Annotated in this window: 218 protein-coding genes, 5 tRNA genes, 1 other RNA gene, 1 pseudogene and 1 riboswitch (1 of these 226 cut by a window edge); of the genes and pseudogenes, 106 read left to right on the top strand and 119 right to left on the bottom strand. The window is 74.5% G+C overall.

Going from position 1 to position 229,171, the window contains the following annotated elements:
- Positions 1-112: 112 nt before the first annotated feature.
- The gene (gene mftD / locus ACU610_RS22695; protein WP_446769951.1) at positions 113-1,282 is read left to right on the top strand and encodes a pre-mycofactocin synthase MftD; all 1,170 of its coding nucleotides are present in this window, start codon (positions 113-115) and stop codon (positions 1,280-1,282) included.
- Between the two features lie 59 nt (positions 1,283-1,341).
- Positions 1,342-2,652: an MFS transporter gene (locus ACU610_RS22690; protein WP_446769950.1), complete on the top strand. Its 1,311-nt coding sequence runs from the start codon at positions 1,342-1,344 to the stop codon at positions 2,650-2,652.
- Positions 2,653-2,688: 36 nt separating this feature from the next.
- On the opposite strand, the gene ACU610_RS22685 is transcribed toward ACU610_RS22690, so the two are convergent.
- The 4 genes from ACU610_RS22685 to ACU610_RS22670 all read right to left on the bottom strand — a co-directional run bounded on the left by ACU610_RS22685 (position 2,689) and on the right by ACU610_RS22670 (position 5,198).
- Positions 2,689-3,180, bottom strand: coding sequence for an FBP domain-containing protein (locus ACU610_RS22685; protein WP_446769949.1), 492 nt, complete (start codon positions 3,178-3,180; stop codon positions 2,689-2,691).
- A 92-nt stretch (positions 3,181-3,272) separates the two neighbouring features.
- Positions 3,273-3,815, bottom strand: coding sequence for a MarR family winged helix-turn-helix transcriptional regulator (locus ACU610_RS22680; protein WP_446769948.1), 543 nt, complete (start codon positions 3,813-3,815; stop codon positions 3,273-3,275).
- Positions 3,816-3,819: 4 nt separating this feature from the next.
- Positions 3,820-4,431, bottom strand: coding sequence for a DJ-1/PfpI family protein (locus tag ACU610_RS22675; RefSeq protein ID WP_446769947.1), 612 nt, complete (start codon positions 4,429-4,431; stop codon positions 3,820-3,822).
- An 80-nt stretch (positions 4,432-4,511) separates the two neighbouring features.
- Entirely contained in the window at positions 4,512-5,198 is a 687-nt protein-coding gene (locus ACU610_RS22670) for an HAD hydrolase-like protein (protein ID WP_446769946.1), read from the bottom strand.
- A gap of 38 nt (positions 5,199-5,236) precedes the next feature.
- Between ACU610_RS22670 and ACU610_RS22665 the strand changes: the two genes are divergently transcribed.
- Positions 5,237-5,629, top strand: coding sequence for a hypothetical protein (locus ACU610_RS22665; protein ID WP_446769945.1), 393 nt, complete (start codon positions 5,237-5,239; stop codon positions 5,627-5,629).
- Here the strand turns inward: ACU610_RS22665 and ACU610_RS22660 are convergent.
- Entirely contained in the window at positions 5,574-6,344 is a 771-nt protein-coding gene (locus ACU610_RS22660; protein ID WP_446769944.1) for a cobalt-precorrin-6A reductase, read from the bottom strand. The genes ACU610_RS22665 and ACU610_RS22660 overlap by 56 nt on opposite strands.
- Before the next feature lie 26 nt (positions 6,345-6,370).
- Here ACU610_RS22660 and ACU610_RS22655 point away from each other — a divergent pair, with 26 nt between their 5' ends.
- Positions 6,371-7,462, top strand: a complete 1,092-nt coding sequence (locus tag ACU610_RS22655; protein WP_446769943.1) for a cobalt-precorrin-5B (C(1))-methyltransferase — start codon at positions 6,371-6,373, stop codon at positions 7,460-7,462.
- A gap of 122 nt (positions 7,463-7,584) precedes the next feature.
- Here the strand turns inward: ACU610_RS22655 and cobM are convergent, their stop codons facing one another.
- From cobM to def, 3 genes are all read right to left on the bottom strand, one after another.
- Positions 7,585-8,325: a precorrin-4 C(11)-methyltransferase gene (gene cobM, locus ACU610_RS22650; RefSeq protein ID WP_446769942.1), complete on the bottom strand. Its 741-nt coding sequence runs from the start codon at positions 8,323-8,325 to the stop codon at positions 7,585-7,587.
- Positions 8,322-9,530 (bottom strand): precorrin-6y C5,15-methyltransferase (decarboxylating) subunit CbiE, encoded by a 1,209-nt coding sequence (cbiE, locus tag ACU610_RS22645; protein WP_446769941.1) that lies wholly within the window; start codon positions 9,528-9,530, stop codon positions 8,322-8,324. Before cbiE ends, cobM begins: the two co-directional genes overlap by 4 nt.
- Before the next feature lie 112 nt (positions 9,531-9,642).
- Positions 9,643-10,200 (bottom strand): peptide deformylase, encoded by a 558-nt coding sequence (gene def, locus ACU610_RS22640; protein WP_446769940.1) that lies wholly within the window; start codon positions 10,198-10,200, stop codon positions 9,643-9,645.
- Positions 10,201-10,254: 54 nt separating this feature from the next.
- On the opposite strand from def, the gene ACU610_RS22635 reads away from it, so the two are divergent.
- From ACU610_RS22635 to ACU610_RS22615, 5 genes are all read left to right on the top strand, one after another.
- Complete coding sequence (locus ACU610_RS22635; RefSeq protein WP_446769939.1) at positions 10,255-11,199, top strand: cobalamin biosynthesis protein; 945 nt, start codon at positions 10,255-10,257, stop codon at positions 11,197-11,199.
- Between the two features lie 249 nt (positions 11,200-11,448).
- The gene (gene yczR / locus ACU610_RS22630) at positions 11,449-12,900 is read left to right on the top strand and encodes a MocR-like transcription factor YczR (RefSeq protein WP_446769938.1); all 1,452 of its coding nucleotides are present in this window, start codon (positions 11,449-11,451) and stop codon (positions 12,898-12,900) included.
- Positions 12,901-13,166: 266 nt separating this feature from the next.
- Positions 13,167-13,904 (top strand): ANTAR domain-containing protein, encoded by a 738-nt coding sequence (locus tag ACU610_RS22625; protein ID WP_446769937.1) that lies wholly within the window; start codon positions 13,167-13,169, stop codon positions 13,902-13,904.
- 175 nt (positions 13,905-14,079) lie between these two features.
- Complete coding sequence (locus ACU610_RS22620) at positions 14,080-14,739, top strand: lysophospholipid acyltransferase family protein (protein WP_446769936.1); 660 nt, start codon at positions 14,080-14,082, stop codon at positions 14,737-14,739.
- On the top strand, positions 14,736-16,286 hold the full coding sequence (locus ACU610_RS22615; RefSeq protein WP_446769935.1) for a cobyric acid synthase: 1,551 nt from the start codon (positions 14,736-14,738) through the stop codon (positions 16,284-16,286). The genes ACU610_RS22620 and ACU610_RS22615 overlap by 4 nt, the downstream gene beginning before the upstream one ends.
- Here ACU610_RS22615 and ACU610_RS22610 read toward each other — a convergent pair.
- Entirely contained in the window at positions 16,273-16,662 is a 390-nt protein-coding gene (locus ACU610_RS22610; protein ID WP_446769934.1) for an acyl-CoA thioesterase, read from the bottom strand. The two genes, ACU610_RS22615 and ACU610_RS22610, sit on opposite strands and share 14 nt — an antisense overlap.
- 33 nt (positions 16,663-16,695) lie before the next feature.
- Here ACU610_RS22610 and ACU610_RS22605 point away from each other — a divergent pair, with 33 nt between their 5' ends.
- Positions 16,696-17,295 (top strand): pyridoxamine 5'-phosphate oxidase family protein, encoded by a 600-nt coding sequence (locus ACU610_RS22605; RefSeq protein ID WP_446769933.1) that lies wholly within the window; start codon positions 16,696-16,698, stop codon positions 17,293-17,295.
- Positions 17,296-17,373: 78 nt separating this feature from the next.
- Complete coding sequence (locus ACU610_RS22600; RefSeq protein ID WP_446769932.1) at positions 17,374-17,799, top strand: VOC family protein; 426 nt, start codon at positions 17,374-17,376, stop codon at positions 17,797-17,799.
- 31 nt (positions 17,800-17,830) lie between these two features.
- On the opposite strand, the gene ACU610_RS22595 is transcribed toward ACU610_RS22600, so the two are convergent.
- From ACU610_RS22595 to ACU610_RS22585, 3 genes are all read right to left on the bottom strand, one after another.
- Entirely contained in the window at positions 17,831-18,895 is a 1,065-nt protein-coding gene (locus ACU610_RS22595) for a methyltransferase (protein ID WP_446769931.1), read from the bottom strand.
- Between the two features lie 268 nt (positions 18,896-19,163).
- The gene (locus ACU610_RS22590) at positions 19,164-20,480 is read right to left on the bottom strand and encodes an endonuclease Q family protein (protein ID WP_446769930.1); all 1,317 of its coding nucleotides are present in this window, start codon (positions 20,478-20,480) and stop codon (positions 19,164-19,166) included.
- 225 nt (positions 20,481-20,705) lie between these two features.
- Complete coding sequence (locus ACU610_RS22585; RefSeq protein WP_446769929.1) at positions 20,706-20,903, bottom strand: hypothetical protein; 198 nt, start codon at positions 20,901-20,903, stop codon at positions 20,706-20,708.
- Positions 20,904-21,068: 165 nt separating this feature from the next.
- Here ACU610_RS22585 and ACU610_RS22580 point away from each other — a divergent pair, with 165 nt between their 5' ends.
- Entirely contained in the window at positions 21,069-21,590 is a 522-nt protein-coding gene (locus ACU610_RS22580; protein ID WP_446769928.1) for a type II toxin-antitoxin system PemK/MazF family toxin, read from the top strand.
- Positions 21,591-21,603: 13 nt separating this feature from the next.
- Here the strand turns inward: ACU610_RS22580 and ACU610_RS22575 are convergent, their stop codons facing one another.
- The 7 genes from ACU610_RS22575 to ACU610_RS22545 form a co-directional block, all read right to left on the bottom strand.
- Positions 21,604-22,371 (bottom strand): maleylpyruvate isomerase family mycothiol-dependent enzyme, encoded by a 768-nt coding sequence (locus ACU610_RS22575; protein ID WP_446769927.1) that lies wholly within the window; start codon positions 22,369-22,371, stop codon positions 21,604-21,606.
- Positions 22,372-22,400: 29 nt separating this feature from the next.
- Entirely contained in the window at positions 22,401-23,066 is a 666-nt protein-coding gene (locus ACU610_RS22570) for a TetR/AcrR family transcriptional regulator (protein ID WP_446769926.1), read from the bottom strand.
- 129 nt (positions 23,067-23,195) lie between these two features.
- Positions 23,196-23,471: a hypothetical protein gene (locus ACU610_RS22565; RefSeq protein WP_446769925.1), complete on the bottom strand. Its 276-nt coding sequence runs from the start codon at positions 23,469-23,471 to the stop codon at positions 23,196-23,198.
- Between the two features lie 126 nt (positions 23,472-23,597).
- Entirely contained in the window at positions 23,598-24,656 is a 1,059-nt protein-coding gene (locus ACU610_RS22560; protein WP_446769924.1) for an AbrB family transcriptional regulator, read from the bottom strand.
- 173 nt (positions 24,657-24,829) lie between these two features.
- Entirely contained in the window at positions 24,830-25,123 is a 294-nt protein-coding gene (locus tag ACU610_RS22555; protein WP_091218862.1) for a transcriptional regulator, read from the bottom strand.
- A gap of 73 nt (positions 25,124-25,196) precedes the next feature.
- Positions 25,197-25,646 carry a hypothetical protein gene (locus ACU610_RS22550; RefSeq protein ID WP_446769923.1) on the bottom strand — a complete coding sequence of 150 codons (450 nt, stop codon included), beginning with the start codon at positions 25,644-25,646 and terminating at the stop codon, positions 25,197-25,199.
- On the bottom strand, positions 25,643-26,107 hold the full coding sequence (locus ACU610_RS22545) for a hypothetical protein (protein WP_446769922.1): 465 nt from the start codon (positions 26,105-26,107) through the stop codon (positions 25,643-25,645). The genes ACU610_RS22550 and ACU610_RS22545 overlap by 4 nt, the downstream gene beginning before the upstream one ends.
- 105 nt (positions 26,108-26,212) lie before the next feature.
- Positions 26,213-26,284: riboswitch (cobalamin riboswitch) on the top strand.
- Positions 26,285-26,357: 73 nt separating this feature from the next.
- Between ACU610_RS22545 and ACU610_RS22540 the strand changes: the two genes are divergently transcribed.
- The 11 genes from ACU610_RS22540 (at position 26,358) to cobA (ending at position 36,914) form a co-directional block, all read left to right on the top strand.
- Positions 26,358-28,418 carry a putative cobaltochelatase gene (locus ACU610_RS22540; protein ID WP_446769921.1) on the top strand — a complete coding sequence of 687 codons (2,061 nt, stop codon included), beginning with the start codon at positions 26,358-26,360 and terminating at the stop codon, positions 28,416-28,418.
- 77 nt (positions 28,419-28,495) lie between these two features.
- Positions 28,496-29,110 carry a cob(I)yrinic acid a,c-diamide adenosyltransferase gene (gene cobO / locus ACU610_RS22535; RefSeq protein WP_446769920.1) on the top strand — a complete coding sequence of 205 codons (615 nt, stop codon included), beginning with the start codon at positions 28,496-28,498 and terminating at the stop codon, positions 29,108-29,110.
- Between the two features lie 103 nt (positions 29,111-29,213).
- Complete coding sequence (locus tag ACU610_RS22530; RefSeq protein ID WP_446769919.1) at positions 29,214-30,602, top strand: cobyrinate a,c-diamide synthase; 1,389 nt, start codon at positions 29,214-29,216, stop codon at positions 30,600-30,602.
- Positions 30,589-31,281 carry an energy-coupling factor ABC transporter permease gene (locus ACU610_RS22525; RefSeq protein ID WP_446769918.1) on the top strand — a complete coding sequence of 231 codons (693 nt, stop codon included), beginning with the start codon at positions 30,589-30,591 and terminating at the stop codon, positions 31,279-31,281. Before ACU610_RS22530 ends, ACU610_RS22525 begins: the two co-directional genes overlap by 14 nt.
- Positions 31,278-31,586, top strand: coding sequence for an energy-coupling factor ABC transporter substrate-binding protein (locus ACU610_RS22520; protein ID WP_446769917.1), 309 nt, complete (start codon positions 31,278-31,280; stop codon positions 31,584-31,586). Before ACU610_RS22525 ends, ACU610_RS22520 begins: the two co-directional genes overlap by 4 nt.
- A complete protein-coding gene (gene cbiQ / locus ACU610_RS22515) occupies positions 31,583-32,320 on the top strand; it encodes a cobalt ECF transporter T component CbiQ (RefSeq protein ID WP_446769916.1) in 738 nt (245 codons plus the stop codon). The genes ACU610_RS22520 and cbiQ overlap by 4 nt, the downstream gene beginning before the upstream one ends.
- Positions 32,317-33,156 carry an energy-coupling factor ABC transporter ATP-binding protein gene (locus ACU610_RS22510; protein ID WP_446769915.1) on the top strand — a complete coding sequence of 280 codons (840 nt, stop codon included), beginning with the start codon at positions 32,317-32,319 and terminating at the stop codon, positions 33,154-33,156. The genes cbiQ and ACU610_RS22510 overlap by 4 nt, the downstream gene beginning before the upstream one ends.
- Complete coding sequence (locus ACU610_RS22505) at positions 33,153-33,497, top strand: cobalamin biosynthesis protein (RefSeq protein ID WP_446769914.1); 345 nt, start codon at positions 33,153-33,155, stop codon at positions 33,495-33,497. Before ACU610_RS22510 ends, ACU610_RS22505 begins: the two co-directional genes overlap by 4 nt.
- On the top strand, positions 33,494-34,558 hold the full coding sequence (gene cobC / locus ACU610_RS22500; protein WP_446769913.1) for an Rv2231c family pyridoxal phosphate-dependent protein CobC: 1,065 nt from the start codon (positions 33,494-33,496) through the stop codon (positions 34,556-34,558). The genes ACU610_RS22505 and cobC overlap by 4 nt, the downstream gene beginning before the upstream one ends.
- Positions 34,555-35,658 (top strand): nicotinate-nucleotide--dimethylbenzimidazole phosphoribosyltransferase, encoded by a 1,104-nt coding sequence (gene cobT, locus ACU610_RS22495; protein ID WP_446770744.1) that lies wholly within the window; start codon positions 34,555-34,557, stop codon positions 35,656-35,658. Before cobC ends, cobT begins: the two co-directional genes overlap by 4 nt.
- On the top strand, positions 35,655-36,914 hold the full coding sequence (cobA, locus tag ACU610_RS22490) for a uroporphyrinogen-III C-methyltransferase (protein ID WP_446769912.1): 1,260 nt from the start codon (positions 35,655-35,657) through the stop codon (positions 36,912-36,914). Before cobT ends, cobA begins: the two co-directional genes overlap by 4 nt.
- 61 nt (positions 36,915-36,975) lie before the next feature.
- Here the strand turns inward: cobA and ACU610_RS22485 are convergent, their stop codons facing one another.
- The 6 genes from ACU610_RS22485 to soxR form a co-directional block, all read right to left on the bottom strand.
- Complete coding sequence (locus tag ACU610_RS22485; protein ID WP_446769911.1) at positions 36,976-37,695, bottom strand: M23 family metallopeptidase; 720 nt, start codon at positions 37,693-37,695, stop codon at positions 36,976-36,978.
- A gap of 77 nt (positions 37,696-37,772) precedes the next feature.
- A complete protein-coding gene (locus tag ACU610_RS22480) occupies positions 37,773-39,311 on the bottom strand; it encodes a DUF222 domain-containing protein (RefSeq protein ID WP_446769910.1) in 1,539 nt (512 codons plus the stop codon).
- 125 nt (positions 39,312-39,436) lie between these two features.
- Positions 39,437-39,646, bottom strand: a complete 210-nt coding sequence (locus tag ACU610_RS22475; RefSeq protein ID WP_446769909.1) for a hypothetical protein — start codon at positions 39,644-39,646, stop codon at positions 39,437-39,439.
- A gap of 26 nt (positions 39,647-39,672) precedes the next feature.
- Positions 39,673-40,269, bottom strand: coding sequence for a hypothetical protein (locus ACU610_RS22470; RefSeq protein WP_446769908.1), 597 nt, complete (start codon positions 40,267-40,269; stop codon positions 39,673-39,675).
- Between the two features lie 124 nt (positions 40,270-40,393).
- Positions 40,394-41,212, bottom strand: a complete 819-nt coding sequence (ygiD, locus tag ACU610_RS22465; RefSeq protein WP_446769907.1) for a 4,5-DOPA-extradiol-dioxygenase — start codon at positions 41,210-41,212, stop codon at positions 40,394-40,396.
- Positions 41,213-41,281: 69 nt separating this feature from the next.
- Positions 41,282-41,752: a redox-sensitive transcriptional activator SoxR gene (gene soxR, locus ACU610_RS22460; RefSeq protein WP_446769906.1), complete on the bottom strand. Its 471-nt coding sequence runs from the start codon at positions 41,750-41,752 to the stop codon at positions 41,282-41,284.
- A 48-nt stretch (positions 41,753-41,800) separates the two neighbouring features.
- Between soxR and ACU610_RS22455 the strand changes: the two genes are divergently transcribed.
- The 4 genes from ACU610_RS22455 to hflX all read left to right on the top strand — a co-directional run bounded on the left by ACU610_RS22455 (position 41,801) and on the right by hflX (position 45,472).
- A complete protein-coding gene (locus ACU610_RS22455) occupies positions 41,801-42,493 on the top strand; it encodes an SDR family NAD(P)-dependent oxidoreductase (RefSeq protein WP_446769905.1) in 693 nt (230 codons plus the stop codon).
- The gene (locus ACU610_RS22450; RefSeq protein ID WP_446769904.1) at positions 42,490-43,509 is read left to right on the top strand and encodes an S-adenosylmethionine:tRNA ribosyltransferase-isomerase; all 1,020 of its coding nucleotides are present in this window, start codon (positions 42,490-42,492) and stop codon (positions 43,507-43,509) included. Before ACU610_RS22455 ends, ACU610_RS22450 begins: the two co-directional genes overlap by 4 nt.
- 12 nt (positions 43,510-43,521) lie before the next feature.
- Positions 43,522-44,208 (top strand): hypothetical protein, encoded by a 687-nt coding sequence (locus ACU610_RS22445; RefSeq protein WP_446769903.1) that lies wholly within the window; start codon positions 43,522-43,524, stop codon positions 44,206-44,208.
- A 112-nt stretch (positions 44,209-44,320) separates the two neighbouring features.
- Complete coding sequence (gene hflX / locus ACU610_RS22440; RefSeq protein WP_446769902.1) at positions 44,321-45,472, top strand: GTPase HflX; 1,152 nt, start codon at positions 44,321-44,323, stop codon at positions 45,470-45,472.
- Here the strand turns inward: hflX and ACU610_RS22435 are convergent.
- Positions 45,469-46,176: a (2Fe-2S)-binding protein gene (locus ACU610_RS22435; RefSeq protein ID WP_446769901.1), complete on the bottom strand. Its 708-nt coding sequence runs from the start codon at positions 46,174-46,176 to the stop codon at positions 45,469-45,471. The genes hflX and ACU610_RS22435 overlap by 4 nt on opposite strands.
- A gap of 204 nt (positions 46,177-46,380) precedes the next feature.
- On the opposite strand from ACU610_RS22435, the gene acs reads away from it, so the two are divergent.
- The 3 genes from acs to ACU610_RS22420 all read left to right on the top strand — a co-directional run bounded on the left by acs (position 46,381) and on the right by ACU610_RS22420 (position 50,105).
- Positions 46,381-48,333 (top strand): acetate--CoA ligase, encoded by a 1,953-nt coding sequence (gene acs / locus ACU610_RS22430; RefSeq protein ID WP_446769900.1) that lies wholly within the window; start codon positions 46,381-46,383, stop codon positions 48,331-48,333.
- A gap of 306 nt (positions 48,334-48,639) precedes the next feature.
- Positions 48,640-49,149: a phage holin family protein gene (locus tag ACU610_RS22425; protein ID WP_446769899.1), complete on the top strand. Its 510-nt coding sequence runs from the start codon at positions 48,640-48,642 to the stop codon at positions 49,147-49,149.
- A gap of 26 nt (positions 49,150-49,175) precedes the next feature.
- Positions 49,176-50,105 carry an alpha/beta fold hydrolase gene (locus tag ACU610_RS22420; protein ID WP_446769898.1) on the top strand — a complete coding sequence of 310 codons (930 nt, stop codon included), beginning with the start codon at positions 49,176-49,178 and terminating at the stop codon, positions 50,103-50,105.
- Positions 50,106-50,308: 203 nt separating this feature from the next.
- Here the strand turns inward: ACU610_RS22420 and ACU610_RS22415 are convergent, their stop codons facing one another.
- The 5 genes from ACU610_RS22415 to nth all read right to left on the bottom strand — a co-directional run bounded on the left by ACU610_RS22415 (position 50,309) and on the right by nth (position 54,204).
- On the bottom strand, positions 50,309-51,490 hold the full coding sequence (locus ACU610_RS22415) for a MarP family serine protease (RefSeq protein ID WP_446769897.1): 1,182 nt from the start codon (positions 51,488-51,490) through the stop codon (positions 50,309-50,311).
- A gap of 8 nt (positions 51,491-51,498) precedes the next feature.
- Positions 51,499-51,912, bottom strand: a complete 414-nt coding sequence (locus ACU610_RS22410) for a plastocyanin/azurin family copper-binding protein (protein ID WP_446769896.1) — start codon at positions 51,910-51,912, stop codon at positions 51,499-51,501.
- A gap of 155 nt (positions 51,913-52,067) precedes the next feature.
- Entirely contained in the window at positions 52,068-52,832 is a 765-nt protein-coding gene (locus tag ACU610_RS22405) for an NUDIX hydrolase (RefSeq protein ID WP_446769895.1), read from the bottom strand.
- Positions 52,829-53,422: a TlpA family protein disulfide reductase gene (locus ACU610_RS22400; RefSeq protein ID WP_446769894.1), complete on the bottom strand. Its 594-nt coding sequence runs from the start codon at positions 53,420-53,422 to the stop codon at positions 52,829-52,831. Before ACU610_RS22400 ends, ACU610_RS22405 begins: the two co-directional genes overlap by 4 nt.
- On the bottom strand, positions 53,419-54,204 hold the full coding sequence (nth, locus tag ACU610_RS22395; protein ID WP_446769893.1) for an endonuclease III: 786 nt from the start codon (positions 54,202-54,204) through the stop codon (positions 53,419-53,421). Before nth ends, ACU610_RS22400 begins: the two co-directional genes overlap by 4 nt.
- Before the next feature lie 156 nt (positions 54,205-54,360).
- Here nth and ACU610_RS22390 point away from each other — a divergent pair, with 156 nt between their 5' ends.
- Entirely contained in the window at positions 54,361-54,603 is a 243-nt protein-coding gene (locus tag ACU610_RS22390) for a hypothetical protein (protein WP_446769892.1), read from the top strand.
- Positions 54,604-54,850: 247 nt separating this feature from the next.
- The gene (locus tag ACU610_RS22385; RefSeq protein ID WP_446769891.1) at positions 54,851-55,525 is read left to right on the top strand and encodes a Crp/Fnr family transcriptional regulator; all 675 of its coding nucleotides are present in this window, start codon (positions 54,851-54,853) and stop codon (positions 55,523-55,525) included.
- A gap of 67 nt (positions 55,526-55,592) precedes the next feature.
- Here the strand turns inward: ACU610_RS22385 and ACU610_RS22380 are convergent, their stop codons facing one another.
- Genes ACU610_RS22380 through ACU610_RS22370 form a run of 3 tightly spaced genes read right to left on the bottom strand, consistent with a single transcriptional unit; the run spans position 55,593 to position 57,038 of the window.
- Positions 55,593-56,387, bottom strand: a complete 795-nt coding sequence (locus ACU610_RS22380; protein ID WP_446769890.1) for an NUDIX hydrolase — start codon at positions 56,385-56,387, stop codon at positions 55,593-55,595.
- Positions 56,384-56,857, bottom strand: coding sequence for a RidA family protein (locus tag ACU610_RS22375; RefSeq protein ID WP_446769889.1), 474 nt, complete (start codon positions 56,855-56,857; stop codon positions 56,384-56,386). The genes ACU610_RS22380 and ACU610_RS22375 overlap by 4 nt, the downstream gene beginning before the upstream one ends.
- Positions 56,858-56,864: 7 nt before the next feature.
- A complete protein-coding gene (locus tag ACU610_RS22370) occupies positions 56,865-57,038 on the bottom strand; it encodes a hypothetical protein (protein ID WP_198588161.1) in 174 nt (57 codons plus the stop codon).
- A 141-nt stretch (positions 57,039-57,179) separates the two neighbouring features.
- On the opposite strand from ACU610_RS22370, the gene ACU610_RS22365 reads away from it, so the two are divergent.
- Genes ACU610_RS22365 through ACU610_RS22355 form a run of 3 tightly spaced genes read left to right on the top strand, consistent with a single transcriptional unit; the run spans position 57,180 to position 61,700 of the window.
- Positions 57,180-58,172 (top strand): ArsA-related P-loop ATPase, encoded by a 993-nt coding sequence (locus ACU610_RS22365; RefSeq protein ID WP_446769888.1) that lies wholly within the window; start codon positions 57,180-57,182, stop codon positions 58,170-58,172.
- Positions 58,169-59,401 carry an ArsA family ATPase gene (locus tag ACU610_RS22360; protein WP_446769887.1) on the top strand — a complete coding sequence of 411 codons (1,233 nt, stop codon included), beginning with the start codon at positions 58,169-58,171 and terminating at the stop codon, positions 59,399-59,401. Before ACU610_RS22365 ends, ACU610_RS22360 begins: the two co-directional genes overlap by 4 nt.
- A 43-nt stretch (positions 59,402-59,444) precedes the next feature.
- A complete protein-coding gene (locus tag ACU610_RS22355) occupies positions 59,445-61,700 on the top strand; it encodes a transglycosylase domain-containing protein (RefSeq protein ID WP_446769886.1) in 2,256 nt (751 codons plus the stop codon).
- Positions 61,701-61,751: 51 nt separating this feature from the next.
- Here the strand turns inward: ACU610_RS22355 and ACU610_RS22350 are convergent, their stop codons facing one another.
- The 6 genes from ACU610_RS22350 to ACU610_RS22325 form a co-directional block, all read right to left on the bottom strand.
- Complete coding sequence (locus tag ACU610_RS22350) at positions 61,752-62,012, bottom strand: hypothetical protein (protein ID WP_446769885.1); 261 nt, start codon at positions 62,010-62,012, stop codon at positions 61,752-61,754.
- Positions 62,013-62,193: 181 nt separating this feature from the next.
- Complete coding sequence (locus ACU610_RS22345) at positions 62,194-62,472, bottom strand: phosphatase RsbU N-terminal domain-containing protein (protein ID WP_446769884.1); 279 nt, start codon at positions 62,470-62,472, stop codon at positions 62,194-62,196.
- Positions 62,469-62,858 (bottom strand): STAS domain-containing protein, encoded by a 390-nt coding sequence (locus ACU610_RS22340; RefSeq protein WP_446769883.1) that lies wholly within the window; start codon positions 62,856-62,858, stop codon positions 62,469-62,471. Before ACU610_RS22340 ends, ACU610_RS22345 begins: the two co-directional genes overlap by 4 nt.
- A complete protein-coding gene (locus ACU610_RS22335) occupies positions 62,855-63,760 on the bottom strand; it encodes an STAS domain-containing protein (protein WP_446769882.1) in 906 nt (301 codons plus the stop codon). Before ACU610_RS22335 ends, ACU610_RS22340 begins: the two co-directional genes overlap by 4 nt.
- Entirely contained in the window at positions 63,757-64,836 is a 1,080-nt protein-coding gene (locus ACU610_RS22330) for a sigma-70 family RNA polymerase sigma factor (RefSeq protein WP_446769881.1), read from the bottom strand. The genes ACU610_RS22335 and ACU610_RS22330 overlap by 4 nt, the downstream gene beginning before the upstream one ends.
- 403 nt (positions 64,837-65,239) lie before the next feature.
- On the bottom strand, positions 65,240-65,692 hold the full coding sequence (locus ACU610_RS22325) for a GatB/YqeY domain-containing protein (protein ID WP_446769880.1): 453 nt from the start codon (positions 65,690-65,692) through the stop codon (positions 65,240-65,242).
- A 135-nt stretch (positions 65,693-65,827) separates the two neighbouring features.
- On the opposite strand from ACU610_RS22325, the gene ACU610_RS22320 reads away from it, so the two are divergent.
- The 5 genes from ACU610_RS22320 (at position 65,828) to ACU610_RS22300 (ending at position 71,377) form a co-directional block, all read left to right on the top strand.
- Positions 65,828-66,733 carry a metallophosphoesterase gene (locus ACU610_RS22320; RefSeq protein WP_446769879.1) on the top strand — a complete coding sequence of 302 codons (906 nt, stop codon included), beginning with the start codon at positions 65,828-65,830 and terminating at the stop codon, positions 66,731-66,733.
- Between the two features lie 133 nt (positions 66,734-66,866).
- Positions 66,867-66,940 (top strand) — tRNA-Pro (locus ACU610_RS22315).
- Positions 66,941-67,042: 102 nt separating this feature from the next.
- Complete coding sequence (locus ACU610_RS22310) at positions 67,043-68,401, top strand: hemolysin family protein (protein ID WP_446769878.1); 1,359 nt, start codon at positions 67,043-67,045, stop codon at positions 68,399-68,401.
- Positions 68,398-69,486 (top strand): hemolysin family protein, encoded by a 1,089-nt coding sequence (locus ACU610_RS22305; protein ID WP_446769877.1) that lies wholly within the window; start codon positions 68,398-68,400, stop codon positions 69,484-69,486. Before ACU610_RS22310 ends, ACU610_RS22305 begins: the two co-directional genes overlap by 4 nt.
- An 82-nt stretch (positions 69,487-69,568) precedes the next feature.
- Positions 69,569-71,377 (top strand): prolyl oligopeptidase family serine peptidase, encoded by a 1,809-nt coding sequence (locus ACU610_RS22300; RefSeq protein WP_446769876.1) that lies wholly within the window; start codon positions 69,569-69,571, stop codon positions 71,375-71,377.
- Positions 71,378-71,392: 15 nt separating this feature from the next.
- On the opposite strand, the gene ACU610_RS22295 is transcribed toward ACU610_RS22300, so the two are convergent.
- On the bottom strand, positions 71,393-72,451 hold the full coding sequence (locus tag ACU610_RS22295; RefSeq protein WP_446769875.1) for an aspartate-semialdehyde dehydrogenase: 1,059 nt from the start codon (positions 72,449-72,451) through the stop codon (positions 71,393-71,395).
- Positions 72,448-73,716: an aspartate kinase gene (locus ACU610_RS22290; RefSeq protein ID WP_446769874.1), complete on the bottom strand. Its 1,269-nt coding sequence runs from the start codon at positions 73,714-73,716 to the stop codon at positions 72,448-72,450. The genes ACU610_RS22295 and ACU610_RS22290 overlap by 4 nt, the downstream gene beginning before the upstream one ends.
- Before the next feature lie 74 nt (positions 73,717-73,790).
- Between ACU610_RS22290 and ACU610_RS22285 the strand changes: the two genes are divergently transcribed.
- The 4 genes from ACU610_RS22285 (at position 73,791) to ACU610_RS22270 (ending at position 78,978) form a co-directional block, all read left to right on the top strand.
- Positions 73,791-75,383 (top strand): phospholipase D family protein, encoded by a 1,593-nt coding sequence (locus ACU610_RS22285; RefSeq protein ID WP_446769873.1) that lies wholly within the window; start codon positions 73,791-73,793, stop codon positions 75,381-75,383.
- A 271-nt stretch (positions 75,384-75,654) separates the two neighbouring features.
- Positions 75,655-76,188 (top strand): helix-turn-helix transcriptional regulator, encoded by a 534-nt coding sequence (locus ACU610_RS22280; RefSeq protein WP_446769872.1) that lies wholly within the window; start codon positions 75,655-75,657, stop codon positions 76,186-76,188.
- A gap of 275 nt (positions 76,189-76,463) precedes the next feature.
- A complete protein-coding gene (leuA, locus tag ACU610_RS22275; protein WP_446769871.1) occupies positions 76,464-78,209 on the top strand; it encodes a 2-isopropylmalate synthase in 1,746 nt (581 codons plus the stop codon).
- 31 nt (positions 78,210-78,240) lie between these two features.
- On the top strand, positions 78,241-78,978 hold the full coding sequence (locus ACU610_RS22270; protein WP_446769870.1) for a VOC family protein: 738 nt from the start codon (positions 78,241-78,243) through the stop codon (positions 78,976-78,978).
- Between the two features lie 15 nt (positions 78,979-78,993).
- On the opposite strand, the gene mnhG is transcribed toward ACU610_RS22270, so the two are convergent.
- The 7 genes from mnhG to ACU610_RS22235 form a co-directional block, all read right to left on the bottom strand.
- On the bottom strand, positions 78,994-79,392 hold the full coding sequence (mnhG, locus tag ACU610_RS22265; protein ID WP_446769869.1) for a monovalent cation/H(+) antiporter subunit G: 399 nt from the start codon (positions 79,390-79,392) through the stop codon (positions 78,994-78,996).
- Positions 79,389-79,718 (bottom strand): monovalent cation/H+ antiporter complex subunit F, encoded by a 330-nt coding sequence (locus ACU610_RS22260; protein ID WP_446769868.1) that lies wholly within the window; start codon positions 79,716-79,718, stop codon positions 79,389-79,391. The genes mnhG and ACU610_RS22260 overlap by 4 nt, the downstream gene beginning before the upstream one ends.
- Positions 79,715-80,281, bottom strand: a complete 567-nt coding sequence (locus ACU610_RS22255; protein ID WP_446769867.1) for a Na+/H+ antiporter subunit E — start codon at positions 80,279-80,281, stop codon at positions 79,715-79,717. The genes ACU610_RS22260 and ACU610_RS22255 overlap by 4 nt, the downstream gene beginning before the upstream one ends.
- Positions 80,278-81,984: a Na+/H+ antiporter subunit D gene (locus ACU610_RS22250; RefSeq protein ID WP_446769866.1), complete on the bottom strand. Its 1,707-nt coding sequence runs from the start codon at positions 81,982-81,984 to the stop codon at positions 80,278-80,280. The genes ACU610_RS22255 and ACU610_RS22250 overlap by 4 nt, the downstream gene beginning before the upstream one ends.
- A complete protein-coding gene (locus ACU610_RS22245) occupies positions 81,981-82,472 on the bottom strand; it encodes a Na(+)/H(+) antiporter subunit C (RefSeq protein WP_446769865.1) in 492 nt (163 codons plus the stop codon). The genes ACU610_RS22250 and ACU610_RS22245 overlap by 4 nt, the downstream gene beginning before the upstream one ends.
- Entirely contained in the window at positions 82,469-85,345 is a 2,877-nt protein-coding gene (locus ACU610_RS22240; RefSeq protein ID WP_446769864.1) for a Na+/H+ antiporter subunit A, read from the bottom strand. Before ACU610_RS22240 ends, ACU610_RS22245 begins: the two co-directional genes overlap by 4 nt.
- Before the next feature lie 74 nt (positions 85,346-85,419).
- Positions 85,420-85,908, bottom strand: coding sequence for a LuxR C-terminal-related transcriptional regulator (locus ACU610_RS22235; protein WP_446770743.1), 489 nt, complete (start codon positions 85,906-85,908; stop codon positions 85,420-85,422).
- Between the two features lie 77 nt (positions 85,909-85,985).
- On the opposite strand from ACU610_RS22235, the gene ACU610_RS22230 reads away from it, so the two are divergent.
- Positions 85,986-86,210, top strand: coding sequence for a hypothetical protein (locus ACU610_RS22230; RefSeq protein WP_446769863.1), 225 nt, complete (start codon positions 85,986-85,988; stop codon positions 86,208-86,210).
- Between the two features lie 107 nt (positions 86,211-86,317).
- Here ACU610_RS22230 and ACU610_RS22225 read toward each other — a convergent pair whose 3' ends face one another.
- Both ACU610_RS22225 and ACU610_RS22220 read right to left on the bottom strand, forming a co-directional pair.
- The gene (locus ACU610_RS22225) at positions 86,318-86,770 is read right to left on the bottom strand and encodes an SRPBCC family protein (protein WP_446769862.1); all 453 of its coding nucleotides are present in this window, start codon (positions 86,768-86,770) and stop codon (positions 86,318-86,320) included.
- A 79-nt stretch (positions 86,771-86,849) separates the two neighbouring features.
- The gene (locus tag ACU610_RS22220) at positions 86,850-88,670 is read right to left on the bottom strand and encodes an ABC-F family ATP-binding cassette domain-containing protein (RefSeq protein WP_446769861.1); all 1,821 of its coding nucleotides are present in this window, start codon (positions 88,668-88,670) and stop codon (positions 86,850-86,852) included.
- Between the two features lie 306 nt (positions 88,671-88,976).
- Here ACU610_RS22220 and ACU610_RS22215 point away from each other — a divergent pair, with 306 nt between their 5' ends.
- A complete protein-coding gene (locus ACU610_RS22215; RefSeq protein WP_446769860.1) occupies positions 88,977-90,503 on the top strand; it encodes a Mur ligase family protein in 1,527 nt (508 codons plus the stop codon).
- 7 nt (positions 90,504-90,510) lie between these two features.
- On the opposite strand, the gene ACU610_RS22210 is transcribed toward ACU610_RS22215, so the two are convergent.
- Positions 90,511-91,275, bottom strand: coding sequence for a class I SAM-dependent methyltransferase (locus ACU610_RS22210; protein WP_446769859.1), 765 nt, complete (start codon positions 91,273-91,275; stop codon positions 90,511-90,513).
- Entirely contained in the window at positions 91,272-92,291 is a 1,020-nt protein-coding gene (locus ACU610_RS22205) for a methylenetetrahydrofolate reductase C-terminal domain-containing protein (protein WP_446769858.1), read from the bottom strand. Before ACU610_RS22205 ends, ACU610_RS22210 begins: the two co-directional genes overlap by 4 nt.
- Before the next feature lie 118 nt (positions 92,292-92,409).
- Here ACU610_RS22205 and ACU610_RS22200 point away from each other — a divergent pair, with 118 nt between their 5' ends.
- Genes ACU610_RS22200 through ACU610_RS22190 form a run of 3 tightly spaced genes read left to right on the top strand, consistent with a single transcriptional unit; the run spans position 92,410 to position 94,752 of the window.
- On the top strand, positions 92,410-93,321 hold the full coding sequence (locus ACU610_RS22200) for a DUF5996 family protein (RefSeq protein WP_446769857.1): 912 nt from the start codon (positions 92,410-92,412) through the stop codon (positions 93,319-93,321).
- Positions 93,322-93,355: 34 nt separating this feature from the next.
- Positions 93,356-94,324, top strand: a complete 969-nt coding sequence (locus ACU610_RS22195; protein WP_446769856.1) for a pirin family protein — start codon at positions 93,356-93,358, stop codon at positions 94,322-94,324.
- Complete coding sequence (locus tag ACU610_RS22190) at positions 94,324-94,752, top strand: PPOX class F420-dependent oxidoreductase (RefSeq protein WP_446769855.1); 429 nt, start codon at positions 94,324-94,326, stop codon at positions 94,750-94,752. The genes ACU610_RS22195 and ACU610_RS22190 overlap by 1 nt, the downstream gene beginning before the upstream one ends.
- 153 nt (positions 94,753-94,905) lie before the next feature.
- On the opposite strand, the gene ACU610_RS22185 is transcribed toward ACU610_RS22190, so the two are convergent.
- Positions 94,906-95,667, bottom strand: coding sequence for a VOC family protein (locus ACU610_RS22185; RefSeq protein WP_446769854.1), 762 nt, complete (start codon positions 95,665-95,667; stop codon positions 94,906-94,908).
- Positions 95,668-95,742: 75 nt separating this feature from the next.
- The gene (locus tag ACU610_RS22180) at positions 95,743-97,815 is read right to left on the bottom strand and encodes a TPM domain-containing protein (RefSeq protein WP_446769853.1); all 2,073 of its coding nucleotides are present in this window, start codon (positions 97,813-97,815) and stop codon (positions 95,743-95,745) included.
- A 146-nt stretch (positions 97,816-97,961) separates the two neighbouring features.
- Here ACU610_RS22180 and ACU610_RS22175 point away from each other — a divergent pair, with 146 nt between their 5' ends.
- Positions 97,962-98,318 carry a Rieske (2Fe-2S) protein gene (locus tag ACU610_RS22175; protein WP_446769852.1) on the top strand — a complete coding sequence of 119 codons (357 nt, stop codon included), beginning with the start codon at positions 97,962-97,964 and terminating at the stop codon, positions 98,316-98,318.
- A gap of 53 nt (positions 98,319-98,371) precedes the next feature.
- Here the strand turns inward: ACU610_RS22175 and ACU610_RS22170 are convergent, their stop codons facing one another.
- From ACU610_RS22170 to ACU610_RS22145, 6 genes are all read right to left on the bottom strand, one after another.
- A complete protein-coding gene (locus ACU610_RS22170; RefSeq protein ID WP_446769851.1) occupies positions 98,372-100,087 on the bottom strand; it encodes a dipeptide ABC transporter ATP-binding protein in 1,716 nt (571 codons plus the stop codon).
- Positions 100,084-101,142 carry an ABC transporter permease gene (locus tag ACU610_RS22165; protein ID WP_446769850.1) on the bottom strand — a complete coding sequence of 353 codons (1,059 nt, stop codon included), beginning with the start codon at positions 101,140-101,142 and terminating at the stop codon, positions 100,084-100,086. Before ACU610_RS22165 ends, ACU610_RS22170 begins: the two co-directional genes overlap by 4 nt.
- A complete protein-coding gene (locus ACU610_RS22160; protein WP_446769849.1) occupies positions 101,142-102,242 on the bottom strand; it encodes an ABC transporter permease in 1,101 nt (366 codons plus the stop codon). The genes ACU610_RS22165 and ACU610_RS22160 overlap by 1 nt, the downstream gene beginning before the upstream one ends.
- Positions 102,243-102,336: 94 nt before the next feature.
- Entirely contained in the window at positions 102,337-103,986 is a 1,650-nt protein-coding gene (locus ACU610_RS22155; protein ID WP_446769848.1) for an ABC transporter substrate-binding protein, read from the bottom strand.
- A 318-nt stretch (positions 103,987-104,304) separates the two neighbouring features.
- Positions 104,305-104,904 carry a recombination mediator RecR gene (recR, locus tag ACU610_RS22150; RefSeq protein WP_446769847.1) on the bottom strand — a complete coding sequence of 200 codons (600 nt, stop codon included), beginning with the start codon at positions 104,902-104,904 and terminating at the stop codon, positions 104,305-104,307.
- 34 nt (positions 104,905-104,938) lie between these two features.
- On the bottom strand, positions 104,939-105,274 hold the full coding sequence (locus tag ACU610_RS22145; RefSeq protein ID WP_091219034.1) for a YbaB/EbfC family nucleoid-associated protein: 336 nt from the start codon (positions 105,272-105,274) through the stop codon (positions 104,939-104,941).
- Between the two features lie 128 nt (positions 105,275-105,402).
- Here ACU610_RS22145 and ACU610_RS22140 point away from each other — a divergent pair, with 128 nt between their 5' ends.
- A complete protein-coding gene (locus ACU610_RS22140; protein ID WP_446769846.1) occupies positions 105,403-105,795 on the top strand; it encodes a metalloregulator ArsR/SmtB family transcription factor in 393 nt (130 codons plus the stop codon).
- Positions 105,792-106,274, top strand: coding sequence for an SRPBCC family protein (locus ACU610_RS22135; protein WP_446769845.1), 483 nt, complete (start codon positions 105,792-105,794; stop codon positions 106,272-106,274). The genes ACU610_RS22140 and ACU610_RS22135 overlap by 4 nt, the downstream gene beginning before the upstream one ends.
- A 76-nt stretch (positions 106,275-106,350) precedes the next feature.
- Here the strand turns inward: ACU610_RS22135 and ACU610_RS22130 are convergent, their stop codons facing one another.
- Together ACU610_RS22130 and ffs are read right to left on the bottom strand one after the other, a co-directional pair.
- Positions 106,351-108,675 (bottom strand): DNA polymerase III subunit gamma and tau, encoded by a 2,325-nt coding sequence (locus ACU610_RS22130; protein ID WP_446769844.1) that lies wholly within the window; start codon positions 108,673-108,675, stop codon positions 106,351-106,353.
- 485 nt (positions 108,676-109,160) lie between these two features.
- Positions 109,161-109,256, bottom strand: an RNA gene (gene ffs, locus ACU610_RS22125) — signal recognition particle sRNA small type.
- Between the two features lie 205 nt (positions 109,257-109,461).
- Here ffs and ACU610_RS22120 point away from each other — a divergent pair.
- Positions 109,462-110,463: a DMT family transporter gene (locus ACU610_RS22120; RefSeq protein WP_446769843.1), complete on the top strand. Its 1,002-nt coding sequence runs from the start codon at positions 109,462-109,464 to the stop codon at positions 110,461-110,463.
- Positions 110,464-110,516: 53 nt separating this feature from the next.
- On the opposite strand, the gene ACU610_RS22115 is transcribed toward ACU610_RS22120, so the two are convergent.
- A tRNA-Ser gene (locus ACU610_RS22115) sits at positions 110,517-110,601 on the bottom strand.
- Between the two features lie 164 nt (positions 110,602-110,765).
- On the opposite strand from ACU610_RS22115, the gene ACU610_RS22110 reads away from it, so the two are divergent.
- A complete protein-coding gene (locus ACU610_RS22110) occupies positions 110,766-111,113 on the top strand; it encodes a hypothetical protein (protein WP_446769842.1) in 348 nt (115 codons plus the stop codon).
- 41 nt (positions 111,114-111,154) lie between these two features.
- Entirely contained in the window at positions 111,155-112,789 is a 1,635-nt protein-coding gene (locus ACU610_RS22105) for a protein kinase domain-containing protein (RefSeq protein WP_446769841.1), read from the top strand.
- Positions 112,790-112,895: 106 nt separating this feature from the next.
- Here the strand turns inward: ACU610_RS22105 and ACU610_RS22100 are convergent.
- The 5 genes from ACU610_RS22100 to ACU610_RS22080 all read right to left on the bottom strand — a co-directional run bounded on the left by ACU610_RS22100 (position 112,896) and on the right by ACU610_RS22080 (position 115,413).
- Positions 112,896-112,980: transfer RNA gene (locus ACU610_RS22100), tRNA-Ser, on the bottom strand.
- 10 nt (positions 112,981-112,990) lie between these two features.
- Positions 112,991-113,455, bottom strand: a complete 465-nt coding sequence (locus ACU610_RS22095; protein ID WP_446769840.1) for a nucleoside deaminase — start codon at positions 113,453-113,455, stop codon at positions 112,991-112,993.
- Positions 113,456-113,552: 97 nt separating this feature from the next.
- On the bottom strand, positions 113,553-114,212 hold the full coding sequence (locus tag ACU610_RS22090; RefSeq protein WP_446769839.1) for an HAD-IA family hydrolase: 660 nt from the start codon (positions 114,210-114,212) through the stop codon (positions 113,553-113,555).
- A complete protein-coding gene (locus ACU610_RS22085) occupies positions 114,209-114,706 on the bottom strand; it encodes a tRNA adenosine deaminase-associated protein (RefSeq protein ID WP_446769838.1) in 498 nt (165 codons plus the stop codon). The genes ACU610_RS22090 and ACU610_RS22085 overlap by 4 nt, the downstream gene beginning before the upstream one ends.
- Positions 114,703-115,413 (bottom strand): O-methyltransferase, encoded by a 711-nt coding sequence (locus ACU610_RS22080; protein ID WP_446769837.1) that lies wholly within the window; start codon positions 115,411-115,413, stop codon positions 114,703-114,705. Before ACU610_RS22080 ends, ACU610_RS22085 begins: the two co-directional genes overlap by 4 nt.
- Here ACU610_RS22080 and ACU610_RS22075 point away from each other — a divergent pair.
- Genes ACU610_RS22075 through ACU610_RS22065 form a run of 3 tightly spaced genes read left to right on the top strand, consistent with a single transcriptional unit; the run spans position 115,412 to position 117,036 of the window.
- Positions 115,412-115,852, top strand: coding sequence for a PaaI family thioesterase (locus tag ACU610_RS22075; RefSeq protein ID WP_446769836.1), 441 nt, complete (start codon positions 115,412-115,414; stop codon positions 115,850-115,852). The genes ACU610_RS22080 and ACU610_RS22075 overlap by 2 nt on opposite strands.
- On the top strand, positions 115,849-116,766 hold the full coding sequence (locus tag ACU610_RS22070; protein WP_446769835.1) for a prephenate dehydrogenase/arogenate dehydrogenase family protein: 918 nt from the start codon (positions 115,849-115,851) through the stop codon (positions 116,764-116,766). Before ACU610_RS22075 ends, ACU610_RS22070 begins: the two co-directional genes overlap by 4 nt.
- Positions 116,767-116,802: 36 nt before the next feature.
- A complete protein-coding gene (locus ACU610_RS22065) occupies positions 116,803-117,036 on the top strand; it encodes a DUF2630 family protein (RefSeq protein ID WP_446769834.1) in 234 nt (77 codons plus the stop codon).
- Positions 117,037-117,161: 125 nt separating this feature from the next.
- On the opposite strand, the gene ACU610_RS22060 is transcribed toward ACU610_RS22065, so the two are convergent.
- Positions 117,162-118,382 (bottom strand): PucR family transcriptional regulator, encoded by a 1,221-nt coding sequence (locus ACU610_RS22060; protein ID WP_446769833.1) that lies wholly within the window; start codon positions 118,380-118,382, stop codon positions 117,162-117,164.
- Positions 118,383-118,548: 166 nt separating this feature from the next.
- Here ACU610_RS22060 and ACU610_RS22055 point away from each other — a divergent pair, with 166 nt between their 5' ends.
- The 7 genes from ACU610_RS22055 (at position 118,549) to ACU610_RS22025 (ending at position 126,669) form a co-directional block, all read left to right on the top strand.
- Positions 118,549-119,424, top strand: a complete 876-nt coding sequence (locus ACU610_RS22055; protein WP_446769832.1) for an ABC transporter ATP-binding protein — start codon at positions 118,549-118,551, stop codon at positions 119,422-119,424.
- Entirely contained in the window at positions 119,417-120,184 is a 768-nt protein-coding gene (locus ACU610_RS22050; protein ID WP_446769831.1) for an ABC transporter ATP-binding protein, read from the top strand. Before ACU610_RS22055 ends, ACU610_RS22050 begins: the two co-directional genes overlap by 8 nt.
- A gap of 57 nt (positions 120,185-120,241) precedes the next feature.
- On the top strand, positions 120,242-121,126 hold the full coding sequence (locus ACU610_RS22045) for a branched-chain amino acid ABC transporter permease (RefSeq protein ID WP_446769830.1): 885 nt from the start codon (positions 120,242-120,244) through the stop codon (positions 121,124-121,126).
- A gap of 4 nt (positions 121,127-121,130) precedes the next feature.
- Complete coding sequence (locus tag ACU610_RS22040) at positions 121,131-122,297, top strand: branched-chain amino acid ABC transporter permease (RefSeq protein ID WP_446769829.1); 1,167 nt, start codon at positions 121,131-121,133, stop codon at positions 122,295-122,297.
- A 55-nt stretch (positions 122,298-122,352) separates the two neighbouring features.
- Complete coding sequence (locus tag ACU610_RS22035) at positions 122,353-123,702, top strand: ABC transporter substrate-binding protein (protein ID WP_446769828.1); 1,350 nt, start codon at positions 122,353-122,355, stop codon at positions 123,700-123,702.
- A 258-nt stretch (positions 123,703-123,960) separates the two neighbouring features.
- Positions 123,961-124,938: a UDP-glucuronic acid decarboxylase family protein gene (locus ACU610_RS22030; protein WP_446769827.1), complete on the top strand. Its 978-nt coding sequence runs from the start codon at positions 123,961-123,963 to the stop codon at positions 124,936-124,938.
- A gap of 90 nt (positions 124,939-125,028) precedes the next feature.
- Positions 125,029-126,669 (top strand): VWA domain-containing protein, encoded by a 1,641-nt coding sequence (locus tag ACU610_RS22025; RefSeq protein WP_446769826.1) that lies wholly within the window; start codon positions 125,029-125,031, stop codon positions 126,667-126,669.
- Between the two features lie 198 nt (positions 126,670-126,867).
- Here ACU610_RS22025 and ACU610_RS22020 read toward each other — a convergent pair whose 3' ends face one another.
- The 9 genes from ACU610_RS22020 to ACU610_RS21980 all read right to left on the bottom strand — a co-directional run bounded on the left by ACU610_RS22020 (position 126,868) and on the right by ACU610_RS21980 (position 135,984).
- A complete protein-coding gene (locus ACU610_RS22020; RefSeq protein ID WP_446769825.1) occupies positions 126,868-127,818 on the bottom strand; it encodes a glycosyltransferase family 9 protein in 951 nt (316 codons plus the stop codon).
- Positions 127,815-129,194: a D-glycero-beta-D-manno-heptose 1-phosphate adenylyltransferase gene (gene rfaE2, locus ACU610_RS22015; RefSeq protein WP_446769824.1), complete on the bottom strand. Its 1,380-nt coding sequence runs from the start codon at positions 129,192-129,194 to the stop codon at positions 127,815-127,817. The genes ACU610_RS22020 and rfaE2 overlap by 4 nt, the downstream gene beginning before the upstream one ends.
- Positions 129,191-129,871, bottom strand: coding sequence for a D-sedoheptulose-7-phosphate isomerase (locus ACU610_RS22010; protein WP_446769823.1), 681 nt, complete (start codon positions 129,869-129,871; stop codon positions 129,191-129,193). Before ACU610_RS22010 ends, rfaE2 begins: the two co-directional genes overlap by 4 nt.
- The gene (locus ACU610_RS22005) at positions 129,868-131,094 is read right to left on the bottom strand and encodes a glycosyltransferase (protein ID WP_446769822.1); all 1,227 of its coding nucleotides are present in this window, start codon (positions 131,092-131,094) and stop codon (positions 129,868-129,870) included. The genes ACU610_RS22010 and ACU610_RS22005 overlap by 4 nt, the downstream gene beginning before the upstream one ends.
- Positions 131,091-132,071 carry a glycosyltransferase gene (locus tag ACU610_RS22000; protein ID WP_446769821.1) on the bottom strand — a complete coding sequence of 327 codons (981 nt, stop codon included), beginning with the start codon at positions 132,069-132,071 and terminating at the stop codon, positions 131,091-131,093. Before ACU610_RS22000 ends, ACU610_RS22005 begins: the two co-directional genes overlap by 4 nt.
- Positions 132,068-133,120, bottom strand: a complete 1,053-nt coding sequence (locus tag ACU610_RS21995) for a glycosyltransferase family 9 protein (protein ID WP_446769820.1) — start codon at positions 133,118-133,120, stop codon at positions 132,068-132,070. The genes ACU610_RS22000 and ACU610_RS21995 overlap by 4 nt, the downstream gene beginning before the upstream one ends.
- Positions 133,117-134,616 carry an HAD-IIIA family hydrolase gene (locus tag ACU610_RS21990; protein ID WP_446769819.1) on the bottom strand — a complete coding sequence of 500 codons (1,500 nt, stop codon included), beginning with the start codon at positions 134,614-134,616 and terminating at the stop codon, positions 133,117-133,119. The genes ACU610_RS21995 and ACU610_RS21990 overlap by 4 nt, the downstream gene beginning before the upstream one ends.
- A 131-nt stretch (positions 134,617-134,747) precedes the next feature.
- Positions 134,748-135,263: a MarR family winged helix-turn-helix transcriptional regulator gene (locus ACU610_RS21985; protein ID WP_446769818.1), complete on the bottom strand. Its 516-nt coding sequence runs from the start codon at positions 135,261-135,263 to the stop codon at positions 134,748-134,750.
- 25 nt (positions 135,264-135,288) lie between these two features.
- Positions 135,289-135,984, bottom strand: coding sequence for a hypothetical protein (locus ACU610_RS21980; RefSeq protein WP_446769817.1), 696 nt, complete (start codon positions 135,982-135,984; stop codon positions 135,289-135,291).
- Between the two features lie 262 nt (positions 135,985-136,246).
- Here ACU610_RS21980 and ACU610_RS21975 point away from each other — a divergent pair, with 262 nt between their 5' ends.
- The 3 genes from ACU610_RS21975 to ACU610_RS21965 all read left to right on the top strand — a co-directional run bounded on the left by ACU610_RS21975 (position 136,247) and on the right by ACU610_RS21965 (position 139,956).
- The gene (locus ACU610_RS21975; protein WP_446769816.1) at positions 136,247-137,557 is read left to right on the top strand and encodes an alpha-hydroxy-acid oxidizing protein; all 1,311 of its coding nucleotides are present in this window, start codon (positions 136,247-136,249) and stop codon (positions 137,555-137,557) included.
- An 81-nt stretch (positions 137,558-137,638) separates the two neighbouring features.
- Entirely contained in the window at positions 137,639-139,063 is a 1,425-nt protein-coding gene (locus tag ACU610_RS21970; protein ID WP_446769815.1) for an amino acid permease, read from the top strand.
- Entirely contained in the window at positions 139,060-139,956 is an 897-nt protein-coding gene (locus tag ACU610_RS21965; RefSeq protein WP_446769814.1) for a universal stress protein, read from the top strand. Before ACU610_RS21970 ends, ACU610_RS21965 begins: the two co-directional genes overlap by 4 nt.
- Before the next feature lie 139 nt (positions 139,957-140,095).
- Here ACU610_RS21965 and ACU610_RS21960 read toward each other — a convergent pair whose 3' ends face one another.
- Positions 140,096-140,527, bottom strand: coding sequence for a MarR family winged helix-turn-helix transcriptional regulator (locus ACU610_RS21960; RefSeq protein ID WP_446769813.1), 432 nt, complete (start codon positions 140,525-140,527; stop codon positions 140,096-140,098).
- Between the two features lie 96 nt (positions 140,528-140,623).
- Here ACU610_RS21960 and ACU610_RS21955 point away from each other — a divergent pair, with 96 nt between their 5' ends.
- Entirely contained in the window at positions 140,624-141,151 is a 528-nt protein-coding gene (locus ACU610_RS21955; RefSeq protein WP_446769812.1) for a DUF2269 family protein, read from the top strand.
- Positions 141,152-141,487: 336 nt separating this feature from the next.
- On the opposite strand, the gene ACU610_RS21950 is transcribed toward ACU610_RS21955, so the two are convergent.
- From ACU610_RS21950 to ACU610_RS21940, 3 genes are all read right to left on the bottom strand, one after another.
- Positions 141,488-141,560: transfer RNA gene (locus ACU610_RS21950), tRNA-Arg, on the bottom strand.
- 21 nt (positions 141,561-141,581) lie between these two features.
- A tRNA-Ser gene (locus ACU610_RS21945) sits at positions 141,582-141,670 on the bottom strand.
- A gap of 90 nt (positions 141,671-141,760) precedes the next feature.
- Complete coding sequence (locus ACU610_RS21940; RefSeq protein WP_446769811.1) at positions 141,761-142,966, bottom strand: MFS transporter; 1,206 nt, start codon at positions 142,964-142,966, stop codon at positions 141,761-141,763.
- A 148-nt stretch (positions 142,967-143,114) separates the two neighbouring features.
- On the opposite strand from ACU610_RS21940, the gene ACU610_RS21935 reads away from it, so the two are divergent.
- The 5 genes from ACU610_RS21935 (at position 143,115) to ACU610_RS21915 (ending at position 147,688) form a co-directional block, all read left to right on the top strand.
- Positions 143,115-143,648 (top strand): CGNR zinc finger domain-containing protein, encoded by a 534-nt coding sequence (locus ACU610_RS21935; RefSeq protein ID WP_446769810.1) that lies wholly within the window; start codon positions 143,115-143,117, stop codon positions 143,646-143,648.
- Between the two features lie 47 nt (positions 143,649-143,695).
- Positions 143,696-144,508: a GNAT family N-acetyltransferase gene (locus tag ACU610_RS21930; RefSeq protein ID WP_446769809.1), complete on the top strand. Its 813-nt coding sequence runs from the start codon at positions 143,696-143,698 to the stop codon at positions 144,506-144,508.
- Positions 144,509-144,550: 42 nt separating this feature from the next.
- Positions 144,551-145,987 (top strand): phosphatase PAP2 family protein, encoded by a 1,437-nt coding sequence (locus ACU610_RS21925; protein ID WP_446769808.1) that lies wholly within the window; start codon positions 144,551-144,553, stop codon positions 145,985-145,987.
- A 103-nt stretch (positions 145,988-146,090) separates the two neighbouring features.
- Complete coding sequence (locus tag ACU610_RS21920; RefSeq protein ID WP_446769807.1) at positions 146,091-146,639, top strand: DoxX family protein; 549 nt, start codon at positions 146,091-146,093, stop codon at positions 146,637-146,639.
- Positions 146,636-147,688, top strand: a complete 1,053-nt coding sequence (locus ACU610_RS21915) for a PHP domain-containing protein (protein WP_446770742.1) — start codon at positions 146,636-146,638, stop codon at positions 147,686-147,688. Before ACU610_RS21920 ends, ACU610_RS21915 begins: the two co-directional genes overlap by 4 nt.
- A 16-nt stretch (positions 147,689-147,704) precedes the next feature.
- On the opposite strand, the gene ACU610_RS21910 is transcribed toward ACU610_RS21915, so the two are convergent.
- Complete coding sequence (locus ACU610_RS21910) at positions 147,705-148,709, bottom strand: hypothetical protein (RefSeq protein WP_446769806.1); 1,005 nt, start codon at positions 148,707-148,709, stop codon at positions 147,705-147,707.
- Between the two features lie 468 nt (positions 148,710-149,177).
- Here ACU610_RS21910 and ACU610_RS21905 point away from each other — a divergent pair, with 468 nt between their 5' ends.
- Positions 149,178-150,380 carry a glycosyltransferase gene (locus tag ACU610_RS21905; RefSeq protein WP_446769805.1) on the top strand — a complete coding sequence of 401 codons (1,203 nt, stop codon included), beginning with the start codon at positions 149,178-149,180 and terminating at the stop codon, positions 150,378-150,380.
- A 222-nt stretch (positions 150,381-150,602) separates the two neighbouring features.
- Here the strand turns inward: ACU610_RS21905 and ACU610_RS21900 are convergent, their stop codons facing one another.
- The 7 genes from ACU610_RS21900 to ACU610_RS21870 form a co-directional block, all read right to left on the bottom strand.
- The gene (locus ACU610_RS21900) at positions 150,603-152,798 is read right to left on the bottom strand and encodes an O-antigen ligase family protein (RefSeq protein ID WP_446769804.1); all 2,196 of its coding nucleotides are present in this window, start codon (positions 152,796-152,798) and stop codon (positions 150,603-150,605) included.
- Positions 152,795-153,556, bottom strand: coding sequence for a hypothetical protein (locus tag ACU610_RS21895; RefSeq protein ID WP_446769803.1), 762 nt, complete (start codon positions 153,554-153,556; stop codon positions 152,795-152,797). Before ACU610_RS21895 ends, ACU610_RS21900 begins: the two co-directional genes overlap by 4 nt.
- 125 nt (positions 153,557-153,681) lie before the next feature.
- Complete coding sequence (locus ACU610_RS21890) at positions 153,682-154,710, bottom strand: hypothetical protein (RefSeq protein WP_446769802.1); 1,029 nt, start codon at positions 154,708-154,710, stop codon at positions 153,682-153,684.
- 141 nt (positions 154,711-154,851) lie between these two features.
- Positions 154,852-156,486 carry a malectin domain-containing carbohydrate-binding protein gene (locus tag ACU610_RS21885; RefSeq protein WP_446769801.1) on the bottom strand — a complete coding sequence of 545 codons (1,635 nt, stop codon included), beginning with the start codon at positions 156,484-156,486 and terminating at the stop codon, positions 154,852-154,854.
- Positions 156,487-156,910: 424 nt separating this feature from the next.
- On the bottom strand, positions 156,911-157,837 hold the full coding sequence (locus ACU610_RS21880) for a polysaccharide deacetylase family protein (RefSeq protein ID WP_446769800.1): 927 nt from the start codon (positions 157,835-157,837) through the stop codon (positions 156,911-156,913).
- Positions 157,838-157,871: 34 nt separating this feature from the next.
- Positions 157,872-159,038: a glycosyltransferase gene (locus tag ACU610_RS21875; RefSeq protein ID WP_446769799.1), complete on the bottom strand. Its 1,167-nt coding sequence runs from the start codon at positions 159,036-159,038 to the stop codon at positions 157,872-157,874.
- Complete coding sequence (locus ACU610_RS21870; RefSeq protein WP_446769798.1) at positions 159,035-160,249, bottom strand: glycosyltransferase family 4 protein; 1,215 nt, start codon at positions 160,247-160,249, stop codon at positions 159,035-159,037. The genes ACU610_RS21875 and ACU610_RS21870 overlap by 4 nt, the downstream gene beginning before the upstream one ends.
- 431 nt (positions 160,250-160,680) lie before the next feature.
- Here ACU610_RS21870 and ACU610_RS21865 point away from each other — a divergent pair, with 431 nt between their 5' ends.
- Positions 160,681-162,189: a lipopolysaccharide biosynthesis protein gene (locus ACU610_RS21865; protein WP_446769797.1), complete on the top strand. Its 1,509-nt coding sequence runs from the start codon at positions 160,681-160,683 to the stop codon at positions 162,187-162,189.
- A complete protein-coding gene (locus tag ACU610_RS21860) occupies positions 162,186-163,382 on the top strand; it encodes a hypothetical protein (protein WP_446769796.1) in 1,197 nt (398 codons plus the stop codon). The genes ACU610_RS21865 and ACU610_RS21860 overlap by 4 nt, the downstream gene beginning before the upstream one ends.
- Here the strand turns inward: ACU610_RS21860 and ACU610_RS21855 are convergent.
- Complete coding sequence (locus ACU610_RS21855) at positions 163,333-164,547, bottom strand: carboxylate--amine ligase (protein WP_446769795.1); 1,215 nt, start codon at positions 164,545-164,547, stop codon at positions 163,333-163,335. The genes ACU610_RS21860 and ACU610_RS21855 overlap by 50 nt on opposite strands.
- Positions 164,540-165,274 carry an RraA family protein gene (locus ACU610_RS21850; protein WP_446769794.1) on the bottom strand — a complete coding sequence of 245 codons (735 nt, stop codon included), beginning with the start codon at positions 165,272-165,274 and terminating at the stop codon, positions 164,540-164,542. The genes ACU610_RS21855 and ACU610_RS21850 overlap by 8 nt, the downstream gene beginning before the upstream one ends.
- A 163-nt stretch (positions 165,275-165,437) precedes the next feature.
- Between ACU610_RS21850 and ACU610_RS21845 the strand changes: the two genes are divergently transcribed.
- The 3 genes from ACU610_RS21845 to ACU610_RS21835 all read left to right on the top strand — a co-directional run bounded on the left by ACU610_RS21845 (position 165,438) and on the right by ACU610_RS21835 (position 168,233).
- Positions 165,438-166,535 carry an isocitrate/isopropylmalate dehydrogenase family protein gene (locus ACU610_RS21845; RefSeq protein ID WP_446769793.1) on the top strand — a complete coding sequence of 366 codons (1,098 nt, stop codon included), beginning with the start codon at positions 165,438-165,440 and terminating at the stop codon, positions 166,533-166,535.
- On the top strand, positions 166,532-167,773 hold the full coding sequence (locus tag ACU610_RS21840) for a glycosyltransferase (RefSeq protein WP_446769792.1): 1,242 nt from the start codon (positions 166,532-166,534) through the stop codon (positions 167,771-167,773). Before ACU610_RS21845 ends, ACU610_RS21840 begins: the two co-directional genes overlap by 4 nt.
- Positions 167,774-167,960: 187 nt before the next feature.
- Positions 167,961-168,233, top strand: coding sequence for a hypothetical protein (locus ACU610_RS21835; protein WP_446769791.1), 273 nt, complete (start codon positions 167,961-167,963; stop codon positions 168,231-168,233).
- Here the strand turns inward: ACU610_RS21835 and galE are convergent.
- Entirely contained in the window at positions 168,152-169,147 is a 996-nt protein-coding gene (galE, locus tag ACU610_RS21830) for a UDP-glucose 4-epimerase GalE (protein ID WP_446769790.1), read from the bottom strand. The two genes, ACU610_RS21835 and galE, sit on opposite strands and share 82 nt — an antisense overlap.
- Before the next feature lie 304 nt (positions 169,148-169,451).
- On the opposite strand from galE, the gene ACU610_RS21825 reads away from it, so the two are divergent.
- From ACU610_RS21825 to ACU610_RS21800, 6 genes and pseudogenes are all read left to right on the top strand, one after another.
- Positions 169,452-170,549 carry a GNAT family N-acetyltransferase gene (locus ACU610_RS21825; protein WP_446769789.1) on the top strand — a complete coding sequence of 366 codons (1,098 nt, stop codon included), beginning with the start codon at positions 169,452-169,454 and terminating at the stop codon, positions 170,547-170,549.
- Positions 170,542-172,041: a lipopolysaccharide biosynthesis protein gene (locus tag ACU610_RS21820; RefSeq protein WP_446769788.1), complete on the top strand. Its 1,500-nt coding sequence runs from the start codon at positions 170,542-170,544 to the stop codon at positions 172,039-172,041. The genes ACU610_RS21825 and ACU610_RS21820 overlap by 8 nt, the downstream gene beginning before the upstream one ends.
- Complete coding sequence (locus ACU610_RS21815) at positions 172,031-172,483, top strand: hypothetical protein (protein WP_446769787.1); 453 nt, start codon at positions 172,031-172,033, stop codon at positions 172,481-172,483. Before ACU610_RS21820 ends, ACU610_RS21815 begins: the two co-directional genes overlap by 11 nt.
- Positions 172,474-173,481, top strand: coding sequence for a hypothetical protein (locus ACU610_RS21810; protein ID WP_446769786.1), 1,008 nt, complete (start codon positions 172,474-172,476; stop codon positions 173,479-173,481). Before ACU610_RS21815 ends, ACU610_RS21810 begins: the two co-directional genes overlap by 10 nt.
- An 89-nt stretch (positions 173,482-173,570) precedes the next feature.
- The gene (gene fxsT / locus ACU610_RS21805; RefSeq protein ID WP_446769785.1) at positions 173,571-176,240 is read left to right on the top strand and encodes an FxSxx-COOH system tetratricopeptide repeat protein; all 2,670 of its coding nucleotides are present in this window, start codon (positions 173,571-173,573) and stop codon (positions 176,238-176,240) included.
- 63 nt (positions 176,241-176,303) lie between these two features.
- A pseudogene (locus ACU610_RS21800) lies at positions 176,304-177,057 on the top strand (IS5 family transposase); the annotation flags it as partial.
- Between the two features lie 321 nt (positions 177,058-177,378).
- Here the strand turns inward: ACU610_RS21800 and ACU610_RS21795 are convergent.
- Positions 177,379-177,900, bottom strand: a complete 522-nt coding sequence (locus ACU610_RS21795; RefSeq protein WP_446769784.1) for a hypothetical protein — start codon at positions 177,898-177,900, stop codon at positions 177,379-177,381.
- Positions 177,901-178,374: 474 nt separating this feature from the next.
- Here ACU610_RS21795 and ACU610_RS21790 point away from each other — a divergent pair, with 474 nt between their 5' ends.
- Positions 178,375-178,980 (top strand): arsenate reductase/protein-tyrosine-phosphatase family protein, encoded by a 606-nt coding sequence (locus tag ACU610_RS21790; RefSeq protein WP_446769783.1) that lies wholly within the window; start codon positions 178,375-178,377, stop codon positions 178,978-178,980.
- A gap of 12 nt (positions 178,981-178,992) precedes the next feature.
- Here the strand turns inward: ACU610_RS21790 and ACU610_RS21785 are convergent, their stop codons facing one another.
- The 3 genes from ACU610_RS21785 to ACU610_RS21775 all read right to left on the bottom strand — a co-directional run bounded on the left by ACU610_RS21785 (position 178,993) and on the right by ACU610_RS21775 (position 182,689).
- On the bottom strand, positions 178,993-179,613 hold the full coding sequence (locus tag ACU610_RS21785) for an arsenate reductase/protein-tyrosine-phosphatase family protein (RefSeq protein WP_446769782.1): 621 nt from the start codon (positions 179,611-179,613) through the stop codon (positions 178,993-178,995).
- Between the two features lie 17 nt (positions 179,614-179,630).
- Complete coding sequence (locus ACU610_RS21780; protein ID WP_446769781.1) at positions 179,631-181,007, bottom strand: sugar transferase; 1,377 nt, start codon at positions 181,005-181,007, stop codon at positions 179,631-179,633.
- A gap of 296 nt (positions 181,008-181,303) precedes the next feature.
- The gene (locus ACU610_RS21775; protein ID WP_446769780.1) at positions 181,304-182,689 is read right to left on the bottom strand and encodes a polysaccharide biosynthesis tyrosine autokinase; all 1,386 of its coding nucleotides are present in this window, start codon (positions 182,687-182,689) and stop codon (positions 181,304-181,306) included.
- 290 nt (positions 182,690-182,979) lie between these two features.
- Between ACU610_RS21775 and ACU610_RS21770 the strand changes: the two genes are divergently transcribed.
- The 3 genes from ACU610_RS21770 (at position 182,980) to ACU610_RS21760 (ending at position 186,636) form a co-directional block, all read left to right on the top strand.
- A complete protein-coding gene (locus tag ACU610_RS21770; RefSeq protein WP_446769779.1) occupies positions 182,980-184,074 on the top strand; it encodes a glycosyltransferase in 1,095 nt (364 codons plus the stop codon).
- 262 nt (positions 184,075-184,336) lie between these two features.
- The gene (locus ACU610_RS21765; protein WP_446769778.1) at positions 184,337-185,092 is read left to right on the top strand and encodes a glycosyltransferase family 4 protein; all 756 of its coding nucleotides are present in this window, start codon (positions 184,337-184,339) and stop codon (positions 185,090-185,092) included.
- Positions 185,089-186,636 (top strand): hypothetical protein, encoded by a 1,548-nt coding sequence (locus ACU610_RS21760; protein ID WP_446769777.1) that lies wholly within the window; start codon positions 185,089-185,091, stop codon positions 186,634-186,636. Before ACU610_RS21765 ends, ACU610_RS21760 begins: the two co-directional genes overlap by 4 nt.
- 2,467 nt (positions 186,637-189,103) lie before the next feature.
- Here the strand turns inward: ACU610_RS21760 and ACU610_RS21755 are convergent.
- From ACU610_RS21755 to ACU610_RS21745, 3 genes are all read right to left on the bottom strand, one after another.
- Positions 189,104-190,165 carry a glycosyltransferase family 4 protein gene (locus ACU610_RS21755; RefSeq protein ID WP_446769776.1) on the bottom strand — a complete coding sequence of 354 codons (1,062 nt, stop codon included), beginning with the start codon at positions 190,163-190,165 and terminating at the stop codon, positions 189,104-189,106.
- Positions 190,166-190,300: 135 nt separating this feature from the next.
- Positions 190,301-191,296, bottom strand: coding sequence for an acyltransferase family protein (locus ACU610_RS21750; protein ID WP_446769775.1), 996 nt, complete (start codon positions 191,294-191,296; stop codon positions 190,301-190,303).
- Between the two features lie 417 nt (positions 191,297-191,713).
- The gene (locus tag ACU610_RS21745; RefSeq protein WP_446769774.1) at positions 191,714-192,394 is read right to left on the bottom strand and encodes a PP2C family protein-serine/threonine phosphatase; all 681 of its coding nucleotides are present in this window, start codon (positions 192,392-192,394) and stop codon (positions 191,714-191,716) included.
- Positions 192,395-192,572: 178 nt separating this feature from the next.
- Between ACU610_RS21745 and ACU610_RS21740 the strand changes: the two genes are divergently transcribed.
- Positions 192,573-193,739 carry a glycoside hydrolase family 3 N-terminal domain-containing protein gene (locus ACU610_RS21740; RefSeq protein ID WP_446769773.1) on the top strand — a complete coding sequence of 389 codons (1,167 nt, stop codon included), beginning with the start codon at positions 192,573-192,575 and terminating at the stop codon, positions 193,737-193,739.
- 31 nt (positions 193,740-193,770) lie between these two features.
- Here the strand turns inward: ACU610_RS21740 and ACU610_RS21735 are convergent, their stop codons facing one another.
- The 4 genes from ACU610_RS21735 to ACU610_RS21720 all read right to left on the bottom strand — a co-directional run bounded on the left by ACU610_RS21735 (position 193,771) and on the right by ACU610_RS21720 (position 195,674).
- Positions 193,771-193,956, bottom strand: coding sequence for a hypothetical protein (locus ACU610_RS21735; RefSeq protein WP_446769772.1), 186 nt, complete (start codon positions 193,954-193,956; stop codon positions 193,771-193,773).
- A gap of 259 nt (positions 193,957-194,215) precedes the next feature.
- Positions 194,216-194,461, bottom strand: a complete 246-nt coding sequence (locus tag ACU610_RS21730) for a hypothetical protein (RefSeq protein ID WP_446769771.1) — start codon at positions 194,459-194,461, stop codon at positions 194,216-194,218.
- A gap of 5 nt (positions 194,462-194,466) precedes the next feature.
- Complete coding sequence (locus tag ACU610_RS21725) at positions 194,467-195,471, bottom strand: LCP family protein (RefSeq protein WP_446769770.1); 1,005 nt, start codon at positions 195,469-195,471, stop codon at positions 194,467-194,469.
- A gap of 8 nt (positions 195,472-195,479) precedes the next feature.
- On the bottom strand, positions 195,480-195,674 hold the full coding sequence (locus tag ACU610_RS21720; RefSeq protein ID WP_446769769.1) for a hypothetical protein: 195 nt from the start codon (positions 195,672-195,674) through the stop codon (positions 195,480-195,482).
- A 148-nt stretch (positions 195,675-195,822) separates the two neighbouring features.
- Between ACU610_RS21720 and ACU610_RS21715 the strand changes: the two genes are divergently transcribed.
- Entirely contained in the window at positions 195,823-196,041 is a 219-nt protein-coding gene (locus ACU610_RS21715) for a hypothetical protein (protein WP_446769768.1), read from the top strand.
- Between the two features lie 7 nt (positions 196,042-196,048).
- Here the strand turns inward: ACU610_RS21715 and ACU610_RS21710 are convergent, their stop codons facing one another.
- A complete protein-coding gene (locus tag ACU610_RS21710) occupies positions 196,049-197,095 on the bottom strand; it encodes an NAD-dependent epimerase/dehydratase family protein (RefSeq protein WP_446769767.1) in 1,047 nt (348 codons plus the stop codon).
- Positions 197,096-197,318: 223 nt separating this feature from the next.
- Here ACU610_RS21710 and ACU610_RS21705 point away from each other — a divergent pair, with 223 nt between their 5' ends.
- Positions 197,319-197,819, top strand: a complete 501-nt coding sequence (locus tag ACU610_RS21705; RefSeq protein WP_446769766.1) for a diguanylate cyclase domain-containing protein — start codon at positions 197,319-197,321, stop codon at positions 197,817-197,819.
- A gap of 35 nt (positions 197,820-197,854) precedes the next feature.
- On the opposite strand, the gene ACU610_RS21700 is transcribed toward ACU610_RS21705, so the two are convergent.
- Entirely contained in the window at positions 197,855-198,130 is a 276-nt protein-coding gene (locus ACU610_RS21700; protein ID WP_446769765.1) for a hypothetical protein, read from the bottom strand.
- Positions 198,131-198,472: 342 nt separating this feature from the next.
- On the opposite strand from ACU610_RS21700, the gene ACU610_RS21695 reads away from it, so the two are divergent.
- Positions 198,473-199,060: a metal-dependent hydrolase gene (locus ACU610_RS21695; RefSeq protein ID WP_446769764.1), complete on the top strand. Its 588-nt coding sequence runs from the start codon at positions 198,473-198,475 to the stop codon at positions 199,058-199,060.
- A 618-nt stretch (positions 199,061-199,678) separates the two neighbouring features.
- On the opposite strand, the gene ACU610_RS21690 is transcribed toward ACU610_RS21695, so the two are convergent.
- Positions 199,679-200,482, bottom strand: a complete 804-nt coding sequence (locus ACU610_RS21690) for a glycosyltransferase family 2 protein (protein ID WP_446769763.1) — start codon at positions 200,480-200,482, stop codon at positions 199,679-199,681.
- A gap of 299 nt (positions 200,483-200,781) precedes the next feature.
- Here ACU610_RS21690 and wecB point away from each other — a divergent pair, with 299 nt between their 5' ends.
- The 10 genes from wecB (at position 200,782) to ACU610_RS21640 (ending at position 213,360) form a co-directional block, all read left to right on the top strand.
- Complete coding sequence (gene wecB / locus ACU610_RS21685) at positions 200,782-201,987, top strand: non-hydrolyzing UDP-N-acetylglucosamine 2-epimerase (RefSeq protein ID WP_446769762.1); 1,206 nt, start codon at positions 200,782-200,784, stop codon at positions 201,985-201,987.
- A 138-nt stretch (positions 201,988-202,125) separates the two neighbouring features.
- Positions 202,126-203,151, top strand: coding sequence for a hypothetical protein (locus ACU610_RS21680; RefSeq protein ID WP_446769761.1), 1,026 nt, complete (start codon positions 202,126-202,128; stop codon positions 203,149-203,151).
- Positions 203,133-204,365: a glycosyltransferase gene (locus ACU610_RS21675; RefSeq protein ID WP_446769760.1), complete on the top strand. Its 1,233-nt coding sequence runs from the start codon at positions 203,133-203,135 to the stop codon at positions 204,363-204,365. Before ACU610_RS21680 ends, ACU610_RS21675 begins: the two co-directional genes overlap by 19 nt.
- Positions 204,362-205,708 carry a glycosyltransferase gene (locus tag ACU610_RS21670; protein WP_446769759.1) on the top strand — a complete coding sequence of 449 codons (1,347 nt, stop codon included), beginning with the start codon at positions 204,362-204,364 and terminating at the stop codon, positions 205,706-205,708. Before ACU610_RS21675 ends, ACU610_RS21670 begins: the two co-directional genes overlap by 4 nt.
- Before the next feature lie 11 nt (positions 205,709-205,719).
- A complete protein-coding gene (locus ACU610_RS21665; protein WP_446769758.1) occupies positions 205,720-206,985 on the top strand; it encodes a glycosyltransferase family 4 protein in 1,266 nt (421 codons plus the stop codon).
- A complete protein-coding gene (locus tag ACU610_RS21660) occupies positions 206,982-208,871 on the top strand; it encodes a hypothetical protein (protein ID WP_446769757.1) in 1,890 nt (629 codons plus the stop codon). Before ACU610_RS21665 ends, ACU610_RS21660 begins: the two co-directional genes overlap by 4 nt.
- Entirely contained in the window at positions 208,868-209,671 is an 804-nt protein-coding gene (locus ACU610_RS21655) for a hypothetical protein (protein ID WP_446769756.1), read from the top strand. Before ACU610_RS21660 ends, ACU610_RS21655 begins: the two co-directional genes overlap by 4 nt.
- A 43-nt stretch (positions 209,672-209,714) precedes the next feature.
- On the top strand, positions 209,715-211,517 hold the full coding sequence (locus ACU610_RS21650) for an aminotransferase class I/II-fold pyridoxal phosphate-dependent enzyme (RefSeq protein WP_446769755.1): 1,803 nt from the start codon (positions 209,715-209,717) through the stop codon (positions 211,515-211,517).
- A complete protein-coding gene (locus ACU610_RS21645) occupies positions 211,514-212,692 on the top strand; it encodes a CDP-glycerol glycerophosphotransferase family protein (protein ID WP_446769754.1) in 1,179 nt (392 codons plus the stop codon). Before ACU610_RS21650 ends, ACU610_RS21645 begins: the two co-directional genes overlap by 4 nt.
- Positions 212,693-213,024: 332 nt before the next feature.
- Positions 213,025-213,360: a hypothetical protein gene (locus tag ACU610_RS21640; RefSeq protein ID WP_446769753.1), complete on the top strand. Its 336-nt coding sequence runs from the start codon at positions 213,025-213,027 to the stop codon at positions 213,358-213,360.
- Between the two features lie 293 nt (positions 213,361-213,653).
- On the opposite strand, the gene ACU610_RS21635 is transcribed toward ACU610_RS21640, so the two are convergent.
- The gene (locus ACU610_RS21635; RefSeq protein ID WP_446769752.1) at positions 213,654-214,550 is read right to left on the bottom strand and encodes a glycoside hydrolase family 26 protein; all 897 of its coding nucleotides are present in this window, start codon (positions 214,548-214,550) and stop codon (positions 213,654-213,656) included.
- 307 nt (positions 214,551-214,857) lie between these two features.
- Here ACU610_RS21635 and ACU610_RS21630 point away from each other — a divergent pair, with 307 nt between their 5' ends.
- Positions 214,858-215,424 (top strand): NUDIX domain-containing protein, encoded by a 567-nt coding sequence (locus ACU610_RS21630; RefSeq protein WP_446769751.1) that lies wholly within the window; start codon positions 214,858-214,860, stop codon positions 215,422-215,424.
- A 58-nt stretch (positions 215,425-215,482) separates the two neighbouring features.
- On the opposite strand, the gene ACU610_RS21625 is transcribed toward ACU610_RS21630, so the two are convergent.
- The gene (locus tag ACU610_RS21625; RefSeq protein WP_446769750.1) at positions 215,483-216,154 is read right to left on the bottom strand and encodes a polysaccharide deacetylase family protein; all 672 of its coding nucleotides are present in this window, start codon (positions 216,152-216,154) and stop codon (positions 215,483-215,485) included.
- A gap of 312 nt (positions 216,155-216,466) precedes the next feature.
- Positions 216,467-217,039 carry a hypothetical protein gene (locus tag ACU610_RS21620; RefSeq protein ID WP_446769749.1) on the bottom strand — a complete coding sequence of 191 codons (573 nt, stop codon included), beginning with the start codon at positions 217,037-217,039 and terminating at the stop codon, positions 216,467-216,469.
- An 83-nt stretch (positions 217,040-217,122) separates the two neighbouring features.
- Here ACU610_RS21620 and ACU610_RS21615 point away from each other — a divergent pair, with 83 nt between their 5' ends.
- Positions 217,123-217,668, top strand: a complete 546-nt coding sequence (locus ACU610_RS21615) for a response regulator transcription factor (RefSeq protein WP_446769748.1) — start codon at positions 217,123-217,125, stop codon at positions 217,666-217,668.
- Between the two features lie 353 nt (positions 217,669-218,021).
- Here the strand turns inward: ACU610_RS21615 and ACU610_RS21610 are convergent, their stop codons facing one another.
- From ACU610_RS21610 to ACU610_RS21575, 8 genes are all read right to left on the bottom strand, one after another.
- Positions 218,022-219,164 (bottom strand): hypothetical protein, encoded by a 1,143-nt coding sequence (locus ACU610_RS21610; protein WP_446769747.1) that lies wholly within the window; start codon positions 219,162-219,164, stop codon positions 218,022-218,024.
- Positions 219,164-220,393, bottom strand: coding sequence for a hypothetical protein (locus ACU610_RS21605; protein ID WP_446769746.1), 1,230 nt, complete (start codon positions 220,391-220,393; stop codon positions 219,164-219,166). The genes ACU610_RS21610 and ACU610_RS21605 overlap by 1 nt, the downstream gene beginning before the upstream one ends.
- Positions 220,390-220,929, bottom strand: a complete 540-nt coding sequence (locus ACU610_RS21600; RefSeq protein ID WP_446769745.1) for a response regulator — start codon at positions 220,927-220,929, stop codon at positions 220,390-220,392. Before ACU610_RS21600 ends, ACU610_RS21605 begins: the two co-directional genes overlap by 4 nt.
- A complete protein-coding gene (locus ACU610_RS21595) occupies positions 220,922-224,374 on the bottom strand; it encodes an ATP-binding protein (protein WP_446769744.1) in 3,453 nt (1,150 codons plus the stop codon). The genes ACU610_RS21600 and ACU610_RS21595 overlap by 8 nt, the downstream gene beginning before the upstream one ends.
- Positions 224,375-224,562: 188 nt before the next feature.
- A complete protein-coding gene (locus ACU610_RS21590) occupies positions 224,563-224,769 on the bottom strand; it encodes a hypothetical protein (protein WP_446769743.1) in 207 nt (68 codons plus the stop codon).
- Positions 224,766-226,493, bottom strand: a complete 1,728-nt coding sequence (locus ACU610_RS21585) for a TRAFAC clade GTPase domain-containing protein (protein ID WP_446769742.1) — start codon at positions 226,491-226,493, stop codon at positions 224,766-224,768. The genes ACU610_RS21590 and ACU610_RS21585 overlap by 4 nt, the downstream gene beginning before the upstream one ends.
- Positions 226,493-228,886 carry a GAP1-N2 domain-containing protein gene (locus tag ACU610_RS21580; protein WP_446769741.1) on the bottom strand — a complete coding sequence of 798 codons (2,394 nt, stop codon included), beginning with the start codon at positions 228,884-228,886 and terminating at the stop codon, positions 226,493-226,495. Before ACU610_RS21580 ends, ACU610_RS21585 begins: the two co-directional genes overlap by 1 nt.
- Positions 228,887-228,890: 4 nt before the next feature.
- Positions 228,891-229,171, bottom strand: the 3' portion of a protein-coding gene (locus ACU610_RS21575) for a hypothetical protein (RefSeq protein ID WP_446769740.1). 919 nt of this gene lie beyond the right edge of the window; 281 of the gene's 1,200 nt are visible here — the last part of the coding sequence; the start codon falls outside the window, past its right edge; its stop codon occupies positions 228,891-228,893.

Here is a 229,171-nt window from a genome sequence, read left to right as displayed (position 1 = left end):
CTGCGGGGGCCGTGACACTCAGTGCCACGCCTGGCACGATGGCGCGCCAGTGGCGTGCGTCACCCGCCCGGGAGGCGGCGCTGACGGCCGGGCGATCGCGGGAGGGGCTCTCATGGCGAGCACCAGGGACTGGTTCGAGACGGTGGAGGAGGCCCAGCACCGCGCGCGCAAGCGGCTGCCGCGGTCGGTCTACCTGGCGCTGGTCGCCGGCACCGAGAAGGGGCTGACGTCGCACGACAACGTCGCCGCCTTCGACGAGATCACCTGGCGCCCGCACGTCGCCGACCTGCACGCCAAGCGGGAGCTGGCCACCACGGTGATGGGCCAGGAGGTCTCGATGCCGGTGCTGGTCTCCCCCACCGGCGTGCAGGCGGTGCACCCCGACGGCGAGGTGGCGGTGGCCCGCGCGGCCGCGGCCGAGGACGTCGCGATGGGCCTGTCCTCCTTCGCCAGCAAGCCGGTGGAGGAGGTCGGCGCGGCCCAGCAGAAGCTGTTCTTCCAGATGTACTGGGTCGGCGACCGCGAGACGATCCTCGCCCGCGCCGAGCGGGCCCGCGCCGCCGGCGCCAAGGGCCTGATCATGACGCTGGACTGGTCGTTCGCCTCCCGGCGCGACTGGGGCAGCCCGCCCATCCCCGAGAAGATCGACCTCAGGAACGCGGTCACGTTCGCTCCCGAGGTGCTGCGCAAGCCGCGCTGGCTGGCCACCTACCTGCGCTCGGGCGCCATCCCCGAGCTCAGCGTCCCGAACCTGGCGCTCGACGGCGAGGAGCCGCCGAACTTCTTCGGCGCCTACGGCCAGTGGATGGGCACCCCGCTGCCCACCTGGGCGGACGTCGCCTGGCTGCGCGAGCACTGGGGCGGGCCGTTCATGCTCAAGGGGATCACCCGCCCCGACGACGCGCGCCGCGCCGTCGACGCCGGCGTCACCGCCATCTCCGTCTCCACCCACGGCGGCAACAACCTCGACAGCACGCCCGGCGCGATCCGGTCCCTGCCCGGGGTGGTCGACGCGGTCGGCGACCAGGTCGAGGTGCTCATGGACGGCGGGGTGCGCCGCGGCGCCGACGTCGTCAAGGCGATGGCCCTGGGCGCCAGGGCGGTGATGATCGGCCGCGCCTACCTGTGGGGCATGGCCGCGAACGGCGAGCGCGGCGTCCAGAACGTCCTGGCGATCATCCGCCAGGGCATCGACGAGGCGCTGCTGGGGCTGGGCAAGGCCTCCGTGCACGACCTGACCCGCGAGGACGTCGTCCTGCCGCCGCACTTCACCCGCAGCTGAGCGGCCCGCCGCGCCCGCCGACGGGAATGCGGACGCGGCGGGTGGGCTTGCGCTGTTGCGTGCCCGTCCGCCGCCCGACCCGCGCCGTCTCCTTCTGGACGGCGGCCGCGCTGCTCGTCCTGGTCCTCGCCGCCTCCGGCGTCCCGTCGCCGCTCTACCGCGTCTACCAGGAGCGCTTCGGCTTCTCCTCCGGGGTGCTGACGACGGTCTTCGGCATCTACGCCATCGCGCTGCTCGCCACGCTGCTGGTGGTCGGCGCGCTGTCGGACCACGTGGGACGGCGGCCGGTCATCGTGGCCGGGATGCTGCTGCAGGTCGTCGCGATGGCGCTGTTCCTGGCCGCGGACTCGGTGGGCTGGCTGCTGGCCGCGCGGGTGGTGCAGGGCGTGTCGGTCGGCAGCCTGACCGGCGCCCTGGGCGCGACCCTGCTGGACCACCAGCGCACCGACCGTCCCCTCGGCGCCCTGGTCAACAGCGCCTCGCCCGGGTTCGCCCTCGCCCTCGGCGCGGTCAGCGCCGGGTTGGCGGTCGACCTCGTCCCCGCGCCGACCGACTGGGTCTTCGGCGCGCTGACCGCGCTGTTCGGCGTCGCCGCCGGGGTGGCCCTGCTGCTACCGGAGTCCTCGCCGCGGACCCCCGGCGTGCTCGCCTCGCTGCGGCCGCGGGTGCACGTGCCCGCCGCCCAGCGGGCGGCCTTCCTCGTCGCGGCACCCTGCCTGGTGGCGATGTGGGCCCTGGGCGGCCTGTACCTCTCGCTGGGACCGTCCGTGGCCGCCGGCGTCTTCGGCCTGGAGGACCACCTCGTCGGCAGCCTGGTCATCGTGGCGATGCAGGGCGTGGGCGCCGTCGGCAGCGTGAGCCTGCGCAACGCCGCCCCGCACACCGCGATGACCGCCGGCTGCCTGGTCTTCGCCGCGGGCGTCAGCGGCACGATCGTGTCGCTGGCCACCGGGAGCGCCGGGCTCTTCTTCGTCGCCGCTGCGGTCTCGGGGTTCGGCTTCGGCGCGGCCTTCCTCGGCGCGATGGCCACCGTGACCGCCGGCGTCGCGCCCGGCGAGCGCGGCGGGCTGCTCTCCAGCGTCTTCGTCGTCGGCTACCTGGCCTTCAGCATCCCGGCCGTCGTCGCCGGGCTGGCCTCGGGTGCGGCGGGGCTGCGGGCGACCACCGCGGTGTACGGGGTGGCCGTGATCGTCCTGGCCCTGACCGCGGTGGCCGGGCTGCAGCGGCACCGCCGCGCGGCCGAGCGCCGTCCCGAGCCCCGAGAGGGCCTCCTCGCCCCGCACCACTCGGAGAAGGACCCCGTCCTTCCCGGCCCTCGCCAGCTCGGGCCGGGACCCGGCACCCTGCAAGGGGGCCGCGCCCCGCTGTAGGGGTGGGGTCACCCAGCCCCTGGACGTGCCGGGGAGTCAGCGCAGGACGGCGTCCAGGAACCCGTGCACCCGCTGCTCGAGCTCGGCGGTGCGCTCGACGGCGACCTCCTCGGGGTCGCGCTCCCGCAGCCACGGCGGGATCTCCTCGCGCGCGCGGACGGCGCAGGCCAGGTCGGCGCAGACGTAGGTGCCGACCGTGTTGCCGTTGCGGCCGGCCTCGCCCGCCCGGCGCGCGGTGAACAGCGAGACGTCGCTGCCCGACTGCGCGGTCTGGCACAGCAGGCACATCGCGGGCGTCGCCGAGGACATCCGGGTGTCGGCGGCGCGGACGGCGACGCCGACCGGCCGGCCGTCCCGCTCGACCACCAGGTAGCCGCGCAACGGCGCCTTCGGGTCGCGCCAGCCGAGGACGACGAGCTCCTCCCACGGGGTCTCCGCGAAGGTGCGCGGCAGCGTCATGCCCTCGGCCTCGCCCCGTGAGCAGTTCACGAAGGACCGCCGCACCTGCTTCTCCGTCAGTGCGCGCACCGTGCTCTTCCTCCTCGTGGTCGTCGGATCACCGACGGACATCATGCGCCAGGGCACCCGGGAGGTCAGCCGGATATCCCACTCCGGCGCGGTCACGTGACTGCCGCCTCGCCACCGTCCGCGTGGCCCTCCCGGTAGCGGCGCGAGCTGTCGATGACCCGTCGGATGATCGCGAGGGCCCGCCGGAGGTCGGCCTCGCCGACCGCCTCCGCGACCGTGTCGGCCCACTCGTGCTGCGCGGCGGCCAGGCGCCGGAGGGCGCTGCGCCCCGGCGCCGTCGGCTCCAGGAGCTTCGCGCGGCGGTGACCCGGGTTGTCGCGGTAGACCGCCCATCCCCGTTCGACGAGGACGTCCGCCACCCGCTGCACGCTCTGCCGAGCGAGGCCGAGCCCCACCCGCCGCGCGATCTCGGCCACCGGCAGGGCCTCGTCGAGGGTCGCACCGAGGACCTGCCACCAGGCAGGGGTGAGCCCGACCGGCCGGGTCATCTGCTCCGCCGCGGCGAGGAACTCCCCGTTCAGCTCGAACACCGGCAGGACCAGGTCGGTCAGCGCGTCGCCGGCGGGCGTGCGGGCCGAGTCACCCCCGGGCGCGCTCGTCTCCTGCCCGGGGGTCGGTTGCCGGTCCTCGGTCACGGCGTCATGCGGCCGACGGCCCGGAGAGTGCATCGAACCAGCGCCGCTCCCCCGTGGTGTAGAGCCCGTACCAGGCATCGATCGTCGCCGGGGGGAACAGCTCCAGGCGGCGGAACACCGCAGCGGCGAAGTCGACCGGCGCGGTAGCCGGAGCGGTGATGACGTCGCCGTCGACCACGACCCGCTCGTCGCGGTAGCGGCCGGCGCCGGCATAGCCCGACGGCACGAGGAAGTCGAGGGCGTTACTGGTGTGAGCGCGGTCGTCGAGCAGGCCGGCTCGCGCCAGGCCGTACGTGGCTCCACAGATCCCCGCCACGGGCGTGTGCCGCTCCAGCAGCACCCGGGCCAGGTCGAGGACCCGCCGGTGCCCGTCGGACCAGGTGTCGGCTCCGGGCAGCACGAGCAGCGCCACGTCCTCGAGGGACACGTCGTCGAGGTCCCCGTCCGTGGACAGCCGCAGCCGGCCCTTGGTCGTGACCTCCTCCTGCGCGTCCGCGAGGACACGGAGCTGGAAGCGGTCCGGGTCCTGCTCGGCGGCCATGGCGAGCCCGGCGGTCAGGTACGAGTACTCCCAGTCGGCCATCGTGTCGGTGGCGTAGAGGACGACGTCGGTCATGGCCCACTCCTCACGTTGACAGCGTGCTGTCATGTTATGAGGATGACAGCACGCTGTCAATGCGGGGGGTCCCCTCGGTGTCACACGCGGACCAGCGCCGTCCGCACCTCCGCCGGTGTGGCCGCCACCACCGCCGCACCGGCGTCCGCCAGCTCGCCCGGCGGCGCGGGGCCCCACCCGGCGCCGATGCAGGGCAGCCCGTGCGCGGCCGCCCCCAGCACGTCGTGCGCCCGGTCGCCGACCAGCACCGGCCGCTCGCCATCGGGGTGCGCGGCCAGCGCCGCGGCCACCACCTGGTCCTTGTGCCGCACGGTGCCGTCGAAGGTCGCGCCGTGCACGGAGGCGAAGAACGGCAGCAGCCCGGCGTGCGCCAGCAGCCGGACGGCGAAGGGCTCCGGCTTGCTGGTGGCGACCGCGAGGGTGGCGCCCGCGTCGAGCAGGTCGGCGAGCAGCGCGGGGACGCCGGCGTGGACGGTGGCGTCGAGCAGCGCGCCTGCGGCATAGTGCGCGCGGTGGGCGGCGACCGCCCGGGGGACGTCGTCGACCGGGACGCCGAGGACGAGGGCGAACCCGTCCTGCAACGGCGGGCCGACCATCCCGCGCAGCTGTTCCGGGGTCGGTTCGGGCAGGCCCAGCTCGGCGGCCGCGGCCCGTACCCAGGACCAGATGCCCGGGGTGGAGTCCACCAACGTGCCGTCGAGGTCGAACAGGACCAGGCGGCGCGCGAGCCCCTGGTGCGGACCGCGGTCAACTGCTTCAATCTTCAAGCACTGTCTCCCTGTCGTCGTCCGCCCCGGAGGACCCCATGACCCGGACCCGCGGCACCACCGTGGCAGCCCCCGCCTCGACGCTCCGGCCGGTGCAGGCAGCTGCGGTGCTGTCGGTGCTGGTGCTGTTCTGGCAGTTCTTCTCCGCCGGCCGGATGCTCGTCGGTGAGGACGCCACCGGGGGCCACGGCGCCGGGGCGATCGCCCTGCACGTGACCACCGGGCTGCTGCTGGCCGCCGCGGTGCTGCACGGGCGGCGCACGCGGGTGTGGTGGCCGGCCGCGCTGGCCGCGGCGGTCTTCGTGCTCACGTTCGTGCAGGCGGCGCTGGGCAGCTCGGGCTCGATCGTGACGCACGTGCCGCTGGCCCTGGTGGTCACCGTGGGCGTGGTGTGGCTGGCGGCCTGGTCGTTCCGCTCTCCCACCGCCTGAGCACCCAGGCCGCGGCCTCCTCGACGGTCGCGGCCACCGGCACGCCCCCGGGCAGCGGCGGCCGGCGGACCAGTACCACGGGCACGCCGAGCTGACGGGCCGCGGTGAGCTTGGCCGCGGTCATCGGCCCGCCGCTGTCCTTGGTGACGACGACGTCGACGCCGTGCGCGGTCATCAGCGCCCGCTCGTCCTCGACGGTGAACGGGCCACGGGCGAGGACCACCGTCGCGCGGGCCGGCAGCGGCGGCTCCGGCGGGTCCACCGAGCGGACGACGCAGTGCCCGTTCAGGCCCGCGAAGGCGGCGAGGCCCTGCCGGCCGGTGGTCAGCAGCACCACGCGGGAACCGGCCACCGCCGCCGCCGCGTCGGCCAGGGAGTCCACCCATCGCCAGTTGTCGCCGGGCTGCGGCGCCCAGCCGGGGCGCTGCAGCCGCAGCAGCGGGGTGCCGGTGTTCGCGGCCGCGGCCGCCGCGTGCGCGGTGATGGTGGCGGCGAAGGGATGGGTGGCGTCGACCAGCGCGGCCACGCCGTCGAGCGCCGCCGCCAGGCCCGCCGTCCCGCCGAAGCCGCCGACCCGCACCTCCCCGGGCGGCAGCACCGGGTCGGCGACGCGGCCGGCCAGCGAGCTGAGCACGTCGACACCCTCGACGACGAGCCGCTCCGCGAGCTGCCGGGCCTCCGCCGTCCCGCCGAGGACCAGCACCCGGCCGGTCACGCGCCCGCCCCGTGCATGCTGGTCAGGTGACCGAGGCGGGGCGCGAGGGCAGCACGGGGCTGCGCTACGGTTGGACGACCGGCGCCTGCGCGACCGCGGCGACCACCGCGGCCTACACCGCGCTCCTGACCGGCGAGTTCCCCGACCCGGTGCGGATCGACCTGCCCCACGACAGGCACCCGTCGTTTGCGCTGGCCACCGAACGGCTCGAGGACGGCGCCGCGACCGTGAGCGTGGTCAAGGACGCCGGTGACGACCCCGACGTCACCCACGGCGCGCTGGTCTCGGCGCGGGTCGGCCACGGCGAGCCGGGCAGCGGGGTGGTCTTCCGGGCCGGTGAGGGCGTCGGGACGGTGACCAAGCCCGGGCTGCCGCTCCCGGTGGGCGAGCCGGCGATCAACCCGATGCCCCGGCAGTTCATCCGCACGCACGTGGCCGCGGTCGCCGCGCGGCACGGCGGCACCGGCGACGTCGTCGTCGAGGTCTCGGTGGAGAACGGGGCGGAGCTGGCCCGCCGGACCTGGAACCCGCGGCTGGGCATCCTCGGCGGGCTGTCCATCCTGGGCACCACCGGCGTCGTCGTCCCCTACTCGTGCTCGTCGTGGATCGACTCGATCCGCCGCGGCATCGACGTCGCCCGGGCCGCGGGCCACGAGCACGTCGCCGGGTGCACCGGCTCGACCAGCGAGCGGGTGGTCACCGAGCTGTACGGGCTGCCGGAGGACGCGCTGCTCGACATGGGCGACTTCGCCGGCGCGGTGCTGAAGTACCTGCGCCGCCACCCGGTGCCCCGGCTGACGGTCGCCGGCGGGATCGGCAAGCTGGCCAAGCTCGCCGACGGCCACCTCGACCTGCACTCCGGCCGCTCCCAGGTGTCCACCGACTCGCTGGCCGCGATGGTGCGCAACGCCGGCGGGTCGGCCGAGCTGGTCGAGGGCGTGCGCGGCGCGAACACCGCGCTCGACGCGCTGCAGCAGTGCCAGGCGGCCGGGCTGCCGCTGGGCGACCTGGTGGCCGCCCGCGCCCGGAGGACGGCGCTCGGCGTGCTCCGGGGGGCGCCGGTCGAGGTCGACGTCGTGGTGGTCGACCGCGCCGGCACCGTGGTCGGCCGCGCCTGAGGCGGCCCCCTCCAGGGCCGGCCCCGTCCAGAGGCTCGCCGCGAGCGCGCGCGTGGCGAGGAGGACGGGGTCCTCCTCCGAGGGGTGGGGAGGGGGTCCTTCCAGGGGGGCAGCGGGGTCCTTCACCGGCATCGGGTCGTGGAGTACAGGTGGCTGTCGGGGAACTCCGCCGCCGCGAGCACCGGGCCCACGACCACCACCGCCGTCCGCGTCACGCCCGCCGCCTCCACCTGCCCGGCGATGTCGGCCAGCGTGCCGCGCAGCACCAGCTCGTCGTCCCGGCTCGCGCGGGCCACCACGGCGACCGGGCCGTCGTCCCCGTAGTGCTCGGCCAGCTCGGGAGCGAGCTCGGCGATCCGCTGGACGGCGAGGTGCAGCACCAGCGTCGCGCCCGTGGCCGCGTAGGCGGCGAGCTCCTCGCCGGGCGGCATCGGGGTGGAGCGGGCGCTGGTCCGGGTGAGGACGACGGTCTGCCCCACCCCCGGCACGGTCAGCTCCCGCTTGAGCGCCGCGGCCGCCGCGGCGAACGCCGGGACGCCGGGCACCACCTCGTAGGGCACCCCGGCCGCGTCGAGCCGGCGCATCTGCTCGGCCACGGCGCTGTAGATCGACGGGTCACCGGAGTGCAGCCGGGCGACGTCGAGGCCGGCCTCGTGCGCCGCGACCAGCTCGGCGGTGATCTGGTCGAGGTCGAGGTCGGCGGTGTCGACCAGCCGCGCACCGGCCGGGGCGGTGTCGAGCAGCTCGCGCGGCACCAGCGCACCGGCGTAGAGGCACACCGGCGCGCACGCGATCAGCCGCGCCGCCCGCAGCGTGACCAGGTCCGCGGCTCCCGGACCGGCGCCGATGAAGAACACGGTCACCGGGTCACGCTCCAGATCGTCACGGGCATGGCGGGCTTCCAGCCGGTGTAGCCGCCGACCGGTGTGGCGTGCGCGACCGACAGCCGGGTCAGCTCGCCGCCGACCCTCGACCGCCAAGCGGCGAGCACCGCCTCGCCCTCGACGGTCACCGCGTTGGCCACCAGCCGGCCGCCCGGGCGCAGCGCGGCCCAGCAGGTGTCCAGCAGTCCCTCGCTGGTGAGGCCGCCGCCGACGAAGACCGCGTCCGGCTCGGGCAGCCCCTCGAGCGCGTCCGGCGCCCGGCCCTCGACCACCGCCAGCCCGGGGACGCCGAGCCGCGCGGCGTTGTGCGTGATGCGGGCGGCCCGCTCGGCCGAGGACTCCACCGCGACCGCCCGGCAGGAGGGGTGCACCCGCATCCACTCGATGCCGATGGAGCCCGCGCCGGCGCCGACGTCCCACAGCAGCCGGCCGGGCAGCGGCGCGAGCCGGGCGAGGGTGACCGCGCGGACGTCGCGCTTGGTCAGCTGGCCGTCGTGCGCGTACGCGTCGTCGGGGAGGCCGGGCACCGGGGCCAGCGGAACGGTGCCGGGGTCGGCGGCCACCTCGACCGCGGTGATGACGAGCGGGTCGGTCTCCGCGTGCGGCCACTGCGCGGCGGTCCCGGGGAACCGCCGCTCGGCCGGCCCGCCCAGCTGCGCCAGCGCGACCAGCCGGCTGGCGCCGTAGCCGTGGCCGGCCAGCAGCCGGGCGACCTCCGCGGGGGTGCCGCCGTCCGAGCCGAGGACCAGCAGCCGCCGGCCGGGGGTGGCGTGCGGCACGACCAGCTCGACCGGCCGGCCGACCACGGAGACCACCTGCGCCTCCTCGACCGCCCAGCCCAGCCGGGCGCAGGCCAGCGTCACCGACGACGGGTGCGGGACCACCTCGACCGCGCCGGCGCCGTGCAACCGGACCAGCGAGGTGCCGACGCCGGAGAGCATCGGGTCGCCGCTGGCCAGCACCACGACCCGGCGGCCCGGGTGGGCGTCGAGCAGCCCGGCCAGGGCGGGGGCCATCGGCGAGGGCCAGGGCACCCGCTCGGCGGGGACGTCGTCCGGCACGAGGGCCAACTGGCGCGCGCTGCCGCGCAGCACGTCGGCGTCCCCGACCGCCCGGCGGGCGCGGGGCGAGAGGCCGTCCCAGCCGTCGGCCCCGATGCCGACGACGACCACCGGCGCACTCACGCTCTGCCCACGGGCGCGACTCCGCGCTCGCTCCGCTCGTCGCTCGCACAGCTCGCTGCGATGCCCACTCGCTGTCGGCTCGGGCGCTCGCCGCGGTGCTTCCTCGATGTCGTCACGCCGGCAGCTGTCCGCTCGGTCCGGCCGCCTCGGCCAGCAGCCGCTCCCGGAGCTCCTCCGGCAGCCGGTCGACGTAGACGACCCCGTCCAGGTGGTCGACCTCGTGCTGCAGGCAGCGGGCGGCCATCCCGGTGGCCTCGATCGACACCGGCGCGCCGTCGGCGTCGACACCGTCCACCCGGGCGCGGAAGGCCCGCGGCAGTTCGGCGTAGGGGCCCGGCACCGACAGGCAGCCCTCCTCGGTGACCTCCTCGGCCGGCTCCCCCTCGCGCGGCTCGAGGACGGTGAGCTCCGGGTTCACCACGTAGCCGACGACGTCCTCGCCGTTGGCGTCCGGGCAGTCGATGACGAAGACGCGCGCGTCGACGCCGATCTGGTTGGCCGCCAGGCCCACGCCGTCGGCGGCCTCCATCGACGCGAACATGTCGAGGACCAGCCGGCGGAGGTCCTTGCCGAACTCGGTCACCGGCGCACACGGCCGGTGCAGGACCGGGTTGCGGCCGTAGGTGACGATCGGCCGGGCGACGCCGCTGTAACGGCCGGGCAGGCGCATGACCGTCGATCCTAGGGACGGCGCCGGTCGGCCCGATGGGCCCAGGATGGCCTCATGCCCCCGCGTGACCTCCCGACCGCCGCGGGGCTGGCCCTCGGCGCCGCCGCCGACCTGCTGCTGGCCGATCCACGCCGGTGGCACCCGGTGGCCGGGTTCGGGCGGGCGGCCGCGGCCCTGGAGCGCCCGCTCTGGCGGGACTCCCGTGCCGCCGGCGCCGCCTACGCCGGGCTGCTGACCGGCGCGGCGACCGGTCTGGGCGTCCTCCTCGACCGGGGCACCCGAGGTCGGCCCGCCGTCCGCACCCTGGTCACCGCCGTCGCCACCTGGGCGGTGCTGGGCGGCACCTCCCTGGGCCGCGCCGGGACGGCGATGGCGCGCACGCTCGACGCCGGGGACCTGCCCGCCGCCCGCGCCCTGCTGCCCACCCTGGCCGGCCGGGACCCCTCCGGGCTCGACGTCCCGGAGCTGGCCCGCGCCACGGTCGAGTCGGTCGCCGAGAACACCTCCGACGCCGCCGTCGCACCGCTGGTGTGGGGCGCGGTCGCCGGGCTGCCCGGCCTGCTCGGGTACCGCGCGGTCAACACCCTCGACGCGATGGTGGGCCACCGCTCCCCGCGGTACGCCCGCTTCGGCTGGGCGGCCGCGCGCACCGACGACGTCGCCAACTGGCTCCCCGCCCGGCTCACCGCCGCGCTCACCGTGGCGACCGCCCCGCTCGTCGGCGGCTCGGCACCCGGCGCGTGGAGGGTCTGGTGGCGCGACGGTGCGGCGCACCCCTCGCCCAACGCCGGCCGGTGCGAGGCGGCCCTGGCCGGCGCCCTGGGCCTGCGCCTGGGCGGGCGCAACGTCTACGGCAGCCGGGTGGAGGACAGACCGGCGCTCGGCAACGGCCGGGCCCCCGCGGCTCCGGACGTGCCGCGCGCCGTGCGGCTCTCCCGCGCGGTGTGGGCCGCTGCGGCCGCACTCGCCACCGCGGCCCGCAGCCGCCCGGTGCCCTGACGCGGCCGCAGGTGCAGCGCACCGCGTGGGGCGGACAGCACCGGGAACCCGGCGGGGTCGATGTGGGCGTGACTGGCCGGGGGATCGGCCGGGCCGCGCCCCCCGCGGACGGCGATGACGAGGGTGGTCACCGACAGGGCGACCAGGCTCAGCAGGACGAACAGGACGACGACGCTCGCTGTGGTCATGTCAGCAGAGTGGCACCACTGGAACTGGCGGAAAGCGGTCCACTGCGGCATGGTGGCCTGCATGCCACCGCGCACAGAGCAGTCCACTTCGGCTCGCGAGCTGGCCACTCTGGTCGGGGCGGTCGAGGACGTGCCGGGTCCCCGCTACGCCGGGCTGGCCCGCCGCATCCAGGAGCTGGTGACCACCGGTGCGCTGCCGACCGGCAGCCGGCTGCCCGCGGAGCGGGAGCTCGCCGCGGCGCTCGGCACCAGCCGGGTCACCGTCGCCTCGGCCTACCGGCAGCTGCGTGAGGCCGGCTTCGCCGTCACCCGGCACGGGTCGGGCACGGTCACCGAACTGCCCTCCACCGGCCCGGCCTGGGGTGCGCCGAGCACCGATCCCCACGTCCTCGACCTGGCGCACGCCGCGCTCGAGGCGGCGCCCCAGCTCACGGGCGCCTACGAGCAGGCCCTCGCCCGGCTACCCGCCTGCACGGACGGGCACGGGTACGCGCCCAGCGGCCTGCCGGAGCTGCGGGCGGCGATCGCGGACCGGTTCACCACGCGGGGGCTGCCGACCGATCCCGACCAGGTCGTCGTCACCGCCGGCACCGGCGACGCCACCGCCGTCGTCGTCGAGACCCTCCTGCAGCCGGGCGACCGGGTGCTCGTCGAGCACCCGACCTACCCCGGCGCGATCGGGATGGTCGAGGCCGCGGGCGGCCGCTGCATCCCCGCACCGGTCGATCCCGACGACCCCGACGCCCTCGCCCGCACCGCTCAGCTGGTCACCCGGCAGAGCAGCCCGCGGCTCGCCTTCCTCATGCCCGACTTCTCCAACCCCACCGGCACCCGGCTGTCCGCAGCCGGACGGCGGCGCGTCTCGGCGACACTCTGGCAGCACGGGGTGCTGGCCGTGGTCGACGAGGTCACCGCCGAGCTGCACCTGGACGACGGGCCGTTGCCGCCGTTCGCCGCCGGGCTGCCGGACGCCGCCACGGTGACCGTCGGCGGGCTCTCCAAGGCCGTGTGGGGTGGGTTGCGGATCGGTTGGCTGCGCACCGACGCGGCGCTGGCCGCCCAGCTCGGCGCCACCCTCGGCCGCCGGCAGCTGTCGGTGGGGATCCTCGACCAGCTGGCCGCCACGGCCCTGGTGCGGCAGCTCGACGAGGTCCTCGACCAGCGCCGCCGGGCGCTGCGCGAGCGCCGCGAACTCCTCCTCGCCGAGCTGGCTCGCGAGCTGCCCGACTGGGTCCCCACGCGGCCGGCCGGCGGGCTGTCGCTGTGGTGCCGGTTGCCCCCGGGAGTCGGCTCGGCCGCGCTCACGGCCGCCGCGGCACCGCTCGGGCTGCTGCTCGCCGAGGGGCGGGCGTTCGGCACCGGACACGCCTTCGACGACCACCTCCGGCTGCCGTTCACCCTGCCACCGGACCGGCTCCGGACGGCCGTCGGACTGCTGGCTCAGGCAGCCGCCGCGGTGCGCCGCCGGCCGGCCTCGTCCCGGCTCCCCGCCCGCCCGGCAACGGTGGTCTGAGTCGACGGGACGCCGGGACCCCTCGCTGACGGAGCGACGCAGGTCGACCGCGTTCCGTGACGTCCTCGGCATGGCGCACCGGGACACGCGGGACCGAGTACCGGACCCGGGACCGACGGGCGTGCGTGTCGCCTCCGGAGGTCGTACGGTCCGGTGACACGGAGCGGCCGGTGACCGGATGGTCACCGGCGTACCGCGGAGGTCGAACCCACGGCCGGCGGCGCTCCGGCCGGGGCCGGCCCCGGCGGCACCCCCGTGGAGTCGACATGACAGCGACCCCTTCCCCCATCCTCACCCGCGGCACCGCGCCCACCGCCCGTCCGACGGCGCAGCCGGCCCGCCCCCTCCCCACCGCACGGCGCCTGGCCGGCCGGTACCGCTACGACCGGCGCGCCGGCACGTGGACGTGGTCGCCGGAGATGGCCGGGCTGCTCAACCTGGCTCGCAACGGCGCGCACCCGTGCACGGAACTGCTGGTCCGCTCGCTGCACCCGGGGGACCGGCCCCGCGCCGTCGACGCCATCGCCGCCGCGTGCACCACCGGCACCCCCTTCGCCCTGCGGGTGCGGTTGGGCAGCCGGGGCGGGATGGAGCGCCCCGCCCTCCTCGTCGGCGAACCGGTCGTCGACCCGGCCGGGGCGGTCGACGCGCTCGAGGGCGTGCTCGTCGAGGTCCCCCCGGACCCGCGTCCGCCGGCGTCCCGGCCGGGGACGGCGGGGACCGAGGACGACCGGGTGCACGCCCTGGAGACCGAGGTCGCCCAGCTGCGCACGGCGATGAGCAGCCGGGCGGCGATCGAGCAGGCCAAGGGCATCCTCATGCTGCTCACCAGCTGCGGTGAGCAGGTGGCCTTCGACCTGCTCGCCCACATCTCGAGCAACTCCCACCGCAAGGTGCGCGACGTCGCGGTGGCCATCGTCGAGTCCGCCGCCGGACACGCCGGGCTGCCCGAGGACATCCAGGCACTCATCCGGGACGTCTGCCCGCCCCGCCCGCACCACTAGGACGGGTCCCACGGACCCCTGGCCTCGGGAGCGCCGCGCTTCCTCGGGCACGGGTCCGTCGGACACGCCCTGGGCGCCCGTGCGCCCCCGGGAGCCCACCGTCCCCGGAGCACCGGGACAATGCCGCTGACGCCGGTGCTCGCCGGCGGTCCCCGAGCCGAGAGGGGAACGCGGCGTGCTCTACCTGGTCGTCCGGTTCCTGCTGCGCCCGTTGTTCCACGTCACGCTGCGCATGCACGTGACGGGGCGGGCCAACGTGCCGGCCACCGGCCCGGTGATCCTGGCCAGCAACCACCTGTCCTTCATCGACAGCATGGTGATCCCGCTGTCGGCGCCGCGCCGCGTGCACTACCTGGCCAAGGCCGAGTACTTCACCGGCACCGGCTTCTCCGGCTGGCTGAGCCGGACCCTGTTCACCGCGCTCGGGGCCATGCCGGTGGAGCGGCAGACCCACCGGGCCGCACAGGAGGCGCTGGACACCGCGCTGGGCGTGCTGCGCCGCGGTGAGGGCTTCGGCATCTACCCGGAGGGCACCCGCTCGCGCGACGGGAAGCTGGCCCGCGGGAAGACCGGGGTCGCCTGGCTGGCGCTGACCGCCGACTGCCCCGTCGTCCCCGTGGCCGTGCACGGCACGGACAAGGTGCAGCCCGTCGACTCCCGCTGGCCGCGCCCGCACAAGGTGTCGGTCACCTTCGGCCAGCCGCTGACCTTCCCCGAGCAGCGCGGGATGGCCGGCAACGGCCGGGCCCGCCGCGTGGTCACCGACCGGATCATGGAGGCCATCGCCGAGCTCTCCGGCCAGGAGAAGGCCGGCTGGGGGCAGCCGCGGGCATGAGCGGCACCGTTCCCCGGCGCCCGGCCTCCGGCGGCGCCCTGCTCGTCGCCGGGACGACGTCCGACGCCGGCAAGTCGGTGGTGACCGCCGGCATCTGCCGCTGGCTGGTGCGCCAGGGGGTGTCGGTCGCCCCGTTCAAGGCGCAGAACATGAGCAACAACTCGATGGTCACCGTCGACGGCGCGGAGATCGGCCGGGCCCAGGTGATGCAGGCCGCCGCGGCCCGCGTCGAGCCCGAGGCGGCGATGAACCCGGTGCTGCTCAAGCCCGGGGGCGAGGACTCCAGCCAGGTCGTCGTCCTCGGCCGGGCCGTGGCCGACGTGACCGCGCTGTCCTACCGGCCGATGAAGGCCGCGCTGCTGGAGCAGGTGCTGGCCAGCCTCGAGGACCTGCGCGCGCGGTTCGACGTCGTCGTCTGCGAGGGCGCCGGCTCCCCCACCGAGATCAACCTGCGCGCCGACGACATCGCGAACATGGGGCTGGCCACCGCCGCCGGGCTGCCCGTGGTCGTCGTCGGCGACATCGACCGGGGCGGGGTCTTCCCGGCCCTCTACGGCACGGTCGCGCTCATGCCGCCGGCCGACCAGCGGCTGGTCGCCGGCTTCCTCGTCAACAAGTTCCGCGGCGACGTCCGCCTGCTGGCGCCCGGGCTGGACCGGCTCGCCGCGCTCACCGGCCGTCCGACCCTCGGCGTGCTGCCCTGGCTGCCCGGCGCGGCGGTGGACGTGGAGGACTCCCTCGGGGTCCCGACCGGCGTCTCCTCCGCCGGCCCGCCGCACGGCGAGGAGGTGCTGCGGGTCGCCGTCGCCCGGCTGCCGCGGCTGTCCAACTTCACCGACCTCGACGCGCTGGCCGCCGAGCCGGGGGTGCTGGTCCGCTACGCGACCACTCCGGAGGAGCTGGCCGACGCCGACCTCGTCGTGCTGCCCGGCACCCGCGCCACGGTCGCCGACCTCGGCTGGCTGCGCGCCACCGGCCTGGCCGACGCCGTCGTCCGGCACGCCGCCGCCGGCCGGGCGGTGCTGGGCGTCTGCGGCGGCCACCAGATGCTGGCCCGCACGATCACCGACGACGTCGAGTCGCGGGCCGGCACGGTGCCCGGGCTCGGGCTGCTGCCGGCCGACGTCCGCTTCGCGCCGGAGAAGACCCTCGGCCGGCCGGTGGGGACGGCGCTGGGGCAGCCGGTGCGCGGCTACGAGATCCACCACGGGGTGGTCACCGTGGACTGGCTCTCCTCCGACCTGCCTGCCGAGCCCTTCCTCGACGGCGCCCGCGCCGGGGCGGTCTTCGGCACCACGTGGCACGGGGCGCTGGAGGACGACGGCTTCCGGCGGGCGTTCCTCGCCGAGGTCGCCCGGGTGGCCGGACGGCGGTTCGTGGCCGCGCCGGACACCGACTTCGCCGCGGTCCGCGAGCGCCGGCTGGACGCCCTGGGCGACCTGGTCGCCGAGCACGCCGACACCGATGCGCTCTGGCGGCTGCTCGAGGACGGCGTCCCCGGCGGCCTGCCGGTGCTCCCGCCCGGGGACGCGCTCAGCCCGCGGTGAGCCGGGCCCGGACCTCGTCCGGCCACGGCGCCTTGCCGGCCTCGGTGATGCACACGTAGGTGGTGCGGACCACGCAGCAGAGGCGCTCGCCCACGCGGACGGTGAACCGCACGGTCACGCTGGTGAAGCCGACCTTCTCGGTCTCGGCGTCCACCGTGACGGTGTCGCCGAACCGCGCCGACGACGACCACTCCAGTGAGCTGGCCTTGACCACCGGGTCGACGCCGCTGGCGACCAGCTCGTCCCACGGCAGGCCGTGCGACGTCCACCAGGCGTTGGAGGCCTCGTCGGCCCAGGTCAGGTAGTGGGCGTTGAAGACGACGCCCTGCTGGTCGCACTCCACGTACCGGACCGGGGAACTCCACTGTGCGGGCACGGAGGTGCACGCTAGCCCGGCTACCGTGCACCCGTGGACACCGCTCCCGACGTCCTGGCGGCCTACCGCCCGCCCTCGCAGCTGGTGCAGGACAAGGTCATCGACCACCTGGACCGGCACTGCCGCGCCTTCATCGCGCTGTCGCCGTTCGCCACGCTGGCCACCGCCGGTCCCGACGGCTGGCCCGACGTCTCCCCGCGGGGCGGTGACCCTGGGTTCGCGCGGGTCCTCGACGAGCGGACACTCGCCGTCCCCGACCGGCAGGGCAACAACCGGGTGGACAGCCTGCGCAACACCGTGGGCAACCCGCGCGCCGCCCTGCTCTTCTTCGTGCCCGGGTTCGAGGAGACGCTCAAGGTCTTCGGGACGACGACCCTCGTGGGCCCGGACGACCTCGGTCTGGACCTGACCGAGTTCGGCCGCCCGCCGCGATCGGTGCTCGTGCTGACCGTCGAGCGGGCGTACTTCCAGTGCGGCAAGGCGGTCATGCGCTCCGGGCTGTGGAACGCCGACCGGCAGGTGGAGCGCTCGACCTTCCCGTCGCTGGGCGAGGTGCTGCGCGACCACTGCGGGCTGAGCACGCCACTGCCCGGCCAGGAGGAGATGCGCGCGGAGCTGGCCCGGGAGCTCTGAAGGAGGACCTCCCTGCCCCCTTGACGGGCCCCTGCAGGGGGTCCGGGACGCGTCGGTGGCGTGCCCTACCGTCCGCGCATGGCCGCCGACCTCCAGATCGTGATCGACTGCGCCGACCCGCACGGACTGGCCGATTGGTGGGCCGAGGCCCTCGGGTGGCGGGTGGAACCGCAGGACGAGGCGTTCATCCGCCGCATGGTCGCGTCGGGCGCAGCGACCGAGGCGGACACCACCACGCACCGCGGCGCGCTGGTGTGGCGCTCGGGGGCAGCGATCACCTCCCCCGACCCCGGCCGGCCGCGGGTGCTCTTCCAGCACGTCCCCGAGGCCAAGACCGTCAAGAACCGCGTGCACCTGGACGTGCACGTGGGCCCGGAGCGGCGCGAGGACGAGGTCGCCCGGCTCCTCGGACTGGGTGCCACCGAGCTCCACCGGGCCTCGCAGGGCCCGTTCGAGTGGGCCACCCTGGCCGACCCCGAGGGCAACGAGTTCTGCGTCGCGTGATGCGGCGACCGGCGACGCTCCGCGGGAGCCGCTACTTGACCGCGACGACCATCGAGTAGGGCCCGGTCAGGTGCTCGGCGCGGGCACTGCGGAAACCTGCGTCCCGCATCCACCCCATGCAGTCGGTGGGGGTGAAGTCGAAACCGCCGGGCGTCTCGATGACCATGTTGAGGCTCATCAGCAGGCCGAAGGCGTTCGACGACCGGTCGTCGTCGATCATCGTCTCGTACACGATGAGCGAGCCGCCGTCCGGAAGGGCGTCGTACGCCTTCGCGAGCAGGAACCGTTTCTGCTCCAGGTCCCAGTCGTGGAGGATGTGCCCCATCACCAGGACGTCGGCGGTCGGCAGGGCGTCGGTGAAGAAGTCGCCGGGCACGAAGGTGAGCCGCTCGCTGACCTGGTTCTGGTGGGCGTAGTCCTCGAAGACGGGGGCGAGCGGGGGTAGGTCGAAGCCGTATCCGGTCAGGTGCGGATGGGCCAGGGCGATCTGGACGGCGGTGTCGCCCTGCGCGGTACCGATGTCGGCGAACGTCGCCACGTCGGCCCAGGGGAACCGCTGGGCGATCTCCAGGTTGGCCCCGCGGCTGCCCCCGGTCATCGCAGCGGCGAACTGCTGCAGGCGCTCGGGGTCGGCGCACAGTTGCTGGAACAGCGGTGCGCCGCCGTGCCTGGCCTCGTTCTGCGGCTCGCCGGTGCGCAGCGCCTCGGTCAGGTGGCCCCAGAATGGGTACATCCGGGCGTTCGCCATCTCCAGGATCCCGCCGATGTAGGCCGGCTTGCGCTTGTCGAGGAACGCGTCGGTGGCGGTCGTGTTGCGGTAGACCCCGTCGCTGCGTTCCAGGAAGCCGAGGGCCACCAGGGCGTCCAGGAAGTCCCGGGCCGCCCGCGGGTGCAGCCCGAGCCGCGCCCGCAGCGCCTCCAGGTCCTGCGGATGGCCCGCGAGGTGGGTGAACAGTTCCAACTCCACCGCGCTCAGCAGGGTCTTCGACGCCCAGAACCCGATCCCGACCTGCAGGATCGACTCGGGCGAGGCCTCGGGAACGTCGGCCTGGGCGGGCTGTGCACCCGCCGCCGTCGAGGTCGTTGTCGCGCTCATGAACACCCCTTCCATCCTCGAGAGCCGTGGTCGACACGGGTGGTCACCACCGCTCCCACGTGGCGAGGGTCGTCGACGACCGTCGTCGGCCGGTCCGCCCTCGGAGACGGCGGCAGTCTCACCGCCCCGGCGTCACCCGGTCGTCACCGCTGCACCGCCGGCCGGCGGACGACCGAGCTCCAGCAGGTGTCCCTGCCGCCTCGGGGCGGACGCCGCCTGAACTCCACTCGATCGAGGTGCCAGGCACGGGAGGGGCCGCCACGGGCGGCTACCCGTCCAGGGTCTGCTGATCCGGGTCCGCCGGCGCCGAGGCGTCGCCCGGGGGGAAGATCCGCACGGTCCCGAACTGCCCGTCGTAGCCGGGTTCGACGTCCACCTCGCCGGCGCGCACCCGGCCGATCCCCTCGGCCACGCGCTCCCCGGAGCAGGCCGCGACGTCGGCGAGGGGCGCCTCGATGATCACCGACAGCTCGTCGCCGAAGGACTCGAGCAGCCGGGCGCGCGCCGTGGCCACCCGCTTGGCGGCCGGCCGGACCCCCAGCGCCGCGGCGAGCACCTCGTCCAGCGGCACCAGCGACCGGAACCCGGGCGCGCCGTCCGGCTGCTCGCCGACCGGGCGATCAGCGAGCTCCTCGACCCGCGACAGGACCCCGACCGTGAGCGGCTTGCCGCAGACGGGGCACCGCCCACCGGCGGCTGCCCGCTGCGCCGGGGTCATCCGGACACCGTGCTCGCGGTGGCCGTCGAGGTGGTACTTGCCCTCGGCCGGGTGGAACTCGACGGTCCCGGCCAGCCGGGTGGCCGCGGCCGGGCGCTCCCCGGCGCGGCCGGGGGCGCCGGTGCGGAAGGCCTCGCGGATCCCGGGGTAGGACAGCTCGCCCTCCAAGCGGGTGGCCTCACGGGCCACCGTGCGCGGACCGTGGGCGTCGGAGCTGGACATCAGCGCCACGGCGTCCAGGGAGCTCACCCGCCAGCACATGGCCGGATCGGCGGACAGGCCCGTCTCGGCCGCGAGGACCTGCGGGGTCAGGTCCTCGAAGCACTCGGCGAGGGAGTCGAAGCCCGACCTCGACCCCAGCACCCCGAACCACGGCGTCCACACGTGGGCGGGCACGACCAGGGCGGTCGGCTCCACCGTGAGGGCCAGCTCGGCGACGACCTTCGCGCTCAGCCCCACCGTCGGGCGCCCGTCCACGCCGAGGTCGGCACCCCGCTGCGCCAGGACGCCGTTGAGAGCCGCCGCGGCCTGCAGGGTCGGCAGCATCACGAGCACGTGGATCCGTCGCGACCGACCCGCCTGGCGGTAGACGCAGGACACCTCGACGCTCAGCAGGAACCGGGTGGCGTCGTCCCGGACGGCCTCGGAGCGTACGTACAGGCCCTCCTCGGCGGCCGGCACGAGCTGGGTGCTCAGCTCCTCGAACCACGCGGGATGGGTGAAGTCGCCGGTCCCCATGACGCGCACGCCCTTCTCCCGCGCGGTCGTGTCCAGGACCGGCAGCGTGAGGTTCCGAGACGTCGCGTAGGCGAAGCGGGAGTGCATGTGCAGGTCGGCGTAGTACGCCGGCGGGGACGACGGGGCCACGCCGCCCACCTACCCCGATCTGCGGTGCCGGTCGCCCGAGAGGACCCCGAGACCGGCCCCGTCCGCTCGCCGCGGCCCCGTCCCGGGTCGGCCCCGTCCAGAGGCTCGCCGCCGGCCCCGTCCCGAGGCTCGCCCCGAGCGCAGCGAGAGGTGAGGAGGACGGGGTCCTTCCACGGTGAGGAGGGCGGGGTCTGCTGCGAAGGGTGGGGAGGACGACGTCCTCGCTCAGCCGACGCGCAGGTCCCGGGCCAGTCTCCGGTAGGCGACGGCGCGTTCGGCGAGCGCCCGCCGGCGCCCGTGCCGGCTGCGCCGGTCGGTGCCCAGGTAGCGGGCGTCCTCCACGAGCTGGAAGGCGGCGAGCACGCTCGCCTTCACCTCGCGCCCCCGCGGCTGAGCAGGGGGAAGCGGCTCGGCCGAGGTCATGACGGCCCCCTCTCCCGGGGACGCCTCTGCCCGGCCCCCGTGTCGACATGGTGCCCTGACCTCGGCAGTTCCAACCGTCCTCGTGACGGATCGACGCCTGTGTGTCACACGAGACACCCCGCGCCCACCACCCGCCCCAGCGGTCACACCCGTACCGTGCCGGGCATGGCCGGACCCTCCCTGCCCCGGGCCCTCAGGTCGTTGCTGCGCACGGTGCTGCGACCCGCGCCTCAGCCGCCGGCGGCGCCCCGGCGGGACGCGCCCGCCCCCGGTGGCGTGCGCGACCTCTCCGGCGGCCTCGACGGCGTCGACCTCGTCCACCGCCCGGAGGACGACGGTGAGCCGGACCCCGGCGAGGTCGTCTGGGCCTGGGTGCCCTACGACGAGGGCGACGGCCGCGGCAAGGACCGCCCGGTGCTCGTCGTCGGCCGCCGCGGCGCGGACCTGGTCGGGCTCATGCTCTCCAGCCAGGACCACGACCGGGACGCCGCCGACGAGGCCCGGTACGGCCGCACCTGGATGGACGTCGGCCGCGGCGGCTGGGACCCCCGCCGGCGGCCCAGCGAGGTGCGGCTGGACCGGCTGCTGCTCCTGCCGCCCGGCTCGGCCCGCCGGGAGGGCGCGGCGCTCGACCGGGCCGTCTTCGACCGCGTGGTCGCCGAGCTGCGCCGCGTGCAGGCCGGGTGATCCTCGGGGCGGCTCAGAACGGCACCTGCTGGGCCAGCAGGCCCTCCCCCGTCCCGCGTCCGCTGAGGACACGGCAGAACTCCACCGCGTCCAGCTCCAGCTCGGGGCCACCCCTGCCGGTCGTCCAGGTGCCGCCGGCCGGACCGGTCAGCCGCAGCCGGTGGGGCGACCCGTGCCGCTCCGCCCACTCGGCGACGACGTCGGCGACCAGGACGCCGTCGTGGTCCGCGGTGAGCAGCAGGTCCCGCCCGGTGGCGCGGGCGATGTCCACGCGGTGCATCCAGGTGTCCCGGGTGAGGACGACGTCGAACAGGTAGCCGAACGCCCAGCGCTCGGTCCGGTCGCCGACGACCTCCTCCTCGGGCATCGCCATCCGCCCGATCGCGCGGGACAGGCGGCGCCGGCCGCGCACCGCCCGCGGAGCGACGGAGGCGAACCGGGCCACGAGCTCCTCCGGGGACAGCCGCGCCTCCCGGTGGACCTGGTGCGCGGTCAGGGCGTCGACGCCACCGCCGGCCCGCGCGGTGACCACGTTCTGCGTGACGAACTGGCGCACCGTGGCGACCATCTCGGCCATGCCGAGCACGTGGCCGGCCATGGCGCGGACGTCCCAGGCGGGACAGTCGGTCGGCCGGCTCCACTCCTCGGGCCCGAGGGCACGCAGCTGCACGGCGAATCGGTCGTACTCGGTGGCGGCCAGCCGGAGCGCGGTGTCCCGGTCGATACGGGGCCGGCGGGCGGCGGTACGGGCGGTGCTGCGGTGGGTGGTCGGTGCGGTCATGACGGTGCCTCTCGGCGGGGTGGGTGGGATCAGCCGGGCGGGACCGCCCGGAGGTCGGGGACAGCCGGACCGCCGTGGTGGGCGAGCCACATCGCCACCACGTCGGGCAGGGTCGAGGTGAAGGTGCCGGTCTCGAACGGCTCCCCGGGCGCGTTGGCCAGCTGCTGCGAGATGACCCCGCTCAAGACCACCGTGAGCGTGCGGAACGCCAGGTCGAGGTCGGTGCCCGGCGGGAACAGGCCGCGGTCGCCCAGCTGCCCCAGCAACGTGCGGCTCGCCTCCGCCAGCTCGACGGCCGGCGCGAACGCCCGCGCCGACGGCACGAAGCCGGGAACCGGGCGCCAGAACATCAGCGGGGCGTAGGCCGGGTGTTCCACCGCCCAGCGCACGAAGGCCGCCTCGTAGGCGAGCAGGTCGGCGGCCGGGCTCGGGCCGGGCCCCTCGGCGTGGACGGCGCGCACGGTGGCCAGGAGCTCGCGCCAGCCACGCTCGAACAGGGCGTCGTAGAGGGCGTTCTTGCCGTCGAAGTAGACGTACAGCGACGGAGGCCGGATGCCCATGCGGCGGGCCACCTCACCGAGCGTGAGACCCGCGACGCCCTGCTCGGCCATGACCGCGACGGCGACGTCGAGCACCTCCTCGATCGTCTCCTGGCGTCGCCGCTGTCGGCGATCCGGCCGCGTCGTCCCGGTCACAGCAGGAGTCTTCGCCTAATACCATTAGGAAGTCAATAAGCCCGTAGGGCATCGCCCCTGCGGCGGACCAGTGGCCCGGCCGACAGGGCGGTGCCGCCCAACAAGCGCCCGGCGTGCCAGGTGTGCGGCTCAGTCGGCGACGGACTGGTCGCGGACCGCCTGCCGCGGGCGCAGGTGGTAGACCCCGGCCTGCGGACCCAGCGGGGTCAGGTCGTAGCGGTGCACGACCTTGGGGCCGCCGTGCAGGTGCACGTGCGTGATGGTCGGCAGGGGCTCCCCGTGCCGCGCCTCGCGGATCTCCACCCGACCGTCGAGTGGGCCACCGACGAACAGCAGCACCGCGTCCTGCGTGCCGGCGTCCGCGCCGGTCTGGTCCTCGGACAGCTCCCTCACCTCCTGCGACACCCGGTCGAGAGTAGGCGGGCTCGGCGGCGGACGTCGGCCCCGTCCAGGACACCGCCCCGAGCCCGATCGGCCCCGTCCCGGGCCTCGGCCTGAGCTTGCGAAGGCCGGGGAGGACGGGGTCCTGCCTCAGTTCCCCCCGGTGCGCCGCAGCCAGCGCGCCAGCAGCGGCGCCGAGAGCAGCATCACGAACAGCCGCAGCACCTGGACGGCGAGCACGAAGGTGGCGTCGGCGCCGCCGTCCTGGGCGGTGGCCAGCACCGCGTAGAGGCCCCCGGGGGTGGTGGCGAGGTAGGCGTCCAGCGCGCTGGCCCCCGTGGTGACGGTGAGCACCGCCCCCAGGCCGGCACAGGCCGCGATCAGTCCGAGGATGACGACGAGCGCCAGCGGCAGGGCCCGGCCGATGGTGCGCAGGCTGTCGCGGGTGAAGTTGAGCCCGACCATCAGCCCGATGACGAGGAAGGCCGCCGTCTCCAGGGGCACGGGGACGTCCGCGCCGCCCGACAGCCCGCCGAGGTCGAGGCCGGCCGCCACCAGCATCGGCCCCAGCAGGGCGGGGACGGGGATCCGCAGCAGGCGGGCCAGCGGGATGCCGGCCAGCAGGCAGACCGCGGAGAACAGCAGCCCGGCCGGCCAGCCGGGCCCGGCGTCGTCGACCGTCGGGCCGCCGGACCCCGGCTCGGCACCGAAGACCACCGTCGCCGCCACCGGCATGAGGACGACGATGAGCAGCACCCGCAGGTACTGCAGGACGGCGACCATCCGGTCGTCGGCGCCCAGCTCGCGGGACATCGCCGTGATGCCCGACGCACCTCCGGCGACCATGGCGAACGCACCGGTCACCGGGCTGATGCCGGGCTGCAGGCGCATGAGCAACCCGGCCAGGACGCTGAGCAGCAGGGTGCCGACGGTGACCAGCAGGACCGGCAGCCAGTCGCGGCTGATCGCCTCGAGGGTGTCCGGGTCGACCAGCGCACCGATCGAGACGCCGATCAGCCCCTGGGCCGCGGTCGTGGCCTGCCGCGGGACGGTGAGCCGGCGGCGTCCCGCCAGTCCGCGCGTGAGGCCGGCCAGCAGGCCGCCGAAGAGGGAGGGCGAGGGCAAGTCGAGGACGTCGAGGGCCAGCGTGACGGCGAGGGCGGCGGCGACCACGAGCGCCAGGTCGCCCACCCGCGCACCCCTGCCCACCCGGCCCACTCTGCCCTGCGGCCCCTCCGGGGCGCGGCCCCTCCCCCTGGCGCGGCCGTCCCGGGCCGGCCCCCTGCAGGGTCCCGCCGCGACCCCGTCCCGGGTCCCACCCTGGGCTCGTGAGGGGTGGGGAGGACGGGGTCCTCCCACGGTGAGCAGGACGGCATCCTCCGTCAGCCGCCGGTGATGCGGCGCAGCTCGGCGACGTGCGCGTCGAACGCGGCCCGACCCTCCTTCGTCAGCGCCAGGCTGGTGCGCAGCCGGGAAGCGCGGGTGGCCTTGTGCACCCGCACGTAGCCGGCCTCCTCGAGCTGCTTGACGTGCTTGGACAGCACCGAGTCGCTGACCCCGACGGTGTCGCGGACCGCGGCGAAGTCCATCGTGTCGACGGCGGCGAGCAGGCCGCACACCTGCAGCCGGGGCGGCGGGTGGATGACCGCGTCGAAGCGCGGCGCGACCGCGGTCACGGCACCGTCTCGCTGGCGCTCGCCGGTCCCGCGCCCGGTGGTGCTCCACACGTGCGCGACCTCGCGAGCTCGGTCACGACTCACCGCGCAACTCGGCGACCCACCTGCGGCTCCACCAGCGGCTCAGCCCGGCGAGCGCGACGCCGAGGACGGCACCGGCGGCGACCATCGCCCAGCCCTGCCCGTGGTCCTGCAGCACCATGGCCGGGACCAGCACGAGCAGGGCCAGCGACACCCAGGTCACCCAGGCCCTCGCGTCGGGGGTCACCCAGACGCCGGTGCGCCGCCGGTAGGTCCACGCGAGCCAGCCCAGGCCGGCGGCGAAGAGGACCGCGGCGACCAGGGTCACCCCGGTGGAGCCGAGGGCCCGGGACGCGAGGAAGCCGAAGAGCAGCAGCCCCGCCGCCACGTCGTGCCACCACGGCTGGACCACCCGGTCGGCCAGGGCCTCCCGGTCGCTCCGGAGCGCGGCCAGCTGTGCCGCCGCATCCGCCGCCCCGGGGTGCGGCTCGCCGGCGGTCACCGCTCGCCCCGCAGCTCGGCGACGTAGATGCGGGTCCACCACCGGCTGATCAGCGCCAGGCCGACGCCGATCACCGCAGCGCCGACGACCATCGCCCCGCGCAGGTCGAGCAGGTACTCGGCGGCCGCGGCCGCTGCCAGGACGACGGCGTAGAGGACGAACCAGACGTGGGTCGCGCGGCGGGTCGGCCCCTGGCGGAGGCCGCTGACCCACAGGCCGGTCAGCCGGGTGTAGAGCGCGACCATGCCCCGCAACGCCAGCAGGAAGAGGACCAGCGCGCCCAGCGTGACCCAGGGGTTGCGCGCGGAGTACGAGGCCAGCAGGCCGAAGACGAGGAGACCGAGCAGCGCGTCGTACCACCAGGGATGCACGGCGCGATCGGCCAGCGCGGCCCGCTGGGCGTGCAGGGTGGCCAGCTCGGCCTCGGCGGTGGAGCGGTCGGGGACCGCGTTCCTTTCCATGTCGGAAAGCGTGCCCGGTCACTTTCCACTTCGTCAAGAGACGGGCCGGGGTGTCACTCGCCAGGGCGGTCGTGGTCTGATGACGCGGCCACAGCGACGGCAGTGGAGGAAGCCCGGTGCGACTCCGGCGCGGTCCCGCCACTGTGAGCCGGCCTCGCGCCGGGAAGTCAGGAACTCCCGCCGTCGCCTCCTGCCACCTCCGGGCGTGGACACCCGGGGAGAGGACGCGTGCCGTGCGCGGTCGACCCGCATGACCTATCCCTTCGGTGCCGTCGTCGGCATGGACGACATGCGCCTGGCGCTGCTGCTCAACGCCGTCTCCCCCGCCGTCGGCGGCGTGCTCGTCCGCGGCGAGAAGGGGACGGCGAAGTCGACGACGGTGCGCGCGCTGGCCGCCGTCCTGCCGCCCGTGGTCGTCGTGGCCGGCTGCCGGTTCGCCTGCGACCCCGCCGCGCCGGACCCGGCCTGCCCCGACGGCCCGCACGACCCCGGCGCCCCGGGCTCCACCCGCCCGGCGCGGCTGGTCGAGCTGCCGGTGGGTGCGTCGGAGGACCGCGTCGTCGGCTCGCTGGACCTGGAGCGGGCGCTCACCGAGGGCGTCAAGGCGTTCGAGCCCGGACTGCTGGCCGCCGCCCACCGCGGTGTCCTCTACGTCGACGAGGTCAACCTGCTGCACGACCACCTGGTGGACCTGCTGCTGGACGCCGCCGCGCTCGGCACCGCCTACGTCGAGCGCGAGGGCGTCTCGGTGCGGCACGCGGCGCGGTTCCTGCTGGTGGGGACTATGAACCCCGAGGAGGGCGAGCTGCGCCCGCAGCTGCTCGACCGGTTCGGGCTCACCGTCGAGGTCGCCGCGCCACGGGACCCGGTCGAGCGCGCCGAGGTCGTGCGCCGCCGGTTCGCCCACGACGCCGACCCGGTCGGGTTCGCGGCGTCCTGGGCGTCCGAGGAGTCCGCCCTGGCCACGCGCATCGCCGACGCCCGCACCCGGCTGCCGCGCGTCGTCCTCTCGGACGACGCGCTGCGCCAGGTGACCGCCGTCTGCGCCGCCTTCCACGTCGACGGGCTGCGCGCCGACCTGGTCACCGCCCGCGCCGCCATCGCGCACGCCGCCTGGTGCGGCCGGGACGAGGTCACCGAGGACGACGTCCGCGTCGCCGCCCGGCTGGCCCTCCCGCACCGCCGGCGCCGCAACCCGTTCGACGCCCCCGGGCTGGACGAGGAGACCCTCGAGCAGGCACTGGAGGACGCCCGTCCCGACGAGGACCCGCCCGAGGGCCCCGGCGACGGCGGCGCCCCGGACGACGGCGATCCCGGCAACTCGCCTGATCCGGGCACGGGGAGCAGTGCACACGGATCGGACGCCGAAACGCAGGCACAGCCTCCCGTGCCTGCCGATGACGACGCCGGCGCGACCCCTCCCTCGAGCGCGCCCCGCGGTGAGGGCGGCGGTTCCACCGACGCCGCTCCGGCCCCCGACCGGGCCGCGGTCCCGCCCGGCGACCCGTTCCGCACCCGCCGCCTCGAGGTGCCCGGCGTCGGTGCGGGCGTGTCCGGCCGGCGCTCGCGGGCGCGGGGCGACCGCGGCCGTGTCGTCGGCGCGACCCGCCCGAGCGGCACGGTCACGCGGCTCCACCTCACCGGCACCGTGCTCGCCGCCGCACCGCACCAGGTCGCCCGCGGCCGCACCGGGCCGGGCCTGCGGATCACCCGCGCGGACCTCCGCCAGGCCGTGCTCGAGGGCCGCGAGGGCAACCTCGTGCTCTTCGTCGTCGACGCCAGCGGCTCGATGGGCGCCCGCTCACGGATGGCCGCGGTGAAGGGCGCCGTCCTCTCCCTGCTGCTCGACGCCTACCAGCGGCGGGACAAGGTCGGCCTGGTCACCTTCCGCGGCGTCGAGGCCGAGCTGGCGCTGCCGCCGACCTGGTCGGTGGAGGCCGCCGCGGCCCGCCTCACCGCGCTGCCCACCGGCGGGCGCACCCCACTGGCCGCCGGGCTGCTGCGGGCGCACGAGACGCTGCGGGTGGAGCGGGTCCGCGACCCCCGGCGCCGTCCCCTGCTCGTCGTGGTCACCGACGGCCGGGCCACCGGCGCGCGGGGCGCGGACCACCTCGGCGACTCCCGCCGGGCGGCCGGGCTGCTCGCGGCGGAGGGGACGGCTGCCGTCGTCGTCGACTGCGAGTCCGGTCCGGTGCGCCTCGGCCTGGCCGGCGCGCTCGGGATGGCGCTCGGTGCGCAGACCCTCCGCCTGGAGGAGCTGGCCGCCGAGTCGCTGGCCGCGACCGTGCGCAGCGTGCGAGAGGCGGCCTAGGTGCGCGAGCCTGCGAGTCCACCCGTGGGCACGGCGCCCCGAGTTCCTCGCCCGACGAGCGCCAGCGAGGAGGTCTAGTGCCCCAGGGACGGGTCTCCGTCGTCCCGCAGGACGGCCTGACGACGAGGCAGCGTCGCAACCGGCCGCTGCTCGCCGTCCACACCGGTGAGATGAAGGGCAAGTCCACCGCCGCGTTCGGCATGGCGATGCGCGCGTGGAACCAGGGCTGGTCGATCGCGGTCTACCAGTTCGTCAAGAGCGCCAAGTGGAGGGTCGGCGAGGAGAACGCCCTGACGGCGCTCGGCCGGCTGCACGCGCAGACCGGCGAGGGCGGGCCGGTGGTCTGGCACAAGATGGGCTCGGGCTGGAGCTGGTCGCGCCGGCAGGGCACCGAGATCGACCACGCCGCCGACGCCGCCGAGGGCTGGGCACAGATCAAGCGCGACCTGGCCGTCGAGGCGCACCGCTTCTACGTGCTCGACGAGTTCACCTACCCGCTGAAGTGGGGCTGGGTGGACGTCGACGACGTGGTCGAGACGCTGACGAACCGGCCGGGCACCCAGCACGTCGTCGTCACCGGCCGGGACGCCCCGCCGGCGCTGGTCGAGGCCGCCGACCTGGTCGTGGAGATGACCAAGGTCAAGCACCCGATGGACGCCGGCCAGAAGGGCCAACGGGGGATCGAGTGGTGACCGCGCCGCCGGCCGCTCCCCCGGCGCGATCGGCGATCTCGCACGCCTGGGCGGGCCGGACCGTGCGAGATCGGCGATCTCGCCGCGCCTGGGGACACGAGTCGTGAGCACCGCCGTCCCGCGGCTGGTCGTCGCCGCCCCGTCGAGCAACGCGGGGAAGACGTCGGTCGCCACGGGGCTGGTCGCCGCCCTGGCCGCCCGCGGGCTGGCCGTCTCCCCGCACAAGGTCGGCCCCGACTACATCGACCCGGGCTACACCGGCCTGGCCGCCGGCCGACCCGGGCGCAACCTCGACCCGGTGCTGGTCGGCGAGGAGCGCGTCGTCCCGCTCTTCCTCCACGGGGCCCGGAGCGCGGACGTCGCCGTCGTCGAGGGGGTCATGGGCCTGTTCGACGGTGCCACGCGGCCGGACTTGGAGCCGGGGTTCGCCTCCACCGCGCACGTGGCCCGGCTGCTGCGCGCCCCGGTGGTGCTCGTCGTCGACGCCAGCGCGCAGGCGCAGAGCGTCGCCGCGCTCGTGCACGGCTTCGCCACCTACGACCCGACCGTGCGGCTCGGGGGCGTGGTGCTCAACCGGGTCGGCAGCGACCGGCACGAGGAGATCCTCCGCGACGCGCTCGGCGGCTCCGGGGTGCCCGTGCTCGGTGCGATCCGGCGGCTCGCCGAGCTGGGCACGCCGTCCCGCCACCTGGGGCTGGTGCCCGCCGCCGAGCGGTCGGCCGAGGCGCTGGCGACCGTCGGGCGGCTCGGGGAGGTGGTGGCCGGCGCGGTCGACCTGGACGCCGTCCTGCGGCTGGCCCGCACCGCTCCGGCCCTGGACGCCGTCCCGTGGGACCCCGCCGCCGAGGTCTCCCCGGTGGAGGGCCGGCCGCGGATAGCCGTGGCCGGCGGTGCGGCCTTCACCTTCGGCTACGCGGAGAACACCGAGCTGCTCGAGGCCGCCGGCGCCGAGGTGGTCACCGTCGACCCGCTGCACGACGAGGCGCTGCCCGAGGGCACCGCCGGCCTGGTGGTCGGCGGCGGGTTCCCCGAGGTGCACGCCGCGGACCTCTCGGCGAACGAGACGCTGCGGGCGGGGATCGCCGGGCTGGCGGCGCGGGGCGGCCCGGTCGCCGCCGAGTGCGCCGGCCTGCTGTACCTGGCCCGCAGCCTGGACGGCCTCCCGATGTGCGGGGTCCTGCCCACCGAGGCGGTCATGTCGCCGCGGCTGACCCTCGGCTACCGCGAGGCCGTGGCGCTCAGCGACTCGGTGCTCGCACCGGCCGGCACGCGGGTGCACGGCCACGAGTTCCACCGCACGGTCGCCACCCCGGCCGCCGGGCCGACACCGGCCTGGCGCTGGGCCGGGAGCGCGCCGGAGGGGTTCGTCTCGGGAGCCGTGCACGCCTCCTACCTGCACCTGCACTGGGCCGGCAGCCCCGCGCTCGCCGAGCGCTTCGTCACCGCCTGCACCACCGCCGATCGATGGGAGAACGCCCGTGCACATCGCTGAAGGCTTCCTGCCGGCCGAGCACGCGATCGGCTGGACGATCGCCGCCGCGCCGTTCGTCGTGCACGGCGCGCGGGCCGTGGTGAAGGAGGTGCGCGACAACCCCGAGTCCACCCTGCTGCTCGGCGCGGCAGGCGCGTTCACCTTCGTGCTGAGCGCCATCAAGCTGCCGTCGGTCACCGGCAGCTCCAGCCACCCGACCGGCACCGGCCCCGGCGCGATCCTGTTCCGGCCACCCGTCATGGCGTTGCTCGGCACCGTGGTCCTGCTGTTCCAGGCGCTGCTGCTGGCGCACGGCGGCCTCACCACGCTGGGTGCCAACGCCTTCGCCTTCGCGGTGGTGGGCCCGTGGGTCGGGTACGCCACGTACCGGCTGGCCCGCGCCGTCGGTGGCGGCCTGCTGCCCGCGGTGTTCGCCGGCGTCGCCCTGGCCGACCTGGCCACCTACGTCACGACCTCGTTGCAGCTGGCGCTGGCCTTCCCCGACGCCAGCACCGGGTTCGCCGGCGCGTTCGCCAAGTTCCTCGGCGTCTTCGCCGTCACGCAGATCCCGCTGGCCATCGGCGAGGGCCTGCTCGGCGTGCTGCTGTTCCGCGTGCTCACCGTCAACGCCCGGCCCGAGCTCGAGCGGCTCGGCATCCTGAAGCCCGCTCCCCTCGCCCCCACCGGAGGTGCCGCGTGAACCGCCGCACGCTCGTCAACGCGCTCCTCGTCCTCGCGGTGATCGCCCTGTTCGCCGTCCCGCTGCTGCTCGACGGCGGCGCCTCGGGGTACGGCGGCACCGACGCCGCCGTCACCGAGGACCTCGAGGCCGACGGCTACACGCCGTGGTTCGAGTCGGTCTTCAGCCCGGCCGGCGAGGTGGAGTCGGGTCTGTTCGCGCTGCAGGCCGCGCTCGGCGGCGGCGTGCTCGGTTACGTGCTCGGCCGGCTGCGCGGCCGCCGGACGGCGACCTCCGCGAGCACTCCGGCGGCCGACCCCCGGTGAGCGGGCTGGCGGTCGACGACGCGGCCTGGGCCAGCGCCTGGCGCCGCCGCTCCCCCGCCGACAAGCTGCTGCTGTGCGGCGGCCTGGTCGGGTGCGCGCTGGCGCTGCCGGCCTGGCCGGGGAGCGGGCTGGTCGGTCTCACCGCCGTCGTCCTCGCCCTCGGCCCGGCCCGGGTGCCCGCTCGCACCTTCGGCCGGGCGGTGCGCTGGCCGCTCGCGTTCATCGTCGTCGGCGCGCTGACCTCGGTGGTCACCGTCGACGGCGACGGCCTGGGCTGGGCGCCCGACGCCGCCGCCCGCGCCGGCTCGCTGGCCGGGCACGCGCTCGCCGGCAGCGCCGCGGTGCTGCTGCTGGCCACCACAACGCCGATGTCGGACCTGCTGCCGACGCTGCGCCGCCTGCGGGTGCCCGCGGCGGTGGTCGAGGTCGCCGCGGTCACCTACCGGCTGCTGTTCGTGCTGCTCGCGAGCCTGCACACCATCCGCGAGGCGCAGACGGCACGCATGGGCTACTCGAGCATCGGCCGCGGCTACCGCTCGTCGGGCGCGCTGGCCGCGGCGGTGCTCACCCGGTCCTGGGACCGCGCCCGCCGGATGCAGGAGGGGCTGGCCGGCCGCGGCATGGAGACCGGCCTGCGCGTGCTTCCCGAGGTGCTGCCCTCGTCCCGGACGTTCCTCGCCGCGAGCGCCGCCGGGCTGGCGGCGATCGTGGCCGTCGGGGTGGCCACCGCATGAGTCACCGGACGCTGACCGCCGAGGGGCTGGTCGCCGGCTACGAGCGCGGCCGCCGGGTGCTCGACGGCGCCTCGCTGACCGTGCCGGCCGGGCGCCGACTGGCGCTGCTCGGGGCCAACGGCTCGGGCAAGACCACCTTGCTGCGCTGCCTGTCGGGGGCGCTGGAGCCGACGGCGGGCACGGTCGCCGTCGACGGTCAGCGGCTGCAGCACACCCGCCGCGGCCTGCGCGCGCACCGGCAGGAGGTCCAGCTGGTGCTGCAGGACCCCGACGACCAGCTGTTCAGCGCCTCGGTCGCGCAGGACGTCTCCTTCGGCCCGCTGAACCTGGGCCTGCCCGAGGACGCCGTCCGGGAACGCGTCGCCGAGGCCCTCGACCTGCTCGGCGTGGCGCACCTGGCCGGCCGGCCCACCCACCAGCTCTCCTACGGTGAGCGCAAGCGGGTCGCCATCGCCGGCGCGGTCGCGATGCGCCCGTGCGTGCTGCTGCTCGACGAGCCCACCGCCGGGCTGGACCCGTTGGCGGTGGCCGAGGCGCTGGCCGCGCTGGAGCGGCTGCGGGCGTCGGGGTCGACCGTCGTCATGAGCACCCACGACGTCGACCTGGCGCTGCGCTGGGCCGACGACGTCGCCGTCGTCGTCGACCGCACCGTGGTGCAGGGGGCCCCGGCCGACGTCCTGGCCGACGACGCACTACTCGTCCGCGCCCGCCTCGACCGGCCCTGGGCGCTGACCGTCGGCGCCCGGCTGCGCGCCCTGGGCCTGCTGCCCGACGGCGCCCTCCCCCGCGACGCCGAGTCGCTGCTGGCCGCGCTGCCCGAGGGTGTCACGCCGTGACGGTGGTGGGGATCGGCGCGCGGCCCGGGGTCACCGCCGCGGAGGTGCTCGCGGCCGTCGACGCCGTCCTGCCCGCCGGCGCGGACGGGGTGCGGCTGGTCACCCTCGACGCCCGCGCCGCCGAGCCCGGCCTGGTGGCGGCCGCCCAGGCCCGGGGCTGGCCGCTGACCGGGTACCCCGCCGCGGCGCTGGCCGCCGTCCCGGTGCCGTCGCCGTCGGCGCGGGTGGCCGCGGCCGTGGGGACGCCGTCGGTCGCCGAGGCCGCGGCGCTGCTGGACGGCGGGACGCTCGTGGCGGGCCGCACCACCGTGGGCCGGGTGACCGTGGCGGTGGCGCGGTGAGCGACGCGGACCTGCACCACCACGGGGACGCCGACCTCGCGCCCGGCCTGGTCGACCTCGCGGTGAACGTCCGCGCGGGGACGCCGCCGCCGTGGCTGCGCGCCGTCCTGCACGAGGCGCTCGACGCCGCCGCCGCGTACCCCGATGCGCGTCCGGCCCGCGCCGCGGTCGCCGCCGCGCACGGCCGCCCGGCCGGGGAGGTGCTGCTGACCGCGGGCGCCGCGGAGGCGTTCACGCTGGTGGCGCGGGCCGTGCGGCCGCGCCGGGCGGTCGTCGTCCACCCGTCGTTCACCGAGCCGGAGGCCGCGCTGCGCGCCGCCGGGCACCCGGTCGAGCGGCTGCTGCTCCAGCCGCCCGGCTACCTCCTGCGGGAGGTGCCGGAGGACGCCGACCTGGTGGTGCTCGGCAACCCGACCAACCCCACGTCGGTGCTGCACCGCGCCGACGACGTCGCCGCGCTGGCGCGGCCCGGGCGGGTGCTGCTGGTCGACGAGGCGTTCGCCGACACGGTGCCCGGCGAGCCGGGGTCGCTGGCCGGCCGCCGCGACCTGCCGGGGCTGCTCGTGGTGCGCAGCCTGACCAAGACGTGGGGGCTGGCCGGGCTGCGGGTCGGGTACGCGCTCGGCCCGGCGGACCTGGTCGCCGCGCTGGCCGCCCAGCAGCCGCACTGGCCGGTGTCCACGCCGGCGCTGGCCGCGCTCGTCGCCTGCACCACGCCCGCGGCGCGGGCGGAGGCCGATGCCGCCGCCCGCGCGCTGACCGCCGACCGGGAGGCGCTGCTGGCCGCGCTGCCGCCGGAGGTGGAGGTCGTCGGGACGCCGCGGTCGTCGTTCGTGCTGCTCCGGGTGCCCGACGGCGCGCGGGTGCGGACGGCGCTGCGGGACCGGGGCTGGGCGGTGCGCCGTGGCGACACCTTCCCCGGTCTCTCCCCCGACCACCTGCGGGTCGCCGTCCGTGATCCCGCGACCTCGGTGGCCCTCGCCGCCGACCTGGCTGACATCCTGGGCGCCGGGACACCGGCGTTCCGGGACCTGTCCCGCCTCCCCGAGGAGATCCGCTGAGCCGCCCCACCACCCCCGCCCCGTTCGCCGGCACCCTCCTGGGCGAGACGATCGCCGCGGTCGCCCCCCGGGACGCCGCCGCCGAGAGCGCCGCCCGCGACCGCCTGGACCGGATGACCAAACCGCCGGGCTCGCTGGGCGTGCTCGAGGACGTCGCGGCCCGGCTGGCCGGCACCGCGGGCACCTGCCCACCCCCGCTGCCCACGCCGGCCGCGGTCGCGGTCTTCGCCGGCGACCACGGGGTCCACGCGCAGGGAGTCACCCCATGGCCGCAGGAGGTCACCGCGCAGATGGTGGCCAACTTCGCCCGCGGCGGTGCGGTCGTCAACGCGTTCGCCGCCCAGCTCGGGGCCGACGTCGTCGTGGTGGACGTCGGGGTGGCCACGCCGTACGCCGTCGAGCCCGGTGCCGCGCTGCTCTCGCGCAAGGTGCGGCCCGGCACCGCCGACCTCGCCGTCGGCCCGGCCATGACGCCCGAGGAGGCGCGGCGGGCGGTCGAGGTCGGCATCGAGGTGGCCACCGAGCTGGCCGCGGACCACGGCTGCCTGGTGACCGGCGACATGGGCATCACCAACACGACGGCGTCGGCGGCGCTGGTTTGCGCGTTCACCGGCGCGACGCCGGCCGCGGCGACCGGGCGGGGCACCGGGGTCGACGACCCGACGCTGGCCCGCAAGGTCGAGGTGGTCGGCCGTGGGGTGGCCCGCGTGCCCGAGCGGCCGTCGACGCCGGAGGACGCGCTGGCCGCGCTGGCGGAGGTCGGCGGCCTGGAGCACGCCGCGCTGGCCGGGTTCGTGCTGGGTGCCGCCGCGGCGCGGGTGCCGGTGCTGCTGGACGGCGTCATCGCGGGGTCAGCGGCGCTGGTCGCGGCCGCGCTGTGCCCGGCGGCGCTGGACCACGCGCTGGCCGGCCACACCTCGGCCGAGCCGGGGCACGCCCTGGCGCTGCGGGCCCTGGGCCTGCGCCCGCTGCTCGGCCTGGACCTGCGCCTCGGCGAGGGCACGGGTGCCCTGCTCGCCCTGCCGCTGGTGGCCAGTGCGGCGCGGGCACTGCGCGAGGTGGCGACGTTCGACTCGGCCGGTGTGACGGAGAAGGCGTGAGTGCCACCCCGGTCGACCCCGCGAGCGGGGTGGTCTACCCGGTCGGGCTGCGGCTGCTGGACCGGAAGGTGGTCGTCGTGGGCGGCGGGCAGGTGGCGCACCGCCGCGTCGCCGGGCTGCTGGAGGCCCGCGCCCGGGTCACGGTGGTCAGCCCCGAGGTGACGCCGGCGCTGGAGGCGCTGGTCGGCCCGGGCGAGGTCACCTGGCTGCGCCGCCGCTACGAGCCCGGTGACCTGGACGGCGCCTGGTACGCGGTGGCCGCGACCGACGACCCGGCGGTCAACGCGGCGGTCGCCGAGGAGGCCGAGCGGTCCCGGGTGTTCTGCGCCCGCGCCGACGACCGGTCGGCGTCCAGCGTGTGGACCCCGGCGGTCGGCCGGCAGGGCGACCTCGTCGTCGGCGTGCACGGCGGCGGCGATCCGCAGCGCGCGGTGGGCGTGCGGGACGCCGTCCTGGCCGGGCTGACCGACGGCTCGATCCGCGACCGGACGGCGCGTGAGACGCCCGGCGGGCGGCCCGGATCGGTCGTGCTCGTCGGCGGCGGCCCGGGCGACCCCGGGCTGATCACCGTGCGCGGTCAGCAGGCCGTGTCGCAGGCCGACGTCGTCGTGGCCGACCACCTCGCGCCGCAGTCGCTGCTGGCCTCGCTCCCCGCGGAGGTGGAGGTCATCGACGCCTCGAAGCTGCCGCGCGGCCGGTACATGGCGCAGGAGCAGATCAACACGCTGCTGGTCGAGCACGCCCGGGCGGGCAGGCGGGTGGTGCGGCTCAAGGGCGGCGACCCGTTCGTCTTCGGCCGCGGCATGGAGGAGCTCGAGGCCTGTGTCGTCGCCGGTGTGCCGGTCGAGGTGGTCCCCGGGGTGACCTCGGCGATCGGCGTCCCCGGCCTGGCGGGCATCCCGGTCACCCACCGCGGGCTGACCCACGAGTTCGTCGTCGTCTCCGGGCACGTGCCGCCGGGCCACCCGCAGTCGCTGGTCGACTGGGAGGCGCTCGGTCGGCTGCGCGGCACGGTCGTCGTCCTCATGGGCGTGGACACCGCCCCGGCGATCGCGGCGGCGCTGGTGGAGCACGGCCGGGCCCCGGAGACGCCGGTGGCCGTCATCGCCGACGGGTCGACGCCCACCCAGCGCACGGTGCGCACCACCCTGGCCGGCCTGGCACGGACCCTGGCCGACGAGGACATCCGCCCGCCGGCCGTCTGGGTGGTCGGCGAGGTCGTGCGGCTCACCGCCGGGCTCCGCCAGCCGCGCTGACGCCCGGTCCCGCCGGCGTTCCCGCCTCGAACGCCGGCGCGGTCGGCTGCGAGCCGCGTCGTCAGGGGCCGGCGGCGGGTACCGGCTCCACCACAGCTCCCTCACCCGGCATCCCCCGTCCCCTCATCCGGGGCTGGCGCGTGCGGGCCGGCCACTCGCGGAAGTGCCGGAAGGTCATGGGCACGCCGCGGGCGACGAACGGGTCTCCGCTGTCCATGACCTGCAGGTGCACGTGCGGCTGGGTCGAGTTGCCGGAGTTGCCGCACCGCGCGATCTGCTGGCCGTCCACCACCTCCTGGCCGGGCGAGACGCGCACGGAGCCCAGCTGCAGGTGGGCCAGGAGGACGAAGGTGCCGCTCTCGTGCAGGTGGACGACCACGTGGTTCCCCGCGACGGCGGCCGCACCCCGGCGGAGCCGGCCGGCCTGGCCCAACGCGTAGGGAACCAGCGCCAGCTGCGAACGCCGCGCCTCGTGGTCGGGCTCGGTGTCGTGCACGTGGACGACGGTGCCGTCGCCCGGAGCCAGGACGGGCCGACCGAAGGCGACGAAGCGCTCCGGCGGCTCGGTGGCGACGAGCGTCCGCCAGTTCCGGGTGCCGGCCGTCCGGTGGCGGTCGTCGACGCCGACGAAGTCGATGGCGTAGCGCTCGCCGAACAGGTCGGTCCCGTGGCTCGGGACCCGCCGCGCCGGGCTGTTCCGGGCCAGCCACCGCCCCGCGAACGGCAGCGAGATCTCGACCTCCTGGGCGCCCGGATCCCGTGCGGGCAGTTCCCCGACCACGTCCGGAACCTAGCGGGCGGGGAGTCGGGACGGGCCCTCCCGGCCGCCGGGCGTTCCTGCGGGAACGCCCGGCGCGGTCAGGCCACGGCGACCAGCCTCCCGCCGTTCTCCGTGGCGAGGCGGCGCTCGAGGTCGCGGCTGGCGAGCAGCACGCCGACGACGTACGCCAGGTCCATGGGCTCGCCGTTGACGGGTATCGCGTCGGGCAGGTCGGGCGCCCGGTCAGGGAAGAGCAGCCGGGTGATCGACGCAGGCGCCCGGGTCGCGGCGGGCGTGGCGGTCATGACGGCCATGGCCGGCGGTGGGGCCGCGGCCGGACGGCGTCCGGCCGCGGTGTCGAGCGGCTGGATCCCCGCCACCTGCTCGTCGTCCACCCGGTCGGTCAGCCCGGCCACACCGTCGCGGAAGACGGCGTCGGCCGCGCCCCACACCCGGCGGCCGTCGGGTGTGGTCACGACGAGCCGGCCGTCGCGCCGGGCCATGACCAGGTCCAGGTCGTGCGCCACGCCGTGGTCGGCGTCGCAGAGCAGCACCATGTTGGCCACGTCGGTCGGCCCGCCGTGCAGCCAGTGCCACATGTGGTGGGCGTGCAGCCGTTCGATGCGGGTCTCCGGGCAGCCGGGGCGGGCGCAGCCGCCGTCGCGCCGGAGCAGCGCCCGGCGTTGCGCCCGGGTGGCGAAGCGCCGGGCCCGGCCGACGGCGAGGGGTTCCCGGCCGCGTTCGAGCATCGTCACCACCGTGGCCTCGCACAGCATCCGTCGGACCTGCGAGGGGTGCAGCGCCGGGCCGCCCTTCAGGTGGGCGCGGCCGGCGGCGGCGTCGTCGGCGAGCACCCCGGCGTCGGCGTGGACGACGACCTCGCGGCGCGGTGGGTCTCCGGCACGGCGATCGGCGTCGGCGGCAGCGGACGCCAGCTGGGCCACCGCCGCGCAACGCCGCGCGGTGCTCCGGTCCCGTGCCCTGGCGAGCTCGTCGTCCTCCGCCGGGGCGGCGCCCTGCTCGGCACCGGCTCGCTCGGCCGCGGCCCGCTCGCGGCGTGCCGAGCGCTCGGCCAACGACGCCACACCGGTGAGGAACTCGGCCCCCTCCTCGGGCGCCAGGCACATGCGCACGTGCAGCATCCCGTCGTCGTCCCACCAGGAGTCGAAGCGCCGCTTGGCCGCGGTTCGGGCGGCGTCGACGGCATCCGACCGGCGCCACTCGCGCACCACCCGTTCCAGCTGCGACGCGGTGAGCTCGTGCGCCAGCTCCAGCAACGTCGGCTCGGTGCCGGGATCGGCCACCCGGGTCAGCGCTCGGACCTTGGCGTAGGACAACCGCCCGGCGGCGAAGGCCGCCGCCGTCGCGGGCAGGGTGGTGAGGGCGCGGGCCACGCGCACGTGCTCCCGGGCCGCGCCGGGCGAGAGGCCGCACTGCCAGGCCAGCCAGTGCGCACACGACCGGATGCCGACCGCGCCCCACCCCCCGCGGCGGTCGAACTCGGCCACCAGCGCCAGCCACGCCGCCGTGGCCGCGGCCAACCGGACCGCCCCGCTGGTGATGCGCCGCGCCAGCTCCTCCAGCGGCAGCTCACCGTTCCCGTGCTCCTCCGACACCGGACCCTCCTCCTCGAACATTTGTACGGAGGCTAGGGCCGGGGTGTGACATCCCTGCAGGTCAGCGACGTCCCCGCGGGAACGTCCGAGAGTCGGCCGAGCCGAGACGTCGTCGGGGCGGGACAGTCAGCGTTCCCGCGGGAACGTCAGTAGCCGGCGGGGACGGCTCGCTCCCGCAGCAGCCGGACGACCGCCTGCGGGTCGTCGACCCAGAACGCGACACGGGCCACCGGTTCGTCCTGCCCCGCCACCTGCACCGGCGGGTCGAAGCGCAGCTCGACGTCCGTGTCGCCCATGACCGACAGCACCAGCCGGTCGCCCTCACGGACCAGGACCTTCCTGTGCTCCGACTGCACGTTGCGCCGGACCGCGACCAGCCCGGTCAGCGGGACGGTGACCGAGCGCAGGTGCCCGAACCGGAGGAGCTCGCCGTCGCGGAGCAGGTGCGGATGCTGGAACAGCGACAGGCCGGAGCCGAGCACCACACCAGCGCGTAGAGCGACACCGCGAGCAGCACCCACCGCGCGGTCTCCCACGGCAGGAGCACGTGGACGACGACGGTCTCGAGCGCACCGAGGACGGTCAGCGCGCCGAGCACCAGGCGGAAGCGGCCGACGTAGGGCAGCGGCACGTCGCCGGGCCCGACGTCCGACCGGCGCCGCACCGCCCACCACAGCGCCCGGATCACGCCGGCCTCGGCGCGGGCCAGCCGGAGGACCACCGGCGGCCAGACGGCCTCGGCTCCCGCCACGAGTCCCGCACGACGGCTCCCGCCGGACCGCCGCACCGCTCGGTAGGCCCGGCGGAAGGCGGCCGCCTCGACGACCAGGACGACGGTGAGCAGCAGCTCCAGGACCAGCGCCACGAGGATGCCGGTCCGCAGCGACAACACCCCCGTGAGCACCAGCGCGAGGTCGACGAGCGGGATCACCAGCGCCAGCCAGCGGGCGACCGAGAAGGCGGTGCGGGCAGCCGGCACGTCGTCCTCCTCGTCCGGTCGCGGTGGAGGCGACGTCAGGCCCGGTCACTCCGCGTGTCGACCCGCCACGCGCGTCGCACCGGAGGAGCGTGACGGCGGCCTCGCCTGCCGGTGAGCAGGCCCGCTACGGCTGGGACCCGGCGGCTGCGTCGTCGTCCGGCAGCGTGGTCAGGCCGACGGCGTAGGAGGCCATCGACAGCGAACCGTCGGTGAACCCGTCCACCAGCACCTCGGCCGTCGTACCGGTCGCCCCCGCGATCCCGGCGACGTAGAGCAGCGGCAGGAAGTGGTCGGGGGTCGGGACGGCGAGGCCGGCGTCCGGGTGCCCGTCGAGGGTGGCGACCTCGGTCGGCCGCTCGAGCAGCACCTCGCGGACCGCCTCGTCGAAGCGCCGCGCCCAGTCGTAGCCCGTGTCGGGCATCGTACGGCTGACCGCGCGCAGGTTGTGGACGACGTTGCCACTGCCGATCACCAGCACCCCGTCCTCCCGCAGCGGGGCGAGCGCGGCACCCAGGCCCAGGTGGTGCTCGGCCGGCTCGAGCGCGTTGACCGACAGCTGGACCACCGGCACGTCCCCGTCGGGGAGGACGTGCCGCAGCACCGACCAGGCGCCGTGGTCCAGGCCCCAGCTGTCGAGGTCGGCGCCCACCCAGGTCGGGTGGACCAGATCGGCGACCTCCTCGTACAGCGAGGGCAGCCCGGGTGCGTCGTAGCGGACCTCGTAGAGCGCGCGCGGGAAGCCGAAGAAGTCGTGGATCGTGCGGGGCTGCGGCATCGCGGTCACCGCGGTCGCGTGCACGTACCAGTGCGCCGAGACGACCAGGACCGCCCGCGGGCGCGGCACGGCCTGCCCGAACGCGCGCCAGGCCCGGGTGTGACGGTTGTCCTCGAGGGCGTTCATCGGATTGCCGTGGCCGAGGAACGCAGCCGGCATCAACCCCATCCGATGATCCTCTCCCGCGCCCGGCCGCCGTGCGACACGGGCGAGGTCACCCCGCGTCGGGTGCAGTGGTCACCCCGCGTTCGAGACCGGCGGCACCCGCCGCAGCGCCGGGGACAGCAGGCGCGCCCCCGGTCCCTCCGCCCCCCGCGCGTCGCCGGGGTTGTAGAGCGCGCACCGGGTCAGCGACAGGCAGCCGCAGCCGATGCACGACGACAGCCCGTCCCGAAGCTGCTCCAGTGCCCGGATGCGCTCGTCGAGCCGGTCCCGCCACGACGCCGAGAGCCGGGCCCAGTCGCGGGCCGACGGCGTGCGCCCGTCGGGCAGCGTGGCCAGTGCCTCGCGGATCTCCGGCAGCGTCAGCCCGACGTTCTGCGCGGCCCGGACGAACGCCAGCCGGCGCAGCACGCTGCGCGGGAAGCGCCGCGCGCCGCCGGGCGTCCGGGTGGCCGTGATGAGCCCCTGCGCCTCGTAGTAGCGCAGCGCGGAGACCGCCATCCCGGACCGCTCGGCCACCTGCCCGATGGTCAGCAGCCCGTCCACCGCACCTCCTCTTGACCTCAAGTGCACTTTAGGTCTCACGGTAACGCCATGACACCTCCCACCGCACTCGTCACCGGCGCCTCCCGCGGCCTGGGCGCCGCGCTCGCCGAGGCCCTGGACCGCCGCGGCTGGCGGCTCGTCGTCGACGGCCGCGACCCCGACCGGCTGGCCGCCGCCGTCGCCGCGCTCCCCCGCCCGGACCTGGTCACCGCCGTCCCCGGCGACGTCGCCGACCCCGCCCACCGCGCCGCCCTCGCCGCTGCCGTCGGCGACCGGCTCGACCTGCTGGTCAACAACGCCAGCGAGCTCGGCCCCACCCCCCTCCCTCGGCTGGCCGACCTCGCGCCCGCGGCCCTCGAACGGGTTCTGGCCGTGAACACCGTCGCCCCGCTGGCCCTGGTCCAGGCGGTGCTGCCGGCGCTCGAGCGGGCCGGCGGGGTCGTGCTGGACGTCAGCAGCGACGCCGCGGTCGAGGCCTACCAGGGCTGGGGCGGGTACGGCGCGAGCAAGGCCGCGCTCGACCGGCTGACCGCCGTCCTCGCCGTCGAGCACCCGGCACTGCGCCTCTACGCCGTCGACCCCGGCGACATGGCCACCGACATGCACCGCGCGGCCGACCCCGAGGCCACCGGGCTGCCCGAGCCGGCGGCCGTCGTCCCCGCGCTGCTGCGGCTGGTGGACAGCGACCTCCCCAGCGGCCGCTACCGGGCCGCCGACCTGACTGCCGAGGCCGTCCGATGACCGCGTTCGCCATGGGTGCCGAGGCGAGCGCGCCGCCGGAGCGCCGAGGTCTGGCCCGCGACGGCGTCCGGCTGATGGCGGTCCGGCCGGACGGGTTCACCGAGACGATCTTCCGCGACCTGCCCGAGCTGCTCGACCCCGGCGATCTCGTCGTCGTCAACACCTCGGCGACGCTGCCCGCGCGGCTCGACGTCCGGCGGGCCGACGGCGTCCTCGTCCCGCTGCACGTCTCGACCCAGCTGGACGACGGCGACTGGGTGGTGGAGCTGCGCCGCCCGGACAACGACGGACCCGACCGCGGCGTGGAGCCCGGGACGGTGCTCGACCTGCCCGGCGGCGTCCGGCTGCGGCTGCTCGAGGGCTTCCCGGCACCGGCGCGGGCGTCGCGGCTGTGGCGGGCCCGCCCCGACCCGGCCGTCCCCGCGGCCGAGCACCTGTGGCGGCACGGCGCACCGATCCGCTACGGCCACCTCGGTGTCGCGGTCCCGCTGGCCGACGCGCAGAACGTCTACGCCACCGAGCCCGGCAGCGCGGAGAACGCCAGCGCCGGGCGGCCGTTCACCGACCGGGTGCTGGTGCGGCTGATGGCCCGCGGCGTCCCCGTCGTCCCGGTGGTGCTGCACGCCGGCGTCTCCAGTCCCGAGCTGCACGAGCCGCCGGCGCCGGAGCGCTACCGGGTCCCGGAGGTCACCGCTCGGCTGGTCAACGCGACGCGGGCGGCCGGCGGCCGCGTCATCGCCGTCGGGACGACGGTCACCCGCGCGCTGGAGACGGCGACCGGCGAGGACGGCCTCACCCGTGCGGCCGCCGGCTGGACCGACCTGGTGCTCGGCCCCGACCGGCCAGCCCGGGTCGTCACCGGCCTGCTCACCGGGCTGCACGCGCCCGACGCCAGCCACCTGCTGCTGCTCGAGGCGGTCGCGGGCCGCGAGCTCGTCGACCGCGCCTACGCGCGGGCCGCCGCCGGCGACTACCTGTGGCACGAGTTCGGCGACACGATGCTGTTCCTGCCGTGATGGGGTGGCCCGGTGATCGAGACCCTGGGCCGGGCCGAGGGGCCACGCGGCGAGGTGGCCCTCCGCCGGCGCACCGCCGACGACGGCGGCACGCACCTCGAGCTGGTCGTCGACGGCGTCTTCGCGATGGACGACGTCGACACCAGCACCGAGCGCGCCTTGGCGACCGAGGCGCTGCGCCGTCTCCCGGGCCGGGACCTCCGGGTGCTCGTCGGCGGGCTCGGCCTGGGATGGACGGCGGCCACCGCACTCGCCGAGCCGCGGGTGACCGCCGTCGAGGTGGCCGAGCTGCACGCGCCCCTGGTGCGGTGGGCCGAGGAGGGCAGGCTCCCGGCGGTGGCCGCGGTTCCCGGCGACCCCCGGCTGCGGCTGCGCACCGGGGACGTCGTCGACGTCCTGGCCGAGCACGAGGGCTGGTGGGACGCCGTCCTGCTCGACGTCGACAACGGGCCGGGCTTCCTCGTGCACGAGTCGAACGAGGCGCTCTACCGCCCGGCCGGACTGGCCCGCGCCGTCGCGGCGCTGCGCCCCTCCGGCGTCCTGGCGATCTGGTCGAGCTCCCCGGCCCCGCGGCTGCGGAAGGAGCTCACCCGGCTGCCCACCACGGCCGACGCCGAGGAGCTGCTGCTGCCGGTGGCCCGCGACGGGCGCGAGTTCACCTACGCGGTCGTGCTCGCCCGCCGCGCCGCTGCCGGGTGAGCCGGGGCGGCGCGTCCCGGTCCGGTCCCGCACTCCGGTGGCGGCCCGTCGACGGGGGAACGAGGCTGGGAACGCCGGAGCAGACGGCGTCCCCCGGAGTCGGGAGACGGATGTGCCAGGGACGTGGCTGCTGGGCAGCGAGGTGACCCGCGCCGGGGACGGCGACCGCGGCCCGGACGGTGCCCGCGCGGTGCTGCTGGGCCTGCGGGACGGCGACGCGGGCGCGGCCGACCCCCTCGACGAGCTCGAGCGCCTGGCCGAGACCGACGGGGTCGCGGTCGTCGGCCGGCTGGTGCAGCCGCGCGGCCGGCCCGACCCGGCGACCTACCTGGGCTCGGGCAAGGTGGCCGAGCTCGCCGACCTGGTACGCGACCGCGACGCCGGCCTGGTCATCGCCGACGGCGAGCTCTCCCCCGCCCAGGTGCGCAACCTCGAGGAGCGGCTCGGCGCGCGGGTGGTCGACCGCACCGCCCTGATCCTCGACATCTTCGCCCAGCACGCGCGCAGCTCCGAGGGCAAGGCGCAGGTGGAGCTGGCCCAGCTGGCCTACCAGCTGCCGCGGCTGACCGGGCACGGCGTGGAGCTGTCCCGGGTCGGCGGCGGGCGCAGCGCGGGAGGCGCGGGCACCGGCGTCCGCGGCCCCGGTGAGCAGCAGCTGGAGACCCGGCGCCGTCACCTGCGGCGACGGATGACCCTGCTGCGCCGGCAGGTGCAGGAGACCGCGCGACGGCGGGAGCGCACCCGCTCGCGGCGGCGGCGCAACCGGGTGCCGTCGGTGGCGCTCACCGGCTACACCAACGCGGGCAAGTCGGCGCTGATGAACCGGCTCGCCGGCGCCGACGTCCTGGTGCAGGACGCGCTGTTCGCCACGCTCGACCCGACCGTCCGCCGCACGCAGACCCCCGACGGCCGGCCGTACACGCTCACCGACACCGTCGGGTTCGTCCGCCACCTGCCGCACCAGCTGGTCGACGCCTTCCGCTCGACCCTCGAGGAGGTGGTCGAGGCCGACCTCGTGCTGCACGTCGTCGACGCCTCGGCGCCCGACGCGATGGACCAGGTGACCGCCGTGCGCGGGGTGCTCTACGAGATCGGCGCCCGCGACCACCCCGAGCTGCTGGCGCTGAACAAGGTGGACGTCGCGCCGCCCGGCTGGCTGACGGCGCTGCGCACGGCCTACCCCGACGCCGTCCCGGTGTCCGCCCTGACCGGCGAGGGGGTCGAGGAGCTGCGGCAGGCGATCGCCGAGCGGCTGGACGGCTAGCGCATCCGCGCGGCGGTGTCCTCCAGCAGGACCTCGCGCTCGGCGGCGGGCCGGCGCGGGCAGGAGGTGCACAGCGGCTCGGGCGGCAGCCGGTAGAGCAGGCAGCACGACACCCGCCGGGTGAAGCGGACGCCGCCGACGTCGACGTAGCGGGGCGCCGGCAGCGGCGGACCGACGGCGGCCGCCAGCGGGGCGGCCAGTGCGGTGACCCGCCGCTCGTCCCCCAGCGCCCGTCCCAGGGCGAGCAGCCGGTTGGCCAGCGAGTCGGTGGCGATCGCCCACAGCGGCCGCGTCCGCATCCGACCGGCCGCGGCCACGGCGTCGACCACCGCGGGGAGGCTCTCCCGCAGCTCCGCGGCGGTGTCCGTGCCCGGCGCGGACGACGTGGCGGCGATCGGCGTCCCGCTTCCGAGCAGGGCCACCGAGGTGTCGGCCAGCCGTGCCGAGAGCGGCAGCCCGGTGGCCAGCCCGGCCAGCGCCGGCGTGAGCAGCACCGAGGACGCCGAGTACCACCACACGGTGGCCAGCACCCGCCGGTCGTCGGAGCCGTACCGCGTCCCGAGCGCGGCCACCCGGTCGGCGGTCCAGCCGGCGTCGGCGAGGAGCGCGGCCGGGACGGCCGGCGCGGACGGCGGCGCGAGCAGCCCGAGCGCCGCCGCACCCGGCACGCGTGCGGCCACCGCAGCCTGCACCCCTGCCGTCACGGAGCCAGTCTGGCCGCCGCGTGCGGACCCGGACCAGGCGCCCCGCTGCCCGGACGTTGCACCGGGCAGACGGGAGGCGTCGTGGGCCATACGGTGTGGCGGAGAGCACGCTGCGTCGCGTCGGTGCGCGACGCCGCGGGCCGACCGCGACGACCGGACACAGGACAGGCGTCGAGGACGACGCCACGGAGCAGGAGGAGTCGCATGAGCGAGTCGACCGAGCTGGAGGGCCGCCGGTTCCCGGCGCCGGAGCACCTGGCGGCGCAGGCCAACGTGGGTCCCGACGTCTACGAGCGGGCCGCGCAGGACCGGCTGGGCTTCTGGGCCGAGGCAGCCGAGCGGCTGACCTGGGCGCAGCGGTGGGACGAGGTCCTGGACTGGTCCAACCCGCCGTTCGCCAAGTGGTTCGTCGGCGGCAAGCTCAACGTCGCCTACAACTGCGTCGACCGGCACGTCGAGGCCGGCCACGGTGAGCAGGTCGCCTACCACTGGGAGGGCGAGCCGGGCGACACCCGCACGATCACCTACGCCCAGCTCAAGGACGAGGTCTGCAGGGCGGCCAACGCGCTGGCCGAGCTCGGCGTCCAGGCCGGCGACCGGGTCGCCATCTACATGCCGATGATCCCCGAGGCGGTCGTCGCGATGCTGGCCTGCGCCCGCATCGGCGCCGTCCACATGGTGGTGTTCGGCGGGTTCTCCTCCGACGCGCTGGCCAGCCGGATCACCGACTCCGGCGCCGTCCTGGTGGTCACCGCCGACGGTGGCTACCGGCGCGGCGCGCCGAGCGCGCTCAAGCCCGCGGTGGACGAGGCCGTCGGCCGCACCGACAGCGTCCGCAACGTGCTCGTCGTCCGGCGGACCGAGCAGGACGTCGCGTGGACCGAGGGCCGCGACCTGTGGTGGCACGACGTCGTCGACCGGCAGTCGACCGAGCACACGCCCGAGGCGTTCGACGCCGAGCACCCGCTCTACATCATGTACACCTCCGGGACGACGGCATCGCCGAAGGGCATCCTGCACACCAGCGGCGGCTACCTGACCCAGGTCGCCTACACGCACTGGGCGTCCTTCGACCTCAAGCCGGACACCGACGTCTTCTGGACCTCGGCCGACATCGGCTGGGTCACCGGCCACAGCTACATCGTCTACGGACCCCTGGCCAACCGGGCCACCTCGATCATGTACGAGGGGACGCCGGAGACCCCGCACCGCGGCCGCTGGTTCGAGATCATCGAGAAGTACGGGGTCACGATCATGTACACGGCCCCCACGGTGATCCGCACCTTCATGAAGTGGGGCGAGGACATCCCGGCCAAGTTCGACCTGTCCTCGCTGCGGATCCTCGGCTCGGTCGGTGAGCCGATCAACCCCGAGGCCTGGCTCTGGTACCACAAGAACATCGGCGGCGGCCGCTGCCCGGTCGTGGACACCTGGTGGCAGACCGAGACCGGCGCGCACATGATCAACCCGCTGCCGGGCGTCACCAGCCTCAAGCCCGGGTCGGCACAGACGCCGTTCCCCGGCATCTCCGCGAAGGTCGTCGACGACGAGGGCAACGAGCTCGGCGACGACACCACCGGGCTGCTGGTGCTCACCGAGCCGTGGCCGTCGATGCTGCGCACCATCTGGGGTGACGACGACCGCTACGTCGACACCTACTGGTCACGGTTCGGCAAGCAGGTCTACTTCGCCGGGGACGGCGCGAAGAAGGACGCCGACGGCGACATCTGGCTGCTCGGCCGCGTGGACGACGTCATGAACGTGTCCGGACACCGCATCTCCACCACGGAGGTCGAGTCCTCCCTGGTCGCGCACCCCGCGGTGGCCGAGGCGGCGGTCGTCGGCGCCAGCGACCCCACCACCGGGCAGGGCATCGTGGCCTTCGTCATCCTCCGCGGGAGCGCCGAGGACTCCGGCGAGGACCTGGTCAAGGACCTGCGCCAGCACGTGCGCAGGGACATCGGCCCGATCGCCAGCCCGCGGCAGATCATGGTCGTGCAGGAGCTGCCCAAGACCCGCTCCGGCAAGATCATGCGCCGCCTGCTGCGCGACATCGCGGAGAACCGCGAGCTCGGTGACGTCACGACGCTCACCGACTCGTCGGTGATGAACCTGATCAAGGACAAGCTGCCGGCCAGCTCGTCGTCGGACGACTGAAGAAGGACCCCGTCCCCCTCAGCCCTCGCAAGCTCGGGCCGAGCCTCGGGACGGGGCCGGCGGCCCCTTCGCGGGCTCAGGGTGGGAGCCGGGACGGGGCCACACTGCTCCCGACCCCTCGCCGGCCAGGGACGGGGGCCGCTCTGCCGGCCTCCCCGCACGTGCGGGGAGGCCGGCAGGGCCTCCGGTCACTCCGCTCGGGGGACACCGAGGGGCGCGCCGGGTGATCATGGGGCACGATTCCCACGATGGGCCGCTCGCGTCGGGCGGCCCGGTAGCCGCCCGTCGTCCCCAGGAGGTGCCCTCGTGGCCCACAGCGCACCGTCGAGCCCGTCCGGGGCACGGAGCACCACCCGTCGCGCGGAGGAGCCCTCCGTCGGGGCTCTGGTGCAGAGCGCCATGGCGGACGTCTCGACGCTGATCCGCAGCGAGATCGAGCTGGCCAAGGCCGAGGTCGGCAGGTCGGCGAAGAAGGCCGGCATCGGCGCCGGGGCCCTCGGGGCGGCCGGCGTGCTGCTCGCCTTCTCCGGCATCTTCCTGTTCGTCACCATCGCCGAGCTGCTGACCTGGTTGGGCCTGCCGCGCTGGGTCTCCTACCTGATCGTCTGGGTGCTGCTGGTGCTGCTGGCCGGCATCGCCGCGCTGATCGGCCGCCGGGCGCTGAAGAAGATCGAGAAGCCCGAGCGCACGATCGAGACGCTGCGCGACCTGCCCGAGGTCATCCACCGCGAGGCCCCCGGCCAGCGTCGCCGTGAGGTGCCGACCGTCTCGAACGGTCGCGTCCAGCTGCGCGGCAGCGAGAACTACACCGTCTGAGCGGGCGCGCCCCCGCGCCCGCACCGGTGAGCACCCCCGACGAGGAGCGGCCAGACGCCACCAGCGTCCTGCTGCCCGGCGCGTGGACGCACCGCGACCTGTCGGCCAACGGCGTCCGGCTGCACGTCGCCGAGGCCGGAGAGGGTCCGCTCGTGCTGCTGCTGCACGGCTTCCCCGAGTTCTGGTGGGCCTGGCGGTCGCAGCTGCCGGCGCTGGCCGCGGCCGGCTTCCGCGCCGTCGCGCCCGACCTGCGCGGCTACGGCGGCAGCGACAAGCCCCCGCGCGGCTACGACCTGCCGACCGCCGCCGCCGACGTGGCCGCACTGGTCCGCGCACTGGGCGAGCGGGACGCCGTCGTCGTCGGCCACGACTGGGGCGGGCTGGTGGCCTGGACGATGGCCGCGCTGCACCCGCGCAGCGTCCGCCGGCTGGCGGTGCTCTCCATGGCGCACCCGCGACAGCTGCGGGCGGCGCTGAAGGACGGCGCCCAGCGGCGGGCACTGCGCCACATCCTGGGCTTCCAGCTGCCGCGGCTGCCCGAGCGCCGGCTGACCCGTGCCGACGACGACCCGGTGGCCGAGCTCATGCGCCGCTGGGCCGGCCCCGACTGGACCGCGACCGCCGGGTTCGCCGAGGCGGTGTCCCGCTACCGCTCGGCCGCCCGCATCCCGCAGGCCGCCTACGGCTCGATGGAGTACTTCCGCTGGGCCGGCCGCTCCCAGCTGCGCCCCGACGGGCTGCGCTACGCCCGCCGGATGGCCGCGCCGGTCACCGCGCCGACCCTGCAGCTGCACGGCGTCCTCGACCCCTGCGTGCTGCCGTCGTCCGCCCGCGGGTCGGGCCGCTACGTCGCCGGGGCCTACGAGTGGCGGGAGCTGCCCGGCGTCGGGCACTTCCCGCACGAGGAGGTGCCGGAGCAGGTCAACGCCGCACTGGTCGCCTGGGCGACCGGCTGAGGCCGGCCCGTTCCTCGGCGGGCCCCGTCCACGGCCCCGCCCCGAGCCCGGTGACGCACTGGAACGGCCCCCTGCAGGGCCCCGCCCCGAGCCCGGTGACGTACTCGAACGGCCCCCTGCAGAGCCCGCCGCGCGCCTGCGAACGAGAAAGGACCCCGTCCTCCCCACCCCTCGCACGCTCGGGGCGGTGCCCTGGACGGGGCCTACTCGCAGGCGCCCGTCGCGACCGGGGACGACGAGGCCTGGCCGGTCACGGCGGCGGCCTGGACCTGCTCGTGGGTGAGCGCGTAGCCGGTGAGCGGGTCGTCGATGGCCGAGGCGAAGACGACGCCGAGCACCTGCCCCTGCGGGTCGAACAGCGGGCCGCCGGAGTTGCCGGCGCGCACCTCGCCGTAGAGCGCGTAGACGTCGCGGACCACGGTCTGCTCGTTGCGGAAGTCCGGCCCGCTGATGTCGGTGTGGTCGCGCACCCGCGCCGGGCCGACGAACAGCCCGCCGCCGCCGGGGTAGCCCATGATGATCGCGCTGTCGCCGGAGGCGGCCGACTCCGATGAGAAGGACAGCGGGATCTGCGGCAACCCGGGGACGGCGAGCACGGCGATGTCGGTCTCCTCGTCGACGTACACCGGGACCGCCTCGTACTCCTCACCCTCCGCGGTCACGACCGGGTCGGCGACGCCCGCGAGCACGTGCGCGTTGGTCATCACCCGCTCCCGCGCGTAGACGAAGCCGGAGCCGTCGATCTGCCGGGAGCACGACGGCGCGACGCCGCTGATCTGCACCACCGAGCCGGCCACGGACTGCACGACCGGGCTGTCCCGGAGGGCCGGGTCCGGCGCGGCGACGTCCGAGACCTGCGTGGGGGTCAGCGGGTCCAGGACGTCGGGCAGCCCGTTGCGGTCGATCGCCTCCCGCAGCGAGTCGTAGACCCCGCGGATGCCGTCCGGGACGGTGCGGTCGACCGCCTGCACCAGTGCCGACTGCTTCACCTGGCTGGAGACCTGGGGGAACGGTGCGTTGGCCAGCGGGGTGGCCACCATCCAGGCGACCAGCAGCACCGCGACCGCCGACAGCACCGCGCCGGCCACCGAGTCGACGATCTCGGCCGGCTGCCACGTCACGCGGCGGCGCACCGCCCGGCCGATCGCGCCGGCCAGCACCTGCCCCAGCAGCGCCGCGGCGAGGACGACGACCAGCGCCGCGAACACCCGCGTGGTCGCCGTCCCGTCGAGCCGGTCGGCCACCGGCCGGGACAGCTGCGCGCCGAGGACCGCGCCGCCGAAGAAGCCGAAGAACGAGGTGGCCGAGACGATCACCCCCTGCCGGAAGCCGGAGAAGGCGAAGAGCAGGGCCAGCCCGATGAGGACGAGGTCGACGATCGACATGGCGGTGCTCAGCCGCTGACCGTCATGGTGCCGAACTGCCCGAGCTGGGTGTGGAAGCTGCACTCGAAGCCGTAGTCGCCGGGCGCGGTCACGGCGAACTCGATCGTGCGGCTCTCCCCCGGCGCCAGCAGCGGGATCTCGGGCTGGATCGCCTCGGGGCCGTCGCCCGGGGTGAAGCGCAGGTTGTGGGTCGTCTGCTGGGCGGCGTTCACCACGGTCAGCCGCACCTCACCCGGCGCGACGGTGAAGGAGTCGGGGGTGAAGACGTAGTCGTCCTGCGTCCGCAGGGTCACCTCCTGGACGCCGTCGGGCGCGGTGGTCACCGTGCCCGGTGCCGGTCCGGACGACGGCGCCGCCTCCTGCCCGGCCGTCCCGCCGCCGCCACCGCAGCCGGTGAGCAGGACCACTGCGGCGGCGACCACAGCGGCGTTCCTGCAGTGACCCCGGCCCCGTCCCGAGCGGCCCCCTCCCGAGGCCCGCCGCGGCCCCGTCCAGGGCACCGCCCCGAGCCTGCGAGGGGTGGGGAGGACGGGGTCCTCCCCCGGTGAGGAGGACGGGGTCCTTCTCCTTCTGCCGTTCATCGCGGGGGAACCGTACGCGCCGGAGGGCCGTCGGGTGCGGGGTCGGCCACCGTCGGCGCGGCGGCGTCCTCGTCGTCCACCGGGTCCAGGGTGCCGGGCAGCTGCGGGCGGCGAGCCCCGAGCGGCGGCAGCGCCCGCACGTCGGTGACGTCCCAGGGCCGGGCCAGCCCGGCGGCCTCGAGGATCGCGTCGAGCAGGCCGCCGGTGAAGCCCCAGACGACCATGCCGGCGACGCCGAACGCGGGGCCGACGTAGCCCGACGGGTGGCGGATGCGGAAGCGGTTGGCCGGGTCGGCGAGGTCGGCGAGCGGCACCCGCGCCACCCGGGCCACCTCACGGGGGTCGCCCACGGTGACCTCGCGCGGGTCGTCCCACCAGCCCACGACCGGCACCACGAGGTTGTCCGAGGGCCCGAGGAAGAGCTCCGGCAGCGTGGCGAGCACGCGGACGCCGTCGGGGTCGATGCCGGCCTCCTCCTCGGCCTCCCGCAGCGCCGTGCCCACCGGGTAGTCGTCGCCGGGGTCGGCGCCACCGCCGGGGAAGGCGGGCTGTCCGGCGTGCGTGCGCAGGTGCGCGGACTTCTCGATCAGCAGGACGTCGGCACCGCGCGGGCCCTCTCCGAAGAGGATGAGCACCGCCGAACGCCGGGCGGTCGCAGTCGGCCGGGGCATCCGGTGACGCAGCGGCAGGTCCTGGCCCGCGGCGAGCAACCGGCGCAGGTACTCCGGCAGCGTGGGGTCGGGGGCGGGCGCGCCGGTCACAGCGTCACCCCGAGGTGCTCGGCGACCAGGCCCTCCAGCTCGGCGAGGTCGGCGACCGGTCCCACCTGGACGTGCGCGATCCCGCCGTCGGCGTCGAGGAGGTAGGTGTAGGGCAGCGCGCCCAGGCCCAGCTCGGCCATCAGCTCGCCCTCCCCGTCGAAGGCGCTGGGGAAGGTGGCCCCGGCGTCCGCGGCGAAGGACCCGGCCTGCGGGGCGCCGTCCTTGCTGATGACGCCGACCACCGACAGCCGGTCGGCACCGGCGTCGGCCAGCTGCTGGACCAGCGGCAGCTCCTCCCGGCAGGGGCCGCACCAGCTGGCCCAGAGGTTCACCACGGTGGGGACGCCGGGGGCGCGGCCGAGGTCGAGCGAGCCGCCGCCCGGGCAGGGCAGGTCGAGGGCCGGCAGCGTCTCGGCCCCCTCGGCCGGACGATCGGGCTGCTCCGGGCAGGGTGCCAGCGCCGCCAGCGGGTCGGGCGTCGGGGACGCCGCCGTGCCGCCCGGCTCGTCCGCGGCGCCCGAGGTGCACCCGGCGAGCGCGACCCCGAGCGCCAGGGCACCGGCCGCCGTCCTGGTGCTGTGGGCGCTCATTCGGTGTCGGAGGCGGCCGGGGTCTTGACCAGCTTCGTGGCGACCTCCGGGTCGGTCGGGCCGATGCCGTACGACGGGCACCACCGGGCGAGGCCGCACGCGCCGCAGGCTGCCTTCTTGGCGTGGCAGACCCGCCGGCCGTGGAAGATCACCCGGTGGCTGAACATGGTCCAGTCGCGCTTGGGGATGAGCTCGGCGACCTCGGCCTCGACCTTGACCGGGTCCTCCTCCGCCGTCCAGCCGAACCGCCGGACCAGCCGGCCGAAGTGCGTGTCGACGGTCAGCCCGGGGACGTCGAAGGCGTTGCCCAGGACGACGTTGGCGGTCTTGCGGCCGACGCCGGGCAGGGTGACCAGGTCCTCCATCCGGCCGGGCACCTCGCCGTCGAACCGCTCGAGCAGCGCCTGGGCGAGGCCGAGCACCGAGTTGGCCTTGGCGCGGAAGAAGCCGGTGGGCTTGAGGATCTCCTCGAGCTCCGTGCGGTCGGCGCCGGCCAGGGCTCGGGCGTCGGGGTACTTGGCGAACAGCGTCGGGGTGACCCGGTTGACCGTCTTGTCGGTCGTCTGCGCCGAGAGCACCGTGGCCACCAGCAGCTCGAAGGCGGTGGTGAAGTCGAGCTCGCAGTGCGCGTCGGGGTGGATCAGCGCCAGCTCGCGGGCCATCCGCCGGGCCCGCCGGGTGCGCGCCAGCGGCGTCTCCTGCGGGTCGAACGGGGAGCCGCCCCGAGCAGCGGCACGGCGGGCGCGCGGCGGGACGGGCCGGGCGTAGGCGGGCGAGGACACGCGGTCGAGGGTAGGCGGATCGGCTGACAGGGCCCGTGCCATCATCGCGACCGCGGTCGCCGGGCTTCCCCTGCGACGCCCCGGGGTACACAGGAGTGCTGGCGCGAGCCGGTCCGTCCGGTCCGCGTCCTGCGACGAGGAGAGAGAGGAGGCCCGGTGGTCGCCCTCAGCGTCATCCTGTTCCCGCCCCTGGTCATCGCCTTCCTGCTGGTGATGGAGCGCGTCGAGGAGCCGCTGCGCCGGCCGGCCGGCCCCCGCGAGGTGGCCGAGTTCCTCTCCACCGCGAGCAGCGGCGAGGTCGACACGCTGGCCAACTCCGGTATCCGCCGCGCCATGGCCCGTTGGCGGCGTCGCCGGAGGTCACGGGTGCGCCGGGAGGCCGAGCCGCCCGTCGTCTGAGGACCCCTGCCCCCACCGCTCGTGGAAGGACCCCCAGCCCTCACGAGCTGGGGGCGGGCCCTCCGGGCTCGGGGACGTCCTGAGGAGCCCGGTTGCTCACCCCTGGGGGTGGCGGCGTGGGCGTCCGATCGGGTGACGATCCGCACAGGCCCCTAGACTCACCCCGTACGGCGCTGCGGAGACGTGGCGCTCGACCGGGCCCGGCCGCGCGCCGGCCCTCCCAGGTGGGTGTGCGAGAGGACGCGTAGTGGACGAGGTGCTGGCCCAGTCGGGGCTCTTCCAGGGGCTGCCGGAGGACGCGGTGGACCCGGTCGTGAGCCGCCTGGAGACCGTGACGCTCCCGCGCGGCCGCGTGGTGTTCAACGAGGGCGAGCCGGGCGACAGCCTCTACATCATCATCTCCGGCAAGATCAAGCTCTCCCGCCGGTCGCCCGACGGCCGCGAGAACGTGCTGGCCGTGATGGGCCCCTCCGACCAGTTCGGTGAGCTCTCGGTCTTCGACCCCGGCCCGCGCACCGCGACCGCCACCGCGGTCACCGACGTCAAGATGGCCCGCATGCCGCAGTCGGTGCTGCGCCCGTGGATCGAGGCGCACCCCGAGGTCGGCGAGCGGCTGCTGCACGTGCTGGCCCGGCGCCTGCGCCGCACCAACGACTCGGTCGCCGACCTGATCTTCACCGACGTCCCGGGCCGGGTCGCCAAGGCGCTGCTGCAGATGGCCGACCGGTTCGGCAGCCGTGAGGGGGAGGGCCTGCGGGTCAAGCACGACCTGACGCAGGAGGAGCTGGCCCAGCTGGTCGGCGCCTCGCGCGAGACCGTGAACAAGGCACTGGCCGACTTCGTGCACCGCGGCTGGATCCAGCTGCAGGGCAAGTCGGTCGTCGTCCTCGACGAGGAGCGCCTGCGCCGCCGCGCGCGCTGACGCACGTACTCCGCCATGGCGCGAGAGGGGCCCCATCACCGATCGGGATGGGGCCCTTCCCGCGCGATCACGAGGGAAGCGGCACGACCAGGCGGATGCGGGTGCCGTCGGGGAGCACGGCCCAACGGCCGTCCGGTTCGTCGTCGAAGTGCGGGCAGATCGGGTGCAGCGGCTCCGGCGGTGACCCGGCCAGCGCGGCGGCCACGTCGGGGAAGGGCTTCAGCTGCCCGAGGGTGTGGATCGTCGGCGGCAGCATCGGCCGCGTGCCGGCGGTCATCTCGGCCAGCGCCGCGGACGGCGTCAGCCAGGTCACCTCGTCGGCCTCCCCGGTGACGTGCCGGGCCTCCTGACCGACCGGGAGCGCCGCGGCGAAGAACTTGGTGTCGTAGCGCCGCGGCTCGGCCGGCGGGGTGATCCAGTGCGCGAAGGGCCGCAGGAGGTCCGACCGCAGCGCCAGCCCGCGGTCGGCGAGCAGCTCGGCGAGCGACAGCTCCCGGGCGAGCAGGGCCTGGCGCTGCGCCTCCCACTCATCCCCTGACACGTCCGGCACGACGTCCCCGCCGTCGGCCGTGCCCGCGAGCAGCACGCCGGCCTCCTCGAACGTCTCGCGGACCGCCGCGCAGACCAGCTCGCGCGCGGTCCGCTCGTCGCAGCCGAACGCGTGCGCCCACTGGGCGGGGGACGGTCCGGCCCACGCGGTCTCGACGTCGCCGTCCCGCGGGTCGACGCCGCCGCCCGGGTAGGCGGTCATCCCCCCGGCGAAGGGCATGCCACGGGTGCGCCGGAGCAGGTAGACCTCCAGGCCCGGGGTGCCGTCCCGCAGCAGCAGCACGGTCGCCGCCTGCTTGGGCTCCGCGCTCACCTCAACTCGACCGTGAGCTCGACCTCGACGGGAGCGCCCAGCGGGAGCTCGGCCACACCGATGGCGCTGCGCGCGTGCCGGCCGGCGTCACCGAAGACCCGGCCGAGCAGCTCGCTGGCGCCGTTGACCACCCGCGGCTGGCCGGTGAAGCCCTCCGCGCTGGCCACGTAGCCGACGACCCGCACGACGCGGGCCACCTCGTCGAGCCCCACCAGGTCGTCGATCGCGGCGAGGGCGTTGAGGGCGCACAGCTTGGCGTCGTGTGCGGCGTCCTCGGGGTCGACCGAGCCGCCGACCTTGCCGGTGCGGCGCAGGCCGCCGTCGACGAAGGGCAGCTGGCCGGAGGTGAAGACGAGCTGGCCGCTGCGCACCGCCGGGACGTAGGCGGCGACCGGTGCGGCGACCGAGGGCAGCCGGATGCCGAGCTCGGCCAGCCGGGCGTGCCACCTGGAGGTCTGGGGGCCCGTCATGACCCGGTCAGCCGACGGGGCGCTTGAGGTAGGCCACGGGCTGGTCGGCCCCTCCGGGGCCGGGCAGCACGGTGACCAGCTCCCACCCGTCGACCCCCCACGAGTCGAGGATCGCCTTGGTGTTGTGGATCAGCAGCGGGATGGTGGCGTACTCCCACTTGACGCGGGCCGGTTCGCTCATGGGCGCGACGCTAGCGCAGCCCTCCGCCCTCGTCCCGGCCCCGTCCGGAGGCTCACCCGAGCCTGCGAGGGCTGGGAGGGACGGGGTCCTTCGACGAACGGCGGGGGGCAGGAGGGTCCTTCGACTTCTAGGCTCGTGTCCGTGAGTCCGGCCCCCTCCTCCGTGCGCTGTCACGTCGTCACCGGGAAGGGTGGGACCGGGAAGACCACGGTCGCCGCGGCCCTCGCCCTGGCCCTGGCCGCCGACGGCCGCCAGGTGCTGCTCGTCGAGACCGAGGGTCGGCAGGGCATCGCCCAGCTGTTCGACACCCCGCCGCTGCCCTACGAGGAGCGGCGGGTCGCCGTGGCCCGCGGCGGCGGTGAGGTCAGGGCGTTGGCCATCGACGTCGAGGAGGCCCTCCTCGAGTACCTCGAGATGTTCTACAACCTCCGCCGGGCGGGCCGGGCGCTGCGCCGGGTGGGCGCCGTCGACTTCGCCACGACGATCGCCCCGGGCCTGCGGGACGTGCTGCTCACCGGCAAGGTCAAGGAGGCGGTGACCCGCCGCCACGACGGCCGCCCGGTCTACGACGCCGTCGTCGTCGACGCACCACCGACCGGCCGCATCACCCGCTTCCTCAACGTCACCGGCGAGATGGCCGGGCTGACCCGCTCCGGGCCGATCAAGACGCAGAGCGACGGCGTGATGGCCGTGCTCAAGTCGCCGCAGACGGCGGTGCACCTGGTGACGCTGCTCGAGGACATGCCGGTCCAGGAGACCGCCGACGCCATCGCCGAGCTCACCGCCGCCGGGCTGCCCGTGGGGTCGGTGGTGGTCAACATGGCCGCCGAGCCGGCACTGCCGGAGCTGGCGCTCACGCGCGCCGCGGACGACGGGCTGAGGGGCGCCGACCTGGCCCCGGCGCTGGCCGTGGCGGGGCTGCACGACGTCCCGGGGCTGGCCGACGCGCTGGCCGCCGAGGCCACCGAGCACGCCCGGCGCTGGGCCGCCCAGGACGAGCTGCGCGACGAGGTCGAGGCGCTCGGCCGCCCGATCGTCGAGCTGCCGCTGCTGCCCGGCCCCATCGACCTCGGCGCGCTGTTCCAGCTCGCCGGCCGGCTGGAGGAGCACCTGCGGACCGAGGTGGCGGCATGACGCAGACGACCGAGCGCACCCGCCGGCACCCGCGCCCGCCCGCACCGGCCGCGCCGGAGGCCCTGCCGCTCGAGCTCGCCGAGCTGGTCACCGACCCCGACACCCGGATCGTGGTCTGCTGCGGCGCCGGCGGCGTGGGCAAGACGACGACGTCGGCGGCGCTGGCGCTGGCCGCGGCGGAGGCCGGCCGCACCGTCGTCGTCCTCACGATCGACCCGGCGCGCCGGCTGGCCCAGTCGCTGGGCCTGGTGGAGCTGGACAACGAGCCGCGGCGGGTCGACGTGCCGGGGGCCCGGGGCGAGCTGCACGCGATGATGCTGGACATGAAGCGCACGTTCGACGACATCGTCGTGGCGCACTCCACGCCCGAACGAGCGCAGCAGATCTTCGAGAACCCCTTCTACCAGGCGCTGTCCTCGTCCTTCGCCGGGACGCAGGAGTACATGGCGATGGAGAAGCTGGGTCAGCTGCGGGCCGGCGACCGCTGGGACCTCATCATCGTCGACACCCCGCCGTCGCGGTCGGCGCTGGACTTCCTCGACGCCCCGAACCGGATGAGCCGCTTCCTCGACGGCACGATGATCCGGCTGCTCACCGCCCCGAGCCGGACCGGCTTCAAGATCGCCAGCGCGAGCTTCATGTTCTTCAGCCGGATCATCTCCAAGATCCTCGGCGGGCAGCTGCTGCGCGACATCTCCTCCTTCGTCGCGGCGCTGGACACCATGTTCGGCGGTTTCCGGGAGCGGGCGACGGCCACCTACGAGCTGCTGCGCCGGCCGGGCACCTGGTTCCTCGTCGTCGCGACGCCGGAGCCCGACGCGCTGCGGGAGGCCTCCTACTTCGTCGACCGGCTCTCGGCCGAGCAGATGCCGCTGGCCGGGCTGGTGCTCAACCGCACCCACCCCCCGACGACGACGGCGCTGTCGGCCACGCGCGCCGAGGGGGCCGCCGAGGAGGTCCTGGAGTCCGGGGGTGAGGACGCCGAGCTCGCTGCCGGGGCACTGCGCGTGCACGCCGAGCGGATGACGCAGGCCACCCGCGAGCAGCACCTGGCCGACCGGTTCACCAGCGCCCACCCGGAGGTCGCCGTCCGCACCGTGCCGGCCGCCGCCGGCGACGTGCACGACCTCGACGGGCTGCGCGGCATGGCCGACGCGCTGACCGCCCCGGACGGTGACACGCCGACGGGGGTCCCGCGGCGGCGGATCCTGCCCGCGCGCCGTCGCTGAGCGCGGACGCCTGACAGCTCGGCGCCACGTACATTGGCGCCCGATGTCTGCCGACGCCCCCGATCGCGCCCGGGTCCTGGCGAAGCTCGCCGCGACGATCGTCCTCGCCGGTGCCCTGGTCGCCGGCATGCTGCTGCCGTTCGTGGGCGGCACCGGTCTCGCCGCGCGCAACTCCGCCTCGCTGCTCGACGCCCTGCCGGTCGAGCTGACCGACGAGACGCCCCCGGGCAACACCCGCGTGCTGGCGGCCGACGGGTCGTTGATCACGATGTTCTACCGGGACAACCGGACCCCGGTGGCCTCCGACCGGATCGCCCCGGTCATGAAGCAGGCGCTGGTCGCGATCGAGGACTCCCGCTTCGAGGAGCACAACGGCCTCGACGTGCAGGGCACCCTGCGCGCGCTGGCGACCAACGTGGCGGCCGGCTCGGTGCAGGAGGGCGGCTCGACGCTGACCCAGCAGCTGGTCAAGCAGACCCTCGCGCAGACCGCCGACACCGCCGAGGAGCGGCAGGCGGCCACCGAGGAGAGCGTGGGCCGCAAGCTGCGGGAGGCGCGGATGGCCCTCGCGCTGGAGGAGGAGTACTCCAAGGACGAGATCCTCACGCGCTACCTCAACCTCGTGTACTTCGGGCAGGGCGCCTACGGCGTGCAGGCCGCGGCGCAGCGCTACTTCAGCGTCGACGCGGCCGACCTGACCCTGCCGCAGGCGGCCATGCTCGCCGGCCTGGTGCAGAGCCCGTCCAACGACGACCCGATCACCAACCCGGAGAACGCGTTCGACCGCCGCAACCAGGTGCTGCAGCGGATGCTGGACCTCGGCCAGATCGACCAGGCGCAGTTCGCCGAGATCTCGGCACAGCCGGTGCAGGTGGCGCCGGGCGCCGCCCCGCCCAACGGCTGCATCGACGCCACCGTCGGCGGCTTCTTCTGCGCCTACGTCGCCGACCACCTCACCCGCACGCTGGGCCTGAGCCAGGAGCTCATCGACAACGGTGGCCTGACGATCCAGACGACGCTCCAGCCGGACCTGCAGCGCGCCGGTGACCAGTCGGTGCTCCAGACCCTGCCGATGGGCGACGAGCTCGCTGGGATGTTCACCGCCATCGAGCCCGGCACCGGCAACGTCCTGGCGATGAGCGTCAACCGGCAGTACGGGTGCTCCGACCCGCAGTGCGAGTCCGTCGTCCTCCACACGGCGGCCAGCAAGGGTGCGGGGTCCACCTACAAGGTCTTCACGGCCGCCGCCGCCCTGGAGGCGGGCATCCCGGCCAGCACCGTCATCAGCACGCCGGGCAACCGGTACACCTCGCGCGTGTTCCGCGGCCCCTCGTGCGGCGGCGACCGCGAGCGGTCGAACGGCATGTACTGCGTCGAGAACGCCGGCAACTACCCGGACACCCTGGACATGGTGGGCGCGCTGGTCCGCTCGTCGAACACCTACTTCCTCGCGCTGGAGGACCGCCTCGGCGGCGTCGAGGGCCCGGTGCGCATGGCCGAGCGGATGGGCATGGGCTTCGACCAGGCGCCCAACCAGACGCCGGCCGACCAGATCATCGACGAGAACCGGGGGTCGTTCACCCTCGGCGCCGAGGCCACCAGCCCGCTCGACCTGGCCAACGCCTACGCGACCCTCGGCGCCGAGGGCACCATGTGCGAGCCGACGCCCGTCGTGCAGGTCCTCGACCGCACCGGGCAGCCCCTGAGGGGGGACGACGGTCAGCCGGTGGTCCGCGACGACAACTGCACGCCCGAGTCGGTCCCGCCGGCGATCGCCAACACGCTCAGCCAGATCCTCGTCGGTGACGTCGCCTCCCCCGCCGGCACCGGGACCCGGGCGGCCATCCCGGGTCACCAGATCGCCGGCAAGACCGGTACGTCGCAGGGCCGGGACTCGGTGGCCTTCGTGGGCTTCATGCCCGAGTACGCGGCCAGCGTGATGGTGTTCAACCCCAAGGCCCAGCAGGACGTCGGCGGCTTCGGCGGCAACATGCCGGCGACCATCTGGCGCAACGCGATGGCGCCGTTCCTGGCGGACAAGCCGACCTCGGCGTTCCCGGCGGCCGGCCCGGTGGGCGACGGGGCCCCTGCGCCCGCTCCTGCGGCTCCGGCGGCGACCCGGACGGCGCCGGACGCCGCGGCCACGCCGGCTCCCGTGGACCCCGCCGCTGTCCCGCCGGCTCCCGCGGACCCGGCCGCTGTCGCGCCCGCTCCCGTGGACCCGGCCGCGCAGCCGCCGGCGACTGCGGTCGGTGCCGGCGACGAGCCCGTGGGCGGCGTCATCGGCGGGAACGGCTGAGCGACTCCTGCGGGGGCCGACGGTCGGCGGACCGGGCCCCGGCCGGCGGTGTCAGTCCCCGCCGTGCTCTCCGCCCGTGTCCGGGGGACGGCTCTGGACGACGGTGACGCCCTGCCGGAGGAGCTCGGCCCGCAGGCGGTCCGCCATCCCCCGGCGGGCTTTGGCGCGTTCCCGCAGCACCGCGGCGAGGTGGGGGTCGGTGCACCGCCCGGCCCGGTCGTCCAGCACGTTGGCGGTCTCCAGGTGGACGGCGAACCGGCGCAGCAGGTCGAGCATCTCCCGGCGGTCCTCGAACGGCGGCCGGGGCGGCATCGAACACCCACCGGGTGATCCGGAGGCCCGGGACGGGGGGCTGTCGACGGGGCCGCACACGCTCACGGTCGCCACCTCCTCGCGATCGACGGTGCTCTGTCGCAGAGGAGGACGCGCCCGGGGTGCGGAGATGACGCGGGCCGTGTCGTTCAGGGGCCGTGTCGTTCAGGGGCCGTGTCGTTCAGGGGCCGCGCCGCGCCATGTCGTAGCTGGCCAGCACCTCGAGGAGGAAGTCCGACGCCGATCGGGCGATGAGGGGCACCTCCTCGGCCGGACTGTCCCGGAGCACCTCGGTGAGGACCTCGTGGTGGACCTGGACGACGTCGAGCAGGCTCCGGCCGCCGGCCAGCGCACCGCGCCCCAGCCGGTAGCCGGTGTCCAGCGCGGACTCCTCGTGCCGCGACAGGTACCGCAGGAACGCGGCCCGGTAGTCGCGGAGCAGGGTCTCGCGTGCCGTCACGTCCGCGGCGCCGGTGGTGCCGCGACGTCCTGGTCCAGCTCGGCCAGGCCCTCCTCCAGGTCGAGTGCCGTGACCACCCCGCCGGCGTCCATGCCGAGCTCCACCATGGCGAACGCGACGTCCGGCTGGATCCCGACGACCACGGTCGCCGCTCCGCGCAGCCGGGCCATCTCGGCGATGTCCCGCAGTGTCCGGGACCCGAAGGAGTCCAGGACGTCGAGCGCGGCGACGTCGATGACGACCCCCCGCGCGCGGTCGGAGCCGATCCGTTCCACGAGGTCCCGCTGGAACCGCACCAACTGGGAGTCGTCCAGGGCGGTGTGGATCGACGCGATCAGGTACGGGCCCTGCCGCAGGATCGAGAAGAGCCGCGGGCTGTCGTTCACGGCCCACCGTTCCCGTTCTCGCGGGACACCGAGTACCCCAGGAGCCGCTCGGCCTCCTCGAGGCCGCCCTGGAGGTCGCCGATGGTGTTCATCTTCGACAGGTCGACGCCGATGGTGACCAGCGTCTGGGCGATCTCCGGGGACAGCCCCGTGATGATCACGCTGGCACCCATCAGCCGCGAGGCGTCCACCGTCCGCACGAGGTTGTTGGCGACGGACTCGTCGACGTCCGGGACGCCGGTGATGTCGACGACGACCACCTTGGCCCGGTGCGTGCGGATGCCGCTGAGCAGCTGCACGGTCAGCTGCCGGGCGCGTTCCCGGTCCAGCACCCCGATGATCGGCAGGATCAGCAGCCGCTCGCGGACCGGCAACACCGGCGTGGACAGCTCACGGATGGCGTCCTGCTGCTGCCGGATGACCCGCTCGCGCTCCTCGACGAAGCTGACGGCCACCGTGTTGGCGATCCGGTTGGCCGCCGGCTCGTAGGCGTCGAGCACCCGGTTGAGCAACCCGAAGTCCCGCTGGTACTTCTCGAACAGCGACCTGGCCAGGACGTCGCGCAGCAGGAGCACGATGCCGACGACCTCGTGCGTCTCCACGCCGCGCGGGATGATCCGCTCGGAGAGGTCGCGGGCGTAGTGCTTCAGTGCCTCCACGCTGCCGGTCTCCAGGACCTCGACGTAGTTGTCGTAGACCAGCGTGGTCTCGGCGGACATCTCCTGGCCGGTCATCGCCTGCAGGAGGTGGGTCTCCTGGATGCGGCCGACCCACTCCTGGCGGAGCCGGGTGCGGTGCTCGCGCAGGTGCGCGACCAGCTGCGGGAGGAGGGCCTCCCCGTCGAGGTCGCCCGTGGCGTCCGTCTGGGCCACGGTGACGCTCGGGTCCTCGTACCTCGTCATGCCTCTCCCCGCCACTTCGTCATGGTCACCGTCGTGCCGCGGCCGGTCTCGGAGACCACCGCGAACTCGTCCATCAGCCGTCGGGCACCCGGTAGCCCCAGGCCGAGCCCCTGGTAGGTGCTGTAGCCGTCCTGCAGCGCCTGGTCGACATCGGGGATCCCCGGGCCGGCGTCGCGGGCGACGATGGAGATCCCCGCCCGCGGCTCCTGCAGCTCGGTCACGACGACCTCGCCGGAGTCGGCGAAGCGCACGATGTTGCGGGCGATCTCCGACACCGCCGTCGCGATGAGCGTGACGTCCGTGGTGGAGAACTCGAGCCGGGTGGCGACCTCACGAGCGGCCTGCCGGGCGGCGACGACGTCGGCGTCGGCGCGCACGGCGACACGCACGGCGTCGTCCCGGGACCGTGCGCGCCCCATCAGGGGCTCGGAGAGCCGCGCGCACAGGTCGCACTCGAGCAGGTGGCGGGCGGCGTCGACCTCGCGCTGGCGACGGCGGTCGCCGCTGGACATGGCCAGCAGGACGGGACGGCAGCGCTCCGTCGGCGGCTCCACCCGCTCGGAGACCAGCAGGTACTCCACCCGCAGCCGGGCGCGGGTGCGGTTGAGCTGGGCGGCCACCGCACCCGCGGTGGACCCGAGCTCGGCCGCCAGTGACCGGGTGTCCTGGCCGGAGACCTCGTGGGCCAGCAGCGTCGCCCGCTCGCGGTCGGACAGCCGGGTGAGGGCCTCCGCGACGGCGGCGCGGTCCTCGCGGGCGAGGACGTCCTCGTCGGGCGCCTCGGGTGGCCGCAGGTCGACCACGCGGTGCTGGTGCCGTCGCTGCCGGTCCTGGTCCCGCCACATCGAGGCGACGACGTTGCGCGCCGTCACGATCGCGTAGGGCTCCAGCATCCCCGGCTCCACCCGGCCGGCGGCGGCGAGGACGCGGGTCAGGGTCTCCTGGACCAGGTCGTCGGCGGTCGCCTGGTCGGGGACGCGGGACGCCACGATCCGGCGGACCAGCGGGATGAGCGCTGCGACGTCCGCAGACCCGCAGTCACCTCCCGGGCTCCGCACCGGCTCGACGGCCGCCATCCGCGAGACGGTACGCCCGGGAGGCCGCTCGGGTCGCCCCGACGGGCCGCCACGCCGTGTGGACGCTCTCGTCGTCCCCGCATGACGACGGATCGGGGTCGCGTCGGACGGTCCTGCTGGCGCGCCGGGGCGGCGCACCGCGGCCCCACCAGTGGGAAGACCGCGGCGGACGCCGGAGGAACGGCCCGGCAGCCCTCGTCAGCCGCACCACGGGACGACGTCTTCACCGGTGCACGACCCGTTGCGGTTCCCGCGCGAGGGGCCGGGGACCGCACGCCCAGCAGGGGGCGGCTCCTGGGAACCCCGGCCGGCGGCCCCCTGACCCGGTCCGCCGGCCGGCCCGGCCGCTGCTCCCCCGGCCCCGTCCCAAGCTCACGAGGGGTGGGGAGGACGGGGTCCTTCCTCAGCCAAGCTGGCGGCGGACCTCGGCCGCCACCCGGCCGCCCTCGGCCCGGCCGGCGACCTCCTTCTGCACCGCGCCCATGACCCGGCCCATGTCCTTCATGCCGCTGGCGCCGGTGCGGGTGATGACGTCGGCGACGAGCGCGGCGAGGTCGGTGTCCTCCAGCTGCGCGGGCAGGTAGGCGGCGACCACGTCCCCCTCCGCCCGCTCCCGGTCGGCCTGCTCGGTGCGGCCGGCGGTGGCGAAGGCATCGGCGGCCTCCCGGCGCTTCTTGGCCTCGCGGCGCAGCACCGCCTGCACCTCGTCGTCGCTGAGCTCGCGGGCCTCCTTGCCCGCCACCTCCTCCGCGCTGACCGCGGCGAGCACCATCCGCAGCGTGGCGGTGCGCAGCTCGTCGCGGGACTTCATCGCGGTGGTCAGGTCGGCGCGCAGCTGTTCCTTGAGGTCGGACACGGCGAGATCCTCCTCGCTGCGCTCGTCGGTGTCGTGCCGACAACGCTGTGTCCCTGGTGACCTCGCACGCTCGGCCACGTCCCCGGCCTCGCACGGCGCTCTCCGGCGGCGCCCGTAGTCTGGGTTGTCGTGCGCGTGACCACAGCCCTCCCGGCCGCCGTCCTCGGGTCCGCGACCGCGGGGATCGCCTACGCCTCCCTCTACGAGCGCAACCGCTGGACGCTGCGCCGCTTCGACGTCCCGGTCCTGGCGCCCGGCTCGGCGCCGCTGCGGGTGCTGCACCTGTCCGACCTGCACATGACCGCCGGGCAGCGGTCGAAGCAGGAGTGGGTGGCCTCGCTGGCGGAGCTGCAGCCGGACCTGGTGGTGGACACCGGGGACAACCTGGCCGGCCACGACGCGGTGCCCGGGACGCTGCGCGCCCTGGAGCCGCTGCTGGACCTGCCGGGCGCCTTCGTCATGGCGAGCAACGACTACTACGCGCCCCGGCCGAAGAACCCGCTGAAGTACTTCAAGCGGGACCACGAGCGGGTGCACGGCGACGAGCTGCCCTGGCGGGACCTGCGGGACGCGCTCGCCGCCCGGGGCTGGATCGACCTCACCAACGCCCGCGGCGAGCTCACGGTGGCCGGGCGGCGGATCGTCTTCGCCGGCGTCGACGACTCGCACCTCCGGCGCGACCGCTACGACCTGGTGGCCGGGCCCGCCGACCGCACCGCGGACCTGCGCATCGGGCTGGCGCACTCCCCCGAGCCCCGGGTGCTCGACCGCTTCGCCGCCGACGGCCACGACCTGCTGCTGTGCGGCCACACCCACGGCGGGCAGCTGCGGGTGCCCTTCTACGGCGCGCTGGTGACCAACTGCGGCATCGACCGCGCCCGGGTCCGCTGGCTGCACCGCTGGGCCGAGCCGTCGGCGGGCAACCCGCACGGCTCCTGGCTGCACGTCTCCGCCGGCCTGGGCACCAGCCCCTACGCACCGGCCCGCTTCGCCTGTCCGCCGGAGGCGACGCTGCTCACTCTCACCGCCCGCCCGGGCTGAGGAAGCCCCCTGACCCCACCGCTCGGCCCGCTCCCGGGGTCGCCCCGAGCCTGCGAGGAGTGGGGAGGAGGGGGTCCTTCCCCCTGCGGAGGGGCCGCGGGGAGCGGGACGGTACAGTGGTCGCCGCACGCCTCGGGGTGTGGCGCAGCTTGGTAGCGCGCGTCGTTCGGGACGACGAGGTCGCAGGTTCAAATCCTGTCACCCCGACACTGCTCAGGGGCCGCCGCGAGGCGGCCCCTGAGTCGTCCCGGGGGTCGGTGCGCCGCGTCATGGGTTGGCGATGGCCGCATCCGGGCACCGTGCCCCCCGATGACCGAGTGGTTGCTCCTCCTCGCCGCCGTGCTCCTCACGGCACTGACGGGCTTCTTCGTGGCCGCCGAGTTCTCCCTGACCACGGTCGACCGCGGGCGGGCCGAGCAGGCCGCGGCGTCCGGGGACCGCGGGGCCCGCGGGGTCCTCGCGGCACTGCGCACCCTGTCCACCCAGCTCTCCGCCGCCCAGCTGGGCATCACGATCACCACGCTCGTCGTCGGCTACCTCGCCGAGCCCGCGCTGGGCCACCTGCTGCGCGGCCCGCTGGAGGCGGCCGGCCTGCCCTCGGGGTGGGTCACCGGCCTCTCCTACGGCCTGGCGCTGGCCCTGGCCACCACGCTGCAGATGCTGCTCGGCGAGCTGGGGCCCAAGAACCTGGCCATCGCCCGACCGCTGCCGGTCGCGGCCGCGGTGGCCCCGGGGATGCGCGCCTTCACCCGGGTCACCGGCGTCGTCGTGCACGCGCTGCAGGCCCTGGCCAACGCGATCGTCCGGCGGCTGGGCTTCGAGCCCCGCGAGGAGCTGGAGTCCGCGCGGGGCGCCGACGAGCTGGCCGCGGTGGCCCGCCGGTCGGCCGAGGAGGGCGACCTCTCGCCGCGGGCGGCCCGGCTGCTGGAGCGCTCGCTGGCGCTGCGTGACAAGGTCGCCGCCGACGTGATGACCCCGCGCACGCAGATGTGGGCGCTGCGCGCCGACGCCACGGCCGCCGACGTCCTCGCCGCGGCCGTGGTCTCGGGTTCCTCCCGCTTCCCGCTCTACGGCGCCGGCCTCGACGAGGTCACCGGGCTGGTGCACGTCAAGCACGCCGTCGGCGTCCCCGAGGACCGCCGGGACGTCGTCCCCGCCGAGGCGCTGGCCGTGCCGATCCTCACGGTCCCGTCGCTGCTGCGGGTCGAGCGGCTGCTCGACCTGCTGCGTGAGGAGGGCCTGCAGATGGCCCTGGTCGTCGACGAGTGGGGCGCCACGCACGGCATCGTGACGCTGGAGGACATCGTGGAGGAGGTCGTCGGCGAGATCGCCGACGAGAGCGACCGCCCGCTGCGGCTGCTGCGCCGGGTCGACGAGCGGACCTGGCTGCTGTCGGGGCTGCTGCGGCCCGACGAGGTCCGTGAACGCACCGGCGTCCCGGTGCCCGAGGGCCGCTACGAGACGCTCGGCGGCTACCTGGCCGAGCAGCTGCAACGGCTGCCCGAGGTCGGGGACACGGTGCCCGTCGACAGCGGGGAGCTGACCGTGGAGACCCTCGAGGGGCGGCGCGTGGCCCGGGTGCGGGCCCGCATGCGCGAGGGGTACGCGTCCGGGGCGACCGCCGTCCGGCTCGTGGAGACCGAGACCGAGAAGGAGCCCGCGGCGTGACCGACGTCCTCAGCCTGCTGGTGCTGGTGGCGCTGCTGCTGGGCAACGCCTTCTTCGTGGCCGCGGAGTTCGCGCTGGTCACCGCCCGGCCCGACCAGCTGGAGCCGCGGGCGGCGGCCGGCTCGACGCGGGCCCGCAAGACCATCCGGGCGATGCGCAACGTGTCCTCGATGATGGCCGGCGCCCAGCTGGGCATCACGCTGTGCTCGCTGGGCCTGGGCGCGGTCGGCGAGCCCGCGGTGGCGCACCTGATCGAGGCGCCGATGGCCGCCCTCGGCGTCCCCGAGGGGCTGCTGCACCCGATCGCGCTGGTCATCGCGCTCTCGCTCGTGACCGTGCTGCACATGGTGCTCGGCGAGATGGTGCCCAAGAACATCACCATCGCCGGGCCCGACCGCGCCGCGCTGCTGCTCGGCCCGCCGCTGGCGGCGTTCGTCCGGCTGCTCGGTCCGGTGATCCGGCTGTTCAACGCCGCGGCGAACGGGCTGGTCCGGCTGGCCGGCGTGCAGCCCACCGACGAGGTGGCGGCCAGCTTCGACGAGGCCGAGATCCGCTCGATGATCAACCAGTCGCGGCGGGAGGGCCGGCTGGGCAGCGAGGTCGGCGAGCTGGCCGCCGGGGCGCTGACCTTCGACCGGGACGAGCTGGAGTCCGTGCTGCTGCCCCTCGACCGGCTGGTCACCGTCCCGCGCCCGACGACGCCCCGGCAGCTGGAGGCGGTCGTCGCCGAGCACGGCTTCAGCCGCTACCCGGTCCGGGACGGCGACGGCGCGCTGCTGGGCTTCGTGCACGTCAAGGACGTGCTCGGCGTGGACGCCGCGGCCCGCGACCGGCCGATCGCCGACGAGCACGTCATCCCCTTCATCCCCCTGCAGCCCGGCGCCGCCCTGCCCGACGTGCTCACGGCGATGCGCGACTCCGGCGCGCACCTGGGGCGGGTGGTGGACGGTGAGCGCACCCTCGGCCTGGTCGCGCTGGAGGACGTGCTGGAGCGGCTCATCGGCGACATCCGCGACGCCGCCGCGGAGACCTCCCGCCGGCTCGAGGACCCTGCCCGGAGCGGGGCCGGGGCCGGGGGAAGATGAGCCGGCGAGCGAGCGTGCGAGCTCGCCCACGGACACAGCACCGCTGCGGGAACGCGGCGACGAGCGCCAGCGAGGAGCCTGCGTGACCGCCGAGCCGACCGCCCCCGCCCTCTCCCCCGAGGTCACCGCCCGCTGGCAGGCCCGCTTCCGCGCGCCCCGGGTGAGCCTGCCCGACTGGGCGCTGGAGGCCCCGCACCGCAACCTGTACTCCTCCGATGTCAGCGGCGTCGTCGAGCAGTACGCGTGGGACCGCACCACCGACGTCCACCGGCAGGCGACCGACCGGGCCAACGGCACGCTGATCGGCACGCTGAGCCCGGACGGCGAGACGATCTGGTGGTTCGCCGACACCGACGGCGACGAGTTCGGCGTCTGGATGACCCAGCCCTTCGCCGGCGGGGACGACCGCGTCGCCGTCCCCGAGGTGGGGCCGGCCTACCCGGCGGGTCTGGAGGTCGGCCACCGGCTGGTGGCGATGGGCCGCTCGACGGACGACGGCTCCGAGCTGTGGCTGGCGCCGTCCGGCGGCCCGCCGCGGGTCGTCTACCGGCACGAGGACCCGGCGTTGGTCGACGCACTGAGCCACGACGAGGACCTGCTGGTCATCTCGCACTCCGAGCACGGGGACCCGCGCTACCCGGCACTGCGGGTGCTGCGCACCGACACCACCACCGAGGACGCGCCCTCGGTCGTCGCCGAGAAGTGGGACGGCGAGGGGCGCGGCCTGCACGCGCTGGGGTTCGCCCCCCTGCCCGGCGACCGGCGGCTGCTGGTCGGCCACGAGCGGCGCGGCCGCGAGGAGCTGCTGGTCTGGGACGTCGGCAGCGACACCGAGACCGAGGTCGTGCTCGACCTGCCCGGCGACGTGACCGCCGGCTGGTACCCCGACGGCTCGGCGCTGCTGGTCGGCCACGACCACGCCGCCCGCAGCGAGCTGTACCGCTACGACCTGGCCAGCGGCGCGCTGGAGCGGCTGGACACCCCGCGCGGCGTCGTCCGCGGGGCCACCGCCCGTCCGGACGGCGCGGTGGAGCTGGCCTGGTCGAACTCGCAGCGTCCGCCGGTGATCCGGCGCGCCGACGGGCCGGTGGTCCTGGCCGCGCCCGGGGAGGAGCCGCCGGCCGCCTACCCCGTGGAGGACCGCTGGGTGCCCGGGCCCGGCGGCGACATCCACGCCCTGGTGGTGCGCCCGGCCGGACCGGCACCGTACGCGACGGCGTTCCTGGTGCACGGCGGCCCGGAGGCGGCCGACGACGACTCCTACCGCGCCCGCCGCGCCGCCTACGTCGACGCCGGGTACGCCGTCGTGCACGTCAACTACCGCGGCTCGACCGGCTACGGCAGCGCCTGGCGTGACGCGCTCACCGGCCGTCCGGGGCTCACCGAGCTCGAGGACGTCGCCGCCGTCCACGACGCGCTTGTCGAGGAGGGGTTCCTCGACCCGTCGCGGGCGCTGATCTCGGGCGGGTCGTGGGGCGGGTTCCTCACCCTGCTCGGCCTGGGCACCCAGCCGGAGCGCTGGGCCGCCGGGATCGCCGAGGTGCCGGTGGCCGACTACCTGGCCGCCTACGAGGACGAGATGGAGGGCCTGCGGGCCTACGACCGGGCGCTGTTCGGCGGGTCACCGGACGAGGTGCGCGACGTCTACGTGCGCTCCTCGCCGATCACCTACGCGCAGGCGCTCGCCGCGCCGGTGCTCGTCGTCGCCGGCGCCAACGACCCGCGCTGCCCGATCCGGCAGATCGACAACTACCTGGCACGCCTGGTGGAGCTCGGCAAGCCGCACGAGGTGTACCGCTTCGACGCCGGCCACGGCTCGCTGGTGATCGAGGAGACCATCCGGCAGGTGGAGGTCGCCCTGGACTTCGCGCTGCGCCACGTCAAGCCGTAGGTGGGTGGTCGGCTCTCAGGCCGTGCGGTCGGCCAGGATCAACTCGGCGATCTGGACGGTGTTGAGGGCGGCGCCCTTGCGCAGGTTGTCGTTGCTGACGAACAGCGCCAGCCCGCGGTCGCCGTCGACACCCGGGTCCTGCCGGATGCGGCCGACGTAGCTCGGGTCGCGGCCGGCCGCCTGCAGCGGCGTGGGGACGGCGGTGAGCTCCACGCCGGGCGCGGAGGACAGCAGCTCGGTGGCCCGCTCGACGGTGAGCGGCCGGGCGAACTCGACGTTGAGCGACAGCGAGTGCCCGGTGAAGACCGGCACGCGCACGCAGGTGCCCGACACCCGCAGGTCGGGGATGTCGAGGATCTTGCGGCTCTCGTTGCGGAGCTTCTGCTCCTCGTCGGTCTCGAACGTGCCGTCGTCGACCAGCGACCCGGCCATCGGCAGCACGTTGAAGGCGATCGGCTTGACGTACTTCGCCGGCTCCGGAAAGGGGACCGCCGAGCCGTCGTGGGTGAGTTCGGCCGCCTTGTCGACGACCGTCTTGACCTGGGTGTCGAGCTCCTCGACGCCGGCCAGGCCGCTGCCGGAGACCGCCTGGTAGGTGCTGGCCACGATGCGGACCAGCTGCGCCTCGTCGTGCAGCGGCTTGAGCACCGGCATCGCGGCCATCGTGGTGCAGTTCGGGTTGGCGACGATCCCCTTGGGGATCGACGCCAGCGCGTGCGGGTTCACCTCGCTGACGACCAGCGGGACGTCGGGGTCGCGGCGCCAGGCCGAGCTGTTGTCGATGACCGTCACGCCGGCCTCGGCGAACCGCGGCGCCTGCACCCGCGAGGTCGACGCACCGGCCGAGAAGATCGCGATGTCCAGACCGGTGGGGTCGGCGGTCGCGGCGTCCTCGACGGTGATCTCGCCGTCCCCCCACGGGAGGGTGCTGCCCGCGGAGCGGGCGGAGGCGAAGAAGCGCAGCTCGGCGAGGGGGAAGCCCCGCTCGGCGAGGAGCTGTCGCACCACGCCGCCGACCTGGCCGGTGGCGCCGACGACGCCGACCCGCAGGCCGCTGTCGGTCGATCCCGTCATCGTCCCGTCCCTCCGTAGACGACCGCCTCCGCCTCGTCGGTGCCGAGGTCGAAGGCGTCGTGCACCGCGCGGACGGCGAGGTCCACGTCGGTGTCCCGGCACACCACGGAGATGCGGATCTCCGAGGTGCTGATCAGCTCCAGGTTGACACCGGCGTCGGCCAGCGCGCCGAAGAAGCGCGCGGACACGCCCGGGTGCGAGCGCATGCCCGCGCCGACCAGCGACACCTTGCCGATGTGCTGGTCGAAGGTGACGTCGGTGTAGCCGATGGTGTGCTTGACCTTCTCCAGCGCCGCGATCGCCGCCGGCCCGTCGCTCTTGGGCAATGTGAAGGAGATGTCGGCGAGCTTGCTGGCCGCGGCCGACACGTTCTGCACGATCATGTCGACGTTGACCTCGGCCTCGGCGAGCACGCGGAACAGCTGCGCGGCCTCGCCCGGGCGGTCGGGCACCCCGAAGACGGTGATCTTGCCCTCGGAGCGGTCGTGCGCGACGCCGGTGATGATGGCCTGTTCCACCGTGAGGTCCTCCATCGAGCCGGTCACCACTGTGCCGGGGAGCTGGGAGTAGGAGCTGCGGACGTGCACCGGGATGCCGTAGCGGCGGGCGTACTCGACGCAGCGGAGCATGAGCACCTTCGCCCCGGAGGCGGCGAGCTCGAGCATCTCCTCGTACGTCACCGTGTCCAGCCGCCGGGCGTTGGGCACGATCCGCGGGTCGGCGGTGAAGACGCCGTCGACGTCCGTGTAGATCTCGCAGACGTCGGCCTGCAGCGCGGCGGCGACGGCCACGGCGGTCGTGTCGGAGCCGCCCCGGCCCAGCGTGGTGACGTCCTTGGTGTCCTGGCTGACGCCCTGGAAGCCGGCGACGATGACGATCGAGCCGTCGTCGAGGGCGTCCCGCAGCCGGCCGGGGGTGACGTCGATGATCCGCGCCTTGCCGTGGCTGGAGGTCGTGATCACCCCGGCCTGCGAGCCGGTGAACGACCGGGCCTCGTAGCCGTGGGTGTTGATTGCGATCGCCAGCAGGGCCATGGAGATGCGCTCACCCGCCGTGAGCAACATGTCCAGCTCGCGGCCGGCCGGGTTGTCGGTGATCTGCGCGGCCTGGTCGAGCAGCTCGTCGGTGGTGTCCCCCATGGCCGACACCACGACGACGACGTCGTTGCCCGCCTTCTTGGCCGCCACGATCCGCTCGGCGACGCGCTTGATGTGCGCTGCGGAGGCGACGGACGAGCCGCCGTACTTCTGGACGACGAGGGCCACGGGTCCACAGGCTACCGAGGTCCGCGGGGACGGCCGTGCTTGCGTCCCTCTAAGTAGGGCGGTGTGATCATCGGGTGGACGACGTCGAGCGCTGGTTGTTGACCGCCGAGGAGCGCGGCAACCCGGCGACGGCCCTGCCCGCCTACACCGAGGGCAACCTCGTCGAGCCGCTCGTGCACGGTGCGGCCTACTTCGACCGGCTCGTCGAGTGCGTCGAGCGCCTGGACGCCGGCGACCACCTGTTCTTCACCGACTGGCGGGGCGACCCCGACGAGCAGCTGCGCCCGGGCGGTCCGACCGTCGCCCAGCTGTTCACCGACGCGGTGCGCCGCGGCGTCTGCGTGCGCGGGCTGGTCTGGCGTTCGCACGTGGACTGGATGTCGTTCAGCGCGGAGGAGAACCGGGCGCTGGACGACGAGGTCGAGCACGGCGGCGGCGAGGTGATCCTCGACCAGCGGGTGCGCCGCGGCGGCAGCCACCACCAGAAGCTCGTCGTCCTGCGGCACGACCAGGACCCGACCCAGGACGTCGCCTTCGTCGGCGGGATCGACCTGTGCCACAGCCGCCGGGACGACGCCGAGCACCGCGGCGACCCGCAGTCGCTCGCGATGTCCGCGGCGTACGGGGAGACACCGCCGTGGCACGACGTCCAGCTGTTGCTGCGCGGGCCGACGGTCGGCGTCCTGGACACCGTCTTCCGCGAGCGCTGGGACGACCCGACCAACGCCGACTCCGGTAACCCGATCGCCTGGGTGCTCGACCGGCTGCGCCACGCACGGCTGGAGCCCGACCCGCTGCCGCCCCAGCTGCCGCCCCCGCCGCCGTGCGGTCCGCACGTGGTGCAGAACCTGCGCACCTATCCGGCGATCCGACCGCCGTACGACTTCGCACCTCGTGGCGAGCGCTCGGTGGCCCGTGGGTACTCCAAGGCGATCAAGCAGGCCCGCCGGCTGGTCTACCTGGAGGACCAGTACATGTGGTCGGCCGACGTCGCCCGGCTGTTCGCCCGGGCGCTGGCGGAGAACCCGGAGCTGCACCTGGTCGTCGTGGTGCCGCGGGTGCCCGACCAGGACGGCGCCGTCGCGGAGCGGTCGCAGTACGTCGGGCGCTGGCAGGCGCTGGAGATGTGCAAGCGGGCTGGGCGCAACCGGGTGCACGTCTTCGACGTGGAGAACCACGACGGGACGCCGGTCTACGTGCACGCCAAGGTCTGCGTGGTGGACGACGTCTGGGCCAGCGTCGGCAGCGACAACTTCAACCGACGCTCCTGGACCCACGACAGCGAGCTCTCCTCCGCCGTCCTGGACACGACCCGGGACCCGCGGGAGCCCCGCGACCCGGCCGGCGCCGGCGACGGCGCCCGCAGCTTCGCCCGCGACCTGCGCCTGGAGCTGGCGCGCGAGCACCTGGACCGGGCGGCCGACGGCAGCGAGGACGACGACCTGCTGGACCCCGACGCGTTCGTCCGGACGCTGGAGGCGTCGGCGGAGGCGCTGGACGACTGGTACGCCGGCGGACGACGCGGCCCGCGCCCGCGCGGCCGGCTGCGCGAGCACCGCCCCCCGCGGCTGTCGCTGCCCACGCGGCTGTGGGCGACGCCGGTCTACCGCCTGGTCGACGACCCCGACGGCCGCCCGCTGAGCATGCGACTGCGCAAGGCGTTCTGAACCAGCCCCACCCGCCCCCGGCCCCGCTGAGGTACAGGCGCTCCCGGCCCTTCCACCCCTGCCCCGCACTGTGGGCAGGGGTGGAAGGGCCGGCACACCAGTCCTCCCGCCTCCTCGGACGCTGCCCCGCACCGTGGGCAGGGGTGGAAGGCCCGGCGCACCAGTCCTCCCGCCTCCTCGGACGCTGCCCCGCACCGTGGGCAGGGGCTGACTGTCCACAGATGGGTGCTCGCACCCCGGGGGTCCTCGGTGCTCGTCCAGGCTGGGCGGCGTGTCCCTCGACCTCTCCGGGCTCGTCCGCCGCATCCGCCGGACGGCCGACATGTCGCAGCGGGAGCTCGCCGCACGGACAGGCCTCTCCAAGACCACGATCGCGGCCGCCGAGGCCGGCAACCGAGACCTCGGCGTCACCCGGCTGGCGCTCCTGGCGGAGGTCGCCGGTCTCCGGCTCGTCCTGCTCGATGCGGAGGGTCGCGAGGTCACCGGCATGGACCCCGGCGGCGCCCGGGATGCGACCCAGCGCCGGTTGCCCGCCCACCTGGACACCCAGCCCACCGACCAGGTCGCCGACCGGTGGGCGCACCGCCCGGACCGGCAGCAGCGTGGTTCACCTTCGGTCTCGACCGGGCCGCGCGGGACCGCCGGCGGACTCGGGCCGGGACGCCGGAGGACCACGACGTCCCCGTCCCGGGGGACTCGCCGGCCGAGCGGCGCGCCCGGCGGCAGGAGGCGGCGCGTCGGCGTGCCGCCGAGGAACGCGAGCGCCGACGCGCGACCGTCGGATGGCCGGCCGACGAGGGCCTGACCTGCACGTGTCCGTCCGAGTGCGACGAGGTCGACGACGGCTCGGGGCCGCCGAAGCACGCACCGGCCTGCCCCTGTCGCTGTGACCTCGGCTGAGTCGCTGCTACCGTGGCCCTGTGCGCGGCAGCCTCCTGCTTACCCGCCGCGGCGAGGCCCTCTCCTAGGTCGGCCCCCTCGCCGCGGAGACTCTGCCGTGACCGAGTGCGTCCCCGGCGCCGTTCGCTGACCGCCCCCACCGGAGCTGCGTCCAGCCCGCGCCCAGAGGAGCGAGAACCCGTGAGCAGGAACCTGAGCAAGAACCACCCGCACGTCCGGCACCCCCAGCAGCCGTCGGGGATGCCGATCTCCCGATACGCCCCCTTCACGCCGATCGTGCTGCCCGACCGCACGTGGCCGGAGAAGGTCACCACCCAGGCGCCGCGCTGGTGCGCCGTCGACCTGCGCGACGGCAACCAGGCGCTGATCGACCCGATGACACCCGACCGCAAGCGGCGGATGTTCGAGCTGCTGGTCCGGATGGGCTACAAGGAGATCGAGGTCGGCTTCCCGGCAGCCAGCCAGACCGACTTCGACTTCGTCCGCCAGCTCATCGAGGACGACCTGGTACCCGACGACGTCACCATCCAGGTGCTGACCCAGGCCCGCGACGAGCTGATCGAGCGCACCTTCGAGTCCCTGCGCGGCGCGAGGCAGGCGATCGTCCACCTGTACAACTCCACCTCCACGCTGCAGCGGCGGGTGGTGTTCAACTCCGACCGCGCCGGGATCGTCGACATCGCCGTCCACGGTGCGCAGCTGGTGCGCAAGCTGGCCGAGCAGATGACCGGCACGGAGATCTTCTACGAGTACTCCCCCGAGTCCTTCACCGGCACCGAGCTCGACTTCGCCGTCGAGGTCTGCAACGCGGTCACCGACGTGTGGGACCCCACCCCCGACCGGCCGACGATCATCAACCTGCCGGCGACGGTCGAGATGGCCGAGCCGACCGTCTACGCCGACCAGATCGAGTGGATGCACCGCAACCTGGGCCGGCGCGACGCCGTCGTCCTGTCGCTGCACCCGCACAACGACCGCGGCACCGCCGTCGCCGCCGCCGAGCTGGGCTACCGCGCCGGCGCCGACCGCATCGAGGGCTGCCTGTTCGGCAACGGTGAGCGCACCGGCAACGTCTGCCTGGTCACGCTGGGGCTGAACCTGTTCAGCCAGGGCATCGACCCGCAGATCGACTTCTCCGACATCGACGAGATCCGCCGCACCGTCGAGTACTGCAACCAGCTCGGTGTGCACGAGCGGCACCCCTACGGCGGCGACCTGGTCTACACCGCCTTCTCCGGCTCCCACCAGGACGCGATCAACAAGGGCCTCAAGGCGCTCGAGGCCGACGCGCAGGCCGCCGGCAAGCCGGTCCCGGAGATGCCGTGGGCGGTGCCGTACCTGCCCATCGACCCCAAGGACGTCGGCCGCACCTACGAGGCCGTCATCCGGGTGAACAGCCAGTCCGGCAAGGGCGGCGTCGCCTACATCATGAAGACCGAGAACCAGCTGGACCTGCCGCGCCGGCTGCAGATCGAGTTCAGCGCGGTCGTCCAGCGGCACACCGACGACGAGGGCGGCGAGGTGACCGCCCAGCAGATGTGGGCGGCGTTCTCGAACGAGTACCTGCCCGACGCCGACGCCCCGTGGGGCCGCTTCTCCCTGACCGGTCACCGGCACCGGGCCCACGGCGACCAGCTCGACGAGATGGTGGTCGAGCTCGTCGCCGACGGCGTCCCCATGACGATCGAGGGTCGGGGCAACGGCCCGATCGCGGCGTTCGTCGACGCGCTGCGGTCGGTGGACGTCGACGTCCGGGTGCTCGACTACGCCGAGCACGCCATGTCCGCCGGCGGCGACGCCCGCGCCGCCGCCTACGTCGAGTGCGCCGTCGGCGACCGCGTGCTGTGGGGCGTGGGCATCGACCCGAACATCGTCACGGCGTCGCTGCGCGCGGTCGTCTCGGCGGTGAACCGGGCGCAGCGGTAGCAGCAGGACCCCCTCCGCTGGAGGCCCTGCGATGCCGCAGCTCACGCCCTACCTCACCGTGCGGGACGCCCGGTCGGCGTCGGCCTGGTACGCCGAGGCGCTGGGCGCCCACGTCGTCGGCGAGCCCTACGTCATGGACGACGACCGCATCGGGCACGCCGAGCTCGACCTGGGCGGGACCAGGCTCTACCTCGCCGACGAGTACCCCGAGCTCGGGCTGGCCGCGCCCGACCCCGGCCGGGTCAGCGTGACGCTGCACCTCGCGGTGCCCGACGCCGACGCGGCGGTCGACCGGGCCGCCGCGGCCGGCGCCACCGTGGAGCGGCCGCCGTCCGACGGGCCGGGTGGGCGCACCGGCGTCGTCGTCGACCCCTTCGGCCACCGTTGGATGCTGCAGACCCCGGCGTCGGCCGACCCGGAGCCGCGCCCGCCGGTGCGCCCCGGTGACGCGGTGTACCTGACGCTGCGGGTACCCGACGGGGCCCGCGCCCGCGACTTCTACGAGTCGGTGCTCGGCTGGACGTCGGTGCCGGGGCGGGTCCCCGACGGCTGGCAGGTGGACGGCGCCGTGCCGATGGTCGGCATCGGCGGCGGGGACGGCGAGGTCGGCACCGTGCCGGTGTACGCGGTCGACGACATCGAGGTCGCCGTGGCCGCGGTCCGGACGGCGGGCGGGCAGGCCGGCGAGATCACCGACCAGACCTACGGCCGGACGGCGGAGTGCCGGGACGACCAGGGGCTGCCCTTCTGGCTCGCCCAGCTGGGCTGAGGAGGGCCCCGTCCGTCACGGGGCCGGGTAGCCCTCGGGCGGGGCGTCGCCGGGCTCGTCACCGCGGTACCGCTGGTCCTGGTGGCCGGGCCCACCGTACTCGTCGACCAGCAGCAGGTCGCGGCGCACGTGCCGACGGCGGTAGGCGACCCGGCTGATCAGGTGGGCGCTCACCGGCGCGGTGAGCAGCTGGAAGGCCGCGACGAGCAGCAGCATCCAGACGTTGGCCCAGCCGTCGAGCCGGATGGCCGCGCCGATCATGACCAGCAGCACGCCGAGCACCTGGGGCTTGGTGCCGGCGTGCATCCGGGACAGCACGTCGGGGAAGCGCACCAGGCCCAGCCCGGCGGTGAGACACAGCGCGGCGCCGGCGAGCAGGCAGCCGAAGGCCACGACGTCGGTCAGGGCCGTCACGACGAGGCCTCCCGGTCCTCGGCGGCGACCGGCAGACCGAGGTCCCGACCGTCGCCGGTGCCCGAGCGCAGCAACATCCCCCCGACGTAACGGGCCACCGACACCGAGCCGACGAAGGCCAGCAGTGCCACGACGACCAGCACCGGCACCACCGTCGGGTCCTGCGCCAGCGCCGCGTGCACCGCCAGGCCGGCAGCGATGATCACCAGGAGCGTGTCGGTGGCGACCACCCGGTCCAGCAGCGAGGGACCGCGCGCGAGCCGGACGAGGGCCAGGAGCGCTCCCCCGCCGATCATCGCGTACAGCGCGAACTGCACGATCGTCACGGCGTCGCCACCTCGTCCCGCTGCTGCCCGTCGAGGGCCGCGACGTCCGCGGCCGAGCCGAACGCCTGCACCAGACGCCGCTCCACCACCAGGACGTGCGCCCTCTTCCGCTCCACGTCCTCGAGGTCGCGCACGGGCAGCAGGTGCAGGGTCATCACCCGCTGCTCCCGGTCCAGGTCGAGCACCAGGGAGCCGGGCACGAGCGAGGTCGCCTCGGCGACCATCGTCAGCAGCAGGTCGGAGTCGGCGCGCAGCTGCACCCGCACGATCGCCGTGCTGCGCAAGCCCCCTGGACGCAGGGCCTCCCAGGCCACCTGCGCGCCGGACACGGACAGGTCGACGACGAAGTGGCCGAGGAAGGTCAGCACCGGCAGCGGCCGCACGCGGGTGCCACCGACCACGTGCGGCAACGGCAGCAGCGTCAGCACGACCAGCGCGACGAGCAGGCCGGAGAGCAGGTTCGCCCAGGACCAGGTGCCCCACAGCAGCATCCATACCAGCACCAGCCACACGATCAGCGGGCCCTGGTGGCGCAGCCGGGTGGCCGCGGGTTCGACGCTCACGGCACCTGCCCCTCCCCGAACACCGACGAGATGTACGGCGTGCGCTCGAGCAGGTCCGTGGACGCCCGGTCGGCCAGGCCGTAGAGCGGTCCGGCCAGCCCGGTGAGGGCCACGGTGAGCGCGACCAGCGCCGCGGTGGCGCCCACCATCGTCCGCGGCAGCGGGCGCAGCGCCCGGACCGCGCCCGCGGCGGGCGCGAGGCCCGGCTCGGCCGCCGTCGCCACCGCCGTGTGCCGTCGCCACGCCTCCTGCAGCGCGGTCCGCGCCGGACCGTCGGGGGACGCCGCCCCGTCCGAGGGCCCGGCACCGTCGCCGGACGCCGGCCGGTGGCGCTGGACGGCGTCGGCGGCGGCGGCCGCGGGGGTCTCCTCGGCCGGCGACTGGCTCGGGGACCGCCAGAACGCGCGGGTCCAGACCCGGGCGACCGCGAGCAGGGTGAGCAGGCTGGTGACCACCCCGCCGGCGACCAGCGTCAACGCCCCGGTGCTGCCGTCGGCGACCCCGGCCTGCAGCAGGCCGAGCTTGCCGATGAACCCCGACAGCGGCGGGATCCCGGCCAGGTTCATCGCCGGCACGAAGAACAGCACGGCCAGCAGCGGCGAACGCCGGGCCAGCCCGCCGAGCCGGTCGACCGAGGTGGTGCCGCCCTGGCGCTCGACCAGCCCCGCCACCAGGAACAGCGTGGTCTGGATGGCGATGTGGTGGGCCACGTAGAAGACCGCGCCGGCCAGACCGGCCGCCGTCCCCAGGGCGATGCCGAAGGCCATGTACCCGATGTGGCTGACCAGGGTGAACGACAGCATCCGGCGCAGGTCGCTCTGGGCGACCGCGCCGAGGATGCCCACCAGCATCGTGGCCAGCGCCGCCCACAGCAGCAGGTCGTCGAGCGCGCCGCCGGGGAACAGCAGCGTCTGGGTGCGGATGATCGCGTAGACGCCGACCTTGGTGAGCAGGCCGGCGAAGACCGCGGTGACCGGGGCGGGGGCGGTCGGGTAGCTGTCGGGGAGCCACGCCGAGAGCGGGAAGACGGCGGCCTTGATGCCGAACGCGATGAGCAGCATCGACTGCAGCAGCACCTGGGTGCCCTCGGGGAGCTCACCCAGCCGCACCGCCAGCTGCGCCATGTTGACCGTGCCGGTCGCGGCGTAGACCAGCCCGATCGCGGCGAGGAAGACCAGCGAGCTGGTCAGGCTGACCACGATGTAGGTGATGCCGCCGCGGATGCGCGCCGCCGTCCCGCCGAGGGTGAGCAGCACGTACGAGGCCATCAGCAGGATCTCGAAGCCGACGTAGAGGTTGAACAGGTCGCCGGCGAGGAAGGCGTTGCCCACGCCCGCCACCAGCACCAGGAACGTCGGGTGGAAGATCGACAGCGGCGTCTCGTCCGACCCGTCGGCCGCGCCCTGGCCGACGGCGAACACGAGGACGCCGAGCGCCACGGTCGAGGCGACCACCAGCATCAGCGCCGACAGCCGGTCGACCACCAGCACGATGCCCAGCGGTACCGGCCAGCCGCCGACGGAGATCGAGGTCGCACCGTCGGCGTCCGCCATCAGGAGCAGCACCACCGAGACGGCGAGCACCGCGCTGAGCACCGCCGTGCTGAGGGTGCGCTGGAACGCCGGGTGCCCGGAGACCAGCAGCGCGCCGGCCGCCCCCAGCAACGGCAGCAGCACCGGCAGCGGGGCGAGGACGTCGATCACCGGCTGCCACTCCCCGCGGGCAGGTCGACGTCGTCGGCCAGCTCCTCGAGGTCCCCCGGGAGGCTGTCGGCGTGGCCGGCGGCGCGGTCGTCGGGGGCCAGCTCGTCCGGGTCGAGCTCGTCGGCGTCGAGCGCCCTCCGGGCGGCGACCCGACGGTCCTCCTCGTCGGTGCCGACCGCCTCGTTGTGGGCCAGCCGCCAGGAGCGGTGGATCATCGCCAGCAGGAACGCCGCGACACCGAAGGTGATCACGATCGCGGTGAGGATCAGCGCCTGCGGCAGCGGGTCGTTCATCTCCGCCGGCTCGGAGTAGCCGAGGATCGGCGCCAGCCCCGCGGGCCCGCCGGCGGACAGCACCAGCACGTTGGTGGCGTTGCCGAGCAGCAGGAAACCCAGCAGCACGCGGGTGAGGCTGCGGTCGAGCAGGAGGTACACCCCCGCCGCGTAGAGGCCGCCGATCATCAGCGGGAGCACGATCGTGGGGGTCATCGCAGCACCACCTCCCCGGGGGCGAGTTCGACCGGGTCCTCCTGGTCCTCCTGGCGGTCGAGCTCCGCGCCCAGGCTCCGCAGCACGTCGAGGACCAGGCCGACGACGATCAGGTAGACGCCGACGTCGAAGAAGAGCGAGGTCACGAGCTTGACGTCCCCGAACACCGGCAGCGTCGTCTGCAGGATCGCCGTCTGCAGCACCCCGGCACCCAGCAGCAGCCCGGCCACACCGGTGCCGCCGGCGAAGAGGAGCCCGCCGCCGAGCAGCAGGCCCGGCGCGACCGGCGCGGCCTCGCCCAGCTCGTAGCGCCCGCCGGCCAGGTAGCGCAGCACCAGGGCCAGTCCGGCGACCAGGCCGCCGGCGAACCCGCCGCCGGGCTCGTTGTGCCCGGAGAACAGCAGGTACAGCGAGAAGACCACGATCGTGTGGAAGAGGATCCGGGTGACCACCTCGAGCACGACCGAGCGCCGCGCCGGGTCGAGCGTCGCGGTCGCGGCGAGCCAGCGGTCCCGCGGCGCCCGGCGGGGACGCTCGCGCCGCTGCGTCAGCTGGGCGCGGTCGACGCGGTCCACCCCGCCGGTGCGCCGCCGCAGGAAGACCAGGCTGGCCACGCCGGTGGCGGCGACGACCAGCAGCGAGATCTCGCCGAGGGTGTCCCAGGCACGGATGTCGACGAGCGTCACGTTCACGATGTTCTTGCCGCCGCCGAAGTCGTAGGCCGGCCCGGGCCAGGCCTCCGACACCGGCGTCGCGGTGCGGGCCGACAGCGCCACCGCGCCCACGGTGGCCATGAACGCGCCCACGGCGACGGCGATCACGCCGCGGACGGCGCGCTCGCGCGGCCGGTGCCGCTCGGTGATGTCCTTGGGCAGTTTGCGCAGCACCAGCACGAACACGACGAGGGTGAGCGTCTCGACGAGGAACTGGGTGAGCGCGAGGTCGGGGGCGCCCTGCAGCGCGAAGAGGACGGCGATGCCGTAGCCGGTGACGCCGACGACCAGCACGGCCGAGAGCCGCTGGTGGATCCGCAGGGTCAGCGCGGCGGCGGTCACCACGACGACGCCGACCACCGCCTGCACCGGGGTGTCCCAGGCCCGCCACTCGCCCGGCCACGGGGCGCGGGTGAGCAGCAGCGTCCCGGGGAGGGCGAGCACTGCCACCAGGATGGTGCCGAGGTAGGCCGGCAGGGAGCCGCGCTGGGTGGTGCCGGTGACCAGCACCGAGAGCCGGTCCACCGCCTGGACGACGTTCCAGTAGCCCTCGTCGGCCGAGGCCCCGACCGCCACCCGGCGCTGCAGGCGGTGGACCGGCTTGCGGGCGGCGAACAGCGCGGCCCCGCCGAGCAGGGTGACCGCGGAGAGCGCGAGCGCCGGCTGCAGGCCGTGCCACAGCGCCAGCTTCTCGTACTCGGGGGCCAGCAGCGGCAGCGTGTCGGCGTACTCCGTGACCAGCGGCGCGAGCAGCGGGCTGGCCGGCCCGGCGACCAGCCCGGTGAGCGCCAGGACGGCGGGCGCGGCGAGGAACAGCGCGCCGGGCGCGTGCTCGACGGCGGTCTCGGGGACGCCGGGCTTGCGGGCGAAGGCACCCCACAGGAAGCGGAGGGTGTAGGCGGCGGTGAGGACCGAGCCGAGGACCAGGCCGGTCAGCTCGAAGACGGCGGCGGCCCGCGAGGGCAGCCCGCCCTCCCACAGCGCGGTGAAGGCCGCCTCCTTGCCGACGAAGCCGAACATCGGTGGCACGCCGGCCATGGACGCCCCGGCGAGCAGCCCGACGCCGGCGAGCACGGGCAGCCGCCGGCCCAGCCCCGACAGCTTGCGGAGGTCTCGGGTGCCGGTCGCGTGGTCGACGACCCCGACGGTCAGGAACAGCGTGGACTTGAACAGCGCGTGCGCGACGGTCATCGCCAGCCCCGCGGCGGCCAGCTCGCGGCTGCCCCCACCGACCAGCACCAGGAGGAACCCCAGCTGGCTGACCGTGCCGAAGGCCAGGAGGAGCTTGAGGTCGTTCTGCCGCAGCGCGCGGTACCCGCCGAGGAGCATCGTGGCGAGGCCGAGCCCGAGCACGACCGGCCGCCACCCCGGGACGTCGGCGAAGCCGGGCGCCAGCCGGGCGACGAGGTAGATGCCGGCCTTCACCATCGCCGCGGCGTGCAGGTAGGCGCTGACCGGCGTCGGCGCCTCCATCGCGGCCGGGAGCCAGAAGTGGAAGGGGACCATCGCCGACTTGGTGACCGCCCCGACGAGCACCAGCGCCGTCCCGGTGACCATGGCGGGGCCACTGCCGGGGCCGGCGACGACCTCCGAGAGCAGGAACGAGCCGCTGGCCTGCCCGATGAGGATCAGCCCGACCAGCATGGCCAGCCCGCCGGCGGTGGTCAGGATCAGCGCCTGGGACGCGGCGCGCCGCGCGGCCAGCCGCCGTCCCGACCCCCCGATGAGGAGGAAGGAGAAGACGGTGGTGAGCTCCCAGAACACGTAGAGGAGGAAGAGGTCGTCGGCGAGGACGAGGCCGAGCATGGAGCCGGCGAAGGCGGTCAGGCAGCCGGCGAAGCGGCCGGTGCCCTCCTCGTCCGGGGCGAAGTAGCGGGCGCAGTAGACGAGCACCAGCGCCCCGATGCCGGTGACCAGCGCCGCGAAGGTCAGCGCCAGGGCGTCCAGCCGCAGGGCGACGTCCAGGTCCAGGGCGGGGATCCACGGCACCGTCTCCCGCAGCTCCTCCCCGGCGAGTACGGGGCCCAGCCGGGACAGCACCCAGCCGAAGCCGGCGGCGGGCACGAGCGCCAGGGCGAGGAAGGCCTGCCGCCCCCACCACCGCACGAGGACGGGCGCCAGCACGCCGGCGATGAGGTGGAGGAGCAGCAGTACGAGCACGTGTCTCCGGGAGTCGTTGGGCGGCTCGGGGACACCAGGAACGTCGGTCGTCGACGGCCGGCGGTGACCCCAGCTTACCTGCCGGGCCGCACGAGGCCGCTCTCGTAGGCGAAGGCCACCGCCTGGACCCGGTCCCGGAGCCCCAGCTTGAGCAGTACCCGGCTCACGTGCGTCTTGACCGTGGCCTCGCCCAGGAACAGCCGGGCGGCGATCTCCGCGTTGGAGAGCCCCGCCGCCACCAGGGCGAGCACGTCGGTCTCCCGTCCGGTCAGCTGGGCCAGCGCGTCGGCGTGCTGCGGGTCCGGCGCGGGCGCGGCGGCGAAGGACTCGATGACCCGCAGCGTGACGGCCGGGTCGAGCAGCCCCTGGCCGGCGGCGACCGTGCGCACGGCGGCGACGAGGTCCTCCGGCGGGGCGACCTTGAGCAGGAAGCCGCTGACCCCGGCCCGCAGCACGGCGGCGACGTACTCGTCCTCGTCGAAGGTGGCCAGGACGACGACCCTCGTGGGCAGCTGTGCGGCGACGATCCGGCGGGCCGCCTCGAGCCCGTCCACGCCGGGCATGCGCACGTCGAGACCCCGCCACGGCCGTCTCCCTCTTCGAGACCGTCTCGGCCAACCCGGGGGTGGCCGTGGTCGGCGTGCTCACGCTGCTGGGGCTGCTCGGGCCGCTGGTCGGCTACGCCGGGCTGGCGTGGGCCGGCGTGATCGGCCGGTGGCTGGTCGCCGCGCTCGTCGCCTCCGCGACGCTGCCGTTCGCGCCGCTGCCCCACGCGGCGTTCGCCGCCGTCGGGGCCGTCCCGGCGGTCGTGGTGGGGCTGCGGATGGTCCACCGCCACCGCGCCGGGTCCGCCGTCCCCGTGTGACCCGGGGGACGGTTCCTCTCCCCGACGCTCGTGCTCTGCCCACCACCGTGGGCAGAGCACGAGCGTCGCCGGCTGCGGGTGCCGTGGCGCCCGCAGCCGGAGGTGCGTCAGCCCCGCTCGGCCGCCGCCGCGATGTCGTCCACGTCCTGCTGCAACGCCCTCGCGATGGCGCGTCGGCCGAGGGGCGCGGTGAGCGCCCCCAGGACCCGCGCCACCGTGGTGGTCGGCCGGCCGCCGAAGGTCGCCGTGACGTCCGTCCCGCCGTCGGCTGAGGGCGCGAACGCGAACCCCGACACGTACCGGACGCCCGGGCCCGCCGCCTCGACCGCGTAGGACCGGTGCGGCTCGACCGCGGTCACGGTCATCTCCTCGGTGGCCGTCCGGCCGAACATCCTCCGCGTCTCCCGCCAGCGCGTGCCGACACCGAAGGGCCCAGGGGTGAGGACCTCGACCGACTCGATGCCGCGGACGACCCGCGGCGAGCCCTCGAGGTCGGTGGCCAGTGCCCACACCCGCTCGACCGGTGCCGCCACGTGCCGGCGGACCTCCACGTCCTGCATGCTGCCTCGTTCCGTCGTGTCCCGCGGTGCCGCCGGCCGGCAGCACGGTCACCCTGCCACCGCGGGACGACGATCCGGGCTAGCTCTCCGCGACCTCGGCGGCCTCCAGCCAGTCGGTCTCGACCTGCTCCTTCTCGGCGAGGACGGCGCGCAGCCGCTCGTCGAGCTCCAGCACCCGCGCGTGGTCGGTCGCCGCCGCCGCGAGCTCGCCGTGCAACCGCTCCTCCTCCGCCGTGAGCTTCTCCAGCCGCCGCTCCAATCGCGCGGCCTCCTTGCGGGCGGCCCGCACCTCCCCGGCCGAGCGGGCCGGGGTCGCGGCGGCGGCCGGCGTGGGCGCGGCCGCGGCGGCCGAGGGCAGCGCCGCCTCCCCCGCCGCCCTCCGCTGCAGGTACTCCTCGACCCCGCCGGGCAGCGCGGCGAGCGAGCCGTCGCCCATGAGCGCGACCACCGAGTCGCAGACCCGGTCGACGAAGTACCGGTCGTGGCTGACCACCAGCACGGTGCCGGGGAAGCCGTCGAGCAGGTCCTCCAGCGCGGTGAGCGTGTCGATGTCGAGGTCGTTGGTCGGCTCGTCGAGCAGCAGCACGTTCGGCTCACCCATGAGCAGCCGCAGCAGCTGCAGCCGGCGCCGCTCGCCACCGGAGAGGTCACCGACCGGCGTCCACTGCCGGGACGCCGGGAAGCCGAACCGCTCGGCCAGCGACGACGCGGAGATCTCCTGGTTCCCGATCCGGGCGATCCGGGCGATCTCCTGCACCGCCTCGAGCACCCGCAGCGGGCCGGGCAGCTCGGTGACGTGCTGGGACAGGTACGCCGGGGCGACCGTCTGGCCGCGCACCACCCGGCCGCGGTCGGGCTCGGTCTCCCCGACCAGCAGCCGCAGCAGCGTCGTCTTGCCCGCCCCGTTGACGCCCACGACGCCGATCCGGTCACCGGGGCCGACGTGCCAGGTGAGGTCGCGGAACAGGGTGCGCGGTCCGGTGCCCGTCACCGGGTCCCCCGGGACGGTGTGGTCGACGTCCTCCACGTCGTAGACGGTCTTGCCGAGCCGCCGGCTGGCGAAGCCCTTCAGCGCCATCGAGTCGCGCGGCGGCGGCTCGTCCTCGATCAGCGCCTGGGCGGCCTCGATCCGGAACCGCGGCTTGCTGGTGCGCGCGGGCGGCCCGCGGCGCAGCCAGGCCAGCTCCTTGCGGACCAGGTTGAGCCGGCGTTCCTCGGTGACCGCCGCGATCCGGGCCCGCTCGGCCCGGGCGAGGGTGTAGGCCGCGTAGCCGCCCTCGTAGGCGTGCACCCGACCGTCCGCGACCTCCCAGGTCTGGCTGCAGACCTCGTCGAGGAACCACCGGTCGTGGGTGACCACCACCAGCGCCCCGACCCGGTCCTTGACGTAGCCGGCCAGCCAGGCCACGCCCTCGACGTCGAGGTGGTTGGTCGGCTCGTCGAGCACCAGCAGGTCCAGCGGGCGGACCAGCTGCGCGGCCAGCGCCACCCGCCGGCGCTCCCCACCGGACATCGGCGCGACCGGGGAGTCCAGGCCGAGCCGGTCGAGCTCGAGGCCGGTGAGCACGCTGCGCACGGCCGGGTCGGCGGCCCACTCGTGCTCGGCGGCGAAGAGGCTCTCGGGCAGGACGACGTCGCGCACGGTCGCGCCGGGCGGCAGCGTGCCGGACTGCTCGAGGACGCCGACGGCGAGGTCGCTGCGGCGGGTCACCCGGCCGGAGTCGGGCTCCTCGCGCCCGGTGAGGACGCCGAGCAGCGTGGACTTGCCGCTGCCGTTGCGCCCGACCACGCCGATCCGCTCGCCGGACGCGATGCCCAGCGAGACGTCGTCGAGCAGGACGGTGGTGCCGTGTGCCTTGTGCACCCGCTCGAGGTTGACCAGGTTGAGGGGCGCGCTCATCACCCGCCAGTATCCGCGCGGCCGCTCCGGGTCGGACGGGCGACCTCCGCCGGCGGGCGGGGCCCCGTGGGTCAGGCGTGCGGGGGCCGGCTCACCGTGGTCCTGCAGCACGGGCGACCGCTCGCACGAACGCCTCGGGGTCGCCCTGGCAGGCGAACTCCCGGCCCCGAGCTGCACGACGCAGCGCGACCGACCCGGTTCCGGCGTGTGCCGACCCCGTTCCGCGTGGTCAGCGGCGCGCCGGGTCGGTGGAGTGCCTACACCGTCGATCTGCGTGGTCACTGGGCCGCACCTACCGTCGGGCCGGTGCGTCACCCGTGGATCCCCTGGTCAGAGGTCGAGTACCGCGCCCGGACGGTCCCCGGCGGGCCGGTGACGCGGTCCCGCGGCGCCGACGACCTGACCGTGCGCGGCCTGGTGACCGACTCGCGGCTCGTCGTCCCCGGTGCGCTGTTCGCCTGCGTCCGCGGGGCCACCGGTGACGGGCACCGGCACGCTCCCGCCGCCGCGGCCCGCGGTGCCGCCGCGCTGCTGGTCGACCGGCCCGTCGACACCGACCTGCCCGCGCTCTGCGTGCCGTCGGTGCGTGCCCAGCTCGGCCCGCTCGGCGCGCTGCTGGCCGGTGACCCGGCGCGGGCGCTGCGGCTGGTCGGGGTGACCGGCAGCAACGGCAAGACGACGACCAGCGCGCTCGTGCGCGGCGTCCTCGAGGTCGGCGGGGACCGCACCGGCGTCGTCGGCACCCTCGGCGCGCAGGTCGCCGGTCTCTCGCGGGACACGGCGCTGACCACGCCGGAGGCGCCCGAGCTGCACGGGTTGCTGCGCTGGATGGTCGACGCCGGGGCTCGGCGGGCGGTCGTCGAGACCTCCTCCATCGCGCTGGACATGGGCCGCATGGACGGGCTGACCTTCGAGGTCTCGGTCTTCACCGGCTTCGAGGAGGACCACCTCGACCACCACGGCACCGTCGAGCAGTACTGGGCCAGCAAGGCGCGGCTGTTCGAGGCCGGCCGGACCGCCGCGGGCGTCGTCGTCACCGACGACCCGTGGGGACGGCGGCTGGCCGACCAGGCCGCGGTGCCGGTGACCCGGGTGGGGTCCGGCGGGGACGCCGACGTGCGGGTGCTCGGCTGGCGGACCGGGAGCGGTGGCACCGAGGTGCTGATGGCCGACGACACCGGTGGGCACCGGGTGCACAGCCCGCTGGTCGGGCGGGTGCACGTGACCAACCTGGCCGCGGCCTGGGCCACCGGCCGGGTGCTCGGCGTGGCGCCGGACCGGATCGCCGCCGGGCTGGCCGCGGTGGTCCCGCCCCGGGGACGCAACACCGTCCTGGGTGGGTCGGGCCGGCCGCTCGTCGTCGTCGACTACGCGCACACCCCGTGCGCGCTGGCCGCTGCCCTCGACACCGCACGCGACCTCACCGGCCGCGGCGGCCGGGTGCACCTGGTGCTCGGCGCCCGCGGCCGGCGCGACCGGTACAAGCGGCAGGGGCTGGGCGAGTCCGCCTGGGCCGCCGACTGCGTGTGGCTGACCGACGAGGGCAGCCACGGCGAGGACCCGGCGGCGATCCGGGCCGAGCTGCGCGTCGGCCTGCTCGGCTCGTCGGCGCGGGTGCGCGAGGTGCCCGACCGGCGGGCGGCGATCACCGCCGCGGTGGGCGCCGCCGGGCCGGCCGACGTCGTCCTGGTGGTGGGCCGCGGCCACGAGACGCGGATGCTGGACACCACCGACCCGCGCGACGCGGTCCACCTGGACGACGCCGAGGTCGCCGCCACGGCGCTGGCGACCCTGCACACCGATGACGAGGACCTGCGCGGACGCGCGTCCTGAGCACGCGTCAGCCGGCGGTCGCGACCCCGAGCCACGGCCGCAGCGCCCCGTCGGCGAGCAGCCGGCCGACCCGGCCCGACTGCTCCTGCGCCTGCTGCCAGCGCGGGTCCTGCCCGTGCCGCCGGGAGACCTCGGCGTCGACCGCGTCGGCGCGCTCGCTCCACCCCGGCGGGCTGTCCCCGAGGTCCGCGGTCGCCGTCTCCCCCAGTCGGAACCCCGCCGCGTCGAGCAGCTCCCGCAGCTCCTCCTCGGTCGGGAAGTCGTTGCCCTCGGGCAGGGGCGGGGGCAACGGGTGGTCGGCCACGAAGACCAGCAGCCCGAGCCGGCCGCCGTCCACCAGCACCCGCCGCAGCTCGGCCAGCGCACCGTCCTTGTCGGAGGTGGTGCAGAGGACGCCGAGGCACCAGGCGGCGTCGAACGCGGCGTCGGCGAACGGCAGCGCTTGTGCCAGCGCGGTCACCGACGGCAGCCCGAACAGCCGGTGCGCGGCGCGCGCCGCCTCGTGCATCGGCTCGGCGCAGACGGCGCGCACACCGCGGTCGGCCGCCAGCCACCCGGCCGGCCCGCCGACGCCGGCGCCGTCGTCGAGCAGCCGGCTGCCGGCCGTCAGCTGCAGCCGGTCGGCCAGCCAGCGCAGCGCCCCCTCGCTGCCGCTCCCCCGGCACCCGGCCGGGACGGCGTGCTCGGGGCCCAGCGCCCGCACCGCCTCCTCGGTCCACCCCGCGACGGTGCCGAACTCGGCCTCCATCGCCTCGCTCTCCAGCTCACTCATGCTGCCTCCCCGATCGCGGCGGCGACCTCGGCCTTGACCCGGGCGCCGTCGTCCTCCCCGCCCCCCGAGGCCAGACCGGACAGGTTGACCCCCACGACCCCGGGGACGCCCAGCAGCGCGCGGGCCTCGGCCACGGCGGCCGCGATGCCGGCCGACCGCGGGTCGGGCGCGGCCAGCACCTCCTCGACCGTCGCGTCGTCCACGTGCAGGCCGGGGAAGCGCTGCAGCACCCGCGCCGAGCGCTCGTCGGTGTAGACGGCGACCGCGGCGACGAACGGCAGCGTCGCCCCGGCGCGCCGCGCGGCGGTGACGAAGGCCGCCACCTCGGCCGGGGTGCGGACGTGGTTGAGCACGCACACCTGCGCCCCGGCCCGCTGCTTGTCCGCGACCCGGGCCGGCCGGCGGTCGACCGGCGGGGCCGTGGGCGACTCGGGGACGGCGACCGGCAGCCCCGCCGCCGCGGCGAGCGCCGCCAGCCGGGTGCCGTCGAGGTCGAACACCTGGGTGACGCCGGGCCGGACGCCGGGGCCGCGGGCGTCGCCGGTCACGCACAGCACGCCGTCGACGCCCACCGCGGCCAGGCCCGCCAGCTCCTGCTCGAGGACGACGCGGTTGCGGTCGCGGCAGGCCAGCGTCGTCCACGGCCGGCCGCCGGCGTCCCGGACCTCGGCGGCGAACAGCGTGGGTGGGAAGTCGGGCCGGTTGGCGTGCTCGCCGACCAGCAGTCCGTCGGACACCGGGGCCAGCACGCCCACCACCCGGCGCACCGAGGCCGGGTCGAACGGCGCCACGGTGAGGTCGGTGAGCACGACCGGCCCGGTGCGGGCGCGGTCGAGCAGGCTGCCCGGCGGGGGCGCGACCGGGGGCGCCGCCGGCGCGTCCCAGGCGGGGGCGGGCTCGTCGAGGAAGACGCAGCGGTGCTCGGCCACCTCGCAGCGGCCGTCGTCCCGGACACCGCCGCACGGCCCGAACACCATCCGCTTGGGGCAGCCCGGCCGTCGGCGGTCGTCGTCCACGGGAGGGGCCTGACCCGTCCGGTCCCCGGCCAAACCGGCGTCCCCGGGCGGCGGCTACCGCCCGGCCCCCGGGATCGTCATGCTGGCCGCGACCGGTCCCGCGACGGAGGAGCCGCCCGTGTCCGTCTTCCCGCCCATGCCCTTGGCCGAGTGGGCCGACACCAAGGAGACCCTGCACCGGTTCCTGCAGGTCGTCGGCAAGCTGCGGCTGGCCAACGCCCCGCGGCGCAACCACTGGTGGCACATCCCGTTCCACCTCACCGGCCAGGGGCTCACCACCCGCCCGATGGGCTTCGACCCGGTCTTCGCCGTCGACCTCGACCTGGTCGACCACCGGCTGGAGGTGGCGGTCGCCGACGGACGACGGGCGTCGTTCCCGCTGCCCGGGCTGAGCGTGGCGGCGTTCTACCGGCAGCTGCTCGACACGCTCGCGGCGCTCGGCCTGCCCGCGACCGTGGAGATCCCCGTCCCGTTCGACCTGGCCGACCGCACCCCGTTCGCCGAGGACGAGCACCACGCCTCCTACGACCGCGACCGGGTGACCCGCTACTGGGTGGTGCTGGGGCAGGTGGCGCAGGTGCTCGAGGAGTTCGCCGGGCGCAGCTACGCCAAGACCAGCCCGGTGCACCACTTCTGGCACACCTTCGACATCGCCGTCACCCGCTTCTCCGACCGCCGGGTGGAGCAACCCGCGGACGTCGACCCGGTCACCCGCGAGGCCTACTCGCACGAGGTCATCAGCGCCGGCTTCTGGTTCGGCGACGACCAGGTGCCCGAGCCCGCCTTCTACTCCTACACCGCCCCCGAGCCGCCGGGCCTGGCCGAGGAGCCGCTGCGGCCGGCCACGGCGCGCTGGATCGACAGCCGCGGCGCGCACCTGGCGCTGCTGCCCTACGAGGACGCGCGCACCGCGCCCGACCCGCGCGCCGTCGTCCTGGACTTCCTGGAGAGCGCCTACGTCGCCGGGGCCCGGCGTGCCGGCTGGGACCTGACGGCGCTGCGCTGCCCGACCGCTCCCGAGCCCCGATGAGCCCGACCGCACCCACCCTCCGGAGGTCCGCGCCATGAGCAACCTCGACCGCCGCCCGCCCGCCCGCGAGCTGGGTGGGATGGAGGGCACCGCCACCGGCCCGGTGCTGGACCTGCTGCCGGGCAAGGAGGTGCTGCTCGGCGAGAGCACCCGCGTCCGCCGGCTGCTGCCGACCCTGGGCCGCCGGCTGGTCGGGGCGTGGGCGTTCGTCGACCACTACGGCCCCGACGACATCGCCTCCACCCCCGGCATGCAGGTGCCGCCGCACCCGCACACCGGCCTGCAGACGGTGTCCTGGCTGCTCGAGGGTGAGGTGCACCACCGTGACTCGCTCGGCAGCGACGCCCGCATCCGCCCCGGCGAGCTCGCGCTGATGACCGCCGGGCACGGCATCGCGCACTCCGAGCAGTCCCCGCCGGTGCACCCGCGGTACCTGCACGGCGCCCAGCTGTGGGTGGCGCTGCCCGAGGCCGCCCGCGACACCGCACCGGCCTTCGCCCACCACACCGCCCTGCCCGGCTTCACCTCCGACGGGCTGACCGCGACCGTGCTCATGGGCAGCCTCGGCGGCGCCACCTCGCCGGGCACCGCGCACACCCCGCTGGTCGGCGCCGACCTGGACCTGGCCGCCGGCGCCGACGTCGAGCTGCCGCTGGAGCCGGACTTCGAGTACGCCGTGCTTGCCTCGTCCGGGTCGGCCGAGGTGGAGGACGCCCCGCTGGACATCGGCGCGATGCTCTACCTCGGCACCGGACGGCGCTCGGTGCGGGTGCGCGCCGCCGAGGCGACCCGGCTGCTGCTGCTCGGCGGCGAGCCGTTCGAGGAGCGGATCGTCATGTGGTGGAACTTCGTCGGCCGCTCCGGCGAGGAGATCACCGAGTACGCCGAGCGGTGGAACGCCGAGGACGAGCGGTTCGGCACCGTCGTCGGCTACGAGGGCGCCCGGCTGGAGGCTCCACCGCTGCCCCCGGTGCCGCTCAAGGCCCGTGGCCGGGTGCGCTGATGACCGTCGACCAGCGGATGCTCGCCTTCGTCGCTGCCCGGCACGCCGGGGTGCTCGCCACCCTCAAGCGGGACGGCCGCCCGCAGCTGTCGAACCTCTTCTACGCGTGGGACGACGAGCAGCAGCTGGCCCGCATCTCGGTGACCGCCGACCGCGCCAAGACCCGCAACCTGCAGGCCGACCCGCGGGCGACCCTGCACGTGACGTCTCCGGACTTCTGGACGTGGGTCGCCGTCGAGGGCACCGCCGACCTCACCCCGGTGGCGGCCGACCCGCACGACGCCACGGTCGAGGAGCTGATCACCTACTACCGGGCCATCAGCGGCGAGCACGACGACTGGGACGCCTACCGCGCGGCCATGGTCGCCGACCGCCGTCTCGTCGTCCGGCTGCGGCCGGAGCACACCTACGGGCAGGTGCGCGGCTGAACGCCCGGGCCGCGGGCCGGCGCGCCCCGCCGCACCGGCCCGGCCCGGCCCCTCCAGGCCGCCGCCGGCCCCGTCCCGAGGCTCGCGCCGGGCCTGCGAGGCGTGAGGAGGACGGGGTCCTTCCACGAGTGGCCGGGAGCAGGGGGTCCTTCGTCAGCTGCCCGCGGGTGGCTGCATCACCGACAGCGGGGCGCCCCACGGGTCCTCGACCACGGCGAAGCGGCCGTACTCGGTGTCCATCGGCGCCATCGTCACCTTGCCGCCACCGGACTCCACCGTGGCGACGGCGTCGTCGGTGGAGTCGACCGCGAAGCACGCCGTCCAGCCCTTCGGTGAGCCCGGCTGGTGGCTGCCGAGGCCGCCGAGCATGCGGTCGCCGATGGCGAAGGTGTGGTAGCCCTCCGCGCCGGGGACCTCGGCCCAGGTGAACCCGAAGACCGCCGTGTAGAACTCCCGGGCGGCCGCCGGGTCGTCGACCGCCGCCTCGCTCCAGACCAGCGACCCGTGCTCGTTGAAGATGCGGTACCCGGTGTGCTCCCCGGACTGCCACAGGCCGAACGCGTTGCCCTGCGGGTCGGTGGCGATGACCATCGTGCCCATCGGCCCGACCTCCATGGGCTCCACGACGACGGTGCCGCCGGCCTCCCGGATGCGGGCTGCCGTGGCCGCGGCGTCGTCGGTCGCGAAGTACGTCGTCCAGCCCGGGGAGTCATCCGGGTTCATCAGCGGGCCGAGGCCGGCGGCCGGCTCGCCGTTGCGCGTGGCGTTGAGGTACCCGCCGTACTCGGGGTCACCGCCCTCGAACTGCCAGCCGAACAGGCGGCCGTAGAAGTCCTTCGCGGCGTCGATCTTCGAGGCGCCGTAGTCGATCCAGCAGGGGGTACCGGCCGGCCACGGGGTGTTGCGAGTGGGCATCGTTCCTCCTCGTCGGGTGGGGGAGGACACCCTGGCACCGGGGACCGACAGTTCCCAGGGGTCGGCAGCCGGAGATCAGAAACGGCCGCCGCCGGAGCGGCCGCGGCTGCGCGAGCCGCCGAAGCTGCCCGGACGGCGCCCGCCGCCGCGGGAGCCGCCACCGCGGGAGCCGCCACCGCCTCCGTAGGGGCCGCCGTAACCCCCGGCACCGCCGCCGCCGAAGAGGATCCCGCCGAGCACCAGGCTGCCGAGGTCCACGCCGCCGCGTCCGTAGCCCCCGCCGTAGCCGCCGCCGAACCCGCCGGACCCGTACCCACCGCCGAAGCCGCCGGGCCCGTACCCGCCACCGCCCCAGCCGGCCACGTCCGACTGCGCCCGCTGCAGCGCCTCCTGGGCCAGCGTGTCGGCCAGCTGGGCCTCGCGCAGCGCGCCGACCGGGTCGGTACGCCCCTGCGCGACCGCGAGGTCCAGGTGCCGATGCGCCTCGGCCAGCCGGGTGCGGGCCTCGGGGCCGACGGCACCGCGGCGGGTGCTGATGAAGTCGCCGGCCGCCGCGATGGCCGAGCGGGCCGTGAGCAGCGCCTGGTCCAGTGACGCCGCGGCCCGCCGCGCCCGCTCGTCGGCGTCCCGCGCCACGGCGAGCGCCTGTTCCAGCGCGATGTCGGCCTCCTCCAGCTGACGGAGCGCCGCCATGGGGTCGGGCAGGCCGCCGTCGGCCGGGTGCAGCGCGGCGTCGGCCGCGGTCAGGGCCGCCTCGGCGCGGGCCACCTGTGGCCGCAGTCCGCTGCCGGTGCCCCCGGCGACCAGCGCGCGGGCCTCGGCGAGGTCCTGCTCGGTCTCGGCCCGCACCTGCGCCACCCGGGCCTCGGCCGCCTGCAGGTCGCTACCCAGCCGCGCGACGGCGTCCAACAGCGTCCCGGTCTGGGCCAGCGCGTCCTCGGCCACCCGGATGTCCCCGACGGCGGCGCCGGAGCGACCGGCCGCGATCTCGTCCCGTGCCTCGGCGATCTCCCGCTCGGCGGCGTCCAGCCGCGCCCGGGCCTGGGCCAGGTTGTCGGCGACCGGTGCCAGCGCGGTCGGGGCGTAGCGGCGCTGCAGGGCGGCGAAGCGCTCCTCGTCAGCGGGCAGCCGGCCGCGCAGCGCGGTGGCACGGGAGGCCAGCGCGTCGAGGGCCTGCGGCGCGGTGCGCTCCAGGTCGCGCAGCCGGTCGAACGCCTCGGCCTGCTCGTCGAGGCGGGCGTCGGCCGCGGCGGTCAGCTGCAGCATCTCGGCCAGCATCCGCCGCTTCGTCGGCTCGGCTGCGCCGGCCTCCCGCCCGACCGACTCGTCGTCCAGCTGCTGGCGCAGCGAGAACGCCCGCGCGAGGTCCTGCTCGGAGGCGGCCAGCGCCTCGGCGAAGCCGGCGACCGCGTCCTGGCCGTACTGCAGCCGGGCGTAGTCGAGGTCGAGCCGGGAGGTCTTGACCGCCTCGTCCAGCTCCAGCAGCGCCGTGCTGGCCTGGGCCTCCAGCTGCTCGGTGGGGACGCCGGCGTGCGGGTCGGGCCGCTCCAGCCGCTGGGTGGGCGGCGGGCCCTGCCGGCGCCGGCGGGACCGCGAGACCAGGTAGGCCCCGCCCGCGACCGCCGCGATGCCGCCGACCACCGCGACCGTGCCCAGCCCGCTGCCGTCGTCAGGACCCCCACCGGTGCCGCCGCCCCCGGCCAGCCCGTCGGCGAGGGTGTCGACAGCGCCGACGAAGTCCCCCTCGGACAGCAGCGGTTCGACGTCGGACACCAGGAGCTGCTCGATCTCGGCGTCGGTCAGGGGGAAGTCGTCGGGCACCCAGTAGCCGTAGCGCCCGTCGTCCACCGCGACGGCGAACAGCGCATCACCGGTCGACAGCCCGGACGCCTCGGCCGTCGCCTGCGCCCACTGGCCCTGCTGCACCCCGCCGAACGACGCCACGAAGACGACGAACAGCTGGGTGCCGTCGGCGGAGCGCAGCTGGTCGAGGGAGTCCTCGACCCGCGACTCGTCGGAGGGGGTGAGGACGTCGACGTCGTCGGTGAGTTGCGCCGGCACGTCGAGCGGCGGCTCGGCGAGCGCCGGGCCCCCGCCGAGGAGGACCACAGCAGCCAGCGGGACGAGGACGGCGGGCAGCCGGCGCACGGGAGGACCTCCGGGTTCGGGTGCGGCGACCCTACCCGCGCCGGTCGGTCTGACCCGTCGTCCCGGCGGGTAGCACCGCAGCGAGGAGCGGGGCGCCCCGTGGGAGCGGACCGCGAGCGCAGCCCCCCGAGACCGCTGGAGGACGCATGATCGAGCCCGACCGGATCCCGGCCGCCGACCTGCCGCCGGGAGCGGTCCGCCGCGTCGGCGACTGGGCGGTCGGCAACCGGGACGGCCGGTACTTCGCCGTCTCCCGGCGCTGCCGCCACCAGCTCGCCGACCTCTCGGAGGGCACCGTGGACGCCGACGGCTGCCTGGTCTGTCCGTGGCACCAGAGCCGCTACGACGTCCGGACCGGCGAGATGGTGGAGGGCCCGCACGGCTTCCTCGGCTACCACGGGCCCACCCCGGGCTACACGCAGCTGGTCCGCGCCTACGCCCGGGTCCTGCGGCTGCGCGTCCGCCGGGCCGTCCGCCGCGGGGACGACGTCGTCCTGGAGTAAGGCATAGGAGGCTCTGCCTACGTCCCGAGGGGTTCAGGCATAGGCAAAGCCTCCTATGCCTCTGCCCGTGCCTCTGCCTGGGTCAGGCCCTGCCAGGTCTCCCGGCGGCGGGCCTGCTCCGCGGGGTCGGGCACGGGCAGCGACGCCAGCAGCCGCTGGGTGTAGGGGTGCTGGGGCGCGCCGAGCACCTCGGCACCGGCTCCCTCCTCGACCAGCCGGCCGCGGTAGAGCACCGCGATCCGGTCGGCGAGCAGGTCGACGACGGCGAGGTCGTGGCTGATGAACAGGCACGCGAACCCGAGCTCGCGCTGCAGCTCGGCGAAGAGCTCGAGCACCCGCGCCTGCACGGAGACGTCGAGGGCGGAGGTCGGCTCGTCGGCGATCAGCAGCTCGGGGTCCAGCGCCAACGACCGGGCGAGGCTGGCGCGCTGCCGCTGCCCGCCGGAGAGCTCGTGCGGGAAGCGGTCGCCGAAGCTCTTCGGCAGCTGGACCGCCTCCAGCAGCTCGTCGACCCGGCCGCGGGCGGCGCGCGGGTCGTCGGCACGGCCGTTGACCACCAGCGGCTCGGCGACCGCCTCGGCGATGGTGAGCAGCGGGTTGAAGCTCGACGCCGGGTCCTGGAAGACGAAGCCGATCCGCCGGCGCACCGGCCGGAACGCCCTCTCCCGGACCCCGTTCATCTCGGTGCCCAGGACCTGCAGCGACCCGCCGGTGACCTTCGTCAGGCCGGCGATGGCCCGCCCGATCGTCGTCTTGCCGCTGCCGCTCTCCCCGACCAGCCCGAGGACCTCCCCCGGCCGGATCGCGAAGCCGACGCCGTCGACGGCGACGAAGTCCGGACGGCGCAGCCGCCCCGGGTAGACGATCCGCAGGTCGCGGGCCTCGACGACCGGCGTCGCGTCGGCCCAGCCGGCCGGTCGACGGGCCGCCCGCTCCTGCGCGCGGGCCCGGCCCTCCCCGAGACGGGGCACCGAGGCCAGCAGCTGCCGGGTGTAGGGCTCCTGGGGCGCCGAGAACAGCGTCCGGACGTCGGACTGCTCGACGACCCGCCCCTGGTACATGACCGCGACCCGGTCGGCCAGGTCGGCCACCACGCCCATGTTGTGGGTGATCAGCACGATGGCGGCGCCGAACTCGTCGCGGCACCGGCGCAGCAGGTCGAGGATCTCGGCCTGCACGGTGACGTCGAGGGCCGTGGTCGGCTCGTCGGCGATGATCACCCCGGGGTCCAGCACGAGCGCCTGCGCGATGACGATGCGCTGCTTCTGCCCGCCGGAGAACTGGTGCGGGTAGTGGTCGACCCGCTCCTCGGGGTCGGGGATGCCCACCCGCCGCAGGACGTCGATCGCCTTGGCGCGGGCCTCCTTGCGCGAGTACCTCCCGTGCGCGCGCAGCCCCTCGGCGAGCTGCCAGCCCACCGGGTACACCGGGTTGAGCGCGGTGGAGGGCTCCTGGAACACCATCGCGGCGTCCCGGCCCCGCACGTCCCCCAGTTGGCGACGGGACAGCGTGACGACGTCGTGCTGCTCGGCGCCGTCCCGGCTGCGCAGCACCACGGCGCCGCGGGTGGTGGCGGTCTCCGGCAGCAACCCGAGGATGCTGCGCGCGGTCACGGTCTTCCCGCTGCCGCTCTCCCCCACCACGGCGAGGACCTCGCCGGCGGCGACCGACAGGCTCACCCCCTGGACGGCGGCGATGGGGCCGGCGTCGGTGGCGAAGGAGACCGACAGGTCGTCGATGTCGACGACGGGCTCGGGTGCAGTGGTCATCGGTGGGTCTCCTCGATCCCGTCCAGGCCGCCCGGGCCCGCGTCCAGCGTCCCGCCGGGCACGACCGGGGTCTCGGCGGCCTCCCCGGACGTCACCGCGCGGCGGCTGCGCAGCCGCGGGTCGGCCAGGTCGTTGAGGCTCTCGCCGACCAGGGTCAGCCCGAGGACCACGAGCACGATCGCCAGGCCGGGGAAGATCGACGTCCACCAGATGCCGCTGGTGACGTCGGACAGGGCGGCGTTGAGGTCGTACCCCCACTCCGCGGCCGCGGTGGGCTCGATGCCGAAGCCGAGGAAGCCCAGACCGGCGAGGGTGAGGATCGCCTCGGAGGCGTTGAGCGTGAGGATCAGCGGCAGCGTGCGGGTGGCGTTGCGCAGCACGTGCCGGGTCATGATCCGCCAGTGCCCGGCCCCGACGACGCGGGCGGACTCGACGAAGGCCTCGTTCTTGATCCGCACCGTCTCGGCACGGATCACGCGGAAGTACTGCGGGATGAACACCACGGTGATCGAGATCGCCGCGGCGAGGATGCCGCCGAACAGGCTGGACTGCCCGCCGCTGATCACGATCGCCATGACGATGGCCAGCAGCAGCGAGGGGAAGGCGTAGACCGCGTCGCAGACCACGACCAGCACGCGGTCCAGCCAGCCGCCGAAGTAGCCCGACACCAGGCCGATCAGCACGCCGGCGAACAGCGAGAGCACGATGGCGACGACGATCACCAGGATCGCGGTGCGCGAGCCGTACACCACCCGGGAGAACACGTCGTAGCCGCCGACGGTGGTGCCCAGCCAGTGCTCGGCCGACGGCGGCTGCTGGGCGCCGAACGGTCCGTCGGCGTCGCGCAGCTGGGCGTGCCCGTAGGGGGCCAGCAGCGGGGCGAACAGCGCGGTCAGCAGGAACAGGCCGGTGAGCAGCAGGCCGGCGACGAGCATGCCGCGCTGCAGCCCGACGCTCTGCCGCAGCTGGTGGACGACGGGCAGCCGGCGCCATCCCCGCCGGGACGGGTCGGTGCGCGGCGCGTCCTCGGGAGGGGCGGACACGGAGGTGGCCATCAGTACCTCACCCGGGGGTCGATGAGCGCGGCGATGACGTCGACGACGAAGTTGGTGACCGCGACGATGACCGCGAGCAGCGCGACGATGCCCTGCACGGCCACGAAGTCGCGGGCCTGCAGGTACTGGGCCAGCTGGAACCCCAGCCCCTTCCACTCGAAGGTCGTCTCGGTCAGCACCGCGCCACCCATGAGCAGCGCGACCTGCAGGCCGATCACCGTGATGATCGGGATGAGCGCCGGACGGTAGGCGTGCTTGCGCAGCAGCCGGCGCTCGGCGACCCCGCGGGACCGGGCGGCCTCGACGTAGCCCGTTGCGAGCGTGCCGATGACGTTGGTGCGCACCAGCCGCAGGAACACCCCGGCGGTCAGCAGCCCGAGCGCCACCGCCGGCAGCACCGCGTGCTCCAGGACGTCGAGCACGACCTCGCTGTCGCCGAGGCGCAGCGCGTCGACGAGGTAGATGCCGGTGGGGTCGTCGAGGAACTGCAGCTCGATCTCGGCGCGGGTCGAGGCCCGGCCGGCGACCGGCAGCCAGCCCAGCCCACTGGCGAAGACGAGCTTGAGCACCAGGCCGGCGAAGAAGACCGGGGTGGCGTAGCAGAGGATCGCGAAGACCCGCAGGACGGCGTCGGGCCACCGGTCGCGGGCGTAGGCGGCCAGCCGGCCGAGCGGGATGCCGACGGCGAAGGCCACGATCAGCGCGTAGACCGCCAGCTCGAGGGTCGCCGTCCCGAAGGTGGTGAGCACCTCGGTGACCGGACGCCGGTCGGACAGCGTCGTCCCGAAGTCGCCGGTGAACACGTTGCCGAGGTACTCGAGGTACTGCACGAACAGGGGCCGGTCGTAACCGGCCTCGCTCACCCGCTGGGCGAGCTCCTCGGCGGTCAGCCGCCCGCCCAGGGCCGCGGTGATCGGGTCACCGGTCGAGCGCATCAGGAAGAAGACCGTGGTCACCAGGATGAACACGGTGGGGATGATCAGCAGGAAGCGGACGAGGACGTAGCTCCCCAGTCCCCCGCTGCTGCGGCGGCTGCGGGCCGCCGGTGCGTCCTGCTGGGCCGGGTCGCCGGCCGCGAGCTCGGTCGCTGCTGTGGTCATGCCATCACTTCCGCACATGGGAGGCCCCGGGCGGCCCCGCCGTGGCGGCGGGGTCACCCGGGGCCGGTGTCGCTACCTTCTCAGGCCGGTCCGGTCAGCCCTGGCTCAGGGCCCCGTAGCGGAACTTGAAGGACGCGTCCAGCGTGTCCGCCGCGCCCTCCACCCCGGTCCGGACGACGGCGACCTGGGCACCCTGCAGGTAGGGCAGCGTGGACAGGTCCTGCGCCTCGAGCTGCTGGATCTGCTCGATGAGGGCCTGCCGCTGGGCCGGATCGGCGGTGACCGCCTGCTGCAGGATCAGGTCGTTGACCTGCTGGTTGGTGTAGTGGTTGCTGAGGAAGTTCTCCGTGAGGAAGAACGGCGTCAGGTAGTTGTCGGCGTCGGAGTAGTCCGGGAACCAGCCGAGCTGGTAGGCCGGGTAGACGTCGGCGACGCGGTCCTCGGAGTACTGCACCCACTCGGTGGTCTGCAGGTTGACGGCGAAGAGCCCCGAGGACTCCAGCTGGTCCTTGATCAGGGCGTACTCGTCACCCGAGGACGGCCCGTAGTGGTCGTTGGAGTACTGCAGGCTCAGCTGCACCGGCGTCTGCACGCCCGCGGCCTGCAGCACCTGCGCCGCCTTCTCGGGGTCGGCGCCGCCGTTGCCGTCGCCGTAGAGGTCCCGCAGCGGCGTGGTGGCGCCGGTCAGCCCCTCGGGGACGAAGGAGTACAGCGGGGTGTAGGTGCCCTTGTAGACCTGATCGGCCAGCTCGCCGCGGTCGATCAGGTGGGCCACCGCCTGGCGCACGGCCGTGGCCTTGGCCGGGTCGGCGTCGGGCTGGGTCGCCCCGAACGGCTGGGTGTTGAAGTTGAAGACGATGTAGCGGATCTCGCCGCCGGGGCCGTCCACGACCTCGACCTGGTCGTTGCCGCGCAGGTCCTCGACGTCGGTCGCGGACAGGCTGCGGAAGGCCACGTCGATGTTGCCCTGCTCGATGTCCAGCTTCAGGTTCGAGGAGTCCGCGTAGTAGCGGACGTTGACCTGCTCGGTCTTCGGCGCCCCGAGCAGCCCCTGGTAGTCGGGGTAGGCCTCGTAGGAGATCAGATTGTTCAGGTCGTAGTTGGTGATCGTGTAGGGGCCGTGGAAGGCGTTGCCGTCGACGATCTCCTGGTCCGGCGTCAGCTCGGTCGCCGAGAACACGTCCTCGTCGACGATCGGGCCGGCCGGGCTGGACAGGATGAGCGGGAAGACCTGGTCGTTCTCGGTCTTCAGGGTGAACACCACGGTGGTGTCGTCCGGGGTCTCGACGCTGGCGAGGTTGTAGAGCAGGGACGCTGGCCCGTTGGGGTCGTTGATCGCCAGCTGGCGGTCGAACGTGAACTTCACGTCTGACGAGGTCAGGTCGTTGCCGTTGGCCCACTTCAGGCCGGGCTTCAGGGTGACCTGGTACTGGGTCGGCGAGACGAACTCCGCCGACTCGGCGATGTCGGGCTCCACGTCGGGACTGCCGAACGGGGTGTTCATCAGGAACGGGAACACCTGGTTCATGACGGCGAACGAGCCGTTGTCGTACGAACCCGCGGGGTCGATCGTGGTGATCTTGTCGCTGGTGCCGATCGTCAGCGCGTCCCCGCCGCCACCGCCGCCGGAACCGCCGCCCTCGTCACCACCGCCGCCGCCGCACGCGGTCAGGGCCAGCGCGGTCACCGCGAGGCCCGCCGTGGCGACGCGCGCGCGTCGCCCACCGGTCGAAACGGAAGTCATCCGCCTACCTTCACTTCTTCCTGAGGACCCGCGTGGACGCCGAAGAGATCGCGCGTCACACCGGGCCGTGGGTGTCGATCACCCATGCGTAGCACGGGGGCTGCGTGTTCCCGACGGTCCGGAGGCGACCGTTACCTGCTCGTGACTGCCGCGCTCGGAACGGTCCACGTCCCCCCGTCCCGGGCAGGCCCGTCCAGCGACTCGCCGCGGGCCCCGTCCCGGGTCCCGCCCTGAGCTCGCGGAGGGTGGGAGGACGGGCGGCCCCCCTGCAGGGCCCCGCCGCGAGCTTGCGAGCGGTGGGGGGCAGGGGGTCCTTCTTCAGGCGTCGATGCGGCGGCGGCCCTCGAACGCCCGGCCCAGCGTGACCTCGTCGGCGTACTCCAGGTCACCACCCACCGGCAGGCCGCTGGCCAGCCGGGAGACCGCCAGCCCCAGCGGGCCGACCAGGCGGGCCAGGTAGGCGGCGGTCGCCTCACCCTCGAGGTTGGGGTCGGTCGCGATGATCAGCTCGGTCACCGTGCCGCTCATCAGCCGGGTCATGAGCTCCTTGACGCGCAGGTCGTCGGGGCCGACGCCCTCGATCGGGCTGATCGCGCCGCCGAGCACGTGGTAGCGGCCACGGAACTCCCGGGTGCGCTCGATCGCGACGACGTCCTTGGGCTCCTCGACGACGCAGATGACGTCGTCGCTGCGCCGCGGGTCGCGGCAGATGCGGCACTGCTCGCCCTCGGCGACGTTGTAGCAGGTGCTGCAGAACCGGACCTCGGCCTGCACGCGCTGCAGCGCCGCGACCAGTCGGCCGACGTCGGCCGACTCGGCCGCCAGCAGGTGGAACGCGATGCGCTGGGCGCTCTTCGGTCCGACGCCGGGCAGCCGGCCGAGCTCGTCGATGAGGTCCTGGACGGCCCCCTCGTACACGGTGTTCCTCTCGTCGTGGAGGGCCCGCCCGGCCTCAGAGGCCGGGCAGCCCCAGGCCGCCACCGAGGCCACCGGCGAGCGGCCCCATGCGGCTGGCGGTGAGTTCGTTGACGGCGCGGGAGGCGTCACGGAAGGCCGCGACGACGAGGTCCTGCAGGCTCTCGACGTCGTCCGGGTCGACCGCGGCGGGCGCGATCGTCACCGCGGTGACCTCCCCCTGGCCGGTCATCGTGACGCTGACCAGGCCGCCGCCGGCAGTGCCGGTGACCTCCTCCTGCGCCAGCTGCTCCTGTGCGGCAGCCAGCTGCTGCTGCATCTGCTGCGCCTGCTCGAGCAGGCGTGCCATGTCGGGCTGGCCTCCGGGGAACATGCCCCGAGAGTAGGCCGAGGCACCGACACGTGCGGGGACGTCGACGTCCTCAACCAGTTGGTTGACAAGGACCGCGGACGGGTGCACCATCTTTTTCAACCGAACGGTTGATGAAAGGAGGGCACCCGATGGCCGCCGATCCGCTCTCCCGGGTCTTCGCGGCCCTGGCCGACCCCACCCGGCGCGACATGGTCGCCCGACTGGCGGTGGCCGACGCCACGGTCGGCGAACTCGCCGAGCCCTACGACGTGAGCGTCCAGGCCGTCTCCAAGCACCTGCGGGTGCTGGAGGACGCCGGCCTGGTCAGCCGCAGCCGCGACGCCCAGCGCCGCCCGGTCCACCTGGAGGCGGAGGTCTTCGACCTCATGACGAAGTGGATCGAGCGCTACCGGCGGCAGGCCGAGGAGCGCTACCGCCGTCTCGACGACGTCCTCCGGTCGATGCCGGACGACGTCTCCCCTACCCACCCCACCGGCGTCCCGGACACACCCACCACCCCACACGGAGGGAACCCGTCATGACCACCAGCACGCACGAGACCCGGATCGACGTCGACCCCGAGGTCCCGCTGGTCCGCATCACCCGCGAGTTCGACGCGCCGCCGGCCAAGGTGTTCCGCGCCCACACCGACCCGGAGCTGGTCGTCCAGTGGCTCGGCCCGCGCGGTCTCGAGATGACGATCGACCACTACGACTGCCGCACGGGCGGCTCCTACCGCTACGTGCACCGGCAGGACGGCGAGGAGTACGGCTTCCACGGCTGCTTCCACGAGGTGCGCCCGGACGAGCTGATCGTGCAGACCTTCACCTTCGAGGGCATGCCCGACGGCGTCGCGCTGGAGAAGCTGGTCCTCGAGGACCTCGGCGACGGCCGCACCCGGCTGACCTCGACCTCGCTGGTCGACTCCTTCGCCGACCGGGACGCCATGGTCGCCAGCGGCATGGAGGTCGGCATCCGCGAGGGCTACGAGCGCCTCGACGAGGTCCTCACACAGGACTGAGCTCGAGGGGCGGCGACGAGCGGCCCCTCTGCAGGGCCCCGCCGCGAGCTTGCGAGCGGTGGGGGGAGAGGGGTCCTTACTCGATGGGGCGCGCGCCGAGGTGGGTGCGCAGCAGTGACAGCGCCGCCTGCTCGGGGTCGACCCCCGGCTCGGGCCCCCGGTCGCCGCCGGCCCCCTCGGCGGCCCGCTCGGCCATGAGCTCGCTCGCCTCGGCCGCCTCCGCAGCCCGCGCCGCCTCCCGGGCGGCCTCCGGGGAGACGGCGCGGCCGGACGCCGGCTGGCCGGGCGCGTCGACGACGGTCTGCACCTTCCAGCGGACGCCGAGCAGCTCCTGCAGCGCCGTGCGGACGACGTCCTTGTTCAGGTCGTCGCCGAGCATCTTGGCCAGCGCCGGCGAGGTCATCGACAGGGTCAGCGTGCCGTTGGCGACGTCGTGCACCTGGGCGGACTTGAGCAGCGCCTCGGTGGTCCGCTTGTGCCGGCGGACGACGGTCAGCAGCTCGGACCACACCCGGCGGACGTCGCCGGCGTCCAGCTCGCCGTCGCCGGCCGGCTCGGGCGGGTTGGCCGTGACCACCGGCATCGGCTCGCTGCCGCGCGGTGCCGGCGAGGACTCCGCAGCGGCCCGCGGCGCGGACGTCGCGGCCGGGCGCGGCTGCTCCACCCGCGCTGCCGCGGCCGCGGCTGCGGCCGGCTGAGGCGGGTGCGGCCAGTCCTCGTCGTCGGGCGGCTCCGGCGGCAGCGGGATGTCCGGCTCCCCGGTGGCGCCCCGGGACCGCCGCTCCGCGGCCGCGGCCGGTGCGGGGGCCGGGGCGCTCGGGCGGGACGGCGCACCGGAGCCGGGCGGGGTGGTCTCCGGCCACCCGTCGTCGGCCGTGGCAGCGGGACGCGCGGGGACGCCCGACCCGGGCCTGGCGGTCTCCGGCCAGCCGTCGGCCGGCGGGCGGGCCGCGGCCGGCTCGGACCGGGCGGCCTCGGTGCGCACCGGCTCGGTCGGCTCCGGCTGGGCGCGGGCGGGCTCCGCACGGGCTGGCTCGGCGCGGGGAGGCTCGGGAGCGGGCCGCGGCGCCGGCTGTGCGGGCGCGCTCGGGGCCTGGGCGGCCTGCGACTTGCGCACGAACTCACGCACCGGACGGGTGGGCTGCTCGGATGTGGTGTCGGCGGGCTCCGGCCGCGCCTCGCGGACCGGCGCGGCGGAGCCGGTGGGCTCGGTCGCCGGCCGGCCGGCGTGCTCGCCGGCGATGGACATCCGCCGCTCGAGGCGCTCCAGCCGCTGGAGGGTGGCCACTTCCGAACCGTCGGTGGCCGGCAGCAGCATCCGGGCGCACACCAGCTCGAGCAGCAGCCGCGGGGCCGTCGTCCCCCGCATCTCGGTCAGGCCGGCGTGCACCGTGTCGGCCATCCGCGACAGCGTGGCCGAGCCGAGCGCCTGGGCCTGCGAGCCCATCAGGTCCAGCCGGTCGGGCGGGCAGTCGAGCAGGCCGTTGCCCCCGGCGTCCGGGACGGCGTCGAGCACGATGAGGTCGCGCAGCCGGTCGAGCAGGTCGGTGGCGAAGCGGCGTGGGTCGTGCCCGGCCTCCACGACCCGGTCGACGGCGCGGAAGACGCCGGGCGCGTCGTGCGCGGCGAGGGCGTCGATCGTCTCGTCGAGCAGCGCGTCGTCGGTGACGCCGAGCAGGCCGACGGCGTCCTTGTAGGTGACGCCCTCGGACCCGGCACCGGCGAGCAGCTGGTCGAGGATGGACAGCGAGTCGCGGACCGAGCCGCCGCCGGCGCGCACCACCAGCGGGAAGACGGTCGGCTCGACCTGCACGCCCTCGGCGGCGCAGGTCTTCTCCAGGAGGCCGCGCAGCGTCGTCGGCGGCACCAGGCGGAACGGGTAGTGGTGCGTGCGGGAGCGGATGGTGGGCAGCACCTTGTCCGGCTCGGTGGTCGCGAAGACGAAGACGAGGAACTCCGGCGGCTCCTCGACCACCTTGAGCAGGGCGTTGAAGCCCTGCGTGGTGACCATGTGCGCCTCGTCGACGATGTAGACCTTGTAGCGGCTGTTCACCGGCGCGAAGAAGGCCCGCTCGCGCAGGTCACGGGCGTCGTCGACACCCCCGTGGCTGGCCGCGTCGATCTCGATGACGTCGATCGAGCCGGGGCCGTCGGGCGCCAGCGACACGCAGGACGTGCACACGCCGCACGGGGTGGACGTCGGCCCCTGCTCGCAGTTCAGCGACCGGGCGAGGATGCGCGCCGAGGAGGTCTTGCCGCACCCACGCGGACCGCTGAACAGGTAGGCGTGGTTGATCCGCCCCCCGTCGACGGCGTTGACCAGCGGGGTGGTCACGTGCTCCTGCCCCACCACCTCGGCGAAGGTCGCCGGGCGGTACTTCCGGTAGAGCGCCAGAGCCACGCAGGCAGGTTACGCGGAGAGGCGGACACGACCGTGGAGCTCGCCAGGTGACGTGGAGTGCCCGGCGCGGGGTGACGGAGCCGTCCCGGTCGGGGACGGCAGGCGGGCTGGAGTGGACCCGTCGCGGGGCCCGGAGGGTGCCCCCACGGGGACACGGGCAGCGGCTCAGCGACGGTCGGGGACGGCACCTGGCCGCGGTGTCGGGTCGAGGAGTGGGGCCGGAGGCCTCCGCGACGAGGCCCGGGGGGAGCTCCACGCGGCAGGGGCACGGCACCTGGCCGCGGTGTCGGGTCGAGGAGTGGGGGCCGGAGGCCTCCGCGACGAGGCCCGGGGGGAGCTCCACGCGGCAGGGGCACGGCACCTGGCCGCGGTGTCGGGTCGAGGAGTGGGGGCCGGAGGCCTCCGCGACGAGGCCCGGGTGGAGCTCCACGCAGCAGGGGCACGGCACCTGGCCGCGGTGCGGTCCGGAGGACCGCGATGAGAAGAGCAAGGACCCCCCGCGCACCCGCCAGAGCCCGCTTATCCTTGCTGCCTTCCGGCCCTGGGGAGGTTCACAGGGTGACGCCACACGAGGGGTCTGCGCACCACTGTAGGGCAAACCCCCGCGCGGTGAGCGTGTGCCCCTCGCTAGCCTCTGGGCCATGACGCACCAGCACGCCCTCGTGCTGCCCCCGCCGCGCTCCTGACCCGGAGCACCGAGGGCTGATCTGATCCCGGCACCAGCTGCCGGGCTCCTGCGCCGTGCTCCGGACCGCCATCTCCCGATCCGGACCGTCCAGGAGCGTCATGTCCACCCGTTCGACCACCTCTGCCGCGTCGCGCGGCTTCCTGCTCGTCGTCCTCGCCGCCCTCTGCTGGGGCACCTCCGGTGTGAGCGGCCGCGTCGTGGCCGACCGCACCGACCTCGGCCCGCTGGACATCGCCTGGCACCGCATGGCCATCGGCGCCGTCGTCCTGCTCGCCGGGTACCTGCTCACCCGGCGCCGCGGGCGGTCGGCCGCCGTCCCGCTGACCCGCCCGCTCGCCGTCCGGCTGGCCCTGGTGGCCGCCGGGCTGGCCGTCTTCCAGCTGGCCTACTTCGCCGCCGTGGCGACGGCTGGCGTCAGCGTCTCGACGCTCGTCGCGCTCGGGCTGGCGCCGCTGCTCATCGCGCTCGGGGGGACGGCCCTGGGCGCGGGCCGGCCGGACCGCGCCACCTCCACCGCCCTGGCCGCGGCGCTCGTCGGCCTGGTGCTGCTCGTCGGCCTCACCGCCGGCGCCTCGGCCGGGACGGCGGTGCTGCTGGGCGCGCTGCTGGCGGGTGGGTCGGCCCTGGGCTACGCGGTCGTCACGCTGGCCGCCGGGGACGTCCCGGCCGGTGTCCCGGTGACCCTGGTCGGCTTCGTGGGCGGTGCGCTGCTGCTGACCCCGGTGGCCCTGACGGCGGGTCTGGACCTCACCAGCGATCCCGTGGCGCTCGCGACGCTGCTCTACCTCGGGACGGTGCCGAGCGCCGCGGCCTACGTGCTGTTCTTCCGCGGGCTGCAGACGGTGCCCGGCGCGGTCGCCGGCATCGTGACGCTGCTGGAGCCGGTGACGGCGACGGTGCTGGCCACGGCCTTCCTCGGCGAGCGGCTGCCGCTCGGCGCGCTGGCCGGCGGTGTGCTGGTGCTGGCGGCCGTGGCCGGCCTCTACCTGCGGCGACCGGCCGGGGTCGAGGGCGAGGCCGTAGCCGAGCACGTGGCCGAGGGCGAGGCCGTGCGTGAGGCCGTGGCCGTGCGTGAGGCCGTGGCGGAGCCGCTCGGCTGAGACCGCCCGGAGACGACGGAGGCCGGGCCCCGAGGGGGGCCCGGCCTTCCCGGCGGAGGATGGGAGATTCGAACTCCCGAGGGGTTGCCCCCAACCCGCTTTCCAAGCGAGCGCCATAGGCCACTAGGCGAATCCTCCAACTGCGCCCGCCAGGATACCGGTCCCCGCGCGACGGGTCGCCCGCGGCACCCGGCGCGGCGTGCCCACCGACGCGACACGGGGGGTGGTTACGCCTCCACCCGGTGGGGCACGCTGCACCGGACGTCGAACACCGGCACGCCGACGACAGGAGAACAGCCCCCATGAGCGAGACCGACCGGCTCCGGCCCGACGTCGTGGAGGCGATCGTGGCGGTCCTCAAGGGGGCCGACCCATCCCAGCTGCCGGCCTCGGCGACGAAGGAGGAGAAGGACGCCGCCAAGGACCGGTACCTCTCCGAGTTCGTCGCCGAGCGCAGCAAGCGCGACCGGCAGACGCGCGCCTGGGAGCTGCTGCTGACCCGCAGCTACGACGAGCCCCCGACCTGGCAGCGCCTCTTCGACGACCTGTCCGCCGACGTGGTCGAGGAGCTCGGCGAGCTCTACGACGTCCTGCCGGCGGGTGCCCAGGAGGAGTACGCCCGCCGGTACGGCGTCCCGTCGGGCGTCTGACCGCGGCTCCCGGTGCCGGCGGCGGACAGGGAGGACCCACGGTGAGCGGACCTGGCCACCTCGTGGCCGGGCGCTACCGCCTGCTCGAGCGCATCGGCGGGGGCGGCATGGGAGCCATCTGGTTGGCCTCCGACGAGCGGCTCGGGCGCCGGGTCGCCGTCAAGCAGGTGCTCCCGCCCCCGACCGCCGACGAGACCGTCATCGCCCAGCAGCGTCAGCGGGCGCTGCGCGAGGGCCGGATCGCCGCGCGGCTGTCCCACCCCCACGCCGTCGCCGTCTACGACGTCGCCCTCGAGGACGGCGCGCCGTGGCTGGTGATGGAGTACCTGCCCTCCCGCAGCCTGGCCGAGGTGCTGCACGAGGACGGCGTCCTGCCGGTCGACCAGGTGGCGCAGATCGGCGCCCAGGTGGCCGACGCGCTGGCCGCCACGCACGCCGCCGGCATCGTGCACCGCGACGTGAAGCCGGCCAACGTGCTCATCGGGCGAGGGCCGCGGGTCGAGGGCCTGGTCAAGATCACCGACTTCGGCATCTCGCACGCCCGCGACGACGTGACGCTCACCCAGACCGGCCAGATCACCGGCACGCCGGCCTTCCTCGCCCCCGAGGTCGCACGCGGCGGCGAGGTGGTGCCGGAGAGCGACGTCTTCTCACTGGGCGCGACCCTCTACACCTGCCTGGAGGGCCAGCCGCCGTTCGGCATGGACGACAACGCCCTGCGGCTGCTGCACCGGGTCGCGGGCGGTCAGGTGATCCCGCCGCGCCGCGCCGGCTCGCTGACCGGCGCGCTCACCCGGATGATGGCCGCCGACCCGGCCGACCGGCCGACGATGACGGAGGTCCGCGACGAGCTCGCCCGCCTGGCGGTCGGCCGGGACGGCGACCCCACCACGGTGCTGATGGCGCGCACGAGGCTGGGGTCCTCCGGCAACCGGGAGCGGACGAGGGAGATGGGCACCGGCGTGCTGCCGGCCGCCGGTGCGGGCGCTGCCGCTGCGTCCGCCGCCCCCGATCCCGGTACCGCCGTCCAGGACGTGCCCGCCGGACCCCCCGGCTGGGCGGGCCCCCCGCGCCGACCGGAGCGGCGGCGCGGGCCGGTGCTGGCCGCGCTCCTGCTGCTCGCCGTCCTGCTGGCCGGCGGTGGCGCGTTCTGGCTCTCCACCCGCGGCGACGCCGGGACCAGCGCCGACGCGCCCGGCCCGTCGTCCCCGCCCGCCGACGACACCAGCCCCGCGGCGGAGGAGCGCGTGCCGCAACCGGAGTCCCCGACGCCGGACACGCCGGACAGCCCGGAGGCCGGGCCGACGCCGTCGGCCACCGAGGAGGCCCCGACGAGCGAGCCGTCGTCGGACGGCCCGGAGCAGGTCGTCGAGGACACCCTGGACCGGTACTACGGCCTGCTCCCCGACGACCCCGACGCGGCCTACGACCTGACCGGCCCGTTCCTGCGGTCCCAGGCCAGCCCCGGCTACTTCCGCGACTTCTGGGAGCCCTGGGCGGAGGTCGAGCTGCGCGGCGTGCGCGGCGTGCGGCAGGACGAGGCCGGCGTCATCACGGCCACCACCGAGGTCCGGTTCACCGGTGAGGACGGCCGCGAGCAGACCGAGCGGCACCAGGTCCGCCTCGTGCAGGACGACGACGGGAACTGGCTGGTCGACCTGGACCTGGTGGCCTGATGGAGGACCCCGTCCTCCCCGCCCCTCGCAGGCTCGGGGCGGTGCCCTGGACGGGGCCGGAACCACGACGGCGGCGCCCCGGAGTCGGGACGCCGCCGTCGATCTGCGGTGGCGGTGGGATTTGAACCCACGGAGGCTTGCACCTCACACGCTTTCGAGGCGTGCTCCTTCGGCCGCTCGGACACGCCACCGTCGAACAGACTACAGGCCCCGCTGACGGCGGAAGAACGCGCGTAGGAGCGTGGCGGACTCCTCGGCCCGGACCCCGCCGGTGACCTGCGGTCGGTGGTTGAGCCGGCGGTCGCGGACGACGTCCCACAGCGACCCGGCCGCACCCGCCTTGGGGTCGTCGGCGCCGTAGACCACCCGCTCCACGCGGGCCAGCACGCTCGCTCCGGCGCACATGGTGCAGGGCTCGAGGGTGACCACGAGCGTCGTCCCGGTCAGGCGCCAGCCGTCGCCGTGGACCCGCGCGGCGGCGCGCAGCGCGAGGACCTCGGCGTGCGCGGTCGGGTCACCCCGCTTCTCCCGCTCGTTGGCGGCCTCGGCGAGCACGGTCCCGTCCGGCCCGAGGACGACGGCGCCGATGGGCGTGTCACCCCACCCGACCGCGGCTGCGGCCAGTTCGAGCGCGCGGCCCATCGCGGCGTCGACGTCCACGGTCACCGGGTGGTCCCCCCGACGCTCTCCCCCTGCCCCGCATGGTGGGCAGCGGGAGAGGACGCCGGAGGTGAGTCATGCCGGGCGGCGACTGGGGGAGCGCTCACCGCGCCGCGCCGTCCCGCAGGTCGATGCCGACCAGCGCCGACAGCTCGTCCAGGGCGGTGGCCGGGTCGACGACCTTGATCGTGTGCATGCCCATCGCCCGGGCCGGCTTGAGGTTGATGCCGAGGTCGTCGAGGTAGGCGCAGTCCGAGAAGGCCAGGTCCCGGCCGACCGCCTGCGAGAGCCGGGCCAGCGCGCGGCGGTAGATCTCCGGTTCGGGCTTGCGCACGCCCTCCACCGAGGACTCGACCACCGCGTCGAACAGCTCCAGCAGCTCCCCCAGCCGGCCGGTGCGCTCCATCGGCGAGACGTTGTTCGACAACAGCGCCAGGGGCACACCCGCCGCGCGCAGCCGCCGCACCGCCTCGACCATCTGCGGCCGGACCTCGCCGGCCAGCGCGGCCAGCACCCGCCGGGCGTCCACCCGGTGCCCCGCGGCCAGGGCCTCGGCCTCGAAGGCGTCGGTGAACCCGGCGGCGTCGAGCTCGTTGCGCTCGAAGCGGGCCCAGGCGTTGGTGTCGGGGTCGGTGCTGTTGAGCCGCACGATGAGGCCCTCGGGCAGCCCGGCCTCGGCCTCGTAGGCGGCGAAGGCGGTCATCGGGCTGTCGGTGATCACCCCGCCGAGGTCGAAGACGACCGCGGTCGCCACGGCGCTCACGGCGTCACCGCCGCGGCCAGCTCGTCGGCGAAGCCCAGCCGGGCGGCGATCGCGGCGACCATCTCGTCGGCCCAGAGGTCGTCGGCGGTGACGATCGGCCGCAGCTCCTCGGCCCGCAGCCCGTCGTCGGCGAAGACGTCGAGGTCCCCACCGGGCCAGCCGGTCTCGTCGTCGTCGAAGGCGCTCTCGGCGTCGACCGCGATGCCGTAGCGCTCCACCACCTCGGCGGCGAGCAGCCACTCCTGCATGGTGGCGTCGGAGATCAGCGCCCGCACCAGCCCACCCGGCCCGTGCCGGAGGACGACGAAGTACAGCCGCGAGTCGACGACCACGACGAACGGACCCGGCCAGTCCTCGGCACCCGGGTCGCCCAGCGCCCGCTCCAGGGCCGGCAGCTCGTCCCCGGCGTCCGCCGCGAGCAGCTCCACCTGCCAGCCCCCGCCCGGACGGCTCACCCGCACCGCCCAGCTGGCCGGCGTCTCCGGCGCGTTCATCGGCGCCGCAGCACGGTCAGGCCGTCGGACAGCGGCAGCAGCACCGTCTCCCAGCGGGGGTCGGCGGCCAGTGCGGCGTTGAGCTCGACGAGCGCGTGGTCGTCGTCGTTCTGCGGGTCGAGCACGCGGCCGTTGCGCAGGGTGTTGTCCAGCAGCACCACGCCGCCGTCGGTCATGCGCGGGTGCAGCTGGTCGACGTAGTCGGCGTAGCCGGTCTTGTCCGCGTCGACGAAGGCCAGGTCGAAGGTCGGCTCGGCCGGCAGCGCCCGCAGCGACTCGTGCGCGTCGCCCAGCCGCAGCTCGATCCGGTCGGCCAGCCCCGTGCGGGCCCAGTACCGCCGCGCCACCGCCGTCCACTCCTCGCTGGTGTCCAGGCACAGCAGCGAGCCGTCGTCGGGGAGCCCGCGGGCTACGCAGAGCGCGGAGTAGCCGGTGAAGGTGCCGATCTCGACCGCCCGGCGGACGCCGAGGGCCCGGGTGAGCAGCTGCATGAAGGTGCCCTGCTCGGGCGCGATCTGGAAGGTCGGCGGCGCCTCGCCGCGGTCGGCCATGGCGGCGGTCTCGGCGAGCAGGTCGGCCGCGACGTCGTCCGGTCGCTCGGAGCTGGCCCGGACGTAGTCGGCGAGCTCCGGGGTGAGGAGGAACGACCGCGGCGTCATGGGGTGGAGCCGCAGGTCGACAAGGAGGCCGTCATAGCCTCCGATCATGGCCGATCCCGCCCCGGACGACGGAGCCGATGTCGCTCCCGCGCTGTTCGCCCAGTTGGCCGCCGACCCGCTGGCCGACCTGCTGGGCATCGTCCTCGAGCAGGTGCGGCCCGGGTACGCGCGCGCGGTGATGACGGTGGGCCCGCAGCTGCTCAACGCGGTCGGCACCGCGCACGGCGGCGCGACGATGGCCCTGCTCGACGTCGTCCACGCGGCGGTCAGCAACAGCCACGGCACGGTCGCGGTGGCCCAGGACGTGCACACCGAGTTCCTCGCCCCCGGCCGGCCGGGCGACCGGCTGGTCGCCGAGGGCACCGAGGTGCACCGCAGCCGGCGCACCGCCGTCTACCGCATCGAGGCCCGCGCCCAGGACGGCCGGCTGGTGGCCACGGCGCTGGCCCGGGTGTTCCGCACCGAGACGGCCTGGGAGGACCGGTGACCTCCTTCCCCGTGCCGACGATGCCCGCTCCCCCGGTCGGCGTCGTCGGGCTGGGCCAGCTGGGCGGGTCGCTGGCCGCCGCCCTCGTCGCGGCCGGCCGGGAGGTGACCGGCTGGGACGTCGACCCCGCGGCCCGGGAGGCCGCCGCCGCGCGGGGGGTGCGGATCGCCCGCGAGCTCGGCGGCGTCGTCGTCCTCGCCGTCCCGCTGCCGGCGATGGCCGTGGCGCTGACGGGGCTCGACGTCGACCCGGACGCCACCGTCACCGACCTCGGGTCGGTCAAGGCACCGGTGCTCGCCGAGCTGGGGCCGGTGCTGGGCGGGCGCTACGTCGGCGGACACCCGATGTGCGGCACCGAGCGCTCCGGGCACGAGGCGACCGACCCGGGCCTGTTCACCGGTGCCCGGTGGGCGCTGTGCCTGGAACCGGGCACCGAGCTGCCGCGCTGGCTGCGGGTGGCGGAGGTGGCGCTGGCCGTCGGGGCCGAGGTGGTGCCGGCGACGGCGGCCGAGCACGACGACGCCGTCGCCGCGGTCAGCCACGTGCCGCACCTGCTGGCGGCGGCCCTCGCCGCCGCCGTCGGGGAGGCCGGCCCGCTGGCGCTGGCGCTGGCCGCCGGCAGCTTCCGCGACGGCACCCGGGTGATCGGCAGCGATCCGGACTTCGTCACCGCGATGGTGCAGGGCAACGCCGGCCCGACGGCGGCCGCGCTGGCCCGGGTGCTCGAGCAGCTGGCGCGTCCGTGGCCGGAGCTGGTGGCCGCCGGGCACGCCGTGCGCGCGGGCGGCCCGGAGGGACGGCGTCCGGTGCGGGTGCCGCTGGAGCGGGCCGCGCTGCTGTCGCTCGGCCGGGCCGGCGGCGCGGTCACCCGGCGGCTGGCGGCGTTCGTCGAGGGCTACCTGCCCGAACGGTGACCGTTTCGCCCGCGTCGCGGCGGGCAGGGAGCGTCCATGGACGACAGCGAGATCCGCAGCCGCATCGAGGCGCTGGTCGAGGAGGAGCGCCGACTGCGGGAGAGCGGCGAGCACACCGACGAGCAGCGCGCCCGCCTCCGGCAGATCGAGGAGGACCGCGACCAGCTCTGGGACCTGCTGCGCCAGCGGGACGCCAAGCGCCAGTACGGCGAGGACCCCGACGAGGCCCGGCCCCGGCCCGAGCACCAGGTGGAGGGCTACCTCCAGTGAGGAGAACGCAGATCCGCGCGGTGCGACGAACGCAGGTCCGCGGCCCCGTCCAGCGGCCCTCCTGCAGGGTCCCGCCGCGAGCCTGCGAGCCCGGAGGGGGACGGGGTCCTTGCGGGGGTCCTCTCTCAGGCCGGGCCGCGGTCGGGGCACCGCGCCCGCGTGCCGAGCAGGGCGAGGTGCCACAGCAGCCGGGCGCGCGGGTCGGTCACCCGGTGCCCGGTCAACGACTCGATGCGCCGCAGCCGGTGCATGACCGTGTTGCGGTGGCAGTAGAGCTCGTCGGCCGCGCGGGTCGGTGACCCGTCGGCGGCGAGGTACGCGGCCAGGGTGTCCAGCAGCACCGCCTGCTCCTCCTCGGGCAGCTCGAGCAGCCGCCCCAGGGAGCGTTCGACCAGCCGGGAGCTGATCTCCGGGGAGTTGGTCAGCAGCGCCTCCGGCAGCCGGTCGTCGATGGTGACGACCCGGGGATCGTCCGGGGGCAGCGTGCGCGCCGCCGTCTCGGCCAGCCGGTAGGCCCCCGCGGTCGCGGCCGCGCCCTCGACGACGTCGGACACGCCGACCGGACCGGTCGCCAGGGCGCTCAGCCAGCTCAGCACCTCCGCCGTCGAGCGGGCGCCGAGCACGAGCACGCCCACCTGGGCGCCGGACCGGGTGCCCCACACCGAGCGCACCCCGCGCCGGGCCAGCGCCGGGCCGGGATCGGGCAGCGTCGGCTCCCCGTGCCGGTCCGGGGGCGCGACGACCGCGAGCAGCCGGCCGGCCAGCGGCACCCCGAGCAGCTCGGAGGCGGTCCGCACGAACGTCGGGTCACCCCCGCGGCCGTCCAGCAGCCCCTCGAGCACGCGCTGCCGCGCCGCGTCGTCGGCCGCCGCCAGCAGGCGTTGCTCCTCGCGGTAGCCGTCGGCGACGGCGGCGCACTCCGCGTCGTTCGTGCGCCACACCGAGCCCGCGACCTCCAGCAGCCAGGTGTCGTGCCCGGTGCCGCGCTCGCGGGAGACCAGCAGCAGCGTCTCCCACAGCAGCTGCCCGCCCAGCCGGTAGGCGCGCAGCACCACCTCGAGCGGGATGCCCTGGTGCGCCCGGCGGCGGCCGACGTCGCGCGCCCGGGCCCGCAGCGTCGGGGGGTCGGCGGAGGCCCGCCCGCCCAGGCTGTGCACACCCCGCTCCAGTCCGGCGCGTGCGGAGGCGCGCAGCTCGGCGGTGTCGGCGGCCGACATGGCCCGGTACGCGGGCTCGGTGCGCAGCAGGACGTCGAGCATCCGGTCGGCCATGGCGTCGAGCCGGTCGGCCAGGTGCGGGGCCAGCTCGCCCAGGCGGGCAGCCACCTCCGGTGGGAACTGCTGCACCCGACCTCCTTCCGCGTGACGCGCCGCACTCAGCACACCACGGTGGGGTGATCACTGTGCTCACCGCCCATTGTGACGACCCTCACCGGACCGCAGGCTTCCGGGGACGCATCCGCGACCAGATCGTCGCCCACCCGCCGGGCGGCCTCCCCGGACCAGAGGAGACGTGGGCCCCTTGGCGCAGCCGCCAACGACAGCCGGCAGCAGCTCCGCGCACCAGGACCGACCGCCCACCGCCCGGCTCGAGATGACCGGCATCAGCGTCGCCTTCGGCGGCGTCGCCGCGCTGTCCGACGTCTCCCTGACCGTCGAGCCCGGCCAGGTGCACGGCCTGATCGGCCCCAACGGCGCGGGCAAGACGACCCTGTTCAACGTCGCCTGCGGGCTGGTCCGCCCGGACGAGGGCCGGATCGTGTGGAACGGCGCCGAGCTGCGCCGGCTGCGGCCCAGCAAGCTGACCCGCCTGGGCATCGCGCGCACCCTGCAGGGCGTCGGCCTGTTCCGCGGGCTGACCGTGCTCGAGAACGTGATGGTCGGCGCCCACCGCCACGCGAGGGCCGGGTTCTTCTCCGCGCTGTTCGCCGTCCCGACGTCGGACCGCGACGAGGCACGGCTGCGTGCCCGGGCGCTGGCCGCCCTCGACGAGCTCGACGCCACCGCCTTCGCCGGCCGCTACCCCGACTCGCTGCCCTACCCGGTGCAGAAGCGGGTCGCCCTGGCCCGGGCGCTGGTCGCCGACCCCGCCCTGCTGCTGCTCGACGAGCCCGCCAGCGGCCTGTCCGAGGACGAGATGCACGAGCTCGGCGACCACATCCAGCGGCTGTCGGCGCGGATGAGCGTGCTGCTCGTCGAGCACCACATGGACCTGGTCATGCGCGTGTGCGACCACATCACCGTGCTGGACTCCGGCCGGCAGATCGCTGCCGGGACCCCCGCCGAGGTGCAGGCCGACCCGGCCGTCACCGAGGCCTACCTGGGCGACGAGGTCGACGTGGTCAGCGACGCCGCGGCCCTCACCGCGGCCGACGGACGGGATGGCTGACGTGGCCGGGGCGACCAGGGCGGCCGGCGCCGCCGGGAGGGCGGCGACCGCCGTCCCCGTGCTGGAGGTCTCCGACCTCTCCGCCTCCTACGGCCCGGTGCGGGCGCTGGACGGCGTCTCGCTGACCGCCGAGGCCGGCCGGGTGACCGCCGTCCTCGGGGCCAACGGCGCCGGGAAGACGACGCTGCTGCGCACGATCAGCGGACTGGTGCGCAGCACCGGCGGACGGGTGACGCTCGACGGCACCGACATCACCCGTGCCCCGGTCGAGGCGATGGTGCAGAAGGGCATGGCGCACGTGCCCGAGGGCCGCGGCGTGATCGCCGAGCTGACCGTCGACGAGAACCTGCGCGTCGGGTCGCTGTTCCGCGGCCGGGTCGGCACGGAGGAGTTCGACCGGGTCTACGACCTGTTCCCGCGGATCGCCGAGCGACGCGACAACCCGGCGCACACGCTCTCCGGCGGTGAGCGGCAGATGCTCGTCATCGGCCGCGCGCTGCTCGCCCGCCCGAAGATCCTGCTGCTCGACGAGCCCTCGCTGGGCCTGGCCCCGCGGATCGTCGCGCAGATCTTCGGCCTGGTGCGCCGGCTGGTCGACGAGGAGGGCCTGTCGGTCCTGCTGGTCGAGCAGAACGCCCGCAGCGCCCTCTCGGTCGCCGACGTCGGGGTCGTGCTCAACCTCGGCCGGGTGGTCGTGACCGACGAGGCCGCCCGGCTCGCGGCCGACGAGGACCTGCGGCACGCCTACCTGGGGTTCTGACCGCCCCGCCCCACCCCGCTCCTGATCGCCCACCCCACTGTCGGGAGGCACCTCTCCGTGCGTCAGTTCGTCAACGTCACCCTCTCGGGGCTGACCGAGGGCATGGTCTACGCCGCCTTCGCCCTCGCCCTGGTGCTGATCTGGCGGTCCACCCGGATCGTCAACTTCGCCCAGGGCTCCATGGCCGCCGCGACGACGTTCATCGCGCTGGCCCTCGTCCAGGCCGGCCAGTCGTACTGGGTCGCGTTCGCCGTCGCCCTGGTCAGCGGCTTCGTCCTCGGCGCGGTGGTCGAGCGGGTCGTCGTCCGCCCGGTGGAGGGCGGCCCGGAGCTCAACGCCGTCATCGTGACCCTGGGGCTCTTCGTCGCGATCCAGGCGCTGATCGCGATCGTGTTCGGCTCGTCGTTCCAGTCGTTCCCCGCGCCGTTCGGGCTCGAGGGCTTCTCCGTCGGCGGCCAGCGGATCGCCTTCACGCCGAACAGCCTGTACGTGGTCGGCGCCGTCGTCGTCACGATGCTGCTGCTGGTGGTGCTGTTCCGGTACACCCGCGTGGGGCTGGCGATGCGCGCCTCCGCGTTCGGCCAGGAGGTCGCCCGGCTGCTCGGCGTCCGGGTGGGCCGGATGCTGACCCTCGGGTGGGCCCTGGCCGCCGTCGTCGGCTCGCTGGCCGGGCTGCTCATCGCCGGCGGCGAGTTCGTCTACCCCGCCTACATGGACTCGCTGATCGTTTTCGGTTTCGTCGCGGCGGTGCTCGGCGGGCTCGACTCGCCGATCGGCGCCATCGTGGGCGGCCTCCTGCTCGGGCTCGCGCTGAGCTACGTCAGCGGCTACCTGCCCCGGGGCAGCGCCCTGGTCAACATCGCCGCCCTGGTCATCCTCATGGTGGTGCTCCTCGTGCGCCCCGGTGGCCTGTTCGCCAGCAGCACGGCCCGGAGGGCGTGACCCGATGACCCAGCACCGGTCCGCGCCGTCCACCGCCTCCACCGGGGAGCTGACCTCCGACTCCCCCGTCGAGGCGACCGCCGCCGCGAACGCGCCGTCCACCGGCGCCCGCCGCGGCCGCTCGCTGCTGCCGTCGAACACGCTGCTGCGCCACCTGCTCGTCCTGCTGGTCTGCGCGGTGGGCGCGGTGGTCCTGCTCGAGGTCACCGACGCGTTCACCAACTCCCAGCTGGCGCAGCTGACCTACTACGCCATCGCCGCCGGCGGCCTGACCGTGCTGACCGGCCTGAACGGGCAGATCTCGCTCGGCCACGGCGCGCTGATGGCCGTCGGCGCCTACACGACCGCGCTGTTCCTGGACGCCGACGAGCCGCTGCCCCTGCCGGTGGTCCTGCTGGTCGCGGTGCTGCTCGCCACCGTGGTGGGCGCGCTCGTGGGGGTCGCCGCCGCCCGGCTGCACGGTCCCTACCTGGCCGGCGCGACCCTGGCGCTGGCCGTCGGCCTGCCCAGCCTCGCCATCCACTTCCACGACACCCTCGGCGGCGAGCAGGGCCTGCGGGTCCGCGCCCCGCAGGCGCCCCAGGCGTTCGACGACTTCATCGGCCTGGTGTCGGGCAACTCCGCCTCGAACACCAAGTGGCTGGCCTACGTCGGCACCATCTGCCTGCTGGTCACCTACTTCCTGCTGGCCAACCTGGTGCGCAGCCGGATCGGGCGGACCTGGCGGGCGGTGCGCGACCAGGAGGTCGCCGCCGAGCTCGCCGGGATCGACCTGGGTGTCTGGCGGGTGCTGGCCTTCGTGGTGAGCGCGGCCGCCGCCGGGCTGGCCGGTGGCGTGCTGGCGCTGGTGGTGCGCCTGGCCGCCCCCAGCGGCTTCACCCTCGTGCTCTCCCTCGGCCTGCTGACCGCCATCGTGCTCGGCGGCCTCGGCAGCCTGCTGGGGGCCCTGCTCGGATCGGCGCTGCTGGTCTTCCTCCCGCCGTTCGTCACCGACCTCGGCGCCGACCTCGGCCTGGACAGCACCGAGGCCGCCCAGCTGGCGCCGTTCGTCTACGGCGTCGTCCTCATCGTGGCGATGGTCTTCGCCCCCGCGGGCTTCGTCGGCACCATCCGGCAGCGCTGGCACGGCGCCCGCGCCCGGCGCGCCGCCCGCGACGCCGCGCAGGCCTGACCCGCTCCCCCACAGACTCCCGGCGTCCGCGTCCGGGCACCCAGAAGGAGAACCGTTGAGCACATCGACCCGGCGCCTCACCCGGCTCCTCGCCGCGGCCACCGTCGCCTCGACCCTCGCCGCCTGCGGTGGCGGCGGCGGGGACGACGCCGGCAGTGGCGGGGGTGGCGGGGGCGCCAACGAGGCCTCCGACACCGGCATCACCGAGGACACCATCAAGCTGGGCGCGCACTACCCGCTGACCGGTGTCGCGGCGCCCGGGTACAGCGAGATCCCGACCGGCGTCGACGCCTACTTCGACTACGTCAACGCCAACGGCGGGGTCAACGGCCGGCAGATCGAGTACATCTACAAGGACGACGCCTACAACCCGACCAACACCAGCCAGGTCGTCAACCAGCTGGTGCTCGAGGACGAGGTGTTCGCGATCGTCGGCGGCCTCGGCACCCCGACGCACAGCGCCGTCCTGGACTTCCTCAACAGCGAGGGCGTGCCGGACCTCTTCGTCTCCTCCGGCTCGCTGCTGTGGGGCGACAACCCGCAGGACTTCCCGTACACCTTCGGCTGGCAGACCGACTACGAGAGCGAGGGGAAGATCATCGGCAAGTACATCGCCGAGAACTTCCCGGACGCCAAGGTCGGCCTGTTCCTGCAGGACGACGACTTCGGCGAGAACGGCGAGAAGGGCATCCGCCAGTACATCGACGCCCAGGTCGTCGCCGCCGAGCGCTACACGCCGGGCAACACCAACGTCGGCCCGCAGATCGCGGCGCTGCAGGCGGCCGGGGCGGACTTCGTCGTCGGCTTCAACGTGCCCAGCTACACCGCGCTGTCCCAGCTCGCCGCCGCCCAGCTGGGCTACGACCCGCAGTGGTTCTACTCCAACGTCGGCTCCGACCCCGCGCTGGTCGGCTCGCTGCTGAACAACTTCTCCAAGGGCGCGGTCAGCGGTGAGAGCGCGCTGGACGGGGTGCTGACGACCGACTACCTGCCGACGGTCGACGACACCGACGACCCCTGGATCCAGCTGTTCCAGAGGGTCTGGGACGAGTCCGGCCAGGAGGGTGAGCTGACCAACTACCGGGTCTACGGCATGGCGCAGGCCTACACCACCGTGCAGGCCCTGCAGGCGGCCGGGCAGAACCCGACCCGCGACGACCTGGTCGCCGCCGTCGAGTCCGTCGGCGCCCGGTGGGAGGGGCCGGTGTTCGCGCCGTTCCGGTACTCGGAGGACAGCCACATGGGCACCAGCGGCATGGGGATCAGCCGGATCGTCGGCAACGGCTCCGAGGAGGTCCAGCCGATCCAGACCACCGACATCGGGGACGCCGAGATCGAGCCCTTCGACGGCCAGCCGGCCACCCCGCCGGCGAACGGCATCCCGTCGGAGCAGCCGGCGAACTGAAAGAGGACCCCGTCCTCCTCACGCCTCGCAGGCTCGGCGCGAGCCTCGGGGCGGGGCCCGGGACGGGGCCGGCGGCCCCCTGGAGGGTGGCCGTTCCAGCACCTCACCACGCGGGCCGCCGGTCTCCCCATGGAGACCGGCGGCCCGTCGCTGTGGGCACCGAGGGGAACACTTAAACGGCGAAGTGTGCGGCGGTGATCTTCGGGTAGGAGCCGCGGCGGCGCGCACGGTCGCGCGTCCGGTGCGGAGGGAGCAGGCATGGTGCGCGCGGCACGGACGATCCGGCGGGCAGTCGTGACCGGGGGTGCGGGTTTCCTCGGCTCCCACCTCTGCGAGCACCTGCTCGAGCGGGGCGTCGAGGTCGTCTGCCTCGACAACTTCCTCACCGGCTCGCCGCAGAACGTCGTCCACCTGATGGAGCACCCGGGCTTCCGGCTGGTCCGCTGCGACGTCACCGACTTCGTGCACGTGCCCGGCGAGGTCGACCTGGTGCTGCACTTCGCCTCACCGGCGAGCCCGCTGGACTACCTGAAGATGCCGATCGAGACGCTCAAGGTCGGCAGCCTGGGCACGCTGCACACGCTGGGCCTGGCGCACGAGAAGGGCGCCCGGTACGTGCTGGCCTCGACCTCCGAGGTCTACGGCGACCCGCTGGTGCACCCGCAGAGCGAGGAGTACTGGGGCAACGTCAACCCGGTGGGCCCGCGCGGCGTCTACGACGAGGCCAAGCGCTTCAGCGAGGCGATGACCACGGCCTACCGGACGTCGAAGGGCACCGACACCGGCATCGTCCGGATCTTCAACACCTACGGGCCCCGCATGCGCCCGGACGACGGCCGCGCCATCCCGGCCTTCGTCGGGCAGGCGCTGTCCGGCCGGCCGGTGACCGTGGCCGGCGACGGCTCCCAGACCCGGTCGATCTGCTACGTCGACGACACCGTGCGCGGGATCCTCGCGATGGCCTTCTCGGCCGAGCCGGGCCCGGTCAACATCGGCAACCCCGACGAGCTGTCGATGCTGCGGCTGGCCGAGTGGATCGTCGAGCTGACCGGCTCGTCGTCGGAGATCTCCTTCATCGACCTCCCGGTGGACGACCCGAAGGTCCGCCGTCCCGACACCACGCGCGCCGAGCAGCTGCTGGGCTGGCGTCCGACGGTGCCCTCGGAGGAGGGGCTGCGGCGCACGGTGGCCTGGTTCGCCGAGCAGCGGCAGGCCGCCGTCGTGCGCGCCGGGTGATCCACAGCGGGTCAGCGATCGCATCTACTGTGTAGTGGGCGGTCGTGGGGTCGCCGGGGACGCTGACCACCTGGACGGGGGAGCTGCACGATGGGCCGCCACGCCGCCACCTCAGCCGCGCGCCGGTCCGCGCCGCTCACGCCGCCGGTCCTCATCGCCCTGGCCGTGGCCGCGGTCGTGCTGGTCGCCGGCGGCATCACCTGGTGGGCCGTCGGCGCGGGGAACGGCGACTGTCCCAGCACCGCGGTGGTGCGGGTCGCGGTCGCCCCCGAGCTCGCCCCCGTCGCGGAGCAGGTGCTGGGGAACGCCGAGGGGTTGCGCCCGGAGGACTGCGCGTCCGCCGAGGTGACCGCCCAGCAGCCGGTGCAGACCGTCGGTGACCTCGCCGCCCTGGACGCCGGCGACCTGCCGCACCTGTGGGTGCCCGACTCCTCGCTGTGGGCGGCCCGCGCCGGGGACGCCGCCCTGGAGGCCGTCGGCTCGGTCGCCTCCTCCCCCGTGGTGCTGGCGACCAGCCGGGCCGCGGTCGGCGCGCTCGGCTGGCAGGACGGGGCGCCGGGCTGGGCCGCGACGCTGTCCAGCGACCAGGGCATCGCCGTCCCGGACCTCGCGACCAGCGCCGAGGCCCTGTCCGCGCTGAGCGCCGTCCGGACCGCGCTGGGCGGCGGCCAGGAGGCCGACAACGCCGTGGTGCAGACCGTGCTCGCCGCCGAGCGCGGCCCGTCGGTCTCGCCGGCCGACGCGCTGACCGCCGGCGGCGAGGGCGCGCCCGACGCGCCACTGGTGCCGGTCAGCGAGCAGGAGGTGTGGGCGGCCAACGCCGACGCCGAGGACCCGCAGCTGGTCGCCGTCTACCCGCAGGAGGGCTCGCCCGGGCTGGACTACCCGCTGATCCGGGTCGGCACCGCCTCGGCTGCGGACGCCGCCGCGGTGGACGCCGCCGTGCGGGCGCTGACCTCGGACGCCGCCCGCACGGCCGCCCTGGAGGCCGGTTTCCGCGGCACGGACGGCACCCCGCCGGCCGACGCCGAGGCAGCGGGGATCCGGGAGGCGGCCCCGCAGGCACTGCAGCTCGACCCCGGCCAGGTGCAGGCGCTGCTCGCCCAGCTCTCGGAGCTCTCCGCGCCGTCCCGGATCCTCACCGTCTTCGACGTCTCCACCTCCATGGAGGCCCCGGCCGGCGACGGCACCCGCGCCACGCTCGCCCGGGACGCCGCGAAGAGCACGCTCACGCTGGTGCCGGGGAACTTCGCCCTCGGCCTGTGGTTCTTCGCCAGCGAGCTGGAGGGGGACCGGGACTGGTCCGAGGCGGTGCCGACGCGGCCGCTCGAGGCGGAGGTGGATGGCTCCGTCCAGCGCGATCTCCTCGACGAGGAGCTCGACACCATCCCCGACCGGCTGAGCCCCGGCGGCACCGGCCTGTACGACACCACCCTGGACGCGGTCCGGGCGGCGCGCTCGGACTTCGACCCCACCGCCGTGAACAGCGTGCTGATGGTCACCGACGGCACCGACGAGGACGACGGCATCTCGCTGGGGTCGCTGCTGGACACGCTGCGCGCCGAGGCCGACCCCGAGCGGCCGATCAAGGTCATCGGTGTCGCGCTCGGCCCGGACGCCGACCTCGACGCGCTCGAGCAGATCGCCGAGGCGACCGGCGGTGCGGCGTACTCCGCGGTCGACCCGACCGACCTGCAGACCGTCCTGTTCGACGCCCTCCGCCAGCGGTGAGCCATGGCATCGCGGTCCTCCGGACCGCAACCGTCCCCGGCCGCCGCTGACCCGGGGCGTGTGCCCGCCGACCTCTCCCCCTGCCCCGCTGTGTAGGCAGGGGGAGAGGTTCGACAGGAACACCATCCCTGGACGCTCTCCCGCTGCCCGCCATGCGGGGCAGGGGCAGAGCACGCAGGGGGAGACACAGGGAGCAGGTCAGGTGCGGGCCAGCAGGTCGTCGAGCGCCGCGGTCACCTCGTCGACCGAGATCCGCGCCAGCGCCGGGTCGAGCTCGGTGCCCCACGGGTCCCCCGTGCCGTCGCCGTGCCAGAGGACGACGTGCAGTGTCCCCCGCTTCCCGGCCCTGACCGGTGGCCCCCACAGCGCCGGCGACACCGGCCCGAACAGCACCACCGAGGGACGGCGGTAGGCGGTCGCCAGGTGCGCCATGCCGGTGTCCCCGCTGACCACGACCCGCGCGCCGGCGACCACCGCGGCCAGCTCGAGCGTCGTCGTCCGCCCGGCGAGCACGGCACCCTCCCCCAGCCCGGCGCCCTCGGCCACCTCCCGGGCGACGGACACCTCGGCCGGGCCGCCGGTGATGCGGACGTCGAGCCCCGCGGCGGCCAGGTTCCGCGCGACGGCGGCGAACCGGCCGGCCGGCCAGCGCCGGCCGGGGAACGCCGCGCCCGGGTGCACCAGCGCGACGCCCGCCGGCGCCGGGGAGGGCACCGGGGGGACGGCGAGGTCGAGCGCGTCGGGGCCGGCGTCCACCCCGAGGCCCTCCGACACGAGCCGGCACCAGCGCCGGACCTCGTGCTCGTCGGGGTACCAGGTCGGCCCGGGGTAGCCGGGGCTGTCGAAGGTCAGCAGCCGGTCCGGGCGCAGGTCGGCGACCACGACGTGCGAGGCGGGTCCCTTGCCGTGCAGGTCGACGGCGAGCTCCGGCGGCGGGCCCGACCAGTCCAGCGGCTCGAGCTCGCGGGCGGGCAGCACCTCGTCGACCGCGTCGATCAACGCAGCCAGCGGTTCGAGCGCCGTGGTCGTGGCCAGCACCAACCGGTGGTCGGGCACCGCGGCGCGCAGCGCCCGGATCGCGGGCACGCCGGTGAGCAGGTCCCCCAGCCCGAGCGGCCGGAGCACGACGGCGACGGGCTGGGCACTCACACCCGGGAGCGCTCGACCAGGGCGGTCGTGGAGTGCCCGTCGAGGTAGGGCAGCACGACCGCCTGGCCGCCCCAGCGCCGCAGCACCGCGGCCTCGGGCAGGTCGGCGCCGGCGTAGTCGCCGCCCTTGGCCCAGACGTCGGGCCGCAGCCGGTCGATCACCTCGGCGGGGGTGTCCTCGTCGAAGACGACGACGGCGTCGACGAACTCCAGCGCCTCGAGCACCCGCGCCCGGTCGGCGGCGGTCACCAGCGGCCGGGAGGGGCCCTTGAGCCGGCGCACCGAGTCGTCGGAGTTGATGCACACCACCAGGCAGTCGCCCAGCCCGCGGGCGGCCCGCAGCGTCGCGACGTGACCGGGGTGCAGCAGGTCGAAGCAGCCGCCGGTGGCGACCACCGTCCCGCCCGCCGCGCGGACCCGCGCGATGACGCCGTCGACCCCGGGCTCGGCGACGTCCGGCCCAGGAGCCGCCTCGACGTCCCAGGCCGACGCCCCGCCGCGGGCCACGAAGGCCCCGGCGGAGGCGACGGCGGCCGCCACCGCCTCGCCGGTCACCGCGCCGTCGGCCAGGGCCAGCGCCGCCGCGGCGGCGAACGAGTCGCCGGCTCCGCACGGGTCGCCGCCGGTCGCCGGCGTCGCGGGCACGACCATCGGGGCGCCCTCGCCGTAGGAGAGTAGCGCGCCGCGGGCGCCGAGGGTGACGACGACCGCGCCGACGCCCCAGTGCCGGATCAGCGCCTCGGCCCGCGCCCCGACCGCGGCCAGTCCGTCGCCCTCGGCGGCCACGCCGGCGGCCGCGGCCACACGGGCGGCCTCGGTGCCGTTCGGCGTGACCAGCCGGGTGTGGGGGACGGGGTCCGCGCCGCGGGGGTGCGGGTCCCAGACGATCGGCCCGCGGGCTCGCCCCAGCGCCGCCCGGACGGCGGGGTCGGCCGTCGTCCCCCGGCCGTAGTCGGCGACCAGCACCGCGGCGGCCTCCCGGAGGACCTCGGCCGCCTCCGCGGGCAGCCGGCCCAGCCCGGCCACCGGGGCGCCGCTGTCGATGCGCGCCACCGAGTGGTCGCCCACCCGCACGCGGCGCTTCACCGCCGTGCCACCGGTCGCGGGGATCTCGACCAGCCGCACCCGGCCGGCCAGCAGCGCGCGCAGCCGGTCGGCGTCCTCGTCGTCGGCCATGGGGGTGACCAGCACGACCTCCCGGCGGGTGGCCCGGGCCGCGATCACCGCCGCCAGGGCCGCACCGCCGGGGCGCTCGCGGGCCTCGACGTCCTCGACGACCGGCACCGGCGCATCGGGGGTGAGCCGCGAGGCCGTCCCGACCAGGTCGACGTCGAGCAGCGCGTCCCCGACGACGACCAGTGCCCCGGTCGCGCTCACTGCGCGACCCCGAGCCGGGTCTCGGGCACGCGGGCCGGCTCGGCGAGCACCGCCGCGTCGAAGGCGGCGCACACCAGGTGCAGCGCGACCAGGTGGCACTCCTGCACGGTCGCCGTCCACGGGGAGTCGATGCAGACGGCGTCGTCGGCGACGGCGACCAGCGGGTTGGGCGCCGGGCCGGTCATCGCGAGCACGGTGATGCCGCACTCGCGGGCCCGGCGGGCGGCGGCGACGGCGTTGGGGCTGCGGCCGGAGGTCGACAGCAGCACCAGCACGTCACCGGCCCGCCCGTGCGCCTCGACCTGCCGGGCGAACAGCTCGTCGGCCGGGTAGTCGTTGGCGATCGCGGTGAGCGACGACGTCTCGGCGGTCAGGCAGATCGCCGAGAACGGCGGCCGGTCGGCCCGGTAGCGGCCGACCAGCTCGGCGGTCAGGTGCTGCGCCTGCGCGGCGCTGCCGCCGTTGCCCGCGGCGAGCAGCCGGCCGCGGTGCTCCCCGCACAGCACGTCGGCGAGCAGCCGCCCCCAGCGGTCCAGGGTGTCGAGCTGGCCGTCCAGCGAGGTCAGCGCGGTGGTCAGCGAGGCGACGTGGTCGGCGCCGGTCAGGTGGGTGCAGGTGTCCGGCGACACGGCCTCGCTCGCGGAGTGGGGCGCCTCCGACAGGGGGGCGGGGTTCATCGGGCGACCTCCACGCGGCTCGTGCCGCTGCCATCGGTGCGGACGGGGCCGGCCAGGACCTGCCGGTAGACGGTGTCGGTGTCGGCGACCACGCGGGCCCACCGGTAGCGGTTGCGGGCGCGCTGCACCCCGGCCGTGCCGTAGGCGGCGCGGCGGGAGTCGTCGGCCAGCAGCGCGGCGAGCACCGCGCCGAGCCGGGCCGGGTCCCGCGGCGGGACCAGGTCGCCGGTGACCCCGTCGGCGACGGAGTCCTGCAGCCCGCCGACCGCGGTGGCGACCACCGGGCGGCCGCAGGCCATGGCCTCCAGCGGGGTGATGCCGAAGGGCTCGTACCAGGGCACGGCCAGCACGACGTCGGCCGAGCGGATCCACGCCGGGACGTCGGCGCGCCCCACCGCGCCGGTGAACACCAGCCGGTCGGCGACGCCCAGCGCGGCGGCCACCGCGCGCAGCCGGCGGACCTCGGGGTCCTCGTCCAGCTCCGCGGCCGGCGGGCCGCCGACGACGACCAGCTCGGCGTCGGGGACGGCGGCGAGCGCGCGGACGGCGTCCTCCTGCCCCTTGCGCTCGACGAGCCGCCCGAGGACGAGCAACCGCTTCCGCTCCCCCCTCGGCGCGACCGGGCCGCGCGGGGTGAAGACGCTGGTGTCGACGCCGCAGGGCACGACGGAGACCCGGTCGCTGTCCAGGCCCAGCCGGCGCAGCTCGAAGACCTCGTCGGAGCACGTGGCGACGACGTGGTCGACGTTGCGGCACAGCGAGCGCTCCAGCTCGATGCGCTGCGGCGGGGAGGTGTCGGCAGCACCCTGGTGGCGGCGCTTGACCGAGCCCAGTGCGTGGAAGGTCTGCACGACCGGAACGGCGCCCGCGGCGGCGACCGAGGCCAGCCCGCTCATCCAGAAGTGCGCGTGCACCAGGTCCGGCGGCCGCTGTGCCCACTCCCGGCGCAGCCCTGCGGCGAACTCGGGCATGTGCCGCAGCAGGTCGTCCTTCGGCAGCACCGCGGCCGGCCCGGCGGTCACGTGCGCGACGTCGTAGCCGTCGGCCGTCGTCACGCGGTCGGGCTGGTCGGGGTCCTCCCGCCGGGTGTGCACGGTCACCGCGTGCCCGCGCCGGGCCAGGCCTGCGGCGAGCGCGGCGACGTGCACGTTCTGTCCGCCGGCGTCCACGCCGCCGATGGCGGCGAGCGGGCTGGCGTGCTCGGACACCAGGTCGATGATCACCGGGTCACCTCCTCGAGTAGCGCATCCCAGTCGGAGAGGAACCGGGGAAGCCCGTACCGCTCCAGCGCGGCGGCGCGTGCCGCCTTGCCGGCCAGCCGGGCGGCGTCCTCGTCGTGCAGGTAGGTGCGGACGGCGTCCCACAGGACGCCGGGACGGGTGGAGAGCACGCCGGCCTCGGCCGGCACCGCCTCCACCACCTCGGTGGTGGCCAGGGCGACCACCGGCAGGCCCAGGTGCATCGCCTCGAGCAGCGAGAGCCCGAGGGAGGTCCACCGGACCGGGTGCACGTAGACCCGGCGGCGGGCCAGCTCGGCGTGCATCGCGGCCTGCGGCGGGTCGTCGTGCAGCGCGACGCGGTCGGGGTCGAGGCCGTAGCGCTGGTGCAGGCCGCTGAGCCCCATGCCGAAGACGTCGACCGGGGCGACCGCGGCCAGCCCGGGCAGCAGGTCGGCACCGACGGTCCGGCCGCGGCGCACCGGCTCGTTGGTGACGACGGCCGCCCGCGCCAGCTCGCCGGTCCAGCGCTCGCCGGGGTCGACGATGCCGTGCTCGACGACCGTCGTCGGCGCCCGGCCGTTGTCGTAGAAGAGCTCGTTGAAGTACGTGACGTGCGCGATCGGGATGTCGTCGCGGTCGGCCAGCGGGTGCCGGGTGTGCGGGACCGGCCCGTCACCCGGCTCCAGACCCGGCGCGTTGTGCTCGAGGAAGACGGCGGGCAGGTCGCGGCCGGGCTCGCGGCCCAGCCACTCGCGGACCAGCTCCAGGTCGCGGGTGCGCTGCAGGACGACGACGTCGACGTCCTCGTCGCGCAGCTGCTCCGGGGTCACCTCGCGGGCCGACGCCGGCCAGTCCCAGGTGCGCGCCCGGCCCAGCCCGTCCGGACCGCGTCCCGGGACCACGGGCAGCAGGTACTCGTGCCGCCCCTGGACGAACGCCGTCGTCCACGAGCCGTGCACGTGCCAGAGCAGGACCTTCACGCGCTCACCAGCTTCTCCACGGCCGCGACGACGTCCGCCGCGGTCACCGACGTCAGGCAGGGGTGGCCGGGGACCGGGCACTCGCGGGCCCGGGTCAGCCGGCAGGGGGCGTCCTGGTCGCCGAGCAGCACGGTGGGGACGCCGTAGGGCGCCCACCGCGCGGCCGGCACGACCGGGGCGAACAGCGAGACCACCGGCGTCCCGACGGCGGCGGCCAGGTGCGCCGGGCCGGTGTTGCCGACGACGACCGCGGCGGCCCCGTCGAGCAGCGCCGAGAGCTCGGCGAGGCTCAGCGCACCGCCGAGGTCGACGCCGCGGGTGCCGGCGACGGCCGCGGTGAGCGCGCGCTCCCCCGGCCCGCCGGTGACCAGCACCCGGTGGCCGGCGTCGGCCAGCGCCCCGACCGCCTCGGCGCAGCGCTGCGCGGGCCACGCGCGGGCGGGGACGCTCGCGCCGGGGTGGACGACGACGTAGCCCGGCGCGAGATCTGCACACCGGTGGCCATCAGGTCCCCGATCGCCACCGGTGTGCAGATCTCGCAGGTCGGGCAGGGGTCGGCGCACGGCGAGCCGGCCGTCGTCGCCGGCCGGGAGGTCGAAGCCCGCGGCCCGGGCCAGGGACAGGGCACGCTCGGGCTCGGGCAGGTCGTCGTCCACCCGGTGGCGGACGTCGAGGAGCGACCCGGGGTAGTCGACGCTGATCGCGGAGATCCGCGGCACGCCGGCGGTGCGCAGCACCAGCGCCAGGGGCAGCGGCGACTGGTGGAAGGACGTGGGGACGACCGCCTCGCCGGGGGCCAGGGTGCGGACCCGCTCGGTGAGCCCGGCGAGGTCGCCCGCGTCGACCGGCGGCGGGTCACCGAGGATCCAGGGGCAGGCCCAGGTCCACACCTCGTCGACGCCGGGCAGCAGCCGGGCCGCCTCCGCGCCGGCCGGACCGGCGAGGAACACGACGCGGTCGGCGCCGGCGGCCACGGCCCGCACCAGCGGCCCCTGGACCAGGACGTCGCCGACCGAGTCCAGCCGCGCGACCAGGACCGTGCGGGTCACCACTCACCCGCCAGGAGCTGCTCGACCGCCTCGGTGATCGTGGCGGCGCGACGCGGGGCCGCCTCGACCTCCGCCCGCCGCGTCACCGGCGTCGGGACGAGGACGCCCGAGGCCCCGGCGGCGGCCGCGGCCTCGACGTCGGCCCCGATGTCGCCGATGACCACGCAGCGGGCAGGATCGACGTCGAGCTCGGCGCAGGCGGCCTTGACCATCCCGGGCGCGGGCTTCCGGCAGCTGCAGCCGTCGTCCGGCCCGTGCGGGCAGACCTGGACGGTGTCGAACGGGCCGAGCAGCTCGTCGAGCCGGGCCATGCAGGCGTCGACCTGCGCGCGGGTGATCAGCCCGCGGGCCACGCCGGACTGGTTGCTCACCACACCGACCCGGACCCCGCGGACGCGCAGCGCGTCGACGGCCTCCCGCGCGCCGGGCACGGGCGTCACCAGCGCCGGGTCGCCGTTGTACGGGTAGTCGCGCACGAGGGTGCCGTCGCGGTCGAAGAGCACCAGGTCGGGCAGCCCGCGCCAGGGCCGCACCCGCCGGTGCTGCACGGCGCCGCGCAGGAAGTGCCAGGTGGCCAGCGGCGGGATCACGGCGCTGGTGGCGAGCATGGTGCCGACCTCGGCGCGGTCGCGCGGGCCGGGGGCGATCCGCGCCCAGGCGAACTCACCGGTGCCGACGGCCCAGGCCGCGGCGGCGGCGAGCGCGGCACGCGGCCGGCGGGCGGCGGCGAGGCCGACGGCGGCCAGCCCGGCCGCCGTGACGGCCAGGTGCCGCGGCCGGCGGCCCAGTGGCGCGTCGGCGCGCTCGCGCCAGCCGGGGCCGTGCAGCCGCCGCATGAGGACGTCGTCGGCGTTGCCGGCCTGCACGCGGACGCTCACCCAGCGGTCGACCGGGCGCACCGGGTGGGTGATCCAGCGCTGCCCGCGGACCAGCCGGGCACCGGTGTCCATCACCCGCAGCGCCAGGTCGGAGTCCTCGCGGAAGGCGCGCGGGAAGCGCTCGTCGAAGCCACCGACGGCGGCCAGGGCGGCGCGGCGGTAGGCGAGGTCGGCGGTGATCCAGGAGCTGGTGGCCAGGCCCGCGGTGCCGCGCTCCCAGTCGGTGGGCCGGCGGTCCGCGGGGAGCGGCACCCGCACCCGGCCCTGGCTCCCGGCCACGTCGGCCGGCAGGTCGGAGAGGTCCTCGGCGAGCCGCTGGTACCAGTCGGGGTCGGGGACGACGTCGTCGTCGAGGAAGGCCACCCACTCGGTGCGCACCGTCCGCCAGCCGAGGTTGCGGGCGCGGGCCGGGCCCCCGCCCCCGGTGCGCACCACGCGCACGGGCGGCAGGCCGGGCCGCTCGGGACGCAGCGGCTCGCCGGTGGGCCGGTCGTCGACCAGGACCAGCTCGGCCGGGCGCGGTCCCGGGGCCTGCGCGAGGGCGTCGAGCAGCACGTCCAGGGACGGCCGGCCGACGGTCGGCACGACCACGGAGCACTGCTCGATCCCCACCTGCATGATCACGTCCTGCCCGCGTTGGGTGGAGCGGAAACACTACGGGCTTGAAGTGTCCCCCGGACGGGGTGCGCCCGGCCCCCTGCAGGGCCCCGCCGCGAGCCTGCGAGTGGCGGGGGGCAGGGGGTCCTTCTTCAGCGGCGGATCCTGGCCGCCGCGGAGACGCGGGCGAGCGCGTCGGTGACGACGGCGGCGTCGTCCCCCAAGAGGGTGAGCAGGTGCGCCACCAGGTCGTCGTGGGTCGGACGGGCCTCCTCGACCTTGGCCCGTCCGGCGGGGGTGAGCCGGGCGTGCAGCAGCCGCTTGTCGCCCGACGAGCGCTCCCGGACGACGAGCCCCTCGCTCACCAGGCGGCTGACGGTGCTGGTCACGCCGGCGCGGGAGATGCCGAGCGCCTCGGCGAGCTCGCTCATCGAGGCCCGCTCACCGGGCGCCTCGGCGATCCGGCGCAGCGCCTCGTACCCGGTGAGCGAGAGGTCGTGCCGGCGGTGCAGGGCGGAGTCCACGCGGCGGGTGATGCGGTCGTGCACCTGCACGATGCGCAGCCAGGTCTCGGCCGGACGGGGTGCCGCCCCCGGGACGTCGGCCACGTCGCCGGGCACGTGCTCGGCGGGGACGTCTGGAGCCAGGGCGTCCTCGGGGCGGGCCACCGGACCATCGTCGCCGACGGAGCGCTCAGGCGCTCCCGGGGGACGTGGGGGCGCGGTCCCGCGCCCCGGGCCGCCGGGCCCCGGCGGCGAGGGCGAGACCGGCGCCCATGGCGACCAGCGACCCGCCGGCGGCCAGGAGCGGCCACGGGACGCCGCCGGTGACCGCGGCGGCCTCCTGCGCGGAGACCTCGACGACCCGTGCGCCCTCGGTGGTGCGGGGGGCGGCCACGCCGCTCGGGTCGGGCAGTCCCGGGACCGGCACCGGCACCGCCTTCCCCAACTGCGGCACCACCGCCGGGCCGCTGGGCGCGCTGATGGCCGCGCAGTCCTCGGCGGTCGGCCGGGTGAAGCTGTAGCCGGTCAGGTCGTCGACCCAGCCGTCGCCCGAGCCGTCGAGGGCCCGGTACTCGAGGAACGGGTCGATGGTCTCGCCCCAGTCGACCTCGCCGGTGCTCAGCACGACGGCGGCGCCGGGCGCGACGTCGGCGGCGTCCTCCCCCGCCGGACGGCGTCCGGTGCCGAGCGTGACCGCGTAGCCGACCGTGCCGCCGGTGACCTCGACGACCACGCCACCGGGGCGGCAGCTGGGGCCGTGGGTGACGCGGGCGTCCGGGCGGGCGTCGTCGTCGACGGCGGCCGCGGGCCCGGCGAGGGCGACACCGGCACAGAGCAGGGCGAGCGTCATGACGACGACGGACGCCGGCCGGATGGCCACCTGCACGTGCACTTCCCCCTGGCTCTACGCCGGCGCAACCCGTGGTGCACCGGTGGACCCATGATGCCGGGGAAACCGGGCCGTCGGTCCGGGGCTACCTGCCGGTTGCGCGTGTCGCTACGGCGTGTCGGCAGAATTCCGGATCGGGACCGTGCCGCAGGACGTGACGAAGCCGGGGAGGTCACGCAGAGCCGCAGCACGCAACGGCACGTGCTCGGCCAGCGCCGGCGAGGACAGCACGTGACGCAGCGCTCACTACGGTGTCCGCGTGGACTCAGCAGCGGGTACCGGTCGCCGACGACAGGACGAGGTCTACCGCGCGGGGGTGTACGGCCACCGGCCCCGGGTGCCCACCGCGGCCCGGGCGCTGCAGCACCGCGCGCGCCGGCGGCTGGGCGCCCGCGCCTACTCCTACGTCGCGGGCGGCGCCGGGGACGAGGCGACCCAGCGGGCCAACCGCGCGGCGTTCGACCGGTGGGCCGTCGTCCCCCGGGTGCTGCGGGACGTGAGCGTGCGCGACACCTCGGTCGAGCTGTTCGGACGGCGGCTGCCCGCGCCCCTGCTGCTCGGCCCGGTCGGCGCGCTCGAACTGGTGTACCCCGCGGCCGACCTCGCGGTGGCCCGCGCCGCGGCCTCCCTCGGCGTGCCGATGGTCTTCTCCAACCAGGCCTCGGTGTCGATGGAGGAGTGCGCCGCCGCGATGGGCTCCTCGCCCCGGTGGTTCCAGCTGTACTGGTCGACGTCCGACGAGCTGGTCGAGAGCCTCGTCGGGCGGGCCGCGGCCAGCGGCTGCGACGCGCTGGTGGTCACCCTCGACACCACGATGCTCGGCTGGCGCCCGCGCGACCTGGACCTGGGCCACCTGCCGTTCGCCCTCGGCAAGGGCATCGCGCAGTACACCTCCGACCCGGTGTTCCGCCGGCTGGTCGAGGAGCGGGCGGGTGCCGCTCCCGCGCCGGCCCAGGCGGGGGCCGCCGCGAGCCGGGACCGGCAGCCCCGGCAGACGTTGTCCGCCGTCCGGGCCCTGGTCGGCATGGCGCGGGCCTGGCCCGGGCCACTGCTGGACAACCTGCGCTCGCCGCTGCCGCGGGCCGCCGTCGAGACGTTCCTCGCCATCTACTCGCGACCCTCGATCACCTGGGCCGACCTCGCCTGGCTGCGGGCCCGCACCCGGCTGCCGATCGTCCTCAAGGGCGTGCTGCACCCCGACGACGCCCGCCGGGCGCTCGACGAGGGGGTGGACGGCCTGGTGGTGAGCACCCACGGCGGCCGGCAGGTGGACCGCTCCCTGTCCGCGCTCGACGCCCTGCCCGACGTGGTGGCCGCGGTGGGCGACCGGGCGCCGGTGCTGCTCGACAGCGGGGTGCGCAGCGGCGCCGACGTCCTCACCGCGGTCGCGCTCGGTGCGCGGGCGGTGCTGCTGGGCCGGCCGTTCGCGTGGGGGCTCGCCCTCGCCGGCGAGGAGGGCGTGCGGCAGGTGGTGTCCGACGTGCTGGGCGAGTTCGACCTGACACTGGGCCTGAGCGGCCACACGTCGGTCGACCAGCTCTCGCCGGAGGTGCTGCGCCGGGTCGGCTGAAGTGGTCCTCGGTGCCGGTCGGCGGGACCCTGGTCGGACTCCCTCCGCCGGGGACGCCGGAACCACCCGCGAGGAGTCCGCGTGAGCACACCGCCGTCCGTCCGTGCCCAGTTGTTCCGGCGCAAGCCGGTCACCGCCATGGTCGAGGAGACCGGCGCGCAGACCGACGGCGGCGTGCTGGCCCGGCGGATCGGCCCCGTCCAGCTGATGGGGCTCGGCATCGGCGCCACCATCGGCACCGGCATCTTCTTCGTGCTCAGCTCGGCGGTGCCCGAGGCCGGCCCCGCCGTCGTCCTCTCGTTCGTGCTCGCCGCGGTGACCGCCGGCTTCACCGCGCTCTGCTACGCCGAGCTCGCCTCGACCATCCCGGTCGCCGGCTCCTCGTACTCCTACGCCTACGCGACGCTGGGCGAGGTCGTCGCCTACGTCGTCGGCTGGTGCCTGCTGCTGGAGTACGCGGTCAGCGCGGCCGCGGTGTCGGTGGGCTGGAGCGAGTACCTCAACGCGCTGCTCGACGGCACGGTCGGCGTCCGCATCCCCGACGCGCTGTCGGCCGCCCCGGGCGCGGGTGGGGTGGTCAACCTGCCGGCGGTCGTGCTGGTGACCCTGTGCGCGCTGCTGCTGGTACGCGGCGCGAGCGAGTCGGCGCGGGTCAACGCGGTGATGGTCGGCCTGAAGATCCTCGTGCTGCTGTTCTTCGCGGCGATCGCGTTCACCGCCTTCGACGCCGGCAACTACACGCCCTTCGCCCCGCTCGGCGCGAGCGGCGTGGGGGTCGCGGCGGCGTCGATCTTCTTCTCGTTCATCGGCCTGGACGCCGTCTCCACCGCCGGGGAGGAGGTGCACGACCCCCGGCGCACCCTGCCGCTGGCGATCGTCGGTTCCCTGGTCGTGGTGACGACGGTCTACCTGCTGGTCGCCGTCTCGGCCGTCGGCGCCCAGCCCGCCGGGGAGTTCGAGGGCCAGGAGGCCGGACTGGCGGTGATCCTCGAGAACGTGACCGGCTCCCGCTGGCCGGCCGTCGTGCTCGCCGCCGGCGCGGTGATCTCGATCTTCTCGGTGACGCTGGTGGTGATGTACGGCCAGACCCGGATCCTGTTCGCGATGAGCCGCGACGGGATGGTGCCGTCGCTGTTCAGCCGGGTGGACGCGCGCACGCTCACCCCGGTCCGCGGCACGGTGGCGGTGGCCCTGTTCGTGGGCGCCCTGGCCGGCCTCGTCCCGCTCGACTTCCTCGTCGACCTGACCAGCATGGGCACGCTGGTGGCCTTCACCGTCGTGTCGGTCGGCGTCCTGGTGCTCCGCCGGACGCAGCCGGACCTCCCCCGCGGCTTCCGGGTGCCCGGCTACCCCGTCGTCCCGGTGCTGTCGGTGCTGTTCTGCCTGTACCTGATCGCCGGGCTGCCGGGCGTCACGTACGCGCTGTTCGCGGTCTGGCTCACGATCGCCGCGGTCGTGTACGTCACCTACGCGCGCACCCACTCGGCGCTGCGGACCTCCCGATGACCCTCGTCGTCGGGTACGCCGTCGACCCCGTCGACCAGGCCCCGCTGCGGCTCGCCGGGTCGCTCGCCCGCACCGGTGGGGACGACGTGGTCCTCGCGACCGTCACGCCGCGCGGCTTCGACGACCCGCGCACCGACCGGGAGTGCCGGCGCTTCCTCGCTGCGGCGGTGCGGGCGGCGCAGCAGGCGGCCGTGCCGGTCCTGGACGGCGTCCCGCAGGTGCGCACGGTCGCGCTCGAGGCGCCCTCGGTGCCGGCGGGGCTGGTGACCGCCGTCCGCCAGGTCGAGGGCTCGTTGCTCGTGCTCGGCGCCGCGCGCGGCTCGGCGACCGGGCGGTTCGGGACCGGCAGCGTCGCCGGGCACCTGCTGCACTCCTCCCCCGTCCCGCTGGCGCTGGCCCCGCGGGATTGCCTCGCGCCGCGGCGGGTCGAGCGGCTGAGCTGCGCGTACGCGGGGACCGACCGGTCCCGCGAGGCGCTGGCCTGGGCGACCCGGACGGCGCAGGCGTGGCGCGTCCCGCTGCGACTGCTGGCCTTCGCCCCGGAGCGGCCACCGATGCTGCCCGCGGAGACCGGTCTGCGGGCCGAGGCACTGGTGTCGACGCAGTGGGCCGAGCAGGCGCGGGCTCAGCTGGCGGAGGTCGTCGCCGGGTGGCCCGGGCCGGGGCCGGCGCCGGAGACCCACGTCGCGGCGGGTGCGGGATGGGCCGGCGCGCTGGCGGCCGGGGAGTGGCTGCCCGGTGAGGTGCTGGTCGTCGGCTCCTCGCGGCACGGCCCCCTGGCGCGGGTCTTCCTGGGCTCGACGGCGACGAAGATCGTCCGCGCCTCGCCGGTGCCGGTGGTCGTCGTCCCGCGGGGCGCCGGCGGGTCGGACGACACGCCGGACCGGGGTTGACCTCACGTGTGACCGGAGTCACAGTGGAGGCCGGGCGGGGGCAGCCGGCAACGAGTGGCCTCCCACTGCTGGGAGGACCGACCAACGCGGCCAGACCGCCAGGACCGGCCCCCCGCCCCTCATCTCCCGCGACTCCCCGTCAACCGGTGATGTTGCGGCGCATCCGCTCCAGCGCGGCCGCGACCCGGGCGAGGTCGTCCGCGTCCAGGCCGGCGCGCAGCTGCTCGTCGTGCGCCCGCGCGGCGTCCCGGAGCCGGTCGAACAGCTGCAACCCGGCGGCGGTCAGCTCGACGCCGTGCACCCTCCGGTTCCCGGGGTCGCGGCTGCGAGCGACCAGTCCCGCCGCCTCCATGGCGTCGAGCTGCTGGGTCAGCGTGGCCGCGCGCACGCCGAGCGCGTCGGCCAGCTCCCGTTGACTGGCGACCGGCCCGGGGCGCAGTGCCACCAGGACCAGCCAGACGGCGCGCGACCCGCCGGCGGCCGCCAGTCGGGCGTCGAACGCCCGGCTGACCTCCCGGGCCACCCGGTCGAGGAGCAGTCCGATCGGCGGGCCGCCGGGAGGCCGTGGCACGCCCGCACCCTACCAAGAACGGCAGGTCCCTGATCTTTCGGTACCTAACGATTTGGCGTAGCGTCGGAGTGCCCGACCCTCCCCGGGAGGTGTGCGATGACCGCGACCCCGACAGCTCGAGGCACCCGACTGCGGCTCGGCCGCGACACCCGCCGGATGGTCCTGCTGGTGCACCTGGCCGCCTCGCTCGGGTGGTTCGGCGCCGACGTCGTCCTCGGGGTGCTCGCCGTCACCGGCTTCGTCTCGGACGACCCCGCGCGGGTGGCCGCCTGCTACACGGCCCTGCACGTCTTCGCCGTCCCGGTCCTGCTCACCCTGGGCCTGGTCAGTCTCGCGTCGGGGTTGACGCTCGGGCTGGCCAGCCGCTGGGGCGTCGTCCGCACCCGGTGGGTGCTGGTCAAGCTGGTGATCAACCTGGTGCTGGTCGCCCTCGTGCCCGTGCTGCTCCAGCCCCGGCTGGCCGAGGTGGCACGGCAGGTGCGCCAGGTCGACGCCGGACTGGCCGAGCGGCTCGGGCGGATCCCCCAGGACCTGCTGTTCCCGGCCTTCGTGTCCGGCACCGCACTGCTCGTCGCCGCGGTCCTCGCCGTCTGGAAGCCGTGGGGCCCGACCCGCCGCCGGTGACCGGCGGCGCCGGTCACGGCCTGGGCACCCGGCCCTCCGCACGCTCCACCCCTGCCCCGCACTGTGGGCAGGGGGAGAGGTCCGCGGACGCGGGTCGGTCCACGGGGGACGGCGCCCGCCGACGACGGGGACGGCGGATCGACCGACGCGACACCGCCGTCCGCCGTGATCATGGGGTTGTCGTCGCCGCGGGCGGCGTGTCCGCGCGTGTCGCCTGCAACAACCCCGTGATCAACACCCGGAGACGCCGGAGGCGGGCCGGCGGCGGCACGTGCTCGGAAGAGAACAGCGGCCCCGTCCCGGAGGACGGAGCCGCTGTGCTGTCTCAACCAGACGTGCACCCGAAGGGATTCGAACCCCTAACCTTCTGATCCGTAGTCAGATGCTCTATCCGTTGAGCTACGGGTGCGTGTTGTTCAGTTGTCGTGCGCGGAGGCTCCGGGATTTGAACCCGGGATGGGGGTTAACCCAAACCGCATTAGCAGTGCGGCGCCATAGACCGGACTAGGCGAAGCCTCCCGGGGTCCGAGTCCCCCCGGAACCACCGAGAAGACAGACTACCAGCGCCCCGGGAGGCGGTCCGCCGGGGGTCCCCGCGCGGTCGCGGCCTCAGGCGGCGACCGGCTCGGACGCCCGCTGACCGGCCGGCCGGCGCCCCGGCACCAGCGTGACCACCACCGCGAGGGCGGCCCCCGCGACGGCGAGCAGTAGGCTGCCGCTGACGCCGGCCGGACCCTCGATCAGCGCGCCGCCGAGCGCGGCCCCGACCGCCGAGGCGCCGGTGGCCATCGTCGACAGCCAGGTGAAGGCCTCGGTGGTGGCGTGCGCCGGGGTGATCGCGCCCACCAGCGAGTTCTGCACCGTCAGCGTCGGGGCGATCGCCGTCCCGCCGAGGAACAGCAGCGCGCCGAGCACCCACGGGTCGGACGCCGCGGTGAGCGGCGCCAGACCGACCGTCACGCCGAGCAGCAGCCAGCGGTACTGCCGCGGCAACGAGACGCTGACCACCCGGGCGCCGAACCAGAGCCCGCCGGCCACCGAGCCCAGCGACCACAGGGCCAGCAGGACGCCGGACATCCCGGGCGCCCCGGCGGCGTCGGCGAACGCGGGGACGGCGACCTCGAGCGCACCGAAGCCGAGCATCAACGCCGCGCCGCTGACCAGCACCCGCGGCATGCCGGGGGCGAGCGCCGTGGCGAACGCGCTGGCGTGGTGCGCCGCCGGCACCGACACCCAGCCGCGCATCGCGCCCGAGGTCGCGATGCCGAGCGCACCGGCCACGGCCAGGGTCCCGGCGACGGCCACGGCCCACGCCGGGGTGGTCAGCACGGCGAGCGCGGCGACGAGCGTCGGGCCGGCCACGAAGACCAGCTCGGTGGCGGTGGCGTCGAGGGCGTAGGCAGTGACACGCACCCCCGGGTCGACGCGGGACCACAGCGCCCGGACCGCGCCGGACACCAGCGGCGTGCCGGCGCCCGCGGCGGCCGAGGCGGCGACGATCGCCGCCGTCGGGGCACCGCCGAGGACGACGGTCACCAGCAGCGTCAGCAGCAGCGGGTAGGCCGCGGCCTGGCCCAGCAGGACCGGTCGCGGGCTGCGACGGTCGGCCAGCCGGCCGAGCACCGGCGCCATCCCGGCCATCGCCAGGCCGTACGTGGCCGACGCGAGACCGGCGACGGCGTAGGAACCGGTCTGCTGCTGCACCATGAGCAGCAGCGCGAGCGGGACCATGGCCGACGGGAGACGGCCGGCGAAACCGGCGACGAGCAGCACCGGAGCGGACGGCAGACGCCAGACGGACAGGTACGAACGCACGACGAACTCACTTCGGTAGCACGCGGAACGGGAAGAGTAGGGAGTCAAACCCTGTTGACCCCCTACATGCTACGGACGATGGCGTAGGGGGTCAAGTCGGTTACGCCACCTACGGCGTGTCAGCGGCACTCCAGCGGTAGGGGATTCCATGGACTACGACACCTACGGGTCCACAGCGGTCGAGCTGGCCATCGACCTGGCCAACGCCGACCGGGACGCCGGACCGGACTGGGCCACGGCGTTCCTGCGTGCCCACGACGACTGGTTCTCGCCCGGCAGCGTCCTCGACCTCTCCCCCGAGGAGACCGGGCAGGCGGCCACGACCGCCGACCTGGTCCGCGCCGTCGCCGAGGCCCGGTCGGAGGCCGAGGTGATGGACCGGCTGAACGCGTTGCTCGCGCTCGCCCACCCGAAGCCCTACGCCACCGACCACGACGGCGCGTTGCACCTGCACTACGCGCGTCCGGACGCGCCGCTGCTCGAGCAGCTGACGACGACGGTGGCGATGGGTCTGTCACAGGTCGTCGTCCAGCACGGCTGGCAGCGGATCGGCGTCTGCTCGGCCGAGGGCTGCGACGACGTCTACGTCGACACCTCGCGCAACGCCAGCCGCCGCTACTGCTCCAACACCTGCGCCAGCCGCTCGACGGTCGCCGCCTACCGCGCCCGCCGCAGGACCTGAGTCCGGGGACCTTCCCCCACCACGACCAGGGCTGGGACCGTGGGCGCATGGCTGCCTCGATCGTGCCGCCGGAGGGGGAACACCTCACCACCGGGTGGGAGCCGGACCTGGACCCGGCGGACACGCTGGTGCGCCAGGCGGTGTTGGTCAACGCGTCCTGGCCGGTCGAGGTGGCCAGGAGTGCCGGACGGCCGTGCCGTGCGGGACCTCGGTGGGCCGGCGGGTGGATCGGCGATCGCGGCGCCCTGACGAATCCCGTGGTCCTCACGCAGCCGCTGAGCGATCCCTCGCCCACGCTCGCCGAGATCGGCGAGCTGTTCCCCGCCGAGGTGCCCTACCTGCTGGTCAACCCCTGGCCGTCGCCCGATCTGAGGGCGCACGGCCTCGTCCTGATCGGTCACCCGCCGCTCATGGTCCGGTTGCCGGCCCCGGCTCCGGATCGGCCGGGACGCGGCACCGAGGTGCGGGAGGTCGGCGACGCGGCGGAGCTGGCGCGGGCCGAGCGGGTGCTGGTCGACGGCTATCCGATGCCGGACCTCGAGCCGCTGGAGCCCGGCGACCTGCTGGGACCCGGCATCCTGGCGGGGGCGACCCGGGTCTGGCTCGCCTGGGTCGACGGCGAGCCGGTCGCCGTCGCGGCCGCCCACCGGCACGCCGGCGCGACCCTGGTGGAGTACGTCGCCACGCTGCCGCAGGCGCGCGGTCGCGGAGCGGGAGCAGCGGTGACGTGGGCGGCGACGCTGGCGCACCCGGACGAGCCTGCCGTCCTCCTGGCCAGCGACGAGGGACGGCCGGTGTACGCGCGCATGGGGTACGTGGCGGTCGAGCGGTGGACCGCGTGGCTGCGCCCTGCCGCGTGACGGGTCACGCCGACGAACCCCCTCCGCACTAGCGTCTGGCGCATGCGGGGCGCGCGGCACTGGGACGCGCGCCTGCACACCCTGGTCGGCGGGCTGCCGGACACCCCCGCCGACGTCTGGCTGCGCCGGCTGACCGCCGCCGCCGACCACGGCCGCGTCTGGATGGCCACGGGCGCCCTGCTGGCCCTCCGCCGCGGAGCGCTGCGCCGCGGTGCGGTCCGCGGGCTGGCCTCGATGGCGGTCTCCAGCGGGCTGGTGAACTCCGCGCTCAAGCCGGTGTTCGGCCGCCGCCGTCCCGACCTGGGGGCGCACCCGGTGCACCGCCTGCTGCGCCACCCGCTGACCACGCACTCCTTCCCCAGCGGGCACTCCTCGTCGGCCGGGGCGTTCGTCACCGGCGTCGCGCTGGAGTGCCCGGCGGCCGGGGCGGCGCTCGCGCCGCTGGCGGCGGCCGTCGCCTACTCACGGGTGCACGTCGGCGTGCACTACCCGGGGGACGTCGTCGCCGGCCTGGCCGTCGGCGCGGCGGTCGCCGTGAGCGGCCGGCGCTGGTGGCCGGTGCGGCCGACCACCCCTGCCCGCGTGCGGACGACGCACTCCGCCCCCGCGCTGCCCGGGGGCGAGGGCCTGGTCGTCGCGGTGAACCCGCGCTCGGGCCCCGCGGACTACGACCCGGCCGCTGACGTCCGCCGGCTGCTGCCCCGCGCCGAGATCCGCGAGCAGACCGCGGGGACGACGATCGCCGACCTGCTGGAGGAGGCGGTCCGCTCCGGCCGGCCACGGGCGCTCGGCGTGGCCGGTGGCGACGGCAGCGTCGCCGCCGCCGCGGCCGTGGCGGTCGCGCACGGCCTGCCGCTGGCGGTGCTGCCCGCGGGCACGCTCAACCACTTCGCGCGGGACGTCGGCGTGCCCACCCTCGAGGCCGCGGCCGACGCCGTCGTCTCGGGCCGGGCGGTCGAGGTCGACGTCGCCGAGGTCAACGGGACGCCGTTCCTCAACACCGCCAGCATCGGCAGCTATCCGGAGATGGTGCGCCGCCGCGACGCGCTGGCGGGCCGGCTCGGGCGGTGGACGGCGATGGCGGTGGCCGTGGCGCAGACCCTCCGCCGGGGGACGCCGGTGTCACTGCTGCTCGACGGGCGGCCGCTGTCGGTGTGGATCCTCTTCGTGGGCAACGGCCGCTACACCCCGCGCGGACTGGCCCTCGCCTGGCGGCCTCGCCTGGAGGACGGGCTGCTCGACGTCCAGTACCTGCGCGCCGACGTCCCGTTCAGCCGGACCCGCGCCGTCCTCGGGTCGCTGCTGGGCCTGAGCCCCCACGTCTCCGGCTACGCCGAGGGCCAGGCGCAGCGGGTGCGGGTGGTGTCGCGGTCGGGCCCGCAGGAGGTGGCCTACGACGGCGAGACCGGCCAGACGGCCACCGAGTTCGTCTTCGCCAAGCACGGGAGGCTGACGGTCTACTGCTGCCGGGACCGTTGACCCAGCGGAGTGGCGACGACCTCACTACGGTCCCGTCAGGGGTGTCCCGGCGCGTACCGGGGCACTGAGCCGACCAGAGTCCCCGAGCCGAAAGAGGTCACCCATGTTGGTCCGCCGGATCGCCCGGCCGCTGCTCGCGTCGTCGTTCGTCTACGGCGGCATCGACACCCTGCGCAACCCGCAGAGCCGGGTGCCGGGTGCCGCGCCGGTCGTCGACCAGATCACCGCCGCGGCCGACCAGCAGCTGCCGGTCCAGGTACCCCGCGACGTCGAGCAGTACGTGAAGATCAACGCCGCCGCGCAGGTCGCGGCCGGCTCCCTGCTGGCCCTCGGCCGGCTGCCCCGGCTGTCGGCGCTGGTCCTCTCGGCGAGCCTGGTGCCGACGACCCTGGCCGGGCACCGCTTCTGGGAGCACGACGACCCCAAGGAGCGCTTCGGCCAGACCGCGCACTTCCTCAAGAACCTGAGCATGCTCGGCGGGCTGCTGATCGCCGCCGTCGACACCGAGGGCCGGCCGTCCGTGGGCTACCGCGCCCGCCGCGCCGCCTCCCGGGCCGCCGACAGCACGGAGAAGAGCCTGGAGAGGGCGCAGAAGCGCGCCGCCAGGGCCCAGCGGAAGGCCGAGAAGCAGTACAAGAAGGCCTCCCGCTGAGCGACCCGCTCCCGCCCGCGGCCGCGCTCCGGAGGATCGCCTTCCTCCTGGAGCGCGCCCGCGAGCCCACGCACCGGGTCGCGGCGTTCCGCACCGCGGCGGCCGTCGTCGACGCCCTCGGCCCGGACGAGCTCGACCGGCGGATCCGCACCAGGACGCTGACCGACCTGCGCGGCATCGGGCCCAAGACGGGTGCGGCGATCGTGCAGGCGCACGCCGGCGAGGTGCCCGAGTACCTGGCCCGCCTGGAGGAGGCCCACGGCGAGCTGGTGCCGCTGGCCGACGACGTCGCCGAGTTCCGGGCGCTGCTGCGCGGCGACCTGCACGTGCACTCGGACTGGTCCGACGGTGGCAGTCCGATCCGCGAGATGGCCGAGGCCGCGATCGGCCTGGGCCACGAGTACATGGCGCTGACCGACCACTCGCCGCGGCTGACCGTCGCCAACGGCCTGTCCCCCGAGCGGCTGGAGCGCCAGCTCGACGTCGTCGCCGCGCTCAACGAGGAGCTCGCCCCCTTCCGGATCCTCACCGGCATCGAGTGCGACATCAACGTCGACGGCAGCCTCGACCAGACCGACGAGCTGCTCGGGCGGCTGGACGTCGTCGTCGCCAGCGTGCACTCCGACCTGCGCGCGGACTCCGCGGCGATGACCGAGCGGATGCTGACCGCGGTCGCCGACCCGCACACCGACGTCCTCGGGCACTGCACCGGCCGGCTGTTGATCCCCCGCGAGCAGCGGGAGGGACGCCGTCAGCGGCCGCGGCCGGAGAGCAGCTTCGACGCCGAAGCGGTGTTCTCCGCCTGCGTCGAGCACGGCACCGCGGTGGAGATCAACTCCCGGCCCGAGCGGCTGGACCCGCCGCTGCGGCTGCTCAACCTCGCCGTCGACCTGGGCTGCGAGTTCGCCGTCGACACCGACGCGCACGCCCCCGGCCAGCTCGACTGGCAGGGCAACGGCTGCGAGCGGGCGGTCGAGTGCGGGGTGCCGGCCGAGCGGGTGGTCAACACCCGCACCGTCGAGGACCTGCTGGCCTGGACGGCCGGCTGAGGGGCCGGCGCCCGGCTCACCGACGCCGCCGTCGTCCCCACTCCGAGCGGAGGACCGCCCAGACCGGGGCGGGGTCCCGCCAGCTCAGCACGCCGGCGTCCCGCACACCGGCCAGGGACCGGACGGCCTGCGCGGTCGTCAGCTCGCCGCGACGGCGCATCCCCCGGACGACGCGGAGGTCGTGCTGCGGCATCCACGCCCGCGCGCCCTCCCGCGCCGGAGGCTGCTCCCCGACGGGCAGCCCGGCCAGCGTGGCGTACAGCCGCCAGGACGCGTCGAGGCCCGCCGCGTCGTACAGCCCGAAGGACTGCGGCACCCGCACGTTGACCTCGATGAGGTACAGCTCGCCGGTGACGGCGTGCCGCTTGAACTCGGTCGCGGCGAGCCCCACGTAGCCCGCGGCGTCCAGGAGCCGGCGGGCCAGCGCCACGGCCTCCGGGACGGCGGTGGCCTCGAACAGCGTCCCGACCCCGTGGTCGTAGTGCCGGATCTTGCGCCGGCCCGCCTCCAACGGGTACCTCCCGTCCGCGGTGCGGAGACCGACCACGCCCTCGAGGGCGGTCGCAGGCCCGGGGACCTCCTCCGAGACCAGCATGTCGACCCCGGCGCCGAGCGCGGCGTCCAGGTGCGCGCGGACGGCGTCGGCGTCCGGCAGCAGCCGCGTGGCGAAGTCCCCCGACCGCCGGCCGACGTGCCCCAGGACCGGCTTGGCGACGCACGGTGCGGCCGCCGCGGCGAGGTCGACCAGGCGGTCGTCGCCCGGAGCGTCGATGCGGAAGGTGCGCGGCACGCGGACGCCCGCCTGCTCCGCGACGGCCCGCATGCTGTCCTTCTGCATCAGGATCAGGTGCGCGCCGTCCACGGTCTCGAAGCTGCGCAGCACGGACGGGATCTCGCGGCGGTGGGCGACGACGAACTCCGATGCGGCGTCGGAACCACAGACGACCACCCCCGGCCGGTCGCCGAGCGCCGCCAGGGCCGGCAGCCACGGCCGGTCGGCGCCGTCGGGGAGCTGCCCCACGGCGATCGCCCTGAGGGCCCGGCTCCGTCCGACCCACGCGCTCGTCGGTGGGCACAGGGCGATCACCTCGACCCCCCTGGCCGCCAGCCTCCGGGCCATCGTGAGGCAGCCGTCGTTCGGTTCCAGCAGCACCAGCCGCGGCAACCCGGTTCCTGCGTCTGTCGGCCGCACCACTGTCCCTGGTCCTCCTCGCTCGCTCCGATCCGCGTCGGACCGGGGGCTGACAGCGTGCGCCCTCGGTCCGGGGCGTGGCTGTCGGCCAGCGGTGATGATCACCACAGTCCGGAGCGTGCTGCCGGACCTGGCCTCCCCCGTCGACCTCGACGGGCTCACCCGGCCGGATGACCCGTTCCGCGCATCCCGTCGGGCCGAACTAGTGTGGCGGCGCCCCGTCCGGCCCGGACGTGCCGACGGGCGACGAGGGAGCCGGTCCTCCGACCGGACCCGGGTACGAGTGGACGGAGCGTCGTGGTCGAGAGTGTTGCCGCCGGGTCCGCCACCGGGTCCTCCAGCCCGGTCTCGCCCCTGCGTGTGGCGCACCTCATCCACTCCCTCTCCCCGGGAGGCGCGGAGAGCGTCCTCGTGGAGCTGGCCGGCGTGGCCGCCACGGCGGGGCTCGAGCTGGCCGTCGTCGCGCTGTCGCCCGCGTCCCGCACCACCCACGCCGACGCGCTGCGCGCCCGCGGCGTGGACGTCGTGCAGCTGGACCTGCCGCGGTGGGACCCGCGCGCCGTCCCCCAGGCCGTGGCCGCGCTGCGCGCCTTCGGTCCGCAGGTGGTGCACACCCACCTCAAGCACGCCGACATCGTGGGCGGCGTGGCCGGCTCGGTGCTGCGCCTGCCCGTCGTCTCCACGCTGCACATCGTCGAGGACGCGCCCGCCGGGACCCTCGGCCGCTTCAAGCGGAGCGCGGGCCTGGCGGTACGCCGGCGCGTCGCGGCCCGGACGATCGCCCTCTCCTCGGCGCAGCGGCGGTGGTACCAGGACCTCACCGGCTCCGACGACCGCCTCGTCGTCCTCCCCAACGGCGTCGCCGACCCCGGGGTCCCGGACCCGGCCGAGCGCGGTCGGCTCCGTGCCGAGCTCGGCGTGCGCACCGGGCAGGCGCTCGTCGTCACCGCCTCGCTCATGCGACCGGAGAAGGGGCACCGGCTGCTGCTGGACGCCGTGGCCCAGCTACCGGCCGACCTCGCCCCGGTCGTCGCGCTCGCCGGTGACGGCGAGCTGCGCGCGGAGCTGGAGGCGCGGGTGGCCTCGGATGCCCACCTGCGGGACCGCGTCCGCTTCCTCGGCTACCGCGACGACGTGCCGGATCTGCTCGCCGCGGCCGACCTGGTCCTCCACCCCAGCCTGGCCGACGCCCTCCCCACCACCGTCATGCAGGCCCTGGCCGTGGGCGTGCCGGTGCTGGCCACCGACGTGGGCGGCATCCCCGACATCGTCGGCACCGACGCCGGCGTCCTGGTGCCGACCGAGCCCGGCGCCATGGCGGCCGCCCTCACCCGGCTGCTCGCGGACGACGCACTGCGCCACCGCCTGGGCGCGGCCGGCCGCGACCGGTTCCTCGACCGGTTCGAGGCCGTGGGGTGGGCCACCCGGCTCCGCGCGCTCTACGACACCGTGCTCGACGAACCGGGCAGGGCCTGGTCCACGGACGCCCGACGCCGGTGATCCGCGACCCGGCCCCCGCACCGGCGGGGGCCGAGGGGCCGGCCGCAGCGGGCTCGGCGACTTCCACCGGCAGCGCACCTTGCCGCCGCTCTGGCCGGGCCCACCAGCGACCCGCGCCCTCCGCGACCCCGGCCTGACGCCACCTCCGGACGGCCCCGCCCGGAACCCCGCGCCTGCGACCGGACGCCGCGGCCGCGCCCCCGCGTCGGCGGGGTCGGGCGGTCACCGCAGGACGCGGCCGGGCTCCCGGCGGCGGGCGCGGACGGCGGACACCAGCGCCACGCCGGCGAGGAGTGCGGCGACGCCGAGCGGCACCAGGGCCCAGCGGCGGTCGTAGGAGGGCGGGTGCTCCTCGACGACCGGCGCTCCGGCCACGTTGCGGACGCCGTACAGCGGGCTGATGTCGTTGAGGAAGGTGGACGCGGCGGCCCGGGTCTCCTCCGCGACGAACCGCGCCACGTCGGGGTTGGGGCCGGTGGCGGTGACGACGACGAGCGCCGACTGCACCGACCCGGTGACCTCCACCGTGACGCCCTCGACGTCGACCGGGTACGCCGCCACCCGGGCCAGGCCCTCGTCGGCGAAGCGCGGGCTGGCCACGATGCCGGCCAGGGTGCGGACCAGACCGGTGCGGCTGAGCGTGTCCAGGTCGTAGGCCGGTGAGTCGGACCGCCCCTCGTCCACGCTGACCAGCTGCATGCTCGACGACGCCGACCACGTCCGCTGCTGCGGGCCGGCGGCGTTCCACAGCGCCGCCGCACCGAGCACGAGCAGACCGGCGAGCGCCGCGGCCGTGTACCGCAGCCACCGGCCCCTGCGCGCCCCCGCACGGGTCGACGACGCCGTGAGCGGGCCCGCGTCGGCGCCCTGCTCCGGGTGGGGCTGCAGTCGCAGCTCGGCGACCCGGCGGCGGGCCCGGATGTCGAGGGCGGCGCCCAGCGCGACCACGAGCAGGAAGCTCCGGAAGGTGGCCAGGTGGAGGAACACGCTGGCCACCGCCCAGCCGGCGAGCGCGGCCAGGACCGCGTTCGAGAGGGGCAGCGGGGCCTCACGGGCGACCGCCGGCCCCCCGGCCCGGGCGAGGAGCCGGGCCCGCAGGGCCACCAGGAAACCGCCGCCCAGGACGAGCAGCCAGGCGGTGAGCCCGAGCAGGCCACCCTCCGCCGCCGCCTCGAGGTACTGGTTGTGCGGCGCCAGGGGCAGCGTGTCCAGACCGAGCCGGCTGAGGTAGCCCTCCGTGACGGCGAGGAAGTTGCCCGGGCCCACGCCGAGGACGGGGTGGTCGACGAGGACCTCGAACGCGACCCGCTGGGCCGCCAGGCGCCCCTCCAGGGAGGGGTCGACCACCTCGAGACCGTCGCTCGTCCCGAGCAGGGAGAGGGTGGCCAGCCGGCTGCCGACGCCGGGGACGAACAGGGCCAGGGCAGCGGCCACCGGGGCGAAGAGCACGGCCTTGGCCCAGCGGCCGCCGGCCAGCAGCGCCCAGACCAGGCCGACGAGGAAGGCGGCCAGCAGGGCGCCCCGAGAGCCGGTCATCACGATGCCGCCGCAGATGGTGGCCGCGGCGGTCAGCCAGCCCAGCCGCGCGCCGGTGCGCCTCGCCATCTGTGCCAGGGACAGCGCGAAGGGCAGTCCGAGGACCAGGACCCGGCCCCAGAAGTTCGCGTCGCCCTGCGGCCCCGCGTGGCGGGCCGTCGCTCCGCCGACGTCGGCGACCAGGGGGACGTTCGACAGACCGGCGAGGGAGGTCGCGTTGCCCAGGGCGAACTCCTGCACCATGGTCACGGCCGCGAGCAGCGCCAGCGTGAGCGCGATGGCGCGGGCCATGGCCTCGGGCACCCGGCCCGGGATGAGGAGCAGCAGGCCGGCGACCAGCGGCCAGAGCAGGGCCTTCGCCGTCTCGAGGACGGCGGTCAGGTTGGTCTCGCTCTCCGCCGCCGGCGTCAGGCTCGGGTCGATCGTCTGGTTGGCGAGGGCGGACACCGTCTGCGCCAGGAGGTACAGCAGGAAGACGACGACCAGGGGGGACCAGCCGGGGCGGATCTGCCCCCGCCGCCAGGCGAGCAGGGCGGCCAGCGCCGAGAACACGAGGGCGGCCGTCTCACCTCCGGGCAGCCCGTTCCCGGCGGCCACGGTCGAGAGGTTGGCGAACTCCGCGACCGTCGCGAGCACGAGGACGGCGACCGGCCGCACCAGCAGCAGCGGCACGGCGAGCAGCGCCAGGGCCGCCGCAGGAGCGAGCAGTGGGAGTCCGAGCACCGCCGTTCCGGCGAGGACGGCGACGCCCAGCACCAGGCAGGCGACGGCCGCCGCCAGCGCTCCGACCCTCGCCCCCGCTCCGGAGCCGCCGGTGGGGGGCCGGACGGAGGACTCCGCCGCAGGCCGGGAGACGTCGGCGGGAGCGACGCTCCGTGTCACCGCGCCGACTGCGGCGCGACCGGGTCGGCCTCGCCGACCCGCACCGGCCCGGCAGGGGACGCCGCTCCGCCGGCGAGCCGCCCGTCACGGCCGCCGTCCCGGTACCGCGACGGAGCCGACAGCCCGTCCGAGGACACGTCGGGCTCCTCGCCCACGGGCCGGAGCGGCTGCCGCGCCGGGAGGACGGCCCGGATGGCGAGGTACGTGGCGATGCCCGCGATGAGCGCGACGGCAGCCACGACGGCCGCCAGCAGGCCGGGGGCGAGGCCGGTGGGCTGGGCCGTTCCCACGGCGCCCTGCACGACGTTGACCTCGTACGGGAAGGTCAACTGGTCGAAGTACGTGCGCGACTGCGTGAGCACGGCATCGGTGGCCGCCTCCGCGCTCTCCGCGTCGGTCGCCGTCCCGGTGATCTGGATCAGGGAGGTGTCCGGCACCACGTCCACCGTCACCTCGCGGACCTGCTCCTCGCCCGCGGCCGCCACCTGGGTCGCCTGCAGGTCGAGGATGCCCGCGAACGTCGTCACGATCTGCCCCTGGCTGAGGGTGTCGTAGTAGCTGGCGGCCTCGGACAGCTGGTCGTTGGGCAGGACGACGAGCGTGCTGCTGGCCTCGTACTCAGCGGGACGGTCGACGTAGAGGAGCCACCCTCCGACGAGTACGAGGAGGGCCACGGCGAGTCCGGTCAGAGCAGCGGCAGGACGCCGCCGGCGCCCCGCCCCGGCGGCCCCGACCTGCGAGGAGACAGCAGAAGTCACGGCCCGAGGGTACCGGTCGAGAGCCGGGTGACCTGCTCCGTTCCCGGATGGGCCTCCCGACGGGGGTATCCGTCACGGGATCAGGCGAAACCCCGTCACCGTGTCGAGGGACCACCGGCGAGGCGTCAGCTGCCGTCCCACTCGGCCAGCACCCGCAGGCGGTCCCACGGGACGTGGGGCATGTCGTAGTAGTCCCAGGGGAACTCGGCGACCTCGCGGTAGACGTCGGTGTCGCCGGTGGGCATCTCGAACACGATGCCCAGGGCGGTCCCCGCACTGTCCCGGACGTAGCCGCCGTGGGTCTGCAGCGCCCGCGCCACGGCCAGCTCGCCGGGGGTGATGTCGGGGATGGACTCGACGTCGACGCTCGGGTCGAGCTGGACCCGGGCTCCCTGGGGGATGCACGGCAGCTCGGACGCGTGTCCGTCGGTCTTGAGCGCCGGGTAGCGGAACACCTCGGGACAGCTCTTGTCGGACACGATGGCGAGGGCGTGGTCGATCCGTCCCGCCTCGATCTCCGCCAACCGCACCAGCCCGGCCAGCAGGTTGACGCCGGCCGCGGTCGCTCCCCCACCCTGGCCCGAGCCGTCCCCGCCGAACGGCGCGTAGGTCCCCCAGGTGGTGCGCCACTCCCCGTCGGAGACCTGCTCCGCCTGCCAGAAGTCGTAGATCCGCCCGGCCGCGTGGTCGATCACCACCAGGGAGCCGTCGGACCCCGGACTCGGGGTGGCCCCGTCGGGGATCCGGACCGGGGCCTCCTCGAGCGGACACGGCCCCCAGGTCTCCGTGCACGTCACGGGGACCGCCGGGGTCGAGGCGTCGACCTCGTAGACCGGGACGCCGAACTCCTGGGTGATCGCGTAGCCACCGCCGTCCTCGGTGAGGGCGGCGACCATGTCGGCACTGTCCTCGTCCAGCTCGGGGTCGTCCGGGATCGGGAGGTACCACGGGCTGTCCTCGGCGAACAACGGCCCGGCGTGGTACGTCGAGTCGTCCGTGGGCGGGAGGTCCTCACCTCCCGGCGACGTGCACGAGCACAGCGCGAGCACGCCGGCCAGGACACCCGCCGTGACGACGGCCCGTCGCGGGGACCCCGGCCGCGTCCGACGCCCGAGGTCGCGGACGCCCGCACGGCCGGTGGGGTGGCTGAGCATGGCGCTCCCAGGGTCCGCTGACAGGTCGCGGGCGACCTCCGCGAGGGGCCTCCCGACCGCCCAGGATAGGTCGGCCGTGTGGGAGAAGGCCCTGATCAGCGCGGTCGTGACCCGGATGACTGACCGTCCGTCGGCCCCGCGTCACCCGGCGATCACGCGGAGTCGCGCCCAGGGGATGTGCGGCATCCCCCAGTAGTCACCCTGGAACCCGGCACCCGGGTACGGGTCGGCCTCTCCGAACGGCGCCTCGAACTGCACGCAGAGGTTGGCCCCGCAGTTGTCCCGGTTGATCGCGCCGTAGGTCTGCAACGCGCGCGCCACCGCTCGCTCCCCCGGGGTGATCCCGGGGATGGCGTCGACGTCGATCGACGGGTCGAGCTGCAGGCGGGCGCCCTCGGGGATGCAGTCGCTGCGGGTGGACTGGCCGTCGCTCTTGACCGCGGGGGCGCGGAAGGCGCCGGCGCACGAGTTGTTCGTGGCGACCGAGAGCGTGTGCGGGATGTGCCCGTTGCGCATCTCGAAGGTGCGGACGACACCGGTCAGCGCGTTGATCCCGGCACCCGTGGCGCCGCCGTGGGGTCCGCTGCCGCTGCCGTCGAGCGGAGCGCAGGTGGCCCAGCTGGTGGTCCACCGACCGGAGCCGGTCCTGCGCGCCTGCCAGAAGTCGCAGACCACCCGGTCGGCCAGGTCCACGATGATCATCCGTCCGTCCGACCCCGTGGTGGGCCGGGCCTCTGCGGGGATGCGCATGGTGCGCTCCTCGACGTCACAGGTCCCCCAGTCCTCCGTGCAGGTGACCTCGGCCGTCGGCGTGCCGGCCACGGCGTTGAAGACGGGCTCGCCGTACTCGTACAGGTTGGCCGTCGCCGTGTTCTTGGCGGTCACGCTGCGCACCATCGCGGCGCTGTTGCGGTCGATGGCGGGGTTGCCGGGGATCGGGGTGTTCCACACGCTGATGGCGGCGAACGGTCGACCGGTGTCCGCGGCGAGCAGGCCGACGGCGGCGTCCGCGGCGGCCGTGCCGGCACGGGCGGGGGCCGACGCCGCGGCGGCCCCCGGCACCGGCTGCGCCGCCGTCGGGGCCGGCGGCGCGGCAGGGGCCGGCGCCGGGACCTCCGCCTGCTGCGCCGGCTGGTCCGTGGTCACCGGCGCGGGAGCCTGGGCGTCGGGCTGGGCCGGAGCCTTCGTCCCGCCCGCCGGTGCGGAGCTGCCGGCCACGGGGACGCACGTACCCCGCGGGTGCTTGCGCAGCACCTCGATCGCGCTGAGCACCGGGAGGTCCCGGACCCCCCGGGCCTCGATCGTCACGCTGCCGTCGTCGACCTGCGCGGTCCAGGACCCCGTCCAGGCGCGCAGCGGACCCTTCGCGGAGCGGGCGACGTCCACCCGCCGGGAGCCGGCCCGGCCGTCCTCGATGTCGACCGAGAAGACCCGGCTGCCGCGGCCGCCCGCCCGCCCGTCCACGCCGAACCACGGCTCCGTGGCGTACAGGCGGACGACGTAGCGCCCCGCCTCGGTCACCGGGACCTCGTAGCGGAACTCCCCGACCCGGGAGCTGCGGTAGAGGACGTCGGCGCGGGTGCCGCGGATGTTCCGGTCCTCAGCCACCGTCGTGGCCGGGTCCGCCTGCTGGACCGGGTCCGCCGACCACGTCCGGCCGCCGACGGTGACCTGGGGTCCGTCGGTGTTCACGCGGGCCACCGCGACCTCGTCGGCGGTCCCCGCGGGGCAGCGCGACGACGCGGCGGTCTGGACGGCGCCGGAGGCGGCCGTCACCCCCCTCGTGGCGACGAGGGCACCGAGCGCCAGCAGCGTGCCGACCCACCTCCTCCGGGGTCTGCGGGGCCGGGGGTGGCGGGTCGGGCGGGCGTGACGCGACATGGGCGTTCCTCGGGCGGCGGCGGGCGGGGACGGCGTCCGGCATCCCGCACCCCGCGGCGCACCACCGGGACCGGATGACGAGACGGACGGGTCCGTCTCGCCCACCGGACATCCGGCAGCGTCGGCCCCGTTCGACTGAGATTCAGCAGTCGCACACGCTCTGAACTGCGCGACTGCCGAAAGGTTACGACACGATCACAGCGTGTCAACCGTCCGAGTGACGTTTGTGCACACTTGTGGCGCGTCCCGCTGGCCTGCGGATTCGCGGGCACGACCCGGACGGCGACCGGCCGCAGCCGGTCGCCGTCTCGGGGTGGGGTCAGGCCCGGCGACGCAGGCGGCGCGCGACCACGCGCGCCGCCCCGCGCAGCACCTCACGGAGGTCGGTCTCGGCGTCGACGAGGACGCGGGGGACCTCGAGCGGCTCGGTGCCGGGACCGGCCAGCGCCGTCCGGGTCGTGACGGCGAAGGCGTAGCCGGCCTCGCCGGCCAGCCCGACCGTGGTCGCCGAGTAGTCCTGGGCGCGACCGTTGGGATAGGCCAGGACGTCGACGGGGCGCTGGAAGTGCTCGGCCAGTTCGCGCCGCGACGCCGTCAGCTCGTGGGCCTGGGCGGGACCGGTCTCCCGGCTCAGGATGGGGTGCCCGCAGGTGTGGGACTCGATCTCGTGCCCCAGCCGCAGGAAGGTCTTGGCCTCGTCCCAGTCCAGGAACTGCCGGCCGAGCGGCGGTCCCTCGGGGGCCAGCCGCCCGCGCAGCTCGGCGACCGCGGCCAGCCGGTCCTGCGCGTCGAGGAGCTTGAGCGCGTCGCCCACGAGGTGGTTGGCCTGCCGCCGCGCACCCGGGCTGGAGGTGTCGTGGCGGACGCCCTCCCAGGTGACCTCGGACGTGGTCGCGTGCGCGAACGCCCAGCCCAGTTGCTCCCACCACACCGGGGTGGTGTCGGAGAGGAAACCCGGGACGAGGAAGAACGACGCCGGCAGACCGGCCGCGGACAGCACCGGGGCCGCCACCGTGGCGTTGTCGAGGTAGCCGTCGTCGAAGGTCAGCGCCACCGCACGCGGCGGCAGCGGCCGGCCGGCGGCCAGGTCGGCCAGCGCCGACCGCAGCGGCACGACGTTCGTCCAGCGGCGGAGGAACCGCACCTGCCGCTCGAACCCCCGACGTCCGGCCTCCGGGGTGGTCCCGTAGAACGCGTACGACGGTTCGATGTTGTGGTAGCCCAGCACGAGCAACCGACGGCTCATCGGGTCGCCTCTCTCCTCACCTCGGCCGGCTCGCTCACGGCCGGCCGTCCTCCAGCCGGGCCGTCGGCCGGTCGGCGGCCACGGCTGCGTACCGGGCGGCGAGCGCGTCCGCCCAGCCGGACGCGCTGAACACCGTCTCCGCACGGACCCGGGCGGCGGCGCCGCGCCGTGCCAGCTCCTCGGGGTCGTCGAGGGCCTTCGTGACGGCGGACGCCACCAGGTCCGGGGAGGGGGACGGCAGCAGCCACCCGGTCTCGCCGTCGACGACCACCTCCGGCACGCCGCCGACGTCGGTGGCCACCGTGGGGATGCCGCTGGCCGACGCCTCCAGCAGCGCCGTGGGCAGCGCCTCGGAGTGGGTCGGCAGCACCGCCAGGGTGGCCCGCGGCAGCAGGTCGTGGACGTCGTCGCGGGCTCCGGCGAAGACGACGTGCGACGCGACACCGAGGTCGCGCGCCAGCTCGCGCAGCAGCTCCTCGCGCGGGCCGTTGCCGATGAGCAGCAACCGGGCCTGCGGGTGCGCCGCGACGACGTCGGGCCACGCCCGCACGGCCTCCTCCTGTCCCTTCCCGGGACGCATGTGGCCGACCAGCGCGGCGACCGGCGCTCCCTCGGGGATGCCGAACTCGCTCGGCAGGGCCGCCGGGGAGCCCGGCTCCAGCGGCCGGAAACGCCGCACGTCGACGCCGTTGTGCACGATGCTCCAGCGGGACGGCGTGTGGCTGCGGGGGTACACGGCGGCGAAGCCGTCGTAGGACCCCTGCGACACGAAGATGAGGCCGGCGGAGCGGCTGCCCACGGCGACGGCGAGCCGCTCGCGCACCGCCTCCCGGCCGGACAGCGGTCCCGGCACGTGGTGCAGCGTGCACAGCACCGGCCGCCGGGCGAGCAGGCCGGCGATGGGCGCCAGGGTGCTCGCGTCCTCGAGGTGGGCGTGCACGACGTCGCAGCCGGACTCCCGGATGGCCCGGGCCAGCCGGGGGATGCCGCTGGGCTGCAGCAGCCGTTCCAGGCCGAGGAACCGGACCGGCAGCCCGGCCGCCTGCAGCCGCGGCAGCCAGGTCGCCTTGCCACCGGTCGGTGGCGCGAGCGAGAGGACCTCGAGCTCCAGGTCCAGGCGGGGCGCCTCGGCGGCCAGGGTCACCAGGACGTTCTCCGCGCCGCCGAAGTTCAGGGAGTCGATGACGACGAGCACCTTCACGGCTCGACCGCCACGGCGTCGTCCCCCGGGCTCCGGGCAGCGAGCGCCCGCCGGTAGACCTCCTCGGTCCGCTCGGCCACGGTGGCCCAGGACGCCCCCTCGGCGGAGCGGGCCCGCGCCGCCTCGCCCATGCGCTGCGCCTCGGCGGGGTCGGCCAGGAGCCGGACCAGCGCGGTGGCGAACGCGCCGGGGTCGGCCGGCGGCACGAGCAGGCCGGTCTCCCCGTCCGCGATGACGGCGGGGAGGTCGCCGACGGTGGTCCCGACCGCGGGGCGGCTGAAGGTCCGGGCGAGCTCGACGACGCCGCTGGCGTTGGCGTAGCGGTAGGGGGCGGCGACGACCCGGGACCCCTGGAAGAGCTCCGGGACGTCGGACATGGCGACGTAGCCGGCGCGGATCTCGACCCCGCCGACGCGGTCGGCGGTCCGGCGCAGGGTGTCCAGGTCGGTGTCGCCGGACGGTGCGCCGGCGATGACCAGCCGCGCCTCGGGGATCCGCTCGCGGACGAGCGCGAAGGCGTCGAGCAGCACGTCGAGGCCCTTGTACGCCTGCATCGTGCCGAAGAAGAGCACCTGCGGAGGCGTCTCGGCGGCGGGGACCGGGGCGTCGCTGAGGAAGACGCCCTCGTCGCCGTGCGGGACGATCGCGATCTCGCCGACGTCCGGCCAGGCCCCGCGCAGGTCCGCCGCGGACTGCCCGCCGAGCACGATCAGCGCGTCGACGCTGCGGTAGCCGAGCCCGAAGGAGGCGTGCAGCAGCCTGTTCTGCCGCAGCACCTCACCGGTGGCGCGCTGCTCGTTGAAGGGGAGCGGCGAGTGGGCGAGGGTCACCAGCACCGGGCGGCTCCCGCGCCGCCGACGGGCCAGCCAGGCGGTCGCAGCGCCGTCGACCGGGAAGCGCCCGCCCGAGAACTGGACGACGTCGGGCCGGGTGCGCGCCAGCCGCCGCAGCAGGACCGCCCAGGCGAGGTGGTAGCGCCCGGCCCGCGCCACGCGACGCACCCGGCGCTTGAGCCGGGCGTCGCCCGCCCCCTCGCTGGCGTGCCAGGTGGGCAGGCAGGGGACGATGCGGAAGCCGGGGTGCCGGCTGGCCAGCTCGGGGCGGGGGCCGGTCAGGAGCTCGACCTGGTGGCCGCGTCCGGCCAGCGCCTCGCCGAGCTGGACCGCGAACTGGAACAGTCCTCCCGACGGGCTGAACTCGACCAGGGTCACCTTGAGCGCGGTCAGGGCAGTGCACCTCCTCGGGCCTGGGCGGCCGTAGTTCTTGGTCCTGGGCCGTCATCGGCGCCGAGCGGGGGCGAGCCTAGTGCGGGCGGGCCCGGCACAGGGCCGCCGCCCGGGGAATGGTGCGCGAGACCACCGGATCGGGTGGCGTCGGCAGCGGCTCGGGGCCGGCCCCCGGCACGGTGCCCGGCGTCCACCCCCACGGGTGAAACGCGGCGGTCACCCCTCCCGCAGGGGCGGGAAGACCGCCGGTCGGGGCGGGAGGACCGGCCGGCTCTGGTACAACGGCGAGCAGCCCGGTGGTGGACACGGTCGTCCGCGGCGGACCTGGCACGGACACCCGGACGAGACCCCCAGAGGCGATGAGCGGACGAACGCGCGACACGGCCCCTGAGCCGTTGGGCACCGGAGAGGTCCCGGTGGAAGCCCCGGAGACCACGGGACCGGAGACCACGGCCCCGGCAACGGCACGGCCGCGGGTGGACACCCGGACGGCGGGCTCCAGTTTCGCCTGGTCGGCGGTGTCGTTCACCGCCAGCAAGCTGCTCGTCTTCCTGGTCACCCTCGTGATGGCCCGCCTGCTCGTGCCGGAGGACTTCGGCGTCGTCGCCGTGGGCCTGTCCATCATCGCCTTCCTCGAGGTCGCGCTCGACCTCGGCGTCGGATCGGCCCTGGTCTACGAGCAGGAGCGCGGGATCACCGCGCGGGTCCAGACCGCCTTCACCCTGAACCTGGGCATCGCCGCGATCTGCACGCTGGTGGGGGTGCTCGCCGCACCCGCCGTCGGCGCGGTGTTCGACGTCGAGGACACCACCCTGCTGCGGGTCCTCTTCCTCTACTTCCTGCTCCGCGGGCTGGTGCAGGTCCCCGATGCGGTCCTGCGGCGTGACCTCGCCTTCCGCAAGCGGGCGCTGGTCGAGGTCTCGCGCGCGCTGACCCGGGGGCTGGTCTCGGTGCCGCTGGCCGCCGGGGGGGCCGGCCCGTGGGCACTGGTGGGCGGCATCCTCGCCAGCGAGGCGCTGGGCGTCGTCCTGACGTGGTGGGCGACGCGGTTCCTCCCCACCTTCCGGCTGGACCGGACGGTGGCGCGGACCCTGCTGGGGTTCGGCACGGCCGTGCTCACCCTCAAGGTGTTCGGGGCGGTCCTGGAGAACGCCGACTACTACATCGTCGGCGCCCAGCTGGGCCCCTACGAGCTCGGCGTCTACACGCTGGCCTACCGGGTCCCGGAGATCGTCCTGGCCAACGTGTTCTGGATCTTCTCCAGCGTGGCCTTCTCCATCTACTCCCGCGCGCGGTCCGACGACGCCGGCGCGCTCGGCTCGGTGGCCACGCGGGCGCTGCAGCTGATCACCCTGTTCGCCTTCCCGACCGGTGTGGGAGTGGCGGTCGTGTCGCTGCCCCTCACCGTGGCGCTGCTCGGCTGGCAGTGGGAGGAGGCCGCCGGGCCGATGATGTTCGTGGCCCTGTCGATGGCGGCGTCCTCGATCGGGTACGCCTCCGGTGACGTCTTCCCCGCGGTCGGCCGGCCGGGCCTGTTGATCAAGATCGTCGCGCCGATGGTCGTGGTGAAGGTGACCGGGCTGCTGCTGGCGGCTCCCTACGGCCTGACGGCGATGGCGGCCACCCTCGCCGGCATGAGCGTGGTGTTCGCCGCCGTCCGGCTCACCGTGGCCAACCGGCTGCTCGGCGTCCGGATCGGCACCAGCCTGCGCGCGATGACGCCGGGTGCCGTGGCCGCCGCCGGCGCCGCCGCCGGGGCGCTCCCGGTCGTCGCGCTCCGCGAGCCGGAGCTGGAGACCCTGCTCCTGGCCGTGGCCGCCGGGGTGGTGGGGGCGGCCGCGCTGCTGCTCCTGCTCTGCCGTCCGGTGCTGCGCGAGCTCGTGGCGCTGGTGGCCTCCATGCGCCGGTCCGGGGCCGCGACGTGAGGCGGGGGACGGCCGTCCGGCTGCTCCGGGGCGTCGCACGGGGTGGGCGACCGGCCCGGCTGGTGAGCCCGGCGGCCGCCGTCCGTGGGCTGTCCGGCCTGCCCGACCTGCGCCGCGTCCGGTCCCAGCTGGCGCACGCGAAGGAGCAGCTCGAGGACGCCCGGGCAGCGGTCTACCGCGACGTGTGGGCGGCCGCGGCGGAGCGGGCCGGGGCGGAGGTGTGCGAGTTCGAGAGCGGCTTCCTGCAGGTCACCCGCGGATCGGCGACCACGCTGGTCCGCGAGAACCTCGTCGAGCTCGACACGCCGGCCGTCCTGGAGCTGACCGGTGACCGGGTGGCGGCCAACGCGTACCTCGCCCGGGGAGGTCTGCCGGTGACCGATTCCCTCCGTTTCCCGCTGACCGACCCGGGGCCTGCCCTGGACTTCCTCCGCACGCACGGCCGCTGCGTGGTGAAGCCGGCCTACGGCACCGGCGCCGGCGCCGGCGTCACCTGCGACGTCGAGACGCTCGAGGACTTCGTGCGGGCCGCCCTCAGCGCGGTGCGGCACTGCCCCGAGCTCGTGGTCGAGCGCCAGCTCGAGGGGACCGAGCACCGCATGCTGGTGCTCGACGGCGCGGTGGTCGGTGCGGTGCGCCGCAGTCCGCCGTCGGTGGTCGGCGACGGCAGCTCGACGGTCACCGACCTGATCCTGGCCGAGAACCGCCGGAGACTGGCCGCCGGCGGGCGCGAGGGGTTGTTCCTCCTGCAGCTGGGCCTGGACGCCTGCCTCACGCTGCGCGGGCAGGGGCTGTCCCCCGACTCGGTCCCCGGCGACGGTCAGCGCGTCCTCGTCGCCCGCGCGGTCAACACCGGAGCGGCGGCCGACTGCGAGGCGGTGCGGCCCTCCCCCGCCCTGGCCGCCGCCGCGGTGGCTGCGGCGCGGGCGCTGGGCCTGCGACTGGCGAGCGTGGAGATCGCCACGCCCGAGCCGGACCTGGGGACGGCGGCGCCGGGGGCGGGCGTGATCGAGGTCAACAGCACCCCCGGCCTGACGTACCACTACCACGTGCGCGACCCGGACGGCGTCCAGCCGGTGGCCGACGCCCTCCTCGACGTGCTGCTGCGGGAGCGGGAGACCGTCCGCGTCCCCCGCCTCCGCGTCAGCGGCCCCGGCGGCCGGGGAGCGACGACGTCAGGCGACGCAGCGTGAAGCGCAGCACGCGACGGACGAACTCCGCCGCGTAGACGGCGCTGGGCCGCGGGTCCCGCGGGTCGAACATCGGCAGCCCCTGCGGGCGGACCAGGGACCTCAGCCACGACGCCACGCTGAGCTGGCCGAGGGCCCGGTAGGCGCGGAACGCCTGCCAGTCCTCCACCGGGTGCCACTGGGTCACCCCGCGGCGGAACGTGGTCGGCGCGGTCACCGGCAGCCCCTGGGCGCGGCGGTAGGCGATGGTGGCCATGTCCACGCCGGCGCGCTGCACCAGCTTGTCGGCCGCGGTGAAGCGCGGGTTGCACTCGATGATCTTCAGCTGGCCGTCGCGGCTGTCCCGCTTGAACTCGACGTTGCCCACGCCGCGCAGGCCGACCCCGGTGAAGAACCGCAGGCCCAGCTCCGCGGCGTCGGGCACCCAGTCGGTCTCGTGGAAGGTCCCGAGCCCGAACCCCGGGGGGTTCTGGCGCGGCTTGCGCTTGGTGAAGTGGAACAGCGGCGTGCCGTCGTCGTCCAGGTAGCTGTAGTAGGAGCAGTACCGGCTGTCGTCGCCGGGGATGATCTCGGTCACGATCATCTCCAGCCCGTGCGCCTCGGTGGCCCGGAAGGCGGCCTCGAGCGCCTCGGCGTCGTCCACGACGAGGGCCTTGCTGCCGAAGACGCGGGCGAAGAGGTGGGAGTGGCGCGGCTTGAGCGCCATGGGGAAGTCCATGTCGGCGGTGGCCTTGCGCACCTCCTCCAGGGTGGAGACGGCGGCGGTCCGGGGCGCGGGCACACCGACGGAGCGGGCGAGCTCGTAGGTGCGCTCCTTGTCGAGCATGGCCAGGGTGACCTCGTCCGCGGCCGCCGCCGGGCAGTAGCCCATGGCGATCAGCTCGGCCCGGTGGCGGGCGACGAACTCCAGGGCGCCGTCGCTGCACGGCAGGATGACCGCGCCGCGCGGCCCGGTCCGCAGCCAGGCCATCCACTCGTCGGCGGCGGTGGCCGACGACGTGACGGGGACGTAGCCGGCCAGGAACCGGGACCGGCTCACCATGGCCCCGCCGGCGCCGTCCCCGAGGGCGTGCACCGCGATGCCCTGCCGGCCCAGGGCCCGGGTGACGGACAGGGAGTTGTAACTGCCCCCGAGGACGACCGCGGGGGCCTGCGCTGCGTCAGTCAAGGTCCGGCTCCGACGCGAGACCGTTGCCGTCGAGCATGGTGTCGACCCAGCTGTTGGAGAACTCCCCGCGGGCGACGGCGCTCTGGTACTCGGCCGCTCCGGCGGCCCGCGCGTCCAGCCGCTGCAGCAGCGACTCGGCGCTCTCCTGGGGGACCACGACGACGCCGTCGGCGTCCCCGAGGACCACGTCGCCCGGGTTGACCACGATGCCGCCGACGCTGACCGGGTAGTTCACCTCACCGGGGCCGCGGTGCAGCGGCCCGAGGGGCGTGGTGCCCCGCGCGAACACGGGGAAGTCGCCGAGCGCCAGGATGCCGTCGAGGTCGCGCACCAGCCCGTCGACGACGACGCCGGCGATGCCGCGGTGCCGCGCCTTGGTGGAGACCAGGTCGCCGATGACGGCGGTCATCATGGAACTGCTCGCGTCGATGACCAGCACGTCGCCGGGGTTGGCCAGGTCCAGGCTCTTGTGGACCATCAGGTTGTCGCCCGGGAAGACCTTCACCGTGCAGGCGCGACCCAGCAGCCGCAGTTCCCGTGGCGTCACCGGCTTGATCGACGGGTTCATCGTGTAGAGCCGGTTCATCATGTCCGAGACGTCGGCCGCCCCGAAGGCGCCGAACCGGTGCACCAGCTCCGGCGCGGGCCCCCGCGTGTTCCGGCGGTAGCGGAAGCCGGGTCCCGGCGTCATCTCCGCCGACTGCGGGCGCGCACTACCGAGCTGCATCAGTCCTCCGGTGGGTTCGCCGGCCCTGGCACGCGGGTCGCGCGCCGCCCCGTGACCGGCCCCGCCAGGCTATCGCGGCCGGGCCGCCGCCCTGGTCACCCGATGGTGTTCAGCAACCGGTCCCCCGCCCTGGCCACCCGATCGTGTTCAGTAGCCTCCCCCGGTGCACCACGACGTGACCTTGATCCCGGGGGACGGCATCGGACCCGAGGTCGTCGACGCAGCCCGCCGCGTCGTCGAGGCGACCGGCGTCCCGGTCCGGTGGGACGTGCAGCAGCTGGGCAGGCCCGCCCTGGACGACGGCGCGTCCTCCGCGCTCCCCGAGGAGACGCTCGCCTCCGTGCGGCGCACGGGGGCCGCCCTCAAGGGGCCGGTGAGCACCAGCCCGACCGGCGGCTTCCCCTCCCCCAATACCGGGCTCCGTCGTGCGCTGGACGTGTTCGCCCAGGTCCGGCCGGCGCGCTCCCTGCCGGGCGTGCCGACCGTCTTCCCCGGTCTGGACGTCGCGGTGATCCGCGAGACCACCGAGGACCTCTACGCCGGCATCGAGTTCCGGGCCGGAAGCCCCGGCGCCCGCGCCGTCGTGGAGGCCGCTCGCCGGCACGGGGCGGCGCTGGCGGAGGAGGCGGCCGTCTCGCTCAAGCCCGCGACCGAGGTCGCCGTCCGCCGCACCCTGGACTTCGCCCTCGCCTGGGCGCGGCAGCACGGCCGCCGCAAGGTCACCGTGGCGCACAAGGCCACGGTGATGCGCGCCACCGACGGCATGTTCCTCGAGGTGGGCCGCGAGCTGGCCGCCCGGACTCCCGACCTGGAGATCGACGACGTGCTGGTCGACAACCTCACCGCTCTGCTGGTCCGGCGGCCCGAGGAGGTCGACGTCGTCGTGACCACCAACCAGTACGGGGACATCCTCTCCGACCTCGTGGCGGGCATGTCCGGCGGCGTGGGCCTGGCCCCCGGCGCCAACCACGGGCCGGACGTCGCCGTCTTCGAGGCCGCGCACGGGTCCGCGCCGCGCCACGCGGGCACCGACCGCGCCGACCCGCTCGGCATGGTCCGCTGCGGCGCGCTGCTGCTGCGCCACCTCGGCGAGGACGCCGCGGCCGACCGGGTCGACGCCGCCGTCGCGGACCTGCTGGCCGAGGGCCGGGTGCGCACCTACGACCTGCTGCCCCCGGGCGCGCCGGGCGCCGCCGGCACGCGGGCGGTGGCCGACGCGCTGGTGGCGCGACTGACGACCCACGACGGCGGGCCGAGGTGAGCGGCGGGCCCGGCCGGCGGCGGCACGTGCTGCTGGTCACGACGCGGGACATCGGGCAGCGGGCGACCGGCCGGATCGTCGTCCTCCGCACCCATGCCGAGGCGCTGGCCGCCCTCGGCCACGAGGTCACCGTCGCCGTCGTCGCACCACGGCCGCCGGAGGACAGCGGGTGGACCCGCCGCTTCCGCACCGTGCACGTCCGCTCGCCGCGGCTGCCGTCGGCGGCCGGGTCCGCCCTCCGCGCGTTGACGACCGGTCGTGGGTCGCTGAACGAGGCCCTGTTCGTCGACCGGGGCGTGCGCCGGCGAGTGGGTGCGCTGGCCGGCGAGACCGGGGCGGACCTCGTCGTCCTCGACTCCCTGCGGCTCGCCGGTGCCGTGGCCGACGTGCGCGTGCCGGTCGTCGTCGACCTCGACGACCTGCTCAGCGTGCGCTACGAGCGGCTGCGGACGACGGCGCGCAGCGACCCCCGGGCGGTGCTCGGCTTCGCCGCGGCGCGCATCCCCGCCCCCCTGCGCGGCCCGGCGGCACGGGCGGCGGTGCTGCTGCTCGGCTGGGAGGCCCGTCGGATGGCCGTCCGCGAGCAGCAGGTGAGCGCCTCGGCGGACGCGGTGAGCCTGGTGTCGCGCAGCGAGGCCGCGCTGCTGTCCGAGCGCACCGGCCGGGACGTCGCGTGGCTGCCCCCCGCCGTGCCGGTGCCCGCGAAGCCCGTGGAGCAGCGGGACGGGCTGGTCTTCCTGGGCGGCCTGGACTACCTGCCCAACCTGCAGGCCCTGCGGTTCTACCGGGACGAGGTCCTGCCGCGGCTCGACGCCGGCGACCCGCGCCACGTCCTGCACGTCGTGGGCCACTGTCCGGACGACGTCCGCGCCGAGCTCGACGTCCCGGGCATCGTGCTGCACGGCTACGTCGACGACCTGCACGCGGCGCTGGGCCGCCGGCTGCTCGTGGCGCCGCTGGTGGCCGGCGGCGGGGTGAAGCTCAAGGTGCTCGACGGGATGGCGCACGGGCTGCCGGTCGCCGGGATGCCGGGTGCCTTCGAGGGCCTGGGCCTGCCCGACGGCCTGGACCTGCAGGCGGACGACGGCGCCGGGCTGGCCGCGCTGGTGCGGGAGCTGGCCGCGGACCTCGAGCGGTGCCGTGCCGTGGGTCTCGAGGCGCGGTCCGTCGTCCGCCGGGAGTTCACCACGGAGGCGGCCGCGCGACGCTGGGGCGCCCTGCTCGCTCGCCTCCCCTGACGTCCCGCCCCGTCCGGGGCCCCGGGCGCCGTCCGGAACCCTGGGCCCCGTCCGGACCTAGGGCCCTGCCGGGCCGGGGAAAGTGACGGTACGGTCCGTTCCACTTCCGGCAGTCCGGGATCGGGTCGCGGCACCACCTGCCGCTCCCCGGGCAGCTCTCGACCTCGTTCTTCCCGAGGAGTGGCGAGTGACGTCGATGCTGACGTTCGGCCTCGTCTGGCTGGCCGTGGCCGTCGTGGTGGCAGTACCCCTGGGGCGGCTGCTGCGACGGGCCGACATCCGCCAGGTGGCCACCACGACGGTCCACCGGCTGGAGACCGAGCTGCTCGCCGACGTCCCCGACCCCCCGGCACCCCCGGCCGCGACCCCCTCCTCGGCTCAGCCGGCCGCGGGACCGCCCCCGGCCGAGCGCGCGGTCCAGCCGGCCCACGCGGACCCGACCATCTCGCGGACGTCGTAGCGCGCCTGCCACCCGAGGGCGTCCCGGATCACGTCCGCCGAGGCGACGACACGGGCGGGGTCCCCGGCCCGGCGCGGCTCGACGACCGGCTCCGACCAGGGCTCGCCGGCCGTCCCCGTGACGTCGCGGATGGTGGCGACCATCTCGCGGACCGACACCCCCTCGCCGCGGCCGATGTTGGCGGTCAGGGCCGCGACGCGTCCGCCGGCCAGCGCCTGGGCGGCGGCCAGGTGGGCCGAGGCGATGTCGCCCACGTGGATGAAGTCGCGGATGCAGGTCCCGTCCGGGGTGTCGTAGTCGTCGCCGAAGATCAGCGGCGCGCGTCGCTCGGACAGCCGCTGGAACACCATGGGCACGAGGTTGGACACCCCCCGGTCGGTCAGCGCCGGGTCCACGGCACCCGCGACGTTGAAGTACCGCAGGTTCGCGTAGCGCAGGCCGGTGGCGGCGGCGACGTCCCGCACCATCCACTCACCCACGAGCTTGGTCGTGCCGTAGGGGTTCACCGGCCGGCACTCCTCGTCCTCGCGGACGGTCTCGACGTCCGGGGCGCCGTAGACGGCGGCACTGGAGGAGAAGATGAACGAGTCGACGTCGGTCGCGGTGGCCGCCTCGAGCAGGACGCGCAGCGCCTCGACGTTCTCCCGGTAGTAGTACAGCGGCCGGCGCACGGACTCCTCGACCTGCTTCTTGGCCGCGATGTGCACGATGCCGCGGACGTCGTGCGTGCGCAGGGTCTCGGCGACGAGCTCGCCGTCGAGGACGCTGCCGATGACGAGCGGGATGCCGGGGATGCGCCCCGGGTCGCCCGAGGAGAGGTCGTCGAGCACGACGACGCGCTCCCCCGCCTCCCGCATCGCCGAGACGACGTGCGCCCCGATGTATCCGGCTCCTCCGGTCACCAGCCAAGTCACCGGCGCAGGCTATCCGGGAGGACGGCGCCCGCCGCAGCCCTCGTCATCCCGTCGGAGGACACCCGTCCCGACGCGGGAGCAGGGTGGGTGACGAACACCACAAGCGGCGCCGTCACACACGTCCCCACCGCGGCCCCGGCAGCTCCGGGATGGACTCCGGCCTCGGGCCCGTTCGGGTGAGCGGACCGCCGACGGCTCCGCGATCGACGGCCGACCTGGCACGATTGCGTTACGGGCGAGTTTCCCCCGCGCCGCTGCGCGTGGACGACGTCGGAACCGACGGGCCCGCGAGGAGGCACGGACGTTGTTGGAGCGGACCACGGGGGGCCTCGTCGTGCGCGCGGTCGACCCCGCCACACCGTCGTTGGCGTCGGAGTGGCGCCGACTGCAGGAGCGCGGTGGCGTCGACACACCCTTCCTCACCTGGGAGTGGTTCTCCGCGCTCGCCGAGAGCCCCACGCTCGCGCGCCACTGCGTCGTCCTGGTGGTCGACCGCCCCGGCGGGCAGACCGTCGGCGTCCTCCCGCTCGAGGTTGCCCCGGACCCGACGGGCCTGCGGGTGGTCCGCTGCGCGGCGGCCGGCGACCTGGGCGCCGACCACCTCGACGTGGTCGCGGCGCCTCGCGACCGCGAGGAGGTGGCCGCGGCCGCGGCGCGGTACGTGGCCCGGGTGCTGCGGTGGGACATGGCCGACTTCGAGGGGCTGCTGCAGGACGGCGCGCTGGCCCGCGCCCTGACGCGGGAGCTGCGGTGGCCCCGCTGTCTGCCGCTGCGCCCTCAGGTGGAGCCTGTGGCGGTGATGGACCTGCGGTCGGAGGAGGTGCGGCAGCGCCTGGTCCGCCGCGGCGCCCGCGGCCTGAAGTGGGTGCAGCGAGCCGGAGGCGGGTACTCCAGCGTGACGGATCCCGCCGAGGTGGGGCCTGCCCTCGAGACGCTGATGGACCTGCACAACGACCGCTTCGGCGAGCGGTCCGTCGTCTTCTCCACGCCCGAGCGGCGGACCTTCCACCTCACCGTCGCCACCCGGCTGGCCGCGGCGGGGATGGCCCGGGTGAACCGGCTGTCGACAGCCGACCAGGACATCGCGTTCGAGTACGTCCTGCTCCACGGGGACCGGGCCTACGCCTACCAGAGCGCCTTCCGCCCGGGCGTCGGTCACTCCCCGGGCCGGACCGTGATGTGCCAGGGCGTCCTGGGCCTGGCGGGCGAGGGGTGGGTCGAGTACGACTTCCTCCGCGGCGAGGAGGACTACAAGGCCGACTACGCCACCGGCACCCGCCCGGACGTGCGGCTGCGGGCCCTGCGCCCCACCCCGCGGGCCGCCGGCTGGCTCGCCGGCCGGCTCCGGCGCCGCGTGGCGGGGGCGCTGGACCGCCGACGGTCGGGGGACGCCGGTGACTGACTCCGACGTCGAGGGGCACCTCCGGGCACCTGTGACGCCCGAGCCGGTGCGGCGGGGTGACCGCAGCGCGTGGCACAGCTTCGTGTGGGCGGGGCTGTCCTTCGGCACGACCAAGCTGGCCGTCTTCGTCTCCACGCTGGTCCTGGCCCGGTTGCTGGTGCCCGAGGACTTCGGTGTCGTCGCCGCGGCGATGACCGTGATCGCCATCTTCGAGATCGGCCTGGACCTCGGCGTCGGGTCGGCCCTGATCCACGACCAGGAGAAGGGCATCACCCCGCGGGTCCAGACCGCCTTCACGCTCAACGTGGGCGTCGCCGTCCTGCTGACCGGGGCGTTCGTGGCCGCCGCCCCGCTGGTGGCGCTGTGGTTCCGCGTCCCCGACCAGGTCGACGTCTTCCGGGCGGTGGCCTTCTACCTGCTCATCCGGAGCCTGGGACAGGTCCACGACGCGGTGCTCCGGCGGGACCTGGACTTCCGGCGGCGGACCCGGGCGGAGATCGCCCGCGCCCTGACGCGGCTCGTGGTGTCGGTCGTGCTGGCCTTCGCCGGCATGGGGGTCTGGGCCCTGGTGTGGGGACTGCTGGCCGCCGAGGTCGCCGGGACGGTCGTCAACTGGCTGCTGGTGCCCTTCCGCCCGCGGTTCACCGTCGACCGGACCGCCGTCCCCACGCTGCTGAGCTTCGGCCTGGCGGTGGTGGCCGTGCAGGCGGTGTCGGTCATCTCCACGAACGCCGACTACCTGGCGATCGGCCGGGTCCTCGGCGCGGAGGACCTCGGGCAGTACACGATGGCCTACCGGCTGCCCGAGCTGCTGATCGACAACGTCTACTGGATCTTCTCCAGCATCGCCCTGCCCCTGTACTCCCGCGCCCGGGCGGAGGGGACGGCGGAGAGCTTCAAGGACTCGATGCTCCGGGCCCTGACCCTGCTGACGTTCTTCGGCTTCCCCATGGGGACGGCGCTGGCACTGGTGGCCCGGGACGCGGTCCCGGTGCTGTTCTCCGAGCAGTGGCTGCCGGCCGTGGTGCCGATGGTCCTGCTGGCGCTGGCGGCCGGGGTGAACGCCATCGGCTACGCCTCCGGTGACATCTTCCCCGCGCTCGGCCGGCCGGGGCTGCTCCTCCGGCTGGACATCGTCTTCGCGACCGTCGAGACCGCGGCCTTCTTCCTCATCGCGAGCCGGGGCATCACCGCCGTCGCCTGGGTCCACCTGGTCTCCGGCGTGGTCTACATGGCCTGCCGGATCGTGGTGGCCAACCGGTTGGTGGGCTCGTCGCTCGCCGAGTGCGGGCGGGCGATGCTGCCGGCCGTGTGGGTCTCCCTGGGGACGGCGGCCCTCGCCGCGCCGGTCCTCGTCCTGATGGAGCCCGGCGTCGCCTCCCTGGCCGCCGTGATCGCGGCCGGTGCGGCCGGCGGGGCGCTCGGCGCGCTGCTGGGCGCCCGGTCGACCGTCGCCGACCTGCTGAGGACCGTGACCTCCCGTGTCCGCTGAGCCCGTCGTCGCGCTGCTCGCCGAGCGCGAGGTCACGCCGGACGTCGTCGCGGCCTGGCGGGACCTGGCCCAGCGCGCCGCCGAGCCGAACCCGTGCAACGAGCCCGACGTCCTGCTGCCGGCGATGAGGCACCTGCCGCAGGGGGACACCGCCCGGCTGCTCGTGGTCCGGCGCGGCCGGGAGCTCGACGCGTGCCTGCCCGTCCTGCCGACGGCACGGTGGCGGCGGAAGGTCCCCGTCCCCGCCCTGGTGTCGTGGAACCACGACTACCAGCTGCTCGGTACGCCCCTGGTCGACCGCGACCGCACCCGCGAGACGCTCACCGCGCTGCTCCGGACCCCCTGGCGCACCCGCCGGCCGGCGCTGCTGCTCGAGCTCGACGGCACCGGCGACGACGGCCCGGTCGCCCGGGCGCTCGACGAGGCGGTCGGATGGCCCTGATCATCGGGCTGATCTACGCGGTCAGCGCTGGGCTGCCCCTTGGATGGAGGGAGGGCGCGAGCGGCGGATCCAGCGCCGCGCTGAGCGTGGTGTTCGCCGCGGGCCTGCGCGGGACGGGGGCCGGGCTGGGTGCCGGGCTGAGCGTCGGCGTGGCTGTCGGGCTGCCTGCGGGGCTGGATGTCGGGTTGCGCTCCGAGTCGGACGGCGGGCTGGTCGAGAGGGTGGTCGGGGGGCTGTTCGTGGGGTTGACCGTGGGGTTGATCGCCGGGGTGGCTGCCGGGCTGGTCGGCCCACCCAACACAGCAGAACGCCTCTCCTGGTCATGGGCGCAGGCCCGATCGAAGCTGCGGACCGTTCTCGCCGTGACCCTCTTCTTCGAGGTGATCGTCGGGCTGCCCTTCGTGCTCCACGGCAGCCCGGCCTTCGGGCTGAGCGTCGGACTGGTCGGCGGGCTGGGTGCCTGGCTCGTCGCCGGCATGAGACCCGGTGCGATCCCGTTGCACGCCACCCCGAACGAGGGGATCACGAGGTCGATCCGCAACGGGGCGGGCCTCGCCCTCCTCGTCTGCCTGGTCGTCGGGCTGGCCGTCGGGCTGGTCGAGGCAGCGATGAGCGGGCCAGCGAGCGGGTTGGAGAACGGGCTGCGGGTGGGGCCGGCCGTTGGCCTGATCTCCGGACTGGCCTACGGGCTGGGCGCCGCAGCACAGCACGGTCTGCTCCGACTGCTCCTGTGGAGGTGTGGCGCCGCCCCCTTGCGGTACGTGCGCTGGCTCAACTACGCAGTTCAACTGCGGCTTCTCTACAGGGGGACGAGCGGAGGCTACGTGTTCATCCACCGGATGATCCAGGAGCACTTCGCCGGGTTCCGCAGCATCGACCTCGGAGTTTCGCGGGGCACGGATGAGCAGGTGATGTTGAGTGCTCCGCTCAAGAACACCGGCAGACGACCGTCGCCACCTGACAGGAACGTCGATAACAAGCCGCGCCGGTACCGCTGACCGGGGCCCTGCGGGGCTCAACTGATGGGTGCCGTGCCCGGGCGGCAACAGGTATCGCATACCGCGGGTGAGGGGTGTAGGCGTGGTGCGTGAGCGGTCGGGGGGTCGACTTCTTCATCAGCCACGCCGGCCGGGACACCGCCTGGGCGGAGTGGCTGGCCTGGCAGCTGCACGAGGCCGGACACAGCGTCGAGCTGGACGTGTGGGACTGGGCTCCCGGTGAGGACTTCGTCGCCCGCATGGCCGCGGCCCTGGAGCGCGCAGACCGGCTGCTGGCGGTGTGCAGCGAGGCCTACTTCGCCTCAGCGTTCGGCGGAGCCGAGTTGCACGCGGCGTTCGCGCAGTCCGCGGCAGCGCAGGGGCGGATCGTGCCGGTGATCGTCGAGCCGGTCACCCTGCCGGCGTTGTACGCGCCACTGATCCACGTCGACCTGACGGGGTTGGACGAGGCCGCGGCGGCGGCCCGGCTGCGGGCCCGGCTGACCGGGAGGCGGCCCACAGCGGCGCCGCCGTTCCCGAGGGCCGGCCTCGCGAAGACGGCCAGACCCGGGTTTGCCGGGGCGCTTCCGGGGGTGTGGAAGGTGCCACCGCGCAATCCTCGGTTCACCGGCCGGGACGGCATGCTCACCCGGCTGCGCCGGCGACTGCGCGCCGGTGAAGGAACGCTGACGGTCCAGGCGCTCTACGGGTTGGGCGGGGTGGGCAAGACCCAGCTGGCGCTCGAGTACGCCCACCGCTTCGCCGCTGACTACGACGTGGTCTGGTGGATCGACGCCGAACAACCGGTGCTCATCCCCCAGCAACTCGCTCGGCTCGCCGAGCGGCTGGACCTCGGGGCCGGGTCGACGGTGGCCGCCACCGTCGACCGGCTGCTGGCCGAGCTGCGCCACCGGGACCGCTGGCTGCTGGTCTTCGACAACGCCGAGCGGCCGGCCGACATCGCCGCCTATCGGCCCGGCGGGCCAGGACATCTGCTGATCACCTCCCGCAATCCCGGCTGGGGGGCACTGGGCGGCCGGCTGGAGGTCGACGTGCTGGCCCGGGCGGAGACGATCGCGTTGCTGCGCGCCCGCATCCCAACCCTCAGCGAAGAGCTGGCGGACAAGCTCGCCGCCGAGCTGGGTGATCTGCCGTTGGCCGCCGCTCAGGCCGCCGGCTACCTGGAGCAGACCGACCTGCCACCGGCCGACTACCTGCGCCGGTTCCGTACCCGCCGCGCCGGCCTGCTGGCCCGCGGCGAGGTGGTCGGCTACTCCGGGCGGCTCGACACCGCCTGGGCGCTGTCCCTGGAGCGACTCAGGTGCGAGGACCCGGCCGGGGTCCGACTTCTGGAGCTGGCCGCCTTCCTCGCCCCCGAACCCATTCCGCTCCGCCTGTTCACCGAGCACGCCGCGTTGCTGGAGGAGCCACTGCGCAGCACCGCGGCCGATCCCGACGCCCTCGCCGATGCCGTCGGCGCACTGGTCGGCTACTCCCTTGCACGCCGCCATCCCGACGACTTCCAGGTACACCGGCTGGTGCAGGCGGTGATCCGCCACCAGATGACGCCCGAACTGCAGCAGACCACCGCCGAGCAGGTGGTGGCGCTACTGACTGCAGCTCATCCCGGCGACCCGGACGATCCGGCCGGTTGGGCCGCCTACGCCGCCCTCGCGCCTCACGTGCTCGTGACCAGCCCGCTGGCCGAACCTTCGCCAGCCGGCCGGCGACTGGTTCTGGACATCACGCGCTACCTGGCTGCCCACGGCGACATCTCCGGCAGTCGAGCCCTGTGCGAACAGCTGCTCGACGGCTGGCGGGCGCTCCTCGGCCCTGACCACCCTGACACCCTCACCGCCGCTGGCAGCCTCATCCTTGCTTTGAGCGGGTTGGGCCAGGGAGAGTCGGCCCGCGCTCTGGGTGAGGACACCCTGCAGCGCTGCCGCCGGGCGCTCGGCCCCGACGCCCCGACCACCCTGACGGCGGCGGCCGCCCTGAGCATCGCCCTGGCCCAGCTGGACGAAGTAGAAGCGGCCCGCGCCCTGGCCGAGGACACGTTGCATCGCGGCCGCCGGGTCCTCGGCCCGGACCACCCCACAACTCTGCTGGCGGGGACCGCCTTGATCAACGCCCTGGTTGTGCTGGGCAAGGCGCGGCCGGCCCGAGCCCTGGCTGAGGACGCTCTGCAGCGCTGCCGCCGAGTGTTCAGCCCGGACCACCTGATCACGCTGACGACGGCGGGCGGTCTCGCCCACGCCCTGGCCTTGCTGGGCCAGGGGGAGTCGGCCCGCGACCTGGGCCAGGACGCCCTGCACCGCTGCCGCCGAGTGTTCGGCAAGGACCATCCGATCACCCTGTGGGCGGCGACCGGCCTGGTCCTCGCCTTGATTCGGCTGGGTGAATGGGAGCCGGCTCGCAACCTGGGGCAGGACACGCTTCAGCATTGCCAACGGGTGTACGGCTTGGACCACTCCACCACCCTGTTCACGGCAGCCACCCTGAGCATCGCCCTGGCCCAGCTGGACGAGGTGGAGCCGGCCCGCGCCCTGGCGCAGGACGCCCTCCAGCGCGGCCGCCGGGTGTTCGGCCCTGACCACGCCACCACGCTGTGGGCGGCGACCGCCCTGACCGATGTCCTGACCCGGCTGGGCGACGCCGAGTCGGCCCGCGCCCTGCGCCACGACACCCTGCAGCGCTGCCGCCGGGCGCTCGGCCCGGACCATCCGATCACGCAATACTTGACGGCAGGACGCCGGCATCGGCCATCGCGTGCTCGGTGACGAAGTTGTTGAGGACCGCGATGGGTGATCGAGGAGCTCGTCCCTGACGGGCTGTAGGAGCGGATCGCTCCGCTGCTGCCGCCGCCCAAGCCGCGCCGCCACCGCTATCCCGGACGGCGACCGATCGATGACCGGGCCGCGTGGGCCGGGATCGTGTTCGTGCTCAAGAGCGGGATCACCTGGAACCAGCTGCCCACGTCCCTGGTCGGCTGCTCCGGGGTCACCTGCTGGTGGCGGCTACGGGACTGGACCGAGGCCGGCGTGTGGCCGGCCCTGCACGAGCTGCTACCCGTTCAGCTGCGCGCCCTCGGCGAACTGGACTTGGACCGGTGCGCGGTCGACGGCTCCCACATCCGCGCGCTCAAGGTGGGGACCACGTCGGCCCGTCCCCGGTCGACCGCGGCCGGCCCGGCTCCAAGCACCACCTGATCGTCGACGCCGGCGGCATCCCGCTCGCGGTCACGCTGCCCGGCGGCAACCGCCACGACATCACCCAGCTCATCCCGCTGATCGAGGCCATCCCACCGGTCCGCGGCGGACGCCGCCGGCCGCGCCGGCGCCCGCGGGAGCTGTTCGCCGACCGCGGCTACGACTTCGACGCCTAGCGCCGGCACCTGCGCCAGCGCGCATCACGCCGCGCATCGCCCGCCGCGGCGTGACCCACGGCTCCGGCCTGGGCCGCCAGCGCTGGGTGGTCGAGCGCGGCTTTGCCTGGTTGCACGCCTTCGAACGGCTCCGCACCCGCTACGAGCGCCGCGCCGACATCCATCTCGGCCTACTGCAGCTGGCCTGCGCCCTCATCGGCTATCGGCAGCTGGCTGTCGGTCTGAAGAGAGTTCTTACACCACTCCAGGGGACTCTCCCGGATCGTCGGTCACCGCCGGCGACGTACCCGTCGACTCGCGCGAGCTCGTGGACGTGAGCTGCGCCGTCACGCCAGCGACCACGGCCCACAGGCAGGTCAGCGCCTCCAGGACGGCCAGAGCCCAGCGCCCATCAGCGGCCGAGAGCCAGGCGTTGGCGAAGAAGATCGCCGCAGCACTCCACCAGAAGACCGGTCGATCGACAGCTCGACCGAGGGGGCTCCGGGCTGGCAGGGCCGCCCGTCTGAATCCGTCGGGACTTTCGCGGACGCTCATCACAGCCTGCTGCAGGCGCCCGCGTACGTCCAGTCGTAAACACGCCCGCCGCACGTCGCGCCGTAGTCCTCGTAGGCAGAGCCCACCGCAGAGACTTGATAGAGGACATCACAACTGAGCGGGTAGCCCGCGGAGCACTCGTCCGCGAGCGTGTAGAGCAGTGTGTCGCAGGCACTGTTGTTACCATTCAGGCAGCCATTGACCAGGGCGGTGACCTGGTCGTCCCCGGAGACCTCGGACACCCCGGTTTCCAGATCGGCGGCGTCGACCTGGCCCCGCCCCTCCGGAACCGGGGCGGCCTCCACGGTGATGTAGGTGTCGCTCGTTTCCGTGTTGGGCTTGTCGTCCTGGCTGAGGTACAGGCCGACGCCGCCGGTCACTGCCGTAACAAGGCCCGCCACCGCGGTGAGGACCCCCGGAAGGCTGGTCATGAAGCCCAGAAAGCCTTCGCGCCGCGTCCCCCCGTCCTGGGGTGGCGACCCCTGGGGCTGCGGGTCGTTGGGTGGTGCGTCGTAGGCCATGGCGTTCCTCCTGTCGGCCGGCCACGGGCGCCTCCGAGCGGCACCCGGGGGACTGGACTGGGCCCTCATCGGACCTGTCGGGAAGAGGCGCTCAGGGCGTCCGCTGATACCTGCTGCTACACCGGTCAGATCCGATGCGATGCGACCGTCACCCTGGTCCGGCTAGGTAGGCGGTCACTGCGTATGTCGCTGCCCGGTCAGGTTGTGTCGGGCCCGCGAAGATCTCCGACTGCAAGCTGGCGTCGAAGGCTGGCAGCTCGCTGTTCACGAGAAAGTCTTTGGGGCAGGCTCGTGATCACCTATCCACGCTTGAGAGCGGCCTGAAGATGCGCAGCTTGTCGCGATCTGGCGGGCACCGCATGCTTAAGCCGCCAAGTGTGACTGCGCCGGGCGATGCGCATGCGTCTCCCCAGCGCGGGTGAGGTCCGTTGGAGAATGCGCCTGTCGCAAACCGAGCCGCCCTAGCGTCGAGTCGTGCGCATCCTGTTCGTCTGCACCGGCAACGTGTGCCGCTCGGCGGTCGCCGAGCGCCTCGCAACGACGTGGGCAGCGGAGAAGCTGGCACACAGCCCCGAGGCCGACGCCGTCCAGATCGACAGCGCGGGCCTCAGCGCGGTCGCGGGCCGGCCGATGGACCCGGACGCCGCTGCCGCGCTCATCGAGCTCGGCAGCGACCCGGTCGGCTTCCAGGCGCGCGAGTTCACCGCGGAGCTGGCCGAGGACGCCGACCTGGTGCTCACCATGACCCGCGACCAGCGCCGCACCGCGCTCGAGGCCAATCCTCGAGGCCTGCGCCGGACCTTCACGCTGACCGAGGCCGCGGACCTGCTGCAGCGGGCGGACCTGACCGGCCTGTCACTGCTCCCCCTCACCGCACGCGCCCGCGAACTGGGCCGCCGCCTGGATGCTGCCCGCGCCGGCCGGCCGACCGCGGACAGCGACGACATCGCCGACCCGATCGGGCAGCACGCGGCGGTGCACCAGGAGGTCGCCGGCCTGGTCGCCGCAGCGCTTCGCCCACTGGCCGACGTCCTGTTCACCAGCGTGCGAGTCCAGCTGCCCGCTCCCGTCGCCGTCTGAGCGGCCCGGGACTCAGGCCGGGACGTCCGCGCGGCGCAGGGCGGCGATCCGCGACAGGACGGGGATGAGCGCTCCCGCGACCGCGTCGCCCACCTCCTGGTGCACCTCGGCCGGCAGTCCGACCGGGTCCCGGATGTCGTCGCCCCTGCCGCTCTGCCGGCGGGAGCGCGCCGCGGCGAGTTCCTTGATGAGGTTCCGGGCCCGTTCGGCGAGCCCGTCGCCGGGGACCTCGACGTCCTCCCCCACCACCTCCAGCAGGCCGGCCGCCTCGCGGAGCGTGAAGGTCCGGGCCAGCGCGCGGGGCGCCATGCGCAGCACGTCGCGGCGGTGTTGCCGCGTCATGGTGAGGGTCAGATCGGCGTCGATGGCCATGTCGTCGACGAGCTGACGGGCCACGAAGCCCTCCGGGCGGCCGCCGAGACCCCGGAGAACCAAGGCACTGTCGGGGTGCATGGCCGAGCCGACCACGGCCTGGACGCCGGCGCTCACCAGACGCACCGTGTCGGCGTCCTGGCCCAGGACCTCCGCCAGGTACGCCCGCCCCAGGCGCTCACCGAGCGCCGACCGGCAGATGTTGCCGGTGCAGACGAGGAGCACGGTGAACACCGGCTCGGGCGACCAGTGGCGGGGCACCCGCCCATTGTCACTTCTCAGTAGGCCCCGGACCCGCGGAGCACCGCACCTGCGGTCTTCCACAGGATCATGAAGTCGAAGGTCAGCGACCAGTTCTCGACGTATCGGACGTCGATGCGCACCGAGTCGTCCCAGGAGAGGTCCGAGCGGCCGCTGACCTGCCACAGGCCCGTCAGGCCCGGCTTGACCAGGAACCGGCGGTGCATGTCGTAGCCGTAGCGCTCGACCTCGCCCTGCAGCGGCGGTCGCGGGCCCACGAGGGACATGTCCCCGCGGACGACGTTGATGAGCTGCGGGAGCTCGTCGAGCGAGTACCGGCGCAGGACCTTGCCGACGCGGGTGACCCGGGGGTCGTCCTTCTTCTTGAAGAGGACGCCGTTGCCGTCGCTCTCCTCGGCCAGGTCGTCGACCATCCGGTCGGCGCCCACGACCATGCTGCGGAACTTGAGCATCGAGAAGGTGCGGCCGTCGCGGCCGACCCGCTCCTGCCGGAAGAACACCGGGCCGTGGCTGGTGACCTTGACGGCCAGCGCGATGCCGAGCAGCACCGGCGCGAGGAAGAGGATGCCCAGCGCCGCGCTCGTGCGGTCGAAGGCCCCCTTGGTGAGCCGGCGGACGCCGGTCAGCTCGGGGCGCTCCATGTGCAGCAGCGGCAGCCCGGCGACCGGGCGGATGCGCACCCGCGGGCCGGCGACCTCGGTGACCGCAGGGGCCAGCAGGAGTTCGGCGCGCGTGTCCTCGAGGTCCCAGCCGAGGCGCCGCAGCGCCGGCCCGTCGAGTTCGGGAGAGGGCAGGACGGCGACCGTGTCGACCTCGAACCCCCGGACGATGTCGACGACCTCGTCGAGGTCGCCCAGCACCGGCAGGCCGTCGAACTGGGCGGCGACGTCGCGGCCACCCGGGAGGGCGCATCCGACGACGCGGTAGCCGTGGTAAGCCTCGCGCTCCAACTGCTGGTGCAGCGATTCCACGCCGGCCCGGTGGCCGACGAGCAGGGTGGTCTGCCGGAAGAGCCCGTGCCGGCGCCGGCGGTGGAGCCACTGCCGCTGCGCGTAGCGCTGCCCGAGGGTCAGCAGGGTGGCCAGCGGCAGGGCAAGGACGACGAACCCACGGGCGACGTCCAGCTTGAACGCCCAGGAGACCGTGCCGACCGTGGCCAGCAGCAGGGCGGAGGCGAAGAAGACCCGGCGGAACTCGTCGGCGCCGACCCAGAGGAACCGCTCCTCGTAGCTGCGGGCGACCAGCATGGCGGCGACCCACACCAGTGGCAGTGCCAGGGCGACCCCGAGCGACACGTGCTGTCCGTCCGTCCCGGCCGGGCCGAACCGGACGAGGTAGCCGAGCGCGCCGGCGATCAGGGCACAGACCGCATCGGCTCCGACGATGCGACGCACGTAAGCCCCCCGCCAGGCGCGCCGGGCCAGCGTCCCCTCGCCGCGCAACCGCGCCGTGAAGCCTGACGAGGAGCTACGCGACACATGCGGAGAGTTACGGACGGGTACGTCACGTTCGCCGAGCAGAGAGATGGCCAACCCCCGTGAGACGCACCGAGACCCCCGTGCCTCGGCGAGAACTGTCGGTGCCGAGAAGTCCAGGCTTCAACCGACAGGGTGAACGTACCGCAGCGTCTCGATAACGGAAAGTGTTGTCGGCAACACGGACGAGTGAGGCCGTCGGGTCGACCGGCGGGTCATCCAGCCGCGGTCGCGCCCTTGCCCGGCTGGTCGTAGCCGTACGAGTAGCCGTACCCGTAGGCGGTGGACAGCTCGGCCTTGGGCGGGACGATGTTGAGGATGACGCCGAGCGTCTTGGCCCCCACCCGCTCGAGCGTCGCCGCGGCCTGCTGGAGCTGCTCCTTGCGCGTGCTGCCATAGCGGACCGACAGGAGGACGCCGTCCATGTAGACGGCCAGACCCGTGGAGTCGGCGACCGGCAGGAGCGGCGGGGCGTCCACGAGGACGAAGTCGTTCTCCACTCGGAGCTTGTCGAGCAGCGCGAACATGTGGCTCGACGACAGCAGTTCGCCAGGGTTGGGCGGGGTCGGGCCGGCTGCGATGACCGACAGCTCCCCCGCCCCGTACCGCTGGATCACCTCGTCGAGGTCCGCCGTACCGGCGAGGATGTTGGTCAGCCCAACGCCGCCAACCATGCCGAGGTAGCGGGTGACCTTGGGCTTGCGCAGGTCGGCCTCGACGATGGTCACCCGCCGGCCGGCATCCGCCAGCGCCAGCCCCAGGTTGACCACCGCGGTGGTCTTCCCCTCGGACGGCAGGGCGCTCGAGACCATGATGACCTTGGGCGGCTCGTCGACGTTGAGGAACTGCAGGTTGTTGCGCAGCTGCCGGTAGTCCTCGGCGGTGCGGTTGGCGCTGTTCCGGTCGATGGTGTGCTGCTTCTCCAACACCTCGTCGCGCAGGACGGTACCGATCACCGGCGCACCCGCCAGCTCGACGACCTCGTCGGGGTCCTTGACGGTGTGATCGAGCCGAGCCCGCAGGATAGCCAGCCCAGCACCGAGCAGGGCGCCGACCAGCAATCCGAGGGCGACGTTGCGCGCCGTCTCCGGCGAGCTGGGCGCACTCGCGACCTCGGGCTCGTCGGTAACGGTGACCTTGACCGGCGACATACCGGCGTCGTCCGGAGTCTCCAACTCTGCGACAAAGACCGTGAACTCGTCACCCAGTGCGTCGGCGATGCGCTGGGCTTGGTCCGCTGAGGGATCAGTGACCGTGACGTCGATGAGAACGGTGCCCGGGGTCGCGGTGGCGGTTATCTGGTCACTGAGCTCGCCGGGCGTCTCGTCGAGGCCGAGCCGGTCGATGACCCGCCCGGCCAGCTCCTCACCGGTGATGAGGCGCGCGTAGGAGGTCACCCGTTGCTGAGAGAACTGACTGCCCTGGTAGGCCTCGGTTGTGGATGTCGTAGCGCGGGTGGAGACGAACAGCTGAGTGGAGGATGTGTAGAGCGCTGTCTGCAGCAGGCTGACTGCCAGGGCAAGCGCCCCACCGATGAGAAGACCGATGAGGGGCAGCCACCACCAGCCCCTGAGCGCGGCAAACACTTCTCGCAGGTTCATGCGACCTCGTTCATCCAAAGGCATGCTGGCCCAGCATCCCGAAAAGTCTGACCTGACCCTAGGCGATGGCCGCTGGGTCAACCCTTTGGACCAGGGCGTCCCCCGCCAAGGGAGGAGGCAACCCTCCCCGGTCGCTGGCTGACCACACCGCTCGTGCCCTATGGAGGTGCGCTCGTACACCCTGTGCGCGGGGAAGCTCCCTCACAGGCGAGGATGCACCCATGAGACGGGGAACTCACCGCCATGACAGCCACAGTGATGGGGATGCCGGCGCTCCCGTCACCGTCACCGTGGCACACGACTACTTCACGCAGCGCGGCGGAGCCGAGCGGGTGGCCATCCTCCTCGCGCAAATCCACGGCGAGGGCTCCGTCACCACGTCAGCCGCCATCCCTGAAAACACCTTCCCCGAGGTGCGAAAGCTCCACGTTCGAGAGCTCCTGCGTTGGCTCCCGCGTGCCCTAGCCCGCAGACGCGGGACGCTCGCCCCCTTCGCCGGGCTGGCCTTCCTCGCCCATCGTGTAGATGACGGGGTTGTGGTCTGCAGCACTAGCGGGTGGGCGCACTGGCTTCGCGGTCGTGCCCCCAGAGTCGTCTACTGTCACACTCCCGCGCGCTGGCTGTACGAGCCGGCCGACTACTTCAAGGGCTTGCCGCCCTTGTGGCATACCGTTCTCGGCGTCGTCATGGCACCCCTGCGAGCTCTGGACCGGCAGCGCACGCGCTCGGCTGCCGTGGTCTTGGCGAACGGCCCAGTCACGGCAGACCGCATCCGCCGTGTATACGGCCTGAAGGCGCCGATAGTTATCCCGCCGCCGGGGATTGACGAGGAAGGCCCACAAGAACCGGTCCCGGGGGTACATGAGGACTTCTGCCTAACGGTCTCCCGGCCACGGTCATACAAGAACCTGGACCTCGTGACGTCAGTCTTCTCTGCCCGGCGGCAAGAACAGCTTGTCGTAGTCGGCGGTACAGTTCAGCCCTCAGTCGAGGACTCCGTCCTCCATGTCGGCCGGGTGTCAGACGCCCAACTGCGGTGGCTCTACCAGCACGCGCGCGCAGTCATCTGCGTAGCTCGGGAGGACCTGGGACTCGTGCCCATAGAGGCCTTCCAATTCGGCACGCCTGCCGTTGCCTTGCGGGCCGGCGGTTACCTCGCTACATGCACGCCGGGAAGAAACGCTGTCTTTGTCGAGAGCGAGGACGCCGATGCTTTGGACCGCGCCCTTGATCAACTGCGCGATCAGCCACTGGAACGGTCATCAGTCCGTGCGAGCGCGGAGGAGTTCAGCGTGCAGCACTTCCGGGAGGTGATCAGCGGGCTAGTCACCCGACTGGGCGCTGGACTAGAGCACACAACCGAGGAGGACCTAGTCGATGGCTGACCTCTATGTTAACGGCGCGTTCACCGGCCAACGGGTGACTGGCCAACAACGTTATGCGACCGAGGTATCCGCGGAGTTGGTGCGACGTCACTCGGGACGCCTGTTGAGGCCTCCCCGGGCGGCGCGTGGGCGAGCCGCCCTTTCCCACGGATGGGCTCACACCGCCCTTCCGATCCTGGGCGCGCGCGGAGCACTAGTGTCGATGACCTCTCGAAGTCCAGTGCTCGCACGGCAGCACACCCTTGTCGTCCATGACTTGTTTGTGCTGCAGCACCCAGAGTGGTATTCGGCAGCGTACGTGCGAACGCACGCACCCGTCCTGGCAGCCCAACTCCGCACGGCCGCAGGCCTCGTTGCCGTCAGTGCGCCCGTCGCCGAGGAGTTGCGTCAACGGTTTCCGCGCAAGCGGGTCACGGTCGCGCCGAACGCTCCAAGCGAGGTCTTCCGTCGTTCGTCGCCGGCCGACCTCCCGGAGGAGGTACGCGACCTCACGGCCGAGTCGGGGATCGAAGGCTTCTTCTTCGCTGTGGGAAGCCGCGACCCGCGAAAGAACTTCGGCCGACTCGTGGAGGCCTACCATCTCTTGTCCTCATCGCTTCGACATGCGTTTCCTCTCGTGATCGCAGGCGGCGGTTCCGCGGTCTTCGCAGAAGCAGGCGTGGCAACCTCTAGCCAGGTGCGGTGGGTGGGGTACGTGGACGACGCCGCACTAGCCGCCCTGTACTCTGCCGCGACCGCCGTGGTAGTGCCCAGCCTTGACGAGGGCTTCGGACTGCCAGTAGTAGAAGCGTTGACCTCCGGGGGCCGCGTGGCGATCTCCGATATCCCCACCTTCCGCTGGGTGGCCGGGGACGCCGCCCGGTACTTCCGACCGCAAGATCCCGCCGACATCGCCCGCGTGCTGCGCACGATGGCGGAGAACCCGCCAAGCGATGTGAACCCCTCCCCTGTGGTCGGCCGCTACACCTGGGCGGCTAGCGCGGATATCATCGCAGAATTCGCACGAAGCGCCGGATGACCGCGCTGCCGCATCACAAGAAGGATGAACCATCTGGGGTCATTGACCCACGCAAGATGTCGAACTCTCCCCAAGCGGTACACACTAGGGAGTTCTTTGGCATCATCCCCCTGGCTGGCGCGCTGGTAGCGGGGGTCCTGCTACTGCCTTGGCTGATCCGACTTTCCCCATTGCAGGCCACACTCTGCTTTATCCAGACCGGCATTTCAGCGGCTGGGATTGCCCGCGCAGCGTATCCGGCGTTACGACCCGTCGCCCTCGTAACATTCGTCTTCAACTTTTCGTGGCTAGGCGTCGCGCCCACATACCAGCTCGCCACTGGAACAGCAGCGTGGCGAGACAGTGCCGTGCTACTCAGTTCGTCAACAACATCAGCCCTGCTGCTAGTGGTTTTGGCGACCGCTACCCTATATGTGGGCTTTTTTAGACCGAACCCTTCCCGCCCACAGGTCCGTGCGCTCCAGACGACGGCGATTGTGCCGCGACGAGCAATCTGTCTTGGCTACGTCCTCGCCTGCTGCGCGCTAGCTCCCAAGGCCATCGCGGCCGCCGGTGGCTTGGCCGCCATGTTTTCTACTCGCGCCGACCGCAGTGAGGCATTCGCCACCCGAGGCATATCCCTACAGGAGGCGGGCGGCCTTCAGCTCGCTCTGGTGGGCATTCTTCCCGGTGCTCTAGCAACGGCTGGCGCGTTTCTAGTCCTCATCCGCGTGATGCGCCAATACGACCAAGGCAGGTGGACGGGGATCAAGACCGCAGACGCGATACTTCTGTTGGCAGCATTCCTCCTAGTCGTAGTCTTCGCCAATCCCTTCGTCAACACAAGGGCACTCAGCGCGGCGGCGATCGGCTCGCTGGCGCTTCTCATCACACGCCCTAGGTCAAGTCCGGCCGGCATCGCGACGGCCTTACTCCTGCTTACAGCAACCCTCGTCGCATACCCCGCCGCAAATGCTTTCCGCGGGACCGAGCAAGCCGAAGGATCCCAGGGTTTCGAGTTTCTCGCTAGCCCGGACTTTGATGGCTTTCAGCAAACAATCAACGCGATCGACTTCGTCGACGACCTGGGGCACTCCTTCGGCACGTACGGCCTCTCTGGAGCGCTCTACTTCGTCCCGCGCGCAATTTGGCCGGACAAGGAGCGTCCCGCTTCTATCGACGTGGCTACTCATCGCGGATACGTATTCACCAATCTGTCCCTACCGGTACAGGCCGAGATATATGTCGACTTCGGCGCCGCAGGTATGACCGTGGCGATGTTCCTACTTGCCACCGCAGGACGACGATGCGACTTGGACTGGGCCTCTGGGAGCCCTTCACGGATGGCGCTACTTGCCCCTTACGCGAGCCTTGCTTGCCTTAGTATTATTCGAGGTCCCATCGGCGCCAACGGTCCAGTCTATTTAACCAACCTTGGGCTTATCGCGATCGGCCTGCTCCTCGCTTACAAGACGACAGTCAACACCTCCATAACCAAGACCGCCAACCAACATGTTGCGCAGCGGGGACACAAATGTAAAACGGACGATGAGCGGGATCTGTAGGCCCTCGACCAACGCAGTTTCGACTCGCTCGGACCGACATCCGCGGGCCCCACCATGCTTGAAACTAGGCCTCGATTGAGAAGTCGCCTGCGGTGTCGGCAGGCGTGACGGTGCCGAGAAGTAGGTGAGACCCCCGGAGGTACCGCAGCCGGGGATGGGCGTAACGCAAGCAGCGGGACCCGCTGGTTTGGCCGAGCAGCGACTGCATCACCGCGAGGGTGATCTATCCGGCGTCGGTGATTTGCGGTCTGATCCCGACCGCCGAGCGCATGGGCGCGTGATCGGGTGGGACCTTCAATAGATCATCGATGCGTACATGGAGCGCCATGCCGAGGGCCCCCCGGCGTCCACGAGGACCTCCGAGGTTCAGCGTTGGATCAGCAACGTCGGTCTGGACGCCCTGACCCACAGCGCGCCATACCAGTCGCCGGGTAGGCGACTCTGCGATCACGCCCTCACGGCCCCAGACTCACCAGCATTTTCGCGGGAACGCGTTCATGGCAGACCTCTCTTCGGAAAATGGAATCTAGGCCCGTTCCGTCCAGGCTGCAGGCAATGAGAACCGAGGCGGGGCTGCTCAAGCGGATTCGGTCGGCGGACTCCACGATCACTTGGACGCACCAGCCCGCTGCCGGCGTCCGGCGGCCTCCCGAGCGGCGGTCAACCCGCTGGCCGGCGAGCCGGTCGAACACTCGCTGGGCCGCTCCCGGGGTGGCCTGTCAACGAAGCGGCACCTGCCCTACGAGCAGCAGCGCGAAACTATGACCACAGCCTTCATGCCCGGCCAGGCAGCGGACAGCCGCCCAGTCCACCGCCATGCTCGGCCACATCCGCGTACCGCGCCGGACGGACATCCGGGCGACCATCCGGGGCGAACGGATCAGTAGGAGCATCGCCGCAAGCGAGATCGGTTGCCGGATGTCCGCGAGCGTCTGCCCCCGGCCCACTACTGGCAACGGCGCGCCATCGGGTGCGGAATCACCGGCACAGAAAGCACCGTGGGTTCGCCACTAGCTACGACAGGCTCGCTGTTCGCCGCGAGACCGGTTTCCGGTTTGACACATCAATCTCCAACTGCGCAACATACTGAACAGGGCCTACCCGCAAGGCCAGGAATATGGCGGAGTTGGTCCCGAGAACTAATTCCTACGCGCTCCATGCCATTCATAGCAGTCTCGGTGCGGATAGGACCAGCTCGCACCGGTTTATCCGAGGCTTCAGCGCGGACTGCGCAACCCAATTGCCAACTGCGCGCTAACAACTAGCCATGGCAGGGCGCCGGCGACCGCCAGGGCGCCGATACTGCCTTGAAGAGCAGCCGCCGCGCCGACTGATGGTAGTCCCAGGCATGCGCCCACCATCAACAACCGGTATGTTGCGGTAGTTAATCCCTGAGGCACAAGGAGGATAACCGATAGAGATCGTAAGAGAAACACCCCCGAGACAACGGCTCCCGTCAGAAAAGCAGCAAGCGAGCCCACCTGCACGGTCCCCGCGAAGAGGTATCGCAGAAGAAGAGGCGCCCCAAATGACAATATGGCCAACGCAAGTACACCCAAGGCCAAGGCCATAAGCGCAGCTAAGGTGGCTCGCCGACGCACAGCGCCCTCTGCGCTCTCACCGACCCAAGCCGCTAGTCCTTGCGTCGCGGTTCCCATGACGTTCACCAACGACTGACTCAAGCGGTCTACCGCCGCGTATAGGGGGTAGGCCGAAGCGGCGACCAGCGCGACAAGTGGACCCGTCAGGTACGAATAGCCTGCGTCAGCACAACGCGCGAGAATCGCGAAGACTGAGATTCTCCTTCCAGTCAGTGATGGCGGCGGCGCATCCCCAGGCGCCTCCGCCTGGAGTGCGCCGAAGCCGAGCCCGCGACCGACTAAGCTGGACGCAAGCGTAAGAGTCGCCAGCATGCCGACGATCAGAGCGGCTGGATAGGTCCACAGGGGAAAGAAGGCGACTAAGCCGATAGATGCAAGATTGGCCACGAGGCGTGGCCCGCCCTCAGCCGCAAGCGAATGACTCGGTCGACTTATCCCCACGAAGTACCAGGTAGGGGAGAGCGCATTAAGCGCGACAGCTAGAGCGCTGAGTATGCACACTAGGGGCATCGTCGGCTGGACGAGCAGACAGACGGCAACCAGGATCGGAGTCGCTGCAAGGACCGCCACAACCCGTTGCCGGAGGCTCACCGTATACATGGCTCTGCGCTGAAAGGGTGTGGCCTGGGAGACGAGATGCGCTCCCTCGATGGGCCAGGCCAGCGCACAGACAACTGACGCTGCCGCTCCGATGGATTGTCCCAGGAGCACGCTGGACCACCCAGGTTGCCCAAAGCGGGCACTAAGAATCGGCAAGACAATCAGGTTAGACAGTAGAGAGGTAGCGGGTAGCAAGCTAAATGCGGCGATTCTGCCGACTGGGCGTCGCACACCCGTCGTTAACGATCTCGCCCGTGACATCAGCGTCATGAGGCAGACTGCGACTTGTAGAGATCCAGGTATAGACCGGTCATGGACGCCACAGTCAACGTGGCGACGTGACGAGCACCAGCCTCAGCGAGCGACTTGCGATCACCTTCAAGCCGTAGCAGAGCCTTGATCTTTGCAGCGAGGTCGTTTGCGTCTCCCACCTTCACCAGCAGGCCGGCACGTCCAAAGTCAAGCGCCTCGGGAATACCGTCGACATCACTCGCCACAACGGGCAATCCTGCCTCCAGGGCTTCAAGGAGGACGAGTCCGAGCGGTTCGCGCCTTGAGGCGAGTACGAACACGGACGCTGCGGGAAAATAGCGCTGCGGCTGGGCGTCAAATCCCACGAAGTGAACCTGGTCCGCCCAGCTCTTACTTCGAGCGACATCGGCCGGATGCTGCCAGTCCACATTGCCCACATAGTACAGGTGGGCCTTGGGGAAGTCCTGCAATACGTGTTCGAAGGCCGCAAGAAGGAGGTCGGCACCCTTGCGATGGGAGACTGCGCCCACCGTAAGGATCGATTGCGGCGGCAAGTCGACTAGGTCGTCACGAGCTAGTGGTGGCCGACGAGGGGATCCCACCGTTCCGTTAAGGACCGTGTGCACTTTTCGGCGAGGGACGCCCCTTCTCACCATCGCCTCGGAGACCGCATTGCTGACACCGACCACCACATCGGCAAGCCTCATCATCGAGACGCCGCGCTGATACTCGTTATGCACCGTGGCGATCAATGCTGCCCTTCTTCTCCTGGTGGCGAAGTATCCCAGGACGGTAGGCGTAATCGTATGAGCGTGCACGACCTCGGGATTTATCTCATCAAGGATGCGAGCGAGTTGGCGATAGGCTCTCGCTAGAGCGCGTGGGGTACGGCTCGTGAAGTCCACGTGATGGTGCGCCACGGAATTATTATCCAGCAGCTCAAGAAAACCCCCGCCAGCAGAAACGACCCAGACGTCGTGCCCGCGGCGACGTTGCTCCACGGCTAGGTCGACGGCTACATTAGCGATTCCATTGCCAGTGTGCGCCACACCGTTGAGCACGTGGACAATCTTCATTCTTGCATCTTCCACAACGGATTCCCCTTTAGCGGGCTGCGGTCATAGGATTGTACGTGGGTCGAATGCGAGGCGCGAGGAGCTGTAGCCTGGCGGTTCGCATGACCGCCCTCCGCCCTGCAGGCCATTCGCGAGTCACTGGGATGCTTGCCTTGGAATGGACTCGCGGCTCTTCGTACTGCGCTCTCGGCGGAGAGAAAAGGCTAACCTCAGTGTGGGACTTCTACTGGTCAGAGCTAGGACGAGGCTTGATCCGAGTACACCAGCCGCCACAGCGACCGCAAGGAGTAGCAGTCCATTAGATCTGGGCGCGACTAACAGCATGGTGTCAATGGCCGCATTAACGAACAACCAATGTGTTAAGTAGATGATGAGGGAATCTCGGCCTGCGGCGACCAAGGGGCGGGACCACCGACTACTCGAAAGTCGCATTGAAAGCCTGGAGAACAGGATGATGCCGCTCAAGATGAAGGGCAGATCGGCGACATCATACTGTGCGTCAAGCGATGAACTCCGCAGAGCCACAACGACCCCCCCGGCCACGACTGTACAGGCGACAGCAGCGACCCAGGTCCGTGTAGTCAGAGCCCGCCAGACATGAACATGGTCGCCGGCAAGGCGACCTAGGATGAAACAGCCAAGCAAGAGTGCAAATCGCGCTAGTCCCCCGTCTGCGAATCCCGCGAGTGTAAAAGCGCCCACAGTGAGCAGCAACTGCCAATACCACTTCAGGCGAGCCCATGCAAGCGCAGAAGCGTAGAATATCAAGAGATACTGCAAGAACCACATGACGCCTGGCGGGTGTAGTACAAAGTTCCAGGACAGGTTGTCATCGGGGCCATCGGTAGCCGTATCCATGAGCTGGGATACAGCCAGGTAGATGAGTGACCACACAGCAAATGGCCAAAGGATGTTTCTGAGCTTGCCATTGGCGTAGGCGCGGATATCTTTCCGCAGCGACCTGTTGAGCAGAATGCCGGACAGAAAGACCATCGTTGGCATCCGAAAGGGCGCCACGGCGTCGTTGAAAGCAGCTACGGGCCCCACCATTTGACTGCCGGAAGCCGCGACCTCGATTGTGCTATGGAAGAGCACCACTAGGAGGACGGACGCGCCGCGGAGCGCGTCCATCCACTCCTGGCGTTTTGCTAGCGTTTCGCGTCCCACGAGGGCTCACTCTACGTGAGGTGCATCTTCGGACTCTTCCCCCTTTGGCAGGGGGCTGCTTGAGGGCAATGGTGTCTGGTTCGGCCTCTTATCGGGACAATCGAGGCGAACGAGGCCTGGAACACCCGGCGCGCGGTCCGCCACATGGGTGGATCTTGGCTCGACTCGGGGCCGAGGTCATACCCGGGGTAGACGTGTCCGCGTCCGGGTTACCTGTCGAGCAGCTTTGGCGGCAATGGCAGGAAGAAGCGGATCCCACCGCAACTTCATGGCTGGGGCGTGGGTAGGGCCTGAGCCGTGTGGTTCAGCTCTGCGCTACATTCGGCCAATGGAGACGTCCGCGTTCTATTCGCTGCGATCTGCCCCTTCGGTGGGGTTCGCCTAACCGATGAGGTCGCTGACGACAGCGGTGACGTTGTCTCGTGCGCCGATACTCTCGGCCTCTGCGGTGAGCTTGATGGCCAGGAACTCGGGTGCATCATCGGTGGCGAGGAGTGCAGCGATTCGGTCGTCGCTCAATTCCCCTGTCAGGCCGTCGGAACAGGCCAGGAAGCGTTCGCCCGGCACGACAGGCAGCAGGACAACATCGGCCTCGGGCCGCGGGCCGACGCCAAGCGCGCGGGTGATGATGTGCCGCTGCGGGTGCGTGGCGGCGCTTTCGTCAGAGATGTATCCGGCGTCGATGAGCTCCTGCACCACCGAGTGGTCAGTGGTGAGCTGCTCGAGTTTCCCCTCGTGCCAGCGGTACACCCGCGAGTCACCGACGTGGAAGACCGCCCACTGCGGCCCATCCCCCTCGTCGACCAGCGCCACCCCGGCGACCGTCGTCCCGGCGCCGGCCTTGTCCGGCCCCTGGAACGCGCGGATCTCGCCGTCGGCCCGCTGCAGTGCCAGCCGGATCGCCTCGACGGTCGTCGTCTCCCCACCGGTGAGCGACCGCAGCGCCTCCACCACCGCCTCCGCGGCGGCGGCGCCACCGACGTGACCGCCCATGCCGTCGGCCACCGCGAAGACCGGCGGAGCAGCCAGGTACCTGTCCTGGTTGTCCTCCCGCTGGCCCACGGCGGTCGCCGCTCCCCACGTCAGCTCGACCGGTGGCATCCAGGCTCCACACCATGCATCGACGACAGGACTCCCCGTGGGGAAGACAGGGTGGGCTGAGCGTAGAAGGTCGGTGACACGCCGGCAGGTCGCACACCCCGCGACCCGCCGGGCGGCGGTCGACGGAGAATGGTCGGCGATGCGCTCTCCCCGCCTCGTGGCCGTCGTCGGCTCTCTGCTCCTGCTCACTGCCTGTGCCGCGCCGGCCGCCGGTACCGGGTCCGCGCCCGGTACGTCCAGCGCCGCTCCCTCGCCCACTCCCACCCCGGAGCCCGACCCAGTGGAGGCGGCCCTCGCCGACCTGGACCGCCGGGACCAGGTCGCCCAGCTGATCGTCGTCGGGGTCGCGCTCACCGACCTCTCCCCCGCCGCCGAGTTCGTCCCGCAGGGCGTGGGCGGCGTCTTCCTCCAGGGCCGCAGCAGCATCCCCGCGGTCGAGCTGGCCGCCGAGACCGCGCGCTGGGCGGAGTCGGCCCCGGGGCCGCGTCCGTGGGTCGGCGTCGACCAGGAGGGCGGCGCCGTGCAGACCCTCTCCGGCCCGGGCTTCGCCGACCTCCCGTCGGCCCTCCGCCAGGGCCGCATGCCGGCCGAGGAGCTGGCCGCCCTCGCCGACGACATGGGCGCGTCTCTGAGCAGCGCCGGCATCAACCTCAACCTCGCGCCGGTCGTCGACGTCGTCCCCGCGGGCACCGAGGACGCCAACGCCCCCATCGGCGCCTGGGACCGCCAGTACGGCAGCACCGCGGAGGACGTCGTCCGCGCGGCCGGCACCATCGCCGACGGCCTGGCCGCGCACGGCGTCACCCCCACGCTCAAGCACTTCCCCGGCCTCGGCCGGGTGCCGGAGAACCCCGACAAGAGCCGGGACGCCACCGACGACGTCACCATCCGCGACGACGACCAGGTCGCCGTCTTCGGCACGCTCGCCGGCTCGGACGCCGAGTCCTTCGTGATGATGTCGTCGGCCACCTACACCCAGATCGACCCGACCGTGCCGGCCCTCTTCTCTCCCGTCGTCGTCGGCGACCTGCTCCGCGGGCAGCTCGGCTTCGACGGGGTGGTCATCTCCGACGACATCGGCGCCGCCCAGGCCGTGCAGGACTTCCCGGTCGACGAGCGGGTGGTCCGCTACCTCGAGGCCGGAGGCACCCTCCTGCTCACCATGGACGCCGACCTGGTGACGGAGATGATCGACGTCATCGTGGCCCGCGCCGAGGCCGACCCCGCGTTCTCCGCCACGGTCGACGCCGCCGTCCGGACCGCGCTCACCGCCAAGGCCGACGCCGGGCTGCTGCCGGAGGCCTGAGCGGGGCGTCTGCTGCGGAGCGGGACCGTCGTCAGCCCCAGCTGCCGACCGCCCGGGCTGCCTCGTTGGGGTCGACCCACGCCCGGCGGCGGGCAGCCCGTGCGCGGGCGGCGGGCAGCCCGTACACCTCCGGGAAGAGGACGGCGGCGACCGTCGTGACGATGGCCACGGCGACCAGGCCGAAGATGCTGGACAGCAGCACTGCGACGTGCAGCACGGCGGGGGTCCTTTCTAGGAGGAACCGACACGGTGCAGGGCCGACCGGTGCGCCGCGGCGGCCGCGGCGCAGGCACGGCCTGCTCGGAAGCGTGCGCTCGTGGCCGACGGGAGTGCCGGCCGACGACTGAGGAGGCGCTCGCCGCGACGGTGCGGAGGTGGCCGCTCACCACGGTATTTCCCGGATCGCGGCGATGAGGGCAGGCGAGGCCGATCGTGAGGACACTCACCGCGCGGACGACTCGTGCGGGGAGCGGCGCTCAGCCGGCCGGGTCGTCGTCCCGGGGATCGGCACCGGGCAGCACCTGCCGGCGCAGGTCGACTGCGAGCAGCAGCACGGCCAGCAGCGCGATGCCGCCCGCGGCGAGGGCCACCGGGGTCCCCAGTGAGCCGCCGACCCGCCCCCAGAAGACCGCCGCCCGCGCGTCCAGCACGACGACCACCAGCAGGACGGCGTGCAGCGGCACCGTGAGCCACAGCGGCCGGCGGCCGGGGACGCGTGCCACGGCGGTCAGCCGAACTCGCCGACGTGGGCGGCGAGGTCGTCCGCCCGCAGGTGGCCCCACAGCGCCGCCGCGCGCTCCTCGTCGAGGCGGGTGACCGGCTCCCCCTGCTCCTCCCCCGCGGAGCCGACCGGAACGGCGACGAACTCCGGCTCCCCCACGCCGCGGAACTCCCACGCGGTCGCCACGAGGGCCTCGTCGGTCAGGGCGTCGTCGACCCGCAGCGCACCCGTTGCCGAGTCGAGCAACCCGGCGAGCCGGCCGAGGTGGGCGAAGGCCCCGAGCTCGCCGATCCGGCCGAACAGCGCCTGCACCACGCGCTGCTGCCGCTCGGGTGCCTGCGGGCGCGTCGCCGCGCTCGCGTCCCGCACGTACGCGACCACCGCGGCGCCGTCCATGTGCTGCGGCCCGGGCGGGAAGGTGCGGCCCCGGTTGGCGTACTCCTCGGGGACGTCGACCGTGATGCCGCCCAGCGCGTCGGTGACGGTCGCGAAGCCCGAGTAGTCCAGCTCGGCGTAGTGGTCGACGCGGACGTCGGTCAGCGTCTCCACCGCACCCACCACGCCCGGCGGGCCGTCGGCCCCGAAGGCGCCCTCGAGCGTGGTGCTCCGCTCGGCGACCCAGGTGTCCAGCGGGAAGGTCACGATCTGGGCGTGCCGGCGGTCGCCGGTCAGCCGCACCAGCAGGGCCGCCTCGGCCCGGGTGGCCCCGGTCGCGACGTCCGCCGGGTCGACGCCCACCACCAGGAACGTCCGGGCCTCCTCCGCCGCCTCGGCGACCCGCGGCCGGTCCGGCTCGTCGGGGAAGGGCTCCTCGACCCGGCCGACGTCCTCGGCGACGGTGTCCACCTGGAGGGTGCCCAGCCCGATGGCCAGACCGGCGACGACGACCAGCGCCGCGAGGAGGGCCAGCAGGACCGTGCGGGTGCGCGACCGCTGCGCGCGGTGCCGGCCGCTTCGTGCTCGCGGGGTGGCCGGCGCGCCGCCGCCCCTCCGGTCCGGCTCCTCCAGCATCGGGCCGGTCAGGCGACCAGCTCGACGGCGTGCTTGGCGCCGCAGTCCTCGCACAGCTCGTACACCCGCCGGTCGGCGTCGAAGCCCGGTCGCAGGCGGGCCAGGCCGCGTCGCACCAGCTGGGACTCGGTGAGGACCAGCCCCTGGTGTCCGCAGAGGCCGCAGGAGGTGTTGGTGTGTCCGATCGCCCGCCGCTCCCTCACGCGGTGATTCTCTCATCACTCTGCGCGATGGGTGCGACAGGTCCGTCACACTGGCGCGTCCCGCCGGGGACCCCGATCGGAGGATCCCGCCGGCCACACTCCGGCGCCATCGGGCGGCCATCGGCCCGCGGGCGGCTACCGTCGAGCGGTGCTCCGCTGGCTGTCCGCTTCCCTCATCGCCGCGGTCCTGTCAGCGTTCGCCGTCCTGCTGCTGACCGGGCGGTACCTGGCCGACGGGCCCGTGCTGCTGCGGTTCGGCCCGGACCACGGCGTGCACGCCGGCGACCTGTTCGTCGTCCTCGGCTGGGCGCTGGCCCTGCTGGCCGAGGTCGGCCTGCTGCGGGCTCCCGGTCGCCGGGACGGCTGAGCGCAGGTCAGCCGGCGGCGTCCAGATCGGGCCGGGACTCCGCCAGCCGGGCGAACCAGGCGACCTCCTCGGCCAGCCCCCGGTCCAGGTCGACGCTGGGCCGGAATCCCAGCAGCTCGCGCGCCCGCTCGGTGCGGCACACCACGTTCCCGGCCGGTCGTGCGTCCACGTGCCGCGGCGGCGGGGGCAGCTCGCCGCGCTGCTCGGCCACCGCCCGCCGCACCCGGTGGGCCAGCGACACGGTGCGCTCCGCCGTCCCGCTGCCGGCGTTGAGCAGCCGGAACCGCTCGCCGGCCGGCGACAGCGCGGGCGGCCGCGCCACTGCGCGCAGCACCAGGTCCGCGGCGTCCGCCACGTGCAGGTAGTCGCGCAGCTCCAGCCCGTCGCCGGTGATCGTCGCCGGGTGCCCGGCCAGCCCGGCCCGGATGAACGTCGGCACCGCCCACGGCATGGTCTCCCCGGGACCGTAGAGCGTCGTGAAGCGCAGCACCGTGGCCTCCGGACCGCCCGCCGCGGCGACCACCCGCAGCTGGTCCTCCAGCGCCAGCCGCGCCGCGGCCGCCGAGTCCTCCGGCGCCGGCCGCGTCGACTCGTCCACCGGGCCGGCCGGCGCCCGCCCGTAGACCTCCACCGAGCTGCCCAGGACGACGTGCCCCAGCCCGTCCCCGAGGGCGGCCAGCAGCTCGAGGGTGCCGGCCACGTCCGCCGCCACGTGGTGCCGCGCGACGCCCGTCGCCGTCCGCTCCCCCGGCGGTACCGGGACCGCGTCCAGGTGCACCAGCTGCTCGGTCCCCGCCACCCGGCGCGCGATCCGCCGGGCCGCCTCGGGCCGCCACCACTCCGGCTCCTGCACCAGCTCGACGACGCCCTCGCGGATCGCCCGCCGCACCGGCTCCCGCCACCCCGGGTCGGGCCCGACGACGGCGACGCGGCACCCGGCGCGCAGCAGGCGCGGCACCAGCGCCGCCCCGAGGAAGCCCGTGCCGCCGGTGACCAGCACCGGCATGTCGCGCAGCCGACCGTCGTCTCCACCGTCCGGGTCGGTCCCCCGCACGCGTCCACCCCCTCGGCGCCGTCCGTGGCGCCCTCGTCGGCCGGGGGACGGTAAGGGCGACGGCAGCGTCACGGAACGGCCCGGTCCGTGCTGGTCGGCGCCGGACCCGCGTGTGCTGACCGTTTGTGGTCACCTCGCGCCCCGGCGTGTCGCCGCGCGGACCGGTCCACCCGTCGGGGTGGGACTCCTCCAGCGGAACGGGAAGGGCACCGATCAGACCGTCATGCCCCTGCCGCACGACCCGCTCCCGGTCCCGCTGCCGGTCTCCTCGCTCCTCCCGCCCGAGGACGACGTCAGCAGCCTGCTGCCCGGCCCCAACTCGGTCTCGGCCCACCTCGCCGAGCGCCTGGCCGCCGTGTCCACCGTCCCCGGGGCGCTGATCGTCCTGGGCCTGCTCCGGCCCGACGACACCCGGCCGGCCGGTCCCAGCAGCCTCGCCGCCGCCACCGCGGTCGTGGCGCGCTCGCTGCGCGGCGACGACTGGCTCGGCCGCTCAGGGCCCGAGGAGTTCGCCGTCCTGCTGTCCGGCACCGCCGAGGACGCCGAGGTCGCCGCCATCCGCCTGGTCACCGCCATCACCCAGCCGGGCATCCCCGGCCTGGACGCCTGCGCCGGCGTCACCGCGCTGGAGGAGGGCACCACCGCCGCCGAGACGCTGCACCGTGCCGTCGAGTCCCTGCACACCGCCCGCACCCAGGGCGCCGGCTCCGTCGTCCGCTCCTGAGCCGACGGGCGTCCGCAACGGCGCGGACGCCCGTCTCAGCCCCTCCCCCGGCGCCGCCGGGTCAGCTCGGCCCGCAGCCGGGCGGACTCGGCGTCGTCGCCCCGCGCCCGCGCCCGCCGCAGCGCCCGCCGCAGCCGCGCCCGCCGCGACAGCAGCAGCCACGACACCGCCGCCAGCAGCGCCAGCCCGGTCAGCCAGCCGGCCGGCTCCGGGTTGCCGCCGAGTCCTGCCGCCTCCCACGCCGCGTACCCGAGCGCGTAGCCGAGGACGACGACCAGGAGCACCGGCACCGCGAAGACGAAGACCCCCACGTCCCCTCCTTCGCCGGACACCCCTGCACCGGACGCAGCGGGCGGGCCGTGCCCCCGACGGGCGAGCGTCGACCGTCCCGGTCGACGTACCGTCCTGCGTGAGCGTCCGCAGGCCGGCCCACATGCGGACTCCCCGGACGTCGACCACGGAAGACGGAGGAACCGCGTGCGACGCCAGAGGCCCGACCGGTCCCCACCTGCTGGCCGGTCTCCGCACCCGCCCGTGCGCGCCGTCCCTCCGGCCTCCCCGGCAGCGGCTCCGTGAGGGGACCCCGTCGGCCCGGGGACCCGGCCGGCAGCAGGGCCGGCACGACGGCCCGCGACGCGCTGAGGAGCCGCTTCGTGGATCCCGCGCGCGTGCTCCAGGTGGTCACACACCCCTGGGTCGTCACGGGGGCGGCGACCGCGGCGATCGCCACGATCGCGGCGATCGACACCGCCCTGGCGGCCCGGACCTGGCCCGTTCCGGTCGTCGGGCTGCTCGACGAGCCGGCGCACCTGCTCACGACTGCCGTCCTCCTCGCTGCCGTGCTGCCGGTGCGGCTGCTGCCCGTCGTGCCCTGGGTGCTCGCCGGCTCGGTGCTGATCGACGTCGACCACGTCCCGCTGTACCTGCCCAGCGCCGCGCAGGAGCACATCGACGGTCGGCCGATCACCCACTCCGTGGCGACGGTCCTCGTCCTGGCCCTGGCCGGCAGCGCCGCTCGCGGCCGATGGCGGACCGCCCTGCTGGGCGTGGGGACGGGGGTGTCCCTGCACCTGGTGCGCGATCTCGCCGCCCCGCTCGGCGGCCCCGGCGTCCCCCTCCTGTGGCCGGTCTCCCCGAGCAGCGTCACGCTGCCGTACCCCTGCTATGCAGCCGTCCTCGTCGCAGCCGTGGCCGTCGTCGCCTTACGTCAGTGGCGGCGAAGCCGGCAACGCCCCCACTGACGAAGCCCGATGAATGACCCGTGCCGTCCCGCGACCTACGACGGCGAGAGACCAGGGTCCATCGAGCGCCGCCGTCGCTGCGTCAACCCCGTGCGGCCGACAATCCATGAAACGTCCAGTTAATCTTCGGGAAAGTCACCCTGCGCCAGGCGGCGAGCCGCGTGGGTGTCCCACTTCGACCGGGACCTGACCGAGCGTCGGAAACAGGGACTTCCGACCCCGCGGCGCCCGCCCGAGTGACGGCGAGGGGCTGCTGCCCACGGTCGGGACCCGACAATGCGGTACACCCGCTCAGCGGACCTGCACCGGTTTCGGAGCGGCGCGGCGACGACCCGTGCCGGCCCTCGGTGGGACGAACCGCCCCCCACGGCAGGGCCGCCGGTCTGCTACGAGCGGTCACGAAGATCGCTACCCTGCGCAGTGGCGCACGGGGTGGGATCCCCGCGAGGACGGACTCCGCCGTGCGGAACAGGGCCTCAGGACCCTACCGCTGCTTTCCGTGACGTCCCCTGTTTCGGCACGGCCAGGGGATGTCATCCGGTCCCCGCCATTTGCGGGAGAGGTCGGGGTCGACTTCCGCGCTCTTGGGCGAACCCCGTTCCTCCGAGTTCTCCGGGACTATTGCCCCGTCTTTTCGGAGACACTTCCTCTGCGGCGCGCGCGACTCCTCCGCTCGAGGAGTCGCGGCCACTTCTCCGCGAGGATCGTCTTGAGCACGCGCCATCCGTCGGGAAACGTGACGAGCCGCCCGATCCCACACACTCTCTCGGTCTCGAAACTGGGGACCTCGCGAATGCGCAACTGCGCCTTGTGTGCCCGCACGTTGAGCATGGCCTCGATCTCGAAACCGTCCGCGTCCAGATCCAGCCGCCGGATGGCATCCGCCCGGAAGGCGTTGTACCCGTAACACAGATCGGTGTATCGAGCGCCGAACAGCAGGCGGACGAGGAGGACGAAGACCTTGTTGCCCCACCTGCGCAGCAGGGTCATGTCCGAGGTGCCACCCCCGGGGACGAACCTCGTCCCCTTGGCGTAGTCGGCCCCCGCCATGATCGCCCCGACGAAGGCGGGGATCTCCTCCGGCGCCTCCGAGCCGTCCGCGTCGATCTGGACGATGACGTCGCCGGTGGCGGCCTCGAACCCCGCTCGCAGGGCGTTCCCCTTGCCGCCGGGGCGACGGTTCGCCACGACCCGGACGGACGGCATGAGCCGCCGCGCCACGGCCACGGTGTCGTCCGTGCAGTGGTCGTCGACCAAGATCACCTCGTGCACCCACGAGGGCACCCGCGGCAGCACGTGCTCGAGGTTGTCCGCCTCGTTCAGGGCGGGGACCACCACCGAGACGCGACAGTCCTGCAGCCAATTCGGTCGACTGTCGCGATCCGCCGTCGACGACGACGAAGTAAGGGTTGCCTCAGTCATGCCGTGCCATTCCCAGCTTCATGGCGGGGCACCATAGGCGAGGATCCGACGACAGCGAAAGCCTTCATATACATAGCTTTCCGCATGATCACGTGAGCGGTGCGTAATGGTCGCTGGCCATGAGCATCGAAATACCGTGAGTGATACGACGGCGACCGTCCGCAACGTCTCGTCCGAGTGGATTACGGTAATCGTCCGCCGGTCCGGACGACTTCTCGGATTGGGAGGCGCGAACCGTTGCGGAACCCATTCGGTGCGACGTAGCGTCCCGCCGGTCACTCCAGGGAGGAGGTCCGGCCTTGAGGGTTCTCTCGATCATGGGGACGCGTCCGGAGGCCATCAAGATGGCCCCGGTGATTCGCGAGATGGAAAGCCGGCCGACGGTATTCGAATCGCGGGTCTGCGTCACCGGCCAGCACCGCGAGATGTTGGACCAGGTCCTCACGGTCTGGGGCATCGCCCCGGACCACGACCTGGCCGTCATGCGACCAGGCCAGACGCTCTCGCACGTCGCCTCGGCCGTCATCGAGCGACTCGGTCAGGTGCTCGAGGAGGTCGAGCCCGACACGGTGCTGGTCCAGGGGGACACGACGACGGCCATGGCCGCGACGTTGGCCGCCTTCCACCACGGCATCCCGGTCGGGCACATCGAGGCGGGCCTGCGCACGTACGACATGAGCAGACCGTTCCCGGAGGAGGCCAACCGCCGGATCATCGGGCTGCTGGCCAGCGTGCACTTCGCGCCGACCGCCGAGGCGGCACTCAACCTGGTGCGAGAGGGGTCGTCGGCCGACAGGGTCGTCATCACCGGCAACACGGTCATCGACGCCTTCCTCCAGACCGCGGCCCTCCCTCTGGACCTGGCCCGCACGCCCTTGGCCGCCATCTGCCCCGGCGGCCTGCCGCCCGAGCGCGAGATCGTCCTCGTCACCTGTCATCGCCGCGAGAACTTCGGCCGCGGCCTCACCGACATCTGCGCAGCCGTCGCGGAGCTCGCCCGGGAACGACCCCACCTGTTGTTCGTCCTGCCCGTGCACCCGAATCCCCAGGTACGCGGGGTCGTCCACGCGACTCTGGGCCACCTCCCCAACGTGGCGCTCCTCCCACCGTTGGAGTACCAGCCGCTGGTGTGGCTCCTGCAGCGCTGTTCGTTCCTCATCACCGACTCCGGTGGCCTGCAGGAGGAAGCCACGGCGGTCGGTCGCCCGGTGCTGGTGCTGCGCGAGTCCACCGAGCGCCCAGAGGGCGTCGCGGCCGGTACGGCCGAGCTCGTCGGCTCCGACCGTGAGCGCATCCTCAAGCACGCCCGCCTGTTGCTGGACGACCCGGCGGTGTACCAGCGGATGTCGCGCCGGACCTACCCCTACGGCGACGGCACCGCGGCGGCGCGGATCGCCGATCACCTGTGCGGGGCCGGCGACGCACCCCGGCGAGCTCCTCTGGACGAGCAGGCCTACGAGGGCGCGCCCGCGCTCGACGCCGCGGCGCTCACGCCCGTCGGTTGACGCCTCCGCTCGCCGACCCCACCCCCACCCCCCACCCCACACCCAACTCGCCGACCCCAACCCCACCCCCACCTAAGGGAGCGGACTGTCCTGATGCTCGGAATCCATCCTCCGGACGTCGCCTCCGCGGCTGCGGGCATGCGCGCGTGGCTCGCCTCCGGCGCCGTCCAGTCCCCCTCCGGGGCCTTCTACGCCTGGCAGGACGAGGACGGCCGCCCGTCCTTCGAGTACCCGGAGATCACCGGATACGCCCTCACCCACTTCGCAGGGCAGCCGGATCCCTCGGAGCACGAGGTCACGGCCGGGCTCCGCGCAGCCCGCTGGCTGCTGGACCGACTCCGGCAGAACGACCTGTCGGCGCGCGGTTCGTGGGACGGCCAGGCCGTCTACACCTTCGACCTGGCCATGATCGCCACGGGGCTGATGGCCTTCGGCTCCCGGCACGCCATCGACGAGGTGGTCACGCACGGGGTCGAGCTGGCCCGCGCCATCGAGGAGGAGATCACCGAGACGGGGACGCTCAGGTCCATCCCTCCGCGGTCCGGCACGTCCTCGTCGCGCTCCGCCTGGTCGACCGAGGGGCTCGCGCACCTGGTGAAGACGGTGCAGTGCCTGATGTGGGCCGACGAGCTCGGGGTCGAGGGCTGCGCGAAGGCTGCCGCCACGCTCATCGACGAGTCGCGGACCGCCCAGCGTGAGGACGGCAGGTTCGTCACCCATCCCTCGGACCAGGAGACGATGCTCCACCCCCACCTCTACGCCGTGGAGGGGCTGTGGGTCTTCGGGACCGCGCACGGAGACGCCTCTGCCCTCGAGCGGGCCGAGGCGGCGACCCGCTGGGCGTGGTCCCACCAGCGGGCCTCGGGCGCCTTCCCGCGTTGGGTCGCGACCGTGAGCGGCGAGGAAGGCCCGGACCAGGCCGACCTCACCGCCCAGGCGCTGCGGGCGGCCGTGCTCACCGACGTGGCAGGTGATCGTCGGGCGGTGACGGCCGAGTGGCTGGCCGGCACCGCCGTGCGGTTCGAGGACGGGAGCGCCGCGGCCTGTTATCAACCCGGCTCGGGGACCACCCACCGCAACACCTGGGCGACGCTCTTCGCCGCCCAGGCACTCCGAGCACACCTCGAGGGGCCCGAGAGCGTGTCATGGCGAACCCTCGTGTGACGGACGACGTCCGGGAGGAGATCGATCACGACGGCCGTCCCGGGCAGCCGACGATCTGCGTGGTGGGATCCGGCTCCCACTTCCTGAGCGGGATCTCGTACTACACGCACGGGCTCACCACGGCACTCGCCACGCGCTTCCCCACCAGCGCCATACTGATGCGGCGGCTGATCCCCAGCCGGCTGTACCCCGGGCGCAGCCGGGTCGGGCAGCCGCTCAGCACCATGACCTACCCCGCTTCGGTCCCCGTCCTGGACGGCCTGGACTGGTTCTGGGGCCGCAGCATGTGGCGCACGCTCCGGTTCCTGCGCCGTCAGCGCCCGACGGTCCTGGTCCTGCAGTGGTGGACCGGGGCGGTCCTGCACAGCTACCACGCGCTGGCACGAGCGGCTCGACGCGCGGGCGCACGGATCGTCATCGAGTTCCACGAGGTCCAGGACGTCGGGGAGCAGCGGATCCCCCTCGTCAGCAGCTACGTCGACGTGGGCCTCCCTCGGCTGCTGCGGCTCGCCGACGGCTTCGTCGTCCACTCGGAGTTCGACCGGGCTGCACTCGAGCGGCGCTTCGGGTTGGGGGGCCGCCCCGTGGCACTCATCCCCCACGGGCCGTACCAGCAGTACACCGCCGCGCGTCGGGCGCCCCGCGCTCCCGGAGACCCCTGCCGACTGCTCTACTTCGGTGTCATCCGACCCTTCAAGGGGGTGGAGGACCTCCTCGAGGCCTGGGAGCGACTCTCCGACGACGAGGTCGCCGGCTACCACCTGACGGTCGTGGGCGAGACTTGGGAGGGCTGCACCAGGCCCGCGGAGCTCATCGCGGCCTCGCGCCACCGGGACCGGATCACGTTCGTCAACCGGTACGTCACCGACCAGGAGGCCGGTGAGTTCTTCGCCGATGCGGACGTCGTCGTCCTGCCCTACCACCGCTCCTCCTCGAGCGGTCCCCTCCACGTCGCCATGGCCCAGGGCCTGCCGGTCGTCCTCACCGCGGTGGGCGGTCTGGTCGAGGCGGCGGGGGACTACGAGGGCGCGGTGTTCGTCCCGCCCCGGGATCCCCAGGCGATCCGCCGCGCGCTCCCGAGAGCGGATGCCCTCCGCGGACGACGGTTCCCCGATCCGCACTCCTGGACGCAGACCACGGACCGGTACGCCGCACTCATCGAGCAGATCACCACGGCCGACATCGCCGCCGTCCCGGTCGGGGGCCTGCGATGAGCCGCACCGCCGACGCGCTCCCCGACTTCCGGCCGACCCTGGTGGTCGACGTCGCGCACGACGACCAGAGCGTCGCCGTACCGCCGCGCGACCCGGCCGGCCGCCGGTACGAGGCGGCCCTCGTGGTCGTGCGTGTCCACGAGCAACCCGTCGGGATGGCCCGCGTCGAGGTCCCGGACGACGGCATCGACCCGGTGTCGCTGCGCGAGGCCGTGCAGACCCAGGTCGGCAGTGCGGTGGAGGCACACCTGCGGGCCGACCGCGACGTCGACGGTGGTGCCGACACGTCGGCACCGCCGCGCTGCGTCGCCGACCGGCAACGGCTCCTGGCCGACCCACCGCGCATCTCCGTCGTCATCCCGACGCGCGAGCGACCCGGGTTGCTCCGCCGCTGTCTGGACTCACTGTGGGCCGGCTCCTATCCGCTGGACCGGATCGACGTCGTGATCGCGGACAACCGGCCCGAGACGACCGGCACCTCCGCCCTGGTCGACGAGCTCTCCACCAGCCACCCCATCCGCTACGTGCGTGAGGACGCCTCCGGCAGCGCCAGCGCTCGCAACGCCGGCCTCGCGCAGGTGACCACGGAACTGGTCGCCTTCACCGACGACGACGCGGTGCTCGACCGGCACTGGCTCGCCGCCCTCGCGGCGGGGTACCGGAGCACACCGGAGGCGTCGTGCGTCACCGGGCTGCTGCTGCCCCTGGAGATCGACACGCCCGCCCAGCTGTGGTTCGAGCGGTACGGCGGCTTCAGTCGGGGATTCACCCCCCGGGTGTTCGACCTGGCCGAGCACCGGCCCCCGGACATGCCGCTCTACCCCTACAGCGCCGGCGTCTTCGGGACCGGCAACAACATGTCCTTCCGCACCGAGGCCCTCCGCGACCTCGGCGGGTTCGACCCGGCGCTCGGCAACGGCACACCCGCGCTCGGGGGCGTCGACAGCGAGGTGCTGCTGCGCACGGTCCTCCGGGGACACACGTTGCGCTACGAGCCGACCGCCCTGGTCTGGCACGAGCACCGGCGGGAGTACGCCGCCCTCCGCCGGCAGGTCCACAGCTACGGGACCGGGCTGACCGCCTACCTGCTCAAGACGCTCCTGGACGATCCCCGGCGCATCCCCGGCTTCCTGCGGCTCGTCCCCCGGGGTGTGCGCTTCGCGCTGAGCCCGTCCTCGACCAAGAACGCCGGGAAGGACGAGTCCTACCCCCGCGAACTGACCCGCCTCGAGCTCCTCGGGATGGCGCGCGGTCCGGTGGCCTACGCCCGCAGCCGGCGGCGGTACGGGCCGCACCGGACGCACCGAGGTGCGATGACCCGGGTGCCGGAGACGGTGCCGTGAAGCTCCTCGTGGTGAGTGACTCCTACCCCCCGCTCATCGGTGGGGCCACCAGGGACACCGCGTTGCTCAGCCAGGAGCTGGTCGGCCGCGGACACGACGTCGTCGTCGCCACCGTGGCCCAGCCCGGGCTGCCGGCACGGAGCACGGAGGCCGGCGTGCCGGTCGTCCGGATACCCGCCCTGACGTCCCGCTTCAGCGACGACCCGCACCGGCGGCACCATCCGCCGGTCCCGGACCCGGAGAGCGTGCGGCACCTGCGGAGCCTCGTCCGCGACCACCGACCCGATGTCGTCCACAGCTATGGCTGGCTGACGTACTCCGCCCTCGCCGCCGTCACCGGGACCGACGTCCCGCTCGCACTGTCGATCCGCGACTACAGCAACGTCTGCGCCGTCCGCACGCTGATGCGGGAGGAGCCCCGCGGGCAGCGCGCCTGCGCGGGGCCGGCGCCGGTGAAGTGCCTGCGGTGCGCGCAGCGCTACTACCGGTCCCGCGCCAAGAGCGTCGTGTCCGTCACGGGGGTGCTGGCCTCGCGGGGACCGCTCAGTCGGCGGGTCACGGGCATCCACTACTGCAGTTCCCACGTCCGGGACGTGCTCCACGAGCACATGTCCTGGGCCGGCCGGGCAGCGCCCCCCGTCGAGCGGGTCATCCCGAGCTTCCGCGCCGACGGCGGGAGCGGGGAACCCGACCGCACGGTCCTGGACGCACTCCCGGACCGCCCGTACCTGCTCTTCGTCGGTCCGCTGCGCCGCATCAAGGGGATCGACGAGCTGCTGGCCGCCTACGAGGCGCTCGAGGACCCACCGCCGCTGGTGCTCATCGGGTCGCTGACAGGGGAGACACCGAGCACACTGCCCCGCGGAGTCCACCTGTTCACCGACGTCTCGCACGCCACCGTCATGGCCGCGTGGGACCGGGCGCTGTTCGGTGTCGCACCCTCGACGCTCGCCGAACCGCTCGGCAACGTCGTCCACGAGGCCATGAGCACCGGACGCCCCGTCATCGGCACCGCACCCAGCGGCATGACGGAGATGATCACCCACGAGGGCACCGGGCTCCTCGTGCCGCCGGGGGACGTGGTGGCCCTGCGGACGGCCATGGACCGGCTGATCCGCGACGCCGACCTGAGGAACCGTCTGGGCGCGGCCGCCCGGGAGCGGGCCGGGCGGTTCACGGCCGCGACCGCGGTCCCCCGCTTCGAGGCCTTCTACCGCGATGTCGTCGCCCGCGGAGGACGAGGACGGGGAACGAGAGGACCGGGAACGACTCGATGACCGTCACCTCGCAGCCGCCCGCCGTCGTCGAAGGTGCCGAGCCTCCCCACCGGGCCCGGCACCGCCGGTCCGACCCGCTCGGCTGGCTCCCCGTCCTCGCGGTCGTCCAGGGTGCCGCCGTCCTGCTCGTGGCCGTGGGCAACACCGTCGCGCGGGCGGGTCACTGGTCGGCTCCGGTCCTCTGGTGGGTCGGCGTCCTGCTCATCCTGCTGCCCACCGCCTGGCGTCTGCTGCAGGTCGACGTCGCCCGGACCGAGCGCCTCGGCCTCGTGGGGCTCCTGGCCCTGTCGCTCTACTTGGTCAAGGTGGTCTACGAGCCTGGTTCGTTCCTCCAGCACGACGAGTTGGGGCACTGGCGCAGCGTCGACGACATCCTGCTGACCGGCGGGCTGTTCGCGCCCAACCCCGTGGTGGGGTCCTATGCCGTGTTCCCCGGGCTGGAGATCGTCACAGCAGCGCTCGTGCAGCTGACGGGGATGTCGGTCTTCGCGGCGGGGACGATCGTCGTGGGCATCGCCCGGGTCATCGGCCTGCTGGCCCTGTACCTCGTCGCCGAGCGGGTGCTCAAGGCCCCCCACCTGGCGGTCCTGCCCCTGCTCGTCTACGTGGGCAACCCGAACTACCTGTACTTCAACGCCCAGTTCGCCTACGAGTCCCTCGCCCTGCCCCTCGCCGTCCTGACCGTGGCGGTGGTGGCGACCGGAAGAGCCACGTGGCCGACGGTGGTCGCGGCGGTGCTGATCGCCGTGTCGGTCGTGACCACCCACCACATGGCGACCTACTGGCTCGTCGCCGTGCTCGCCGGCTGGGCCCTGGTGACCTGGCTGCAGCGGCGGGGACCGGAAGGCGGACACCTCGCACCCATCGCCTGGACCTTGGTCGGCACGGCTCTAGCCGCCGCAGCCTGGCAGGTCGGGGTGGCCAAGGACGAGACCGACTCCGAGGTGGCGCCGACCGGTGAGGGCCTGGCGGCGTTCTTCGACCTCGTCACCGGACGGGGCGAGGCCAAGAAGCTGTTCACCTCGTCCGCGGGAGAACCGCAGGAGGGGGTGGTCGAGCAGTTCCTCGGTCTGGCCCACGTCGGCATCACGGCCGGCCTGCTGCCCCTCGGGTTGTGGTTGCTCTGGCGGCGCAACCGGCACCCGCTGCTCCTGGTGCTCGCCGGGATGACACTCCTCTACCCGTTGACGCTCGCCCTGCGACTGACGCCGGCCGGCACGGAGACCTCCAACCGCGCGTCGGAGTACCTGTTCGTCGGGATCGGACTGGCCCTCGTGTTCGTCCACGCCGCCCTCACGGGCCGGATCTCGACCGCGGAGCCCGGACGGGCGGACCGCAGGCGGCGTGCCGTCCTGGCGCGGGTCGCCGTCACCGCCGCCGTGGCGGTCGTCTTCGCCGGCGGGTTCATCGTGGGCTGGCCGCCGTACACCCGTCAGCCCGGTCCGTACCTCGTCGCCGCGGACCCCCGCTCGGTCGACGCCCTCAGCGTCGAGACGGCGTACTGGATGCGCCGACACCTCGACCCCAACGAGGTGATCATCGGTGACCGGGTGAACTCCCTGACCGCCATGGCGTACGGGCAGGTGGACCAGAACACCGGGCTGGTCGCCGGCCACCCGGTGTTCGAGGTCTTCTTCTCCCCGACCTTCGGCGAGACCGAACGGCAGATCATCCAGGTCGGCGACGTGGACTACATCCTCCTCGACCGTCGCCTCGCGGAGGCCGTGCCGCTCACGGGCTACTACGGCCGGGGCGAGCGCGAGCTCCCCAGCTACCAGGAACCCGTGCCCGTCGGCGCCCTCGCCAAGTTCGACGGGATCCCCGAGCTGGACAGGGTCTACGACGCCGGACCGATCCAGGTCTACGGCACGGTGAGGGTGCGATGAAGCGCTGGAGGGTGTCCCGCCGGACCGTGGTCCTCGGTGCCGGCCTGGTCGGACTGACCTGTGCCGCGGCGGTCCCGGGAGTACCGGCTCCTCTGCAGGTGCTCGCCGGTGTCGCACTCGTGCTCGCGGCTCCAGGGGCGGCGTTCGTGCACGCCACGCGGCTCGTCGAGCACCTCCCGCGGACGACGGTGTGGATGCTGGTCCCCGCCTCGAGCATCGCGCTCACCATCCTGCTCATGCTCTTCCTGCAGCTGGTGCAGGTGGAGATCACGCAGGTCTCGACCGCTGCGGGTCTGTTCGTGCTCACCGCCGGGCTCGCCGCCGCCGGGGAGCTGCGGCGGCGGGGACGCGACACCGAGCCGGACATCCGGGGTCTCCCCGGACTGCCCCGACGACCACCGGCGCGGCCCACGGCCCTCGTGGCCATCGCCGGCGTGCTGATGCTCGGCGCCGTGACCGTGGCCTGGGCGGGCGAGCAGGGTGCCGATGACCGGGTCGCCTTCAGCCAGCTCTGGCTGCTGCCCGCGGCGGAGCCGGGGGAGGTCGTCGTCGGTGTGCGCAGCGACGAGCCCGCCGCAGAGGAGTTCCGCGTGGAGGTCTCCGTCCGCGGGCAGTCGTCCATCACGCACAGGTGGTCGATCGACCTCCAGCCCGGCGAGTCCTGGGAACGCCCGGTGACCGTGCCGCCCGGCGCCTCGGCGGAGGCCCGACTCCTCCGTTCCGGCGAGTCGGCCGCCTATCGCCAGGTGGACCTCACCCCCGCAGCGCCGTCGCCCGCGCCACCACGCGAAGACGACTGATCCACCGTCCCGTCGACTTGATGCACGCCGAGGAAGGGAAACGATGCAGGCTCTCATCCTGGCCGCCGGATTCGGACGGCGGATGCGACCACTCACCGACCGGTGCCACAAGACCCTGCTCCCCATCAGTGGGAGCACGATCCTCGATCGGATCATCGAGGGCCTGCAGGAGCGGGCCGTCACCCCGGTCACGATCGTGACCGGGTATCGCGCCGACGAGGTGATCGAGCACGTCGAGCGGCAGTTCCCGTCCCTCGACGTCCGGTACGTCCACAACAAGGACTACGAGATCACCAACAACATCCACTCGATGGCGCTCGCCTTCGAGGAGATCGACTTCGACGACGACGTGATCCTGATCGAGTCGGACCTGATCTACGAACCCGCCGTGCTCGACCGGCTGATCGCCTCTCCCGCGGAGAACGTCGCCCTCGTCGACCACTACCGAGCCGGGATGGACGGCACCGTGGTGACGCTCGGGGACACGGGCCTCATCACACAGGTGATCCCGCCGTCCCTGCAGCCGAGCGACTTCTCCTTCGCGGACAAGTACAAGACCCTCAACATGTACCGGTTCAGCAGGGAGTTCTGCCAGGACACCCTGCGCAAGCTGCTGACGTACTACGCGCAGACCTTCGACCGGAACTGCTACTACGAACTCATCCTCGGCATCCTGATCTACATGCAGCAGGCCGAGGTGCACGGCGAGGTCATCGACGGCGAGAGGTGGGCCGAGGTCGACGACCCGAACGACCTGCGCATCGCCGAGTTCACCTTCAACCCGGACGCCCGTTACGAGGCGATGACCACGGGCTGGGGCGGCAACTGGGGCAACGACGTCCTCGACTTCGCCTTCATCCGCAACATGTACTTCCCGACCCCGGCGATGCTGTCCGAGCTGCGGCACAACCTCCCCGAACTGCTGCAGAACTACGGGTCGCACCAGTCGATCCTGGACGAGAAACTGGCCTGGGCCCTGCAGTGGCCCGTCGAGGTCGTGCACGCCGTGGCCGGCGCCTCCCAGTGCTATCCGTGGCTGCGCTCGTGGTTCGCGGGGCGTCGGGTGCTCATCCCGGAGCCCACCTTCGGGGAGTACCCGCGCGTCTTCCCGGACGCACGGCGCTACCGGGACCACCCGGGCTTCCAGTGGCGCGAGATCGAGGACGCCGCCCAGGACACGGACGTCGTCGTGTTCGTGAACCCGAACAACCCGACCGGCAGCCACCTCGCGACGGACGACATCGCCGAGTTCGCCCGTCGCCACCCGGCCACGACGGTCGTCGTCGACGAGAGCTTCATCGACTTCTGCGACGAGCCCTCGATCGTGGACCGACTGGTCGACGACGCCCTGACGAACGTGCTGGTGGTCAAGAGCCTCAGCAAGTGCCTGGGGGTGCCGGGACTGAGGCTGGGCGTCCTCGCGACGGCCGACCCGGACATGGGCGCCCGCATCCGGGCCGAGCAGCCCATCTGGAACCTGAGTTCCCTCGGCGAGAACTTCCTGGAGGTGATGCTCAAGCACCGGCAGGCCCTGGAGCACTCCTACGCGCGCACGATGGCCGACCGCGACTCGCTCACCCGCCTGCTCGAGGCCCATCCGCTCGTCGAGACGGTGTTCCCCAGCGGAGGCGACTTCCTGCTGGTCCGGCTGGCCGTTCCACGGGCGCAGGCCGACGACCTGGCGAGGCGCCTGGTGGCGCAGGAGGGCCTGCTGGTGAAGGACGTCTCGGAGAAGATCGGTGACGGTCGGGGCTACTGGCGGCTCGCCGTCCGGAGCCCGGAGGACCACCTGCGCCTGCTGGCGGGCCTGTCCGCCTGTGTTCCCACCGCCGTCTCCGCCCGGTGACCGTGTCCCGCCCCGTGCGCCGGATCAAGGACCGGGTGCTGTCGACGGGCCTGTCCCTGGCGAACGCGTGCGTGCCCAAGCGCGCGTCCACGATCGTCCTGCACAGCTTCCCCGACTTCAGCGACGAGGTCGTCAGCCTGCTCGAGGAGACGACCAAGCGGGGTCACGAGCCCGTCGTCCTGCTCGAGGACGGCACGGCCGGGGACAGCGGTCTCCCCGCGTCCGCCGCCGTCCCCGGCCCGTACCGGGCGGTCGCCAAGAACTCGCTGCGCGGGTGGTTCCACTACCTGACCGCCTCGGTGGTGATCACCAGTCACGGGCTCTACCGACCGCACCGTCCGGGTCGGGGACAGGTCGTCGTGAACATCTGGCACGGCGAGCTCGGCAAGCCGGTCGCCAGGTTCCTCGGCGAGCGACCACCGATCCGGGCCACGCACGCCACGGCGCTGTCCGCTGTGGGCCGGGCGTTCGTCTGCGGCGAGTTCGGCCTCGAGCCCGGTCGCGTCCTCGTCGTCGGGGCACCGCGCAACGACCGGATGATCACGACGGACCGGGACAGCGTCCGCCGCGCACTTCTGGGCGAGGACACGGCGCGGCGGCTCCTCGTGTGGCTGCCGACGTACCGCGACCGCGGGCCGGGCAAGCGCGACGGCCAGGTCGACGGCGTGCGGTTTCCCGGAGCCGTGCCGCTGTCACCCGACGAGCAGATCCGGCTCGACGACTGGTTGTCCGCCAACGACACGGTGCTCGTGGTCAAGCCCCATCCCTCGGCGCTGCCCCCGCGGGACGGGCAGTACCGGAGGATCGTGGTGGTGGACCAGGCGGGCCTGACCGCGCGGTCGATCACCACGGGGGAACTGCTGGGGGCGGCCGACTGCCTCATCACCGATGCCTCGTCAGTGTGGGTCGACTTCCTGCTCCAGGACGAACCGGTGATGTTCTTCTTCCCGGACATCGCCGAGTACGAAGCGAGTCGCGGTCTCTATCTCCAGCCGTACGACGCGTGGGTGCCGGGGCCGCTGCTGCGGGACGGAGACGAACTGCTGGGGGCCCTGGACCGATGGGTGCGCGGAGATGACGAGTACGCCGACGCCAGACGCACGAGCAGGGCGCGCCTACACCGCTTCCCCGACGAGTTCAGCACCGCGCGGCTGCTCGACGCGCTGGGGCTCTAGCCCTCAGGCCGGGAGCCGTCCGCTGCGGACAGGACGGTGGCGGTGACGAGTACGCCGCGGGCGGGGGCCCGAGGAGCGGTCCTCCGGGACCTCGTCAGCAACGCCGCGAGCCTGGCCGGCGCCACCCTCGGCACCTCCGCGCTCGGGCTGGCCTACTGGTTCGTCGCCGCGCGCATGTTCGACCCGGCGGCCGTGGGCCTCGGCAGCGCCGCGGCCTCCGGCATGACCCTGCTGGCGAGCGCCGTGGCCACGGCGGTCGTGGCCCTGGGGTACGCCCTCGCCGTCCCCCTGTTCTCGTCCGTGCTCCGGCCTCTCACGTCCACCCGTGGCTGGTGCTGCTGTTCGTCGTGGGGACGACGGCCACGGCGGTCGGCATGGTGCTCGACGGCGCCCTGCTGGGAGCCCTGCACGGCAGCGTCCAGCTCCACGGCAACATGGAGTTCGGGGTCCTGAAGCTGGTCCTGCTCATCGCGGCCGGCTGGCTCGCCCTCGGCGGTGGTGGGCTCACCCTGTTCGGGACATGGGTCGTCGGGCTGGTCCTGTTCCTCGCCGGGTTGGCAGTGCTCCGCAGGAACTGGACGCGCGCGCTGCTGCGGAGCTGCGCCTGCCGGCGCTGGTCGTCTTCCTGCGCGACGTGGCGCCGTCCGTACTGCGGCACCAGGTGCTGAAGCGACCGTGGTGGTCCTGGGCTCGGCCGGCATCCCGACGATGGTCGAGAAGCTTTACTTCGCCTCTGCCGGGTCACGCGCCGGACGGCCACCGCCGTCCCCTCGTCTACGTCGGGGGCGCCCTCGAGTTGGTCCTCCCCCTGCTCGGTGGTCGCCAGTGGGGGTTGCTCGGTCTGGCTCTGGGCTGGCTGCTGGCGGTCGTGCTGGAGGCCCTCCGGATGTCGCCGCTGCTGGTCCGCGCGCTCCGGGGCGCCGTCGTGGTGACGGGCAGCGGGCGGTAGGGACGCACCAGCTCAGCAGGCCGCTCCGCCGCCGTAGACCTCGCTCTCACAGACGGCAGCGCGATAGGCCGCCAGGGCGGCAGCAGAGGAGTCGATCCGGAAGTCCTCCTCGGCGACGCGGTCGAAGCTCACCACCGCCTGGACGGCCGGCATGACCTCGGGCATGTCGCGGAAGAACTCGGTGATCCACGCGGCCTTGTCCCCGCCCCGCTCCGCCGACCCCCACTCGGCGATCATGAACGGCTTGGACGTGAACGAGGTGATGGCCCGGTACGTCGGCTCGAACAGCGTCCGCCACCCCAGCCACGGGGCACCGAAGTTGTAGCCGTCCACGCCGACCCAGTCGGTGTAGTCGTCACCCGGGTACAGCGGCGCTACCGCGGTCGTCTTCTCCTCGCTCATGACGTTCGGCGTCCACACCCAGGACACGTTCCGCACTCCCCGGTCCCGGAAGAGGTCCACCACGTGGCGCCACCCGCTGACGAAGTCCGCGGGCGTCGTCCCGGGTGGCCCGTAACTGGTCCACGTGCCGTTCATCTCGTGGAAGGGGCGGATCATCATCGGCCTCCCCCAGTCGGCGGCACGGTCCGCCTGCCGGGTGATGTAGTCGTCGTACTCACCCGCCAGGAGGTCCCGCATGTCGAAGTCCTCGTCCTCGCCCGGGGACCAGGTGATCAACGGTGTGGCCCCACGGGCGGCGACGCCGCGCATCTGCTCGCCGTAGTAGAGGGGCTCCTCCCAGTTCTGGAACCACATCACGATGTCCGGCGCGGCGCCGACGGCGTCGATGTAGCCGTCGAGGTCCCCGGGGAAGGAGTAGCCGGAGTAGACGCCCACGAAGATCCGGGGAGGCGGCAGTGGAGCGCTGCCCGACAGCGACGTCGCAGCGAGCAGACCGGCCAGCACCACGGCGGGCCACCGGACCCACGGAGGTCCCCAGCGGCGCACCCGTGCACCGCGGTCCGCCGTCCGCGCTGGCGCGCGGGCGGCGAGGGACGGCGCGAGGACACTCGCGGTGAGCCAGGGACTGCCCGGGGTGCGGACCGTGGTCCAGCCCGGACGCCACGTTCGAGCCAAAGGGCGCCTCACTCCCCATCGCGGACCCACAGGCTCACACGTGCCACGCCGCCTCTCAAGGTGCCGTCGAGCGGCCCGGCCCGAGTCCACCGGTCCCGTGTCCGGCGGGCGGCCCGTCCCCGCTGGCTACACTCCGCCCATGCGCAGAGGTCCCTGGCGGACCCTCAGTTCGCGGTACACCCACGAGAACCGCTGGTTCCGGGTCCGCACCGATGACGTCCTCAACCCCGACGCCCGCCCCGGCGAGTACAACGTCATCGAGGTGCCTGCCGCCGTGTCGGTCGTCGCTCTGGACGACCGTGAGCGGTTCTGCCTGATCCGCGAGTACCGGTACGCCCAGGAGAGCTGGTTGTGGGAGACGCCCGTCGGCAGGCTGGACGCCGACGACCCGGACCCCCTCGTCGCAGCCCAGCGGGAACTCCGCGAGGAGACCGGTCTGGCCAGCGACGACTGGACGTACCTGGGCCTCACCCGCGGCCTCAAGGGGCTCTCGAACCAGGTCCTGCACCACTACCTGGCCAGGGCGGTCCGGGCAGGCCACACGGCCCGAGAGGGTGTCGAGGCGATCGACCAGCAGCGGTTCGTCAGTTTCCAGGACTTCTTCGAGGAACTCCGCACCGGACAGGTGACGGATGGGGAGACCGTGGCTGCCGTCGCCCTGGCGGCCGCCCACCTCGGGCTCATGTCACCGTCGACCACGGACTGACGAGGCACGCCACGTCCCCCTGGCCAGGCCGGCTGCCGGGGACACTCCGGCGGCCGCCTCAACGGGTGCAGTACCCCTGCTCCGCCAGACCGTCGAGGACGAGGGCCACCGCCGCGGGCGTGTTCGGTGTCCACGCGTCGTGCAGGAGCACGACGGCGTCGGGCTGCACCTCCTGCAGAACTCGGTCCCGGATCGTCTCCACCGACGGCGGCTCCTTGGAGTCGGCGTCTCCCGGAGCGATGTCCCACAGGAGCATCGTGGTCAGCCCGGCCTGCTCGGCCGCCTGGTCCACGATGTCGTTGCTCGCCCCGTAGGGCGGCCGCCACAGCGTGGGTGCACTGCCCGTGGCCTCCTGGATCACCTCGCTGGTCCGCCGCAACTGGGACTCCACCTCGTCCCGCCCCAGCGTGCTGAGGTCCGGGTGGTCCCACGAGTGGTTGCCGAGACGATGGCCCTCCTCGTGCGCCCGCCGCACGATGTCCGGGTTCTCCTGCACGTTCTCCCCGGTGACGAAGAAGGTGGCCGTGGCGCCCTTGGCGGCGAGGACGTCGAGGACGGCCGGGGTGACGTCTCGGGTGGGGCCGTCGTCGAACGTCAGCTGGACGTAGCCGGACTCGCACGACGTCGGTGGCCCCGCCAGCTGGTCGGCAGGTGGCTCGGGCGCCACCGCACACCCGCCGAGGGCCAGCACCACCGCCATGGCGCCCAGCGGCAGCCTCCGGTCCGTCATGGCCGCACGCTGTCATGGTCCCGGCGCGCGTTCGGGCCGGAAAGCAGCCTCCTCCAGCCCACTTCGGGAGCCTCTCCGACGCGTCGACACCCTCGGTCCACGAGCCTGCGCGGATGGGTACGTCCTCAGGCCTCCTGACACGCCGTCCCGGGCGCTGGCGTCGATCGAGCCGGCGTTCTCGCGACCCTGATCCTTCCGCTGCGGGACGACGGTGTACTCCGGGTCCTCGAAGCAGGCCACCCGCCGCGAACGCCCGAAGCGCTGAGCAGCGACCCAGCCGCCCGAAACGCGGCCGCCACCGAACGCAACAGCTCAGCCTCCGAGTCTCGGTTCCTCGCCGGGCGGCCACGTCCACGTGAAGCCCACCGTCACGCCGCAGATCTCGTCGGTGAACCGGTGCGCCGAGCACTCGTCGTCGAGCTCCACGCGCTCGGCCGCCCGCATCCGGGCATCGGGGCCGTAGCCGTCCCACAGCGCCCAGTGCAGGTCGGCCGGCAGCCGCCCGGGGGTGAACGCCACCCGCATCTCCAGCCGCTCCACCGGCGTGCGCGCCGCCCGGCGCAGCTGCGGCGGCGGCACCGACTGCCAGTCGAACGACGTCTCGTACTCCAGCGACGCGGTCTCCCCCATCCGCAACGGCCGCGCGAAGCACAGCTCCACCGCGGTGAAGCCGCTGACGTCGGGCCGCGGCTCGCGCGCCGTGGCACCGCGCAGCACCCGCACCGACGCCTCGCGCCGGTCGAACCGAAAGGTGTACGAGGCCAGCCCCGACCGCAGCGCGCGGACCACCTGCACGGTGCGGTGCCGCACCGGCAGCCCGTGCGGGCCGACGACGTGTAGCTCGTGCAGGGACACCGTGCGGTGCGCCGGTCCGGTCTCGCTCACGCGCGCCTCCGTCGGGCGGGCGGGCCGGCCTGCGCCGTCCCGCTGTCGATGGGACCGTACCCGCAGGTGGGAGGGGGTGTCCGGTGCCAGAGGGTGACGACGCCGCGCTCCGCGTCGCGGTCGTCGCGGCCGACCAGCCGGCGCGCGCCGCCCTGCTCGCCGCCGTCGAGCGCGCACCCGGCCTGCAGGCGATCGCCTGGGCGGACTCGGCCGAGGCGCTGCTGGTCCTCGACACCCGCGCCGACGTCTGCCTCTGCGACCGCGCCCCTCCCCCCGTGCAGGCCGCGCGGCTCGCTGACCGCGGCTGCCAGGTCGTCGTCGTACAACCCGGCGCCGACCCGGTCGAGACGCTCCGCCGGGCCCGCGTCGAGCACCGGCCTGGGACGACGCTGGTCCGGCCCGACCTGGCACCCCGGCAGCTCGAGGTGCTGCTGGCCTACGTCTCGACCAACGACGTCCAGGCCGCGGTCGCCCGCTCGCTCGGCATGGACCCCGAGACGCTGAGGACGCACCTGCGGCGGATCCGCGCCAAGTACGCCGACGCCGGCCGGCCGGCCCCGACCCGCCGCGACCTGTACGTGCGCGCGCTCGAGGACGGCCTCCTGCCGCCCCCGTCGCCCCGCCGCTGAGCGCAGGGCTCGATCGGTGCGGCACCCGGGTCGGGGACACCAGACCTGGCAGGCCGCAGGTACCGTCCTGCCAGTCGAGACCCCCATCGACAGCCTGGGCCGGATCGTCGTCCCCACGGCGTTGCGGGAGGCCCAGGGCCTGAACCCCGAGCCACCCGACCTGAGCACCGACGCCGGGACGCTCAGGGTGCACCTGCTGCCGACCGCTCAGCGGGTGATCGTCGAGGCGTGCCCGTGGGGAGCGACCCGGCCGCCCGCAGCATGTGCAGGAACCGCTCGGGTCGCCCCAGGTCGTGGATCAGGGACACGACCGGGGCGATCGCCGCGCCCCGCCGGACGCGTCCAGGGCGCCATCAGATCGGCGTCGTCCGCGTGACGGTGCGCTGCAGTGCCTCCTCCAACGTCTCACGCTCCAGGGACGCCACCGTGCTGGGCACGTCGAGCAGGGCGTCGAGCAGCCAGTCGAGCTCCGCGGACGTGAAGTCGCGGCCCAGGACCGGCCGCAGCAGCGGAGCCGCCAGCTCGGTCACGACGATGTCCCACCCCCAGAACCGCAGGGGCACGGCCGGGAGCACGGCCGACCCGTGCCGGGCGACGGCGGCCTCCGCGGCTCCCAGGAAGTCCGCGTCTCTGTAGCGACGCAGCCGGCCGAGGACGTCGCCGGCGCCGGCCGCGTCAGCACGCCGACGCCTGATCCTGGGGTGGGCGACGCCGTCCGGGTCGGCCGGATCCACCGGGGACCCCGCCGCCGTCTCCTCGTCGCCCTCCTCCGCCAACGCGTCGGCGAGCCGGCTCAGGCAGGTGGAGACCGCGGCGGCGGGGAGCACCGCTGCGTACCGGGCGACCGTCGCAGCCGCGTTGCGCCACTGGTCGTCCCCCGCAGCGGACGACAGCAACTCCACGAGTCGCAGCCCCGCCTGCTCCGGCTGCTGGTGCACCCCGAGGCACCCGGCCACGGCCTCGGTCACCACGTCCCGGTACCCGTTGCCGTCGGACAGGAACTCCCGCGCTGCCTCGACCCGCGCGGCGTCGCCGGAGTCCGCGCGCAGGCGAGCGGCGACGTCCGCCCGCGCGGCCGCGTGGGCGGCCTCCATCCCGGACAGCGGGTCCTCGCTGGTGACGACCCGCAGAGGGGGCCTCGCGAGCCGTGGGCACTCCTCCTCGATCCCGGTGAACAGGCGCAGGTCGGCGGGCGCGTCGGCGTCCCGGTACCACGGGCCGAGCGGGCCCCCGGGCCAGTCGGCGGCGTCGTACCGCAGGCCGCGCGTGGTGAGCTGGGGGCCGGGTCCCGGCTGCTCCCGCCACCCGACGACGACGCCGTCGACGACGTGCACGAACCCGCCGACGCGCATGACGACCGTGTACGTGCCGTCAGGCGCCAGGCCACCGCGCGGCAGTCCCACGGTGTCACCCACGTGCAGGTGCCGCAGGCCCTTGCCCCACAGCTTCAGCTGCTCGACGCGGTGGCCGTCGTGCAGCGTGTCGTAGGTGCCCATCAGTGCTGCCCGTACCTGCGCAGCAACGCGCTCAGGTCGAGCTGCCCGTCGTCCTGCGGCAGCACGGCCTCGACCAGCGATCCCGTGCCGATCCGGTGCTGGACGGCTCCGGTGAGTTGCTCCAGCACCCCCGCGGAGCGCCAGCTGCGGGCTCCGGCGACGGCGCGGCCCTCCCCCTGGCCGTGGACGCTGTCGACCAGGTGCGCGCGGTGGCCCGAGTCCCCGAGCACCTGCGCGGCGCTGAGCACCAGGAGCGTGTGCATGTCCCACGCGCCACCGCGGGTGGTGTCGCGCGCGAACAGCGGGTCGGTGACCCGGGCAGCGAGCAACTCGTAGACCTCCCACGGGGTGGCCCACACGTGCACCGGGATCCGCTGGCCGTCCACCCGGCCCGAGCTCATCAGCCGGTCGAGCCGCTGCTGCACGGCGGCCGCCGTTCCCGCGTCCTGGCTGGGCCGTCCGTCGGCGTCCCTGGGTCCCTTGAGCACGGCGTTCTGGGTGGCCAGGACGAGTGTCGAGGACAGGACGACGGCCGCGTCACCGGGCTCGCCGAGCGCCGGCAGCCTGCCCTGGAGCAGCTGCACCGCGGCGTTGACGCCGAGCAGGTGGACGGCGCCGGCGTCCCCCGGCGAGGGCAGCGGGGCACCGGCGCCCTCCGCAGGCCCGGTGGGATCGCAGACGGGAGCGCGGCGACCGAGCAGGGCGATGCCCAGCCGGTCCGCCGCAGCCCGCAGGTCGCCGTCGCGCGTCACCAGGACCGCCTGGTGCTCGGCGCCCGTGAGCACGCGGACGGTGTGGGCGATCTCGAAGTCGCCGTCCCCCGGTACCGCCACCCACGTGACCCCGTCGGTCCTCCTGTCCCGCTTGCGCTCGAGCCGGACGAGGTCCGGGTCCGCGTTGTCCCGGCACAGCCGCTCGACGTCGTCCCGCGTCAGGACCGCCCGACGCGCGTCGGCCAGGCCGACCAGCTCCTCCGGCTCGCTGAGGGCGAGGTGGGCCCGGCTCGCCGCTGCCGCCGCCTGCCGGTCCCCGGTGAGGAACTTCTTGGCCGCCACGTGGGCGATCTCGGCGATGACGCGGCCCGGCAGCACGGCGATGCCGTCCGGTCCCAGCCAGCCCTGCACCCGCCCCTTCATCCGGTCCCGCCACACGGTGCCCTCGAAGACGGCGCAGGTGTCCAGCACCGCCTTGCGGCGGGTCGCCGGCGAGGCCAGCAGCGCGGTGGTCACCGGTTCTCCGCGAGGACGTCGTGGTCGGCGTCCTCGTCGAGGAGGTCCGTCAGGTCGTCGTCGACCGGGATGGCCGAGTCGAGGCCCAGCACCGCGCGCCGGAGGGCCTGCTGCTCGAAGGTGGCCTCGAAGCGCCGGAACGCGGCGTCGGCCTGCTCGGCCACCTCGGCGACCGAGACCTTCCCGCCCTTCGCGATGTAGCAACTGGGCGCGAACATGTGGCCGGTGCGCAGCGCCGTCAGGAAGGAGGACCCGTCGATCCGGCCGCTCCAGTAGCAGATGGGCAGGACCGCACCCCACGGGTGCGCCGACCGCAGCAGCCGGGTCAGGTCCAGGCCGGTCTGCCCGTCGGGCCGCTCGAAGTCGTGGTCGAGGATCAGCACGAACGGATCGGTGTGCTCCACCAGGACCCGCGCCGCCTCGTCGAGATCGGCGATCCCGGTGACCGACCAGTCCTCGATCTCAAGCAGCCTCACCGCGCTGCGGAGCTGGCCCGGGTCGTCGTCGACGACGATGACGGGGAGACGGTCAGGCACGGGACGGTTCCTCTCGAGCGGTGGGGGGAGCACCACGCACCTGACGGCGAGCGGCGCAGGGGAGCCGGAAGCAGAAGCGGCTGCCCTCGCTGACCGACAGGTCGATCCACAGCCGGCCGCCGGAACCGCGGATCATGTTCTCGGTGCGGCGCAGGCCGATGCCGGCGCCCTGTCCGGGCTGCCCGGGGATGGACCAGTTGGCGACGTTGTCCGGCAGCTCGTCCGGCACGCCGTCGCCGTGGTCCCGCACCGAGACGATGACCCAGCCGTACGGGGCGACCGCCAGGTCCTCCCGGTCGGACTCGGCGAAGGTCGCCAGCAGCTCGATGTCCCGGCGGACGGCGTCCTTGCGCCGCTGGTGCGCCTTCACCGCGTTCGAGACGAGGTTGTGCAGGGCGAAGTGCAGCAGCGTGGCGTGCCCGCGCACGGACAACCGGCCGGACTCGTCGCGGTTGAGCACCCGGATGTCGGTGGCGGCGGTGGCCGCCTCGGCCGCCAGCTGCGCCGCGACGGACACCATCGCGTCCAGCACCGGCACGGTCCCGGCCGACGTCCGCTCCAGGTCGGCCGCTGCCGCGATCTTCTCGATCGTCCTCTGCTGGGCGTCCGCGTTCTCCCGGAGCGCCTCCTCGGCGTGGTCCAGGGCAGCCAGGTACCGCCCCGTGTCGGCCACGACCTCGGCCGGCAGCTTGTGCCGCAGGTGGCGGACCGCGGTGGCGAGCAGCTGCGTCGAGGACCGGCTGATCTGCAGCTGGTTGGCGAACTCGTGCTGCAGCAGGCCGTTGTAGGCCTCGAGCTGGTCGGTGGTCCAGACCGGCCCGAGGTCCTCCGCCACCGGGTCCGCCGGGCGGTGCGTGGCCAGCAGCGCGCCCTGCGCGGCCGCGGTGAGGCTCAGGCCCCGGTCCTCGGCGATGCTGCCGACCTGCCGGGCCGACTCCGGCTGGCCGGCGTCCTCGAAGGCGAGGACGACGGCGCTGAGCAACCGCTCCGCCTGGTCCTCGGGCAGCGCGGGCCCGGCCGAGTCCAGCACCTGGTCCACGAGCTCGGTCGAGCCGCCACGGGCCAGGGCCCGCCCGGCCGCGTCGGCGACCAACGTCGACGTCAGCCGGCCGTACCCGATCTCGGCCAGGACCGCCGGGACGATCCGCTCCGGTTCGTCGGCGAGCGAGTCCAGCGTCGCCACGGCGAGCTCCGGCCTCCCCGCCAGCCCCAGCTCAGCCGCCGCGAGGCGCAGGCGCTCGACGCCCTCGGGCAGCTGCGCGCGCGCATGGGCCGCGGCGAGGGCGCCGAGGAAGGCGGCGAACTGCTCCTCCTCGTCGGTCTCCTCGGCGACCCGGACCTCGACCGCGGTGTCCACCTGGGCGTACGGCCGTCGGGTCAGCGGGTACGCGCGGGCGATCTCGAGCAGCTGGGCGGGGCTGAACCAGCCCTCCGGCGCCCCGCCCGGCACGCGCCTGCCCACCAGGGCCTCGACGGCCGTGATCAGCAGTCGCTCGCCGTCGTCCATGGCGACCCGGGCGTTCTCCCAGGCGGCCGCCTCGGCGTCCCGTCCCGCTGAGGCGGTGACCTTCGCCGGCTGCAGCGCGCCGACGATCGCGGCGGTGAAGAAGGTGGGGTTGGGCGTGCTGCCGTCGGCTCTCATCGCCGTCAGCGCCCAGTCCACCCGCGCCGCACGCCGTCCCCTCGGGAGGGAGTACAGCCACTGGGCCCAGACCTCGCCGCTGGGGAGGACGGTGCCGGCGCGGCGCATCCGCCGCATCAGCCGCTCGATCGCCGAGACGTCGCCGTCTTCCGTGCGGTGGGCAACGGCGAGTGCGTCCCATGCCTCCACCGGCCAGGCCGCCTCGTCGTACCGGCTCAGCCACTGCTCGGCCTCCTCGGTCGAGCGCCCGGCGAGCGCACGGACCAGCCGGCCGACCAGGGCCGGGGTGTGCGGCATGCGGCCCGGCCCCGGACCGCCGCCGGGGGTGCCGGCCGCCTCCAGCAACCGACTCGTGCGCAGCGCGCCGTCGACGTCCCCGGCGTCGAGGCGGGCGCGGGTGACGGCCTCGGCGACCTCGGCGTTCCCGGTCGCCCGCGCGGTCTCCTCGGCGGCGGCCAGGTCGCCGCCTGCGAGCTGGGCAGCACCCAGGGCGCCCGCGAGCGCGACACGGGCCGCCGGGTCCGCCTCGCACACGCGGGTGAGCGCCGCGACGACGTCGTCAGGATGGTGATCCGGGACGAGGGCCAGCAGCGTCTGCAGCTCGCTCGCCCGGGCGGGGCGGACGGCGGCGAACGTGGCCAGTGCCCGTGCATGGTCGACGATCCCCCGGGACCGCCGGGTGACGCCGAGGACCAGCCGTCGGTGGGCGTCGTTCCACTCGACGGCGTCGGCAGTCTGCTCGACCACGTCGACCATCGCGCCGACCTCGTCCACGGCCAGGGCGTTCAGTGCCGTGGTCAGCAGACCGGGCGCGGGGTCCTCGACAGCCCCGGCGCGAGCGGCGTCGGCCCAGTCCTGCAGAGCCGTGCGGACCTCGTCCGGACGTTCCCCCCAGCACAGCGCGGTCAGCTGCATGCGTCGGGCGCGGGCACTCGCGGGGTAGCCCTCGTCGAGGTACCGCTGGTGGGTCGCCAGCGCCTCGTCGTAGCGCAGTGCGTTGTTCAGCGCCGCCATGTGGGTGATCAGGTGCGTGCCCGTGGGGTCCTGTCCCGCCGCCTCGGCCTCGGCGAGCAGGCCGGCGCTCTCGTCGGCGGCGCCGAGCTCGGCCAGGACCATCAGCGCGTCGTTGAGGATGCGAGGGCTGAGTCCGCAGGTGTCCGCGGCCAGCCGGAACAGCCGCACGGCGTGCTCAGCCGTCCGTCCGGTGGCGCTGCGCAGGACCGTCTGCGCACGGCCGGCCGCGACGACGTCCGGAAAGCCTCCCCCCTCGACCAGAGCGTCGACGGCCTCGGTGAGCTCCGCGGCGTCACGGGCATGTTCGAGCCCGTTGACCACGCTCGCGGACTCCCGCTGCAGGGTGATCGGTACACCCGCGGCACGCAGGGCCCCGAGGAACACCGCGACCGCGTCCGGGCCGTGCGGGCGGAGTCGGCGGACAGCGGTGCCGGGACGGCTGCCGGTGAAACCCTCCGGACGTGACCGGTACGCGGCGATCATGGTGTCCGCAGCAGCCCGGACCTGGCCGAATCCGGCCCGCACGTTCGCGGCGATGACCAGGCTGCCTCGCCCGAGCGCGCCGGCTCGCCGGGCGGTGCCGACGAGTGCGTCGAGGGCGCCGAGGCACTCCTCGCGGTCGCCGCCCGCCTGGGCGAGCGCGTCGAGGCAGCGGAGGTGCTCCTCGACGTCCTCCTCACCGACCTCCCCTGCCGCGACGCGATCGGTCAGCGCTGCGGCGACGGCCGAGGGGGTGGTCCAGCCGGACCCGGCACCCGTACCCGTCGCGCCGGTCGCGCTCGTTCCCACGGTCGTCCCCCTCTCCCTCGTGGCCACGGGACAGGGCTGCCCCGCTCTCCGCCATCGGCCGATCCGCACGCCGCCTTGAGGCAGCGGGACGGGTGCCGAGCACGTGCCGCCCGGGGTGGAGGCCGACCGGGACCACGGCTGCTGCTCCGCCGGTCGCCCCGACCGTCCCGGGTGCCTCCTGGACGGTGTCAGTCCCAGGGGAAGGAGACGGACCGAAAGACCGCGGACTGGACCCTGCTGGCCCAGGTCCACCAGTCCGCCACGAGGTGGGCGCCGTTCGAGCCGTCGAACCACCACAGGGCCAGCAGGACGGCGCCGAGGACCAGCAGCGTCCCGTGCAGCAGGCTCCAGAGCCCGCGGTAGGCCAGGTACGCGGGGGGCAGACCGTCCTTCATGCCGGGTTCCCCTCGGGCGTGGTGCCGGCGCCGACCGGCTCGGGAGTGCGGGCGAGCGCCGCCCCCACCGGGCTCCTGCACACCGTCAGCACCCACTCCAGCACCCGCAGCGGGCTGGTCCCCGCCTGCGGATCGGTGCTCATCGAGTCCACGACGAAGTACGCCACCGTCCTGAAGTCCTTCTCGCACCGCTGTACGAGCAGGTCGAAGTCGTTGTCCACGAGCCAGCTCCGCACCGATCCGCTGTCGTGGCCGGCCAGGCCCGTGCCGGCCGGCAGGGCGAGCAGGATGTCGGCCTTGGTCAGGACGACGGCCAGGTGCCGCTCCTTCAGCCGCACGTTCTCCGCACGCATCCGGTCGACGGCCGCCGCGTAGGACTCCTCCTGCTCCCCTGCCGCGGTGAGCACGCCCCCGGCCAGGCCGCGGGACCGCAGCTGACCGGCGACACCGGGAATGGGCAGCGGGTCCAGCACGAAGACCAGCCCCGGCGCCTGGTCGAGGTAGCGCAACGCGCTCGTCCCGTCCCAGTCCTGGAAGCTCTCCCCCGCCGCGTCCATCAGCTGCACCTCGACGGAACCACCGTCCGGCCCGGTGAGCAGCAGCGGAACGCCGGAGGGCCGCACCGCCGCCGTCTTCGTCGTGCTGGCCTGCTCGCCGACCAGCTGCCGGGCGACCTGGAGGTAGGTCTCGGCCTCCGGCGTCAGCCCCTGCACCGAGCCGGACACCTCCGCCAGTCGCTGCTCGAGGTGGACGGCGGCCGCCGCCAGGAGCCGGGTCTTGCCGGCGCCCACGGACCCGACGACCGGCACCGGCACGGTCTGGCGGTTGCCGCTGCCCTGGGCCATCTCGGCGTTGCAGGTCGGGCAGACCGGCGTCAGCCGGGCCCCGGCGCGCCGGACCGTGTTGGGCAGCGTCGTGCCGCACGCGCAACGCCGGCTGCGCAGCCCGAGCGGCCCCGGGAGGAGGGCGCGGTGCACCTCCGTGCACCCCGGGTTGCTGCACCGGTAGCTCGGGAGCGTGCTGGTGGCGTAGCACTCCGGGCACCTGAGCTCGGCCCGAGCGCGCCGGCGCAGCAGGACGTCGGACCAGCGGACGGCGGCCAGCGCCAGCTTCTGACCGGCCACGACGATCAACCCGATGGCGTACATCAGGCCGAGCCAGGCGAGCACCGACGCCCACAGGCCGGCCGTGAACCCGGCGGCGGGTGGGAACACCAGCGCGCCCACGACGACGCCCGGCGCCGAGCGGGCCGTCCGCTCGGCGGCGGATGCGGTCCTGGCCGTCAGGGAGCCGCTCCGTGGGCCGGCCGTCCCCGGCGCGCCGATGGAGCACCACCGGGCCAGGAGACGCCACGCTCGGACGGTGACGTCGCGGCACTCGGCGGACACCCCGGCGGCGTCCTGGCCGGCCTGGTAGGGGAAGTAGGTGGGCCAGGCGCGGTCCCACCCGTAGTGCCGGGACTCGCCCCGCACCTTCGCCCGGAACGCCGTGCCGTCGGCCACGTCCTGCGGCGTCAGCTGCCGGAACCGGGCCCGCCCCCGGCCGCGGAGGACCCGGACCGGCACCGTGACGCCGTAGAGCAGCCCGGCGACGACGGCGACCGTGACGGCCACCATCCAGTACAGGAGCAGGAACGACAGCGCCCGGACGGCGAGGGCAAGCGCGATCCACACGGCCATGTAGACGACGAGGGCGCCGACGACGAACGCGATGATGTAGGGCATCAGCCGCACCCCCTTGCGTCGCGACGGGGTGGCCTCTTGGGGCCCCCCCACCAGTTCCTCTCCAGGGAGGCCTTGACGTCGAGGAGGGTCTGCTCCGACGCGCTCGCGGTCACCCGGCCCTTGGCGGGTGCCTGCCGCGGGTCCTGCCAGAGGGTCGTCAGGGCGTCCCGCGCGGGTCGGCCCAGACCCTTCGGGTCGACGGCCTGCAGCCGGAGCGCGCCCGAGAGCGCTCGACCGTCGCCCTGCTCGGCCAGCCGGACGACGGTTCGCGCCACCGCTGCGTGGAGCGCGCCCCCGACCGCTTTCGACAGCTCGACGACGCCCCGGTCGTCCTCGGTGGACAGCACCAGGTCCGCCAGCGCGTCGGCGACCAGCAGCAGCGTCTGCGCCGGGAACCCTGCGAGCTCGCGCAGGGCCGGGTTCTCCGGACGGCGGGCCTCCCGCTGGGCCTCGTCCACCACGGCGGTCACGCGGTGGTACTCGACCAGGACGTCACTCACCTTGAGCGGCAGTCCGGTGACGCCGTCGGGTGACAGCACGTCCACCAGCCGCCGCAGGCGGCGGGGGTACCCCGCTCGGACGCACTCGTCCACGAGGCGCTCCACCAGTTGTGCCGCACCGGGCGAGAGCGCCCGGGGGCGGCTCAGCCACGCGACCACGTCGTCGGCCGTTCCCTGGGCGCCCCGGCGTCCGAGCACGAGGTCTCCCGCATGGTCGGGCAGCACGGGCGCCACCTGCCGCACCACCTCGTGCCACGCCTCCACGGGGACTGCTCGGCGGGTGCGGCAGGCGAGCCAGGCCGACAGCGGGCGGGCCGCGGGGTCGACAGCGAATCCCGGCTCCATCAGCCAGTCCCACGCGCCGGAGTCCAGCGCGGCCAGCGCCGCGGCGTTCCCCTTGTGGAGGCGACCGTCCAGCTCCCGCTCCAGTTCGGCCCTCACCAGCCGGCCGTGCATCCAGAGAGCCGCCGATGTGCTGAGCTCGGGATGCCCAGCCCATCGGGAGGCGAGCCGCAGGATGTGCGGGCGGACCTGCTCGGCCGCCGGGTGTGCCCCGAGCGACCGCCCGAGGGCGAACCAGCCGGCGAGCTCCTCGTCCGGCGCCTGCGAGAGCACCCGGCCGACCAGCCCGGCGGCGTGCGCGGACGCCTCGGCATCCGCCCACCGGAGCACCCGCCCGCCCGCCGGAACGTGCACCGCGGCCCAGGCCCGCGCCGCTCCCGGCTGCTGCGCCGCCCACTCCAGTCCGGCGAGCGCCAGTCCGGTCGCCAGGCCCTCCTCCTCGGCGGCGTGCAGCTGCCACAACGCCGGCTCGAGAGGGCCGATGTCGTCACCGTCCTGCGGGCTGCGCCCCACGACCGCATCGACGAGCGCCTCGCCGTAGGCCTCCAGCTCGTCGTGCTGACGGGCGCCCGCGAGGGCACCGAGGGCGGCGAGCACTGCGTCGAGGCCGGCCTGCGGCGCGGCCCGCTCCTCGCCGTCGAGGCAGGCCACCGACGCGGCCAGCGCCGCCGTCCCCGGCTCGAGGAACGCGCCCCAGCGCCGGCTGGTCTCGACCGCGTCCAGGGCCTCGTACGGGTCCTGCTCCAGGAACCACGCGGCGTGCTCGGCCGCCGATGGCGAGACCGCTCCGGGTGTGGCCACCTTCCGGTCGAGGTCGACCAGGTTGCAGCCGGCCGCGCTCGCCGGCGTGAGGTCCGGCGAGAGCAGCGGATGGGCGCCGACGATGTGGGCGGCGTCGCCGACCGGGTTGGACGAGTAGACCCGGAAGCTCGACCGGAGCGCCCGCTCGCCGTCCTGGAACAGCGAGGCCAGCGCGATCCAGCGCATGACCACGTCCTGCTCGGGGTGGGCGATGATCAGCTTGACCCGCCGGTCGGCGGTGGCCTGCTCGACCATGGTGAGGAACCGGGGCAGCAGGTCCCGGGCCCAGGGGTCGGCGGTCACCATCCGGTGCAGGCCCGCCGCCTCGAAGTCGGGGTCGATCTCCAGCGGCGCCTGCCAGCCCGGGATCCGCGTGCCGCGCGGGGGCTCCGCCGTCCACGAGGCGGCCGAGAAGAGCTGGGCCGGGCGCAGCGGCAGGATGTCGCCGGCCGCGCCCGTCACGATCGTGCGGGTGAACTGGTTGCCCGGTCGTCCGCTCAGCGTGCGGCCGGTCGACCGCCCGCGCGCGAGGTAGTAGCGGCCGTCGACGGCCGAGTACGCGCAGGTGGGCGGGTGGACGTCGGGCCGCTCCGGGTCCAGCCGCATCGGGACGACGTGCAGCAGGCCGCCGCTGATCCGTTGCTCGTCGATCGGGGTGGCGCCCTCGGACGCGGCCCGGAACTGGAAGCCGCTCCGCCCGCTGACCGACTCGTCGGCAGCGCAGTCCGTGTAGGTCAGGACCTCGAACACGCCGTCACCTCTCCTTGACGAGGAAGCCGCGTTCGGCCATCAGCCACAGCAGCGGCTCGGCCACCCGGTGCGGGCGCAGGCCCCGGCCGTTCACGCGGGCCGACGCGTAGTCCGGTTCGGCCCCCAAGGCCGAGGCCACGAAGAACCGGTGGGAGGTGTAGTTGAACCGGAGGTGGCGCAGCACGTCGTCCCCGCCCCACCGCTCGACGAGCGCCTCGACGTGGTGGTGCAGGTCGAGGGACTCCCGCTCGTCGAACACGGGCCGGTTCCCCGGTAGCCGCCTGA

It is taken from the genome of Geodermatophilus sp. URMC 61 (genome assembly GCF_052931555.1).
The sequence above is the reverse complement of the archived record's forward strand: the minus strand, read 5'-3'. Positions and strand labels throughout refer to the sequence as shown.

Coding starts and splice junctions, on each gene's coding strand:
- ACU610_RS22245 (WP_446769865.1), bottom strand. CDS start 82,472: ATGACCCCCACGATCGTGCTCCCGCTGATGATCGGCGGCCTCTACGCG.
- ACU610_RS22575 (WP_446769927.1), bottom strand. CDS start 22,371: ATGACCGCACCGACCACCCACCGCAGCACCGCCCGTACCGCCGCCCGC.
- ACU610_RS21795 (WP_446769784.1), bottom strand. CDS start 177,900: ATGGCCTACGACGCACCACCCAACGACCCGCAGCCCCAGGGGTCGCCA.
- ygiD (WP_446769907.1), bottom strand. CDS start 41,212: ATGGGGTTGATGCCGGCTGCGTTCCTCGGCCACGGCAATCCGATGAAC.
- ACU610_RS22295 (WP_446769875.1), bottom strand. CDS start 72,451: ATGACGGGATCGACCGACAGCGGCCTGCGGGTCGGCGTCGTCGGCGCC.
- ACU610_RS21655 (WP_446769756.1), top strand. CDS start 208,868: ATGAAGCGCTGGAGGGTGTCCCGCCGGACCGTGGTCCTCGGTGCCGGC.
- ACU610_RS21660 (WP_446769757.1), top strand. CDS start 206,982: ATGACCGTCACCTCGCAGCCGCCCGCCGTCGTCGAAGGTGCCGAGCCT.
- ACU610_RS22025 (WP_446769826.1), top strand. CDS start 125,029: ATGGGCCGCCACGCCGCCACCTCAGCCGCGCGCCGGTCCGCGCCGCTC.
- ACU610_RS22615 (WP_446769935.1), top strand. CDS start 14,736: ATGAGCGGCACCGTTCCCCGGCGCCCGGCCTCCGGCGGCGCCCTGCTC.
- ACU610_RS22270 (WP_446769870.1), top strand. CDS start 78,241: ATGCCGCAGCTCACGCCCTACCTCACCGTGCGGGACGCCCGGTCGGCG.
- ACU610_RS22140 (WP_446769846.1), top strand. CDS start 105,403: ATGGCCGCCGATCCGCTCTCCCGGGTCTTCGCGGCCCTGGCCGACCCC.
- ACU610_RS21625 (WP_446769750.1), bottom strand. CDS start 216,154: ATGACGGACCGGAGGCTGCCGCTGGGCGCCATGGCGGTGGTGCTGGCC.
- ACU610_RS22480 (WP_446769910.1), bottom strand. CDS start 39,311: ATGTTCGAGGAGGAGGGTCCGGTGTCGGAGGAGCACGGGAACGGTGAG.
- mftD (WP_446769951.1), top strand. CDS start 113: ATGGCGAGCACCAGGGACTGGTTCGAGACGGTGGAGGAGGCCCAGCAC.
- ACU610_RS22330 (WP_446769881.1), bottom strand. CDS start 64,836: ATGGCGGCCGTCGAGCCGGTGCGGAGCCCGGGAGGTGACTGCGGGTCT.
- ACU610_RS21925 (WP_446769808.1), top strand. CDS start 144,551: ATGCGGGGCGCGCGGCACTGGGACGCGCGCCTGCACACCCTGGTCGGC.
- ACU610_RS22220 (WP_446769861.1), bottom strand. CDS start 88,670: ATGAGCGCGCCCCTCAACCTGGTCAACCTCGAGCGGGTGCACAAGGCA.
- ACU610_RS22635 (WP_446769939.1), top strand. CDS start 10,255: ATGCCCCCGCGTGACCTCCCGACCGCCGCGGGGCTGGCCCTCGGCGCC.
- ACU610_RS22370 (WP_198588161.1), bottom strand. CDS start 57,038: ATGAGCGAACCGGCCCGCGTCAAGTGGGAGTACGCCACCATCCCGCTG.
- ACU610_RS21965 (WP_446769814.1), top strand. CDS start 139,060: ATGACCCTCGTCGTCGGGTACGCCGTCGACCCCGTCGACCAGGCCCCG.
- ACU610_RS22135 (WP_446769845.1), top strand. CDS start 105,792: ATGACCACCAGCACGCACGAGACCCGGATCGACGTCGACCCCGAGGTC.
- ACU610_RS22120 (WP_446769843.1), top strand. CDS start 109,462: ATGTCCACCCGTTCGACCACCTCTGCCGCGTCGCGCGGCTTCCTGCTC.
- ACU610_RS22195 (WP_446769856.1), top strand. CDS start 93,356: ATGAGCAACCTCGACCGCCGCCCGCCCGCCCGCGAGCTGGGTGGGATG.
- ACU610_RS21775 (WP_446769780.1), bottom strand. CDS start 182,689: ATGAACCTGCGAGAAGTGTTTGCCGCGCTCAGGGGCTGGTGGTGGCTG.
- ACU610_RS22580 (WP_446769928.1), top strand. CDS start 21,069: ATGGCCGGACCCTCCCTGCCCCGGGCCCTCAGGTCGTTGCTGCGCACG.
- ACU610_RS22335 (WP_446769882.1), bottom strand. CDS start 63,760: ATGACGAGGTACGAGGACCCGAGCGTCACCGTGGCCCAGACGGACGCC.
- ACU610_RS21670 (WP_446769759.1), top strand. CDS start 204,362: ATGAGCCGCACCGCCGACGCGCTCCCCGACTTCCGGCCGACCCTGGTG.
- ACU610_RS21990 (WP_446769819.1), bottom strand. CDS start 134,616: ATGCAGGTGGGGATCGAGCAGTGCTCCGTGGTCGTGCCGACCGTCGGC.
- ACU610_RS21760 (WP_446769777.1), top strand. CDS start 185,089: ATGACCGCGCTGCCGCATCACAAGAAGGATGAACCATCTGGGGTCATT.
- ACU610_RS22225 (WP_446769862.1), bottom strand. CDS start 86,770: ATGCAGGACGTGGAGGTCCGCCGGCACGTGGCGGCACCGGTCGAGCGG.
- ACU610_RS22160 (WP_446769849.1), bottom strand. CDS start 102,242: ATGACCACAGCAGCGACCGAGCTCGCGGCCGGCGACCCGGCCCAGCAG.
- ACU610_RS22625 (WP_446769937.1), top strand. CDS start 13,167: ATGACAGCGACCCCTTCCCCCATCCTCACCCGCGGCACCGCGCCCACC.
- ACU610_RS21935 (WP_446769810.1), top strand. CDS start 143,115: ATGGACTACGACACCTACGGGTCCACAGCGGTCGAGCTGGCCATCGAC.
- ACU610_RS21740 (WP_446769773.1), top strand. CDS start 192,573: ATGCGCTCTCCCCGCCTCGTGGCCGTCGTCGGCTCTCTGCTCCTGCTC.
- ACU610_RS22665 (WP_446769945.1), top strand. CDS start 5,237: ATGACCCGGACCCGCGGCACCACCGTGGCAGCCCCCGCCTCGACGCTC.
- ACU610_RS21750 (WP_446769775.1), bottom strand. CDS start 191,296: ATGGACGCGCTCCGCGGCGCGTCCGTCCTCCTAGTGGTGCTCTTCCAT.
- ACU610_RS21590 (WP_446769743.1), bottom strand. CDS start 224,769: ATGAAGGACGGTCTGCCCCCCGCGTACCTGGCCTACCGCGGGCTCTGG.
- ACU610_RS22350 (WP_446769885.1), bottom strand. CDS start 62,012: ATGCCGCCCCGGCCGCCGTTCGAGGACCGCCGGGAGATGCTCGACCTG.
- ACU610_RS22600 (WP_446769932.1), top strand. CDS start 17,374: ATGGCCGCCGACCTCCAGATCGTGATCGACTGCGCCGACCCGCACGGA.
- ACU610_RS22540 (WP_446769921.1), top strand. CDS start 26,358: ATGACCTATCCCTTCGGTGCCGTCGTCGGCATGGACGACATGCGCCTG.
- ACU610_RS21610 (WP_446769747.1), bottom strand. CDS start 219,164: ATGGGCACCTACGACACGCTGCACGACGGCCACCGCGTCGAGCAGCTG.
- yczR (WP_446769938.1), top strand. CDS start 11,449: ATGCCACCGCGCACAGAGCAGTCCACTTCGGCTCGCGAGCTGGCCACT.
- ACU610_RS22355 (WP_446769886.1), top strand. CDS start 59,445: ATGTCTGCCGACGCCCCCGATCGCGCCCGGGTCCTGGCGAAGCTCGCC.
- ACU610_RS22510 (WP_446769915.1), top strand. CDS start 32,317: ATGAGTCACCGGACGCTGACCGCCGAGGGGCTGGTCGCCGGCTACGAG.
- ACU610_RS22360 (WP_446769887.1), top strand. CDS start 58,169: ATGACGCAGACGACCGAGCGCACCCGCCGGCACCCGCGCCCGCCCGCA.
- ACU610_RS22400 (WP_446769894.1), bottom strand. CDS start 53,422: ATGAGCGCCCACAGCACCAGGACGGCGGCCGGTGCCCTGGCGCTCGGG.
- ACU610_RS22190 (WP_446769855.1), top strand. CDS start 94,324: ATGACCGTCGACCAGCGGATGCTCGCCTTCGTCGCTGCCCGGCACGCC.
- acs (WP_446769900.1), top strand. CDS start 46,381: ATGAGCGAGTCGACCGAGCTGGAGGGCCGCCGGTTCCCGGCGCCGGAG.
- ACU610_RS22415 (WP_446769897.1), bottom strand. CDS start 51,490: ATGTCGATCGTCGACCTCGTCCTCATCGGGCTGGCCCTGCTCTTCGCC.
- ACU610_RS22450 (WP_446769904.1), top strand. CDS start 42,490: ATGACCGCGTTCGCCATGGGTGCCGAGGCGAGCGCGCCGCCGGAGCGC.
- ACU610_RS21920 (WP_446769807.1), top strand. CDS start 146,091: ATGTTGGTCCGCCGGATCGCCCGGCCGCTGCTCGCGTCGTCGTTCGTC.
- ACU610_RS22595 (WP_446769931.1), bottom strand. CDS start 18,895: ATGAGCGCGACAACGACCTCGACGGCGGCGGGTGCACAGCCCGCCCAG.
- ACU610_RS22455 (WP_446769905.1), top strand. CDS start 41,801: ATGACACCTCCCACCGCACTCGTCACCGGCGCCTCCCGCGGCCTGGGC.
- ACU610_RS21630 (WP_446769751.1), top strand. CDS start 214,858: ATGCGCAGAGGTCCCTGGCGGACCCTCAGTTCGCGGTACACCCACGAG.
- ACU610_RS22085 (WP_446769838.1), bottom strand. CDS start 114,706: ATGAACGCGCCGGAGACGCCGGCCAGCTGGGCGGTGCGGGTGAGCCGT.
- def (WP_446769940.1), bottom strand. CDS start 10,200: ATGCGCCTGCCCGGCCGTTACAGCGGCGTCGCCCGGCCGATCGTCACC.
- ACU610_RS22675 (WP_446769947.1), bottom strand. CDS start 4,431: ATGACCGACGTCGTCCTCTACGCCACCGACACGATGGCCGACTGGGAG.
- ACU610_RS22170 (WP_446769851.1), bottom strand. CDS start 100,087: ATGACCACTGCACCCGAGCCCGTCGTCGACATCGACGACCTGTCGGTC.
- ACU610_RS22235 (WP_446770743.1), bottom strand. CDS start 85,908: ATGCCCGGCGTGGACGGGCTCGAGGCGGCCCGCCGGATCGTCGCCGCA.
- ACU610_RS22075 (WP_446769836.1), top strand. CDS start 115,412: ATGGCCGATCCCGCCCCGGACGACGGAGCCGATGTCGCTCCCGCGCTG.
- ACU610_RS22375 (WP_446769889.1), bottom strand. CDS start 56,857: ATGACGGGCCCCCAGACCTCCAGGTGGCACGCCCGGCTGGCCGAGCTC.
- ACU610_RS22110 (WP_446769842.1), top strand. CDS start 110,766: ATGAGCGAGACCGACCGGCTCCGGCCCGACGTCGTGGAGGCGATCGTG.
- ACU610_RS22030 (WP_446769827.1), top strand. CDS start 123,961: ATGGTGCGCGCGGCACGGACGATCCGGCGGGCAGTCGTGACCGGGGGT.
- ACU610_RS22155 (WP_446769848.1), bottom strand. CDS start 103,986: ATGACTTCCGTTTCGACCGGTGGGCGACGCGCGCGCGTCGCCACGGCG.
- ACU610_RS22185 (WP_446769854.1), bottom strand. CDS start 95,667: ATGCCCACTCGCAACACCCCGTGGCCGGCCGGTACCCCCTGCTGGATC.
- ACU610_RS21705 (WP_446769766.1), top strand. CDS start 197,319: ATGCCCCTGCCGCACGACCCGCTCCCGGTCCCGCTGCCGGTCTCCTCG.
- ACU610_RS22010 (WP_446769823.1), bottom strand. CDS start 129,871: ATGAACCCCGCCCCCCTGTCGGAGGCGCCCCACTCCGCGAGCGAGGCC.
- ACU610_RS21690 (WP_446769763.1), bottom strand. CDS start 200,482: ATGACTGAGGCAACCCTTACTTCGTCGTCGTCGACGGCGGATCGCGAC.
- ACU610_RS21675 (WP_446769760.1), top strand. CDS start 203,133: ATGGCGAACCCTCGTGTGACGGACGACGTCCGGGAGGAGATCGATCAC.
- ACU610_RS22165 (WP_446769850.1), bottom strand. CDS start 101,142: ATGGCCACCTCCGTGTCCGCCCCTCCCGAGGACGCGCCGCGCACCGAC.
- ACU610_RS21890 (WP_446769802.1), bottom strand. CDS start 154,710: ATGCTCAGCCACCCCACCGGCCGTGCGGGCGTCCGCGACCTCGGGCGT.
- ACU610_RS21680 (WP_446769761.1), top strand. CDS start 202,126: ATGCGCGCGTGGCTCGCCTCCGGCGCCGTCCAGTCCCCCTCCGGGGCC.
- ACU610_RS21880 (WP_446769800.1), bottom strand. CDS start 157,837: ATGAGCCGTCGGTTGCTCGTGCTGGGCTACCACAACATCGAACCGTCG.
- ACU610_RS22310 (WP_446769878.1), top strand. CDS start 67,043: ATGACCGAGTGGTTGCTCCTCCTCGCCGCCGTGCTCCTCACGGCACTG.
- ACU610_RS22585 (WP_446769929.1), bottom strand. CDS start 20,903: ATGACCTCGGCCGAGCCGCTTCCCCCTGCTCAGCCGCGGGGGCGCGAG.
- ACU610_RS21650 (WP_446769755.1), top strand. CDS start 209,715: ATGCAGGCTCTCATCCTGGCCGCCGGATTCGGACGGCGGATGCGACCA.
- ACU610_RS21725 (WP_446769770.1), bottom strand. CDS start 195,471: ATGCTGGAGGAGCCGGACCGGAGGGGCGGCGGCGCGCCGGCCACCCCG.
- ACU610_RS21585 (WP_446769742.1), bottom strand. CDS start 226,493: ATGCCCTACATCATCGCGTTCGTCGTCGGCGCCCTCGTCGTCTACATG.
- ACU610_RS22145 (WP_091219034.1), bottom strand. CDS start 105,274: ATGTTCCCCGGAGGCCAGCCCGACATGGCACGCCTGCTCGAGCAGGCG.
- ACU610_RS21930 (WP_446769809.1), top strand. CDS start 143,696: ATGGCTGCCTCGATCGTGCCGCCGGAGGGGGAACACCTCACCACCGGG.
- ACU610_RS22210 (WP_446769859.1), bottom strand. CDS start 91,275: ATGAGTGAGCTGGAGAGCGAGGCGATGGAGGCCGAGTTCGGCACCGTC.
- ACU610_RS22545 (WP_446769922.1), bottom strand. CDS start 26,107: ATGGAAAGGAACGCGGTCCCCGACCGCTCCACCGCCGAGGCCGAGCTG.
- ACU610_RS21755 (WP_446769776.1), bottom strand. CDS start 190,165: ATGAAGATTGTCCACGTGCTCAACGGTGTGGCGCACACTGGCAATGGA.
- ACU610_RS22175 (WP_446769852.1), top strand. CDS start 97,962: ATGATCGAGCCCGACCGGATCCCGGCCGCCGACCTGCCGCCGGGAGCG.
- ACU610_RS21810 (WP_446769786.1), top strand. CDS start 172,474: ATGGCCCTGATCATCGGGCTGATCTACGCGGTCAGCGCTGGGCTGCCC.
- ACU610_RS22050 (WP_446769831.1), top strand. CDS start 119,417: ATGGCTGACGTGGCCGGGGCGACCAGGGCGGCCGGCGCCGCCGGGAGG.
- ACU610_RS22040 (WP_446769829.1), top strand. CDS start 121,131: ATGACCCAGCACCGGTCCGCGCCGTCCACCGCCTCCACCGGGGAGCTG.
- ACU610_RS21955 (WP_446769812.1), top strand. CDS start 140,624: ATGACCGCGACCCCGACAGCTCGAGGCACCCGACTGCGGCTCGGCCGC.
- ACU610_RS21850 (WP_446769794.1), bottom strand. CDS start 165,274: ATGCAGCTCGGTAGTGCGCGCCCGCAGTCGGCGGAGATGACGCCGGGA.
- ACU610_RS22065 (WP_446769834.1), top strand. CDS start 116,803: ATGGACGACAGCGAGATCCGCAGCCGCATCGAGGCGCTGGTCGAGGAG.
- ACU610_RS22080 (WP_446769837.1), bottom strand. CDS start 115,413: ATGATCGGAGGCTATGACGGCCTCCTTGTCGACCTGCGGCTCCACCCC.